Raw genomic sequence first — 216323 nt, 5'->3', positions numbered from 1 at the left:
GCCCGCGCGTACCTCCAGGTCGGCGACCCGCTCGCGGCCGGGCGCGTGCTGGTCGAGGCCCACCGGACCGCGCCGGCCGAGGTCCGGTTACGGCCGGTGGCCCGTACGGTGATCGCCGACCTGGTGCGCGGCGGGCCCGTCCCGGCCGACGTGGCGCACCTGGCCACGGCCGTCGGAGTCGCGTGAGGACCGCCCGCGCCGGATTCCCGTCCGGTTCCGCGCGACCGGCCGCAGTCAGTCCAGGTGCGGCAGGATGTGCCCGAGGTTCTCCTTCTTCGCCCTCAGGTAGGCGCGGCACGCCTCGTTGGGCGGGTCGACCAGCAGCGGCACCCGCTCGGAGATCCTGATCCCGCCGGCCGTGAGGCCGTCGACCTTCTTCGGGTTGTTGGTCATCAGGCGGATCGCGCGGTCGCCGTTGAGGTCCCGGATCATCTCGCTCGCCGACCGGTACTCGCGGATGTCCAGCGGGAGGCCGAGAATGTCGAACGCCTCCATCATGCCGACGTTCCGGTTGGCCTCGACCTCGATGAGTTTGACCTTCTGGAACAGGCCCAGGCCGCGCCCCTCCTGGTTGGACAGGTAGACCAGGAGGAAGTGGGGCTGCTGCGCGCCGATCCGTAGCGCCTCGGTCAACTGGGCGCCGCAGTCGCAGGAGTTCACGCCGAACGACTCCCCGAACAGGCACGGCGACTGCACGCGCACCAGAAGGTCGTCGGCCGGAAGGTCGCCCCGGGTGATGGCGAAAAGGAAACTGCCGTCCTTGTTGTAGACCGTCACCTCGAACTGCCCGAAAACGGTCGGCCGGGAGAATCGAGCAATCCGTTGGATCGCGACTACTTCCTCATTCATGGACACCCCTGGTGAATCGATCGCCTGGTTCGTCGGGCACGACGGACAGCCCCACCCGGGCCACGCCGGAGAAACGTCATGCCTCCGGCACCTGTCGCAGCGTCGGCCCCGGGGGCGCTGCGCGCGGCCGGGGCACCAGGGCCCCGGTGCTGATGTTGTAGGCGGCCATGCCCGCCGCCTGGGCGCTGGCGACGCCCTCCTCGGCGTCCTCGTACACCAGGCAGTCGCCCGCGTCGACGCCGAGCCGGCGCGCGGCCAGCGCGTAGATCTCCGGCGCGGGCTTTCCACGCGTGACGTCGCTCCTGGTGACGACGACGGGGAACAGCGGGCTGAGCCCGGTCGCCGCGAGACCGACGGTGATGGAGGCGGTCGACGCGTTGGAGCCGATCGCCAGTTTCTGCCCCCGGGCGGCGGCGGCACGGGCGACGTCGGCGACGGGGGTGTTGACCACGAGGCTCGGCGCGGCCTCGATCACGTGCGCCCGGAACCGGTCGGTGATCACGGCGACCGGAGCCGACAGCGGCCCGAACTGCCGCTCCCACAGCACCAGCAGGTCCGGCACCGAGATGGCCTGGCGCAGCCAGTACCACCCGGGGTCGAGCGTCGCGCCGTGCTCGCGCATCGCGGCGGACAGCGCCCGGAAGTTGAGCTCCCGGCTGTGGACGAGTGTGCCGTCCCAATCGAAGATCAGCGCGGCATAGCCGGTGCCGTCGGGCATCGTCGAAGGCACCTGGGGCGGGGCGCTCACGACGGCACAGTACATCGACACCAGTGGACGCCCGAAGCGTCCGAGCATCCATTTCTCGTCGAGTGACGCCGACCCGACAGAACCGGGGACGCCACGAGCGCCGGGACGTGAGCCGACCCGTTCGGACGACCTTTCCCTCTCCTTTCCCGGCGGGCCGACGCCGGCCGTCCACATTCTCCGCAAGAGGCGGCCGGCTGCTTCACCACATTGACGAAACGATCCATCATGTACCGGTGGACAAGGATGGGACGCGGCGCGGGAAGTGGCCCCTGCTGGCCCGGATCGGATTCGGGCTCGCCGTTTTCGGCCTGGCGCTCGTCTGCGTGACACTACCGGTCTGGGCGCTGACCGCCGGCGACCTCGAAATGGTCGCCGGCTGGGCGAACATCCTGGCATTCCCGGTGGCCGTGCTCGGCCTGACGCTCGTCCTGGGCGACCGGAGGAGGAACCGCGCGAAGGCCGCGTCACCCGCCGGGCCGACGGGCGGCGGTCCGCGACGGCCGTGGATGGCGCCCCCGCTGGACAGGATGGTCGAGCGGCCCGAGCTCGGCGGTCGCCTGGTGCGGGTGCTGACCGCCGGGACCCCCGCCGAGGTGGGGCTGACCACCGGCCTGCAGGGGGCGGGCGGGTTCGGCAAGACGTGGCTCGCCACGTGGGCGTGCCACCAGCCCGAGGTCCAGCGGCGGTTTCCCGGCGGGCTGCTCTGGGTCACCGTGGGTCAGGAGGCGCACGGCACCGACCTGACCGTCCGCGTCAACGACCTCATCTTCGCCCTGTCCGGGCAGCGCTCGGCCATCTCCGACCCGGACGCCGCGGGGGCGGAGCTGGGCCGCCTGCTGGACGAGCGCGGGCCCGTGCTGCTCGTCGTGGACGACGTCTGGGTGGAGGCGCAGCTGCGCCCCTTCCGGTACGGCGGCCGGTCCTGCACCCGGTTGGTCACCACCCGCGTCCCGGATGTCCTGGCCCACGGCGAGCGCATCCCGGTCGACGCGATGACCGCCACCCAGGCCCGGGAGCTGGTGGCGAGCGGGGTCACCGAGCTGCCGCCGCACCTCGTGAACCAGCTCGCGCAGCTCGCCGGGCGCTGGCCGATCCTGCTCAACCTCGTCAACGGCGCGGTGCGCCGCCGGATCGCCCACGGCCAGCCCGCCGCCGAGGCCGCCCGGGACGTCGCGCAGCAGCTCCGGGCCGAGGGCCCCGGGGCGTTCGACCCCGGGCGGTCACCGGAACGCAACCAGGCCGTCGAGGTCACCGTGGGTGCCAGCATGGCCCTGCTGAGCCCCGACGACCAGCGGCGGTACGTCGAGCTGGGGATCTTCCCCGAGGACGTGCCGATTCCCCTGGACGTGCTCGAACTCCTGTGGCCCGACCGGCGGGCGGCGGCGCTCTGCGACGAACTGGTCGGGCTCGGCCTCGCCGCCGACTACCGCCTCGACTGGCCCGGCCCCCGGCTGGTGATGCACGACGTCGTACGGGCCTACCTCCAGACCCGCTGCGTGGGCGTCACCTGGAGCGCGGCGCACCAGCGCCTGGTCGACAGCGCCACGGGGCTGCTCCCCCCGGGGCAGGCGACGCCCCGGCCGTGGTGGCGGCTGCCGCACGGGCGGGCTACCTGTGGCGCTACCTCCCCTACCACCTGGCTCAGGCGGGCCGGCGGGACGAGTTGGAGGCCCTGCTCCAGGACCTGCGCTGGGCGGAGGCCAAGACCCTCAGGTTCGGCTCGTCCGCCCCGGTGGAGGTGGACCTGGCGCTCGGCGGCAGCCCCGTCACCGGCCTGCTGCGCCAGGAGATCTCGGCGGCGGCCCCGCTGCTGGGCCCGATCAACCCGCCGCCCGCCCTGGGCGCGACCCTGGCCAGCCGGTTGCACGGCGTACCAGGGCTGGAGGACGTCGTCGACCGGTACCGCGCCACCCTGCCCCGGCCCCGGCTGGACCCGGCGCTGCCGCTGCCGGACCGGCCCGACCGCAGCGCGCCGTCCCGCCCGGGCCACACCGGCGGCGTGACCAGTTGCGCGTTCTCCCCCACCGCCCCGCTGCTCGCGACGAGCAGCGACGACGGCACGGTGCGGCTGTGGAGCCTGAGCGACTGGGCCGAGCAGGCGATCCTCACCGGGCACACCGGCGGCGTCTGGGACTGCGCGTTCTCCCCCGACGGCACCCTGCTGGCCACGGCCAGCACCGACTGGACGGTGCGGATCTGGCGGGTCGCCGACGGCGTCCAGACCGCCGTGCTGCACGGGCACACCGACTGGGTACGGAGCTGCGCGTTCTCGCCCGACGGCACACTCGTCGCCTCGACCGCCGCCGACGGCTCCGTGCGCCTGTGGCGGACCGCCGACGGCAAGGAGGCCGCCGTCCTGACGGGTCACACCAGCGAGGTGCGCGGCTGCGCGTTCTCCCCGGACGGCACCCTGCTGGCCACGGTCAGCACCGACCGTACCGGCCGGCTGTGGCGGGTCGCGGACGGCACCGAGCAGGCCGTCCTCACCGGGCACCCGGGCGGGCTCTGGGGCTGCGCCTTCTCCCACGACGGCACCCTGCTGGCGACCACCAGCCCGGGCATGGTGCGACTGTGGCAGGTCGCCGACCCCCGCCGGCACGTCACGATGACCGGCGCCGCCGACGAGATCAACAGTTGCTCGTTCTCCCCGGACAGCGCCCGCCTGGCGACGACCAGCTACGGCCGGGTCTGGCTCTGGAGTGTGGCCGACGGGGCCAGGCTGAAGACGGTCACCGGCCACACCGGGGCGGTCTGGAAGTGCGCCTACTCCCCCGACGGCTCCGTGGTCGCCAGCGTGAGCAACGACCAGACGATCCGGGTGTGGGCCGCCGACGACCTCGCCGAGGTCCGCGTGCTCGGCACCCGCAGCGACAAGGTGAACAGTTGCGCCTTCTCCCCGGACGGCACCCTGTTGGCGACGACCAGCTACGACGGGACCGTACGGCTGCGCGGGGCCGCCGACGGCGTCGAGCGCGCCACGCTCGTCGGCCACCGCAGCCGGGTCATCAGCTGCGGCTTCTCCCCGGACGGCCGGTTGCTGGCCACGACGAGCTACCAGACCGCCCGGGTGTGGCGCGTCAACGACCACCAGTTGGCCCGCGAGATCGTCGCGCACACGGACTGGGTCCGCAGTTGCGCGTTCTCCCCCGACGGCAGCCTGCTCGCCACCGCCAGCGCCGACCGCACCGTACGGCTGTGGAACGTGGCCGACGGCGCCGAGGTGGCCGTGTTCACCGACCCGTCGCGGGGGTTCCGCAGTTGCGCGTTCTCGCCGGACGGCACCCTGCTGGCCGCCGCGAACGCCAGCGGGCAGGTGCGGATCTGGCGGCTGCGCGACGGCCGTGAACACCTGGTGATCTCGGGGCACACCAGCAGCGTCGCCAGTTGCGTGTTCTCCCCCGACGGCAGCCTGCTCGCCACGGCCAGCGGGGACCGGTCCGTCCGCCTGTGGCGGGTCGCGGACGGCAGCCAGAAAGGCGTCCTCGTCGGCCACCACAGTTGGGCCGACCGGTGCGCCTTCTCCCCGGACGGCACCCTGCTGGCCACCGCCAGCAACGACCAGACCGTACGGCTGTGGGACGTCGCCACCGGCGACTGCCGGTGCGCGCTCCGGGTGGCGGGACCGGTGGTCTGGGTCGCGTGGCACCCGAGCGGGTCGCTGCTCTGCACCGTGGGGGCCGCCGGCGTCTACCTCCTGCACTACCGGGACTGACCTGCCTCACCTGGCCTGTCTCGGTGCTGCCGCGCTCATCCGCCGCGAGCGGCGGGCCGCCCGCACCAGGCCGGTGAGCACCGGGGGAACGTGATCGTCTGTCAGTCCTCCCCGACCACGGTCAGGTCGTCGCCGAGGGCCGCGGCGATGGCTGCGGCGCGCGAGTGGTCGTCCAGCCTGCGGGTGAGGTACGCGCAGGCGTGGTGGTGGGTGAGTGACCACCAGGCGGCGGAGCCTCCGATGCCACCTTTGGCGATCTTGCCGCGGTCGCGGATGAACCCGAGTGTCCAGGTGAGTCTGGTGCCGAATACCTCGTCGTGTCCGGTGACCTGGGATCTCAGCAGCTCCGCGTGCAGGTCGGGACCGAGTAGCTGACGCAGGGGCCCGTCGTCGCTGGTGAGGTGGGCGAAGAAGCCGGCCATGGCGGTTGCGGTGGTGTGCAGGTTGACCGCCGCGAAGACCGACTGACGCCAGATCCTGGAGTTCGCCCGCGTGGTGTCGAGCGGGCCCGCGGGGATCCGCAGCCACGGGGCCGCGTGGAGCTGGGTCGGCCAGTCCGGGCTCGCGTACTCCAGGTCGGCGACGCGGTCCAGGGCGCCGTCCGGTACGCCGAACCACGCGTCCAGCCCGAGTGCGGGGCGTACGACGCCGTCGTACACCTCCTGAAGCGTGGTGCCGGCGGCGGCGCGCAGGATGCCGTCGATGAGGTGGCCGTAGGTGAGCGCGTGCTCTCCCAGCGACGTGCCGGGCACGTACTCCGGTGCCGCCTCGGCCAGGCTCGCCCGCAGGGCGGTGTCGTCGAGCAGGTCGAGGGTGGCGGCCTCGGCCGGGAACCGGGGTTGACCCGCCTGGTGGGTGAGCACCTGACGCAGCGTGGTCCGTTCCTTGCCTCTGACGCCGTATTCCTTCCAGTAGGTGGCGATCGGCTCGTCCAGGGACAGCGCGCCGTCGCGGACGGCGATCAGGGCGGCGAGTGTGGCGAAGACCTTGGACAGTGAGTACGGCTGTACCAGGGTGTCGTCGCGCCAGGGCCGTCGCCGTTCGGGGTCGGCCCAGCCGCCGCTGAGCCGGACGACCTCCCGGCCGTCGCGCCAGACCGACACTCCCGCCCCGGTTTCCCGACCGTCGTCCAGTAGTTGTTGGAAGACCTGGCGCACCGCGTCGTACCCGTGCTCGGCGAACCCTTCGGCCTGAACCATTTCCGCCTCCCCGCTTCGCGGCAACTGGATGCTGCGGGGCCCCGGGACAAGCGGTGGTCGTTCCGGCGGCAGCGCAGACAGCCTCTGACGTCACAGACACACCTCGGACAGATCGAGGCACGCCATGTGCACGATACCCTCCGGGGGTATATGAGGCAAAGGGCTGCACATCATCGCGGACCGCTCCGGACGCCCGATCCGGGCTTCACCTGCCCCACCCGGCGCCGTGCACGACCCGACCGCCGCCCGCACCAACGATCTGATCGAAGATGCTCAATTTCGGACAGTGTCGGGAATCCAGCGGAGCACCCTCCCAAAGCTTGGGACCACGGTCGAATGTCCCTGTCAACGGAAGAGAACCACACGTACGGGACTGACCGACCGACCACAGAGGATGGCAGATGCACGACATCGGAAAGATGGCGACGGACGCCGGTCGCGACACCAGGCTGCGTTGGCTGGCGGAGACGCTCGCGGCGGTGGTGCTGCTGGCCGGCCTGCTGACCGTGGCCTCACCGGCGCAAGCAGCGGACCTGCCCTGGGGGCCGTACACCTGCGCGACCGGCTACGTCTGGCGGGAAGCGGTGCCGGGTGACCAGGTCTGCGTGACCCCGCAGACGCGGTCCGACACCCAGACCGAGAACGCCCTGGGGCCGTCGCGCCGAGAGCCCAACGGCTTCTGCAAGGTGGGGTTCGTGTGGCGTGAGACGCGCTCCTCGGACCTCGTTTGCGTGTTCCCGTCCAGCCGCGACCGGGCGTACAGCGACAACGCCAACGCGCCCTGGCGGCTGGTCGACCCGGGTGCGACGCCACGTGGCGGAGTCAGCGTCACCACCACGAACCACCAACTCGGCGGCTACCTGTACGCCACCGGCAGCGGGCTCTCCCCCAACCGGCCGGTGCGCTTCTATGCGGTGCGGATCAACACGGTCGGCCCGTACTCGCTTGGGTCGCTCACCGCAAACAGCAGCGGCGCAATCTCCGGCTGGCAGTACGTCGCGGACATCCGCTGCCGCTCCGGACTGACTGAGCCGGCCATCATCGTCGTCCTCGACCAGGGCTCCGGCGTGGTTACCACCGCCGGCACCACGGACGCCTTCCGCCGCTGCGGCTGATCCGGCCGGGGGCAGAGCGGGTACGGCTCCGTCGAGGGCAACGGTCCCGCACGCCCACGCACCCGCCCGGCGGTCCATGCGGCGAAACCCGAGGGTGAGCACCCGGCTCGGTGCTCACCCTCGGGGCGTTTCGGAGCCCCCGCCGCAGGGAGTTCGGCCCCCGAGATCGCCGCATGGGCGATTTCGGCGCCGACCCGCAACGGAACCCTGGTCGGCTGCTGCCTCACCCGGAATCCCCCCTTGATGGCATTGCCCGGACCAGGCGGGGTACGCCTCCGAGTCCGGAGAACCAGACCCAAAGGGGGAAAGTTCACTCCACACCCCTCGCACTCATACCCCCTGGGGGTATCGGGTACGCTGGCCACCAGGGAAAAGGAGGCGATGAGATGCGCCATAACGTTGCGGGCGATGATCCGGTTCCGAACGGTGGGAGCGGTCCGACGACTGGGCAGGCGGCACACGGAGGCAGTGAGCAGCACGCAGGACATGATCAGCACGCCGGCCACGGCGGGCATCAGGGGCACGACAAGCACGCGGGGCACGACCCCGAGGTGTTCCGCCGCAAGTTCTGGCTGACTTTCGCGCTGACGGTGCCGATCGTGGTCACCAGCCACATGGTGATGGACTGGTTCGGGTACTCGCTCGACTTCCCCGGCATGTCATGGGTCGGTCCGGTGCTCGGCACGGTCGTGTTCTTCTACGGCGGCTGGCCGTTCCTGGTCGGCGCGGTCCGCGAGCTGCGCGACCGTGCGCCCGGGATGATGCTGCTGGTCTCGATGGCGATCACCGTCGCCTATGGCGCGTCGCTGGCCACCACCGCCGGAGCGTTCGACCTCGACTTCTGGTGGGAGCTGGCCGCGCTGGTGACGATCATGCTGCTCGGGCACTGGCAGGAGATGAAGGCCATCGGCCAGGCCCGGGGTGCGCTCGCCGCGCTGGCCGCGTTGCTACCCGACGACGCCGAACGTGTCACCGAAGACGGCGTCCAGCGGGTTCCCGTGGATCAGCTACGCGTCGGCGACGTGGTGCTCGTCCGCCCCGGCGCCCGGGTACCGGCCGACGGGCAGATCGTGGACGGCAGGGCCGAACTCGACGAATCGATGATCACCGGCGAGTCGCGGCCGGTGCCGCGAGGCCCCGGCGACCGGGCGGTCGCGGGCACGGTCGCCACCGACTCCGCGATCCGGGTACGCGTCGACGCGATCGGTGAGAACACCGCGCTGGCCGGCATCCAACGCCTCGTCGCCGAGGCGCAACAGTCACAGGGGCGGGCGCAGTTGCTCGCCGACCGGTTCGCCGCCTGGCTGGTCTACATCGCCACCGGCGCCGCCATCCTCACGTTCGTCGTGTGGTCCGCGCTCGGCGACGTCAACGAGGCGGTGATCCGTACCGTGACGGTTCTGGTCATCGCCTGCCCCCACGCCCTCGGCCTGGCCATCCCCCTCGTCATCGCCCTGTCCACCGCGCTGGCCGCGAAGTCCGGCATCCTGGTCAAGGACCGGCTCGCGCTGGAACGGATGCGCACCGTCGACGCGGTGCTGTTCGACAAGACCGGCACCCTGACCAAGGGCGAACATGCCGTCACCGCAGTAGCCGTGACCGCCGGCGGCAGCGAGGACGAGGTGCTCCGGCTGGCCGGGGCGGTCGAGGCGGACAGCGAGCACCCGCTCGCCCGCGCGATCGTGGCCGCCGCCGCCCGACACGGGCAACCGCTACGGGCGACCGGCTTCGAGTCGCTGACGGGCCGAGGGGTACGCGCCACCGTCAACGGCGCCCAGTACGCCGTGGGCGGCCCCGCGCTCCTGCGTGAAATCGGCGCTGACGTCCCCGACGACATCGCCCACACGTCCGGGCAGTGGTCGGACCGAGGAGCGGCGGTGCTCTACCTCGCCCGACTCGACGCGACCGCGAAGATCCTGGGCGCACTCGCGCTCGAGGACGAGGTACGCCCGGAGGCCCGGCAGGCGATCGACCAGCTCCGGCGGCTGGGCGTCAAGAAACTGATGATGATCACAGGCGACGCCCGCCCGGTCGCCGATGCTGTCGCCGCCGACCTGGGGTTCCGGCCCGGCATCGACGAGGTCTTCGCCGAGGTCCTGCCGGCGGACAAGGACGACACCGTCGCCGACCTGCAACGCCGCGGGCTGACCGTGGCGATGGTCGGCGACGGGGTGAACGACGCTCCCGCCCTGGCCCGTGCCGACGTCGGCATCGCCATCGGCGCCGGCACCGACGTCGCCATCGAGTCGGCCGGTGTCGTGCTCGCCTCCTCCGACCCCCGCGGCGTCACCGGGATCATCCGCCTGTCCCGCGCCTCGTACCGCAAGATGATCCAGAATCTGGCCTGGGCCGCCGGCTACAACGTCATCGCACTCCCGCTCGCCGCCGGAGTGCTGGCCTGGGCCGGCTTCGCCCTGAACCCCGCCATCGCCGCCGTCCTGATGTCGGCGTCGACGATCGTCGTGGCCCTCAACGCGCAACTGCTCCGGCGGGTACAGCTCGCGCCGACCGAACAGTGAGATGGTCCTCATCGGGCTACCAGTCGATGGTCTTCCCCGCCTGAGCTGCCCGGGTCCGGACACCAGCCCAGTCGGCAGCCAGCTGCGTCAGCTCGTTGGCATGGTCGGCCTCGAACGCAGCCAGCCGCGGCTCCAGCAGCGTGAGAGTCAGCTCGTACGCGGGGCGTCGGCAGTCTGCGTCTGCTTGAGCGGCCGCCTGCTCGCCGGCCTTCGCCGTAACGAACTGCGGGCTGGTCGTGGCGACGGCCAGCCGGCCGGAATCGGTGTCGAGGAGCGCGGCGTAGCTGTTGCGGACCACGCCGGCCAGCTCCTGTCTGCTCGCCGCGTTGATGCCGCGATTGCCCATACACGTGGCGTAGCCTGCGGACTGCGCCCTGACCTCCGAGGTGCCCACGACGGATCCGACCAGGGTGTCGAGGTCTGCGAACAGCTTGGCGGACAGCGCCGGAGTGCCCACGTTCTCGTACTGCTTCGCTGACGGCTGGCACTTGGTGACATGTGCGCCGTACGCGGCCTTGCCCGCCTTGTTCGAACGGTCGTGGCCGGGGTTCTCGCTGTCGGGTGTCGCCGTTCGGGTCAGGTCGGCGGCGACGTACAGGCCGTTGGCGGTGACGTGGGCGGTGTCCACCGGCACGATCTCGTCATACATGCTCAGCGGACGCACCGCCGGCCAGTGCTCGTACGGGTCGACGAACCGTGGTGGCGTGTAGTCCAATCCCGCGTCAGCCATACAAGCACGGATGGGCCGCTGATACGCCACGTACGTCAGGAACTGGCTGGCGCGGCGGTCGTCGAGGTCACCGCCGATCTGCACGGCGAGCCGGTCGAGGGTCTGCTGTACGCCACCCAACTGAGGGCCGGCCGTGCCGGCGTCGGCGGTCTTGGCCGCGCACCCACCCGCCAGCGCGGCCACGGCCGCGAGCAGGCCCACGCCCACCGGAGTCCATGCTGGCAGGTCAGCGATACGTCGCATCGAGGTTCTCCTCTGTTTCACCTTGTCCTCAGCCGCCTACTTCATGGTTGCTGCTTCCCGAGCGTCCGCCGGTGCTGCCGGCCGCCCGGGCGTGCGCGTGGGCGAGCAGCCGGTCGACCTCGGGGAGCCGCCGGATGCCGGGGTTGAGCACGCACGCCCAGCCGTACGTGCCGTAGGCGGGGTGGGGCAGGATCTCGTCGCACCGGGTGAAGTCGATTCCCGACCGGTGGCCGGGGAGCTCTGCGGGCGGGTAACCGAACCGGCGTCGGAACTCCTCACGGCCGACGTGCACGTTGAGGCGGAAGATTCCCGGCCGGTCGAGGTGCGAGTCCTCGTCGAAGCCGGGGACGTCGTGCTCCACGATGGTGGCGAACGGCCGGCGGCGGTCGGACCCGACGAAGAAGAACCGGTCGCCCCAGCTCACCTCCGGCGCACCGGACCGCTCGTCGGCCTGCACCTGCGTGACGTGCGGCAGCGCGACGATCCGCTCGACGAGTTCGGCCACGGCCGGCGCCGCTCGATCGCCGGAGGACTCAGGCAGAGAAGTCATGGCCTCTACCGTATCGTTGACCTACCCTGTGAAGGTTTGGCGTCATCTGCCGCTTGGAGGTCGGGCTGAAGTCTCAAACGGGAGAACATGGGCGTTCGTACCGCCCCGCAGACCTTGCCCGGGAGCACGGCATCTCCACCCAGGCGGTCCGCAACTACGAACGCGACGGGGTGCTGCCGCCGGCCCCGCGCACGCCGAGCGGCTACCGCGCCTACTCGACCCTGCACGCGCACGCGCTGCGCGCCTACCTCGCGCTCGTGCCGGCACACGGCTACGCGACCGCCGGCGAGATCATGCGCGCCGTCAACGCCGGCGACGTGGACAGCGCACTACGGGCGATCGACCGCAGCCACGCCCAACTGCTCCGCGACCGCGAGACGCTCGACGTCGTCGAGGCGACCGTCGGGGTCCTGGCGGCCACCGGCGTACCCCCCGGGGCCGCACCGGCGGGGTCGCCGGCCACGAGCCGGCCCGACCGTCCGCTGACGATCGGCCACCTCGCCCACCGGATCGGCGTGACGCCGGCAACCCTGCGCAAGTGGGAGCGGGCCGGCGTCCTCGTGCCGCAGCGCGGTCCCGACACCGGCCACCGGCTGTACCGGGTCGACGACGTCCGCGACGCCGACCTGGCGCACCTGCTCCGGCGCGGCGGCTACCGGCTCGACCACATCGCCACGGTCCTGCGCCAGGTCCGCGCCGCCGCCGGCCCCGAGGCGCTGGCCGGTTCCCTGGAGGGCTGGCGGCGGCGGCTCACCGACCGGGGGCGGGCCATGCTCACCGCCGCCGCGCGGCTCGCGGACCATCTGTCCCCGCCGGACGGGCCCCGGGACTAGCTAAAAGGCCTGCGTCGAAACGCGTGCGCCACCACCCGCTGCCCTGACGACGAGCGGACATCCACCAGTTGCGGAGCGCCCCGGGGCCGGGCGGCTTCCCGGGAGCAGCCGGCGATCGGCCGGCCGTGCAAGATCGCGCTCGATCCCGGAAAGTGTGGCCTCCTACCCGGAACGATGCCACTGCTTCCCTGATCGAGCGCGATCTTGTTCCGCGCTCCAGCGCGATCCAGCGGTCGTCGACCGTGCGCCCGGCCCACGACGGGGCGGCCCGGACGCACGGTCGGTCACTTCGGCAGGTTCGCGCTCGACTTGGCCAACTGGTACGCCGGGAGCATCGCCTCGAACTCCTCGTCGTCCGTACCTCCGAGGGTGAGCATGAGCCGGCCGTGCGGGTTGGAGACCACGATCGCCCGCTTGCGGCTGCCCTCCTCGGTCCAGGTCGCCTCGAACGAGTCCAGCGGCCCGGCCTTGGTCCGGCGATACCGCGGGTCCTCGGCCTTGCTGCTGTACTCGGCGAGGAACTTGTCCACAGTGACCTGCGGGTTCAGCGGGGCGGCTTCCTCGATCCCCCAGACCCGCAGGAAGCCGATGTTCCCGGCCGGCTTCGCGTCGATCTCGCAGAGCAGCAGGGCGGGGCCGGCCCGGTAGTCCGTCCCGGATTTGACCGCCTTCACCTTCCACTCCGGTGGCACCGAGAAGGTCATCGGGAGCGGGCAGGCGGTGCCCTCGGGGCCGACCGTGGTGCCGGCAGTCGCCGGGGCGACCTCGTCGTACCAGGGCGGGCCGGCCGCGACCGGCGACGCGGTCGAGGCGGGCGCGGCCGTGGGCGTCGCCCTGTCGGCGCAGCCGGCCGTCGCGGTGAGGGTGAGTGCGGCCACTAGTACGGCCACCCGTCGGAACATCTGTCGTCGCCCCCGTCGTGGTTCGCGCCGCCGGTGTCGCGGCGACGGATGCTAACCCGCCCGCGCCCCGCCGTGCTCGCCCCCGCCGCGGTCACGTTCGGGTCCCCGGGGCCGTCAGGCGGCCTCCTGATCGGCGCGGGGCCGCCGCTGGGGCGGGGCCGTCGCGGCGGACTGGGCGCGGGATGCGGGCCACCGGGATTCGACGGCGCCGGCCCCCCGGGCCAGTTCCATGGCGCGCTCCGCGTTGTGCAGCGTCTCGCACGGGCCCTGCTGGCCCGCGCAGAGCAGGCTGCGGCAACGGCCGGTCTCGTCGGGTTGGTGGGCCTCGGCGACGTCGTACGCCAGGCGCCACAGCAGCGGGTCCGTCACGTCGCTAGGTGCGGTTGCGTCGTGACTGGACCGGTGGTGCGTTGTGCCGGACACGCGGGACCCCTCTCGTCATCGCTGTCCCTGAACGTTCACCTTCCCGGGGCACGCTAAACCTCTGCCGGGCAGGGGCGTCGGTCACATCCTCGCGGCGGCGTCAGATGATGAAGTGGGTCCAGTAGGTCAGCCAGACCACGAACAAGGTGCCCTGGAGCAGGGCCAGGGCGGCGGTGAGCCAGTTGTCGACGGTGGCGCGGCGGGCCCACCGGGCGAGAACCAGGGCGACCGGGAACGCGGCCAGCAGGTAGCGCAGCAGGCTCTTGTACACCGGCGGCCCCATCGACAGCGGCACCAGCACCACGACCAGGGTGTAGACCAGGTAGGGCAGCTCGGCGCGGCGGAACCCGGCGACCGCAACCGCCACGACGGCCAGGGCCAACCAGACCCGTGCGGCGTCGGCGGCCGAGCCGCCGGTCAGGCCGTGGTACGCCACCCAGAGCGGGTTCTGCACCCTGATTCCCCAGCCCCGCTCCTGGGCGTGCTGGTAGGCGAACCAGTCTCCCGTCTGCCACCCGGCGAACGCCATGAAGGCGAGCCACCCGGCCGGCAGGAGCAGCAGCGGCCAGCCGAGCCGCAGGTACCGGCCGAGCGTGCGCGGGTCCAGCCGGTACGCGTGCTCGCGCAGCAGAACCAGGGCGAGCGGGACGACGACGAGGAAGCCGACCGACCGGCTCAGCGCGAGGAAGAAGCCGACGACACCGACGAGCAGCCACCGCCGCCGCTCGGCGTACCAGAAGGCGGCGAGGGCGAGGCAGAGGAAGAGCGACTCGGTCAACGCCGCCTGGAACAGGAACGCGGCGGGCAGCAGCAGCAGGTACCGGACGAAGCGCCGGGCCGCCGCGTCGTCGCCGCAGAGCCGTTCGCCGAGCCGGTGAGCGTAGTAGAGCTGGAACAGGAACGCGACGTTGGCGACCAGCAGCAGCGCCCACGCGGTGTTCCCGCCCAGCAGCGCGGCGACCGGCCGGGCCAGGAACGGGTAGAGCAGCGGGAAGCCGAACTCGCTCCACCCGCCGGTGAGCGGCAGCCGGGCCAGGTGGTCGTAGAGCAGGGAGTCCCAGGCGTACCAGAGGGAGAGCCACCGGTGCGGCGACATGGCGTCCTGCTGGGCGCGCATCGTCGCCTCGTCCACCGGGGGTGCCCCGGGAACCCCGTCCCAGGCGGTCAGCGCGGTCACGGCGACCAGCGACAGCACGAGCTTGGAGCCGACGAAGACGGCCAGCACGAACCCCCACGGCGCGGGGACTCCGGCGGCCAGGCGGGCCGCCCCCCGGCGCAGTTGCCCGGCCCGGGTCGGCCAGCCCCGTACGCCGGTCGGCCGGTCCTCGGCGTCTCCGCGCCCCTCGCTCATCTGGTGGTCCCCCGGCTCGTCCGCGACCGACCGGGGATCCCCGCTCCCGGCCGGCTCACACCCGGCCGGCAGGTGAGTTCGGCTGCGGACCGGGTAAGGGCGCTGCCTCATTCGGCAACTGCGGGGGGCGGCACAGGCATGGGCGCGGAACCCGGCACGGTGGTCATCGGCGCGGGCCCGGCCGGCCTGACCGCGGCGTACGAGCTGCTCCGGCACGGCGAGCCGGTGCGGGTGTACGAGGCCGACGACGTGGTCGGCGGCATCAGCCGCACGGTGGAACGCGACGGGTGGCGCTTCGACATCGGCGGGCACCGGTTCTTCACCAAGGTGTCCCGGGTCGAGGCGTTCTGGCACGAGATCCTGCCCGACGAGGACTTCCTGCTGCGCCCCCGGATGAGCCGGATCTTCTACCGGGGCGCGCTCTACGACTATCCGCTCAACGTGCGCAACGCGCTGCGCAACCTCGGCCTGCGGGAGGCGGTGCGCTGCGTCGGGTCGTACGGCCGGGCCCGGCTGCGCCCGCCGAAGGACCAGTCGCACTTCGAGGGCTGGGTGTCGGCGCGCTTCGGCTGGCGGCTGTACTCGATCTTCTTCAAGACGTACACGGAGAAGGTCTGGGGGATGCCGGCGGACCAGTTGCAGGCAGACTGGGCGGCGCAGCGGATTAAGAACCTCTCGCTGTCCCGCGCGGTGTGGGGCGCGCTGCTGCCCCGGCGCAACCGCAAGGACGTGACCAGCCTGATCGAGGAGTTCCAGTATCCGAAGTTCGGGCCGGGGATGATGTGGGAACGCTGCACCGAGCAGGTCCGGGCCCGCGGCGCGACGGTCAGCACCGGCACCTGGGTACGGGCGGTGCACCGCGATCCGGACGCCCGACGGGTGATCGGCGTGACCGTCGCAGGGCAGGACGGCGAACGACGGGAGGAGGCCACGCACGTCGTCTCCTCGATGCCGATCTCCGAGCTGGTGGCGGCGCTGGACCCGCCGGCACCGGCGGAGGTGCTCGCCTGCGCCGCCGACCTGCGCTACCGGGACTTCCTGACGGTGGCGCTGGTGGTGCCGGAGGAGTTCTCGTTCCCGGACAACTGGATCTACGTGCACGACCCGACCGTGCGGGTGGGGCGGATCCAGAACTTCGGTTCCTGGTCGCCGTACCTGGTCAAGGACGGCCGGACCTGCCTGGGCCTGGAGTACTTCGTCTTCGAGGACGACGAGATGTGGCGGCGGTCCGACGAGGACCTGGTCCGGCTGGCCACCGCCGAGCTGAAGCAGCTCGGCCTGGTCGCGCCGGGCGTCGTCGAGGCGGGCCACGTCGTCCGGATGCCCAAGGCGTACCCGGTGTACGACGAGCGCTACCAGCACAACGTCGACGTGATCCGGGGCTGGCTGGCCCGCGAGACGCCGAACCTGCACCCCGTCGGGCGCAACGGGATGCACCGATACAACAACCAGGATCACTCCATGCTGACCGCGATGCTCACCGCGGAGAACATCGCCCACGGCATGACCCATGACGTCTGGTCAGTCAACGTCGAGCAGGACTACCACGAGCAGCGCACCGACGGGGGCGACGGCCGGCGGGGAACCGGTCGCGATGCCCCGACAGTCCCGGCCCCGCCCGGTGGCCCACGCCGACGACCGGCTGCCAGGCGCACATCTGGCCCAGTCACCACGGCGCCGCCGAACTGACCGCCCCGGCCGACCACCTGACCGCCGTTCGCCGTGCAGAGCGGGCTGCGCTCGCATGATCGTCTGCTGATCTCGGAGACTACGGCCGGCGTTTCGTCTCACTTCTCGTCGAACGATCATGAAGCTGTCCGGCCTGTGCGGGTGACTACTTCGAGCGTTACCCGCCCTCCTGCGGGGTATTGGCTGTCCGGAACCGGTTGGCCGGGGTGACGGCGAGCCGTGGCCCGGTCCACCGTGGCGGCGGGCGGCGGGAGGCGCGGGATGCGGAGCGGGGAACAGAACGTGGTCGGCCGGTCACGGGCGCGGGTACGGGCCGCGGCGAACCGGGCGCGGGACTGGGTGCGGGCGGCGGCGGGCCGGTTGCGGCGGAACTGGGTGGACGTCATCGAGGCGGCCCTCGCGGCGACGGTGGCGTGGTTCGTGGCCGCCCGGCTCATCGGCCATCCGGACCCGTTCTTCGCGCCGACCGCAGCCCTGGTCGTCCTCGGCGAAGCGCGCGGGCAGCGGCTTCGCCAGACGATCGAGATCGTCCTCGGCGTCGCGGCGGGGGTGCTGATCGCCGAACTGGTGGTGCAGGCCCTCGGCCCGGGCAGCGGAACGCTGCTGGCGGTCCTGGTGCTGACCATCGGTCTCATGGTGACGATCGGGGCGAGCAGGACCCTCGTCGTCCAGGCGGCGATCTCCGCGCTGTACCTGGTCGCGGTGGCCGCGCCGAAGGGCGACCTGGTGCCGTTCCGCTTCGTCGACGCGCTCGTCGGCGGCGCGGTGGCGCTCGCCGCCAGCCAACTCACCGTGGGCCGCAACCCGCTCGCGCTTCTGGTCACCGAGGCGCGCCAGACGTTCGCCGACCTCGCCGAGGTGCTCACCCACATCGACGAGGCGCTGGCGCGGTGCGACGAGTCGGCGGCCCGGGCGGCGCTGGAGCGGGCCCGCGAGGTCGACGGTTGCGTGGAGCGGCTGCGGACGGCGGTGCAGGCCTGCGGCGAGACGCTGCGGCTCGGCGTGCGCCGCCGCCGGCACCTGGGCCGGGTCGGGGACGTCGAGGCCACCGCCCGGCAGCTCGACTACGCGGCCCGCAACATCCGGGTGCTGGCCCGCGCCGGGGTCACGTTGACCCGGCTGCACGAGGCCACCCCGCCTGAGGTGGGTGCCGCGATCCGCGCGCTGGCCGAGGCGGTACGGGCCGCCGGGGCGGCGCTGGCCACCGACCTCGCCGGCCGGCAGGAGGCGGCCCGGCACGCCGAGCAGGCGGAGGCGACGGCCCTCGAAGCGGTCCGGACCGCCGCCCAACTGCTCAGGTCGAACCCCCCGCTACCGGTGGTGATGATCATCGGACAGATCCGCGCCACCGCCATCGACCTGCTACGCGGCGTGGACGGCGAAAACGACTCGGTACTGACCCGAGTGGACCAGGCCCTCTCCCCACCACCCCGACCCCGACCCACTGACGTCGATCAAGAGGTGTGCCTCGGGACCGGAGCCTGACGCAAACCTCTTGATCGACGCCGAGAGGGCGCGGATGGTGGTCCAACCAGTTGACGGGTTGATGTGGTGGGGGCCACACTGCTCGGCATGATGTTTGTGCCTGTACCTCGGGGGTCCGTGTCCGATCACGTCTTCGGGCAGCTCCGCGACGCGGTGGTCAGCGGCGCGTACCGGCCCGGCGACACGCTGCCCGGCGAGCGGGAGCTGGCCACCGCCTTCGCGGTGAACCGGCACGCCGTCCGGGAGGCGCTGCGCCGGCTGCAACAGCTCGGCCTGGTCCGGGTCAGCCAGGGCGGCGCGACCCTGGTGCTGGACTGGCGGGTGCACGCGGGGCTCGACCTCGCGCTGTCCCTGGTCCGCTCCGGCGACGTCCTGCCCGTCGACACGCTGGTGCGGGACATGCTGGAGATGCGGGCCTGCATCGGCGTCGACGCGGCCCGGCTCTGCGCCGAACGGGCCGGCGCGGCGACGCGCGAGACCGTCACCCGCGCCGCGCAGGAGTACGCCGGGCTCGCCCCCGACCTGCCCCGGATGGCCGAGGCCAACATCACGCTGTGGCGGCACGTGGTGCGCGGCTCGGGCAACACGGCGTACCTGCTGAGCTTCAACAGCCTCGTGGCCGGCGCGCTCGCCGTCGGCGAGGTGCCGCCCGAGCGGCACGCCGCCGAACTGCTCGACGTGGCGGGGCACCACCGGCTCGCCGAGGCCATCGCCGCCGGCCGGGGCGACGCCGCCGCCGAGCAGGCCCGGGCCCTGCTCACCGCCGCCCTCGCCACCCCACCCGGAAGGGAATGCCGAGCATGATCCCCGCCGTGCTCTACGCCGTACCCGCGTTCCTGCTGCTCATCGTCGTGGAGGCGCTGTCCTACCGGTTCGCCCCCGACGACGACGAACGCGGCTACGAGCTGCGCGACACCACCACGAGCCTCACCATGGGCGCCGGCAGCCAGGTGATCGGCTTCCCCTGGAAGCTGCTCACCGTCGGCCTGTACGCCGCGGTGTGGACGGTCGCGCCGGTCCACCTCTCCCCCACCAGCGTCTGGACCTGGGTGCTGCTGTTCTTCGCCGACGACCTGGCCTACTACTGGTTCCACCGCACCCACCACGAGGTGCGGCTGTTCTGGGCCGGTCACGTCGTGCACCACTCCAGCACGTTCTACAACCTGTCCACCGCGCTGCGGCAGAGCTGGACGCCGATGACCTCGCTGCCGTTCTGGCTGGCCCTGGCCCTGCTCGGCGTCCCGCCGTGGATGATCTTCCTCCAGCAGTCGGTCAGCCTGTTGTACCAGTTCTTCCTGCACACCGAGCGGGTCCGGGTGCTGCCCGCGCCGATCGAGTGGCTCTTCAACACGCCGTCGCACCACCGGGTCCACCACGGCGTCAACGCCGAGTACCTGGACCGCAACTACGGCGGCATCCTCATCGTCTGGGACCGGCTGTTCGGCACCTTCGAGCCGGAGCGCGCCCCCGCCCGGTACGGGCTGACCAAGAACATCGGCACCCACAACCCGCTGCGGGTGGCCACCCACGAGTACGGGGCGATCTGGGCCGACGTGCGGGCCTCCGGGTCCTGGCGGCACCGGCTGGGCCACGTGTTCGGCCGTCCCGGCTGGCAGCCCGCCCGATGAGGCGGCTCATTCCCTTCGGCGTGGCCGCCGCCGTCGAACTCGTCGGCGTCGCCACGGACAGCACCGTGCTCCAGTGGCTGGCCAAGCCGCTGCTCGCCCCGCTGCTGCTGCTCTGGCTGCTGCGCTCCGGCCGACGCTTCGACGGGTTCGCGCTGGGGCTGATCTTCGCCACCGGCGGGGACGTGGCGCTGCTGCTGCCCGGCGAGCCCGCGTTCCTGGTCGGGATGGGATTCTTCCTCGGCGCCCAGGTCAGCTTCATCGTGACGTTCGCCCGGCACCGACGGCCGCCGGTGGCGGTTGTGCTCGGCTACCTCGTGCTGTGGGCGCTGGCCAACGTCGTGCTGTGGGGCCCGCTCGGGGAGCTGCGGCTGCCCGTGCTCGGCTACAGCCTCGCCCTGTGCCTGATGGCCGCCGCCGCAGCCGGCGTGTCGGCCCGCGCGGCAGTCGGCGGGGCGTTCTTCCTCGTCTCCGACCTGCTGATCGGCCTGGACGCGGCCGGCACCACCCTGCCCGGCCACGGCCTGCTCGTGATGAGCACCTACATCACGGCGCTGCTCCTGCTCACCACGGCGTGGGCGGCTGCCGGTGGGCCCGACGCCGCGCGCCGGCCGGCCCGACGTACCGGCGGGGGCCCGGCCGCCCGGGCGGACGCCCCGGCCACCCCCTGACGCCGGCCGCCGGCCCACCCTGGTTCGGGCGGGCCGGCGGCCGGCGGGGCGAGCGCCGACGGCGGCGGAGCGGCCGTCGGGCGCGGCGGGGTCAGTGCCGGCGGCGGCCGTAGGCGCCAGCGGCGATCGCCACGCCGACCGCGGCGAAGATGACCTGGATCAGCAGCTCGATCCAGTCGATGCCGCGGGTGTCGTCCACGCCGAGCGCGCCGGCCACGAGGGTGCCGAGGATCGCGGCGACCACGCCGATCAGCAGGGTGAGCCAGATCGGGATGGTCTGCTTGCCCGGTACGACCAGCCGGCCCAACGCGCCGATGATCAGGCCGATGATGATGGCGGTGAAGAACCCGGTTACTTCCACGGTGGGCCGTTCCTTTCAGAGGATTGTCGCCTGCGTCCTCCACGGTGCCCCCGGAGACCGCCCGGCCAAACCGCCGACGGCCTGACCGGCGGATTCTTCACAGGACTGTCATGGTCCCGCGTGGCAACCGTCACAGCCCGCGGCCGACCCCGGGTCAGTCCGCGCAGTGGGCGTACCTGGCGGCCCGCTCGGCCAGCCACAGCCAGCGGCGCTGCGTCTCCCCGGCGGTGGCGGCGACCATGGCGAGGGCGTCGCCGCGCACGGCGGTGAGGGCCGCGCCGGTGGCCGACGGGTCGTCGAGCAGGGCCGCGCCGTCGCGGAACGCCTCGGCCTCGGCCGAGCCGCCGAACCGGGGGGCCACCTCGTCGCGCCAGAAGTCCGCCCAGGCCAGCTCCGGGTCCCAGGAGAACCGGGCGTACGCCAGGTAGCTGATCTCGTTGGTCGGGTGGTACGCGGACGGCTCGGCGAAGATGGTCAGCCCCCGCATCCCGGCAGCCCCGGAGCGGGTGGCCATGTCGGCGTACATCTCGGGAACCCAGGAGTGACGTTGCCGGTTCCACTGCGACCCGGCGTGGGTGCGCAGCACGCTGGTCGTGTGCGGCAGGCGGCCGACATGCTCGGCGGTCAGCCGGTCCCGCTGGTCGTACCAGAACCCGCGGTTGACGCAGTACTGGTACGCCACGTCGTCGGGCAGGTCGGCCAGTGGCTTCTGGGCGTCCAGGTCGAAGATGTTGTCCCAGTACACCTCGACGAGGTGACGCAGCGGCACCCCGGCCGGGCCGGTGCGGCGGGCGGTCTCCAGCAGGGTCGGGTAGACCGACCGCATCGCCTCGTACGACCAGGAGGTGCGCTCGCCGCCGGCGCGGGCGGCACACCGCGCGCAGGCGCAGCTTCCGTAGTCGCCGGTCTCGAAGTTGATCCCGCCGACGGGCAGGGTGTCCAGCAACCAGTCGATGGCGTCGCGGTGCCAGGCCAGGTTGTCCGGCTGGGACGGGCAGGCGGCCATCATGTACTCGCTGGCCGGGAAGTGCAGGTCGCCGAAGTCGTCGATGTCGAAGCCGACCTTCTTCGGCAGCTCGGCGGCGAGGTCGGGACGCTGGCGCAGCCAGGTGGCCAGGTTGTACCGGTGCCGGCCGTCGAAGTAGATGCCGCCGTAGGCGTTGATCCCGACCCCGGCGATGATCCGCACGCCCCGGGCGTTGGCGTACTCGCACAGCTCGCGGGCCGCCTCGACGCCGCCGTGGGCGTCGCGCAGCAGCCCGTACACGACGATCCCGCCGATCCGTTCGCGGCTGCAGAAGTCGACCAGCCGGCGGTAGTCGGCGCCGAACGCGTCGGCGGACTTCGCGTACGGGTTGAGCGCCCCGATCTCCTGCTGGCCGAGTTGCCGGGTGTCCCAGTTGGTGGAGTGGTCCCAGGTCCACAGGGTGCGTAGCGGCAACCCGGGGGCGGCGGCGGACGCGCCGACGGGCAGGCCGGCCGGGGTGGCCGACGCCACCAGGGCGCGGGCGGCGTGCACCAGGCCGGCGAACGGGTCGCCGGTGAGCCGGATCTCGCCCCGCTCGGGCACGTCGGTCCGGTGGCCGCCCTCGGCCAGCGCCGGGTCGACGGCGAGGCGGACCGGCACGGCGTCCGGGCCGCCCTCGCCGAAAGCCTCGCGCAACAGCCCGGCGGCGAAGGGCGCGTGCTCGGCCCCGAGCACCCGCACGCCGGAGACCTGGCGGTACGACGACATCATGTCCTCCCGATGGTGTGGGCGGTGGCGGCGAGGTAATCGACCACGTCGATCGCGGTCCACACGCCGTGCCGCCAGTAGGGATCCTGTTCGACGAGGGTGCGGGCGGCGGGCGCGTCGGCGGCCCGCAGCACCAGCACGGAGGCGCTCAGGTCGGCGCGCGCCCCGGCGATCAGGGCGGTGCCGTCGGCGAGCAGGGCGCGCACGTGCGCCAGGTGCGCGGCCCGGTGGGGTTCGCGCCGGACGACGACGTCGGCGGCGAAGGTGGCGGTGACCAGGTAGGTCGGTTCGAACTTCACGGGTGGACTCCCCCTGCGGTGACGGCCCGCGCGGTCCCGGCCGGCCCGGCTCGGCCGCAACGGGGGCCGGCCGTCACGCCTCGGCCCCGATCGCGCCGGCTCACGCCTCGGCCCCGATCGCGCCGAGCAGTCGCCGCATGGCGACCCGGTAGACGGTCTGCGGGCGGCCCGCCCCGGTGCTGACGTGCACCCCGACCTCCTCGGCGAAGCCGGCCGCGCGCAGCGCCTTGAGCAGCCGGCGGGCCGAGCGCGCCTCCACCCCGTACGCGTCGGCCAGCCCCCGGGCGGTGACCTCGTCGGGGTCCATCTGGTGCAGGGCCTCCAGCAGCCGCCGGGTGGACAGCGGCCCGATCCGGAGCTGCTCGGAGACCCGCAGCACGCCCGGGGCGGTCTCCCGCAGCCGGGGCCGCACGGCGGTCTCCCGGCTGGAGTAGACCTCCCCGTCGGGGAACACCACATGGGTGTCGCCGCTGTGCCGGCCCAGCGCGAGGGCCTTGCGGGCGTTGTCCTCGGCGGCGGCGATGGTGGTGCCGGCGCCGAAGCCGACGGCGTGCTCGACGTCGACCCCGCGCAGGGCGAGCAGCGAGGCATGGCCGTCCCGGTGCCGGGCGATGGCGCTCTCCACGGTGCCCCGGGTGGTGGTGATCAGCAACGTCCGGTCGTCGACGGTGGCCAGCCGGCCACGCATCCGCTCGGCGTGCTCCAGCAGCGCCTCGCGCACCCGCAGCCGCTGCCGTTCCGCCTGGTACGGGTCCTGCGCCCGGGTCGTCGGCACACCCAGGTCGACCATCATCACGGCGATCTGGGTGGCCCGGGACTGGCGGATCTCGGCGGCGAGCCAGGCCCGGCGCAGCGCGTCGCGCACCGACGCGCGGGTGTGCTCGACGCGCCACACCGGGACCCCGCTGTCGACGAGGTCCCGGTGCACCGCGCCGAGGCAGGTCAGGCACGCCTCGACCGCGCCGGAGGCGTACCGCTCCCGGTGGTACGCGGTGATCTCGTCCAGGCCGGTGAAGAGCAGCCCGGAGGAGTCGGCGATCGGCAGGATCTCCGTGGGCGGGGCGACCTCGATGTCGTGGTACGTCTCGCGGACGGTCTCCGGCTCTATGGTGTCCACGCTGACCCGGGGCAGCTTCCCGCCGGTGGCCAGCAGCATCCGCGACAGCGTCCGGTACAGGTCGATGCCGGCGTGCGGGACGTAGTCGATCTCCGCCCGCAGTTCGCCGGCCGCGTTGGCGAACGCGTACGGGATGCGCCCGGTGAACAGCAGCACCTGGCACACCTCGTCCAGCTCGCGGGCCAGACCGGGGGCCTGCTCGGGGCGGGTGTACACGCGTGTTGTCACCGCCTCCGCGCGGCCTTCCCCGACCGCCACCTCCTGCACGAGCCGGATCGAGTCCTCCGGGCCGATGATCCCGATCACGATGCTGCCTCCACGTGGTGTCCCGCTGGCCTAGAGGGTGGGGTGCTCAGCCCGTGCAGACCGTGCCGACCAGGCCGGCGCTGACCGGCGACGCCAGCAGCACCAGCACCGAGGCGACGTCCTCGGGGCGACCCAGCGCGGCCTCGATCGCGGCGACCCGCCCGCCGTCGGTGCCGTTGACCCGCGCCTCGTCCAGCGACCGCCGCATCAGCGGGGTGTCGATGTCTCCCGGGCAGAGCGCGTGCACCCGGATCCCCTGTGGACCGAGCTGTCGGGCCAGCGTGATCGCCAGGCCGTGCAACCCTCCCTTACTCGCGCCGTAGGGTACCGAGCCGGAGCCGGTCTGGACGCCCGCCTTCGATCCGACCAGCACGAGCACCCCGTCGCCGGGGCTCAGGTGCCGGGCGGCGTGCTTGGCGACCAGGAACGGGCCGGTGAGGTTGACGGCGATGACCCGCGCCCACAGCTCGACCGGCACGTCCCGCACGTCCAGGCCCTGGCCGCCCATGACCCCGGCGACGTGCAGCACGGCGTCGACGCCGCCCAGTTCGGCGGCGACGGCGTCGAGCGCCCCGGCGACCTCGGCCTCGACGGTGACGTCGACGCCCCGGGCGCAGGCGCTCGCCCCGGCGGACCGGGCCTCGGCGGCGGCCTCGGCCGCGCCGGTGGCGTCGGCGTCCAGCACGGCGACGGCCGCGCCGGCCGCGCCGGCGGCCAGCACGGTGGCCCGGCCGATGCCGGACGCCCCGCCGACGACGACCACCCGCCGCCCGGCCAGCAGGCCGACCGGGGAGGTTCCGCCGCGTGGACCCGGGCCGACCGGTGCCGTTCCGCCGCCCACGACCGGGCCGGACGGCGGGGTGCCGCCGCTCACGCCCGGACCGTCCGGCGCACCGCGTCGGCCACGGTCGCCGCCTCGGGCACCACGACCGCCTGGAGGGCGGGCGCGGCGGGCATCGGCACGTCCGGGGCGGCCACCCGGGCGATCGGGGCGCGCAGGTCGGCGAAGCACTCGGCGGCGGCCCGGGCGGCGATCTCCGCGCCGAAGCCGCCGGTCAGGTTGGCCTCGTGGGCGACGACCAGCCGGCCCGTGCGGGCCACCGACGCGGCGACCGTGTCGAAGTCGAGCGGGTTGAGCCAGCGCAGGTCGATCACCTCGACGTCGACGCCCTCCGCGGCTAGGGTCGCGGCGGCGTCCAGGGCCGCCGACACCATCCGGGACCACGCCACGACGGTGACGTCGGCACCGGGCCGGACCACCCGGGCCCCGCCGATCTCCTCGACGGGGGCGTCGGTGCGTACCGGGCCCCGCGTCGGGTAGAGCATCCGGGCCTCGGCGACCACCACCGGGTCGTCGTTGACGACCGCGGTGCGCAGCATCTGGTACGCGTCGTCCGGCGTGGCCGGCAGCGCAACCCGCAGGCCGGGGGTGTGCGCGAAGTACGCCTCCGTCGAGTGCGAGTGCTGGGCGCACGCCCCGGGCGAGTAGCCCTGCTGCATCCGGATCACCAGCGGGGCCTTCCACCGGCCCGCGCTGGAGTAGTGGATGTTGGCGATCTGGTTGACGATCTGGTCCATCGCCACGAACGAGAAGTCGGCGTACATGATCTCGGCGATCGGCCGCAGGCCGGTCATGGCCGCGCCGAGGGCCATGCCGAGGAAGCCGGTCTCGGAGATCGGGGTGTCGAAGATCCGGTCGGAGCCGAACCGCTTGTGCAGCCCCTTGGTGGCGCCGAACGGCCCGCCGGGCAGCGCGACGTCCTCGCCGAAGTAGACGGTGTCGGTCCGGCTGTCCAGGGCCCAGGTGAGCGCCGCGTTGACGGCCTGGATGTAGCGCATCGACTCAGACATAGACGTGCTCCTTGGCGGTCGCCGGGTCCGGGGTGGGCACGGCGCGGGCGGCGGTGACGGCGGCCTCGATCTCGTCGGCGACCTCGGCGTCGATGGCGTCGAGCCGGGCGGCCAGGTCGGCGTCGGCGGCCCGGCGGATTCGGGCCAGCGGCTCGCGTTCCCGGGCGGCGGCGATCTCGCCGGCCGGGCGGTAGTGCTGCACGTCGCCGCTGTAGTGGCCGACCAGTCGCTCGGTCATCGCCTCCACGATGGACGGCCCGGAGCCCTCCCGGGCCCGGTCCACGGCCTCGGCCATCGCCTCGGCCACGGCGTCGGGGTCGTTGCCGTCGACCACCCGGCCGGGCAGGCCGTAGCCGGCGGCCCGCTCGGCGAGTTGCCGGACCCGCACCATGTCCTCGATCCGGGACATCTCGGAGTAGACGTTGTTCTCCACCACCAGCACCAGCGGCAGGTCGAGCACGGCGGCGAGGTTGAGCGCCTCGTGCACGTTGCCCTGGTTCATCGCGCCGTCGCCGATGCTGACCACCGACACGGCCCCGCTGCCGGTGCGCTGGGCGCTGAGCGCCGCGCCGGCCGCGATCGGCACCCCGGCGCCCACGATGGAGTTCTCGCCGACGAACCAGCGGCCCGGGTCCGACAGGTACGGCGACGCGGCGCGCCCGCCGCAGAGCGCGGAGTCGCGGCCCATCATCTCGGCGAACAGGCCGGTGAGGTCGACGCCCCGGGCGATCGCCCAGCCGTGTCCCCGGTAGGTCGCGGTGACGTGGTCCCCGTCGCGCAGCGCCCGGCAGGCGCCGACCGGGACGGCCTCCTGGCCGTTGCACAGGTGGATCGAGCCCGGGATCTCGCCGGCGTCCTTGAGGGCGGCCAGCCGCTCCTCGAACCGGCGGATCCGGGCCATCAGCCGATAGTCGTCGGGCAGGCCCATCACACCCCCTGAGATAATTGAGCCTTATTCCGGCTCGTTGGTTGAGGAGCCTAGACCAGCAGTCCAAGGCTATGGAAGAGTGCACAAGCAAGTTTGTGGCCGTTATTGGTCTCTAATTTGGGGAGCGGGCATGGAGATCGCCGAGGTGGAGTCCGTGGTACGCGGCGACGCGCACTTCGTCCAGCTGCGTACGTCGGACGGGCTGACCGGGGTCGGCCAGTCCGCCTGCTGGGGATACCCGACGGCGGTGCACGCCGTGGTGGAGACGTTCCGGCCGTACCTGCTCGGGGCGGACCCCGACCGGATCGAGCACCACTGGCACCACCTCTACCGGATGGGGCCGTTCCGCGGCTCGGTGCTCACCGCCGCCGTCTCGGCCGTCGACCTGGCCCTGTGGGACCTGCTGGGCAAGCGGCTCGGCGTGCCGGTGTGGCAGCTGCTCGGCGGCCGGGTGCGCGACCGGATCCGGCTGCACCTGCTGCTGGGCGGCACCGGGGCGCAGACCCTCGCGGCCCAGGCCGCCGCCGCCGTCGCCGACGGCTTCACCGCCGTGAAGTTCGACCCGCTGCCCGCCGACTACGGCGACGTGTCGCTGGCCCGCCTCGTCGCCGAGACCGAGGCCACCACGGCGGCGGTACGCGACACCGTCGGCCCGGACGTCGACCTGCTCGTCGAGCTGCACCGCAAGCTCACCCCGTTGCAGGCCACGGCCGTGGTGCCGGCGCTGGCCCGGCACCACCCGCTGCTGGTGGAGGACCCGATCCAGATCGACAGCGTGAGCAGCCAGGCCGAGGTGGCCCGCCGGGCGCTCGGCGTCCCGATGGCCAACGGGGAACGGCTGCACACCATCTGGGAGTTCAAGGAGCTGCTCGCCCAGGGCGGCGCCCAGTACGTCCGGCCCGACGTCGGGCTCGCCGGCGGGCTCAGCCACGGCCGGAAGATCGCCGCGCTCGCCGAGGCGTACCACGCGGCCGTGGTCACCCACAACTGCCTCGGCCCGCTGCTGACCATGGCCTCGGTGCAGCTCGACACGGTCATCCCGAACTTCGTCACCCAGGAGTACTCGCCGATCGACGACCAGCTCGCCGACGGCCCGGCCCGGGCCTGCGTCCGCCGCGAGGGCGGGTACCTGCCGGTGCCGCAGGACCCGGGGCTGGGCGTCACGCTCGACCTGACCGACGAGCGACCGCTGGACCTCACCGGCCGGCCGCTGACCCGGATCCCGTTGCGCGCCGACGGTTCGGTCGCGTACGCGGTGTAAGGAAGGGCACCTTCCACCCGCCGCCGTCCGCGGCGACCCGCGATACGACCAGGGTCAGGCGCTCCCCGGCGTCATGGTGACCGGCGCGAGGGCGACCAGGAAGCCGAGTACGGGGATCCCCGCATCATCGGACCACCACCCGGTAGTGGGTGGTCAGCAGCCCCGCATCGTCGTAGACGTGGAACGCCACCCCGGGCGGCTGCCGCAGATCGACCAGCGGCCCGTCACCCTCCCAGGGCAGCCGGAGCGTGGAGACGACGCCGGGCGCGATCCGCAGTGGCCGCCCGGCGAAGGTGCTGGCGGCGGCGGTGTGGAAGTGCCCGGTCAACACCGCGACGACCTGCGGATGAGCGGCCAGCAGATCGGCCAGCGGCTCGGCGGGAAACAGCCGGATCGAATCGATGGCGGGGTGGTGCAGTTCGACCGGCGGGTGGTGGAAGGAGACGAAGACCGGTGTCCCGGCCGGCACCGAGCCGAGGTGGTCGGCGAGCCAGTCCATGGTCTCCGCGTCGAGGTGGCCGTCGTCCTCGCCCGGAATCGACGAGTCGGCGAGCAGGAAGACCGCGCCGGCGACGTCGTACCGGGTGTTGATCGGGCCGTTGCCGCCGCCCTCGTCACCGAGCAGACCCTTGCGGTACGCGGCACGGACGTCGTGGTTGCCGGGGCAGAGCATGACAGGCAGCGGGGACGCGAAGAGCTTCGCGGCGGTCCGGTACTCGGCCACCTCGCCGTGGTCGGCGATGTCCCCGCTGATCAGGATCGCGTCGACCGGTCGGGGCAGGGCGTGCAGGTGGTCCATCACCCGGGCGGTCCGTTCGGCTGACCGGGGATGGCTGTCGAGGTGCGTGTCGCTGAGATGCGCGATGACGAGCATGCTTCCCCCAATGGCTGTTCTCGTCCTGGGCCTCAGGGGAGGCTACGCTCGCTGATCATGCCCGCGTCAGGTAGCGGCGCGACAGTTCAGCGGGTCGGCGGGCGGCCGGGGTGGTGGAAGACCGGGTGCGCCCACAGCGGCTCGCCGTCGGCGTCGGCGATCTCGGCGAACAGGTGGGCCAGCGACGCCGTCCAGCGGGCCTGCACGTCCGAGGCGCCGGTGACCGCGCCCGCGCGGGCGAAGCCCCACCGGGTGCGCAGCACGCAGATCAGCAGCAGGTCGCGCCGGTAGATGGCGTAGTCGTGGATGCCCGCCTCGTCCAGCAGCGCGGACAGCTCCGGCCATATCTCGGCGTGGCGGCGCTCGTACTCGGCCTCCGCGCCGGGGCGCAGCCGGTACAGGTGGCAGACCTGCTCCCCCGGCCGGGCGGTCGCGCTCACCGCGCGCCCCGCCGGGCCGACTTCGCCGGGACGGTCACTTGCCGGAGCCGGCGAGCGCGCCGGAGACGAGCTGCCGCTGGAAGACCAGGTAGATGATCAGCACCGGCAGCAGGGCGACGATCAGCCCGGCGCTGACCAGCGGCACCGACACGTCGTACTGGCCGCTGAGCATGGAGACGCCGACCATCAGCGTCTTGCTGTCCGAGCCGCCCATGATGACCAGGGGCAGCAGCAGGTCGTTCCACATCCAGACGAAGTTGAAGATGGCCAGCGCCGCCAGGGCCGGGGTGGCGATCGGGGCGAGCAGCCGGAACAGGATGGTCAGGTGTCCCGCGCCGTCGACCCGGGCCGCCTCGATCAGCTCGTCGGGCACCTGCTGGAAGTACCCGGCGAGCTGGTACGTGCCCAGCGGCAGCCCGAACGCGGCGTACGCCAGGATCAGGCCCTGGTACTGGCCGGACATGCCCAGGTCCAGCACCGTCTGGTAGAGCGGGTAGATGATCGCCTGGCTGGGGATCGTCAGCGTCACGATGATCAGCAGGAAGACGATCTTCCCGCCCCGGAAGCGCATCTTCGTCACCGCGTACGCGACGAACAGCGCGGCGAGCACCGACAGCACCAGCCCGCCGAGCGTGGTGATCAGCGAGTTGAGCAGCAGCCGGGGCATGTTCATCCGGCGGAACGCCTCAAGGTAGTTGTCCAGGGTGATCCCGGCCGGCAGGCCCAGCGGGTCGTGGGCGAAGCCGGACTGCGTCTTCAGGGAACTGACCACGGTGAACAGCAGCGGGTAGATCGCCGCGACGGCGACGACGACCAGCGCGAAGGTCAACAGGTAGCGCCCGATCCGGGCGGAGTGGCGCGGGTTCATCGCGGCTTGCGGGTCCCCTCTGTGAACATGTGCCGCACGCTGAAGATCGACAGCAGGGCGACGAAGACGAACAGGGCGATGCCGATGGCCGAGCCGTAGCCGCGGTCAAGGAACTGGAAGGTGGTGAGGAAGACCAGGTACTCGGGGAGCATGGTGGCGTCGCCCGGCCCGCCCTGGGTCAGCGCGTAGATCAGCGGGAACAGCCAGATCAGCACGCCGGAGGCGCAGACCACGCTCCAGTACGCCACGGTCGGGCGCAGCATCGGCACGACCACCGACCACAGCCGCCGGAAGAACCCGGCGCCGTCGAGGTACGCCGCCTCCAGCATCTCGTCGGGGATGGTGGACAGGCCGGCCAGGTAGGTCATCACGCCGAGCCCGAAGAAGCTCCACAGGGCGACCGCCACCAGCGAGAACAGCGCGCTGTACCGGCCGTTGAGCCACTCGATCGCCAGCGGTTCCAGGCCGACGCCGCGCAGCAGGGCGTTCAGCGGCCCGTCGGGGGAGAGAATCTGCCGGAACATGATGCCGACGACGATGGGCGCGATGGTGTACGGCACGAAGTAGACGGCCCGGAAGAACTTCCAGCCCGGCGAGCGCTGGTGGATCAGCAGCGCCAGCACCAGCGGGAGCACGATCCACACCGGCAGGGTGGCCACCACCAGCAGGGCGTTGCGGAAGCTGGTGAGGACCATCGAGTCGTCGAACATCCGGGTGTAGTTGTCCGCCCCGGCGAACTCGCTGCCGCCGAACCCGCTGGACGACTCGAAGCTGGTGAGCACGCCCCGCACGAGGGGCACCAGCTTGAACAGCACGGCCAGCACGAGGGCGGGCAGCACCAACGCGGCGGCCAGCCACCACTCCCGGGCCCGCCCTGGTCGTGGCGGCCGGCGGGCCGGCGCGGGCGGGGTGTCGGCGGCCACCGGCTCCGACACCGGCGCGGTGGAGATCGTCATCAGGGTTCCTTCCCCCGGGCTGGCCGGGCGGGGCGACACGGCGTCGCCCCGCCCGGGGTGCTGCTACTTGGTCTGCTTCTTCGTGGGGCTACGCTCCAGTGCCTGCTGCATCTGGTCGGCCCACTTGTCGACGGTGAGTTGGCCGAGGGTGACCTGCTGCCAGCCGCGGGCCAGGGCGTCGGCCTCGGGGCCGGAGAGCATCACCCCGGCGTGCAGGGTCGGCTGGGCGACCATTTCCTGGATCTTCTGGAAGGCCGGCGACGAGGGCAGCAGCGCCTTGTCGACGTTCTTGTTCAGCGGCTGGCCCTTGCCGTGCTTGACCCACAGCTCGCCGTTCTCCTTGCCGGCCAGCCAGCTGATGAACTCCAGGCCGGCCTGCTTCTTCTCGCTCCACTGGGTCACGCCGTAGACGGCGCCCTCGATGCCGGAGAACTTCTGCGCCAGCGGCGCGGACGGGTCGACCGCCGGCCACCGGGTGACGCCGAGCTTGTCGTCGCCGAGGGCCTTGCCGAACGCCTCCCAGTTCACCGCGTCGGAGATGATGGTGCCGGCGAACGCGGCGTCTCCGCGCTGGAAGATGTCGGCGCCGTCGGGCAGCATGGTGATCGACGGGGCGTTCTTGTTGGCCCAGCCCTTGGTGGTGATCTCGGCGAGCTTCTCCAGCACCGAGACGAGCTTGGGGTCCTTCCAGGACAGCTTGCCGGCGAGCAGGGCGCGGATGTCGTCCTCGGTGAGGTAGTTGCGGGCGATCTCCGGGAAGTCCCAGTAGGCCGGGAAGGTGCCGGACAGCCCGAGGGCCAGGCAGGTCTTGCCGGCCTTCTTCACCGCGTCGCAGGCGGCGCCGAACTCGTCCCAGGTCACCGGCGGCTTCTCCGGGTCGAGCCCGGCGGCGGTCAGGACGGCCTTGTTGTAGTAGAGGACGTTGCCCTGGTAGGAGAAGGGCACGCCGTAGCAGGCCTTGGCGGTGTCGAAGCCCTCGCAGGCGCCGCTGTAGGTGACCAGGTCCTTGGTGATCTCGGCGGCCTTGTCACCCAGCGGCACGTACGCGCCGCGCCGGTCGAACAGCTCCAGCCCGGCGTTGTTGGCCATCACGTCCGGCCCCGACTGCGAGGTGATGTACGGGCCCTGCACCTCGGGGTACTTGTCGAACGGTACGGACTGCATCTCCAACTTGATGTCGGGGTGGCCCGCCTCGAAGCTGGTCTTGACCTGCTTCCAGTACTCGGTGCCACCCGGCTCCCAGGTCAGCACCTTGAGGGTGACCGGGCCGTCGGCGGCGTCGTCGCCGCCGCATCCGGTCAGCAGCGCGGCGGCTGCCATGCCGGCGGCGAGGACGCCGGCCAATCTCCGTCGAAACATCGGGTAGCTCCTGTCACAAGTGGGGGCTCGGGGGGATCCGGCGGACCGCGCCGCCGGCGGTGGCGCTGTCGACCACGGCCTCGGCGACCCGCACGACGTGCAGGCCGTCGGCGAGCGGGACGACCGCCGTCGGTTCGGTGCCGTCGACCTGGCCGAGGAAGTGCCGCAGCTCGGCGGCGAGCGCTCCGCCGCCGTCGACCGGGGAGAGGAGCCAGTCGGGCGCCTCGGTCGACTCGCCCTGGACGAGCAGGGTGGGGTGGCCGAGGTCGACGTGCGCGACCCCGTCGGTGCCGTACACCTCGACCAGGTCCGAGGTGTGGTTCGGGGTGTGTTCGGGGAGCAGGTAGCTGTTGCGGATCGACGACACGACGTCGTTGGCGTGCCGCAGCTCCGCCCACACCAGGACCGGGGTGGCCGATCCGGGTCGGGTCCGGGCCGCCGCGCGGACCTCGACCACGGGCGCTCCGGCGTACCAGAGGGCCAGGTCGATGTCGTGCACGGCGGTGAGCAGCGCGGGGTGTTCGCGCGGGAAGTGCCGGCTGAGCGTCCGGGGCCGGTCGCGGCGGGACGAGACGGCGAGCACGTCGCCGAGCCGGCCGGCGCGGACCGCGTCGTGCAGGGCCCGGTGCGGGGCGCTGTAGCGCAGGATGTGCCCCGGCTGGCAGAGCACGCCGGTACGCGCGGCGGCGGCCACGATGGCGGCGGCGTCGGTGACGGTCGCGGCCAGCGGCTTCTCCACCAGCACGGGCACCCCGGCGGTGAGCAGGTCCACGGCCACCGGGCGGTGCGCCGGGCCGGGCACGCACACCGACGCCGCGTCGGGCGGGGCGGCGGCGAGCAGGTCCGCCACGGAGGCGTACGTCTGCGGCACCCCGTACTCTGCGGCGACCCGCTGCCGGGTCGCGGCGTCCGGCTCGACCAGCGCCCGCACCGGCACGCCGAGCGACCGGTACGCGGCCAGGTGCCGGACGCCGAACGCCCCCGCGCCGACCACGGCGACCGACGGGCGGCTCATGCGCGGACCGCCTCGACGGCGGCGGCGCGTTCGCCGGGGGCGGCCCCACCGGCTCCGTCGACGCCGGCCTCGGCGAGCCGGCCGGCGAGGACGGCCCGGGTGAGGCGCTCCAGGGCGGTCACCCCCACCCCGATGCACCGCTCGTCCACGTCGAACGCGCCGGAGTGCAGCGGTGCGCCGCCGCGCTCCCCGGTTACCCCGAGCTTGACGTACAGGCTGGGGCCGAGCGCGCCGAGCAGGGCGAAGTCGTCGGTGGTCAGCGGGGGCGCGGTCAGGTCGGCGACCTCGACCAGGCCGGGCAGCTCGGCGTGCGCGAGCGCCACCAGCGAGGCGGCGTTGCGCACCGGGGGCATCTCGTTGGCCCAGGTGAACCGCAGGCCGAGGTCGAGCGCGGCGGCCTGCTGCCGGGCGATCCGCTCGATGACCTCCTTGAGCCGGGCGCGGGTGGCCTCGTCGTGGGTGCGCAGCGTGCCGGTCGCCTCCGCCCGCTCGGCGACCTGGCTCTGGCTGGCCCCGCCGTCGATCGTGCCGATGTTGAAGGCGACCAGCTCGTGGGGGTTGCGGGAGCGGGCGACCCCGGCGTGCAGCAGGGTGATGATGCCGGCCAGGCCGAGGATGGCGTCGCGGCCCAGCGCCGGGGTGGCGGCGTGCGCGGCCCGGCCGAGCACCTCGACCCGGAAGGCGTCCTTGGCCGCCATCGCGGTCACCCGGTCCACGCCGACCGTCCCGACCGGCAGGTCGGGCCAGCAGTGCAGGCCGAGGACGGCGTCGAAGCGCCGGCCGCGCAGGGCGTCGTCGGCGAGCACCGCGGCGGCGCCGGAGTCCTCGCCGAACGGGATCTCCTCGGCCGGCTGGAACAGCACGGTCACCGAGCCCCGGGCGGGCGGGTCGGCCGCGAGCCGGGCCGCGACGCCGTGCACGACGGTCATGTGCACGTCGTGCCCGCAGGCGTGACAGACCCCGGCGTTGCCCGACGCCCAGGGCACCTCCTTGGCGTCCTGGACCGGATAGGCGTCCATATCGGCCCGAAGCAGAACGGAGGGTCCCGACGCACGTCCTTCGATCTCGGCGACGAGGCCGGTGCCGGCGACTCCGGAGCGGACCCGGGCGATCGGGGTGAGCCGGTCGGCGAGAACCACTGCGGTCTGTCGTTCCGTGAACCGCAGCTCCGGGTGCTGGTGAAGCTGCCGACGCAGCCGTACCAGATCGTCAACGTCCTCGTGCGCCTGCACCACGCGGTCCACCCCTCGCCTGCGGCCGATAATCCGGACCTAATTGAGACAAGAACCTAAAGGAGGGGTCCTCCCACGTCAATGGGGGTGCCGGAATCGGTTAGGGTCCGGCCATGCCACGCGCCGACGCACACCTGCACCTGTTCGCCGACGGTTACCCCGGCCGCTACGGACGGTCCCCGGCCGGGGGCGACGAATTCGCCGTCTACCAGACGTTGCGCCGCGAACACGACATCGACCGGGCGCTCGTGGTCGGCTACGAGGGCGCACCGGAGTTCGCCGGCAACAACGGCCACCTCGCGCGGCTCGCGGCCGAGCACGACTGGATCGCGCCGCTGGCGTACCTGCCGGCCACCGGCACGGACCGGCGCGGCCTGGACCGGCTCCGGTCGGCGGGGTTCGCGGGCGTCGCCGCGTACCTGGCGGACCCGGCCTCGGCCGACGCGTTCGCCGGCTGGGCCACGACGGCCGCCGGGCCGCTCAACGACGCGGCGGCGGTGGTCAGCCTCAACGCCACCCCGGAGGCCGCCGGCCGGCTCGGTCGGGCGCTGGCCGCCCTCGACGGGTGCGCGGTGCTCCTCAGCCACCTCGGCCTGCCCGGCCGGCACGCGACGGTCCCGACCCCGGAGGCGGTCGCGGGCCGGCTCGCCCCGCTCACCGAGCTGGCCCGGCTGCCCCACGTCGGGGTCAAGGTCTCCGCCCTGTACGCCGTCAGCGACCCCGCCGACGCGTACCCGCACGCCGCCGCCCGGCCGTTCGTCGACCTGCTGCTGGACCGCTTCGGCCCGGCACGGCTGTACTGGGGCTCAGACTTCTCTCCCAGCCTGGACCACGTGTCGTTCGCGCAGACGCTGCACCCGGCCGGGCTGGACGGGCTCTCCGCCGCCGAGGCGGCCGACGTGTTCGGCGGTAACCTCCGCCGCGCCCTGGGCCGGCGCTGACGCGCCGATCCCCGGCACGGGTGGTCACCTCGTTGGCCCAGGAGGTGTGGATGTCGCCGGTCAGGGTTTGCCGAGCCTGCACCGATAGGGTCGGCACCCATGCGGACGAAGCAGGAGTTGGGCGCGGCCATCCGACGGGAGCGGCGGGCGGCGCTGGTGGTCAACGCCCGCTCGCGCCAGGGCCGCCGGCTCTACGAGCACGCCCGTGCCCGGCTGGCGGAGGCCGGCTTCACCCTGCTCGGCTGCTACCCGGCCGACCGCCCCGGCGAGCTGGAACGGAGCCTGGACGACGCCCTCGCGCTCGGGCCGGACCTGCTCGTGGCGGGCGGCGGCGACGGCACGCAGAGCGCCGCCGCGCGGCTGCTCGCCCACCGCGACGTCGCGCTGGGACTGCTGCCGCTGGGCACCACCAACAACTTCGCCCGCACCCTCGGCCTCCCGCTCGACCTCGACAGCGCCGTGGCCGTCCTGGCCGAGGGCAAGGTGATAGACGTCGACCTGGGGCTGGCCGGGGACGTGCCGTTCGCCAACCACGTCGGCGTCGGGCTGTCGGCCGACATCATGCTCCGGACGCCCCCCGCCCTGAAGCGGGTCACCGGCCGGCTCGCGTACCCGGCCACCGCGCTGGCGCTGCTGGCCCGGCACCGGGCGCTGCGGGCCACCGTCCGGACCGGGGGGACGACGCACGAGTTCCACACCCACCAGATCTACGTGGCCAACGGCGGCTTCCACGCCGGGCGGCCGATCACGGCCGACGCCGACGCCGACGACCGGCTGCTGGTCGCGTACCCGGTCGGCGGGCCGACCCGGCGCGGGTTGCTGCGGGACACGGCCCGCAACGCGGCGACGGGTCACCGCCGCACGCTGGCCGAGACCCCGTTCCTCGCCGTCGGCGAGCTGTGGCTGGAGACCGACCGGCCGGCGCGCGTCGAGGTCGACGGTGAGCTGTGCGGCCACACCCCGATCCGGATCGGCCTGGCCGCCAACGCGCTGCGGGTGATGGCCCCCGCCGACAGCAAGGACCGCTGACCGGCCGCCGCAGCCCCGGCACGTCCTGGAGCGGTGATCAAGAGGTCTGCGTGGGCTCGGCGCGCGAACCTGACGCAATACTCTTGATCACCGCGCAAGGGGTGGGCCGGGGCCGACGCGGTGCGCCGGCCCCGGCCCGGGTGGTGGGCGGTCGAGGGTCAGTGCTGGGCGCCAACCGTTGCCGGGGCCGGCCAGCTGCCGGTGAAGACGCCGGCGCCGGTCGCGCTCAGGGGTGCGAAGGCGAAGAGCTGGTCGACCCTGGCGGCCTCGGCGGAGCTCGGGTACGGGTTGGTGCAGGAGGTGCCGGCGCTGCCGCCGGACATCAGGATGGCGCAGTTGCCGTTGTAGTTGTCCGGCAGGCCGAGGATGTGCCCGATCTCGTGGGTCATGATCCGCAGCGGGCTGTACTGCTGGGCCTGGATGGTGTCGATGACCACGCGGCCGTTGCCGAGGCTCGTGCGCTGGGCGTACGAGCCGCCGCCGGTGGTGTAGGAGATCACCAGGTTGGAGCCGCACTGGGCCATGTTGATGTTGTTGGTGTAGTTGTTCCAGATCGCGGCGGCCTGGACGGCGTAGCTGGCGAAGGGGCCAGCCTGGCTGGTGGTGTAGCAGACGTTGCGGACGGCGGCGGAGGCCGGCGCGGCCTGCACGGCGGTGAGGCCGAGCGTCGCCATCGTGACGGCGGCGAGGGTGGCGAGGATCCGGGACACCTTGGACAGACGCATGGGTCACGCTCCACTGAGTGACGGGACGAGCGGGGACCGGGTCAGCGTATTCATCGATATAGATCGATTGCAACGCCTCTTTTTATTTAACAATCTTTACTGATACGCTCCCGCCCATCGACGAGAGGGGATGTCATGAGACTTCGACGCGGGGCCACCGCCCTACTGGCGGGGGCGACGTTGGTCGTCGCCACCGGGGCCCTCACCGCCACGGGCGGTCTCGCCGCGGCGGCCACCGACCCGGCGACGGTCGCCGCCGTGGCCTGCTCCGCCCCCGGCTGGGCCGAGGGCACCAGCTATCCGGCGGGCACCCGGGTCAGCTACGCCGCCCGGATCTACCAGGCCCTCGTGACGCACACCCCGCCGGTCGGCGCGGGCTGGAACCCCGTCGCCGCGCCCTCGCTGTGGAAGGACTTCGGCCCCTGCGACGGCACCCCCACCCCCACGCCCACCGTGTCCTCGTCGCCCTCCCCCACCGTGTCGCCGACCGCGTCGCCGACGCCGACCGCGTCGCCGACGCCGACCGCGTCGCCCACGCCGACGCCGACTCCGACCACGACGCCGGGCACGGAGACCTGCGCGGTCAAGCCTAGGCCCGCCGGCAAGGTGCTCCAGGGGTACTGGGAGAACTGGGACGGCGCGGCCAACGGCGTGCACCCGCCGCTGGGCTGGATCCCGATCACCGACTCCCGGATCACCGCCCACGGGTACAACGTGGTCACCACCGCGTTCCCGGTGATCCGCGCCGACGGCACCGCGCTGTGGGAGGACGGCATGGACGTCACCGTGAAGGTGCCCACCCCGGCCGAGATGTGCCGGGCCAAGGCCTCCGGCCTGACCGTCCTGATGTCCATCGGCGGCGCGGCGGCCGGCATCGACCTCGGCTCGGCGACCGTCGCCGACCGGTTCGTCGCGACCATCGTGCCGATCCTCAAGCGCTACAACTTCGACGGCATCGACATCGACATCGAGACCGGCCTCACCGGTAGCGGCAACATCAACCAACTCTCGACGTCGCAGGCGAACCTGATCCGCATCATCGACGGCGTGCTCGCCCAGATGCCCGCCGGATTCGGCCTCACCATGGCGCCGGAGACCGCGTACGTCACCGGCGGCAGCGTCACCTACGGCTCGATCTGGGGCGCGTACCTGCCGATCATCAAGAAGTACGCCGACAACGGCCGGCTGTGGTGGCTGAACATGCAGTACTACAACGGCTCGATGTACGGCTGCTCCGGCGACTCCTATTCGGCCGGCACCGTGCAGGGCTTCACGGTGCAGACCCAGTGCCTCAACAACGGGCTGACGATCCAGGGCGTGACGATCAAGGTTCCGTACGACAAGCAGGTGCCCGGCCTTCCCGCGCAGCCCGGAGCGGGCGGTGGCTACATGACCCCGTCCCTGGTGTCGCAGGCGTACAACAGCATCAGCGGGCTCAAGGGCCTGATGACCTGGTCGATCAACTGGGACGGCTCCAAGGGCTGGACCTTCGGCGACAACGTGAAGGCCCTTGAGGGTCGCTGACCGAGCAGCTGCGAATCACCGGCCCGGACCTCTTCCGGGCCGGTGATTCCGTTCACCGCCCCGCGAGCCCTCACCCCGGGTCGCGGCGGGGTCGGGGGGCCGGTCGTCCCGGTCGATGCGCAGCTCCCGCTCCAGCTCGCCGATGACGGCCCGCAGGTCGTCCAGCCGCTGGGTGAGCGCGATCCGGTCCACCTCGTCGGGCACTCCGTCGCCGTCCTCGTCGTAGCCGGGCCCGAGCCGCTCGGTCATCTCCAGCCGGCGGGCCTCCTCCATCGAGTTGACGATGACCGCGATCAGGATGTTGAGCAGCAGGTTCACGGCGATGATGACGTAGCTGACGTAGTAGACCAGGGTCCACGGGGACAGGACCATGCCCTGCTCGACGAGGTCCGGCAGCGTCTCCAGGGACAGCAGCACGAACAGGGTCAGCAGCGACCGTCCGATGTCGCCGTACTGCTCCGGCTGGGCCTCGCCGAAGATGAGCCAGCCGGCCATCCCGTACACGTAGAGGGTCACCCCGGCCAGCGCGAGGAAGCCCGCGACGCCCGGCAGGCTGCGCCACAGCGCCGCGACGATGGTGCGCAGCCCGGGCGAGAACCGCACCAGCCGCACCATCCGGGCGACCCGTACGACGCGCAGCAGCGCGGAGTCGCCGTGCAGGCCCGGCACGAAGATCGCCGCGATCACCAGGAAGTCGAAGACGTTCCAGCCGTGCCGGAGAAAGTCCTGCGGCCGGCGACCGTAGGCCAGCACCCGGACGGCGATCTCGGCGACGAAGGCGGCCCGGAAGACCCACTCCAACCATTGCAGCACCGGCCCCAGGTCGCGGTATGTCTCGACGCCGAGCACCACCCCGTTGGCCAGGATGAGCACGACGATGGCGACCTCGAAGAGCCGCGACCGGACGACCCGTAGGCACCACCCGGCCGGCCCTGGCGGCCCGGCCCGGTGCCCCGGTCGAATCTCGGTCGACGCCGGCCGGGGTACGTCGAGCATGGCCCCACCCTACCGAGGGCACCGACCGGCGACGCCGCGCGCCGGAACGGGCGTACGCGAGCCGCGTCGAACGACGACCGCCACCGACGGGGGTCAGGCCCCGCCACGAGCGCGGAGCCTGACCCACCACAGGGGCACCGTCGGGATCAGCCCCAGGTTCCGGCGTACGCCAGCCGCCAGTGCTGGTTGGTCCCACCCCAACAGTCACCCTGCACGACCCTGGCGGCGTGGGCGGTGCTGGCGTTCGCCACGTCCAGGCACTTGTCACTGTGCCGCGCCCGGATCTCGTAGAAGCCGTTGGAGAGCAGGACGAAACGCCAGTGCTGGTTCGTCCCACCCCAGCAGTTGCCCTGCACGACCGGTGCGCCGTGGGCGGTGCTGGCGTTCGCCACGTCCAGGCACTTGTCACTGTGCTGCGCCCGGATCTCGTAGTAGCCGTTCCCGACCGCGATCCACCGCCAGTGCTGGTTCGTCCCGCCCCAGCAGTTGCCCTGCACGACCGGCGTGCCGTGGGCGATGCTGGCGTTCGCCACGTCCAGGCACTTGTCACTGTGCCGCGCTCGGAACTCGTAGTAGTCGATCGCCTGGGTCCCTGGTGTCGCACTCCCCCGATCCTGCGGCGTGCCGGCACCGGCCTGGGCTGCTCCGGCGCCGAGCAGCAGCAGGCTGCCGGCCAGGAACACACCGAGCAGCGACTCCAGCGCGACACGCAGGGTCCCCCGGCGATCGCGTGACCTGCCGGGCAGGCTTCCCGACTGCGTCTTTCCGCTTGCTTCGATCACTACAGCTCCTCACCTGTTGTGGTAATCGGACGGTGACCAGGTCGATCCAGCATCGCGGAGGCCGGTGCTGTCCGGTGGTTTCCCGGACAGCACCGGGCAGAGTCGACTCGTCGCGGCGCCCCGGCCGGGAGCGTCGGCCGCGCGATCCGAGCGGTGGGCCGCGCCGCCTCGGCGCGCGGCTTCGGCTCATGCCAGCGCCCCGAGGGGACCGCCGCCTACCCGGCCGGGTCGTGGTCGGTTGCCCGCCGGGCGGCGTTGCGGATGGCGCGCAGGCGCAACAGCACGTCGTCGCCGCCCCGGCCGAAGTGGTCGTGCAGCCGCCGGTACTCGGCGTACAGCGCGTCGTAGGCGCGGGCCCGCTCCGGGTCGGGCCGGTACACGTCGCGGTCGACCCGGCCCATCGCCGCCGAGGCGGCCGGCACGTCGGGGTACGCGCCGGCGGCGACCGCCGCGTGGATCGCCGAGCCCAGTGCCGGCCCCTGCACGGAGCCGATGATGCCCAGCGGACGCTTCGTGACGTCGGCGTAGATCTGCATCAACAGGGCGTTGGCGGTGAGCCCTCCGGCCACGATCAGCTCGTCGACCGGCACGCCCGCCTCGGCGTACGCCTCGATGATCATGCGGGTGCCGTACGCGGTGGACTCCAGCAGGGCACGGTAGACGTCCGGCGGCCGGGTGGCCAGGGTGAGCCCGACGATCAGCCCGCTGAGGTCGTGGTTGACCAACGGGGAGCGGTTGCCGTTCCACCAGTCCAGCGCCACCAGGCCGTGCGCGCCGACGGGCTGGGCGGCGGCGGCAGCGGTCAGCACCTCGTGCGAGGCATAGCCGGCGGGGGCGGCGTGCGCGACGTACCAGCCGAAGATGTCTCCGACGGCGCTCTGGCCGGCCTCGTGGCCCCAGGAGCCGGCGCTGATCCCGCCGTCCACGACGCCGCACATGCCGGCCACCTCGGCCGGCTCGGTGGCGTTGACCATGTGGCAGGTGGAGGTGCCCATGATGACGACCAGCCGGCCCGGGTCGAGGGCCTGCGCGGCGGCGGCGGTGACGTGGGCGTCGATGTTGCCGACCGCCACGGTGACACCCTCGGGCAGGCCGGTCCACGCCGCGGCCCGCGCGGTCAGCCCGCCGGCCCGGGCACCCAGCGGGGCGAGCGGACCATCGATCTTGGCGACGAAGTCGGCGAAGCCGGGGTGCAGGGCGGCCAGGTAGTCCCGGGACGGGTACCGGCCGTCCTGGTGGAGGCCCTTGTAGCCGGCGGCGCACACGTTGCGGGTCTCGACGCCGCAGAGCTGCCAGACGATCCAGTCGGCGGCCTCGATCCACCGCTCGGCCCGGTGGTAGACCTCCGGGTCCTCCTCCAGCAGTTGCAGGCCCTTGGCGAACTGCCACTCGGCGGAGACCTTCCCGCCGTAGCGGCCGATCCACGGCTCGCCGCGGGCGTGGGCCAGGGCGTTGATCCGGTCGGCCTGGGGCTGGGCGGCGTGGTGCTTCCACAGCTTGACCCAGGCGTGCGGGCGGGTGCGCAGCTCGGGCAGCTCGCACAGCGGGGTGCCGTCGGCCAGGGTGGGCAGCACCGTGCAGGCCGTGAAGTCGATGCCGACGCCGACGACGCGACGCGGGTCGACGCCGCCGGCGGCCAGGGCGGCCGGGACCGCGTGTCGCAGCACGTCGCGGTAGTCCTGCGGGTCCTGCAGGGCCCAGTCCGCCGGCAGCGCCCGCCCGTCGACGGCGAGCGCCGACTCCATCACGCCGTGCCGGTAGTCGTGCACCGCCGTGCCCAGCTCGGCGCCGTCGCCGACGCGCACCACCAGCGCCCGACCCGACAGCGTGCCGTAGTCGACACCGACGACGTACCGGTCCCCCGGCCCCGGGGAAACGCTCATGACATCCTCCGCTCACCCGCTCGCGACATGTTCGGCAACGCTCGATCAGTCACCGCCGGCCCTCGTTCCTCGACCCTCGACCCTCGACCGAGCGTTCGCGTGGGTCATCGAATCGCCTGGCCGACGCGGGGTGCGATGAATCGCCGCAGCGGCAGGCCGATGAGCAGTGCGACCGCCACGAGGAGGCCGCTGGCCCACACCGGGCCGAGATCGCCAGCATCGGTCCCGAGGGTCGCTGCCGCGACGACGGGGCCGCCGGCGGCACCGATGTTGAGCGCCGCAGTCGCATACGACCCTCCCATGGTGGGGGCGCCTGCTGCCTCATGGAGCACCCTGGCGATCAGGGTGCCGCCCAGCGCGAAGGAAAGCGTGCCCTGCACGAACACGAGGAGCAGAAGCGCCACCGGCTGGGCAGCCAGGGCCGCCAACGCGACCCAGCCCAGCAACAGCAACGGGCCACCGACAGCGATCACGATGCCGGGACGCTGATCGGAGAGCCGTCCCGCGAGGGTGACGCCGACGAAGGACCCCGCACCGAAGAGCACCAGCACGACCGAGACCCACAGCTCGCCCAGGCCGGCGGTGTCGGTCACGATCGGTGTCAGGAAGGTGAACGTGGCGAAGGTGGCAGCGTTGACCAGGGCACCGAGCAGCATGACGAGGACCAGCTTGGGCATCGCGAGTTGGGCGATCTCGTGCCGAAGAGACGAGCCGGCCCGAGTGTCCCGAGGGGTCCTTCCGACCCGGGCCGGGATGCCCTTCGCGACGCCGAAGGCAGCGGGAAGGCAGAGCAGTGCGATCGCCCAGAAGGTCGCCCGCCAGCCGAGCACCGTGCCGAGCACCGCACCGCCGGGAACCCCGGCGATGGTGGCCACCGTCGTACCCGAGAGCAGCACCGCCAGCGCACGCCCTTTCCGATCAGATGCGACGAGCGTGGCCGCCGTGCTCAGTGCCACGGCCAGGAAGCCCGCGTTGGCCAGGGCGGCGATCACCCGGGTGACAGCCAGAACCGCGAAACTCGTGGTGAGGGCGCCCGCGACGTGGGCCACGGCGAAAACCAGCACGAAGCCCAGCAGACTGGCCCGGGCAGGCCACCAGCGCGCCAGCGCCGCCATCAGCGGCGCACCGACGATCATCCCGACCGCGAACGCCGAGGTCAGAAGCCCGGCGGTCCCGACCGACACGTCGAGGCTCGTGGCGATGTCCGGTACCAGGCCGGCGAGCATGAACTCCGAGGTGCCCATGGCGAAGACCGCCACGGCAAGCAGGTAGAGCGGCAGAGGCATCAAGAGCTCCGAGGTGAGAGGAAACGAGGAGACGTCTCGTCACCGCGGCCAGCACCCCGAGGACGCGCGCAGATGTCCCAGGCAGCACGACTGCTGGGAAGCGGGCTGTGAACTCAGCGGTTCAGGGGGCTGACGGCGTGACCGAAAGCCCCCACCTTGGATGCCTCGGGGCTCGACATGGCGCGAACCCTACCCAGAACCACCGGTCAGCACGCAACCGGGTTCCGCCCCGGGGCGCGTGTCGTCAACCTCGTGCCCCACGCCGGCGCTCACCCACGTCGTCGCCAGGGTACTGGCGCTTGAGGTCCGGGGACGGCCCCGGGCGACCGTGGGTTTCGGAAATGTTTCGGCTGCCGGGCGAGTGGTGGAGAGGGCCGCGACGACGGGAGCGGCACCGGTTCCGGGAGGGCCGACCGCCGAAAGTTTCGGGATATGCTGCGGCCGGGCCGACCTCGTGAGGGAGATGTCATGGAGCAGCGGCGGGCGACGCTGGCGGAGATCGCGCGCGCCGCCGGCGTGTCGGTCCCCACCGTCTCGAAGGTGCTCAACGACCGCCCCGACGTCGCGCCGGACACCCGCCGGCGAGTGCAGACGCTGCTCGACGAGCGTGGCTACACCGCGCGCGGGTCCAGCCGGCCGGCTGCCCGGGCCGGGCTGATCGACCTGGTGCTGCGGGACCTGGGCAGCCCGTGGGCGATGCAGATCATCGACGGGGTGGAGGAGTTCGCCTACCGCGCCGGGTTCGGCGTGGTGGTCTCCGCGGTGCACGGCCGGCACCGCAACCGCCCCGACCACCGGTGGACCGAGCAGCTCGCCGCCCGGCGCTGCGACGGCGTGCTCCTCGTGCTGTCCGACATCTCGACCGGCCAGCGCGGGGAGCTCGACGAGCTGAGCATCCCGGTGGTGATCATCGACCCGGCCGGGCAACCCGGGGCGGACATCCCCTCCGTCGGCGCCACGAACTGGGCGGGCGGACGCGCCGCCACCGAGCACCTGCTCGGTCTCGGGCACCAGCGGATCGCCGTGATCGGCGGGCCGGCCGCCGTGCCGTGCAGCCGGGCCCGGGTCGACGGGTACCGCGCCGCCATGGACGCCGCCGAGCGGCGGATCCCCGCCGGCTACGTCCGCACCGGGGACTTCACCTCCCCGTCGGGCTATCGGGAGACGAACGCCCTGCTCGACCTGCCCCGGCCGCCCACCGCGATCTTCGCGTGCTCCGACGAGATGGCCTGGGGGGCGTACGAGGCCCTCTACGAGCGCGGGCTGCGGGTGCCCGACGACATGAGCGTCGTCGGCTTCGACGACCTGGACGCCGCGCGGTGGGCGGTGCCGCCGCTGACCACCGTCCGCCAGCCGTTGACAGAGATGGCGGGGATGGCCGCCCGGATGCTGCTCAACCTGATGGACGGCGAGGAACTGGGCAGCCACCGCATCGAGCTCGCCACCCCGCTGATCGTCCGACACAGCACGCGCGCCCGCTGACCGCGACGCCGCACGGCACCCGCCCGACGCCGGCCGGCGCCCGCGGGTCGCCGAACCGGGCAGCGGGGTACCCGGACTTCGATGTATCGACATGTTGCATGAAGGTTACGGACGCCTCTAAGCTGCCGTGGGAGCGCTCCCGAGGCCTTCGCCGGTCCGCCGGCGGATGCGCGCGTAGGCACGTCCCGCACCACATCCCCCACCGCCGGGGCGACCCCCGTCCCGGGCCCCGCCCCACCACCCCCGACGGAAGAGACGGTCCGATGAAGAGAGTCCCCCGCCCGTCCCGACGACACCTGGCCGTGGCAGGCGCCGTCGGCGCGCTGGCCCTGGGCGCGACGGCGGTCCTGCCGGCCACCAACGCCATGGCGGCCACCGGCTGCGCCGTCACCTACACGACCAACAGCTGGGCCGGCGGGTTCACCGCCTCGGTCACCGTCAAGAACCTCGGGGCCGCGGTCAACGGCTGGACCCTCGGCTTCAGCTTCCCCCACTCCGGACAGCGGGTGGTGCAGGGCTGGTCGGCCACCTTCAACCAGACCGGCAGCGCCGTCACCGCGCAGAGCCTGAGCTACAACGGCTCGCTGGCCACCGGAGCGAGCACCACCATCGGCTTCAACGGCTCCTGGACGAGCAGCAACCCGGCGCCGACGTCGTTCACGCTCAACGGCACGGTGTGCACGGGCGGGACGACGCCCACCACCCCGCCGCCCACCACCCCGCCGCCGACCACTCCCCCGCCGACGACGCCCCCGCCCACCACGCCGCCGCCGGGTGGCACGACGCCCGTGGCGATCAACGGCCAGCTCCGGGTGTGCGGGGTCAACCTGTGCAACCAGTACGGCAAGCCGATCCAGCTGCGGGGCATGAGCACCCACGGCCTGCAGTGGTTCTCCCAGTGCTACAACGACGCGTCCCTCGACGCGCTGTCCAAGGACTGGCTGGCCGACCTGCTGCGCGTCTCGATGTACGTGCAGGAGGACGGCTACGAGACCGACCCCGCCGGCTTCACCAACCGGGTCAACACGCTGGTCGACGAGGCCACCGAGCGCGGCATGTACGCGCTGGTCGACTTCCACACGCTGACCCCCGGTGACCCGATGTTCAACCTGGAGCGGGCCAAGACGTTCTTCGCCGCCGTGTCGGCCCGGCACGCCGGCAAGAACAACGTCATCTACGAGATCACCAACGAGCCCAACGGCGTGAGCTGGTCCACCATCAAGAACTACGCCGAGCAGGTCATCCCGGTCATCCGCGCCAACGACCCGGACGCTGTCGTCGTCGTCGGCACCCGCGCCTGGTCCTCGCTCGGGGTCTCCGAGGGCGGTAACTCCACCGAGGTCGTCAACAACCCGGTGAACGCCGGCAACATCATGTACGCGTTCCACTTCTACGCCGCGTCGCACAGGGACAGCTACCGCGCCGAACTGGAGCGCGCCGCCGCCCGGCTGCCCATGTTCGTCACCGAGTTCGGCACCGTCACGTACACCGGTGGCGGCGCCGTGGACGCGGCCAGCAGCACCGCCTGGCTGGACCTGCTGGACCGGCTGAAGATCAGCTACGCCAACTGGACGTTCTCGGACGCCGACGAGGGCAGCGCCGCGTACCGCCCGGGCACCTGCTACGGCGGGACGTACACCGGCCCCTCCGTACTGACCGAGTCCGGCACCTTCATGCGCAACCGGATCCGCACCCCGGACAACTTCCCCACCAGCTGAGCCCGCCACCCGCACCCGGTGGGACCGCCCGCGTTCGGCGGCCCACCGGGTGCGTCGTGGTCAGAGCGGCTGCACGTAGTACGGGGATACGTCGAACCAGCCGTTGCCGGCCGCGCCGCCCAGCCGGCCGCTGCTGGCGGTGGACAGGGTGTACCAGGAGTCCACGTAGTCCGGATCGTCGGTGTACCAGGAGGTCGGAATGGCGTCGAGGATCGCGCTCACCAGCGGCTGGTACACCCCGCCGTCCACGATCACCAGCAGCGCGCCGACGATCGCCTGGACCAGGGCCTTGTAGTTGGTGTCGCCGTCGTCCTCCATCATCACCACGTCGGCCAGGTTGTACTTGTAGGCCGAGAAGTGCACCAGGAGCTGGTTCGGGTGGTAGGTCGTGCCGTCGTGGTCGAGGTAGGGCATCTGGACCAGGTCGACCGTGGGCTTGCCGTCGAGCCCGAACCCGGCCACGAGGCTGTAGACCTCGGCGTCGCCCTTGAGCCAGGGCTCCTTGTCGTCGTTGAGCCGTACCGCGTCGACCTTGGTGGCCCAGTAGCCGGACGCCGCCGCGGTCCGCGCGGTGGTCGCCGCCCGCGCGGCGGCGGTGTCGGTGACGCCCCGGCGGGCCAGCTCCCCGCGCATCAACTCCAGGCCGGCGGACAGCGCCCGGCCGGTGTCGACCTCCACCAGCAGCACCGGGCGGGCGGGAATCCGGGCGGCGTCCAGCCGCACCGACCGGGCCCCCCGGTCGTAGGCGGTGACGCTGGTCAGGGCGTCGTCGGTGGGGGTCGCCGCCACCAGCGGAACCGCGCCCCGGGTCGCCGCGGCACGCATGTCCGGGGTGGCCCAGCGCAGCCGCAGCAGTGACCCGGCCGTCGCCGGCAGGCCCTTGGCCGCGAGCACCCGCCGGTTCGCGGCCCGCGCCTCGCCGGACAGGCCCGGCACGGCGAGCAGGTCGGCCGGGCCGTCGGCGGTGGCCGCGAGGACCCCCCGGGTCGTCGCCGGGTCGTCGAGCACCCCGGCGAGCCGGCGGGCCAGCCCGTCGGTGACCGAGAGGACGGCACCGGCCGGGGCGGCGGTGGGCGCGGGGCCCCGGTGCTCGGGAAAGGCGTACGCGGGGGTGTCCACCGGGGCGGCCAGGACGGCCGCCGCCAGGCCGGCCGCAAGCGCGGCGCGGCGGAGGGTAGGAGTGTGCACGCGGGCTCCTCTGCATGGTCCGACCGCCGGCTCGTGGCGACGGTGCAGAGAAGATATACATCCAGACTGTTGGATTTATCAATGGTCGGGGTCGGCCCGCATCGCACGGACGGCCTCCCCCGCGTACCGGCAGGCGGCCTCGTGCCCGGCGGCGACCTCGACCAGCGCGGGGTCGCTCTCGGCGCAGTCGGGGCGGGCCTGCGGGCACCGGGTCCGGAACCGGCAGCCGCTCGGCGGGTCGACCGGGCTGGGGATGTCGCCGCTGAGGATGATCCGCCGACGGTGCCGCTCCACCTTCGGGTCGGCCACGGGGACGGCCGACAGCAGCGCGGCGGTGTACGGGTGGGCGGGCTGGCCGTACAGCTGCTCGGGCGTGCCGGTCTCCACGATCCGGCCCAGGTACATCACGGCGACCCGGTCGCTCATGTGCTCGACGGCCGCCAGGTCGTGCGCGATGAACAGGTAGGTCAGCCCGAGGTCGCGCTGGAGCCCGCTCAGCAGGTTCATGATCTGCGCCTGCACGCTCAGGTCGAGCGAGGCGATCGGCTCGTCGAGGACGATCAGGTCGGGTTCCCCGGCCAGCGCCCGGGCGATGCCGACCCGCTGGCGCTGCCCACCGGACAGCTCGTGTGGGTGCCGGCCGGCGAGGTCGGCGCGCAGGCCGACCATCTCCAACAGCTCCGCGACCCGCCGGCGACGGGCCTCCGCGGAGTCGACGAGCCGGTGCACCACCAGCGGCTCGGCGACGCTCGCGCCGATCGTGCGGCGGGGATCCAGCGACGCCTGCGGGTCCTGGAACACCATGGCCACCCGGCGGCGCAGTCCGCGCAACTGGCGGCGGGACCACCACGTCACGTCCCGGCCACCCACCCGGACCGACCCGCAGGTCGCGTCGACCAGGCGCAGCAGCGCCAGGCCGGCGGTCGACTTGCCGCTGCCCGACTCGCCGACCAGCCCGAGCGTCTCGCCCCGCCGGATGTGCAGCGAAACCCCGTCGACGGCGCGGACGGCGGCGCCGCCGGGCACGGGGAACCACACCCGGAGCTGGTCGAGCTCGGCGACGATCTCCCCCGGGTCGGCGACCGGGGCTGCGGCGTCGGCGGTCATGCGTCCTCCGAGAGCGGGTAGAAGGTGCGCACCTGGTGACCGGGGGCGACCGGGACCAGGGGCGGCAGCTCGTGCTCGCAGCGGGCGTCGCCCCGCACCGGGCAGCGGGGCCAGAACGCGCACCCGGCAGGCAGTTCGAGGGGGCTCGGCGGCGACCCCTGGATCGCCGGCAGGTCCCCGTCCCGAAGGCCAGGGCCGGGCCGGGCCGCCAGCAGCGCCCGGGTGTACGGGTGAGACGGCGCGTCGAACACGGCGTCGACCGGACCCTGCTCGACGATCCGCCCCCCGTACATCACGGCGACGGTGTCGGCGACCCCGGCGACCACGCCGAGATCGTGGGTGATCCAGACGACGGCGGTGCCGAGCCTGCGGCGCAGGTCGGCGACCAACTCGACGATCTGCGCCTGGGTGGTGACGTCGAGCGCGGTGGTCGGCTCGTCGGCGATCAGCAGGGCCGGCTCGCAGGAAAGCGCCATGGCGATGACGACCCGCTGGCGCATCCCGCCGGAGAACTGGTGCGGGTACGCGTCCACCCGCTGCCGCGGCGACGGGATGCCGACCAGGTCGAGCAGCTCCACGGCCCGTTCCCGGGCCTGGCGGCGGGTCATGCCCAGGTGCTCCTCGCATGCCTCGGTCACCTGCCGGCCCACGGTCAGCACCGGGTTGAGCGAGGTCATCGGGTCCTGGAAGACGAAGCCGACGTGTCGGCCGCGCAGCCGGCGGCGGCGCTGCTCGGGCAGCGCGGTCAGCTCCTCGCCGAGCAGCCGGACCCGGCCGGTGACCCGGGCCGTACGGGGGGCCAGTCCGGTGGCGGCGAGCACGGTCATGCTCTTGCCGCTGCCGGACTCGCCGACCAGGGCGAGGGTCTGCCCGGCCCGCACCGACCAGTCGACGCCGGCGACCGCCCGGGCCGGGCCCCGGCGGGTGCCGATCGTCACCGTCAGGTCCTCGATGGCCAGCACCGGCCCGGCGTCGGTCACGGCGCCGGCGTCGCGGGGGGCCGCGCCGGGGTCGCGGCCGGACTGTGCCGGGGTTCCCGTCCGCTCGCTCATGCCCTGCTCCTCCTCGCCTCGCCGACGGTGAGCTGACGCGGGTCCAGCACGTCCCGCAGCGCGTCGCCGACCAGGTTGAAGGCGAGCACGGTGAGGAAGATGGCGGCGCCGGGGAACACGCCGAGCCACCACGCCTCGGTGACGAACCCGCGTCCGTCGTAGAGCATCCGGCCCCACGCCGGGTCGGGCGGCTGGATGCCGAGGCCGAGGAAGGACAGGGCCGCCTCCGACAGGATGGCGAACGCGAGGGACAGCGACGTCTGCACGATCAGCGGCGCGGCGATGTTGGGCAGCACGTGGCGGCGGATGATCCGGGCGTCGGACGCCCCGATCGACACCGCCGCCCGGACGAAGACCTGCTCCCGCACCGAGAGCACCCCCGCGCGGGTGACCCGGGCGAAGATCGGGGTGTAGACCACCCCGATCGCGACCATCGCGGTGAGCAGGCCCGGCCCCAGCACGGCGACGATCGCGACGGCGAGCAGCAGCACCGGGAACGCGAACAGCACGTCCATGCCGCGCATCAGGACGTTGTCCACCCAACCCCGGTACCAGCCGGCGAGCAGCCCGACGGTGACCCCGACCAGCAGCGCGATGCCGACGCTGACCAGGCCCACCTGCAACGACACGCGGGCGGCGACGAGTACCCGGCTGAGCACGTCGCGGCCCAGCTCGTCGGTGCCGAAGGGATGGTCGGCGCTGGGCGGGCGGAGCATCCCGTCGACGTCGACGTCGTTGACCCCGTCCGGCGCCAGCCAACGGCCGGCCACCCCGACCACGAGCAGCAGGAACAGGACGACGGTGCCGACGACGGCCGGCGGGTCGTGCCGCAGCGCGGACAGCGCCCGGCGCAGCGTGCCGTCCCCCGCGCCGCTCACCGGGCCGTTCTCCCGGCCGCTCACCGGACGCCGATCCGCGGGTCGAGGCGGGCGTAGAGGATGTCCACCAGCAGGTTCATCAGCAGGAACAGGGCGGCGACGAACAGCACCGCGCCCTGGAGCACCGGGTAGTCGCGGGCCTGGACGGCGTCGTAGGTGAGCCGCCCGACGCCCGGCCAGGCGAACAGCACCTCGATCACGATCACCCCGCCGATCAGGCTGGCGAGCTGCACCGCCACCACGGTGACCACGGGGATCAGCGCGTTGCGCAGCACGTGCCGGACGACCACGACCCGGGAACGCAGCCCCTTCGCCTCGGCGGTGCGCACGTAGTCCTCGGAGAGCACCTCCAGCACCGAGGAGCGGATGAACCGGGTGAGGATCGAGGCGGTGACCAGCCCGACCGCCGCGGCCGGGAGGAGCACGTGGGACGCCCACCCCGCCGGGTCCTCGGTCAGCGCCACGTACCCCGAGGGCGGCAGCCAGCCGAGCACCCCGGCGAAGAGCAGGATGCCCATGATGCCCATCCAGAAGTCGGGCACCGACACCCCGAACTGGCTGAACACCCGGGCGGCGTGGTCGAGGGCCGAGCCGCTGCGCACGGCGGAGAGCACCCCCAGCGGGAAGGCGACCAGCAGGGCGAGCAGCACGGCGGTCACCGCCAGGGACAGCGTGGCCGGCAGCCGCTCCAGCACGATGGTGGTGACGGGCTGGCCGCTGCGGAAGCTGACCCCGAGATCGCCGGTCAGCGCGTGGCCGACGTAGCTGACGTACTGCGCGACGAGCGGCCGGTCGAGGCCCGACCGCTCCCGCAGCGCGTCGTAGGTCTGCTGGTCGAAGCGGGTGCCGAGGGCAACCCGGACCGGGTCGCCCGGCACCAGTTGGAGCAGGAGGAAGACGACGAGCGTCACCCCCAGCAGGACGACGACCGACTGGAGCAGCCGACGGAGGACGAAGCGTGCCACGCGAGGCTCCCGTCAGCTCACCGGTCGAGGCCGACGTCGCGGAACCGGACAGCCCGGTCGGAGCGGACCTGGTACCCGGTCACCCGCTTCGACCAGCCCTGCACCACCTCGGGGTTGTACAGGTAGAGGTAGCTGGCGTCGTCGACGATCTGCTTCGCGGCCTGGTCGTACGTCCGCTTGCGGGCCGCCGGGTCGGTCTGGGTCCGGCCGGCGTCGAGGAGCTTGTCGACGGCCGGGTTGCTGTACTTGTGGAAGTTGAACGTCGCGCCGGTGCGGTGCTGGGCGTAGTAGAACTCGTCCGGGTCGATGTTGCCGAGCCAGCCCAGCATGAACGCGTCGAAGTTGCTCCTGCCCTGCTCGTCGAGCCACTGGGCGAAGTCGAGGGTGCGGATCCTGACGGTGATCCCGACGTCCTTGAGCTGGGCGGCGATCACCTGGGCGGCGGCAACCGTCTCCGGGTACTCGTTGGTCACCATCAGGTCCATGGTCAGCCCGCGCACGCCGGCCCGCCCGAGCAGCTGCCGGGCCTGGGCCGGGTCGTGCCGGTACGGCGCGTACCCGTGGTACCAGGAGCTGCCCTCGGGGATGGCGGTCTGGTTCGGCTTCGCCAGACCGAACTTGGCCGCCTTGGTGATCGCCTCGCGGTCCAGGGCGAAGGCGATCGCCCGGCGCACGTTCACGTCGTCGTACGGCTTGCGGCCCTGGTTGAGTGCCAGGTACCAGTAGTCGGTGGAGGGCCTCGACTCGACGGTGACGTCGCCGCCTTTCTCCTTCAGCGCCGCGACCTGCTGGGGCGGGAGGTTGTCGGTCCACTGGACCTCGCCGCCGCGCAGGTTCTGCAGCGCCACGGTGGGGTCCTTGACGAAGGTGAAGGTGACCCCGTCGAGCTTCGGCCGGCCGCCCCAGTAGGCGTCGTTGCGGACCAGCTTGACGCTGTCGCCGGAGGTGTAACCGGCCACCGCGAACGGCCCGCTGCCGACCGGCCTGGTCTTGACCGCCCCGGACTCGACGTTGGACTTCTCGACGATCGCGACGCCCTTGAACCCGCCGAGGTTGGCCAGCAGGTTCGGGGTGGGCTTGGTGAGCGTGACGACCACGGTGGTCGGGGCCGGCGCGGCCACCGACTTCACGGTCTCGAACTTGTACGCCTGGTTCAGCTTCTCGGAGATGATCCGGTTGTACGAGTAGGCGACGTCCTCCGAGGTCAGCGGCGATCCGTCGGAGAACCTGACCCCCTCGCGGAGGGTGAAGGTCCAGGTGAGCTGGTCGTCGCTGGTGGTCCATCTCGTCGCCAGCGACGGGCCCATGCGCAGGTCCGCGCCCGGCTCGATCAGGGTGTCGTAGACGTTCTCCAGCACCTGGAAGCTGTAGTAGGCCGAGGTCCTGTGCGGGTCGAGCTGGTCCGGTTCCCCGCCGATGGCCGCGGCGAGCGTCCCCCCGGCGCCCCCGCCGCCCGGGTCAACGGCACCGCCGACGTCGACGCTCTCGCCGGAGCTGCACCCGGCTGTCGCAGTGAGCACAAGCGCGAGCGCCGCGCCGGCCAGCCTGGATCTGGTCATGGACCGGTCCCCTCCCCTGGTGAGCGGGGCGGGCCCCGCGGCCGTCGAGCGCCGCGATCCGTCCCGTCCACTTTCGACGGCTTCCCACCACCATGCCCGCCCCGGCCCGAATGCGAAACCTGAGGCGACGGGACCAGGGGGGCGACGGGAGCCCTCGGCGGCGGCGTCACCGCCGCGAACCCCGCCGATCCGGCGGCCTTCGGTTTTGTCACACAACTGTCATACGACTGGGAGATCCCCTCCAAAACCACGTAGCAGGGTTGCGGTTGCCCGGACGCCGCGGCGGCCCCGTGCCTCCGCCAGGCGGTGACCGACGGGTCCGGGCCGGCTCGGTCGGTGTCACCCCGATACCCGGCCGACGTCCTCCGGGGCCGACCGGGGCAGCGGACAACGAGAGGAACCCGGGATGACCGTCGTACCGGACGATCGCCTGATGACGCTGATCTGCGACGACTGCGGCGACACCACCACCGGTCATGCCTGCGTGCTGCCCGACGCCGAGGTCGTCTGGACGCTGGTGTCCGAGCACGGCTGGAGCGGCTCGCCCTTCGCCGTCGGCCCGCACCGCTGCCCGCCGTGCAGCATCGCCGGTCCGGAGGGTGGCCCCCGCTGGGCCGGCCCCCCGACCCTCGGTCTGGACCACGTCGACGACTGCGACGAGATCACGGGCCGGGACGAGGCCGCCCTGCGCGCCGCGCTCGACGACACGGTCGAGTTCGACGGGCGGGCCGTCGTGGACCTGCACGGCGTGGCGCAGATCGACCCGGCCGGACTGGGCCTGCTGGTGCGCGCGCGCCAGCAGGCCAGGGACCGGGGCGTCGTGCTGTGCCTCGCCGCCCCGTCCCGGTTCGTCCGCACCGTGCTGCACACGATGCGACTGGACGGCGTCTTCCCGGTCTTCGACACCCGGCGCGAGGCCCTGCTGGACCGCCCCCGACCCGTTCGTACCCCCGGGCGGTGAACCCTGGCCCGCCCGGCGCCGGGGTGACCACCGGACCGGGCGGGTGTGGGTCCGGCGGTTCAGCGGCCGTCGGGCCGCCCGGGCTCCGGCTGGTAGACGTCGGGCACCCCGTCGCGGTCGAGGTCGACGTTCTCGGCCTCGTACACCTGCCGGTACAGCCGGCTGCGCCCGCGCAGGATCACCGTGGCCAGGACGGCGGAGACCAGGGAGCCGGTGAGCACCGCCACCTTGACGTGGCCGTCGCGCTCGCTGCCGAGCCCGAAGGCCAACTCCCCGATCAGCAGCGAGACGGTGAACCCGATCCCGCCCAGCAGCGCCAGGCCGAGAACATCGAGCCAGTTCAGCCCCTCGTCGAGGTCGGCCCGGGTGAAGCGGGACACCAGCCAGGTGGCCAGCAGGATGCCGATCGGCTTGCCGAGCACCAGGCCGACCACGACGCCGACCGCCGCCCGGTCGGTCAGGGCGGTGGCCAGCCCGGCGAGTCCGCCGATGGTGACACCGGCGGACAGGAACGCGAAGACCGGCACCGCGACGCCGGCGGAGAGCGGGCGGAACCGGTGCTCGAAGTGCTCGGCCAGGCCCGGACCGGCGTCCGGGCCGCCGGCGGCCCGGCTGCGGAGCACCGGCACGGTGAAGGCCAGCAGCACACCGGCGACGGTGGCGTGCACCCCGGAGGCGTGCACCAGGGCCCAGGTCGCCGCCGCCAACGGCAGCAGCAGCCACCAGGAGCGCACCCGGCGCCGCACCAGCAGGGCGAAGACCGCCAGCGGGACCAGCGCGCCCAGCAGTGGCCCGACGGCCAGGTCGGAGGTGTAGAACACGGCGATGATGACGATGGCCAGCAGGTCGTCGACCACGGCGAGGGTGAGCAGGAACGTGCGCAGCGCCGCGGGCAGGAACCGCCCGACCACGGCGAGCACGGCCAGCGCGAAGGCGATGTCGGTCGCGGTCGGGATCGCCCAGCCCTTCGCCGCGTCGGCGTCGGCGATCAGGGAGTAGAGGACTGCCGGCACGAGCACCCCGCCCGCGGCGGCGGCCACCGGCACCGCGGCCCGGCGCGGGTCGCGCAGGTCACCGGCGACGAACTCGCGCTTGAGCTCCAGCCCGGCGACGAAGAAGAAGATCGCCAGCAGGCCGTCCGCGGCCCAGGTGGCGAGGCTGAGGTCCAGGTGCAGCGCCGCCGGGCCGAACCGGAGGTCCCGCAACGCCTGGTATCCGTCGGACCAGGGCGAATTCGACCAGGTCAGGGCCAGCAGTGCCCCGGCGAGCAGGAGCGCCCCGCCGACGGTCTCCTTGCGCAGGATGGCCGAGATGCGACTGGTCTCGCCCCACGAGCGTCGGGCGAACAGGCTGGTACGGCGCCGGGGGGCGTCGGTCACGGGGTCTCCTCGTCGGCAGGGGTCGCGTCATCCATCGCCGACCAGACTTCCCGGCACACCAGGACACCAACGTTAGCCTGCACCCGGGCCGGACCGCAGCGGGGGAAGGCTCACCGCCGGCGCCGGCCGCCCGGCCCGCCCCGCCGCAGCAGGGGCGCGGACACCGGGCACGGGTGCGGATGACACCGCCCACCCCGGCCCGCGAGGTTGCCAGACGGGCACCATCTATCCATACTGATGGATGTTTCTGAGCCGGACATGATCGGGCGCCGGGCAGCCTCGATCGGCAACCCTGTCGCATTCGCATTCTCCGGAGGAACCCGTCCATGAGAGGCAAGATCAGACTGCTGTGCGCCGCCCTGGCGGCCGCCGCGGTGACCGCGCTGACGGCGCTGGCCGTCCCCACCCCCGCGTCGGCCGCGGCGCTGACCGAGGTCACCGGCTTCGGCGCCAACCCGAGCAACCTGCGCATGTACCTGTACGTTCCGGACAACGTCGCGCCCCGACCGGCGCTGGTGGTCGCGGTGCACTACTGCACCGGCACCGGCCCGGCCATGTACTCCGGCACCCAGTTCGCCGCCCTGGCCGACCGGTACGGCTACATCGTGGTCTACCCGTCGGTGACCCGGAGCAGCCAGTGCTTCGACGTCGCCTCGCCCCAGGCGCTGCGCCGCGACGGTGGCAGCGACCCGGTGGGTATCAAGTCGATGATCGACTACGTCCGGCAGCGCTACCCCGTCGACCCGAACCGGATCTTCGCCACCGGCATCTCCTCCGGGGCGATGATGACCAACGTCCTGCTCGGCCTCTACCCCGATGTGTTCGCCGCCGGCGCGGCGTTCGCCGGTGTTCCGTTCGCCTGCTTCGCCACCACGAACGGCTCGGAATGGAACAGCGAGTGCGCCAACGGGCAGCTCATCAGGACCCCGCAGGCGTGGGGCGACCTGGTCCGCAACGCCTACCCCGGGTACACCGGCAAGCGGCCCCGGATGCAGCTCTGGCACGGCACGAACGACGAGGTCCTGCGCTACCCCAACTTCGGGGAGGAGGTCAAGCAGTGGACCGACGTGCACGGGCTGAGCCAGGTCCCGACGTACACCGACACCCCGCAGTCCGGCCAGACCCGCACCCGGTACGGCGGCAGCGGCCCCACCGCGCCGGTCGAGGCCATCAGCATGAGCGGCGTGTCGCACAACCTGCCCGTGGACGCCGCCCAGGCCGTCCGCTTCTTCGGCCTCGACGGCACCACCCCACCGACCACGCCGCCCCCGACCACGCCGCCGCCCACCACCCCGCCGCCGACCACGCCGCCGCCCGGCGGGGCCTGCCGGATCGGGTACGCGGTCAACGCCTGGAACAGCGGCCTGACCGCCTCCGTCACCATCACCAACACCGGCAGCGCCGCGGTCAACGGCTGGACCCTGGCGTTCACCCTGCCCGGCGGACAGACCATCACCAACGGCTGGAACGCGTCCTACTCCCCCGGCAGCGGGGCGGTGACCGCCCGTAACGTCTCCTACAACGGCTCCATCGCGCCGAACGCCTCGGTCGACATCGGCTTCCAGGCGACCCACACCGGCAACACCGCAAAGCCGACCTCGTTCACCCTCAACGGGGCGGCCTGCGCCGTCGCCTGACCGTCCGCGCGGGCAGCGGTGGGCGTCGAGGACGCCGACGCCCACCGCCACCCCGCCCGCGTCGGCGAGGTCGGGTCGCGCGCCCGGCTCAGCTCCGGGACATGATTGCCGTCGCGCTTCATCCAGGCAAAGATCCATGGATGCCTACGAGCGTATCCACTGACCGGCTCCACGACCTACGGACCCGCACGGCCGAGATGGTGGGGCAACTCGGCCGTCTGGTCTCGGTCGAGACGCCGTCCAACGACCGGTCGGCCTGCCGGGCCGGGGCGGAGACGGTGTCCGGTATCGCCGAGGAGATCATCGGCGTGCCCGCGGATTCCGTCGAGGTCGACGGACGGACCCACCTGCAGTGGCGCTGGCCCGCCGCGTCGGGCCAGCCGACCGTCGCCCTGATCGGCCACTACGACACCGTCTGGCCGTTGGGCACTCTGGAACGCTGGCCGTTCACCCTCGACGACGCGGCCGGGACCGCCACCGGCCCCGGCTGCTTCGACATGAAGGCCGGGATCGTGCAGCTCTTCCACGCCGTGGCCACGCTGCCGGATCGCGCCGGGCTGGAGATCCTGCTGACCTGCGACGAGGAGATCGGCTCTCCCACCAGCCGGAAGCTCGTGCAGGAGACGGCCCACCGCTGCGACGCCGCGCTCATCCTCGAACCGTCCGTCGACGGAGCGGTGAAGACGAGTCGCAAGGGGATCGGCCGGTACCGCTTCGACGTGCACGGACGCGCCGCCCACGCCGGGCTGGACGCGGAGCTCGGCCGCAACGCGCTGACCGTGCTGGGACGCCTGCTGCTCGACGTCGGGGAACTCGCCCGGCCCGACCTCGGCACGATCGTCACGCCGACCATGGCCGGTGGCGGCACCGCCGGCAACGTGGTGCCCGCGCACGCCTGGCTGGGGGTCGACGTCCGGGTCGCCGTCGAGAGCGAGGCGGAGCGCGTGGACGGGGAACTGCGCTCCCTCAAGCCCATCCTGCCCGACGTGTTCGTCGAACTCGCCGGTGGGGCGAGCCGGCCACCGCTGCCGGCGTCCTCCACCGCGGCCCTGTTCGCGCGGGCTGTGGCCCTCGCGCCGGCGCTGGGCCTCGGTCCGCTGCGGGGCGCCGACGTGGGTGGCGGGTCCGACGGCAACTTCACCGCGGCCGTGGGCTGTCCCACGCTCGACGGTCTCGGCGCCGTGGGGGACGGCGCGCACTCCGAGGGCGAGCACGTCGTCGTCGCGGCCATGCCGGAGCGGGCGGCGCTGGTGGCGGAACTGATCGAGGACATCCGCCGGAACCAGAACGGGGGTCCGCAGGATCGCTGAAGGGTCTCTGGACGCGGCGGCGGGCAGCTTGCCCCCGCCGGTGTCCTCCTGTCGGTGGCCGTCGCCGTGGCGGCCCGCGCCGGTGGGTTGCTCGGTGCGCTGACCGGCACGGTCTCGGTGCCTGTTCGTCAGTGGCGGTCGGCGTACGCCCGGACCTTGGCCCGGTTTCCGCAGACGGCCATGGTGCACCAGCGCCGCCGGCCCCGGGGGTCGAGGAACAGCCACCCACAGTCGGCCCCGGGGCAGGCGCGGACGTGGGCCCGCGCCGGCGTGCAGAGGAGGTCCGCGGCGGACCGCGCGCACGCGAGCAGCGGCAGGTCGAGGGTGTTGACCGGAGAGAGGGTCCAGGACGCGACGCCGTCGGCGCCCGCCGTCAGACGTGCGGCGGCGGCGGCGCGCCGGGCCTGGGCCGCGACGGCGCGGAACGCCCCGGCGTCGCCCGGGTCGAGAAGGAGGGTACGCAGCGAGGCGCGGAAGGTGCGCGTCGCGGCGAGGGCCCGCTCGGCCGTGACGGGCTCCCGGCGCGCGGCGGCGCGCAGCCGCCGTACGGTGGGCACGTCGAGCAGCGAGGCGTGCCCGGCCCAGGTGGCGAGGTGGTCGTAGCCGCGCAGCCATTCCCGGTGCGGGCCGGGAGCCTGGCCCCAGCCCGCCCAGGTGTTGCAGAGCTCCAGCCCTGGGTGGCCGGCGAGCAGCACTGGCATCCGGAGGCCGTCGACATCGGTCCAATGCACGACACCAGTATGCCTTGACCGGCCCTCCACTAACCAGACATTGTCAACACACCGGTTAACCCGATGAGAATGGTTAGGTGAGGCATGTTGCTCTCCAGGGTCGTTTCCCCGGGCCTACGGGTCGCGCTGGTGCTGGCCGCGGTCGCGACGGCCGTCCCCGCGCCCGCCGTGGCAGCCGGCACCGACCGTTCCGCCCAACGGTCACGCCTGCCCGAGCCCTGGCGGCCCTGGACGCAGGAGGAGTGGACCGCTCCGGCCGGCCGGTACTGCGCGTTTCCGCTGCGGGTCCAGGTGGTCTCACAGGACGTCCGGGTCCGGGTGGTCGACCGGTATCCCGACGGGGCCGTCAGGCGAGAGGAGTTCGCCGGTCCGCTCGTGGTCGACTTCGTCGACGTCACCACGGGACGGATGACGCGCCGGGACGCGGGCGGGTCCGGCGCGGCCGACTACCGCCCGGACGGCGGGTGGCTGCGGTACACCATCGTCGGCCCCGCGGGCTTCGGGTTCCGGGCCGGGGACCACTATCCGCAGGGTTACTACCTGCTCGACGGGCTGCACGTCATCGCGTTCGACGCCGCGGGAACCCGCCGGATGGCGGTCGCCGTCGGCACGCAGGACAACGTCTGCCAGACGCTCGCCGGCCCGGCCTGACCGGCCCGGTCAGGTGGACGGCAAGGTGGTCCCGGCGATCGTGTCGGGCCCGGCAGGGGCTGGTCCGGCCGCCGGAACCGGGCCCCGGTGGCGGATCGTGGCGTGGGCGGTGCTGACCGGCACCAGCGGGTTGACCGCCGCCTCCGTGGTGGCCTGGTGCGTGGCGGCACCACCCTGGCACCCGTGGATGCTCTACACGCTGGTGGACCTGGTGGTCGGCGCGGTCTACGGAGTGGTCGCCTGGCTGACCCTGCTGCGCCGTACCCACCTGGCCGCCTGGATCATGGCCGCGGCGGGCGTCGGCGGGTCACTGTCGGCGGCGGCGGCCTGCTGGAGCATGGTGGTGCACCGCTGGCCCGACCTGTGGACGACCGGACAGCTCGCCGGCGTCGCGTACTGGGCCTGGGTGCCCGGCTTCTACGCCCTCGTCGTGCTGCTGCCCTGGCTCCTGCCGGTACGGCCGCTCGACCGGAGCGCCCGGGTCGCCGTCGGCGCCGGCGGCGTCCTCATCGTGGTCGCGCAGGCCTGCGCCCTCACCCTGCCCAATGGCCTGCACGCGATCCCGCTCACCGACGACACCCTCCTCGCGGCCCGCGCGGCGGTCGATCCCTGGCTGGAGCCCGCGCTCGTCGCGCTCGGCGTCGCCGCCGCCGTCGGCGTGCTGGCCCGTCGCCGTACCCTGCCGCGGCAGCAGCGGCACGGCCTCGGTTGGCTCGCCATCGGCACCCTGCTGCTGGCGGCGGCCTTCCTGCCGCTCGCGCTGAACCCGGCCTTCCACGTCGCCGTCCCGGTGCCGTTCGCCCCGCTGCTCATGCTCGGCGCCCAGGCGTTCTTCCCCGCCTCCGTGCTGGTCGTGGTGCTGCGTCAGCGGCTGTGGGGCCTGGAGTTGACCATCCGCCGGACACTGGTCTGGGCGTTGATGACCGGGCTGGTGATCGGCACGTACGTCGTGGGTGTGCTGCTGCTCGGCACGGTCCTGCCGGCGACCTCGGCGGTGCCCGAGGCCGTGGTGACCGCGCTGCTCGCCGCCGGGTTCCAACCCGCGCGCGCGTGGGTGCAACGCAGGGTGGACCGGCTGGTGCACGGCGACGACGGGCCACGCCTGATCCGGCAGGTCGCCGACCGGCTACGCGCGGCGGAGCACAGCACCCGGATGCTCGACGCGGTGGCGGACGGCATCGCCGATTCGTTGCGCTTGGCCTCGGCCACGATAACCCTGACGGGAGTCCCGCCGGTACCGCCGCGCCGCGCCCCGGCCCGGGAAGGGCCGTCGGCGCGCGGCCCGGCCCTGGTGGTGTGCCTGGACGGTGGGAACGGGTCGGTGGGAGAGCTGTGGGCCTGGCCGCGCCCCGGTGAGCGGCTCGACGGGCGGACCGCCGCGCTGCTGCACGACCTGGCGCCGGTCGTCACCGCGCTCGCCCTGCTCGCCCTCGCCCAGCGCGACCTGGACCGCTCCCGGGTGCGGCTGGCGCAGAGCAGGGACGAGGAGCGCCGCAAGCTGCGCCGTGACCTGCACGACGACCTGGGGCCGGCGATCAGCGGAGTCGGGCTCGCACTCACCGCGGGCCGCAACATGCTGCGCCCGCACCGCCACCTGTCCGAGATCGCGGCGGCCGACGACCTGCTCGGCCGGCTCGTCGCCGAGATGGACCGCCAGGCGGCGGGAGTTCGCGAGATCGCCCGGGACCTCGTGCCGCCACCGTTGGAGGGCGGCGGGCTGCGACCGGCGCTGTACCGGCTGCGGGAGCGCTACGCGGCTGCCGGGTTGACGGTGCTGGTGCGGGCGCCCGACGTGCAGCTTCCCGACACCGTGGCGACCGCGGTGTACGGCATCGTCGGCGAGGCCGTGCGCAACGTACGCCGGCACGCCGGTGTGGACCGGTGCGCCATCGACGTCTCCGTGGAACCGGGCAGCCTGGTCGTGTGCGTCACGGACGAGGGGGTGGGCATCCCCGCCCCGCTGGTCGCCGGCATCGGCACCGCGTCGATGCGGGAACGCGCGGAGGGCATCGGGGCCGCGCTCACCATCACGCGGGCGCATCCCGCCCACGCCCGCCCCGGCACCACCGTCGAACTGGTGCTGCCCGTCCCGGCGCTCGTGGCCCGCTGATCATCCCGGCGGTGCCAGACTGGCCGCCATGACGGCGATCGACAACCTGGCGCTGACCAACTACGGGCACTTCACCACGATGCGGGTGCAGGACGGTGCGGTCCGCGGCCTCGGCCTGCACCTCGACCGGTTGGTCACCGACTGCGCCACGGTGTTCGGGGCCGAGCTGTCCCCCGGGTACGTCCGGGAGCGGATCCGCGGGGCGATCGCCGAAGCCGACGGCCCGCTGACCGTCCGGGTCACCGTCGCCGATCCCGGCCTGCGGCTCACCCACCCCGCCGCCCCGGCCGATCCGCAGGTGCTGGTCACCACGCGCGCCGCCACGCCACAGGCGCAGCCGCCGATGCGGGTGCGCTCCACCACCTACGTACGCGACGTGCCCGCGGTGAAGCACGCCGGGCTGTTCGGCCCGCTGTTCGAACGCCGCCGCGCCCAGCTCGACGGCTACGACGACGCGCTGTTCACCGACGGCGTTGGGCGGGTCTCCGAGGGCCCGACCTGGAACGTCGGCTTCGTCGACGGCGACACCGTGGTCTGGCCGCTGGCCGACGCGCTGCCCGGCGTGACCATGCGGCTGCTCGCCGCGGCTCACGACGGCCCGCAGCGCACCGAGCCGGTGGAGCTGTCCCGGCTGGCCGGCACGGCGAGCGCCTTCGCCACCAACGCGGCCGGCGGGATCCGGCCGATCGCCGCCGTCGACGGGATCACGTTCGCGACCGGTCACCCGATCATCGGCCTGCTGCGCCGGCGGTACGCCGAGGTCGCCCCCGAAGCCGTCTGACCGCAACGGGCGGGCCGTTCATCGGTCTGTCCCCTGTGGCCGAGGTGGTCGTCGGGCTCTGAAATGCATGGCGGCCCCTTCGTCCCGACGCGGTCGCGTCGTACGGTCGGTTGCCTCCCGCTCTGTCATGGACCTGAGAGCTGCACCGCCGGGTTCGAACGGTGTCTGTGCAGTTGTGGGCGATGCTGTCGCGACCCTAGGCGACCGGCCGAACACGTGTCAACGATGCGGCAGTGACTGTCCGACCCGGACCGCAGCGGGCTCCTGGCCCGCTGCGCGGCCGAAGGCCCAGGCCGGCGCGGCCCGACAGCAGTCCCGATGATCGATCATTAACATTGCTTTACACGATGTGTGATGTGTGCCATTGTACTGGCCACGCCCGATGCGACGCCGATCTATATCGACGGATGTCAGTTGTGATCGACGCCCGTCGGAGCGCAGGAACCGCCCCACCGAGACCCGCTGGCCTGCGCAGAGGTTCACCGAACTCCCCCGCGCCCGACCATGTCCGTCCCCCGCCGACTCCCAACCCCACCCCCCGCCGGCCGACCCCGGCCTGGTCAACATCCCGCCAAGGAGGCGACCCCGTGACGATCAGACTGTTACGAGAGCGACGTACCCGACTGGCTGCCGTGCCCTTGGCGCTGGCGCTGGCGCTGGGAATGAGCCCGCTGACCACCCCCGCCGCCGCGGTCGCGGCACCGGCGGCGAAGCCCGCCCAGGGCGCCGCCCCGGCCGACGCCGGCGCCGGCGACCGGCACGTCCGGCGGGACCCGCTGCCGCTGGACGAACGCGCCCCGCTGCCCGCCGTCCGCGACGAACTGCGCCGCGACTACGACGAGCCCGACGGCGGGCAACGACGCACCGCCCCGTCCATGCGCGGCCGGGCCGCCCCGGCCGCCGCCCCCTGCGCGACCGGCGACTTCACCAGCCGCACCGGCAGCGCCCTGGTGCAGCAGATCAAGGCGTCCACCACCGACTGCGTCAACACGCTGTTCAGCCTGACCGGCAACGACGCCTACCTGGCGTTCCGCGAGGCGCAGATGACCAGCGTCGCGTACGCGCTGCGCGACGACGCCGCCGCCTACGACGGCACCAACCGCATCGGCACCGCCTCCCTCGTGCTGTACCTGCGGGCCGGCTACTACGTGCACTGGTACTACCCGGCCACGGTCGGCACCTACGGAAGCGGCCTGCGCACCGCGATCCGCGCCGGCCTGGACGCCTTCTTCGCCAACGGCCACTCCGGCGACGTCAGCGACGCCAACGGCGAGGTGCTGGCCGAGGCCGTCACCCTCATCGACAGCGCCGAGGAGAACGCCCGCTACCTGTACGTGGTGAAGCGCCTGCTCACCGGCTACAACAGCTCGTACAACACGTCCTGGTGGATGCTGAACGCGGTCAACAACGTCTACCTCGTGCTGTTCCGGGGCCACCAGGTGCCCGAGTTCGTCACCGCCGTCACCGCGGACCCGAGCGTGGTGGACACGCTGTACGCCTTCGCCTCCGGCCACCGCTCCCTGCTCGGCACCGACCAGGGCTACCTGGTCTCCAACGCCGGACGGGAGCTGGGCCGCTTCCTCCAGCACACCGCGTTGCGGGCCAAGACGCGGCCACTGGCCCGGGGGCTGCTCAACCTGAGCGCGATCACCGGCCCCACCGCCGCCCTCTGGGTCGGCGTCGCCGAGATGACCGACTACTACGACCGGGCCAACTGCGCCTACTACGACACCTGCGACCTCCAGGCGCGGCTGGCCGCCGCCGTCCTGCCGATCACCTACACCTGCGGCACCAGCATCCGGCTGCGCGCCCAGCAGATGACCTCCGCCGAGCTGGACCGGGCCTGCGCCAGCATGCGTGACCAGGACGCGTACTTCCACTCCGTGGTGGCCGACCCCGGACCGGTGGCCGACGACCGCAACACCACCCTCGAAGTGGTGGTCTTCGACTCCAGCACCGACTACCAGACGTACGGCGGGCCGATGTTCGGCATCGACACCAACAACGGCGGCATGTACCTCGAGGGCAACCCGGCCGCCACCGGCAACCAGCCGCGCTTCATCGCCTACGAGGCGGAGTGGCTGCGCCCCACCTTCGAGATCTGGAACCTCAACCACGAGTACACCCACTACCTCGACGGCCGGTTCGACATGTACGGCGACTTCACCGCGAACATCTCCACCCCGACGATCTGGTGGATCGAGGGCTTCGCCGAGTACGTGTCGTACTCGTACCGGAAGCAGACCTACCAGGCCGCGATCACCGAGGCCGGGAAGAAGACGTACGCCCTGCGCACCCTCTTCGACACCACCTACGACCACGACACCACCCGGGTCTACCGCTGGGGCTACCTGGCCGTGCGGTACATGCTCCAGTCGCACCGCGCCGACCTGACCACGCTGCTCGGCCACTACCGCGCCGGCAACTGGAACGCCGCCCGGACGCTGCTGACCAGCACCATCGGCAGCCGCTACGACACCGACTGGCACGCGTGGCTGGGCACCTGCGCGGCCGGCGACTGCGGCGGCGGCACCAACCCGCCCGCCAACCAGGCCCCGGTCGCCGCGTTCACGGCGGTCACCAGCGGCCTGACCGCCACCTTCACCGACCAGTCGACGGACGGCGACGGCAGCATCGCCTCCCGGGCCTGGACCTTCGGCGACGGCACCACGTCGACGGCGGCCAACCCCACCAGGACGTACGCCGCCGCCGGCACCTACCCGGTCACGCTGACGGTCACCGACAACAAGGGCGCGACCGGCACCACCTCACGCACCGTCACCGTCAGCGGTGGCACCACGCCGTTGCCGGAGTGCACCGGGAGCGACATCCGGACGCTGGGCAAGAACTGCCAGCGCGGCGGCCTCCAGGCCACCGCCGGGAACCTCTACCACCTCTACGTCTACGTCCCGGCCGGCACCACCAGCCTGAAGCTCACGTCGTCCGGGGGCACCGGCGACGCGGACCTGTACTACAGCTCCACCGGCTGGGCCACCACGACCAGCTACACCCGCCGCTCGGTCAACACCGGCAACGGCGAGTCGATCACGGTCAGCAACCCGGCGGCCGGTTACCACTACGTGAGCCTGCACGCCCGGCAGGCGTTCACCGGGGTCACGGTGACCTCGCAGTACTGAGCACGCCGCAGCGCCGCCGCGCCGTCCTCCTCGGAGCCGGTGGACTCCCGCCCCGGCGGGACCACCGCCTCCGCGAGGGCGGCGCGGTCCGTGCGGGTGTCCCCGGGCGGGCCGCAGCGGTCAGTTCCCGGGCAGGAGCGGTCAGTCGCCGGCGGCCAGGTGGCCGAGCGTGACCGGCTGCGCGACCGGGCGGGTGGCGAACCCGGCCAGATCCGCCCCGGTGACGGCGCGGCCGGCCGCCCGCGCGGTCAGGCAGGCGGTGGCGTAACCACACGTGCGCCCCTGGCACCAGCCCATGCCGGCCCGGGTCATCAGCTTCGCGCCCCGCGCGTCGGCGGCGGACAACTCCCGCACCGCCTGCCGTACCGCCCCGACCGGCACGTCCTCGCAGCGGCAGACCAGCGTGTCGTCGGCGCACCGGTCCGGCCAGCCGGCCGGCACCGGGTGCACCGCGTGCAGCGCCGAGGCGAACCGGCGCAGCCGGCGCCGGGTCCGCAGCAGCCGGCCGTGCCGCCGGCCCGACCAGGGCAGCGGGCGGCCGAGGGACAGCGCCGCGCCGGCACCGGCCAGCTCCCCCTCCACCAGCGCGAGCCCGGCCCCGCCCACCCCGGTCACCTCACCGGCGGCGTACACCCCGGGCACCGAGGTCGCCTGCGCCGCGTCGACGGTGAGCACCAGGCTCCCGTCCCCGTCGAGCCGGGTCGCGCACCCCAGGGCCAGGCCCAGCTCCACCTGCGGGGTGAAGCCGAAGCCCACCGCGAGCCCGTCGCACTCCAGCTCGGACTCGGTGCCGGCCAGCACCGCGCCGCCGGCGTCGACGGAGGCGAGGGTGACCCCGGTCAGCCGGTCGGTGCCGTGCGCGGCCACCACCACGGTCCGACGCCGGTACGGCACCCGGTGCCGCAGCATCCGCCAGCCGTACCGCCCCGCCTCGGCGAGCTTGCCCGCCGCACCGGCGACCGGGCGGAGTTGGCGGGCGTACCCGAGCGGGTCGTTCGCCTCGCAGACGCCGACCACGACGCTGCCGGCGGCGGCCAGGCCGGTCGCGACGGGCAGCAGGAACGGGCCGGTGCCGGCCACCACGACCCGGCGCGCGAAGCTCACCCCCTGCCCCTTGAGCAGGGCCTGGGCGCCGCCGGCCGTGACCACCCCGGGCAGGTCCCAGCCCGGGAAGGGCACCACCCGGTCGTGCGCGCCGGTGGCCACGACCAGCCGCCGCCCGTACACCGTCCCGGCGCGGGTGTGCACCGCGAAACCCGGCTCACCGGCGGTGGTGTCGGCCTCCACGAACCAGACGGCGGCGTCGGCCCGGTAGGTGACCCGGCCGAGCTGGTCGCGCAGCCGGGTGAACGTCTGCCAGTCGGGGTGGCCGGACCCGTCGGCCCCGGGGCGGTGCCGCCAGAACTGCCCGCCCGGCCGCGCCGCGGCGTCCAGCACCACCACCAGGCAGCCGGCCCGCGCCGCGCCGGCCGCCGCGGCCAGCCCGGCCGGGCCGGCGCCGACCACCACCACGTCGTACCCGGTCATTCCCGCTCCTCGCCGTCGTCCTGGCTGTCGACCACGTCGCCCGGGCGGGCCACCACCAGGCAGGCCCGCTGCGCCGGCACCCCGTTGACCCTGACCAGGCAGTCGAAGCAGACCCCGATGCCGCAGAAGACGCCCCGGGGGCGGCCCTCGACCCGGCTGCGCCGCCAGGAGTTGATCCCGGCGGCGAGCAACGCGGCGGCGATGCTCCGCTCCCCGTCGCTGGGCACCGGCCGGCCGTCAAACGTGAACATCGTGGCGCTCCGGGGCGAACGGTCGGAGGTCCACCTGTGGGTGACGCCCGGTCAGCAGGGCCGCGACGGCGTGCCCCGTCGCCGGGGCGAGCCCGATCCCGGCGCCCTCGTGGCCGCAGGCGTGGAACAGGCCCGGCACCCGGGGGTCGGCCCCGATCATCGGCAGGTGGTCGGGGCTGTACGGCCGGAACCCCCGGTACGCGCGGATCACCGACACCGAGGCGAGGACCGGGAAGAGACGCACCGCCCCGGCCGCGAGCCGGCGCAGGGCCGACAGCGGGACGGTCCGGTCGAAGCCCACCCGCTCCCGGGTGGAGCCGATCAGGACGGTGCCCGCCCGGGTTCCCTCGACCACCGGGGAGACCTCCAGCCCTTCGGAGCCGCGCCCGACGCCTGCGACGTAGCCGGCCGCGTACACCTTGTGCCGGATCAGCGGCGGCAGCGCCTCGGTGACCAGGACGAACCCGCGTCGGGGCAGGACCGGCAGCCCCACCCCGGCCAGGCCGGCGATCCCGGCGGCCCACACCCCGGCGGCGTTGACCACCGCCGGGGTGGGCAGCGATCCCCGGTCGGTGACCACGCCCCGGATCGCGCCGGACGCGTCGCGCCGCAGGCCGGTCACGGTAGTCCCGGTCAGCACCGGCACCCCGGCCGCGCGTAGCAGGTGCGCGGCGGCCAGCATCGGCTGGACCTGCATGTCCTGCGGGTAGTGCAGACCACCGGCGAGGTCCCGGGCCAGGTGCGGTTCGTGCTCGGGCAGCGCGTCGGCGGGCACCTCCGCCACCTCGACCCCGGCGGCGCGCTGGCCGGCGGCGAACGCCCGCAGCGCGGTGTGCTCCGCCGCCGAGGCGGCCACCACCAGCCCGCCCTTGCGTTCCAGCTCGATCCGCTCGCCACCCAGGGCGTCGCCCAGCTCGTGCCAGAGCCGCACGGAGTGCCGGGCCAGCGTCAGCTCCGGCCCGGGCGGCTTGTCCGAGAGCAGGATGTTGCCCTCCCCGGCCCCGGTGGTGCCGCCGGACACCCCGGCCCGGTCGACCACCGTCACCGCCAGCCCGGCCCGCGCCGCGTAGTAGGCGCAGGCCGCGCCGACCATTCCCGCCCCGATGACGACGACGTCCGCGCCGGTGACGCTCATGACCCGATCCGGTGCATCCACGCCTCGACGTCGTCGGCCCGGCGGGGCAGGCCGTCGGAGAGCACCCGGTAGCCGTCGTCGGTGATCAGGATGTCCTCCTCGATGCGGAAGCCCAGGCCGCGCAGTTCGACCGGGATCAGCTCGTCGTCCGGCTGGAAGTACAACCCCGGTTCCACGGTGAGCACCTGCCCGGCCGCGAGCCGACCGTCCAGGTAGGCGTCGGCCCGGGCGGCGGCGCAGTCGTGCACGTCCAGACCGAGCATGTGGCCCGACCCGCACAGGGTCCACCGCCGGTACAGGCCGGACTCCTCCGCCAGCGCCTGCTCCGGCGGGCAGGGCAGCACCCCGAGGTCCGCCAGCCCGTGCGCCAGCACCGTCATCGCCGCCCGGTGGAACGCCCGGAACTCCACGCCCGGCCGCAGGCAGTCCAGCGCGGCGTCGTTCGCCCGCCGACACAGCTCGTACAGGTCCCGTTGCAGGGGGCTGAACCGGCCGGAGACCGGCAGCACCCGGGTGATGTCGGCGGTGTAGAGCGTCCGCGTCTCCACCCCGGCGTCGAGCAGCAGCAGGTCCCCGTCGCGGACCGGCCCGTCGTTGTCGGTCCAGTGCAGGGTCGCCGCGTGCGCGCCCGCCGCCACGATCGAGTGGTAGCCGACGTCGTTGCCCTCCAGTCGGGCCCGCTGCCAGAACACCCCCTCCAGGTGGCGCTCGGAGGTGCGCATCGCCGTCGGCAGCGCCCGGACCACGTCCTCGAAGCCCCGGGTCGTGATCGCCACCGCCTCCTCCAACTGGGCGATCTCCCACTCGTCCTTGACCAGGCGGAGCTCGGCCAGCACGGAGGCGAACTCCGCATCAGCGCCCCCGGCTCGGCCGGGCACCAGGGTCTCGACGTGCCCGTCGACGCCGCGCAGCACCCGGGTCGGCGCGGCCACGGCCACCGCCTCGGCCAGCTCGGCGACGTGCCGGGTCGGCAGCCCCAGCCGCCGGCTGCTCTCCCCCAGCGTCGGGCGCCGACCGGCCCACAGCTCGCCGTAGACCCGGTCCCGGAAGAACTCGCCGTCGGCGCGGCCGGAGCGGGGACGCAGGAAGAGCGTCGCCTCCCCGTCCGGCTCGACCACCAGCACCCCGTCGGAGGACTGGTCACCGGTCAGCCAGGCGTAGGCCGAGTGCGGCCGGAACCGGTGGTTCTGGTCGTTGGCGCGCCGCTGGTAGCTGCCGGCCGGCACCACCAGCCGCTCACCGGGGAACATCCGGTGCAGCCGGGCGCGGCGCGCGGCAGCCCAGTCGGCCACCTCGTCGACCGGCAGGTCACGGTGCTCGGTGTCCGCCCAGCCGGTCAGCATGAACTCCTCGAGCGCGGAGCTGACCGGCAGGTCGTGGCTGCCGGTACGCAGGTCGGTACGGGTCACAGCGACTCCTTCACAGGACGGGGTGGGGGCTGTCGGGTGGGGGCGGTGGCCCGGTCACGGCTCCGACGGGGCCGCGAAGGTGACGGTGCGGGTGGCGGTGTAGAAGTCCAGGGCGGCGGTGCCCTGCTCGCGCGGGCCGTAGCTGGACGCCTTCTCGCCGCCGAAGGGCGCGTGGAAGTCCACCCCGGTGGTCGGCGCGTTGACCCGGACCAGGCCGGTGTCGAGGCCACGTACGGCGTGCAGCAGCGCCCCGACGTCCCGGCCGTGCACCGAGGTGACCAGGCCGTGGCGCACGCCGTTGGCCAACTCGACGGCGCGGGCCAGGTCCGGCGCGGACAGCACGGTCGCCAGCGGGCCGAAGGTCTCCTCCTGGGCCACCGGGTGGGTCGGGTCGACGCGGTCCAGCAGCACCGGTGCGACGAAGAAGCCGTCCCCGGTCCCGGGCCCGCCCCCGGTGAGCACCCGCGCCCCGGCCTCCCGCGCCGCCGTGACGGCGTCGCGCATCCGGGTCCGGGCGGCGGCGCTGATCACCGGGCCGGCGGCGACCGCCGGGTCGGCGGGATCACCGACCCGGACCGCCTCGACCGCCGCCACCAGCGCCTCGGTGAACTCCACGGGGTCACCCACGACCACGATCCGCCGGGTCGCGGTGCACTTCTGCCCGGCGTACCCCATGGCGGCGCCGGCCAGCAGCGCGGCGGTCGGGCCGGGGTCGGCGTCGGGCAGCACCACGGCGGCGTTCTGGCCGCCCATCTCCGCCTGCACCGGCAGGCCGGCGCGGGCGGCGGCGACCGCGACCTCCGCGCCGACCGAGGCGGAGCCGGTGAACGAGACGACGTCGCTCGCCGCGACGACCGCGCGCCCGGTCTCCGGCCCACCCTGCACGACCTGAAGCAGCCCGTCCGGCAGCAGCCCGTCGAACAGCCGCTGCACGGCCTCGCCGCAGGCCACTGCGTCGGGGGAGGGCTTGAGCAGCACCGCGTTGCCGGTGGCAAGGGCCGGGGCGGCCTTCCACAGCGGGATGGCCAGGGGGAAGTTCCACGGGGTGAGCAGCCCGGCGACGCCACGTGGCCGGCGTTCGGTGTAGAGCAGGCCGGGCTGGTCCGGCGGCAGGGACGGTGGCAGCAGCTCGCCGGTGGCGGCGAGGCACGCCTGCGCGTAGTAGTCCAGGATCGCCGCGCCCCGGGCCACCTCGGCGCGGGCCTCGCCGACCGGCTTGCCCACCTCGCGGACGATCAGGTCGGCGAGCACGTCGGCCCGCTCCCGCAGCCGGTCGGCGGCGGCCCGCAGGGCGGCGACGCGGCCGGCCGCCGGCTCCCGGCACCAGCCGGCCTGCGCGGTACGGGCCCGCGCGGCCAGCGCCCGGACCTGGTCCGGGGCGACCGCCGCCCGCTCGGCGACCAGTTCGGTGGGGCGCTGCGGGGAGCAGCTACGGATCAGTTCGCTCACAGCTGGAATCCTGCCGGGAAGGGGTCATCGGGGTCGAGGAAGAACTGTGCCGTGCCGGTCAGCCAGGCCCGCCCGGTCACCGTAGGCACCACCGCCGCAGTGCCCGCGACCGTGGCGGTGTCGACCAGGCGGCCGACGAACCGGGTGCCGAGCAGCGACTCGTTGGTGAAGTCCCGCTCCAGCGGGAGCAGCCCCCTGGCGTGCAACTGCGCCATCCGGGCCGAGGTGCCGGTGCCGCAGGGCGACCGGTCGAACCAGCCCGGATGGATCACCATGGCGTGCCGGGAGTGCTGCGCGTCGGAGCCCTCCCCGGCCAGGTACACGTGGCGGCAGCCGGAGATCTCCGGCTGCTCGGGGTGCACCGGCCGGTCGGCGTCGTTGATCGCCGTCATGATGGCCAGGCCCGCGTCGAGCAGCCGCTGCCGGTCGCCCCGGTCCAGCCGCAGTCCCACCTCGGCGAGGTCCACGATGGCGTAGAAGTTGCCACCGTAGGCCAGGTCGTAGCGGACCCGGCCCAGGCCGGGCACCTGCACCGAGGCGTCCAGCGCCACCACGAAGGAGGGCACGTTGCGGATGGTCACCGCGGTGGCGCGACCGCCGGTCACGGCCACCGACGCCACCACCAGCCCGGACGGGGTGTCCAGCCGTACGGTGGTGACCGGCTCGGTGACCTCGACCATCCCGGTCTCGACCAGCACGGTCGCCACCCCGATCGTGCCGTGGCCACACATCGGCAGGCAGCCGGACACCTCGATGTAGACCACGCCGACGTCGGCGTCCGGCCGGGTCGGGGGTTGCAGGATCGCCCCCGACATCGCCGAGTGGCCCCGGGGTTCGTACATCAGGAAGGTCCGCAGGTGGTCGAGGTGCGCGATCAGGTGTTCCCGGCGCTGGGCCATGGTGGCCCCCGGAATCACCGGGACGCCGCCGGTCACGACCCGGGTGGGCATCCCCTCGGTGTGTGAGTCGACCACGTGGATCACCCGGCTGCTGCGCATCAGCGGTGACCCGCCGCGAGCAGCCGTTCGGTGGTCTCCCGGATGGCCGTGGCGACCGTCGGCGACAGCGGCCGGCGCGGCTGGCGGGTGGGCCCGCCCGGACGGCCGGCGACGTCCATGGAGAGCTTGATCGCCTGGACGAAGTCGGGGCGGGAGTCCCAGCGCAGCAACGGGTGCAGCGTGCGGTAGAGCGGCAGTGCGGTTGCCAGGTCCCCGGCGACGGCAGCCTGGTAGAGGCGGACGCAGCTGGCCGGGACGGCGTTCTGGTAGCCGCCGATCCAACCGACCGCCCCGCCGAGCAGGAGTTCGAGGGACACGTCGTCGGCACCGGCCAGCAGGTCGAGGCCGGGGGCGAGCTCGGCCAACTCGTACGCCCGGCGCACGTCGCCGCTGAACTCCTTGACCGCGACGATCAGGCCCTCGTCGTACAGCCGGCGCAACAGGGCCGGGGTGAGGTCGACCCGGGTGTCCAGCGGGTTGTTGTAGGCCACCACCGGCAGGCCCGCCTTGGCCACCTCGCGGTAGTGCGCCACCACGGCGTCGTCGTCCGCCCGGTAGGCGGTGGGCGGCAGCAGCATGACGGCCGGACAGCCCGCCTCGGCGGCCTGGTCGGCCCAGCGCCGCGCCTCGTCCGCGCCGTACGCCGACACGCCGGGAACCACCGAGAAGCCGGGCGGGGCCGCCGCGACCGCGGTGCGCACGACCTCCGTGCGTTCGGCCGCGGTGAGCGCCTGATACTCGCCGAGCGAGCCGTTCGGCACGACGCCCTGGCAGCCGTTCTCGGCGAGCCACCGCACGTGCGTGGCGTAGGCCTCGTGGTCGACGACCAGGTCGGGAAGCCGGAACGGCAGTGCGGTGGCCACCAGGACGCCCCGCCACGGAATCTGTTCCACCGAACCTCCAGTAGTATGTTACATGGCACCGTAGCACGGTCGACGAGGCCGACCAATAGCCATGAATGGCTCCTCCGCCAGGCGCAGGCACGCCGCCCCGGCTCGCGGGTGGTGCTGGGCGAGGGCGGCGCGGAGCCGCCACGCCGCTACTGCTCGGGCCGGGCGGCCCAGATTCCCCGTACGTGTTGCAGGTGCCGGCGCATCAACGCGACGACCGCCGGCCGGTCCGCCGCCTCCAGCAGGTCCACGAGCTGGACGTGCTCGTCCGCCGAGCCGACCAGCTGGCCGTTCTTGACCAGCCCGTCCAGCCCGTACAGCCGGGTGCGGTTACGCAGGTCGGCCACGGTCTCCACCAGCCGCAGGTTGCCACCGGCGCGCAGCAGGGTCAGATGGAACGCGCTGTCCGCCTCGATGTACGCGACGACGTCGCTCCGGCTCGCGGCGGTCACCACGGCCTCCGCCAGGGCCCGCAGTTCCCGGAGTTGCTCCTCGCCGAGCCGGCCCACCTGGTCGGCCACCACCGGGATCTCCAGCAGCTCGCGGATCTCGGTGATCTCGTCGAGCTCCCGATCGGAGAGGGACTTGATCCGGAAGCCCTTGTTCTTGACGATCGTGATCAGACCCTCCTTGGCCAGATCGAGAATCGCCTCCCGCACCGGCGTCGGGGAGACGCCGAACTGGACCGCCAGGGTCGGCGCCGAGTAGATGGTGCCGGGCCGGATCTGGCCCGCCACGATCGCGGCGCGGAGCGCCTGGGCCACCTCCTCGCGCAGGCTCAGCCGGCCCTGCAGGGCCACCAGCGCCAGCCCCGACCCGGCGGCGCCGGCACCCCCTCCTGCCTGCCAGTCCACTGTCACGACCACTCCCACCCCGGCTCGTCCGCCCGCGTCACGACCCACCACGCCCGGCGTCACCGCCGGGTCTCCCGGGGCCGACCGGGCCGGCCGGACGACGATCGGCGACCGGTCCGCCGGCGCGTGCTCACCCGCCGACAGTACGCGCGCTGGAGGATGCAGCTTACCGACCGGCCCGCACCGGGCCAGGTGGCCGCCGACGGCCCACCGGCCCGGGACCGGCAGGGAGCACGGTCGGGGCTCGGGCCCCACCGGCTCAGCGACGGATGAGGCCGAGATCCGTCGCCGCCGCGACGGCGGCGGTACGGGAGTCGACGCCGAGCTTGGCGTAGACGTGGGCCAGGTGGGACTTGACGGTGCCCTCGGTGAGGTGCAGCCGCTGGCCGACGGCCTGGTTGGACAGCCCCTCGGCGACCAGGGCGAGAACCTCGATCTCGCGTCTGGTCAGGGCGGCCCTGGGGGCGCGCAGCCGGTTCATGAGCCGGTCGGCGACGGTGGGAGCCAGGGTGCTGCGGCCGGCGGCGGCGGTGCGCACGGCGGCGGCCAGGTCCTCGGGCGGGGCGTCCTTGAGGAGATAGCCGGTGGCGCCGGCCTCGATGGCGGGCACGACGTCGGCGTCCGTGCCGTAGGTGGTGACGATCAGGACCCGGGGGGCTCCGGGCCGGGCGGTGATCGCGGCGGTGGCCTCGGCCCCGTTCATCCCCCTGCCGAACTGCAGATCCATCAGGACGACGTCGATGTCACCCTCGGCGGCGCGGGTGACGGCGGCCTCGGCGGTGGCCGCCTCGGCCACGATGGTGAAGCCGGGCTCGGTCTCCAGCACCGCGCGCAGCCCGGCCCGCACCACCGGGTGGTCGTCGGCCAGGAGCAGCCGGATGAGCGACTCAGTCCCGGTCACGGGCGGTCCCGGCGGCGGTGAGCGGGAGTTGGGCGGCCAGGGCGGTGCCGCGGCCGGTCGCGGACTCGATGGTGAGGGAGCCACCCAGGGCGTCCACGCGGGCGCGCATGGCGGCCAGACCGAAGCCGCCGTGGGGCGGGCCTGCGGTGGACGGCAGGTCGTGGGCGAAGCCGGCTCCGTCGTCGACGACGTCGACGGCGACGCGGTCGCCGAGATAGCTGAGGGTGACCTCGGCGTGGACGGCGTGGGCGTGCCGGACGGTGTTGGACAGGGCGGACTGGGCGATGCGCAGCAGGGCGACCTCGTGCGCGGTGGGCAGTGGCACGGGATCACCGGTGAGGTGGAAGCGGGCGGTGAGCGGGTGGCGGGTGGAGGTGGTGGCGCACAGGCGTTCCAGGGCGCCGGCCAGGGTGGTGCCCTGCAGGGTGGGCGGGGTGAGCGCCGCGACGAAACGGCGGGCCTCGGCGAGGTTGTCCACGGCTGCCTGACGGGCCTGGTCCACGTGGCGGGCGGCGGCGTCGGGCCGGCCGGGCAGGGCGCGTTCGGCGGCCCGCAGCAGCAGTTGGATGCTGGACAGCCCCTGGGCGAGGGTGTCGTGGATCTCGCGGGCCAGGCGTTCGCGTTCGGCGAGCACACCGGCGGCGTGCTGGGCCTCGGCCAGGTCGGCGCGGGTGGTGGTGAGTTCCTCGATCAGCTTCCGGCGCTGCTCGCTCTCCCGGTACAGCGCCTGGTACCCCCAGACCACCGCCACTGCCACGGCCGCCCCGAGGGTCGGGCCGACCGCGATGGCCAGGGTGAAGGCGCCGGCGTGGGCGGCGAAGGCCACGACGGCCGCAGCGGCGGTGGCGACGACCGCGACCAGGCCGACGCGGCGCGGCAGGAGGTGGAGCTGGAGGAAGTACAGCGGAAAGGCGACCCAGATCCCGTCGGGCGACAGGGCCAGCAGCACCAGCCACAACGCGCCGACGGCGGCCAGCCACACTGCGGCGGCGCCGCGGTCGGCGCGGACGCGCGGCAGCAGTCGGCCGGCCGCGTACACCACCGCCGTCGCGGCGGCCGTCACGACGACGGCCGTGGACCGCGGCGCCCCGTCGGCCACGGACCGGGCCGCGGCCAGGGCGAGCAGGCCGACGATCAGCAGGTGCAGGCACCACGCCAGGGTGCGGGTGGTGGGGATCGGCGCGGGGGCGGTCGTGTTCACGGTCCTTCCAGCCTAGGAGACGGCGACCCGCCGGCGCGTCGATCGAAAGTTAGAGACCGCCTGCCACCTTCCGACCCGAGAACTGGCCCCCTGCGCCAGATGTCCTGACCGGGGACCGGCTGCGACGGTGGACGGGTACCGCTTCCATCAAATGAAAGTGCAGGTCAGAGCATGTTTGTCGCCTGGAGGGACCTCAGGTTCGCCAAGGGGCGGTTCGCCCTGGTCGGGGCCGTCATCGTGCTGATCACCCTGCTGGTCGGGCTGCTGTCCGGGCTGACCGCCGGACTGGGCCAGCAGAACGTCTCCGCGATCACCGGCCTGCCCGCGAACAGGATCGCCTTCGAGCCTCCGAGCGGCGGGCAGGACCTGTCCTACGCCAACTCGACGGTCACCGAGGAGCAGTGGCGGCAGTGGGCCGGAGCCCCCGGCGTCACGAGCGCCGAACCGCTCGGGATCACCACGACCAAGGCCACCGCCGGGAACAGGAGCGCCGGCGTGTCCGCCTTCGGCGTCCGGCCCGGCGCCTCGTTGGCCCCGGACAGCGACAAAATCGATGATGACTCGGCGGTGCTGTCCCGCAACGCCGCCGACGAACTCGGGCTCGGGCCCGGCGACGCCCTCAGCGTCGCCGGCCACCCGCTGACCGTCGCGGCCGTCAGCGGTGACGCCTCCTTCAGCCACACCCCGGTGATCTGGATCAGCCTCGACGCCTGGCGGAAGATCACGCCCGCCGTCGGCGACGACCACAGCCCCAGCGCCACCGTCATCGCCCTGGACACCACCTCCGGCGTCGACGTGAAGGCCACCGACGAGGCCGCGGGCACCAGGACGGTCTCCACGAGCAGTTCGCTGTCCGCCATCGGCTCCTACTCCTCCGAGAACGGCTCGCTGCAGCTGATGCGCGGCTTCCTGTTCGCCATCTCCGCCCTGGTCATCGGTGCCTTCTTCACCGTGTGGACGATCCAGCGCAGCGCCGATGTCGCGGTCCTCAAGGCCCTGGGCGCCTCCACCGCCAACCTGCTGCGCGACGCGCTCGGCCAGGCCGTCGTCCTGCTCACCGGCGGCACCCTCGTCGGCACGCTCGTCGCCGTCGCGCTGGGGGCCCTCCTCGGCGGCACCGCCGTGCCGTTCCTGCTCACCCCCGCCACCGTCCTCACCCCCGCCGCGGTGATGATCGTCCTCGGCGCGCTCGGGGCCGCCCTGTCCATCCGACGGATCACCTCCGTCGACCCGCTGACCGCCCTGGGGAGCGCCCGATGAGCCTCAACCTGACCGACATCACCCTCACCTACCCGGACGGGGACAGCCGCCTCACGGCCCTGGACCACGTCACGCTGGACGTCCCCAAGGGCACCCTGACCGCCGTCATCGGCCCCTCCGGCTCCGGGAAGTCCAGCCTGCTCGCCGTCGCCGCCACCCTGATCACCCCCGACTCCGGCACCGTCACCGTCGACGGCACCACCACGACCGGCATGACCCGCGGCGAACTCACCGACCTGCGCCGCCACAAGATCGGCATCGTCTTCCAGCAGCCCAACCTGCTGCCCTCCCTCACCGCCGCCGAACAGCTCCAGGTGATCGCCCACCTCGACGGCCGCTCCCCCACCCGGGCGCGCGGTCGCGCCATGGAACTGCTCGACGCCGTCGGCCTGGCCGCCCAGGCCGACCGCCGCCCCCACCAGCTCTCCGGCGGCCAGCGCCAGCGGGTCAACATCGCCCGCGCCCTGATGAACGACCCCACCGTCCTGCTGGTCGACGAACCCACCAGCGCCCTCGACCACGAACGCGGAGCGGCCGTCATCGACCTGATCACCCGTCTCACCCACCGGCAGGCCACCGCCACCGTCCTGGTCACCCACGACCGCACCCTGCTCACCGCCGTGGAACAGGTCGCCGAGGTGGACGACGGGTGCCTGCGGCTGCCCGCCCAGGCCCGCTGAGCACCACCCGGCCGGCAGCATCGAGAGCGTTCGAACTCCAGCCACCCGCGCCGGTCAACGCGGACGGACCGCGAGGCGCGTCTTCCCGCCTGTCCGGACACGGACGGAGCGCGGTCGGACATCTGCCGGTGAGCGGTGCCGCACGGAGGGCCTGACCGACGGGCCGGTGGTGTCGGGAAACCGTTGCGGCGTCACGTGTGCCGATCGACCAATATAGAGGCATGGTGTGGCTGGAGCACGACGATCGTGCGGGGGATGTCAGGGTTCGGGACGTGGTTCGCGATGTCGTCACGGAGGTCGCCCCGTCCGAGTTGCCGGTCGTGACGGGGCTGGCGGCCTTCGACGACGCCGTGGTGGTGCGCCGGTTGGGCCGGCGGTCCCGGCGGCGTGAGCCGCTGGGGTTCGGTCTGGGCGAGATCGTGCCGCTGGTGACCGCGGTGGTGTGGCTGGTGCTGGACCAGGCGGCACAGCAGGCGGCGGGCTCGGTGGCGGACCGCGCGGGCAGGGGCGTGGGTGCCCTCTGGCGCAGGTTGTTCCGCCGCGGCTCCCCGGCCGTGGTCGTCCCCGCGCTGACCCCGGCACAGCTCGCCGAGGTGCATCAACAGGTGATCGAGGTGGGCGTCCGGCAGGGTCTGGAGAGGGAACGGGCGGCGGCGGTCGCCGACGCGGTGCTCGCCAGGCTGGTGCTGGCGTCGCCCGAGCACGGGGGACAGGGACGGCTCGGTCCGGGCGACGCGGTCGGCGGCGACCAGGGTTGACGACGACGCCCGGCGCCGCCCGGCCGCGGGTCGCCGGGCTGGTGCCGGCCGCCGGCACGACCGCGCGGTTCGGCCTGCTGATCGTGGTCAGCAGCAGCGGGATGCCGCGGGTCGTCATCGCCGGGCTGTTCGACTCCGACCAGTCGTTGCCGTGGTGGGGCTGAGGCCGCAGCGCCCGGCCGGGCGTCGACCGCCCCGTCCGGCGTAGGCCAGGCATCGACGTACCGCTTCTTTAAGATCTTGAAATTAGCCATGTTTCGTTACCTGGGCGTTATTGACGTGGCCCGCGTCACTCCGGTTGACTGCGACCGGAACCGCTTCCGCAACCGGTTCCGAAACACTCCCTCAACACCTCCGACCCGGGAGCGTCACGTGCCGATCACCATCGCCGACGTCGCCATCCGGGCGGGGGTGAGCAAGACGACCGTCTCTCGGGTCCTCAACGGCAAGGGCGAGCTCGGCCAGGCCACGGCGGCCCGGGTCCGCGCCGTGATCAAGGAACTGGGCTACGTGCCCAGCGACCGCGCCGTCGGGCTGGCCCGGGGCCGGGCCCGGGTGGTCGGCATGCTGGTCCCCTCCCTCACCTGGCCATGGATGGGCGAGGTGCTCCAGGGAGCGGTCGACGTGGTGGAGAGCGAGGGCTACGGCCTGCTGCTGTTCACCTGCAACCGGGGGGACGAGTCGATGCGGCGGTTCGCCTCCCAGGTCTCCGCGAAGTCCTTCGACGGCCTGCTGGTGGTCGAGCCGGAGGGCACCCTGGACTACATCACCGCGCTGCACGACCGGGGACTGCCGGTGATCCTCATCGACGACCGGGGACACCAGCCGCAGTTCCCCTCCGTCCGGACCACCAACCGGGCCGGCGCCCTGGCCGCGGCCGAGCACCTGCTCGCCCTCGGCCGGCACCGCCCCCTGGTCGTCACCGGCCTGCACCGGTTCGGCTGCACCGGCGAGCGACTGGACGGCTTCGCCGAGGGCTACGCCCGGGCCGGCCTGCCGCTGGACCCGAGCCTGGTGGTCGAGGGCGACTTCACCCTCGACTGCGGGCGGGCTGCGGCGCAGCGGCTGCTGGCGGCCGGTACGCCCTTCGACGCCGTCTTCGCCCACAACGACCTGTCCGCCGCCGGGGCACTCCAGGCGCTGCGCGCCGCCGGCCGCCGCGTCCCCGAGGACGTGGCGGTCGTCGGCTTCGACGACCTGCCCCTGGCGGCGCACACCCACCCCCCGCTGACCTCCGTGCACCAGCCGTTGCGCCAGATGGGCGAGGCCGCCGCCCGCGCCCTCATCGCCCACTTCGACGGCACCCCGCTGCCCGACGCACCGACCGTCATACCCACCACGTTCACCGTCCGTGGCTCGACCACCGGGTCCTGAGCCGGCCGCACCACCCGCAACCCGAGAGACACACCATCCACGCCACCGGTCGGGGCTTCGAGCCGACCGGGCGCGACACCGCACACCCTTGCCCCCACCACCGACCCCGCGCCCGCAGCGGGGAGCATCGAGGGAGACCACCATGAGAAGACGCCAGTTCGTCGCCGTCGCGCTGGCCGGCGCGATCGCCGCCACCGGGACCGCGTGCAGCGAGACCGCGAACACCCGGAACCGGGACAAGGCCGGCAGCGGCGCGACCGTGCTCAACGTCGGCATGCCCAACGGCCCGCAGACGGAGAACCACAACCCGTTCCTGACCACCTCGTCGGCGGCGTCGCTGGGCTACCGGTGGCAGATCTACGAGCCGCTGATGATGTGGAACCCGGTCAAGCCCGCCGATCCGTTCAAGCCGTGGCTGGCCACGAAGGCCGAGTGGACCGCGGACTACCGCTCGGTCACCGTCACCCTCCGGGACAACGCCACCTGGTCCGACGGCAAGCCGGTCACCGCCGCCGACGTCGCGTTCACCTACAACCTGCTCAAGGCCAACGAGGCGCTCAACATCGCGGCCACCCCGTACACCTCGATCACCACCGCCGGCAACCAGGTGACCCTCGGCTTCGCCTCGCCGCAGTTCGTCAACCAGCAGAAGATCATCGCCCAGGTGCCGATCGTTCCGCAGCACATCTGGTCGGCGATCAAGGACCCGGGCACCAACGTCAACAAGAACCCGGTGGGCAGCGGCGCGTACACGCTCACGTCGTTCACCCCGCAGACCACCACCCTGACCGTGCGCACCAGCGGCTACTGGCAGGAACTGCCGAAGGTCAAGGAGCTGCGCTACACCTCGTTCACCGACAACAACGCGCAGACCACGGCACTGGCCAACGGCGAGTCCGAGTGGAGCTTCGTCTTCATCCCCAACGTCAAGACGGTGTTCGTCGGCAAGGACCCGGCCAACCACAAGGTCTGGGCGCCGCCGGTGCTCGGCATCCACGGCCTGTACATCAACACCACCCGTAAGCCGTTCGACAACCCCGCCCTGCGCCGGGCGATGAACATGGTGGTCAACCGGGAGGACATCTTCCAGCAGGCCTCGGCCGGGTACTTCCACCCGGTGGTGACCAGCGTGACCGGGCTGCCGAGCCCGGCCGGCGACGCCTACGTCGCCGCCGAGTTCAAGGGCCAGCAGCAGCGGATCGACGTCGACGGCGCGAAGAAGGTGCTCACCGAGGCGGGCTTCCGGTACGCCGGCGAGAAGCTGGTCGACCCGAGCGGCAAGCCGGTCACCCTCACCCTGACCGACCCGTCCGGCTGGTCGGACTACCAGACGAGCCTGGAGATCGTGAAGGACAACCTGTCCACCATCGGCATCACCGCCACCGTGGAGAAGGCCAACCAGGACGCCTGGTTCCGCAACGTCGAGGAGGGCCGGTTCGACGCGACCTTCCGGTGGACCAACGGCGGCGCGACCCCGTACGACATCTACCAGACGGTGATGGACGGCCGGCTGCTCAAGCCGATCGGCAAGGCCTCCCCCGCCGGCAACTTCGGCCGCTTCGACAACCCGCAGGCCACCGCCGCGCTCGCCGCGTACGCCAACGCCACCGACGACGCCGCCCGCACCGCGGCCCTGGCCACGCTCCAGAAGGTCTTCGTCGAGCAGACGCCGATCATCCCGGTCGGCGCGGACAACGTCGGGGCCGCGTACAGCACGAAGAACTGGACCGGCTGGCCGGACGACGCGAACGCCTACGGCGCGGGGCAGCCGACCCAGCCCAACGCGGCGGACGTCGTGCAGCACCTGCGGCCCGCCGGATCCTGAGCCGGGCGCCGGTGGCCCGGGCGGTCCACCCTCCGCCCGGGCCACCGGCGGCCACGCCGCGACCATCCCTGAACAGACAGGAACCCGGCATGACGACGCCCACCCCGTCGGCCCCGGCCGCCGGCGAGGAGGTGCTGGAGGCGATCGGCCTGACCAAGCACTTCCCCGTCCGCAGGCGGCTGCGCGGCCTGTTCTCCCGTACCCGAACGGCCGTGCACGCGGTCGACGACGTGCAGCTGACCCTGCGCCGCGGCCGGGTCACCGCCCTGGTCGGCGAGTCCGGCTCCGGCAAGTCGACCGTCGCCCGGCTGCTCGCGCAGCTCTATCCGCGCACGGCGGGCACCATCGCGCTGCACGGCGAGCCGGTCACCGTCCGAGGTGGGCGGCCGTTCCGGGCGTATGCCCGGCGGGTCCAGCTGATCTTCCAGGACCCGTTCGCGTCGCTGAACCCGGTGCACACCGTGCGCTACCACCTGACCCGGGCGCTGCGTGTGCACGGCAACGCCGGCCGCACCGAAGCCGACCTCGACGCCGCGCTGCGGCGGCTGCTCGAACGGGTCCGGCTCACCCCGGCCGAGCGCTACCTGGACTCGTTCCCGCACGAGCTGTCCGGCGGGCAGCGGCAGCGGGTCGCCATCGCCCGTGCGCTCGGGGCCGACCCGGAGGTGCTGCTCGCCGACGAGCCGGTGTCCATGCTCGACGTGTCGATCCGGCTCGGCGTGCTCAACCTGCTGCGCGAGCTCAAGGAGCGGTTCGACCTGGCGATCCTCTACATCACCCACGACATCGCCTCGGCCCGCTACTTCGCCGACGAGACGCTGGTGATGTACGCCGGCCGCCTGGTCGAGGGCGGGGACAGCGAGACGGTCACCCAGCGCCCGGCGCACCCGTACACCCGGCTGCTGATCGGCTCGGCGCCTGACCCGGACCGGATCACCGGCGACGGCGGGGCGGACGTGGCCGAGCGCGGCGACGGCGAGCCGCCCAGCCTGATCCGGCCGCCCGCCGGCTGCCGGTTCCACCCGCGCTGCCCGGTGGCCCTGCCGCGCTGCGCCGAGGAGCTGCCCCCGAGGCTGACCGTCGGCGACCACGACGGGCACTGGACGGCCTGCTGGCTCTACCACCCCGACGTCACCGGGGCCGGCGCGGCGGCGGCGACGGTGGGCAGGGAGGCCAGCCGATGATCTTCCTGCTGCGGCGCGTCGCCTTCTACCTGTTCACCGCCTGGGCGGCGCTGACCATCAACTTCTTCATCCCCCGGATGATCCCCGGCGACCCGGTGAAGTCGCTGGTCTCCCGCTTCCAGGGGCAGCTCAGCACCGACGCCATCCACTCGCTGTACGTGCTGTTCGGCCTCGACTCCGACGACAGCCTGTGGGACCAGTACGTCGACTACTGGCGACAGCTCGCCCACGGCGACCTGGGGCTGTCGTTCACGGCGTTCCCGTCGCCGGTGTCGGAGGTCATCGGCGACGCGCTGCCCTGGACCCTCATCCTGGTCGGCGTCACCACCGCGGTCAGCTTCGTGCTCGGCACCGGGCTCGGGGTGCTGGCCGGCTGGCGGCGCGGCTCCTGGGTGGACGGGCTGCTGCCGGTCACCACGTTCCTGTCCTCGGTGCCGTACTTCTGGCTGGGCCTGGTGGCGATCGCGGTGCTGGCCGGGCCGGGCAGTTTCTTCCCGTCCTCCGGCGGCTACGAGCCGGGCCTGGTCCCCGCCCTGGACAGCATCTTCCTGGGCAGCGCGGTGCAGCACAGCCTGCTGCCCGCCGCCACCATCCTGATCTCCTCGATGAGCGGCTGGATCCTCAGCATGCGCAACATGATGGTCACCGTCGCCGCCGAGGACTACATCACGGTGGCGCACGCCAAGGGCCTGCCCGAGCGGCGGGTCGCGATGAGCTACGCGGCGCGCAACGCGCTGCTGCCCAACGTCGCCGGGTTCGCCCTGTCGCTCGGGCTGATCGTCGGCGGCACCCTGCTCGTGGAGATCGTCTTCTCGTACCCCGGGCTCGGATTCCTGCTCTTCCGGGCCGTCAGCGCCAAGGACTACCCGCTGATGCAGGGCATCTTCCTGGTCATCACGCTGTCGGTGCTGGTGGCCAACCTGCTCGCCGACGTGGTGTACCTGTTCCTCGACCCGCGTACCCGCAAGGAGGGCTGAGCCGTGAGCATTCCCACCTCCAGCGTGGAGCAGGTCATCCCGGAGCAGGGCGCGATGGCGCAGCCCAGCGTCCGGCCGGGCCGCCGTCGTCGGCTGCGGTTCGTCAGCGGCGGCAAGGCCGCCACCGGGCTGGCCGTGGTCGCCGGGTACCTGCTGCTCGCGGTGATCGGCCCGTGGATCGCACCGTACGACCCGGACGCCCGCAGCGCCGACCTGCTCCAGCCGCCGTCGGCGGCGCACTGGTTCGGCACCACCCACCTCGGACAGGACGTGTTCAGCCAGATCCTGGTCGGCACCCGCGGGGTGATGCTGGTCGGCCTGACCGCGGGCGTGGTGGCCACCGTGCTGTCCGTCCTGGTCGGGGTGACCGCCGGTTACCTCGGCGGGCTCGCCGACGACGGCCTGTCCGCGTTGTCCAACGTGTTCCTGGTGATCCCGGCGCTGCCGCTGATCATCATCGTCACGTCCACGGTCGAGGGGGCCGGCGACCTGGTCGTCGCCCTGGTCATCGGGCTCACCTCGTGGGCCTGGGGCGCCCGGGTGCTGCGCGCCCAGACGCTGTCGCTACGCCGGCGCGACTACGTGGAGGCCGCGCGGGCCACCGGCGAGCACACCTGGCGGATCATCGGCTTCGAGATCCTGCCGAACCTCACCGCGATCATCGCCTCGGGCTTCGTCGGCACGGTGATCTTCGCGGTCATGTCGGAGATCACCCTGGCCTTCATCGGCATCTCGTCGGTCTCGTCGTGGAACTGGGGCACCATCCTGTTCTGGGCGCAGAGCCAGCAGGCCCTGGCGCAGGGCGCCTGGTGGTGGTTCGTGCCGGCCGGGCTGGCCATCGCGCTGCTCGGCACCGCCCTGGCGCTGATCAACTTCGGCATCGACGAGTTCGTCAGCCCCCGCCTGCGCAGCGCCGGGCGGTCCCGGATCCGCACGGCCGACGGGCGCACCGTGCGGATGCGGGTGGGCTTCACCCCGGTGCTGGCGCCCCGGCCGGCGTCGCCGCCCGGACAGCGAAAGGAGGCCGGTCGATGAGCGAACCGGTGCTGGAGATCCGTCGGCTCAGCGTCGACTACGGCCTCGGCGACTCGGCCGTGCGCGCCGTCCGCGAGGTCGACCTCACCCTGCACCGGGGCGAGGTGCTCGGCCTGGCCGGGGAGAGCGGCAGCGGCAAGTCCACCCTGGCGTACGGGCTGACCCGGCTCCTCCCGCCACCCGGGGTGATCAGCGGCGGCGAGGTGGTCTACCACCCCGTCGACGGGCCCCCGGTCGACGTGCTCACCCTGTCCCCCGCGCAGCTGCGGGCGTTCCGCTGGGCGGAGACGTCGATCGTGTTCCAGGGGGCGATGAACTCCCTCAACCCGGTGCACAAGGTCTCCACCCAGCTCGTCGACGTGATCAGGGCGCACCAGCCGGCGCTGAGCCGCCCGGCCCGGCTGGCCCGGGCCCGGGAGCTGCTGCGGCTGGTCGGCATCTCCGCCGACCGGCTGGACAGCTACCCGCACCAGCTCTCCGGCGGCATGCGGCAGCGGGTGATGATCGGCATGGCGCTGGCCCTGGAGCCGCAGGTCGTCATCATGGACGAGCCGACCACCGCCCTGGACGTGGTGATGCAGCGGCAGATCCTCAGCCAGCTCGCCGAGCTGCGCGAACGGCTCGGCTTCGCGGTGCTGTTCATCACCCACGACCTGTCGCTGCTGGTGGAGTTCTCCGACCGCATCGCCATCATGTACGGCGGCCGGATCGTCGAGCAGGCCCCGGCCGCGCAGCTGTACGGCGCGGCGCTGCACCCGTACACCGACGGGCTGCTGCACTCCTTCCCCGCCCTGCGCGGGCCGCGCCGGGAGCTGACGGGCATCCCCGGCTCCCCGCCGGACCTGCGCGCGATGCCCGAGGGGTGCGCGTTCCACCCGCGCTGCCCCCGGGCGGTCGAGCCGTGCGACAGCCGGCTGCCGACGCTCGGCCCGCCGGCCGGCGACCCGGGCCGGGCGGTCGCCTGCTGGCTGCACCCGGCCGACGAGGCGGTCGCCCGGTGACCGGGCACCTCCCCGGGCCCGTTCCCGCGTACCGACCCACCGTCGCACCGAGGAGCAGCGGGGAGTCCACCGCCGCCGTGCCGGCGTTCGACCCGATCGACACCCTCCCAACTTCCTTCCGCTGGGGGGTGGCCACGTCGGCGTACCAGATCGAGGGCGCGGTCGCCGAGGACGGGCGGTCGCCGTCGATCTGGGACACCTTCTGCCGGGCCCCCGGGGCGGTGGCCGGCGGCGACACCGGCGACGTGGCCTGCGACCACTACCACCGGATGCCGCAGGACGTGGCCCTGATCGCGGACCTGGGCGTGGACACGTACCGGTTCTCGGCGGCCTGGCCCCGGGTGCAGCCGGGCGGGCGCGGCCCGGCCAACCCGGCGGGCCTGGCCTTCTACGACCGGCTGGTCGACGAGCTGCTCGGCCGGGGCGTCGACCCGTGGGTCACGCTCTACCACTGGGACCTGCCGCAGGAGCTGGAGGACGCCGGCGGCTGGCCGGCGCGGGACACCGCCTACCGGTTCGCCGACTACGCGATGCTGGTCTTCGACGCCCTCGGCGACCGGGTACGGACCTGGACGACGCTGAACGAGCCGTGGTGCTCGGCGATGCTCGGCTACGCGTACGGCGAGCACGCCCCGGGCCGCCGCGACCTCGGCGACGCCATCGCGGCGGCGCACCACCTGCTGCTCGGCCACGGGCTGGCGACCCGGCGGATCAGGGCGGCGGCCACCGGGCCGGTCGAGGTGGGCATCACGCTGAACCTGGGCACCGCCGAACCGGCCACCGACAGCGCCGCCGACCGCGACGCCGCACGGGCCGCCGACGGGCTGGGCGCGCGGCTCTACCTGGACCCGCTCGTGCACGGCCGGTACCCCGACGACGTGCTGGCCGACCTGGCGGCCGACGGGGTGACGGTCCCGGTGTGCGACGACGACCTGGCGGTCATCGCCGCACCGCTCGACGTGCTCGGGGTCAACTACTACTTCGGGCAGGTCTTCTCCGGGGTGGACGCCGACGGCCGGGACCGGGACGTCGACGGCCGGCCGGTGCGCCGGGTGGTGCCCCGGGGCCGGCCCCGCACGGCGATGGGCTGGGAGATCGTCCCGGAGTGCTTCACCGACCTGCTGCTGCGGATCAGCCGCGACTACCCCGGCCTGCCGATGGTCATCACCGAGAACGGGGCGGCGTTCGACGACCGTCCGGACGCGCGCGGCTTCGTCGCCGACGACGACCGGGTGGACTACCTCGCCGAGCACCTGCGCGCGGTGGCCCGGGCCCGGCGGGCCGGCGCGGACGTGCGCGGCTACTTCGCCTGGTCGCTGCTGGACAACTTCGAGTGGGCGTACGGCTACGACAAGCGGTTCGGCATCGTCCGGGTCGACTACCACACCCAGGAACGCGTCCCGAAGCGCAGCGCGCTGTGGTTCCGCGACACCGTCCGGCGGGTGCGCGGGCGGGGCTGAGCGGCCGGGGGCCGGGGCGCGGGCGGCGCCCCGGTCGACGTTCATTGACATGCATGAGTCCGGGGGTTACGGTGCGCCCAGGAAAGCGCTTTCACATGCGATTTCCTGGGCTCCCCGCCCGCCCCGGAGGTTCCCCCACCATGCGTAGACGACGCCGCCGCCCCGCCCCTGTCCATGCCGGCCCGCTGCTTTTTTCAATGCTTGACATAAGAGTTACGACAGTGTTTCCTCAGTCATGGCCGTCGATGAATTGCCGGGCAGGGCCGGGCGACGGCAACTCTGGCGACGGTCGCGGCACGCCGGCCGCACCGCCCACCCCGTCCCGGTGCCGGCAGACAGGTCCACGCCCCGCACGGGCGTACCGCCGGACACCGCCGCCCGTCGAAGGGAGCACTCCGTGTCCCTCACCCCACCCACCACCCACCGCTCGCCGGCCCGCGCCGCGCTGGCGGGAGCCCTCACACTCTGCCTGACAACCGGCATCCTGACCCTCACGGCCTCGACCGCGCAGGCCGCCGGTGAGAGCGTGAACGTCTGGCTCACCACCACCTCCGACGCCGGCGGACGTGCCGTCACCCGCGGGCTGCAACAGCAGGCCCCGGTGAGCTTCGCGGCGTCCAGCGGCGGGGCCACGCACACCGTCACCGTCGACGAGAACACCCGCTACCAGCCGTTCGAGGGCGCCGGAGCGTCGATCACGGACACCACCGCGTACCTGCTGCGCGGCGGCCCGGTCAGCGCGGCCACCCGCGACGAGGTGATGCGCAAGCTGTTCAGCCCCACCGACGGCATCGGGCTGTCCTTCGTCCGCAACCCGATCGGGGCCTCCGACCTGTCCCGCCCGGGGCACGTCTCCCTCGACGACACCTGCTGCGACCTCACCGACTTCGGCGCCAACGGCTACGACACCAACGTCGAGCTGCTCACCGCCCAGGCCAAGCAGCTCAACCCCGCCCTGCGGGTCAAGGTCGTGCCGTGGAGCGCGCCCGGCTGGATGAAGGACAACGGCCGGATGGACCAGATGGGCTGGCTGAAGTCCCAGTACTACGCCACCTACGCCCAGTACTTCGTCAAGACCGTCCAGGCGTACGCGGCGCGCGGCGTGAAGGTCGACTATCTCTCGGTACAGAACGAGCCGAACTGCTGCCAGTCGGGCAACCCGACGGCGATGGACTACCCCGGGATGAGCTGGAACTCCTCCGGTCTGGCCGAGCTGACCAAGAACTTCGTCTACCCGGCGTTCCGGGCCGCCGGCATCACCACGAAGGTGCTGGTGCACGACTGGAACTACGGCGACTACGCCACCATGGGCGCCGGGGTGCTCGGCGACGCCGCCGTCCGCAACGACCCGCTCTTCGGCGGGATCGCCTGGCACGGCTACTTCGGTGACCCGGCGGTCGGCAGCCAGGTGCAGGGCCAGTACCCGTCGGTGCCGCAGTTCAGCACCGAGCACTCCGGCGGCACCTGGATCGGCAACCAGCACAACGAGGACATGGTCGACATCGTCAACTACGCCCGGAACTGGAGCCGGAGCATCGTCAAGTGGAGCCTGGCGCTCAACCAGAACATGGGCCCGCACAACGGCGGCTGCGGCACCTGCACCGGCCTGATCACCGTGCAGGAGGGCGGCTCCCGCGCCGGCCAGGTCGACTACACGATCGAGTACTACACCACCGGGCACCTGACCAAGTTCGTCCGGCCCGGGGCGCAGCGGATCGCCTCCACCGCCAACGGCACCGTGCAGAACGTCGCCTACCGCAACCCCGACGGCACCAAGGCGTTGCTGGCCCACAACGGCGGCACGTCCGCCCAGTCGGTGAAGGTGGTCTGGGGCGGGCAGTCGTTCACCTACACCCTGCCGGCCCGCACCACCGCCACGTTCACCTGGTCGGGCACCCCGTCCGGGCCCGGGACGCCCACCGGGCCGATCACCGGCCTCGGCGGCAAGTGCCTGGACGTCACCGACAACAGCAGCGCCGACGGTGCCGCGGCGCAGATCTGGAGCTGCGCCGGCAGCGCCAACCAGACCTGGACCCGCGCCTCCGACGGGACGCTACGGTCGCTGGGCAAGTGCCTCGACGTCTCCGGCGGCGGCACCGCCGACGGCACGAAGGTGCAGCTGTGGGCCTGCAACGGCAGCCCGGCGCAGCAGTGGACGTGGACCTCCGGACGGGACCTGGTGAACCCGCAGGCGAACAAGTGCCTCGACATCACCGGCAACACCTCCGCCGACGGCACGAAGACGCAGATCTGGTCGTGCACCGGCGGGGCCAACCAGAAGTGGAACCTGCCGGCCTGACGGCCCCTACGGTCGGCGGCGCCCGGGACAGGGCGCCGCCGACCGGGGCGGGCGGTCCGGCGAGCACGTTCACCGAGTCGATCACCGTTCATCGCCGTCCGCCCTCCGCGTCGACCGCCGGCAGATCGCTCATCGTGCCGGGCGCGGACGGGCTCGACGTCGACCGCAGCCAGCCATCGGCCCGACCCGTCATCGAAGGAAAATTTCGCGGCCGCGGTTCCAGGACGTAGACAATATTCTTGCCGCCGCTTATCGTCACCGCATCGCACATAGAGGCAGATCGATTGAGGAGTGTGTCGATGGGACAGTTGCGGCGGTGGGCCGGCGTTCCGATGGCTCTGTTGGCGGCGGGGATCCTGATCGGCGGTGACCCGGTGAGCGCCGGGGCGGCGCCGAAGCCGGTGCCCCCGACCGTCACCGAGGCCGTGACCAACAAGCTGCTCGGTCAGGCCGAGCGTTCCAGCACGGGAGATGTCGCGGCACCGGAAACCCGCGTCACGATCAGCCGGCAGAACGGGCGGTGGGCGTTCGGCACCGCCGTCGCGGTCGCCCCCCGCAAGGAGGACGCCCACCCGACCGGCTCGGTGTTCATCGCGCGCGCCGACGGCGGACGCTGGCGGGTCGCGTTCGACGGCGAGGCCGACTTCAGCGAGCTGGCCGGCGAGTCACCCCTCGTGTCGGAGCGGGAGCGGCAGGTCTTCAAGACCACGCCGGCCCCCGCGTACGCCGGCGGCGACTACCGGACCGGGATGACCCTGCCGTTCGCGGTCGGCCAGACCTGGACGCTCACCAGCGGCCCGCACGGCTGGGGCGGCAGCGAGTCGCCGTACAGTTCCGTGGACCTCGCCGGCGGCGACCAGGTCGTCCGCGCCGCCCGGGGCGGCACGGCGTACACGATGTGCCAGGGCTGGATCCGGGTGATCCACGACCGGGGCTACTCGACCGACTACTACCACCTGTGGAGCAGCATCTCGGTCAACGGGGCGGCGGTCGGCGCGGGCGCCTACCTGGGCTACACCGGCACCGACGTCACCTGCGGTGGGGCCGCCTACGGCCGGCATGTCCACTTCGGGCTGCGGCAGAACAGCGCGTACGTCCCCATCGCCGGTCACGGCATCGGCAAGTGGGCGTTCGAGAACGGCGCCGCGGCCTACCAGGGTGGCGCGCGGCACGGATCGGCCTGGGCCGGGGCCGGCAGCGCCGTCTACAACTACGGCGCGCTCGGCTTCAACCAGGGAGTGGTCGACGCCAACGGCGGCGGGAGCCTCACCCGGCGTGCCGGGCCCGGCACCGGCTACGCCGCGCTCGGATCGGTCGGCGACGGGGCCACCGTCACCATCTCCTGCTCCGCGAACGGAACCTCACACGCCGGGCGGTACGGCACCACGGCGCTCTGGAACCGGCTCAGCGACGGTAGCTGGGTCTCCGACGCGTACCTCTGGACCGGGGTGAACGGCACGATCAACGGCTGGTGCTGATCGCCTGCCCGGCGCGGGGGTTCGCCGCCGCGCCGGGCACGGCAGGGCGCGTTTCACTACGACGGTGCGCAGCGCCAGTGACCGAGGTCGCCGGTGCGCGACCAGACATCCCGCGCGGCCTTGATGTTCCAGTCCGGGTCCAACGCGGTCCGCCGGTCGACGCCGAGCCGGGACAACTCCATGTCGCTGAACTGGAACAGCCCCCAGCGCCGCGACCCGTCCGCAAGAACCTCGATACGGTACGGGTCCAGCCCGGACAGGCACCGCGCCAACCGCACCGCCCCAGCCGGGTCCTCCGGAAAGGTTCCCCGCAGTCGCTTGCTGATCCGGTCCTCCGGCCAACTTGCCGGCACCACCGGATCGCCCGACATCTCGTCGAGCACCCGCCCGTCCGCCGTGCCGCTGACCGGCAGGCCAGCCAGCGCCTGGAAGGCCATCACCCGGCCGGCGGTATCCGGGCCGAACCAGCCGTCCACCGGTACGCGCAGCCCGCGGGCCACCAGCCGCTCCTGGAGATCCAGCACGCAGGGGCCGTACATGCCCTGCCGCAGGACAAGCGGGCAGCCATCGGTCGATGCGGCGTTCTTGCCGTCCCCGCCGGCTCGCGACAGCAGCGCCCCGGACGCGCCGACGGCCAGCACACCCGCCAGCACGAGCACCCCGAGCCGCAGCCGTCGACGGGCCGGCCGGCCGGCCCGGTCCGCCTCGGCTGGTGCCCGCTGCGGCTCGACCGGGTCGACGGCTGCGAGCCCCGGGTCGGGAGAGGTCGGGTCGGGGGGTGGCGGCTGGCTGTCCCCTCGCGCCGGCTCGCCCAGTCGCGCCTCGATGTCGCGCCGCAACCCGACCCACCGCTCGATGTCCCTTGCCGACATGCCGCACCCGGCCAGCAGCGCCACGACGGCCCGCTCCCGGGGCAGGGTGGTCCGCCCCAGCATCGTGGCGAGGGTGCTCGGCGGCAGCCAGTGCCCGGCGGCCGAGGATCGCCGGGAGATCTCCCGGTAGGTCAGGCCGGAACACCGTCGCACCTTTGCGAGCAGCACGACGTACTCCCCCGCCGTGGCGGCCTGTGGCACCGGGTCCCGGGCAGCGTGATCCATCAGATCTCCCCGCGTCGTTGATGTGGTCGGGCTCGGCCCGGTGCCGGGCCGAGCCCGTCGGCCGTGCACCGGTCAGCGGTGCTGTCACCGGTAATCGACGCTAGACAAGCGGGTCGGCGAGGACAATCCCGTGGTCGGGACGACGCGGTGTCCGGGCAGCTCAGAGCGGCTCGTCCGAGTCTTCGTCCGACCATCCCGGACAGCCGATTCGGCCGACGTACTCGTTGAGATCGCCGCCCTGGGTGCCTACGGTTGACGAATGATCCTCTCCGACTTCGCCGGGTCCTGGGTCGGCACCAACGGGTTCCGGCTCATGCCCGGTCACCCTCTCGCCGTGTTGCCCGCCGCCGGGACCGTGACGATGGCCGCCGGCGGCCACCTGACCTCGGTCACCTACTCCTGGGAGCACCCGGACGACGGACCCCAGGACGGCCTGCTCGTCATCGGCCCTGCCGGCGAGGACGGCTCGCTCGTAGCCGTATGGGGCGATTCCTGGCATCAGAAGCCGGCGCCGATGTCGTTGTCCGGAGCACCAGGAGCAGGCGAGACGTTCGCGTTCAAGGGCGACTACGGCGGCGGCTGGGGCTGGGGGATCGTGTTCGACGCCACCGACACCGAGGTCCTGCGAATGCGGATGGACAACCTGATCCCCGCCGACCAAGCCACGGCGGAGATGCCCGCCGGGCCGTACCCGGTGATGGTCATGGACGTACGCCGCGCCTGACTGTCCCGCCGCGGGAGCGCCGACGACAGGCCAGGACGGACGCGCTGCGTCCAGGCCGAACAGCGGCGACAACGGTCGGACTGGGACAATGACGGCATGCAGAAGATCTCGCTCGCAGCCCTCGCCCGCCAACAGGTCGATCGCGCAGCCGACGCCGGTGGCCGGCACACCGCCGATACCGTCTACGGCGGCCATGAGAAGGTGCTACGCCAGACGGTCATCGGCATGAGCGGGGGCGCACGCCTCGCCGAGCACGAGAACCCGGGCGAGGCCACGGTGCAGGTGCTCCACGGCCGGGTCCGCATGATCGCTGGTGAGCAGTCGTGGGAGGGGCGCACCGGAGACCTGCTCATCGTGCCCGACGCACGGCACAGTCTTGAGGCGTTGGAGGATTCGGCGGTCCTGCTGACCGTTGCCAAGTTGCCCTGATCCGATGGGGCCGGACAGACCACCGGCAGGCGGGCCGACGCCCCGCCGCCGGTGGCTGCCGGCCATCCAACCGGGGCTTCGCTGGCGGGAATGGATACCCCAGGGGGTATGTTGTGACGGTCGGGCCGGCGGAAACCCCCGGGCCTCTCGCCTTCGGCAAGGGTCGAGACCGAGGCCGACCGGATACCCCCCGGGGTAGGTGTACGGTAGGAGCGGAGGTGATTGAGATGAAGTTGCGTCCCGAGATGACCGGCGAGGCGCTGACCCGCCTGAAGCGAGCGCGCGGGCAGCTCAACGCGGTCATCGAGATGATGGAGAGCGGTCAGGACTGCCGCGAGGCGCTGACCCAGCTCGCCGCGGTGTCGAAGGCGATCGACCGGGCGGGTTACAAGATCATCGCCTCCGGCATGCGGCACTGCTCCGGCGCCCGCGATCGCGGCGAGCAGCCGGAGATGACCGAGGAGGAGCTGGAGAAGCTGTTCCTGGCGCTGGCGTGATCCGCCGGGGCTGACGCCCCCCGGCGGCATGTTCGCCGCCGGGGCGGGTAAGCGCGTGTTCGAGTTCGGCCAAGGGTGACGACTGTCCCCTGCATACCCCCGGGGGTATGCAGGGTGGTGAAAGGAGTAGACGGATGACGGTGCAGGTGTCGGTCCTCGCGACCTCGTCCCTGGGGGACCGCAGCTACCTGGCGACGGACGGCCGGGTGGCGGTGGTGGTGGACCCGCAGCGGGACATCGACCGGGTCATGTATCTCGCGGGTGAGAAGGGTGTGCGGATCACTCACGTGGTGGAGACGCACGTCCACAACGACTACGTCTCCGGTGGCCTGCAACTGGCCCGGCTGACCGGCGCGCAGTACCTCGTCTCCGCCGCCGACGAGATGGGCTTCGACCGGACGCCGGTCACCGACGGCGACGAGGTGGCCGTGTCCGACCTGCTGCGGCTGCGGGTGGTCGGCACACCCGGGCACACCTTCCACCACCTGTCGTACGTGCTGGACGAGGCCGTCGACGGCGGCTGGTCCCCGGTGGGGGTGTTCACCGGCGGGTCGCTGCTGTTCGGCACGACCGGGCGTACCGACCTGCTCGGCCAGCAGCACGCCCACACCCTGGCCCACCACCAGCACGACTCGGCGCGGAAGCTGGCCGACCTGCTTCCCGACGGCGCCCAGGTGTGGCCCACCCACGGCTTCGGCAGCTTCTGCTCGGCCAGCCAGGCCGATGCCCCGGAGTCGACCATCGGCCGGGAGAAGCAGGCCAACCCCGCGCTGCGGCTGGCCGCCGACCAGTTCGTCACCGAGACCCTCGCCGGGCTGGACGCCTACCCCGCGTACTACGCCCACATGGGAGTGGCCAACGCCGCCGGGCCCGCCCCGGTCGACCTCAGCCCGGTGACCCGGGCCGACGCCACGCAGTTGCGGGAGCGGATCGCCGCCGGGGAGTGGGTGGTCGACCTGCGCCACCGCAAGGCGTACGCGGGCTCGCACCTCGCCGGCACGGTCAGCCTCGGCCTCGACGGGCCGATGTCGACCTGGCTCGGCTGGCTGATCGACTGGGGAGTGCCGATCACCCTCCTGGCGGAGACGCCGGAGCAGGTCGCCGCTGCCCAACGGGAACTGGCCCGCATCGGCATCGACCGCCCGGCCGGCCAGTCCACCGGAGCCCCGGAGCAGTGGGCGACCGGCCCGGCCGACCTGCGGGAGCTGACCGTCGCCGACTTCCCGGCCCTCGCGGACGCGCAGGCCGGGAACACCCCCGAGGGCCTGCCCGCCCCGCAGGTCGTGCTCGACGTGCGGATGACCAACGAGTGGAGGGCGGGCCACGTCGACGGCGCGGTGCACGTGCCGCTGCCCGACCTGCCCAGGCGGCTCGGCGACGTACCGGCCGGCACCGTGTGGGTGCACTGCGGCTCCGGCTACCGCGCCACCGCCGCCGCGTCGCTGCTGGCCAACGCCGGCCGCGAGGTCGTCCTGATCGACGACATGTTCGGCCACGCCGAGCAGGCCGGCGTCCGGATGACCGCCACCGCCTGATGAACGCCGCCTCGTGGCGGGTCGGCCGATGCCGGCCCGACACGGGAGCGCCCCATCACCACACAGCCCCTACCAGCGGCCCCGCGGCTCGTACCGAAGCGACTTTCGACGGAGGAAGAAACATGACCACGACCCCGACCACCCCCTCGACGCTCGACGCGGCCACCCTGCGCGAGCTGATCGCCGCCGGGCGGACGCCCCGGCTGCTCGACGTGCGCACGCCCGGCGAGTTCGAGACCTCGCACATCCCCGGTTCCTACAACGTGCCGCTTGACCTGCTCAAGGAGCACCGCGAGGAGCTGCGCCGCCACCTCGACGAGGACGTCGTGCTGATCTGCCGCTCCGGGGCCCGTGCCGCCCAGGCCGAGCAGACCCTCGCCGGGGCCGGCCTGCCCAACCTGAAGGTGCTCAACGGCGGCATCATGGCCTGGCAGGCCGCCCACGCGCCGATCGCCCAGGGCAAGCCCCGGTGGGACCTGGAGCGCCAGGTCCGCCTGGTCGCCGGGTCCATCGTCCTGGCCAGCGTCCTCGGCTCGGTGTTCGTGCCGCAGCTGAAGTGGGTCGCCGGGTTCATCGGCGCCGGCCTCACCTTCGCCGCGGTGACCAACACCTGTGCGATGGGCATGCTGCTCGGCAAGCTCCCCTACAACCGGGGCGCCAGCTGCGACCTGGACACCGTCGTCGGCCAGCTCCGTGGGGGGTCGGCGGCCGGGCGGCGGGCATGACCGGCGGCCTCGCGCTGACCGTCGGGCTGGCCGTGCTGGTCGGGGTCAGCCTCGGCCTGCTCGGCGGCGGCGGCTCGATCCTCGCCGTGCCGCTGCTGGTCTACGTCGCCGATCTGCCGGCAAAGGAGGCCATCGCCACCTCGCTGCTCGTCGTCGGGGTAACCAGCGCGGTCGGCGTGCTGCCGCACGCGCGGGCCGGGCACATCCGGTGGCGCACCGGGCTGATCTTCGGCGTGGCCGGCATGACCGGCGCGTACGCCGGCGGTCGCCTGGCCGAGTTCATCCCGGCCGGGGTGCTGCTCACCGGTTTCGCCCTGATGATGCTCGCCACCGCCGTCGCGATGATCCGCGGCCGGCGCGGCGCCGAGCGCCGGCCCGTGCCGCACGAACTTCCCGTCGGGCGGGTCGTCCTCGACGGTGTCGTGGTCGGCCTGGTCACCGGTCTGGTCGGCGCCGGCGGCGGCTTCCTGGTGGTCCCCGCCCTCGCCCTGCTCGGCGGCCTGCCGATGCCCGTCGCCGTGGGCACCTCGCTGGTCGTCATCGCGATGAAGTCCTTCGCCGGCCTGGCCGGCTACCTGTCCAGCGTCAGCATCGACTGGGGCCTGGCCGCCGCGGTGACCGCCGCGGCCGTCGTCGGCAGCCTGCTCGGCGGCCGGGTCGCCGGCCGGATACCCGAGGACATGCTCCGCAAGGCGTTCGGCTGGTTCGTCGTGGTGATGGGCGTCTTCGTCCTCGCCCAGCAGCTTCCCGACGCGGTGCGGACCAGCCCGCTGCTGTGGATCGCGCTCGGCCTGGCCGCCGTGGTGACGGTCGGCGTCACCGTCCGGCAGAACCGACGGCGGGGCCGGCACGACGCCCGTGAGGTCGTGGCTGCCGGGCGGTGGTGACGCACAGGAAGCGTGCCCGGGGGGCGGTCGCGCGGGGTCAGCGGGCGCGTGGGCGGCGGGCCGGGCGCGTGGACGCCGCGGGGCGGGCGGCGGCCGAGCGGGGCACGCCGCCGTCGCGCAGCAGCCGGGCCATCGGCAGGGTGGCCGCGCCCATCGCGACCGCGTCGGGCCCGAGCTGGCACAGCTCGATCGAGGCCTGGGCGTACGGCTGGCGCAGCGCGTGCCGTGCGGTGGCCTCCCGGATCTGGGGCAGGAACCGCTCGCCGAGGGCCAGCCCGGCCCACCCGCCGAGCACCACCCGCTCGGGGTTGAACAGGTTGATCAGGGTCGCCACCCCGGCGCCGAGGTAGCCCACGGTCTCGTCGAGCACCGCCTCGGCGGTCTTCGTCGAGGAGCGCAGCAACTCGCCCAGCGCGCTCTCCTCGTCGCCGCCGGCCGCCGGCCGGCCCCGGTTGGCCTGCCGGTAGCGGTCGAGGATGCCCTCCGCCCCGACGTACGCCTCCAGGCAGCCCAGGTTGCCGCAGCGGCACCGGCGACCGCCGTACGCGATGGTGGTGTGCCCCCACTCGCCGGCGCTGCTGTGCGCACCCCGGTAGCTCACCCCGTCGGTGATCACGGCGGCGCCCACCCCGGAGCCGACCAGCGCGACGACGGCGTGCCGGGTGCCCCGGCCGGCGCCGAACCACATCTCGGCCTGGCCGAGCGTCTTCGCCCCGTTGTCGACGTGCACGGGGATGTCGGTGCCGGCGCGGAGCATGGCGCCCAGCGGCACTCCCTCCCAGCCGAGCGACTGGGCGTGCACGACGGCGTCGGCGGTGCGCTCCACCGTCCCGGAGACCGCCACCCCGAGCCCGAGCACCGCGGCGGGGTCGACGCCGGCCTGCTCGGTCACGGCGGTCAGCCCGTGCAGCAGGTGGGCCACCACCGCGCCGGGGTCGGGCTCGGCGGCGGCGATCGGGTACTCCGCCTTGGCCAGGGCGGTCATCGTCAGGTCGAACAGCTCGACCTGGATCCGGGTCTCCCCCACGTCGGCGCCGACCAGGTAGCCGTAGCTGGGGGTCACCCGTAGCAGCACCCGGGGTCGGCCGCCGTCGGACTCGACCGAGCCGGCCTCCTCGACCAGCCCTTCGTCGATCACCTCGCCGACCAGGTTGCTCACGCTGGCCAGGCTCAGCGCGGTGGCCTGCCCCAGCTCGTGCCGACTCAGCGGGCCGTCCAACCAGATCCGGGTGAGCAGCACCGCGCGGTTGGCGCGACGCATGTCGCGCACGGTGGTGCGTCTGGCGTCCATCGGTCCGGTCCTCCCCCTGGGGCGCCAACGACCGGCACCCCCACCAGAATGCCTCAGCACCACGATTAATGCCATGAACTAAGGTTTGAAGTATGCTGCGGACCGGCCGGCGCGCCGGCTCCGCCCGGCCGGCACCCGCCCGACGCGCGCCGCCGCGACCACCCCGACCCACCCACCTCCTGCCGTCCCGCGCCACCCCAACCGGAACCCAAGGAGCACGCCCGTGGCCGACCTGACCGCCCTGCCCGCCCACTTCCGCTGGGGCGTGGCGACCTCCGCGTACCAGATCGAGGGCGCCGTCGACGCCGACGGCCGCGCACCCTCCATCTGGGACACCTTCTGCCGAGTGCCCGGCGCGATCGACAACGGCGACACCGGCGACGTCGCCTGCGACCACTACCGACGCTGGCCCGAGGACGTCGCCCTCATGCGCGGGCTCGGCGTCGACGCGTACCGGTTCTCGGTGGCCTGGCCCCGGGTCCTGCCCGAGGGCACCGGCCGGGTCAACCAGGCCGGGCTGGCCTTCTACGACCGGCTGGTCGACGCCCTGCTGGAGGCCGGCATCCGGCCGTTCGTCACGCTCTACCACTGGGACCTGCCGCAGGCCCTGCAGGACCGGGGCGGCTGGCCGGCCCGGGACACCGCGTACGCCCTGGCCGACTACGCGGCCGTGGTGGCCGGCGCGCTCGGCGACCGGGTCCGCGACTGGACGACGATCAACGAGCCGCTCTGCTCGGCCTGGATCGGCCATCTGGAGGGCCGGATGGCCCCCGGCGACGCCGACCTGGCGCTGGCCGTCCCCGCCGCCCACCATCTGCTGCTCGGACACGGCCTGGCCACCGCGGCGATCCGCGCGAACGCCGTCGAGCCCGCCTCGGTCGGCGTGGTGTGCAACCTCAGCCCGATCGAACCGGCCAGCGACCGCCCCGAGGACGTCGCCGCCGCCGCCCGCGCCGACGGGCACGTCAACCGGTGGTGGCTGGACCCGATCTTCGGCCGCGGGTACCCCGCCGACATGCTGGAGGTGTACCGCACCGCGCCGCCGGTCCGCCCCGGCGACCTGGAGACGATCGCCACCCCGCTGGAGTTCTTCGGGCTCAACTACTACTTCCGGCAGCGGGTCGTCGCAGACCCGGACGGTCCCCCGCCGTACGCCCGCCAGGTGCCGGTGCCCGGGGCGGTCGAGACGGCGATGGGCTGGGAGACCCACGCGGCGGGCCTGGAGCAGCTGCTGGTACGCCTCGCCGAGGAGTACGGCGCCGGGCCGGTGCACGTCACGGAGAGCGGCTCCGCCTGGCCGGACCGGGTCAATCCGGACGGCACGGTCGACGACCCGGAGCGCACCCGCTACCTGGAGGAGCACCTCGCGGCGTGCGCCGCGGCGGCCCGGCGGGGCGTGGACGTGGCCGGCTACTTCGCCTGGTCGCTGCTGGACAACTTCGAGTGGGCGTACGGCTACGACAAGCGGTTCGGCCTGGTCCACGTCGACTACGCCAGCCAGCGACGCACCGTCAAGGCCAGCGGTCGCCGGTACGCCGACCTGATCCGCGCCCACCGCAGCGTGCTGGCCTGACCGCCGAACCGGCCGGGACAAAGGTGGCCCGCGGAGCACATCGCTCCGCGGGCCACCGTCACGATCGGTACGCCGTCAGGGTCAGAGCAGGCCGAGCCCCTGCACGGCCGCGCGCTCCTCCTGGAGCTCGGCCACGGAAGCGTCGATGCGCTGCCGGGAGAACTCGTCGACGTCCAGGCCCTGCACGATCTCGAACCGGCCGTCGCGGGCGACCACCGGGAACGACGAGATCAGGCCCGCCGGCACTCCGTAGGAGCCGTCGGAGACGATCGCGGCCGAGGTCCAGTCGCCCTCCGGCGTGCCGTTGATCCAGTCGTGCACGTGGTCGATCGCGGCGGACGCGGCCGACGCGGCCGACGACGCCCCCCGTACCTCGATGATCTCGGCACCGCGCTTGGCGACGCGGGGGATGAACTCGTCGGCCAGCCAGGACCGGTCGTCGATCAGCTCGGCCACCGGGCGGCCGTCGACCTCGGCGTGGAAGACGTCCGGGTACTGGGTGGCCGAGTGGTTGCCCCAGATCGTCAGCTTCTTCACCTGCGCGACGGTGACCTGGAGCTTGCGGGCGAGCTGCGCGATCGCCCGGTTGTGGTCCAGCCGGGTCATCGCGGTGAAGCGGTCCGCGGGCACGTCGGGGGCGTGCGCCTGGGCGATGAGGGCGTTGGTGTTGGCCGGGTTGCCCACCACGAGCACCTTGATGTCCGGTGCGGCGCCGGCGTTGATCGCCTCACCCTGGGGCTTGAAGATGCCGCCGTTGGCCGCCAGCAGGTCCCCGCGCTCCATCCCCTTGGTACGGGGCCGCGCGCCGACCAGCAGCGCCACGTTGGCGCCCTCGAACGCCTGCTTCGGGTCGTCGAAGACGTCCACGCCGGCCAGCAGCGGGAACGCGCAGTCGTCCAGCTCCAGTGCGGTGCCCTCGGCCGCGCGCACCGCGGCCGGGATCTCCAGCAGCCGGAGCTTCACCCGCCTCCCGCCACCGAGCAGTTGCCCGGACGCGATCCGGAACAGCAGCGCGTAGCCGATCTGTCCGGCTGCGCCGGTGACGGTAACGGTTAGGGGCGTCTCTGCCATCAGGGCTTCTCCTGCCGAAGGGACGATCGGTGCCGATCAGGGGCGCAGTCACCATATCGCGAGTCCCGAAACGCGGGCCTAGCAGCGCCTGGTGGCCCCGGTCACCTCCCCCGCCGACCGGTTCCGGACAGGACGCGCCGGGTGGGCGTCCGCGCCGCGGCCCGGCGCGGACGCCCACGACGGTCAGCGGTCGGCCGCCACCGGCAGGCCGCCCTCGCGCGGCAGCAGCGCCACGGCGGTGAGCAGCACGGCCGAGCCGACGACCAGGTTCACCGTGAGCCGCTCACCGAGCAGCGCGACCGCCAGCACGGCGGCGGCCAGCGGCTCCAGCAGCACGACCACCGCTGCGGTCCCGGCCGGGACGGTGGCCAGGCCGGCGAAGTACCACCGGTACGCCAGCAGGGTGGGCACCACGCCGAGGAACACCAGCCAGCCGAGCACCGGCAGCGCCGCGCCGGTACGCGGCCAGACGCCCTCGGCCAGGGCGAACGGCAACAGGACCAGCAGGCCGGCGGCGAACGAGACGGCGTCGGCCTGCCCACCGCCGACGGCCCTGGTGTACAGGGTGACCCCGCTGTAGCCGAGCGCGGACAGCAGCGCCGCGCCGACGCCCCACGCCTGCCCCGGCCCGGTGTTCACCGGCCCACCGACGAGCAGGGCCAGCCCGGCGAGGGCGATGACGATCACGAGCACGCCGCGCCGGCCGGGCCGCTCACCGAGCAGCACCCGGGCGCCGACGGCGACGAACACCGGCCCGGTCCCGAGCGTGACCAGGGTGCCGAGCGCCAGCCCGGCGTGGTCCACGGCGGCGAAGTACGCGCCCTGGTAGCCGGCCATGCCGACCCCGAGCACCACCGCCGTCCGGCGGGGCGTGGTGGACCGGGCTGGGCCCGGGCGGCAGGCGCAGGCCAGGGCGAGCACGAGCGCGGCGACGGTGACCCGCCAGAAGGACACGGCCAGCGGGCCCAGCCCGCTGGTCCGGAACAGCACCGCCGCCGCGGCGCCGCCCGCGCCCCAGGCGACGGCGGCGGACGAGATGAGGACGAGGTCGCGCCGGTACGGCGCGACGGTACGTGTGGTCATGGGGACAACTCCGTGATGGAAGCCGGAAAGAGACGGTCCGCGGGTACGCGGGCGGCGTCCATCGACCGGGCGGGTGGGCCGTCCGGTGTGGAGTGCGTCAGATGGTGCCGCCCGCTAGCGGACGGGCGGCGGCAGGATCGTCATCGGCCTCATGGCTTCGCACCCTAACCGACTCCCATCGACGCGACGACGGGCCGCTCCCGGGGGGAGCGACCCGTCGTCGTGGGTCCGGGCGGGTGTACGCCGGTCAGGTCATCTCGTCGTAGCGGCGGTCGATCGGCGTCGGGGCGGCGACCGGTTCCGGCGTGCCGATCGGGTCGGCGGCCTCGACCCGCTGGCCGGGGGCGACCGGGTCGTCGTCGAGCTCCAACGGCGACACCTCGTCGTCGTCGATCCCGGCGTAGGCCTCCTTGCCCCGCCCACGCCGCCGGTCGTTGAGGAACGCCACGCCGACCGCGCCGAAGTACAGCGCGGTCAGGCAGAGGGCCAGGGCCGTCATGCCGAACGGGTCCGGCGTCGGGGTGACCACGGCGGAGAAGGCGAAGAACACGAAGACCGCGATCCGCCACCAGCTGAGCAGCCGCTTCGCGCTGGCCAGCCCGACGAAGTTGAGCATCAGCACGATGAGCGGGAACTCGAACGCCACCCCGAAGAGCAGGATCAGGTTGGTGACGAACGAGATGTACCGGGTCACCTCAAGGGTCGTCGCGATGTCGTCGCCGGAGATGTTGAGCAGGAACTCCAGCCCCTTCGTGGTGACGAAGAAGGCCAGCACCGCGCCTGCGGCGAACAGCGGCGCCGCGAGCGACGTGAAGATGTACGCGTACCGGCGCTCGTGCCGGTGCAGGCCCGGGGCGATGAACGCCCACAGCTGGTAGAGCCAGACCGGGGCGGCGATGATCAACCCGACCCACAGGCCGATCTTCAGGTTGAGCAGGAAGACGTCGGCGACGCCGAGCTGCACGAAGTTGCACTTGCCCGTGACCGGGTCGATCGACGCAGGAAGGTCGCAGTACGGCTTCGACAGCAGCTTCCGCACCGGCTCCGCCAGCCAGATGCCGAAGCCGAAGCCGACGAGCAGGGCCAGGGACGCCCGGAACAGCCGGTTGCGCAGCTCACGGACGTGCTCGATGAGGGTCATCGAGCCGTCGGAGGCCCGTTCGAAGGTGCTCGGACCACGTTTACGCAGGGCGAAGGCCACGGTGGTGGGCCCTTCGGTCAGTTGTCGCGGACGCGCTGCACCGGGTCGATGACCGGCTGCTGCGGTGCCTGCGGCGGGGCGTAGGGCTGCTGCTGCGGCTGGACGTGGGGCTGCTGCGCGTACGGCTGCTGGGGCTGCTGCCCGGCGGCCTGCGGCGGCAGCGGCTGGTAGGCGGCCTGGGCGTCGGCCTTCTCCGCCAGGTCACGGTCGTCGTCGTGCAGGCTCTTCGTCTCGGCCTTGATGATCCGCAGCGAGCGGCCCAGCGAACGGGCCGCGTCCGGGAGCCGCTTCGCGCCGAACAGCAGGATCAGCACGACCACGAGTACGGCGATGTGCCACGGCTTGAGGGCACCCATGGGAAGCTCCAGTCGCTCTGTGTCGTCTCTGAGGGGTGTACCGGAGCCCATCGTACGTGCGTGAGGGCCCGTTGCCACCCGCCGGGCCGCTGGTGGTCACGGCCGGTCGGTGAAGTCTTGACCAACCCCGCTCGTCCCGTCAACCACCGGCGGCCGACCGTTTCTGCGCGCTGCCGCCCCAAACGCGCGGCAATCGCGCACCGGACCGACAGCCGCCGATCAGTGGCCGCGCTTGGCCTTGATCACCGCGACCCGCTGCTGGGTGACGGTGACCTGACCCTGGAGGGCCTCCGCGCGCTCCTGGAGCGCCTCCGCGCTGACCTGCAAAGCCTCCGCCTCGGCCTGGCGCCTCTGCAACGCCACCGCGGCCCGCCGCAGCCGGGGCAGCCGCGCCACCACCGGCCGCACGGCCAACGCCAGCACCACGAGCGCGAACAGCACCACCGCCACCACGATCCACGTCACCACGGCGGCCAGCCTACCGGGAGCCCACCGACCCCGCCGGGGTGGCCGACGGCACGGCGTCGGGAGTGGCGTACGCCTCCAGGGCGGCGACCGCCTGGGCACGGACCTGCTCGGCCAGCTCCCCCGGGGCCGCCACGGTGACGTCCGGGCCCAGCCCCAGCACGAACCGCCGGGCCCAGCCGAGGTCGGTCACTCGCAGCGACACCAGCCACTGGTCGCCGTCGCCGGCCTCGACCCGCTCGCACGGGTAGTACTCGGTGATCCACCGCTCGCCCCGGCCGATCCGCAGGGTGATCAGCGGCAGGTCCGGCGAGGGTCGGAACACTCCCTCGGAGAGGTCGTACGGGCGGGCCTGCGGCGGTGCCGCCGCGGGCTCGTCCAGCTCGGTCACCGCGTCGATCCGGTCGACCCGGAACAGCCGCACCGCCTCCGCGCGGCGGCACCACGCCTCCGCGTACGCCCGGCCGCCCACCATCAGCATGCGCAGTGGGTCGATCACCCGCTCGGTGGTCTCGTCCCGGGCGGCGGTGTAGTAGGTGATCCGCAGCGCCCGGCCCCGCGCCACGGCGGCGCGCAGTTCCTCGACCCGCCGGCTGTCGACGGGGAGACGCACCTCGACCGGGGCGGCGACCAGGTCACCGGCCGCGTCCTCGATCTTGGCGAGGGCCCGCTCCACGGCCTCCCGGTTGGTCACCCCCGGGGTCTCCGCCAGCATCCGCAGCGCCACCACCAGGGCGAGGGCCTCGTCCGGGGTCAGCCGCAGCGGCCGGTCGATCCCGGCGTCGTAGGTGATGGTCACCCGGTCGCCGTCGAAGGCCATGTCGATCAGGTCACCCGGGCCGTACCCGGGCAGGCCGCACACCCACAGCAGCTCCAGGTCCTCCCGCAGCTGCCGCTCGGTGACCCCCAGGTCCCCGGCCGCCTCGGCGATCTCGATCCCCGGGCGGGCCAGCAGGTAGGGCACCAGGTTCAGCAGCCGGGCCAGCCGGTCGGCCGAGGCCCGGTTGCCGCCGGGGCGCGCAGCCGCCGAGCGGGCGGCGGGACGGGTCATCGGGCACCTCCGGTCACGGTCAGCTCCTCGTGCCGGGCGGCGATCTCCTTGAGCCGCTGGATGACCGCCTCGCGCACCTCCGGCGGATCCACCACCCGCACGTCCGGGCCGTACCCCACGAGCTGCCGGGCCAGGGACTCCGGGTCGGCGTACGGCAGGACCAGCCGGTCGCCGTCCGGCCCGGACGCGGCCTCCACCGCCCAGCGGCGCAGCCCCGCCGCGCGCCCCGACGCGACCAGCACGGTCGCCCGCCCGGTGCGCTCCACCGGCCCCGACCAGCGGGCCACGTGGCTGATCAGGTCCACCCCCGCCGGCGGCTGGTAGCCGCCCGGCGCGCCGGCCACCCGGACCGTGCCGACGACCCGGGAGAGCCGGAAGCAGCGGGTCGCCGCCCGGTCCAGGTCGTGGCCCACCACATACCACCGGCCGCGCCAGCAGACCACCCCCCACGGCTGCAACCGGCGGCGGGTCGGGGCGTCCCGGTCGGGCACCCGGTAGTCGAAGCTCACCTCACGGCGGTCCCGGGCGGCGGCGGTCAGCGGCGCGAACGCCGGGTCGACCGTGACCATCGGCTCCAGGCCCAGAGTGGCCTGCGGGTCCACGTCCACCCCGGCGGCACGCAGCTTCGCCAGCCCGGACGACGCCGCGGCGGCCAGCCCGGCGTGCTGCCACAGCCGCGCGGCGATGCCCACCGCGGCGGCCTCGTCGGGCTCCAGCGGGATGTCCGGCAGCGCGTATTCCCGGTGGGCGATCCGGTAGCCGGGCTCGGCGTCGAAGACGCTCGCCGTGCCGGTCTCCAGCGGCACCCCGAGCTCCCGCAGCTCGGCCTTGTCCCGCTCGAACTTGCGCTGGAACGCTTCGTGGTCCTTCGCGTCGTCCGGATCGTGCTCGTAGCCGGGCACGGTCGCGGCGATCTGCGCGGCGGTCAGGAACCGTCGCGTCGACAACAGGCAGATCACCAAGTTGACCAGGCGTTCGGTGCGGGTCCGCGACACAGGGTGAACGCTAGCAGCCCGCGCGGCACGCCCGTGCACCCGCGCGGGCGCGTCGCGCCTACGCCTCCGACGGTGACCCTCCGTATCCGGGCGAGGACCTCGACGCGGTCATATGGTGACCCCATGTCGGAAGCGGACGTCAGGGCCGAGAGCGTCGGCACCGTGGTGGTGGCGGGCGCGGCGAACCTCGCCATCGCCGTGGCGAAGCTGGCGGCCGGCCTGATCTCCGGCTCCGCGGCCATGCTCTCCGAGGCCGCCCACTCGGTCGCCGACACCACCACCGAGGCGCTGCTCTACCTGGCGCTGCGCCGGGGAGCGCGCCCCGCCGACGTCCGGCACCCCTTCGGGTACGGCAAGGAGAGCTACGTCTGGGCCTTCCTCGCCGCGCTGTTCACCTTCGTCGCCGGCGCGGGCTTCGCCATCACCCACGGCGTCACCACCATCCTGGTGCACGAGCACAGCGGCAACTACCTCGTCTCGTACGTCGTGCTGGCGGTCTCGTTCGCCATCGAGTCGGTCTCCCTGGCCCGGGCGGTACGACAGATCCGCCGCGAGTCCCGGCGCTGGCGCACCACCCCCCGGCGGTTCCTGCGGCTCACCGCCGACACCACCGTCAAGGCCGTCTTCCTGGAGGACAGCGCCGCCCTCGTCGGCCTGCTGCTGGCCGCGGCCGGCCTGACCCTGTCGCACTGGACCGGCGAAGAGCTCTACGACGGCCTCGCCTCCATCGCCATCGGCGTGCTCCTGCTGATCGTGGCCGGCACCCTCGCCAAGGCCAACATCTCCCTGCTGGTCGGCCGGGCCATCCCCGAACGGCTGCGCCTGGAGATCGAGCAGGAGCTCAACGGGCTGCCCGCCGTCGAGCGCATCGACACCCTGCTCACCATGCAGCTCGGCCCGGACGACATCCTGGTCGCCGCGAAGGTCGACTTCCGGGACGAGGCCACCGGCGCCGTCATCGAGGCCGCCGCCGAGGAGGCCGAGCGGCGCCTCACCGAGCGCTACCCCGAGATCGGCTACGTCTTCCTCGACCCCACCCCCTCCCGCCCCGGGGCCCGAACCCGCCGCGCCCGGCACACCCAGGAGGACCCCTCCCCCTGACCCCGCCGTGGCGGCACGCACCCGGGGGTCGCTAGCGTGCCGGGCATGGTGCGATGGCGGGCGGGAACCGTGACGGCGCTGCGGCGGGAGTGGACCGGCGCGGTGGAACTGGACGTCGAGCTGACCGACGGCGGCACCATGCGGGCCCTGGCCTACCCGGAGCTGGTCGGCCGGCCCGTACCCGGCGACCGGGTGCTGCTCAACGCGGGCGCGCTGCTGATGGGCCTCGGCACCGGCGGCTACGCACTGGTCGTGGCGCTGCCCGACCGGCTGCCGGCGGATCCGGCCGAGGCGGGCGACACCCGCGACGCCGGGCACCTGGTCAAGGCCCGCTACACCCCGCTGCAACCGATCCTGCTCGGCGTCGACGAGGAGGCCAGCCCGCACCGGGCGGCGCTGGAGACCGCCGAGGACGTCGCCGGGCTGCCGGTGGTCACCGCCGACCTGCACTCCGCCCTGCCGGCGATCCTCGCCGGGGTCCGCGCCGACGCCCCCGCCGCCCGGGTGGCATACGTGCTCACCGACGGCGGGGCGCTGCCGGCGTGGTTCTCCCGCACCCTCGACGGGCTGCGCGACCAACTCGTCGGCACGGTCAGCGTCGGGCAGGCGTTCGGCGGCGACCTGGAGGCCACCACCGTGCACAGCGGCCTGCTCGCCGCCCGGCACGTCCTCGCCGCCGACGTGGTCATCCTCGCCCAGGGCCCCGGCAACCTCGGCACCGGCACCCGATGGGGGTACTCGGGGGTGGCCGTCGGCGAGGCGGTCAACGCGATCGTCGCCCTCGGCGGGCGGCCGGTCGGCTCGCTGCGGATCTCCGACGCCGATCCCCGCCCCCGGCACCGCGGGGTGTCCCACCACAGCCTCACCGCGTACGGCAGGGTGGCGCTCGCCCCGGCGGACCTGGTGGTGCCCGACGGCCTGGCCCCGAACCTGGCGCGGGACGTGGACGCCGCGCTGGCCCCGCTCGCCGGGCGGCACCGGATCGTCCGGGTGCCCACCGACGGGCTCGACGCCGCGCTGCGCGCCAGCGCCGTGCCACTGTCCACGATGGGCCGTGGCCTGGACGCCGACCACGCCTACTTCCTGGCCGCCGCCGCCGCCGGACGGCACGCCGCCGCGCTCGCCCGCTGAGTCGGTCAGGGCGGCAGGGCTGGCAGGGCGGCGGGAGGGCAGGGCGGCGGGCCGTGGCAGGGCGGACGGCCGTCAGGCCAGGAAGATCTTCAGACCAGGAAGATCAGCGCCAGCCAGCCGCCGACGATCACCGCCAGCGCGACCGCCAGCACCCAGGTCGGCACCTTGTGATCGCCGCGCCGGTTGCGCTCGACCTCGGCCCGGATCTTCTCGCGCCGGCGCTCGACCCAGTTCAGCTTCTCGGCGCCGCGCTCGCGCTCGGGAGGTTCAGACATCGTCATGGCCGGGCCAGCCTACCCGGCGGGCCCCCGCCCGCCGCGGCCAGCGCCGCGGACGGGGGCCCGGCCGGTCACATGCTGGCGATCAGGCGTTCCACCCGCTCGTCGTACGCCCGGAACGGGTCCTTGCACAGCACGGTGCGTTGCGCCTGGTCGTTGAGCTTCAGGTGCACCCAGTCGACGGTGAAGTCCCGCCGCTTCTCCTGCGCGTGCCGGATGAACTCGCCCCGCAGCCGGGCGCGGGTGGTCTGCGGAGGCGTCTCCTTGGCCTCGAAGATCTCCGGGTCCGTGGCCACCCGGTCCACCTCCCCGCGCCGCTCCAGCAGCCCGTACAGGCCTCGCCCGCGTCGCACGTCGTGGTACGCGAGGTCCATCTGCGCCACCCGGGGATGCGACAGCGGCAGGTCGTGCTTGCGCTGGTACCGCTCGATCAGCCGCAGCTTCGACACCCAGTCGATCTCCCGGGACACCGGCTCCAGGTCACCGGTCTCCACCGCGCTCAGCACCCGGCCCCACAGTTCCACCACCCGCTTGGCCGTCTGGTCCCCGCCGCGTCGCTCCACGAACTCGGTCGCCTTCGCCAGGTACTCCTGCTGGATATCCAGGGCACTGACCTCCTTGCCGGAGGACAGCCGCACCTTACGCCGGCCGGTGATGTCGTGCGACACCTCGCGGATCGCCCGGATCGGGTTCTCCAGCGTCAGGTCCCGCATCACCACCCCCGCCTCGATCATCCGCAGCACGATGTCCGCGGAGCCGACCTTCAGCAGCGTGGTGACCTCGTTCATGTTCGAGTCGCCGACGATGACGTGCAGCCGCCGGTACCGCTCCGCGTCCGCGTGCGGCTCGTCGCGGGTGTTGATGATCGGCCGGCTCCGGGTGGTCGCCGACGACACGCCCTCCCAGATGTGCTCGGCGCGCTGGGACAGGCAGTACACCGCGCCGCGGGGCGTCTGCAGCACCTTGCCCGCGCCGCAGATCAACTGCCGGGTGACCAGGAACGGGATCAGCACGTCCGCCAGCCGGCCGAACTCGCCGTGCCGGGAGACCAGGTAGTTCTCGTGGCAGCCGTAGGAGTTCCCGGCCGAGTCGGTGTTGTTCTTGAACAGGTAGATCTCGCCGGCGATGCCCTCGTCGTGCAGCCGCTTCTCCGCGTCGATGAGCAACCCCTCCAGGATCCGCTCCCCCGCCCGGTCGTGGGCCACCAGGTCCACCACCGAGTCGCACTCCGGGGTCGCGTACTCCGGGTGGGAGCCGACGTCCAGGTAGAGGCGGGCGCCGTTGCGCAGGAACACGTTGCTCGACCTGCCCCACGACACCACCCGACGGAACAGGTATCGCGCGACCTCGTCAGGGGACAGCCGCCGCTGCCCGCGGTAGGTACAGGTGACGCCGTACTCGGTCTCGAGGCCGAAGATTCGCCGCTCCATGATGTGACATTAGCCCTCTCAGGCCCCCGATGGGCAGGGCTGACCGCTCCGGCGTCCGACCGCCCGGCGTGTACGGCGTCGGCCCGACCGGCCACCCACCGGGGCGTCGGCGGGCGGCCGGGCCGCTGGGGTGGTGTCCGGACACACGCGACCGGCCGTCCCCTCAGGGGACGGCCGGTCGCGTGACGGTGCCGTCGGCCGGGCCGGGCGGGCTACGCCTCGGGCGTGTCGTCCGCCCGCTGACCCTCCAGGTCCGCCGAGCCGGCCGAGGTGGTCGGCTTCTTCGCCTCCTCGGTCGGCGTGGCCGGGTGCTCCGGGCGCTCCTCGGTCGACGCCGAGTCGTTCGCCGCGTCGGCGCCGGCGTCCAGCAGGGTGGTCAGGGCCGCCCCGGTGATCCGCCGGAACGTCCGGCCCACCCGGTGCCGGTCCAGGACCGCCACCTCAAGCTGATTGGCCGCGATCGTGCGGGCCGCGCCGCCCTCGCCGCCGACGCTGCTCAGCGCCGCCAGGGCCAGCCGGACCGCCTCGCCGAGCGACATGTCCGGACGGTGCTGCGACTTGAGCGAACCGGAGATCGCGTCGGCCTGCCCGCCCATCGCCATCCGGCCCGGCTCGTCGTTGACCGAACCGTCGTAGGTCAGCCGGTAGAGCGCGTCGTCCTGCGGCGTCGCGCCCACCTCGGCCACGCAGATCTCCACCTCGAACGGCTTCGACTGCTCGGTGAAGATGGCGCCGAGGGTCTGCGCGTACGCGTTGGCCAGCGCCAGGCCGGTGACGTCACGCCGGTCGTAGCTCAGGCCGTTGAGGTCGGCCATCCGGACCCCGGCACGGCGCAGGTTCTCGAACTCGTTGTACCGGCCGACGGCGGCGAAGCCGATCCGGTCGTAGATCTCGCTGACCTTGTGCAGGGTGCTGGAGAGGTTCTCCGCGACGAAGAGCACCCCGCCGGAGTAGCTCAGCACGACCGCGCTGCGGCCCCGGGCGATGCCCTTGCGGGCCAGCTCGGAGCGGTCGCGCATGATCTGCTCGGGCGAGGCGTAGAACTGCATGGCCACGGCGGCGGTTCTCCTTCTGGGCGCTGTGCTGACGACTGCTGACTGGGAGGGGGCGGGGGCGGGCTCAGCCGCCCGGGTTCTCCATCCGGCCGGCGACCACTGCCTCGGCGACGGCGGCCGTCTCGGCGTCGGTGAGCCGGTGGGTGCCCTCCGCCGTCGCGGTCATCACCACCGGGTAGATCCGACGGGTCAGGTCCGGCCCGCCGGTCGCCGTGTCGTCGTCGGCCGCGTCGTAGAGCGCCTCGACCGCGAGCCGCGCCGCGTCGTCGATCGACAGGCCGGCTCGGAAGCGCTTCTTCAGGGCGGACCGGGCGAAGATCGAGCCGGAGCCGATCGCGTCGTAGCCGGTCTCCTCGTAGGGGCCACCGGTGACGTCGAAGCTGAAGATCCGGCCGGCCCGCGCCGGGTCGTTCGCGGCCAGGTCGAAGCCGGCGAACAACGGGATGACCGCGAGGCCCTGCATGGCCGCGCCCAGGTTGCCGCGGATCATGGAGGCCAGCCGGTTGGCCTTGCCGTCGAGCGAGAGCATCGCGCCCTCGATCTTCTCGTAGTGCTCGAGCTCCACTTGGAACAGTCGCATCAGCTCGATGCCGATGCCTGCGGTGCCCGCGATGCCGACCAGCGAGTAGGCGTCGGCCGGGTGCACCTTCTCGATGTCGCGCTGGGCGATCAGGTTGCCCATGGTGGCCCGGCGGTCGCCGGCCATCACCACGCCGCCGGCGGCCGAGATGGCCACGATGGTGGTCGCGTGCGGCGCCAGGTCGGCGGCCATGCCCGGGGGCAGCGGCCGGCGGCCGGGCAGCATCTCGGGAGCGGCCCTGCTCAGGAATGTGGTGAAGGAGGACGTCCCCGCGTTGGTGAACACATCTGGTAGACGCCCGGATGGATCAAAGCCCGCTGCCACGTGGTTCCTCTCAGGTACGTGATCGCCCTGGCCAGCCTCGTGGGACTGTCACGGAACTGGCCAAGACCACCGTTGCAGTTGAAGCAGAGTATCCCGCGCACCCATCCGGTGCGATGGTCGTGGTCCAGATGTTGCGGGTCCGCGCCGCCACAGATCGCGCAGGCCCCGCCCTGCTCGTCGAGCAGCTCGTCGGACTCCTTCTGCCCGATCCCGTACCGCCTGCGCAGGTGGTACTCCCTCGTGCCGCCGTAGAGCCGCTGCTTCGTCTCTTGGCCTTTGGCGTTGTGGCAAGGCTTGCAGTATCGGCCGTAGCCGGAGCGCGCGGCGCGGTTGCGCGGGAAGTTCTCAAGAACCTTCGTCTCCCCGCATGCCGGGCAGCAGCGGTAGCCCTCTGGCGTCGAGAGCACCGGGCGAACCTCCCGCCCCTGCTGCTCCCTCACTCGTCTGGCGTAGCTCGCCTTCGACCGCAGGTTGAAGCAGGGCTTACAGTAACTGCCACGGCCGTCAGGACGCCGGCTGTTGGCGCAGAACTGGTCGAGCGGTTTCCACTCTCCGCAGTCGCGGCAACGCCGCCGCCCGTCCCGGTCATCCAAGGGAAGCGGCATATCCGAATTTACCCTCTACGCCCTATTCGCCCCCTTTCTGCACATAGCCCCTGACAAATTCCTCGGCGTTCTCCTCCAGGACGGAGTCGATCTCGTCGAGCAGGTCGTCGACGTCCTCGGTGATCTCGGCGTGCCGCTCGGCGACCTCCGGGTTCGCCTCGGTGGTGACGTCCTCGATCTCCTCGCCCTGCCGGGCCTTGCCCGACTGCGACTGCCCGCCGCTGTCATGAGTGGCCATTGCCGCCTCCTCCACGATCGTCTCCGATGAACTTACCTCGCGGGAATGACGAAAAGCCCGTCGCGCGCCGGCTTCTCCGACGCGCGACGAGCTTTTGTCCCGGCGGGTCAGCCGCCGGTCAGCGTCTCCAGCAGGTCCTTGGCGCTGACGCACCGGTCGAACAGCGCGCCCACGTGCGCGCGGGTGCCCCGCTCCGGCTCCATCATCGGCACCCGCACCAGCGACTCCCGGCCCACGTCGAAGATGACCGAGTCCCAGCTCGCGGCCACCACCTCCGAGGCGTACTGCGCCAGGCAACGGCCCCGGAAATAGGCCCGGGTGTCCTCCGGCGGCTCGGTCATCGCGGTACGGGTCTGCTCGTCGGTCAGCAGCGTCTTCATCGAGCCGCGCTGCACCAGCCGGTGGTAGAGCCCCTTCTCCGGCCGCACGTCGGAGTACTGCAGGTCGACCAGCTGGAGCTTGTGCGCACCCCAGCCGAGCTTCTCCCGCTCCCGGTAGCCCTCCAGCAGTCGCAGCTTCGCCACCCAGTCCAGCTCGTCGGCGCACAGGAACGCGTCGCGGCCGAGCCGGTCCAACACGCTCTCCCAACGGTCCAGCACGTCGTTGGTCTGCGCGTCGGCGTCCGCGCCGTAACGGTCGTCCACGAAGGACCGCACCCGCTCGAAGTACGCCCACTGCACGTCCAGGGCGGTCAGCCGGCGCCCGTCGCGCAGCCGCATCCGGTGATTCAGCGACGGGTCATGGCTGACCGCACGCAGCTCCGAGACCGGGTCGGCGATGCCCAGGTCCGGCCCGAGCGCCTTCTCCTCGATCATGGTGAGGATCAGGGCCGTGGTGCCGACCTTCAGGTACGTGGAGATCTCCGACAGGTTCGCGTCGCCGATGATGACGTGCAGCCGGCGGTACTTGTCGGCGTCGGCGTGCGGCTCGTCCCGGGTGTTGATGATCGGCCGTTTGAGGGTGGTCTCCAGCCCGACCTCGACCTCGAAGAAGTCGGCGCGCTGGGAGATCTGGAAGCCGCTGGCGCCGCCGTCCTGGCCGATGCCGACCCGGCCCGCACCGCAGACGATCTGCCGGGTGACGAAGAACGGCGTCAGGTACGCCACGATGTCGGAGAACGGCGTCTGCCGGCGCATCAGGTAGTTCTCGTGGGTGCCGTAGCTGGCGCCCTTGTTGTCGGTGTTGTTCTTGTACAGGTGGATGGGCTGGGTGCCCGGGATGGTGGCCGCCCGGCGGGACGCCTCGGCCATCACCCGCTCCCCGGCCTTGTCCCACCGCACCACGTCCAGGGGGTTGGTCACCTCCGGTGTGGAGTACTCCGGGTGGGCGTGGTCGACGTAGAGCCGCGCACCGTTGGTGAGTATCACGTTGGCGAGTCCCAGATCCTCGTCGGCGAGGGCCTCGGCGGGGTCGTACACGGCACCGGAGTAGGTGAAGCCTCGGGCGTCGCGCAGCGGCGACTCCTCCTCGTAGTCCCAGCGCGCCCGGCCGCCCCGGTTGAGTTCGGGGCGTGCCCCGTAGGCGTTGACCACCTGGGACGAGGTGACCATCGGGTTGGCGCCTGCCTGGCCGGGCACGGAGATGCCGTACTCGACCTCGGTGCCCATGATCCGTCTTACGCTCATCGACCTACCCGCTCCACTCGCCGACCCGGTCCCCCATCACGTCGAGCGTAGTCCGCGCCGAGCGGTGCGGGGGTGTGGCGGGCGGGCCGGGTCGGGTGTCGCCCGAGGACGGTCCCGGGCGGCGGGACGCGACGGGGCCCGCGACAGTGGTGTCGCGGGCCCCGCAGCGTGCTGGTCGGCCTACAGGTACTGACCGGTGTTGCTGGCGGTCTCGATCGCCCGGCCGGCCTCCGTGCCCTTGCCGCCGGAGACGAGCGTGCGGATGTAGACGATCCGCTCGCCCTTCTTGCCGGAGATCCGGGCCCAGTCGTCCGGGTTGGTGGTGTTGGGCAGGTCCTCGTTCTCCCGGAACTCGTCGACGCAGGCGTCGAGGAGGTGCTGCAGGCGCAGGCCCTTGCGACCGGAGCTGAGGAACTCCTTGATGGCCATCTTCTTGCCCCGGTCGACGATGTTCTGGATCATCGCGCCGGAGTTGAAGTCCTTGAAGTAGAGGACTTCCTTGTCACCGTTGGCGTAGGTCACCTCGAGGAAGCGGTTGTCCTCGGTCTCGGAGTACATCCGTAGCACGACCGCGTCGATCATCGCCGCGACGGTGGCCTGGGAATCGCCGCCGTGCTCGGCCAGGTCGTCGCCGTGCAGCGGCAGCCCGGCGAGGATGTACTTCGAGAAGATGTCCTTGGCCGCCTCGGCGTCCGGCCGCTCGATCTTGATCTTCACGTCGAGCCGGCCGGGGCGAAGGATGGCCGGGTCGATCATGTCCTCCCGGTTGGAGGCGCCGATGACGATGACGTTCTCCAGGCCCTCCACGCCGTCGATCTCGCTGAGCAGCTGGGGGACGATGGTGTTCTCCACGTCCGAGGAGACGCCGGAGCCACGGGTCCGGAAGATCGAGTCCATCTCGTCGAAGAACACGATCACCGGGGTGCCCTCGCCGGCCTTCTCCCGGGCACGCTGGAAGATCAGCCGGATGTGCCGCTCGGTCTCGCCGACGTACTTGTTGAGCAGCTCCGGGCCCTTGATGTTGAGGAAGAAGCTGGTGTGCCTCTCCTTACCCAGTCGCTCGGCGATCTTCTTGGCCAGGGAGTTCGCCACCGCCTTGGCGATGAGCGTCTTGCCGCAGCCTGGCGGCCCGTAGAGCAGGATGCCCTTGGGCGGGCGGAGCTGGTGCTCGCGGAACAGGTCGGCGTGCAGGAACGGCAGCTCCACCGCGTCGCGGATCTGCTCGATCTGTGACTGGAGGCCGCCGATGTCGGTGTAGTCGACGTCGGGCACCTCCTCCAGGACCAGCTCCTCGACCTCGCTCTTCGGGATCCGCTCGTACGCGTACGCCGAGCGGGGCTCGATCATGAGCGAGTCACCGGCCCGGATCGGCGAACCGATCAGGGTGTCGGCGAGGTGCACGATCCGCTCCTCGTCGGAGTGGGACACCACCAGCGCCCGGTCGCCCGGTGCGCCGTCGGGACCCACGAGGATCTCCTTGAGCATCACCACCTCGCCGACCCGCTCGAAGCCGAACGCGTCGACGATGTTGAGCGCGTCGTTGAGCAGGACCTCCTGGCCACGCCGCAATTCCGCGACGTCCAGCGAGGGTGAGACGGCGACCCGGAGCTTGCGCCCCCCGGTGAACACGTCCACCGTGCCGTCCTCGTGCGCCGCCAGGAAGACACCGTAGCCACTCGGCGGTTGCGCGAGGCGGTCGATCTCCTCCTTGAGCGTCACGATCTGCGCCCGGGCCTCCTTGAGAGTGCCGACGAGCCGTTCGTTGTTCTCGGTCAGCCGCGCCAACTGTGCCTGGGTGGCCGCCAGCCGCTCTTCGAGCTGCCGGACGTGTCGGGGGCTTTCGGTCAACTTGCGCCGCACCAGGGCGAGTTCCTCTTGAAGGAACGCGACCTGCGTGGAGAGATCGTGGGCCTCCTTCTCCCACCGTGCGGCGCGCGAGTCCGCGTCGTCGCTGCGTGCCACGTCCCACCTCCCCGGGGGGCTTGAACGTTCTGCCCTAACACTAGCCGCTATGAGGCCGATTCGGTCCCACGCAACGCCCTCGTCACCGAACCTTGATCGCCAGGGTGGCCGCAGGGGCAGGTCCGGGCGTTCGGGTACCGTCGTGACGTGGGACGGGAGAACATGGGGGGGTGCACCGATGGCCGAGGTCGCGACCGACACGTTGCAGGTCTGGGTAGATCAGGACCTCTGCACGGGTGACGGCCTGTGCGTGCAGTACGCGCCGGAGGTCTTCGAGTTCGACGTCGACGGCCTGGCGTACGTCAAGGGCCCCGACGGCGAGCTCCGACTGGCCCCGGCGAGCCGGGTGGACGTGCCCGCACACCTGCGCCTGGAAGTGATCGACTCGGCGAAGGAGTGCCCGGGCGAGTGCATCCATGTGGTGCGCGGCAGCGACGGCGTCGAGGTCGCCGGCCCGGAGGCCGAGGACGACTGACCGCGCCGGGCCGCCCCGGCCGGGGCGGCCCGCGTCTCAGAGCACCGGGCGGCCGACCACCGAGGCGACCAGCCGGGAGAACTCCTCCAACCGGGCGATCTGCCCCGCCCCGCCGTCGTCGAGAGTCTTGCCGAACCGCAGCGCGTCGTGCCTGGGTGCCCCGCCTGCCTCGTCGCCCGGCGGCGCCTCGTCCAGCGAGGTGAGCAGCAGGTAGACGTCGATGCTGTCGACCCGTATCCCGCCGTCGTCGGCCCGGGTGAGCCGCCGCCGGCAGCCCACCTCGGTGACGGTGGACACCGGCACCACCCGCAGCGACGAGGTCATCGCCCCGGGCGGCCCCTCGCCCGGCGGCACGTCCTCGCCGTGCCACAGCACGAGGCGGCTGCCGTCGCAGACCACCACCTCCTGCCACACCCCGTTGACCTCGTTGACGAAGCGTTCCAGGGTGAAGCCGAGCACCGAGGCGCCGCGCAGCACCCCGCCGAGGGCCTCCAGGGCGACGTCCGGGTCCCGCAGATAGGCCCGGGCCGCCGATTCCAGGTCGGTGTAGGGCGACCAGTCGGGGAAGACCGCCGGCACGTCCTGACCGCCGAAGCCGGGCTGACTCACGACGCCTCCCCCCGTTCACCGCCGTCGCCGTACCCGCCCGTGCCGGGCCGGCCCGTCCGCTCGCCCATGCCGCCTCCCGCCGGCCGGGCCGGGCCGGCGGGTCGCGTCCCGCCCGGCCCGGTCGCCCGACCGCTCACGCCCGACCGTTTCGCTGGCTGGTCACGGCGTGTCCCGCTCCTCCGTCGCCTCGGGAGGCGCCACGGCGGCCGAGGCCGCGGCGGCCTGCCGGGCCGCTTCGGCCTCCCGCAGCACCTGCCGCCGCTCGGCGTACGCCTCGGCGCCCTTGCTGGGTTTGCGCCGCCGAGGCGGGGCGGTCACCCCCGGGGCGAGCTTGCGGGCGGAGACCAGGAACGCGGTGTGCGCGATCATCCGGTGGTCGGGGCGCACGGCCAGGCCCTCGGCGTGCCAGTCACGCACCAGCGACTCCCAGGCCCGAGGCTCGGTCCAGCCGCCGCGCTCGCGCAGCGCCTCCACCAGCTCGGACAACTGCGGGGTGGTGGCCACGTACCCGATGAACACGCCGCCGGGCAGCAGCGCCCGCTCGACCATGTCGAGGGTCTCCCACGGCGTCAGCATGTCCAGGATGATCCGGTCGAAGCCGGTCTCGGCGCACCCGGCCACGTCGCCGACGTGCAGGCGCCACGCCGGGTGCGGGCCGTCGAAGAACGCCTCGACGTTGCGCCGGGCGATCTGGGCGAAGTCGTCGCGTACCTCATAGGAGTGCAGCTCGCCGGTGGTGCCGACGGCCCGCAGCAGCGAGCAGCTCAGCGCCCCGGAGCCGGCGCCGGCCTCCAGCACCTTCGCGCCGGGGAAGATGTCGCCCATGGCGACGATCTGCGCCGAGTCCTTCGGGTAGATCACCTGGGCGCCGCGCGGCATGGACAGCACGTAGTCCGACAGCAGCGGGCGCAGGGCGAGGAACGCGGTCCCGCCGCCGGAGGTGGTCACGACGCTGCCGTCGGGCAGCCCGATCAGGGTGTCGTGGTCCAGGATGCCCCGGTGGGTGTGGAACGCCTTGCCGGGCTCCAGGGTGACCGTGTGCATCCGCCCCTTCGGGTCGGTCAGCTGCACCCGGTCGCCGGGGCGGAACGGCCCCCTGCGATGGTTCCGGCTCGGTGCCTCTGACGCCGCGTCGCGACCTGGAGTCATCGGCACGGACGGCGGCGCCGGGGGGTCGGCGGGCACCGGTGTGCCGGGGTCGGCCGGCAGGGCGGAGGGATGTGCGGTCACGTGTTCATCTTCCGTTTGGGTTCCAGGAGCTGCGCCAGATCCGCGATGTGCAGAACGCCGACGACATCTTCGCCTGCCGTCACGACGTACTGCGCGCCCGGGTGGGTCTGCACGGCCTCCATCACCGCTTCGCCGTCCAGGCCGACCGGCAGGGCGGGCAGGGTGGCCAGGGAGCGGGACACCGCGTCGACGGCGATCCACGGCTGCCGCTCCGGCGGCACCGCGGCGGTGGCGACCGGGTCGAGCAGGGCCACCGGCCGGCCGGTGCCGTCGGTGACGACGAGGGCCGCGTCGGGCCGGGGGCCCTCGGCCCGACGGCGCTGCGCCTCGGCCAGCGGGGTGCCGGTGGGCACCGGGAAGATCGGGTGGGCCAGCCGGCGCAGGTCGATCAGGGGGAACCGGCGGCTGATCCGGGCCAACCGCACGGACTGCCCCGCGCCACGCCACAGGGTGAACGCGACCAGCAGCATCAGCGGCAGCGCCAGCGGCACCAGCAGCCGGTTCACCGCGAGGACGACGACCAGCGCGGCGGTGCCGACGGCGACGGCCCGGCCGACCCAGCCGGCGACCTCGGTGCCGGTGTGCCGGTCCCGGGTCAGCGCCCACACGGCGGCGCGCAGCGCCCGCCCGCCGTCCAGGGGCAGCCCGGGCAGCAGGTTGAACACGGCGACGATGACGTTGCTCACCGCGAGCTGGAAGGCGAGCTGGTCGGCCAGGGTGCCGTCGGGCAGGGCCAGGGTGGCGGCCACGGCGGCGGCGCCGAGCGCCGCGGAGACCGCCGGACCGGCCAGCGACACCAGCAGGTCCACCCGGGGGGTGGGGGCGTCGCGGTCCATCTCGGTGTACCCGCCGAGCAGCTCCAGGGTGATCCCCCGCACACCGATCCCGTACCGGCGGGCGGTCAGGGCGTGGCCCAGCTCGTGCAGCAGCACCGAGCCGAGCAGTGACACGACGAACCCGAAGCCGATCAGGTAGCCGCCGAGCTGGGACAGGTCGAGCCGGCTGCGGGCGAACTCGGCGTACATGACGGTGACCAGCAGGGTCAGCAGCAGCATCGACCCGTTGAGGTGCAGCGGCACCCCGAACACCCGGCCGACGGTGAATCCGGCGGACCGCTGTGGCCGCCGCCGCGGCCGGGTCGTCTGCTGCTCCATCGCCCCGATGCTACGTACCCACCGCCGACGCCCACCGTTCGGAGCGGCGGAACGGGCTTGTCGGACCGGTGGCCTAACCTTCCGGGCATGACGGCGGAACCGGTGATCGACCAGCAGCAGGCGCGGGCCACGGCGGGGATGCCGACCACGGCGGAGGTGCCGGCCACGGTCCGGGCGTCGCTGTCGCCGTCACGGGCGGCCGACTTCAAGACCTGCCCGCTGCTCTACCGGTTCCGCAGCATCGACCGGCTGCCCGAACGGCCCAGCGTGGAGCAGGCCCGGGGCACGCTGGTGCACGCGGTGCTGGAGCGGCTGTTCGACCTGCCGGCGGCCGCGCGCACCCCGGAGGCGGCCGGCGACCTGGTGGGCCCGCAGTGGGACCGGCTGGTCACCGAGCAGCCGGAGCTGGCCGGCCTGTTCGACGCCGGCGATCCGGCCGGCACGGCCGAGTTCCTGCGCGCGGCGTCGGGGCTGCTGGAGGGCTACTTCGCGGTGGAGGACCCGCGCCGGCTGGAGCCGGCCGAGCGGGAGGCGCTGATCTCCGCGGTGGTCGACGACCAGCTGCTGATCCGGGGCTACCTCGACCGGCTGGACGTGGCCCCGGACGGGGCGCTGCGGGTGGTCGACTACAAGACCGGCGGTGCCCCCCGGGAGGCGTTCGAGGCCCGGGCGCTGTTCCAGCTCAAGTTCTACGCGCTGGTGCTGTGGCGCACCCGCGGCGTGGTGCCCCGGGTGCTGCGGCTGCTCTACCTCAAGGACGCCGAGGTCTGCGACTACGCCCCCGACGCCGACGAGCTGCTGCGCTTCGAGCGGACCGTGGTGGCGCTGTGGCAGGCGATCGAGGCGGCCACCGCCCGGCAGGACTTCCGGCCCCGCCCGAGCCGGCTCTGCGACTGGTGCAACCACCAGGCGCTGTGCCCGAGCTTCGGCGGCACCCCGCCGCCGTTCCCGGCCGCCGCCGGCAGCGCGGACCCGCTGGTCGACGCCCGGTCCCGGCCCGCCCCGCCCGGGGCGGACGAGTGAGCCTCCTCCCTGAGGAGGAGACGGGGTTCGTCGCCGGCGACGATCGATCGCGCGGGGCGGCGGCTAGCGTTCCGGTATGACCGGAGGGCCGAGGGCGTTGCTGCGCCGCCACCCGCTCGCCGCCGACGCGCTGTCCGCCGTCGCCGTGGTGCTGGTGGACGTCGTGTTCGTCCTGCTCTCCCCGCAGGAGTTCCAGCTCGGCCCGTTGCCCGTCGCGGTCGCCTGGAGTGTGCTGTGCGCCGCTCCGGTGGCGCTGCGCCGGGTCGCCCCGTGGCCGGCGGTCGTCTTCGCCGTGGCCACCCTCGCCCTGCCGGCGCTGCTCGGGCCCGCCCCCACCGCGCAGAGCCTCACCTTCGTGGTGCTCACCTACACGATGGCGGCGCACCGGCCGGTGCGGACCGCCGCGGCGGCCACGGTCGTGCTGTGGCTGCCGGTGGCGGCGGTCAACGTCCTCACCCCCGCCGACGACGCGATGCTCGGGGTCGGCCCGGCGTACCTGGTGCTCAACAACCTGCTCACCGCCGTGGTGGCGTACGCGGTGGGGCGGGCGGTGCATGCCCGGCGCACCTCGACGGAGGCCCTGCGGGAGCGGGCCCTCTCCGCCGAGCAGAACCAGCGGTCCCTGGCCGAGCAGGCCGTCGCCGACGAGCGGCGTCGCATCGCCCGGGAGTTGCACGACGTGGTGGCGCACCACGTGAGCGTGATGGGCGTGTTGGCCACCGGCGCCCGGCGGGTGCTGCACCGGGACCCGGACGCCGCCGACGAGGCGATCGCCACGATCGAGGACACCAGCCGGGCGACCCTGCGGGAGATGCGCCGGCTGCTCGACGTGCTGCGCACCGACGCCGAACCGGCCGCCGACCTGGCCCCGCAGCCCGGCCTGGCCGGCATCGAGGCCCTGGTGGAGCAGGTGCGCGAGGCCGGCCTGCCGGTGACGCTGCGCACCGAGGGCACTCCCGGGCCCCTGGAGGAGGGGGTGGCGCTGACCGTCTACCGGATCGTGCAGGAGGCGCTGACCAACGCACTCAAGCATGCCGGGGACGCCACCGCAGTGGTCCGGCTGACCTTCGGCGCGGCGTTCCTGGCCGTCGAGGTGACCGACACCGGCCGAGGTCCGGGGCCGGCCCCGGACCGGATCGGACACGGCATGGTGGGCATGCGGGAGCGGGTCGGCCTCTACGGCGGGACGCTGCGCACCGGGGCCCGCCCGGGCGGCGGCTACCGGGTGTACGCGAGGATTCCCGTGGAACGGTTCGGGGCGGTGCCGGCGTGACCGCGGCCCGTGCCACGATCAGCGGGCCCGCGACGGGCCCGGCGCGACGGGAGGACAGGCGATGAGCGACGGCGTGACGGCGGCGCGTCCGGTGCGGATCCTGCTCGCCGACGACCAGCCGCTGCTGCGCACCGGCTTCCGGATGGTGCTGGGCATCGAGGACGACCTGGACATCGTTGCCGAGGCCGGCGACGGCCTGGAAGCGGTGGAGCTGTCCCGCCGGCTGCTGCCCGACGTGGTGCTGATGGACATCCGGATGCCCCGGATGGACGGGGTCGCCGCGACCCGGGCCATCGTCGACGCCCGGTTGCCGGTGCGGGTGCTGATCCTGACCACGTTCGACCTCGACGAGTACGTGGTGGGGGCGCTGCGCGCCGGGGCCAGCGGGTTCCTCGCCAAGGACGTGCCGGCGGAGGACCTGGTGACGGCTATCCGCACGGTCGCCGCCGGGGAGGCGGTGGTGGCGCCGCGGATCCTCAAGCGGCTGCTGGACCGCTTCGCGGACGTGCTGCCCGATCCGGCCGCCGCCCCGCCGAAGGCGCTCAACGCCCTCACCGAGCGCGAGCGGGAGGTCCTCGTGCAGGTGGCCCGGGGGCTGTCCAACGCGGAGATCGCCCGGGCGTTGTCGGTCAGCGAGACCACCATCAAGACGCACGTCGGGCACGTGCTGACCAAGCTGGGGCTGCGCGACCGGGTGCAGGCCGTGGTGCTGGCGTACGAGTCGGGTCTGGTGCGCCCCCGGGCGTAGCCGTTGGCCGCGCCGGGCACGCCGGCACGCGTACCGAGGTGTTGTGATCGTCACCTACCGCGACCGACGGTGAGCTGGTGGGGTTTGACCCTGAGTGTTGCCAGGTTCTGGCGTCCGGGTCCGGGGAACGCCGCCCAACGTGGTCGGAAACGGTCAGGGTGAACCCTGAGTCGCCCTCCGGGCCGACCCGCAGCGGGAAATCCGCCATCGCTCCCTCCGGAGTCGGACGGATCGGCGGCACCGGTCGCCGAGGATGGGGACATGCCGCACCGACCAGCGGGGGCGGTGCGGAAGCAGCCAGACGGAAGAGGTAGATGACGTGACCGCCACGGTAGGCCGCCAGGCGCGGGCCGCAGCCCGGGCAAGCGACGTGTGGAAGGTGTACGGCAGCGGCGAGGCGCGGGTCGCCGCGCTGCGGGGGGTGAGCGCCGAGTTCGAGCGAGGCCGGTTCACCGCGATCATGGGCCCGTCCGGGTCGGGGAAGTCGACGCTGATGCACTGCCTGGCCGGCCTGGACTCGGTCACCCGGGGCACGGTGTCGATCGGCGAGACCACGGTGACCGGCCTCGGCGACGCCGGGCTGACGAAGCTGCGCCGGGACAAGGTGGGCTTCATCTTCCAGCAGTTCAACCTGCTGCCCACGCTGACGGCGAAGGAGAACATCCTGCTGCCGATGTCGATCGCCGGCCGCCGGCCGGACCCGGCCTGGTACGACACCGTGATCGACACGGTCGGGCTGCGCGACCGGCTCGACCACCGCCCGGCGCAGCTCTCCGGTGGTCAGCAGCAGCGGGTGGCGTGCGCCCGGGCGCTGGTGGCCCGCCCCGAGGTGATCTTCGCCGACGAGCCGACCGGCAACCTCGACTCCCGCTCCGGCGCGGAGGTGCTGAACTTCCTGCGCAACTCGGTGCGCGAGCACGGCCAGACCATCGTCATGGTGACCCACGACCCGACCGCCGCCGCGTACGCCGACCGGGTGGTGTTCCTCGCCGACGGGGAGATCGTCTCGGAGCTGATCGAGCCGACCGCCGACACGGTGCTGGACACCATGAAGAAGCTGGACGTCCCCACCGCCACCGAGGTGGGAAACTGATGTTCCGGGCCACCCTCAAGAGCCTGCTGGCGCGCAAGGTGCGGCTGATCCTCTCCGGCCTGGCCGTGGTGCTCGGCGTCATGTTCGTCTCCGGCGCGTTCGTGCTCACCGACACCCTCGGCCGGTCCTTCGACGCGGTCTTCGCCGACGCGTACGCCGGCATCGACGTCAACGTCGCCGCCAAGCCGAAGATCGCGGTGGGCGAGGCGGAGGGCGAACAGGTCTCCCCCGCGTTCCCGGCCGACGTGGTGGGCCGGGTCCGGGCGGTGCCCGGCGTGGCCGAGGCCACCGGCGTGGTCAGCGCCGACGGCGCGCGGCTGATCGGCAGCAACGGCAAGGTGGTCACCTCGTTCGGGCCGCCCCAGCTCGGGCAGAACTGGATCGGCGAGAGCGACCTGGTGAAGCTGCGGGAGGGGCGCGCGCCGCAGGCCGACGACGAGATCGTGGTCAACGCGGCCCTCGCGACGGCCGCCAAGGTCAAGGTGGGCGACCGGGTCGGCGCGCTGACCGCGTTCGAGTCCAAGCGCCGCGACTTCACCCTGGTCGGCGTGTTCGGCTACAGCGGCGGGCGGGACTCCGTCGGCGGGGCGAACGAGATCGCGTTCACCACCCCGGCCGCGCAGCGGCTGATGCTCGGCAAGCCCGACACGTTCAACAGCGTGACGGTGCAAGCCGCCGGCGGGGTGACCCCGGAGGCGCTGCGCGACGACCTGACCCGGGCGCTCGGCACCGGCTACGAGGTCAAGACCGGCGAGCAGCTCTCCGCCGACGCCGCGGCCAGCCTCAAGGAGGGGCTGTCCTTCTTCAACAAGGTGCTGCTCGGCTTCGCCGCGGTGGCGCTGCTGGTCGGCACGTTCCTGATCCTCAACACGTTCTCGATCATCGTGGCGCAGCGGACCCGGGAGCTTGCCCTGATGCGGGCCATCGGGGCCAGCGGGCGGCAGATCATCGGCTCGGTGGTGCTGGAGGCCCTCGCGGTCGGGCTGATCGCCTCGGTCCTCGGCCTCGGCGCGGGCATCGGGGTGGGAGCGCTGCTGGCCTGGGCGTTCAGCACGTTCGCCGGCGGGCTGACCCTGGCCGGGCTGGGCGTGCCGCCGGCCGCCGTGATCAGCGCCTTCGCGGTCGGCATGCTGATCACCGTGGTGGCGGCGCTGCTGCCGGCGCTGCGGGCCGCCCGCATTCCGCCGATCGCGGCGATGCAGGACGTGGCCACCCCGGACCGGCCGCTGACCAAGATCACGGTCTCCGGAGCGGTGGTCACCGCCGTCGGCGGCACGCTGCTGGCGGTGGGGCTGACCGGCAACGCCGGCGGCACCACGCTGCCGGTGATCCTGGCCGGGGTGCTGTTCACGTTCATCGGGGTGGCGCTGCTGACCCCGCTGCTCAGCCGGCCGGTGGTGTACCTGCTCGGCGGGCTGTTCGCCTGGTCGGTGCCGGGCCGGCTGGGCCGGCTCAACTCGGGGCGCAACCCGCGCCGAACGGCCATCACCGCCGCCGCCCTGATGGTCGGCATCGCCCTGGTCACCGGGGTGACGGTGATCCTCGACTCGGCCAAGTCCAGCATCGCCGGCGCGGCGGAGAGCACCGTCGACGCGCAGCTGGTGATCGCCGGGGCGCAGACCGGGCCCCGGCCGCCGACGTTCGACCCGGCGGTGGTCGACCGGGCGGCGGCGGTGCCGGGGGTGCACGCGGTGGTGGGCGTCTACAACGACAACGCGGTCGTCGACGGCGACCGGACGTACGTGGTGGCGCTGACCGACCTGGCCGCGATGGGGCAGATCTACCACACCACCGCGCAGGCGGGCACGATCGCCACGCTACGGCCGGACCAGGTGGCGCTGAGCGTCTCCGGCGCGAAGGAGTTGGGCAAGTCGGTGGGTGACCGGCTGACCGCCCAGTTCGTCCGGGGCGAGGGCCCGCACGCGTACACGGTGACGGCGGTCCTGCCCGACGACCGGGCCATCGGGTCGATCATGCTGCCGAAGGAGGCGGGGGCGGAGTTCACCAGCCCGCAGCCGTTCACGGCGCTGGTGCAGCTCACCCCGGGCACGGCCGTGTCCCAGGTGCAGCCGCAGTTGGAGGCGCTGGTCGCGGACAGCCCCGAGGTGTCGGTGGCCGACCGGGCCAGCTTCATCGAGCAGCAGACCAGCGGCTTCGACACGCTGCTCACGATGATCCAGATCCTGCTGGCGCTGGCCATCGTGATCGCCGTGCTGGGTATCATCAACACCCTGGCCCTGTCGGTGCTGGAACGGACCCGGGAGCTGGGCCTGCTGCGGGCGATCGGGCTGCGCCGGGCGCAGACCATGCGGATGATCACCGTGGAGGCGGTGGTGATCTCCGTCTTCGGCGCGCTGCTCGGCGTCGTCGTCGGCACCGGCCTCGGCGCGGCGGTGGTCCGGGCGCTCCAGGACGAGGGGATCACCGACCTGGTGCTGCCCTGGTCCCAGATCGGGATCTTCCTCGGCCTGGCCGCGCTGATCGGGGTGGTCGCGGCGGCGCTGCCGGCGATCCGCGCCGCCCGGATCAACATCCTGGGAGCGATCGCCCACGACTGAGCCGCGGGTGCCCCTGCCACCTCGAAAGGTGGTAGGGGCACCTCGCCGTCGGCGGGGCCGGCCCACCGGTCCTCGCCGCCCCCTTGACCCCCGGCCCCGGTCCTGACCCCGGCCGGCAGGTCAGGCCGGCGGTTCGCCGAGCAGGGCGGCCAGCAGCTCCAGGTCCGCCCCGGTCAGGCTTTCCAACTGGTGTACGCCGTCGGCCGGCGCGATCGGCACCTCCGCCGGCACGGCCAGCACCGCCGCGCCGGCGGCCAGGGCGCTGGCCACCCCGGTCGGGGAGTCCTCGATCGCCACACACCGGGCGATCGGCACGCCGAGCAGCCGGGCGGCGGTCAGGTACGGCTCCGGGTGCGGCTTGGTCGCATCCACCTCGTCGCCGCAGACCACCACGTCGAAGCTGTCCCGCCCCAGGGTGTCCAGCGCCACCTCCACCAAGGGCCGGGTGCTGGAGGTGACCAGGGCGGTCGGAACGCCCGCCGCGCGGACCGCGCCCAGCAGCGCCAGCGCGCCGGGCCGCCAGCGCAGCCCGGTGCGGAACAGCTCCAGGATCCGCACGTCGATCCACGCCCCGCTGACCAGCGGGTCGCGGTGCGGCTGACCGAGGTCCTCGTGCAGGATGCGCATCGAGTCGGCCATGTTGGTGCCGACCATCGATCTGCGGGCGGCGGCGGACAGGACGCCCCCGTACTCGGCCGCCAGCTCACGCAGCGCGACGTCCCACAGCTTCTCACTGTCGACCAGGGTGCCGTCCATGTCGAAGAGCACGGCGGCGGGATGGTGGCTGCTCAGCGGGTCCTCCAGTGGTCGCACGTTTCACGCGATCCTCTCAGCCGGCCCGGCCCTGCGACGCCGGACCCGCTCGGGGGTGACCTCGGCGACCCTTCCGGGGGGCAGTCAGCCCAGTTTGCAGGCCGACAGGCCGGACTCGTACCCGCGGAAGAAGGAGTCGGTGCGCTGCTCGGCGGTGCCGTGCGCGCCCTCGGCGAACCATGGCTGGTCGGGGTCGTCGCCGACGGCGAGCAGCCCCTCCCGGAACTCCTCCAGGTCGCCCTCCTCCAGCGTCAGCTGCTCAGCCCGGATCGAGCCGCCGACGTACGCCCCGGCCATGCAGTCGGCCTGCAACTCCTGCTGGATGGTGAATTCGTAGCGGATGCCCAGGCGTACCTGCACGCCGTGGGCGTACTCGTGGCCGAGCAGGTAGTACAGGAACGCGTCGCCGACCTGCCGGAACGCCGAGACCGACCAGTTGACGTCGTAGGCGATGAAGTCGCCCGCCGAGCAGTACACGGCGTTGTTGCGCGGCAGCGCCTGCCCGCCGCAGGACACCTCGCCCTCCCGCTGGTACGCCACCACCCGCCGGATCGGCTCGAACCGCCGGCCGGACTCCCGGAACTGTGCGGTCCAGTACACCTCGGCCTTGTCCACCGCGGCGGCGAGGTCCTCCTTGAACTCGGCGACGCTGGTGGTGCCGTCGGCGCGGGTGCGCTCCGCACCCGGTGCCGCGGACTGTCGGGGCCGCTCCGGGCCGGGCTGCTGCGGCGCACCCTCGTCCACCCCGCCGACCACGCAGCCGCCGGCCAGCACCAGCGCGACCAACAGACCTGCCAGCGGCCCTCGCGGCCGACGTCCCGCGCGTGCTGTCACAGCGCCTCCCCGGTTCGCCCTCGCCGGTGCAGTACCCCGGTCCCACTTCGATCATGCCGCCGGTGAGGGCCCCCGGTGACCCTCCGATCGGCTCGCGTCGTCGCCACCCCGCCCGGGCTCGCCGTCGTCGCGCGGGCGGGGCGACACGCGGTCCGGGGCGCGGCCGGCGGGATCGGGCAGCCGCGCCCGGCCGCGTCAGGGGCTGGCGGCGAGGAAGACGAACGCGGCCAGCAGGACCAGGTGCACGCCACCCTGGAGCAAGGTGGCCCGGCCCGGCACCACGGTCAGCACACCGGTGACGACGGTCAACGCCAGCAGAGCCAACTGGGTGCCGCCCAGCCCGAGCATCAGCGGCCCGTCGAGCCAGATCGAGGCGATGGCGATCGCCGGGATGGTCAGGCCGATGCTGGCCATGGCCGAGCCGAGGGCCAGATTGAGGCTGATCTGCACCCGATCGCGGCGGGCGGCGCGGGCCGCGGCCAGGGTCTCCGGCGCCAGCACCAGCAGTGCGATGACCACGCCGACGAACGCCTGCGGCAGGTTGGCGGCGGACACCCCGGCCTCGATGGCCGGCGACACCATCTTCGCCAGACCCACCACGGCGATCAGCGCCACCAGCAACAGGGCGAGGCTGACCAGGGCGGCCCGGGGCGGCGGCGGATCGGCGTGCCCGTCCCCGTCGGCGTCGACCACGGACCCGTCGGCGGACACCGGCAGGAAGTAGTCGCGGTGCCGGCCGGTCTGCACCAGCACGAACAGCCCGTACAGGGCCAGCGAGGCCACGGCGGCGAAGGTGAGCTGGGCCGGGGAGAACTCCGGGCCGGGCCGGCTCGTGGTGAAGGTCGGCACCACCAGGCTCAGGGTCGCCAGGGTGGCCACGGTGGCCAGCGCCCCACCGGTGCCCTCGGGGTTGAACACCGCCACCCGGCGGCGCAGCGCACCGAGCAGCAGGGACAGGCCGAGTATGCCGTTGCAGGTGATCATGACAGCGGCGAAGACGGTGTCCCGGGCCAGCGCCTGCGTCTTGTCGCCACCGCTGATCATCAGGGTGACGATGAGGGCCACCTCGATGACCGTGACCGCGACGGCGAGCACCAGCGAACCGAAGGGTTCACCCACCCGGTGGGCGACCACCTCCGCGTGGTGCACGGCCGCCAGCACCGCCCCGGCCAGGAACACCGCCACGATCACCACGACCACCGGGGGTAACTCCCTGCCCCAGGTCAGGGCCAGGACCACGACGGCGAGCAGCGGAACGACGACGGTCCAGTCGGTGACACGGGAACGCAGGAGGGCGGGCATGGCGCCAACCCTGCCAGAAATCGTGATCATCGCCCACCTGAACTACGGCACGCCCCCGCAGGTGGGAAGGGGTCCGACCGCGACGAAACCGGGGGCCACCTCAGTCACGCCCGACGATGCCGACATCGGGAATTCGCCAGAGCACCAGCTCCGTGTCCGGCACCCGCTCGGCGAACCACCCGTCCCGGGCCGCCGCCGAGAGCAGGCCCCGCAGGTCGTCGTCGAACTCCGCAAGCCGCGGCCCGAACAGATGCGGCACCGCGTCCGACCGCGAGTGCACCCACGCCACCACGTCGTCGACCGACCGCCGCACCACCGCCCCGGACGGCACCCGCAACCGCCGCGGGCCGACAAAACCCGCCGCGGCCAGCACCGCATCCTCGCCGCCCGGCGTCCCGTGCGGCAGGAACCCCCGGCCGGCCCGCCGCACCGGGCCCAGATAGCCGCGCACCAGCTCGGCCACTGCCGCGTACGGGGGCGCCGGACAGGGCAGCCCGGTCGTCGACAATGACTCCTTGGCGTCGCTGATGTGCACGAACGCCCCGCCCGGCAGCAGCATCCGGCGCACCGTCGCCGCGACCCGGTCCTGCTCCGTCCAGTGGAAGGACTGCCCGAACACCGCCACCCGGAAGACCCCCAGCCCGGCCGGCAGGTCCTCCGCCCGCGCCCGCACCCACCGGACGTCGTTCACGCCCGCGGCGGCGGTCCGCTGCCGCGCCCGCGCCAGCATCCCGGGGTCCGGGTCGATCCCCACCGTCTCCGCGAACCACCCGGCCAGCGGCAGCGTCACCGTCCCGGGGCCGCAACCCACGTCCAGCAACCGACCCGACCCGTCCAGGCCGAGGGCCTCCGCCAGCGCCGCCACGAAACCCTCCGCGTACGGCAGCCGCCCCCGCTCGTAGTGCACGGCGGCACCCTCGAACAGCGACTCGTCCCAGACCCAGCCCGCCGGCACGCCCCGCCTTCCCCTCGCCCCGACGCGGTCAGCACCGACACTCCGCGAGGCGAACCTGCCCGGCACCGCCGCCGCGTCATCAGCAAATCCTTCCACAGCCCGGTGACCGCCTGAGCCCCCCTGTTCCCAGGGTCGTTGCGTTGTCGCGGGTGCGGTCCCTGGTTGGTCCGGGGACCGGGAGGCATACCTGCCGTGGAGCGGCGCCACGCCGCAGATCCGGCCGGTTCGGCTGTACTCGCGGACGGCAGGGCCCCGAAACAGTCGTGAGGGTCTCCGGCTTGGCAGGCCCCTGGGGATGCGCGCCGCCGACACCATCGGCCCTGCCGGGTCGGCCTGCCCTGCGTTGGCCCCTATGGAGCTGCCCCGTTTGTGCGGTCGTTGAAGTGGGAGCGTGGACGGGGCAGCTCCATAGGAGCGAAGGGCAGGTCCCCGACTGGGTAGGGGGCATTCGTCAGGTCGACGCCCGACTGCCCGGTGTACGGGCAGGGTCATTGCGTTCACGGTGACTCAACCGGCATTGATTACTGAGTAGACCAACGCGAGCGCCCAGCCGACGATGACGCGTGAATACACCATGAGGGTGGCGAGTACCAGCAGTCCCGCAACCGTCACCGCCACCATCACCGAATGGGCAACTGAGATCATGCTTGGGTTTACCTTCGACGCGACGGCACCGGGTGGACCGCATGGGCCAACGCTGCCGGCGGTGCCTCAATAAGTCAACTCATCTGGAGTTGTCCCCAAGAGGGTGCGCTTGAGCTCCGATACACGTGGGCAGTGTCGGGCAGTGGCACCCCTGGTACGCCTCCCACCCTCGTCGAGATCGATGACGAGGGCCCGGATGACACGTTGGTCCGCACACGCTTCACGGTCCGCATCGACACACCACCCTTGGGCGAGTCTCCGGTCACGAGGCTGCACCTCGACAAGAGCGACGGCGTCACTTGGCGTTGAAGTAGTTCGCCTCCGGGTGGTGCACCACGATCGCGTCGGTCGCCTGCTCCGGCATCAGCTGGAACTCCTCCGAGAGCTGCACCCCGATCCGCTCCGCGCCCAGCAGGTCCACGATCTTCGCGCGGTCCTCCAGGTCCGGGCAGGCCGGGTAGCCGAACGCGTACCGGCAGCCCCGGTAGTCGTTGCCCAGCAGGCCCGCCAGGTCCGCCGGGTCGGCGTCGGCCACCGTACGACCGCCCGGCAGCGTCAGCTCGGCCCGGATCCGCCGGTGCCAGTACTCCGCCAGGGCCTCCGTGAGCTGCACCGACAGTCCGTGCACCTCCAGGTAGTCGCGGTACTCGTTGCCGGCGAACATCTTCGCCGTGTACTCGCTGACCGGCTGTCCCACGGTCACCAGTTGCAACGCCACCACGTCGAGCTGGTCGCCCTTGGGCCGGAAGAAGTCAGCCAGGCACAACCGCCGCTCCTGACGCTGCCTCGGGAACGAGAACCGGGCCCGCTCGGTGTGCCCGTTCTCGTCCAGCACCACCAGGTCGTTGCCCTCCGAGTACGCCGGGAAGTACCCGTACACCACCGCCGCCTCAAGGACCTTGTCGGCGGTCAGCCGGTCCAGCCAGTACCGCAGCCGGGGCCGGCCCTCGGTCTCCACCAGTTCCTCGTACGACGGGCCCTTGCCGCCCCGGGCGCCCCGCAGCCCCCACTGCCCCAGGAACGTCGCCCGCTCGTCCAGCAGCGCCGAGTACTCCGCCAGCGGCAGGCCCTTCACCACCCGGGTACCCAGGAACGGCGGGGTCGGCACCTCCGCGTCGCGCGCCACGTCGGAACGCACCGACGCGTCGTCGAGCTCCGGCAGCGCCTCGGTCACCATCGCCCGCTGCCGCTCCCGACGCGCCCGACGCGCCGCCAGGGTCGCCTCCCGCTCCGGGTCCACCACCGGCGCCCCGCCCCGTTTCGCCGTCATCACCCGGTCCATCAGGGACAATCCCTCGAACGCGTCCCGGGCGTAGTGCACCTGGCCCGGGAACAACGCCTGCAGGTCGTCCTCCACGTACGCCCGGGTCAGCGCCGCACCGCCGAGCAGCACCGGCCACCGCTCGGCGACCCCGCGCGTGGCCATCTCGGCCAGGTTCTCCTTCATGATCACCGTGCTCTTCACCAGCAGCCCGGACATCCCGATCGCGTCGGCCCGGTGTTGCTCCGCCGCGTCGAGGATCGCGGTGATCGGCTGCTTGATCCCGATGTTGACGACCTCGTAGCCGTTGTTGGACAGGATGATGTCGACCAGGTTCTTGCCGATGTCGTGCACGTCGCCCTTGACCGTGGCCAGCACGATCCGGCCCTTGCCGCCGTCGTCGGCCTTCTCCATGTGCGGCTCCAGGTACGCCACCGCGGTCTTCATCACCTCGGCCGACTGGAGCACGAACGGCAGCTGCATCTGGCCCGAGCCGAACAGCTCGCCGACCACCTTCATCCCGTCCAGCAACAGGTCGTTGATGATCGACAACGGGGACCGGCCCTCGGCCATCGCCGTGTCGAGGTCGGCCTCCAGACCGTTGCGCTCGCCGTCGATGATCCGCCGCTTGAGCCGCTCCTCCAGCGGCAGCGCCGCCAGTTCCTCCGCCCGGGTGGCCCGTGCCGAGGAGGCGTCCACCCCCTCGAAGATCTCGATGAAGCGATGAACCGGGTCGTGCCCCTCCCGGCGCCGGTCGTAGATCAGGTCCAGCGCGATCTCGCGCTGCTCGTCCGCGATCTTCGACATCGGCAGGATCTTGCTGGCATGCACGATCGCCGAGGTCAACCCGGCCTGCACGCACTCGTTCAGGAACACGGAGTTGAGCACCTGCCGGGCCGCCGGGTTCAGCCCGAACGACACGTTGGAGATGCCCAGGGTGAAGTTCACCCCCGGCCAGCGGCGGGCGATCTCCCGGATCGCCTCGATGGTCTCAATGCCGTCGCGCCGGGTCTCCTCCTGGCCGGTGGCGATCGGGAAGGTCAGCGCGTCGATCAGGATGTCGGCCCGGCGCAGCCCCCACCGCCCGGTCAGGTCCTCGATCAGCCGCCCCGCGACCCGCACCTTCCACTCGGCGGTGCGGGCCTGCCCCTCCTCGTCGATGAGCAGCGCCACCACCGCCGCGCCGTGCTCGGCGATGATCGGCATCACCCGGGCGTATCGGGAGCCCGGCCCGTCGCCGTCCTCGAAGTTGACCGAGTTGACCACGCACCGGCCGCCGAGCATCTCCAGCCCGGCCTCGATCACCTGCGGCTCCGTCGAGTCGAGCATGATCGGCAGCGTGGACGCGGTCGCGAACCGGCCGGCCAGCTCCCGCATGTCCACCGTGCCGTCGCGGCCCACGTAGTCCACGCACAGGTCGAGCAGGTGCGAACCGTCCCGGGCCTGGCTGCGGGCGATCTCCACGCACGCCTGCCAGTCGGCGGCGAGCATCGCCTCCCGGAACGCCTTCGACCCGTTGGCGTTGGTCCGCTCCCCCACCATCAGCACGCTGGCGTCCTGGGCGAACGGCACGTGGTGGTAGATCGAGGAGACGCCGGCGTCGGCCTGCGGTCGACGCGGACCCGGCCGCATGCCGTGCAGCCGCTCGGCGACCACCCGGATGTGCTCCGGGGTCGTTCCGCAGCAGCCGCCGATCAGCGAGACACCGTACTCGGCGACGAACCGCTCCAGCGCGTCGGCCAGCTCCACCGGGGTCAGCGGGTAGACCGCCCCGTCGGCGGTGAGCTGCGGCAGCCCGGCGTTCGGCATCACCGACAGCGGAACCCGGGCGTGCTGGGACAGGTAGCGCAGGTGCTCACTCATCTCCGCCGGCCCGGTCGCGCAGTTCAACCCGATCAGGTCGATGCCCAGCGGCTCCAGCGCGGTCAGCGCCGCGCCGATCTCACTGCCCAGCAGCATCGTGCCGGTGGTCTCCACCGTGACGTGGCAGATCAGCGGCACCGTCCGCCCGGCCGCGGCCATCGCCCGACGCGACCCGACCACCACCGCCTTAACCTGGAGCAGGTCCTGGCAGGTCTCCACGATCAGTGCGTCCGCGCCGCCCGCGATCAGCCCGGCCGCGTTCTCCTGGTACGCGTCGCGCAGCGTCGCGTACGCGGTGTGCCCGAGGGTGGGCAGCTTGGTGCCCGGGCCGATCGAGCCGAGCACGAACCGGGGCCGGTCCGGGGTGCTCCACGCGTCGGCGGCCTCCCGGGCGATCCGCGCGCCGGCCTCGGCCAGCTCCCAGATCCGGTGCGAGATGTCGTACTCGCCCAGGTTGCTCAGGTTGGCGCCGAAGGTGTTCGTCTCGACGCAGTCCGCCCCGGCAGCCAGGTAGGCCTCGTGCACCCCCCGGACCACGTCCGGGCGGGTCACGTTGAGGATCTCGTTGCAGCCCTCGTGGCCCTCGAAGTCGTCCAGGGTCAGGTCGGCCGCTTGGAGCATCGTCCCCATCGCGCCGTCGGCGACGAGGATCCGGTCTGACAGCACATCCAGCAACGAAGTCCGCACGGACTCAGGGTAATGCGAGGACTCGTATATGGGTTGCCGCCCGCTCGCGCTCCCACATTGTGTCGGCCGGATCACTTTGGGCGGCGGTACGGGAAGCACCCGCCTCGTACCGACCCGGCTCGGCTCGGGCGGGACGCGGGCCGGCCGCTCGGCGGCCGGAACGGCGCGGCCGACGGGCCGCATCCCGCGCCGACACGTAGGCTGACAGACGTGAAGGACAACAGGGACGCCACCGTGCACGGCGGGCGGGCGACAGGGCCGTCGCCCGTGGCCGCCCCCGACGAGCAGGGTGAGGTGACGGCGTGACCGAGTTCGACGGACTGCCGGTACTGCGGTCCCCCGTGGCCATCGCCGCCTTCGAGGGCTGGAACGACGCCGCCGACGCGTCGACCGCCGCGGTCGAGCACCTGGAGCAGGTCTGGGAGTCGCGGCAGATCACCGAACTGGACCCGGAGGACTTCTACGACTTCCAGGTCAGCCGGCCGACGGTCACGATGGCCGACGGCGAGACCCGTCGCGTCGAGTGGCCCACCACCCGGTTCATGGTGGCCAGCCCCGAGGGCACCGAACGGGACGTGGTGCTGATCCGGGGCATCGAGCCGAGCATGCGCTGGCGCACGTTCTGCGAGCAGGTGCTGGAGATCTGCCACAGCCTTGAGGTCGAACGGGTGGTGCTGCTCGGCGCGCTGCTGGCCGACGTGCCGTACACCCGGCCGCTGCCGATCAGCGGCAGCGCCTCGGACGCGGAGGCCGCCCGGCGCTACCAGCTCACCCCCACCCGCTACGACGGCCCGACCGGGATCGTCGGCGTGTTGCAGGACGCCTGCACCCGGGCCGAGGTGGACGCGGTCTCGTTCTGGGTGCACGTGCCGCACTACGCCAACAACCCGCCCTGCCCGAAGGCCACCCTGGCCCTGCTGCACCGGGTCGAGGAGGTGCTCGACCTGCCGGTGCCGATGGCCGACCTGGCCGAGGAGGCCGCCGAGTGGGAGCAGCGGGTGCGCGGCGCCGCCGAGCAGGACGCCGAGCTCGGCGAGTACGTCCGCGAGCTGGAGGAACGCGTCGGCGACGCGGGCATAACCCCGCTGACCGGTGACGAGATCGCCCAGGAGTTCGAGAAGTACCTGCGCCGGCGAGGCGGCTCGGCCGGCCCCACCGCCGGCTCCTGGTAGCCGCCCCACCCGCACGTCGAGGGCCTCGGATCGCCACGATCCGGGGCCCTCGCGCGTGTCCGGGGTGGCGAGGTCACGTCCCGTACGGCATCCTAGGAACCTAGCTGTCATTTCGAGGAGGCGGGCATGCAGATCAACCCCGGCGCGGCCGAGTTCCCGCACCGGCAGATCGCCGCGCAGCTCAAGGCCCAGGTGCGCCGCGGCGACTGGGCCCCGGGCGAGCGGCTGCCGTCCATCCCGGCCATCGCCGAGATGTTCGGCGTCGCCAAGCAGACCGTGCAGCGCGCCGTCGACCAGCTGCGGGTCGAGGGCATCCTGATCACCAAGCCCGGCTCCGGTACGTACGTCCGGGGCACCCGGCGCCGGCTCAACCGCCTCGCCCGGGGCCGCTACGGCGGCTTCCGCGGCTACCACACCGACCTGGCCGCCCGGTACCGCCAGCAGCTCGTCTCGGTCGGCCGGACGCCCGCCCCGCCCGAGGTGGCCGACGCGTTCGGCGTCGCCGACGGCACCGAACTGCTGTGCCGCCGGCACCTGGTCCGCACCGAGGACTCCCCCGTCGAGGTGGGCGCCTCCTGGTTCCTGCCGGCGGACACCGCCGGCACCTCCCTTGAGCGGGGCGAGGCGTTCGGCCGCCCCCTCTACCAGGAGGCGGAGGAGGCCACCGGCCGGCGGTACGTCACCGCCACCGACACCATCACCGCCCGCCAGCCCAGCCGGGAGGAGTCGGAGACGCTCCAGATCCGCCCCGACACCCCGGTGCTGCACCTGCTGCACGTCGCCTACGACGACCGGCGCAAGCCCATCGAGGTCGCCCAGGCCACCTGGCCGGGACCGATGACCACGCTCACCGAGGAGTACCGGATCCCCGCCCCCACGCCGGATCCCGACCCGGACCCCGGTCTCGTCCTGGGCTGATCCCTCGAGGGGCGGGTCAGTCAGAGGCGGAGGCCCAGGAGGGCGTCGAGGGTGTCGGCGAACAGGGGCGGGGCGGCCCGATCCGCGCCCTCACCGGCGAGGGTCCGCTCGGCCCAGGCGTCGGCGACCGCGATCGCGCCGGGGGTGTCGAGGTCGTCGGCGAGCCGGTCACGTACCGCGGCCAGCAGCTCGACCCCGGACGGGCCGGCGGTGGCGGCGGCGGCCCGGCGCCACCGGGCCAGGCGCTCGTGGGCGGCGGTGAGCACGTCGTCGGTCCAGGTACGGTCGGCGCGGTAGTGCTCGACCATCAGCCCGAGCCGGACCGCCACCGGGTCCACCCGGTCGGAACGCAGCCGGGAGACGAAGACCAGGTTCCCCTTGGACTTCGACATCTTCTCGCCGTTCAGGCCGATCATGCCGGCGTGCACGTAGTGGGTGGCGAACGGCGACCGCCCGGTCAGCCGCTCCGCGTGCGCGGCGGAACACTCGTGGTGCGGGAAGATCAGGTCGTTCCCGCCGCCCTGCACGTCGATGGTCTCGCCCAACAGGTTCAGGGCGATCACCGCGCACTCGATGTGCCAACCCGGCCGGCCCGGGCCGAGTTCGCCGCCGGGCCAGGACGGCTCGCCCTCGCGAGCCCCCCGCCACAACAGCGGGTCCAGCGGGTCCCGCTTGCCCGCCCGGCCCGGATCGCCACCGCGCTCGGGGAAGATCTCCAGCATCTCGGCGCGGGACAGGTTCGACTCGTAGCCGAACGCCGGGACGGCGGTGATGTCGAAGTAGACGTCGCCGGTGCCGTCGTCGAGCCGGTACGCGGCACCGTCCTTGAGCAGCACGAGGACCTTGTCGGCGATGTCCGGGATCGACTCCACCGCGCCGACGTAGTGCGCCGGCGGAATGATCCGCAGCGCCTCCATGTCCTCCCGGAACAGCGCGGTCTCCCGCATCGCCAGGACCTTCCAGTCCTCGCCGTCGCGCTCGGCCCGCTCCAGCAGCGGGTCGTCGATGTCGGTGACGTTCTGCACGTACCGCACCGTCAGGCCGGAGTCCCGCCACACGCGCTGTACCAGATCGAAGGTGATCATGGTGGCGGCGTGGCCGAGATGGGTGGCGTCGTACGGGGTGATGCCGCAGACGTACATGGTGGCGGTGCCGTCGGGCCGACTGGGCTCGACCCCACGCCGCGCCGAGTCGAACAACTTCAGCGGGCCACCTCTGCCGGGCAGCCGTGGCACCTCATGCCCCACCCAAGACTCCATGCCCGTCAGCCTAACGAGCCACCCGGCGCACCGAAGCCGCCCCACGGGTGATCAACACGACAACCTCTCGCGTCGGAACGGCTTGCCGGCCCACCGTCACATGGGTGGCCAGGGCATCGCCGGCCAGTCCTCCGGCGGCTGCGGAAAGCGGCCGGTGTCACGCAGCCGACCCACCCGCGCGGCGACCTCCTCGACCTCGCGGATCGTCAGGTGCTCGCCGAGTTCCTCGCCGAGCGCGCCGGAGAGCTGGCCGGAGAGGTCGGCGAGCATCTCCAGCGCGTCCGGCGGCAACTCCCGACCGGCCCAGCCCCACAGCACGGTGCGCAGCTTCTCCTCGACGTGGAAGCTCACCCCGTGGTCGACGCCGTAGATCCGGTCGTCCGGGCCGATCAGCACGTGACCGCCCTTGCGGTCGGCATTGTTGATCAGCGCGTCGAGCACGGCCAGCCGGGCCAGGCGCGGGTCGTCGGCGTGCGCCAGGGCGTACGGGGTGCCGTCGTCGTCCCGGGCCGCCGCGATCGGGAGCCAGCGCGGCGGCACCGTGTCGGCGGGCACGAACCCGACCAGCGGCTCGGCGTCGGACGGCTCGTCGATCCACAGCTGACAGGAACCCGGGCCGAACGGGCCGTCCCGCAGCACCGTCGGCGGCACCAGGTCCCAGCCGCTGGCCCGGGAGACCAGGTATGCCGAGACCTCCCGCCCGGCGAGGGTGCCGTCGGGGAAGTCCCACAGCGGTCGCTCGCCCCGCACCGGCTTGTAGACGCAGCGGGCGTTCAGCCCGTCGAGGGTGAGCGCGCCGAGCAGCGTGGCGTTCGACGCGTCGACCAGCCGACCTTCGATGGTCAGCTCACCGTCGCGCAGCAACCGCAGCGTCGCCGCGCCGTCCTGGCAAGGTTGGAGTTCGGACGACGTCACCGGCGATAACCGTTGTGCCGCGGGCACAGGTGCCCGGCGGGGTCCAGCGGCTGCCCGCAGAGCGGACAGGGCGGGCGACCGGCGTTGACCACCCGGCGGGCCCGCTCGATGAACTGACGGGTCGCCTCGGGGGTCAACCGGACCCGCAGCCGGTCGAGGGTCTCGTCCGGCTCCTCGTCGTCGGCGTCCTCGTCGTCGTCCTCGGCGCCGCCGGTTTCGACCTCGGCCTCACCCTCACCGGTGGCGATCGCCTCGATCACCACCGTGGCGGTGTCGACGTCGAAGGCCAGCCCGAGGGTGCCGACCCGGAACTCCTCGTCGACCGGCGTGTCCAGCGGGTCGTTGTCGCCCACGGAGACCGTCGGCTCGGGCAACTGCACACCGAAGCGCCGCTGCGCCTCGGTCAGCAGCTCCTCCAGCTTCTCGGCGAGCAGCGACATCTGGACCTTCTCCAGCGCGACGCTGACCAGCCGACCACCGCCCCGCGCCTGCAGGAAGAACGTGCGCTCCCCGGGCGCCCCGACCGTCCCGGCGACGAACCGCTCCGGCGGCTCGAAGGCGTGCACCTGGTGGCTCATACCCACGACCCTATCCGGCCCGCCACGGCGTCGCGCACCCCACCGACCGCGAATCGCGCACGCGCGTACCCGTGGGGCCCGACCCGGCCCGACCCGGCCCGGCGGGGCCCGGCGGGGCCCGGCGCGCGCCGCACCGCACGGCCCGGACGCGCCCACCCGGCACGGGCCCGACGCGCGCCTCAGCGCACGGCCCCGGCGCCTCCGCCCACGGCGGCGTCGGAGTCCGTCGGCCTCGTCGCCCGCCGCCGGCGCTTGTGCGGCGGCGGCGGCACCAGCGCGGCCAGATCACCGCCGGTGTCGTTGAGCCGCACCAGGAACGGCCGCAGCGGCGTGTAGCGGATCGCCGTCACCGACGCCGGGTCGGCGACGATGCGCTGGAAGAGATCCAGGTGTACGCCCAGCGCGTCCGCCACGATGGCCTTGATCACATCGCCGTGGCTGCAGGCCAGCCAGACCGCCTCGGGGCCGTGTTCGGCGGTGATCCGCGCGTCCCGGGTACGCACCGCCGCGACCGCCCGCGCCGCCATCGCGGCCATCGACTCCCCCTCGGGGAAGACTGCGGCGCTCGGGTGCTGCTGGACCACCGGCCAGAGCGGCTCCTTGGCCAGCTTCTTCAACGGCTGCCCCTCCCAGCTGCCGTACCCGCACTCGATCAGCCCTTCGTCCACGGTCGGGCTGGCCTGCGGGAGGGCGAGTTCCAGGGTCTGCCGGCAGCGGATCAACGGACTGGTCACCACTGCGGCGAGGGGCAACCCGCGCAGCCGCTCGCCCACCGCCGTGGCCTGGTCCCGCCCGGTGTCGTCCAGCTCGACGGGCTGCCGGCCGGCGAGGCCGCCGTCGGCGTTGGCGGTGGTACGGCCGTGCCGCAGAAGGAGAAGAGTCGCCACGCCACCCACCCTAGGGGGTCCCGCCTGACGCCAACCGCCCACGCCTCCGCCCCACCCCACCCCCCCCCGGGCCCCGGTCGGGCAGGGCGGGGCCGGCGGGGGATGGGGTGGGTCTTGGTCAGGTGGCGGAGATGGTGTTGGTCATGAGCAGGGCGAGGACCAGGGTGCCCAGGGCGACCCGGTACAGCACGAAGACGTACAGGGTGTGGTGGGCGACGTAGCGCAGCAGCCAGGCGATGGCGGCGTAGCCGATGGCGAAGGCGATGAGCGTGGCGACCACCAACTGCGCCCCGCTCGGCGCGGCGGTGCCGGGCGCGGACGGTTCGAACACGTCACCGAGGCTGAACACCCCGGACATCACCACGGCGGGGATGGCCAGCAGGAACGAGTATCGCGCCGCCGTCTCCCGGGTGAGGTTGAGCAACAGGCCGGCGGTGAGCGTGCCGCCCGAGCGGGACACCCCGGGAATCAGCGCCATGGCCTGGGCGAAGCCCATCACGATGCCGTCGCGCATCCGGAAGTTCGCCAGGGTGCGGGTCTGCCGGCCCCAGTACTCGGCGAAGGCCAGCACGAAGGCGAAGACGATCAGGGTGGTGGCGACCAGCCAGAGGTTCCGGCCGGCGGTCTTGATCTGGTCCTTGAACAGGAGGCCGAAGACCCCGATCGGGATGGAGCCGACGATCACGTACCAGCCCATCCGGTAGTCGAGGCTGGTGCGCACCGAGCGGTCGAACAGGCCGACCAGCCAGGTCCGGGTGATCCGCCAGATGTCCTTGGCGAAGTAGATCAGCACGGCCGCCTCGGTGCCGAGCTGGGTGACGGCGGTGAACGAGGCTCCGGCGTCGCGGTCGAAGAAGATCGCCGAGGTGATCCGCAGGTGCCCCGACGAGCTGACCGGCAGGAACTCGGTAAGGCCCTGGACGATGCCCAGGACGATGGCTTCGATCCAGGTCACTCGCCGACTCCGGCCAGGTCCAGCGCCTCGGCGACGGTACGCAGGGTCTGCACGCCGCTGTCCCGGTCGGCCACGAAGAGGGTCAGCGACAGGGTGGTCACGCCGGAGGCCGCGTACTCGCGCAGCCGCTCGGCGATGCGCTCCTTCGGCCCGAGCAGCGAGGTCCGGTCGATGAACTCCATCGGCACCGCCGCGGCGGCGTCGCGCTGCCGCTTGGCCAGGTAGAGGTCCTGCACCTCGCGGGCGGCGTCGCCGTAGCCCATCCGGGTGGCGAGCTGGTTGTAGAAGTTCTGCTGCCGACTGCCCATGCCGCCGACGTAGAGGGCGGCGTAGAAGCGGACCAGCTCGGCGCAGGACGCCACGTCGTCGCCGATGACCACCGGGACCGACGGCACGACGTCGAAGCCGGCCAGCTCCTTGCCGGCCTTCGCCCGGCCGGCCCGCACGGAGGCGAGCTGCTCCTCGGCGAACTCCGGGGCGTAGAAGACGGCCAGCCAGCCGTCGGCGATCTCGCCGGCCAGCTCCAGGTTCTTCGGGCCGACGGCGGCGAGGTAGATCGGGACCTGCTCGCGGGGCGGGTGGAAGCCGAGCCGCAGCGCCTTGCCCGGGCCGTCGGGCAGCGGCAGCGTGTGGAACTCGCCGTCGTACTCGACCGGCTTGCGGGCGATGGCGAGCTTGACGATGTCGACGTACTCCCGGGTGCGGGCGAGGGGCTTGGCGAAGCGCACCCCGTGCCAGCCCTCGGAGACCTGCGGCCCGGAGACGCCCAGGCCGAGCCGGAACCGGCCGCCGGAGAGCGCGTCGATGGTCGCCGCCGTCATGGCGGTCATCGCCGGGGTGCGGGCGGGGATCTGCATCACCGCGCTGCCCACGTCGATCCGTTCGGTCTGCCCGGCGATCCAGGCCAGCATGCTCGGCGAGTCGGAGCCGTAGGCCTCCGCGGCCCACACCACCGAGTAGCCGAGCCGGTCCGCCTCCTGGGCGAGCGCCAGGTGGTCGGCGGGTGTGCTCCACGCCGTCTGGTATCCGAGGCTGAGCCCGAGTCGCACTGGTCCTCCCCCATCCGCAGCACAGGTCGCATCAGGTTACGCAATACCGGCGGCGGAGCCGATCACCGGCTCTCCCCGAACGCGTCCCACCGGGGCGGACCGGACGGACGGATGGGAATCCCGCCGACCGGAGGGGCGAGCAGGAACTTGACGGGAGCGAGGATGTCGGTGACGGCGGGTTGGAAATAAGGTTCACCCATGCAACAGCGACCGCTCGGCCGAAGCGGGCTGGCGGTTTCCCGGCTCGCGCTCGGCACCATGACCTGGGGCCGGGACACCGACGCCGACGACGGGGCCGCCCAGCTGAAGAGCTTCCTCGATGCGGGCGGCAATCTGGTGGACACCGCCGACGTGTACGGCGACGGGGACGCGGAGGCGGTGATCGGGTCCCTGCTGGGCAGCCTGGTCCCCCGCGACGATCTGCTGATCGCGACGAAGGCGGGGCTGCGGCCGGGCAACGACCGGCGCCGGGACACCTCCCGGGGCCACCTGCTGCGCACGCTGGACGCCTCGCTGCGCCGGCTCGGCACGGACCACGTGGACCTGTGGCAGGTGCACGGGTACGACCCGGACACGCCGCTGGAGGAGACCCTGGCCGCACTGGACCACGCGGTGGCCAGCGGCCGGGTCCGCTACGTCGGGGTGTCGAACTTCTCCGGCTGGCAGACCGCGCGGGCGGCGGCGTGGCAGGCGGCGTGGCCGGGGCGGGCCCCGGTGGTGGCCGCCCAGGTCGAGTACTCGCTGCTGGAGCGGGGGGTGGAGCGGGAGGTGCTGCCGGCCTGCGCGGCGCTGGGCCTGGGGACGCTGCCCTGGTCGCCGCTGGGCAGGGGGGTGCTCACCGGCAAGTACCGGCACGGCCGGCCGGCGGACTCGCGGGCCGCCTCGGCGCACTTCGAGCCGTTCGTGGCGACGTACCTGGAGCCGCGCTGCTCCAGCATCGTGGAGGCGGTGGCCACGGCGGCCGGCGGGCTGGGGGTGTCGCCGCTGGAGGTGGCGCTGGCCTGGATCCGGGACCGGCCCGGGGTGACGGCCCCGATCCTCGGCGCCCGGACGGTAGGGCAGCTCCTCGGGGCGCTCAAGGTGGAGCGGATGACCCTGCCCGACGAGATCGTCGTCGCGCTCGACGACGTGTCGGCGGTGCCGGTGGGCTACCCCGAGCGGGACGGCTGACGGGGCCGCCGCACGGGTGGGTACGGAGGCGCCGGTCACCTCGGGAGGGGGTGGCGGACGACCGGCGGGCTGGGCAGCATGGAAGCCATGGACTACGAATACGCGCCGCTGCGGTTGCCCTCGAACGTCGACCGGTTGACCGCCGCGGCGCAGCTGGCGATCCAGGCGGAGTTCTCGGGCTGGGAGCTGGCCCGGGTGCGGCTCTACCGGGACGGCACGCGGCAGGTCGTGCTGCGCCGCCGCCGGGTCGACCAACTCCAGCCGGGCCTGTCGTACTGAGCGCCGGGTCGCCTCCGGGCGACCTCGGTGCGACGCCGCCCTGCTCGGCGCGAGCCGATGCCCGGGCCCGAGACAACCACGGTGCGGCGACGCCGCCCCGGGGCCCGAGCGATGCTCGGGCCCCGAGACAACCACGGTGCGGCCACGGCCTAGTGGCGGTGCCCCGCGTGGTCGTGGTCCTCGTCGTCGAGCTCGAGGAACGGATGCTCGTCGAGGCGGCCCACGAGGCGGTCGTCGGCGGCGGGCTGGAACGGGCCGATCGGGTCGTCGTCGTCGAACGACTCCAGGTCGACCGAGGTGTCGACCTCGCTGACCATGACCACGCCGTCGAGCGGTTCCAGCTCCGGGACGTCCAGCGCGCTGAGTGAGCCGTCGCCGCTCTGCAGCAGCTCCAGCACCGCCTCGCCGACGCCCTCGACGGGTGCCGGCTCGTCGTCCTCGGGGGTGCCCTCGCGGCGGGCCGCCTCGGCGGCCCGGATCAGCGCGGCGACGCTGGGCACCCGGTAGTCACGGCGCTGACGCACCGAGATGACCCGGGGGTGCGGGTCGGCGGCCTCGACGCCCTCGGCGGCGCCGAGGCGCTCATCGGCCTCGTCGGGGTCGATGGACTCCACGTCCCAGGGCGTGACCTCGCCGAACGCGTCGAGCAGTTGCTCGTCGTACGCGAAGGAGGCGTTGTTCAGCGCGACGTACGCCTGCCAGACGTCGTCGTCGTCGACGCGGCCCTGGGCGATCCGGACGGCGGCCAGGTGCACGCGGGCGGCGTCGATCACCCGCTCCAGGGCGGCGTCCAGCTCACCGTGCTGGTCGGTCATGTACGTTCCCTTCGCAATGTGGGATGTTCCGCGCCGAACGGTAGGGCGACGGACACGGTCAGCAACTCCGGAGGAACCGGTCGAGAACCCGCACGCCGAACTGTAGTCCGTCCACCGGAACCCGCTCGTCGATGCCGTGGAACAGCCCGGAGAAGTTGAGGTCGGCGGGCAGCCGCAGCGGCGCGAAGCCGAAGCAGCGGATGCCGAGCTGAGAGAAGGCCTTGGCGTCGGTGCCGCCGGAGAGCATGTACGGCACCGGCCGGGCGCCCGGGTCCTCCGCGCGCAGGGCCGCGGACATGGCGTCGACCAGATCGCCGTCGAAGGTGGTCTCCAGGGCGGGCTGGCGCTGGATGTACTCGATCACGATGTCCGGGCCGACCAGCTCGCGCAGCTGCTGCTCCAGCAGCTCGGACTGGCCCGGCAGGCTGCGGCAGTCGATGGTGGCGGTGGCCCGGCCGGGGATGACGTTGTCCTTGTAGCCGGCGGCGAGCCGGGTCGGGTTGGCGGTGTTGCGGATCGTCGCGCCGATGATGTTGGCGATCGGGCCGAGCCTGGCGATGGCGGTCTCCGGGTCCGCCGGGTCCAGCTCGACGCCGAGCAGGTCGGAGACCTCCTCGAGGAACGCCCGCACGGTGTCGGTGACCACCACCGGGAAGCGGTGCCGGCCGATGCGGGCCACCGCCTCGGCGAGGACGGTGACCGCGTTGTCGTCGTGCACCATCGAACCGTGGCCGGGTCGGCCCTTGGCGTGCAGCCGCAGCCAGTCGATGCCCTTCTCGGCCGTCTCGATCAGGTAGAGCCGCTGGGACTCGTTGATCGTGTACGAGAAGCCGCCGACCTCGCCGATCGCCTCGCTGCAGCCGTCGAAGAGGCCCCGGTGGTGCTCGGTGAGGAAGTGCGCGCCGTAGTCGCTGCCGGCCTCCTCGTCCGCGGTGAACGCCAGCACGATGTCGCGGGCCGGCCGGACGCCGGTGCGCTGCCATTGCCGCACCACGGTCAGCACCATGGCGTCGAAGTCCTTCATGTCGATCGCGCCGCGGCCCCACAGGTAGCCGTCGCGGATCTCCCCGGAGAACGGGTGCACCGACCACTCGTCGGGGTCGGCGGGCACCACGTCGAGGTGGCCGTGGACGAGCAGAGCGTCCCGGCCGGGGTCGGTGCCGGGGATGCGGGCGACGAGGTTGGCCCGGCCCGGTGCGGACTCGTGGATCACGGCGTCGACGCCGACCTCGGCCAGCTTCTCCGCGACGTACTCGGCCGCGGCGCGTTCCCCGACGCTGGTGGCGTTGTCCCCGGTGTTCGTGGTGTCGATGCGCAGCAGGTCACGGCAGAGGTCCACGACCTCGTCGGCGGGGTCGGGTCGGGCGGAAGCGGCGTCGCTCGTCATCGGCTCTTCATACCAGCAGCGGCCATCGGGCAGGTCGGCCGGCCGGCCCTCCGTTTCGCGCGGGCCCGCGCCGGGTACCGCCGGTCGCGTCCCGCACCGCCCGATACGGGCCGCCCCGCCGCACCCGCCACCGAGGAGGGCACCATGACCGTCCCCCTGCCCCCGTTGCCGCCCGTACCCGAGGAGGGCTATCGGCCCGGTGGACGCAGCCTGGTCGACATCGTCGACCAGGAGCACCGGCAGCTGCTGGCCCTGGCCGACCGGATCGGGGGCCCCGAGCCGGACCCGGAGCCCGGCGACCTGGTCCAGGTGCTCACCGCCACGGTCTCCCGGCACCTGTCGGCGGAGGAGCAGTACCTGTTCCCCGCTGTGCGGGCCGCCCTGCCGCGGGCCGGGGAGCTGGTCGACCGGGAACTTGAGGCCGCCGGCGCGCTGCTGACCGCCCTGAAGGGGCTGGCCGGTCCGGCGGATCCCGCGCTGGCCGACGTGGTCGAGCGGATCCGTCGGCACGTCGCCCGGGTCGCCGCGCTGGTCGGCCCGCTGCGCGAGGTGGCCACCGACGTGGAACTGATCCGCCTGGGCAACCGGTGGGAGATCGCCGAGGAGTCCGCGCCGACCCGGCCGCACCCGGGCACCCCGGCGACGCCGCCCTGGAACCGGATCGTCGAGCCGGCGGTGGGCGTGGTGGACAAGGTCCGCGACGCGGTGACCGGCAGGCCGACGTACCTGACGGATCTGGAGCCGGAGGCGGGCCGGACGGCGACCGCGTCGGAGGCGCGGCGACCGCCGGGTTGACCGATTATCGGACGGGCCAGCCCGGGCATCGGTCAACTCCGATCCCCCCAGGGCCTTCCGCATATCCCCCGAGTGGCCATACCGTCACCCTATGAATCTGGAGCTGCGACACCTGCGGGTGGTCTGCGCCATCGCGGAGACGGGGAGCGTGACCAAGGCGGCGTCCACGCTCGGCCTGGCCCAGCCGGCGCTCACCGCCCAGCTCCAACGCATCGAGCGGACCCTCGGCGGACCCCTGTTCGAACGGGACCGGCGGGGCGCCCGGCCCACCGCCCTCGGCGAGCTGGTGCTGTCCCGGGCGCGGGTGCTGCTGCCGGCCATGCAGGGCCTGCAGGACGAGGCGGCCCGGCTGGCCGGCGCCGATCCGACGCCCGCGCGGTACCGGTTCGGCGGGGTGAACAGCCCCATCCTCGGCCGCCTGGTGCACCGGCTCGCCGCCGCGCACCCCCAGGCGCAGATCACCACGTACGCCTCCTGGTCCGCCGACGAGCTGGCCCAGCTCGTCGGCGGTGGCCGGATGGACTACGCCCTGGTCGGGGTCTGCGGCGACTCGCTGCCACCGACCGGACACGGGCTGACCTGGCGGGAGGTGGCGATGGAGCCGGTGCAGGTGCTGCTGCCCGAGGGGCACCCGATGGTCGGGCGGGACGAGGTGCGGCTGGTGGACCTGCGCGGCGAGCAGTGGGTCGCCGCCCCCGGCGACGGCTGCTTCGGCGACTGCTTCGCCGCCGCCTGCGCCCGCGACGGCTTCACCCCCGGCAAGATGTACGAGGCCGACGTGCGTGGCTGCATCGATCTGGTGGAGGCCGGCGCGGCGGTGGCGCTGTGCCAGGCCACCTTCCGTCCCGTGCCCGGGCTGGTGACCCGCCGGCTGGTCGGGACGCCGCTGCGCTGGCGGCTGATGCTGGGCTGGCACCCGGATTCGGCCGGCGCGGACTTCGCCGGTGAGGTGCTGGACGCGGCGGTGTCGGCGTACACCGACACGCTCGCCGCGCACCCGGACTACGTGGCCTGGCTGCTGCGGCACCCGGAGTTCGGGGTGCGCCGGCCCGCCCCGGCCGGTCCGGTGCCCGGTGGGGCGGGTTCCGGGGTGCGAACCGCCTGATGGTGGGTAACTGGGGCGGCATGACCGATCCCTACCCCACCGCCGACGACCGGGAGACGCTGCGGGAGGCCGCCGCCGCGCACACCGCCGCCTCCCGGGGCCTGGAGGCGTTCCTGCGCCGTCTGCCCGTGGTCCCCGACCCCGCCGACATCACCGAGTACGCCACCCTGCTCAGCCGGGAGGAACGGGCGCGCGGCGAGCGCCAGGCCGCCGCGGACGCCGCCGGGCTGCAGATCGGCAGCCTGGAGCCGGAGTGACCGCAGCCCACTGCGGTCCCCGCGTGCGGCCGGCACGCGGGGACCGTTGAACGGCGCGGGCGAAAGGTCAGCGGGCCCGCGCGTGCCTCGGGAGCCGGTGGGCAGCCGAGGCGAAGCGGCGGGTGACGTCAGCGTTCCACGAGGATGTCGTGGCCGAGGTCGAGCAGGGAGTGCCGCCACTCGTCGTTGCTGTTGCCGCCCTTCGGGCGGGCCGCGGTCAGCGCCCGGATCCGGTCGATGGCGTCCCGCATCACCTCGACGTCCTCCGGGGTCAGGTCGACCTTGCGCTTGCGCAGCACCGCGAGGATCTGCCGGCCCGGCTCGGGCAGGTCGAGGGTGGGATTCGGCCCGAACGACTCCTCGCCGGAGCCTCGGGTCAGCAGCCAGCTGCGCAGTTGCTCGGAGGTGACGTTCACCTCGGCGTGGAAGTCCTCCCAGAGCACCTCGACCTCGGGATCGAGTCGCGCCTCGCGTACCATCACGCCTCCTCTGCGGGCGGCGGCCCGGACGGTTCCGGCTCGCCGGTGTGGGGTTGCAGGCCCTCCGGCGGCACCCGCACCCGGGTGGGGTTGGCCGTCGGCGGGGCCAGGATCGGTTCGGCCCGTTCGTCGCGTGGGTTCTCCTCGCCGCTCTCCTCGGGTTCGGTCATCTCCGTTTCCGCCCGCTCACCGGGGGTGGGACGTGGTGGCCGCGGAGTAGTCCCGGTCGCCGGCGGCCACCTCGAAGGCGAGCGCGTCGTCGCGGGCGTCCACGGTCACCCGCTGCCCCGGCGAGAGCGCGTTCTCCAGCAGCATCCGCGACATCCGGTTGTCCACCTCGCGCTGGATCACCCGCCGCAGCGGGCGGGCGCCGAACTCCGGCTGGTAGCCGCGCTCGGCGATCCAGTCGATCCCGGCGACGGTGAAGTCCACCCCGATGTCCTGGGCGTGCAGCCGGCGCCGGGTCTCCTCCAGCATCAGCTCGGTGATCTGGCGCAGTTGCTGCTGCTCCAGCCGCTGGAAGATGATCACCTCGTCGATCCGGTTGAGGAACTCGGGGCGGAAGTTCTCCTTGAGCCGGCGCATCAGCCGCTCGCGCAGCTCGGCGTTCTCCCCGGCCTCGCCGGCCGCGCCCGCGCCGAAGCCGACCGCGCGCTGACTGCCGGTGATCAGCTCGGAGCCCAGGTTGCTCGTCATGATCAGTACGGTGTTCTTGAAGTTCACCGTCCGGCCCTGGCTGTCGGTGAGCCGGCCGTCGTCGAGCACCTGGAGCAGGATGTTGAACACGTCGGGGTGGGCCTTCTCGATCTCGTCGAGCAGCACCACCGCGTACGGGCGGCGGCGCACCGCCTCGGTGAGCTGGCCGGCCTCCTCGTACCCGACGTAGCCGGGGGGCGCGCCGACCAGCCGGGCGACGGTGTGCCGTTCCTGGAACTCGCTCATGTCCAGCCGGACCATCCGGTCGGCCTCACCGAACAGCGACTCGGCCAGGGCCCGGGCCAGCTCGGTCTTGCCGACGCCGGTGGGGCCGAGGAACAGGAAGCTGCCCATCGGCCGGTTCGGGTCGGCCAACCCGGTCCGCGACCGGCGCACCGCCTCGGCGACCGCGCCCACCGCGTCGTCCTGGCCCACGATCTTCTCGTGCAGGTGCCCCTCCAGCCGCAGCAGCCGGTCCCGTTCCTCCTCGGTGAGCTGGGCGACGGGGATGCCGGTGGCCCGGGAGACCACCTCGGCGATCTCCTCCGGACCGACGGCCGGCACCTGGGAGCCGCCGTCCTCGTCGCCCTTGGCCCGGCGGATCTGCGCCTCCATCTCGACGATCTGGTCGCGCAGGGCGGAGGCCCGCTCGTACTGCTCGTCGGCGACCGCCTGCTCCTTGTCCCGGCGCACCTCGTCGAGCTGCTGCTCCAGCTCCCGAACGTCCGAGGCGGGGGTGCGGGTGCGCAGCCGGACCCGGGCGCCGGCCTGGTCGATCAGGTCGATCGCCTTGTCCGGCAGGTACCGGTCGGTGACGTACCGGTCGGACATCTCGGCGGCGGCGACCAGCGCCTCGTCGGTGAACCGGACCTGGTGGTGGGCCTCGTAGCGGTCACGCAGGCCGCGCAGGATGGCCACGGTGTCGTCCACGGTGGGCTCGGGCACCAGCACGGGCTGGAACCGGCGGGCCAGCGCGGCGTCCTTCTCGATGGTGCGCCGGTGCTCGTCCAGGGTGGTCGCGCCGATCACCCGCAGCTCGCCGCGGGCCAGCGCCGGCTTGAGCATGTTGGACGCGTCCATGCCGCCCTCGCTGCCCGCCCCGCCGGCGCCGACCAGGGTGTGGATCTCGTCCAAAAAGATGATCAGCTCGTCGCGGTGGGCGCGGATCTCGTCGATGACCTTCTTCAGCCGCTCCTCGAAGTCGCCCCGGTAGCGGGTTCCGGCGACCAGGCCGGCGAGGTCGAGCTGCACCACCCGCTTGCCGAGCAGGGTCTGCGGCACGTCGCCGTCGCAGATCCGCTCGGCCAGCCCCTCCACGATCGCGGTCTTGCCGACGCCGGCCTCGCCGATCAGCACCGGGTTGTTCTTGGTACGCCGGGAGAGGATCTCCACGGCCTGCTCGATCTCGGCGGACCGCCCGATCACCGGGTCGATCTGGTCGTTGCGGGCCAGTTCGGTGAGGTCCTGGCCGTACTGGTCGAGGGTCGGCGTGCCCCGGTCGGGCTTCGGGCCCGCCATCGGGCCGCGCTCGGCGCCGGCCGCCTGGAGCGACTCGGGCTGGATCCGGCCGGCTGCGAGCATCCGGCCGGCCGGGGACTCCGGGTTCAGCGGGAGGGCCATCAGGATGTGCTCGGGGCCGATGTAGTTGGCGCCCATCGCGCGGGAGAGCTGGTGGGCGTCGAGCAGGGCCCGCTTGGCGGCCGGGGTGAGCGACAGGTTCGGCGGCACCTCGCCCCGGGGCGCGCCGTCGCCGCGCCCGCCCAGGGCGTTGACCAGGGTGTCGGGGTCCGCGCCGGCCCGTCGGACCAGGTCGCGCAGCGGCTCCCGCTGCAACGCCGCCCAGAGCAGGTGATCGGTGTCCAGGTCGTTGCTGTGCCGCTGCGCGGCCCGGCGGGCCGCGTCGGCGAGCATCTCCCGCGCGTCGGCGGTCATCAGCCGGGTGATGTCGACCCGGTGCGCCGGCCGGCGTCCCGCCTCGCCCCGGCCGAAGTAGCGGGCCAGGAACTCGTCCCACGGGTCGGAGCCGAAGTCGCCGGTTCCCGTCATGTCTTTCCTCCCGCGGTCGGGCGCGCTCGCCGGTGCAGTCCTCCGCCGGCACGGACGGCGGTGGCTACCCGGCGACCGGCGCGACAAACGCCGCCGGCTGGCAGGCTGGGGCCATGGATGCGAGGCCGCTGCTGATCGTTGACGCCGCCAACGTCGTGGGGTCCCGCCCCGACGGCTGGTGGCGGGACCGGGCCGGGGCCGCCGCCCGGCTGCGCGACGCCCTGACCCCGGTGGCCGAGGGCGGGCTGCCGCCGCTGCTGCCCGGGCCCGCGGAGGTGGTGCTGGTGGTGGAGGGCGCGGCGCGGGGGGTGCCGACGGTGCCCGGCGTGCGGGTGGTGGCCGCACCGGGTTCGGGCGACGACGCCATCGTCGAGCTGGTCGGCGCCGCCGCTGACCGCCGCCGGCTGGTGGTCACCGCCGACCGGGAGCTGCGCGGCCGGGTGGGCGCCCTCGGCGCGGAGGTGCAGGGCCCGCGCTGGCTGCGCGGCGGGGCCCAGCGGGGCCGCGTCCGCGGCGACGACCCTGCCATCGGTCCGCTTGATGGGACTGGGCGACCCGCGGACGGGACTGTCGTCGACCCGCCGAGCGGACTTCCCGCACGTCAGGGCGGTAAGCGGGCGGAGGGGCAGCAACACTGACAGGGCGGTTGTTCTCTCCCCGACGGGGATGCGTTGTAATGGAGATCTCCCCGCCCCCAGGAGGTCCACGTGGCGAGCGTCGCCGAGCTGAAGGCAGCGATCGATATCGCCCTACAACAGATCGGTGACGGGCAGAGCGCCGTGCAGGCCGCCGGCGAGAAGCTCGCCGAGGCGCAGCAGACCCTGGCCGGGGCCCTGGAGGGCAGCGGGCACGAGACCGTCGAGGCGGCACAGGCCTCGCTGACGCAGGCCAGTCAGGAGCTGGAGGAGTGCCTCGCGGCGACCCTCGTCGCGGTGGAGCAGGCACAGCTCTACGTCTCGACCCTGTAGGGGCGGGCGTGTCCATCATCGAGGACGTCGGGGCGCAGGTGCGGGCAGCCGCCGAGGAACTGCCGCTCGCCCAGCTCGCCCTGGCACTGGAGAAGTTCGGCCAGGCCACCGAGCGGCTGCGCTGGGTGCGGCAGGAGTCGGCCAACCCGATGGGGGTGCCCGAGCTGTCCGCCGCCACCGAGCACGCCGAGTCCGCCGGGCACGCGCTGCGGGTGGCGCAGGAGCAGCTGTCGGCGTACCTGGCGGCGATCGGGCTGGCCCCCGACGGCGCCCCCGCGGCCCGCCCGGCCGGCGACCGGCAGGTACACGACGCGCCGCGCGGGGGGCCGCCCGCCGCCGGGGAGCAGCCACCGCCCGCCCAGGACGACAACCCGGTGCTGCGCCGCTGGTGGGCGGTGCGGGTGGCGGAGCTGACCGGAGGCAGGGAGGGCGCGCCGGACGCGCCGGACGAGAAGGTCGCCGACTCCCGCGAGCTGCTGCGCCGGGTGGTCGACGGGGTCCGTTCCGGCGACCGGGACCGGCTGCACCGGGAGCTGCGCGCCGCGCACGCCGACGTCGGCCTCGGCCTGGCCGCCGTCGCCCCGCCGATGCTGCGCGAGCTGGCCGGCGAGCTGCTCGGTCATCCGCCCCGCGCCGACGACCTGACCCGGCTGCGCCGGGAGCTGGAGGGCCGGGTCCGCGACCTGCTCCCCGGGCTGCCCCCGCCGGCGCTGGAGACGCTGCTGACCAGGATCTGCCGGATGCCCCCGCCGCAGCGCGGCAGCGGCGAGGAGCAGCCGCACGCGGCCGACCCGGCGGTCACCGCCGGCGTGGCGACCGCCGTGCTGCTGGCCCGCCTCGGCAAGGATCTGCCCCGCGACCCCGGGCAGCCCGACCCGGCCGCCGAGCCCGCCCGGGAGAAGCGCCGCGAGGCCGAGCGGGACGCCTGGGACCGGGCGACGCGGGAGCGCGCCACCCGGGAGCGCGCGGCCCGGGACCGGGCCGCGCAGGGCCGTCCGCCCGCGCCGCCCCCGCCGCCCGCCGGGAACGCCGCCCGCCGGGACTCCGATGGCTGACCGGCGGACCCAACTGGTGACCCGGGTGCGCGGCATGCTCTCCGAGGCGCTGGGCGCCACCCGGGGCCGGCTCGCCGCCGCCGACGCCGAACTCGCCGCCGCCCGGGACCGGCTGACCCGGGTCGAGCGCGCCGCCGCGGCCGTGCCCGCGAGGGTGGGGGCCCAACGGGACCGGCGGCTGGCCGAGATCGACGCCCAGCACGCCGCCCGGATCGCCGAGCTGGCCCGCCGGGCCGTGGACGCCGCCCGCCGGGAGGCCCCAGGCGCGGCCTCCGCCGACTGGACGCGGTGGACCGTCACGCCGGCCGGGCGCGGCGAGCCGCCCGGCGCGGTCCGGATCGGCACCGTCCGCATCCCCGGCGCGGAGCCGGTGCCGGCGCTGGTGCCGCTGCTCGACGCCGGGCACGTGCACCTGACCGGGGCCGACGCCGACGGCGGGGCCGCCGTCGTGCCGGCGCTGCTGCTGCGCAGCCTGGGCCGGGCCGACCCGGGCGCGGTCCGGCTGTTCGGGTACGACCCGGAGCACCTCGGTGGAGGCCTGGCCGGGTTCGCCCCCCTGGGCACCGCCGGGCAGCTCACCTTCGTCGGGCCGGGCGGACTGGGCCGGCTGCTGGACGACCTGGTGGAGCAGATCCGCCGGATCAACGAGACGGTGCTGGCCGGCGAGTACCGCTCGCTGCGCGAGCTGGCCGGCGCGACCAACCGTCGCCCCGAGCCGTGGCGGGTGGCGGTGCTGCTCGGCGGCGACGAGCTGTCCCGGCACGAACGCGGCCAGCTCGACCGGGTGGTCCGCACCGGCGCGGCGTGCGGGGTGCACCTGGTGGTACGGGGTGTCCCGGTGCCCGACGACCCCACGGTGACCCGGGTCGTGGTGGGCCGGGACGGCGCCCTGGTGGGCGGGCCGCCCGGCCTGCCGGTGACCCTGGACCCGCCGCCACCGGCCGCGCTGGTCACCGAGACCTGCCGGCAGGTCGCCGCCCGGATCAACGCCGGCCCCCCGCCGGCCCCGTTCACCGACCTGCTGCCGCCGCCGGAGCAGATGTGGCGGGAGGACTCCTCCACCGGGCTGACCGCGCCGATCGGCGAGGGCCCGCACGGCCGGCCGGTGCTGCTCAACCTCGGCGACTACCCGCCGCACGCGCTGATCGGCGGCCCGTCGGGCACCGGCAAGACCAACCTCATCTTCGCCTGGATCGGCGCGCTGGCCTCCCGGTACTCCCCCGCCGAACTGGAGTTCTACCTGCTCGACTTCAAGGAGGGGGTGTCCTTCGCCCGGTTCGCCCAGGGCCGGCGGGACCCGAGCTGGCTGCCGCACATGCGGCTGGTCGGGATCAACGTCAACACCGACCGGGAGTTCGGGCTGGCCCTGCTGCGCTTCCTCGCCGAGGAACTGCGCCGGCGGGCCGACGCGGCGAAGAAGCACGAGGTCACCAAGCTCGCCGAGCTGCGGGCGGTGGACCCGACCGGGCACTGGCCCCGGATCGTCGCCGTGGTCGACGAGTTCCAGGCGCTGCTGGCCGGCCGGGACGTGGTGGCCCGGGAGGCCGCCGACCTGCTGGAGGACCTAGCCCGCCGGGGCCGCTCCCAGGGCATCCACCTGGTGCTGGCCTCGCAGGACGTGCGGGGCATCGAGGCGCTGTGGGGGCGGCCGGCGCTGGTCGCCCAGTTCACCCTGCGCATCGCGCTGCCCAAGGCGCTGCGCATCCTCGCCGAGCGCAACGACGCCGCCCAGTCGCTGCCCCGGCACCACGCCGTGGTCAACGCCGAGTCGGGGCTGGCGGAGGGCAACGAGGTGGCCCGCATCCCGTCGGCCAGCGACTGGGACGCCTGGAGCGAGTTGCAGCACCGGCTGTGGCGGATGCGCCCGCAGGACGCGAAGCCGGCCCGGCTGTTCGACGGCGACGCGATCCCCCGGCTGCGCGACGCCCCGGACTTCCGGGCGCTGAACCCGCCCGAGGGCGACGACGGGCCGCCGCGCAGCCCGGTCGCGCTGCTCGGGGAGATCATCGACGTGCAGGCCCGCTCGGCGGTGCTGCGACTGCCCCGGGCCCCCGGGCGGAACCTGGCGGTGCTGGGCACCCGGATCGACGAGGCGTGCGCGGTGCTGGACGCCGCAGCCCGGTCCCTGGCCCGCCAGCACCGCCCCGGCACGGCCCGGTTCTCCATCGCCTGCCTCGACCCGGACGCCGACCCCGCCGCCCGGGAGCTGTACGCCGACCTCGCCGACGACGCCGCCTGGTACGACGACGAGACCGTGCCCGAGCTGATGGCCGAGACGGCAACGGCGCTGGACCGGCCGGGCACCCCGGCCACCCCGCACTACCTGCTGCTGTACGCCGTCGACGCGGCGGCCGGCCAGTTAGCCGCGCGGGTCGGCGGGCGGACCGGGCTGGAGCACCTGCGCCGGATCCTGCACGACGGGCCGGAGCGGCGGACCCACGTGCTGGCCTGGTGGCGCGGCGTGGCCCGGATGCGGGTGGACCTCGGCGGGCCGGCCGCCCGCACCGACCAGATCGGCGCGTGGGTGGCCCTCGACGTGCAGGGCGCCGAGCTGGGCTCGGCGCTGTACCCGGGCAGCGGGGGGCCGGACTGGTACCCCCGGCCGTGGCGGGGGCTCTTCTTCGACCGGGCGGCGCACCGCACCGGCCAGGTCATCATCCCCTATGGACCGTCGGCATGAACGAACCGGTGACCAGCGAGACGTACGCGGCGCAGGTGCGCCGGCTGGCCGAGCTGACCGACCGGGTGCGCACCCAGCGCGCCGAGGCGCGAACCTGGCACGAGCAGCAGTGCGCCGCCGCCGAGCGGGCCGTCGCGGAGGCCACCGAGCAGCTCCGGTACGCCGAGCGGGAGGCGGTCGACGCGCGCGAACTGGTGGAGCGGGTGGACGCCGAGGCGGCCCACCTGTGGCAGCAGCTACGGGCCAGGCTGGGCGTCGGCGCCCGCCGCGTCGGGGACCCGCCCGGCCCGGCCCGGGACGCCTCGGGCGACCCGCTGCTGCTGCTGCACGGGGTGCGCGGGCTGCTGGACCGGACCCGGCAGCCCGGCGAGCTGCCCACGTCGGCGAACCCGCTGCTGGCGCTGTGCGGCGTGCTCGGGGCGGCGCTGATGTCCGCCCTCGGCGCGGGCGTCCGCGCGCTCGGCGCCCGCAACGGCGGCGACCTGGCGGTGGGGCTGCCGGTGCTGGCGCTGGTGGTGACGCTGCTCGGCCCGCTGGTCGGGCTGGCCCTGGCCAAGCGGCTCGCCGACCGCCGGCACGCGATCCTGTCGCCCCGACCGATCACCGTCGTCCTGGTGGCGGGCCTGGTCACCACCGGCGTGCTGCTGGTCCTCACCCGCTAGCGCGGCCAGACGTGCAAGATCGTGCTCGATCCCGGAAAGTGTGCCCTCATACCCGCAACGAGGCCACCCGTTCCCTGATCGAGCACGATCTTGTGCCCCGACCGGCCCGTCCCCTACCGGTCGGCGGGGATCGCGACCGCCTCCCGCAGGAGGCGGCGGGCGAGGACCACCCGGTCGGCGTCGTCGTCGAGGCCGGGCAGGTCACCGACCCGGGTCACCGTGCCGGTGAGCAGCGCCCGCAGCGCCGGTGCGCAGGTGTCGGGCAGGGTGAGCGTACGGTCGAACAGCCGCAGCGCGACCGTGTCGTCCCCGGCCGGTTCGAGCTGCCAGCGCAGCCCCGGGCGGACGGCGAGCCGGGTGTCGGCGTCGAGGGCGGCCAGCGCGGCGGCCTGGGCCAGGGGCCGGATCGGCGCGGGCCGGGCAGCCGGCCAGGCCCGCGCGCGCAGCCGGGCGGCGACGGTGGCCGGGTCGGCGCGCAGCAGCCAGTCCCGCAGCGCCTCGACGGTCTCGGTCAGCTCCGGCTCGATCGCGGACGGGTCGGTCACGTCGGTGCCGAACGGCAGCCCGGCGCGCAGCCGGGCGTCGGAGGCCGCGAGGGCGAGCAACTCCTCGACGATGGCGTACCGGGTCAGCGCGCGGATTCCGACGGTCAGGTGCAGGGAGCTGGACTCCTGGGCCTGGGCGCTGTGCAGCCAGCCGCGCGGCAGGTAGAGCGCGTCGCCCGGTTCGAGCACCACGTCGAGCGCGGCGGGGCCCTGGGCGGTGGCGGAGACCTCGTCGGCCCGGCCGCCCCAGGGCTGGCGCTCCAGCGGGTCGGGCAGCACCGGGGGGTGGATCCGCCAGTGCTTGCGCCCGTCGACCTGGAGGACGAAGACGTCGTGGGTGTCGTAGTGGGTGGCGAATCCCTGGCTGCCGGCCGGGGTCAGGTAGGCGTTGACCTGCAACGGCTGGGCGAGGGCGTCGCCGAGGTCGCGGGCGAAGTCGACCAGGGCGGGCCAGGTGCGGTGCAGCCCCTGGAGCACCAGGGTGGCGCCGGAGGCGTACAGCTCCAGCACCCGCTCGTCGAGGACCTGGTCGCCGATCTCGGCGCCCGCGCCGCCGCCGCCGGTGTACCGCGCCGCCGGCACGAGCTGGCCGTCCTTGGCGATCCGCAGGAACGGGGTACGCAGGCCGCGGCGGCTGAGCAGCTCGTCCGCGTCGGCGGGGCTGAGCAGGTCGGTGAAGCCGTCGGGGTTGGGCAGCTCGGCGGCGCGGGAGAGCAGCGGCGCCCGGCCCCAGTGGGCGGCGGCGAACTTGCCCGGCTCGACGGCGATGCAGCGGGCGAGCGCCGGTACGGCGGCGAACCTGCCCGGTTCGACGGCGGTGCAGCGGCCGAGCTCCCGGGTGGCGGCGGACGGAACCGCCGGGCGGTGGCGGCCGCCCGGCGGGTCGATGATCGTCACGACGTTCCGTCAGGCCGTGCCGTCGGCGCCGCCGTCGTGCTGACCCGGGGTCGCGCCGCCGTCGGCCGGACCCTCGGCGCTGCCGTCCGCGCCGCCGTCGTGCTGACCCGGAGTCGCGCCGCCGTCGGCCGGACCCTCGGCGCTGCCGTCCGCGCCACCGTCGTGCTGACCCGGAGTCGCGCCGCCGTCGGCCGGACCCTCAGCGCCGCCGTCCGCGCCACCGTCGTGCTGACCCGGAGTCGCACCGCCGTCGGCCGGACCCTCCAGGCCGCCGCCGCTGGTCGTCTGGATGTCGTCGTCGTTGAGTGCCATTCGGTGCTCCCTCGGAAGTGCCGCCCCGCCGTGTGGCGGGGTCCGTCGTACAGCGGGTGGTACCCCACGCACGATCTTCTCTAACCACACCGTAGACGGCAGAACCCGTCGGCACGGCCGGTTCGGCCGGCGGGGGCGTGAGCACGACGGGGCCGGTCGACCTGTCGGGTCGACCGGCCGGCGCGGGGAGGGTCAGGGGATCATGCGGCCCAGGTCCCGGGGCATGGCGGACCTGACGTCCTCCCACTCCCCCTGGGTCACGTGCCGGCGCAGGGTGTCCAGCACCACCTGGACCACCCGCTCCGGGCCGCCCTCCACGTCGTACGGGAAGCCCTGGCGGACCTCGTAGAGGAAGTCGTCGCGGTTCAGCTTGATCGGCACGTCCTCCGGCTGCCAGCCCTCGAAGTAGATCCCCCGTACCAGCACGGGCAGCTGCGCGGAGAACTCCACGCTCTCCGCCACCGGCAGCCGGTCGCGCAGCAGGTGCAGCACCGTGCGCAGCGCCGCGTACGACTGGTTGCGCTGTGCCTTCGGCCAGCCGTACGCCGCCTCGATGTCCTTGAGGATCAGGTTCGTCTTGTCCAGGGAACTCTCGAACGCGGAGATCAACTGCTCAGCCATCTGTCCACCCCCGTAGGTCGTCGTGCCACCGTCGGTCGTCGTCACGTCGCGGCGGCCCGGCCGGGCCCCGCCACTGCGAGGTAAGGCCCACCCGGCCCGGCCGTGCCCCGACTGGGCGGGGGCCACCGGGTGACCCGACCACGTGCAGCACACCGCCACGCCGCCGACCCGCCGTGTCCCGAACCGTCATGCTCCGCACCTCCGTACCTGTTGCGCCGTCGCGGCCGTCTCCCGCCGACCGGCCACCGACACGCCCATGCTGCGCCCGGCGAGGATGACCCCGCCTCACCCTCTTCGGGTGACTTCCCCGCAGACGTTCTCGGCACCGAGCCCCCGCCTGCGAGCTGCGCGCCGATTCGGGTGTGGACACGGCCGGCGCGGCCCCGGGACCTTAGGGGAGCCCGGCCAGAAAGATCAGGGGACCGCCGGGGGCTGGCCGCCACCCATGCGGGAGCCCGCTCCCTACGCTGTACGGCGTGACACTCATCGCGACCGAGTCGCTGACCAAGACGTACGGGGGTGGGGTCACGGCCTTGGCCGACCTGACCGTCGCGGTCGAGCCGGGGATCATCGGGCTGGTCGGTGCGAACGGCGCCGGCAAGTCGACCCTGATCAAGATCCTGCTCGGCCTCCTCGCCCCGACCAGCGGCCGGGCCCTGGTGCTCGGCCTCGACCCGAGCACCGACTCCGCCCAGGTCCGCGCCCGGGTCGGCTACATGCCCGAGCACGACGCCCTGCCACCGGACCTCTCCGCCGCGGAGCTGGTCACCCACCTCGGCCGGGTCAGCGGCCTGCCGCGTACGGTCGCCCGGGAGCGGGCCTCCGAGGCGCTGCGGCACGTCGGGCTCTACGAGGAGCGCTACCGCCCGGTCGGCGGCTACTCCACGGGCATGAAGCAGCGGGTCAAGCTCGCCCAGGCCCTCGTGCACGACCCCGACCTGCTGCTGCTCGACGAGCCGACCAACGGCCTCGACCCGGCCGGCCGGGACGCCATGCTGGCGCTGGTGCACCGCATCGGCACCGAGTTCGGCATCTCCGTGCTGGTCTGTTCGCACCTGCTGGGCGAGGTGGAACGGATCTGCGACACCCTCGTCGCCATCGACGGCGGGCGGCTGCTGCGCGCCGACCGCATCTCCGCCATGACCTCCGCCACCGACGTGCTCGCCGTCGAGGTCAGCGAGGGCACGGAGGAGTTGGCCGCGCGGCTGGCCGCGCTCGACCTGCCGGTCCGCCGGGACGGCCGGCTGCTGCTCGTCGAGCTCGTCGACGACGCCACCTACGACCTGATCCTCGGCGCGGTCGCCGAGCTGGACCTGCCGCTGCACCGGCTGGACCAGCGCCGGCACCGGGTGGCCGAGCTCTTCGCCACGAGGGAGCCCAGCCATGCCTGAGCCGACCGGCGTCATCCACGACATCGGCTACCAGCGCTACACCGGCCCCCGGCTGGGCCGCCGGCACGTCTTCGGCGCGCTCTACCTGCACGGCCTGCGGACGGCGTTCGGGCTGGGCCGCAGCGCGAAGGCCAAGATCTTCCCCTGGCTGGTGGTCGGCATCGTCACCGTGGTGGCCGCCGGGCTCGCCGCGGTGCGCAGCCAGGTCGGCGAGGTGGTGATGACGTACGCCCAGTTCGCCGACAAAATGAGCTGGCTGGTCATCTTCTTCGTCGCGGTGGTCGCGCCCGAGCTGGTCTCCCGCGACCTGCGCAGCGGGGTGCTGCCGCTCTACTTCTCCCGGCCGCTGCCCCGGTCGGACTACCCGCTGGCCAAGCTGCTGGCGCTGGCGACCGCGCTCTGGTTGCTGCTCGGCGGGCCGCAGCTGGTGATGTTCCTGGGCGCCGCCTTCACCGGCGGTGAAGGCATGCGCGGGGTCTGGAACGAGCTGCTCGACCTGCTGCCGGGCCTGCTCTACGCCGGGCTGTGGGCCGTGGTCTTCGCCTCCGTCGGGCTGCTGGTCGCCTCCTGCACCGGCAAGCGGGCGTTCGCCGCCGGCGGGATCGTGGCCGTGTTCCTGATGACCACGCCGATCGTCGGCACCCTGTCGATCATGCCGTCCCAGGCTGTCAACGAGCTGGCCTTCCTCGCCTCGCCGTCGACGCTGGTGGGCGGCGTGGGCGCCTGGGCGCTCGGTGACCTGCTGGTGCCCGAGGGCCAGGACGGAGTGCCGATCGGCGACTTCGGTCCCGTCTACGCGGTCGCCGCCGTGCTGCTCGTGGCCGGCTGCGTCACCCTGCTGCTGCTGCGATACCGGAAGGTGGCCGCCCGATGACCACGATCAGCGCCGACCAGGCGGCGGCGACACCGACCGCCACCACCACCAGCACCCTCGACCTCGCCGGCGTGTCCCGCTGGTACGGCAACGTGGTGGCGGTCAACGACGTCAGCATGAGCCTCGGTCCGGGGGTCACCGGGCTGCTCGGCCCGAACGGCGCGGGCAAGACCACCCTGCTGCACATGATGGCGGGCTTTCTGGCCCCGTCGCGCGGCGCGGTGAGCCTGGACGGCCGGCCCACCTGGCGCAACCCCGACGTCTACCGCCAGCTCGGCCTGGTCAGCGAGCGGGAGGCGGTGCACACCTTCCTCACCGCGTACGAGTTCGTGCTGGCCAGCGCGAAGCTGCACCGGCTGCCGGACCCGGCGGAGGCGACCCGCCGGGCGATCGCCCTGGTGGAGATGGAGGGCGCGCAGGACCGCCGGATCGGCACGTACTCCAAGGGCATGCGGCAGCGCGCCCGGGTGGCCGCCGCGCTGGTGCACGAGCCGCAGGTGCTGCTGCTCGACGAGCCGTTCAACGGGATGGATCCGCGCCAGCGGCTGCACATGATGCAGCTGCTGCACCGCCTCGGCGATGCCGGCCGCACCATCCTGTTCAGCTCGCACATCCTGGAGGAGGTCGAGCAGGTCTCCGGCACCGTCCAGGTGATGGTCGCCGGCCGACTGGCCGCCTCCGGCGACTTCCGCACCATCCGCCGGCTGATGACCAACCGGCCGCACGTCTTCACCGTGCACAGCACCGACGACCGGGCGCTCGCCGTGGCGCTGATCGCCGAGCCGTCGGTGACGGGTGTCGAGCTGGACCGCGCCGGGTTGTCCGTGCGCGCCGGCGACTACGGCGCGTTCACCCGCGTCCTGCCGAAGATCGCTCTGGCGGAGGGCATCCGGGTGCGACAACTGGTGCCTCAGGACGAGTCCCTGGAGAGCGTCTTCTCCTACCTGGTGGAGGCCTGAACCCATGTCTACCGTTTCCTGGATCACCGTACGGGGGCTGTTCGGCCGTCGCCGGTTCCTCCTGCTGCTGCCGCTGCCCGTGGTGCTCGTAGTGCTGGCGGTGCTGTCCCGGTCGCTCGGGGTGGACCCGGGCGAGTGGGGCCCGCCGGTGCTGGTCGGCCTCGGCCTGGCCGTGGTGCTGCCGGTGGTCGCCCTGATCGTCGGCACCGGCGTGCTGGGGGCCGAGATCGACGACGGCACCATCGTGCACATCCTGACCAAACCGCTCCCGCGCTGGCAGATCGTGCTGCCCAAGCTGGCGGTGGCCGCCGGCGTCACCGCCGTCACCGTCGCCGTGCCGCTCTTCGTGGCGGGCGTGCTGGCCGACTCCGTACGCCTCGGCCTGGCGCTCGCCGCCGCGTCGGCCGTCGGGACACTGGCGTACTCGGCGCTGTTCCTGGCGCTCAGCCTGCTCACCCGCCGGCCGGTGCTGCTCGGCCTGGTCTACGTGCTGATCTGGGAGGGGCTGCTCGGCGGCGTCGTCGGCGGCACCAAGGTGCTCTCCATCCAGCAGTACGTGATCGCCCTCGCCGACCGGATCGCCCCCACCGGGCTGTTGCAGGGTGACGTCTCGGTGCCGGTCGCGGCGGTGATGAGCGCGCTGATCAGCATCGGCTTCACCGTGCTCGCGATCGACCGGCTTCGCTCGTTCAGCGTGGCCGGCGAGACGAGCTGACCTCGCACCCGACGATCGTCCGGGCGGCCCGGCCCGAGAGGGTGGGGCCGCCCGGATCGCTGTCAGCTCTTCGTGGACGCCCGACGATCAGGGGCAGCCGCGACGGTTGCGCGGGCGAGAACCGGGGTGGGGGCGGCGGGCGAAGGTTGCGGTGGTGAGGTCGAGCAGGCGACGGAGCCGGTACGACAGCACCAGCCCTTGGTTGAGGGAGAGCATCAGCTCACCGGGCTCGGCCCCGCGCACAGCAAGCACGAGCATCGGCTCCGCCCCGGACACGAGCGCCTGCGCCAACGCCACGTCGGCGCGGGCCTCCCCGACGAAGGGACCGACGGGCGACTCGGGCGACCGCGGGGTCAGCGGGAGACGCGCCGAGCGGTGCCGTCGCCGGGCGGTGCAGCCGTCCCGGTCGCACCAGCGGGGATGGGCCCCGCCGGGCGGATCGGCCAACCCGCCGGTCGGGTACCGGTAGACGTACCCGCAGGGTCGGCCCAGTTCGGGGACGCGCGGCACCGGATGGGCGGACCACCCGGCGGCCCCGATCGTCGCGACGAACGCGGCCACGTGCTCGGCGCACGCGTACGCGGCGGCGTCGAGGCTGTCTCCCCCGTACACCTCGATCCGGACGGTAGCCGGTTCCCCGCACCCGGGCAGCGGCGGCAGAACACTCACAGGACGACCTCCCGAGGACGACAGGCGGCCAGACTCGAAGGCCGCAGGCCAAGTCATACTCCCCGATTAGGCGAATCTAATCAAGGTTAGTTGGCCTAGATATCGCCAGGCCAGTTGGCCCAAGATCCACCGTGGGACGATTGCGATGTGGCGGACGACCTCGCGACGGCGGCTCAGGCCTACCAGCAGGCCCAGGCGACTATGTCCAGTGCGCAGGCCGAGGCGGAGCGGATGGTGACCGAGGCGCGCGGCGAGATCGTCGCAGCGCGGTCCCGGCTGGCGGAGGCCATCGTCGAGGCGGCCCGCAGCGGCATGCGCCAAGTCGACATCGTCCGGGCCACCGGCTACACCCGTGAACGGGTCAGGCAGATCCTCCGCGCCGGCGGCGTCGAGGCGGGCTGAGCGCACCCGCCGTCAGGTGCCGGCGTCCAAGAGGGACTGGAGGCGCTGGCCGTTGCGCTGGGCGTAATCCTGGTAGCAGTTGTTCATGAGCGCGTGCGTCTCGCCCGCCTGGTCGGCCAGCTTCCGCAGCCTGGGCGCCCACTCCTTCAGCTCCCGGTCGGAGTAGTCGTAGCCGAACTTCTCGTGGATGTCCTTGCTGGTCCACTTGTCGCTGTGGCCGTGGAAGCGGACCACCGCCAGGTCGGCGGTGGCCTCCAGCACGGGCGGCACCGACGAGCGGTGCCCCTGCGGCATGTCCACGCAGACGTACGCCAGGGCGTGCTCGCGCAGGAAGCCCAGCGTCTCGTCGCGGTTGGCCCCGTCGAACCAGGACTCGTGCCGGAACTCGAACACGGGTCGCAGCGGCGCGCACCGGCGGGCCACCTCCAGCAGGTACTGCTTGTTGTCCCGCTTGATGGTGAACCAGGGCGGGAACTGGAACAGCAGCGCGCCCAGCCGGCCCGCCTCGACCAGCGGGTCGAGGGCGGACAAGAACCGGGTCCACACCTCCTCGTACGACTGCGCGGGAAGGTCGCCGGGGTAGACGTTGCGCTTGTCGGTGTCCGGCCGCAGGTCCTTGTAGAGCGCGGACACCCGGGTCGGGTGGCCGGTGAGCAGGCTGAACGCCTTGACGTTGAAGGTGAACCCGTCCGGTGTGCGCTCTGCCCACAATCGGGCGGTGCGCTCGGCCGGCGGCGAGTAGTAGGTGGCGTCGACCTCGACCAGCGGGAACTTCTTCGCGTAGTACGCGAGCCGCTTCTCCGGGGTGTCCGCCGTCTGCGGGTACCACCCGGAGTCGAGCAGGGTCCGGTCGGTCCAGGACGCGGTGCCCACCTTGATCTCACCCACGGTCGGGGTTCACCGCGTCCAACCACACCCGACCGGCGTCCGGCGGCCGCACGCTCAGGCGGCCCGCCGCTCCCGGGTCTGCTTGCACCCCACGCAGGAGGTGGCCGACGGGTAGATCTCCAGCCGCTCCACGGGGATCGGCACCGTGCAGCCCTCGCAGAACCCGTACGTGCCCTCGTCGAGCCGGGTCAGGGCGTGCTCGAACTGGGCCCGGCGGTCGAGGATGGTGCGCAGCAGCGACTGCGCGGTGTCCCGCTCGGCCGTCTTGGTGCCGCTGTCGGCCTGGTCGTCGCCGGCGGTGTCACCGACCTCCACCAGCCGCAGCACCTGGCTCTGGAGCATCGCCTGCTCGTACTCCGCGGAGAGCTCGTCGTAGCGTGCCCGCAGGGACGCCCGGATCTGATCGGCGTCCGCCTGCGAACGAGCGGTGGCTACCGTGTCGTGGACGAGCATCACTGCCTGCCTTTCGTGTGGCCTGGTGCTCCGGGAGGATGTCCCGAACCCCGATTGCATCCGCGCGAGCGAGATCACCCGCGCCCTGTGAGCCGGGCGATTACCCCGTCCACAGGGCCCTGAAACCGGCGGATTTCCCCGGCCCTGGGCGGGCGTCCCGGCCCCCCGCACCGGCGTGGCTCCGACCACCGTGTCCGGTTCCCGCCGTCAGCCGGGGACCACCGGCTCCACCAGGGCGGGACGGCGGGGGTCGTCGACGCGGACCACGACGTCGGCGAGGCCGGCCGGGGCGACCTCCTCGGCGTACCGGGCGAAGGCCGGCAGGGTCCAGCGCAGCGCGGGGTCGGTGCGCCGGGCCAGCGCGGCCGGGGAGATCTCCAGGTGCACGGCGAGGTCGACGGGCAGCCCGCCGCCGAGCAGCAGCGCGCCGCTGAGCAGCACGATCCCGTCGGGCGGCAGCGTGACGTACCCGGCCCGGCTGGCCCGGTCGGCGTGGGCGTCCCAGAGCGAGGGCAGCATCCGCCCGGAGCCGCCCGGCCCGGCCGGGTCGAGGACCTCCCGGCGCAGCCCCGGCTCGTCGACCCAGCTCTCGTAGTACGCGTCGGGGTTGGTTCGGCCGAACTCCAGCCGGACCGACGCCGGCCGCAGGAAGTCCTCGGCCCGGACGTGCAGCACCGGCCGGCCGAGCGCGCGCAGCGGGGCGATCAGCGCGGCGGCCAACGCGTCGGGGGCCGCCGCCTGGGCGCCGTCCACGGCGACCCGGAGCCGTCCGGGCGCTACGGCGGCGACGAGCCGTTCGGTCAGCTCGGTGACGAGCCGCTCGGGGGAGATGGGTCGTACCCGCATCCGACCATGGTGCCCGGTCACGTGACGCGCGGCCGGGCGGGCGGGTCAGGCGCTGCGGTCGATGGTGACCCGGGCGTCGTCGGCGAGCCGGTAGCCGACGCCGTAGACCGTGGTGACCAGCGGCACGTCGACCCCGACCTTGCCGCGCAGCCGGCGCACGTGCACGTCGACGGTGCGTACCCCGGCGTGCTCGTAGCCCCAGACCGCGTTGAGCAGTTGCAGCCGGGTGAACACGCGGCGCGGGTGGGCGACCAGGTGCAGCAGGAGGTCGAACTCCAGCCGGGTCAGGGGCAGCGGCTCGCCGTCGCGCAGCACCGACCGGGACGACGCCAGGATGTGCAGCGCCGGCACGATCGAGGCCAGCGGGCGGGACGGCGACCGCCCGCCGGGTGCCTGGTCCGGCCGGCGCTCCGGCGCGGGGCCGGTGGAGACGACGGCCTCGCCCAGTTCGAGCATCTCCCGGGCCGCGTCGAGCAGCTGGCGGGCCGCCGGGGTCAGCGTCTCCTCGGCCGCCAGCGGGATGTGCAGGGTCACGGTGAGCATGGGCGTCGTGGTGTTCGCGGGGCGGCGCTGACCGCCGGGGGGACGACCGGGGACCGCAGGCTGGGACGTATGCCATCCGGCGCGCGACGAGGCGGGGCTGACCGACATGGTCCTCCTTGGCTGGTCCGGGTGTATCCCACGGCCCGGGACGCCGCTGCATCGATGCTTCCCGGCGCCCGGGTGCGGGTCAAGGGGCGGCTGCGTTGCATGGATGTGACAATTGACGAACACATCGGAGCCGAATGCTCGCTCTGCGTACGAGGTTTGATGATTACAGCAGAGTCATCACGATGACGGGATACGGGGGTACCCGCCGGGTCCGCATTGCCGTTCCGGCGGCGGGGACGCCCGGCAGCACGTCGTCGACGTCCGGCACGCGGACGCGGCGCACCCCCGTGGCGGGGCACGCCGCGTACGCCGTGGCGGGACAGCGGGGGGCGGCGGGGCGGCTCAGCGGTGGGGGTCGACGCTGACCCGGGCCTCGTCGGCGAGCCGGTATCCGACGCCGTAGACCGTGGTGAGCAGGGGCGTGGCGTCGCCGAGCTTGGCGCGCAGCCGGCGCACGTGCACGTCCACGGTGCGCGCCACGGCGTGCTCGTAGCCCCAGACGCTGCTGAGCAGCTGGAGGCGGGTGAAGACCCGGCGGGGGTGCGCGGCCAGGAAGTGCAGCAGGTCGAACTCGATGCGGGTCAGCGGGATCACCCGCGAGCCCTGCCGCACCACCCGGGACGCGGCCAGGATCCGGACCTCGTCCGGGTGCTCCGGCAGCGAGGGGACGGCGTAGGGTCGCGCCCCGGTCGACACGCCGTCCGGTGCCGGCCAGGCCTCCGCGGGACGACCGCGCTCCGCCGGGGCCCCCGGCTCCACCACCATCCGACGGTGTTCCGACGGGCCGGGCAGCAGGGTGCCCTCCCCCGACTCGGCCAGCTCCCGCAGCAGCTCGACGAGCCGGGCGAGGCGGGGCGTCAACTGCCCGGGGGTGAGCTCGACGGTGACGGTCAGCGTCGGCGCGGACCGGGGGTGGGTCGGCGGGACCCGGTCGGCGCGCCCCGTCGGGCGATCGGATCGGCCCTGCGGGGCCCGGTCGGGGCGCCCCGACGAATGGGGGCGCGGGGAGATGGCGACGACGGACATGATGCCTCCTGGGATGGCGATGCCGTCCGCCGCGCCCGGTGGGGCGCGGCGGTCAGAAGTGCGCTCGGCCGGCGGTAACCGGCGACGCGACGGACGGGGAACGGAGCGGGGGCGTGGGGCCGAGGGTGGGCAGACCGGCGATCCGCCAGGCGGCGAAGCCGCCGATCACGTCGGTGGCGCGGTGCAGCCCGATGTCCTGGAGCGCGGCGGCGGCGAGCGAGGAGGTGTAGCCCTCCTGGCAGAGGACCACCACCGGCAGGTCGTAGCCGACGGCCTGGGGCAGTCGCGCCGGACAGCGCGGGTCGAAGCGCCACTCCAGCACGTTGCGCTCGATCGTGAGGGAGCCGGGAACCGTGCCGTGCGCGGCGCGCTGCCCGGCCGGCCGGATGTCGACCAGCAGCGCGCCGCCGCGGTAGGCCACGTGGGCCTGCTCCGGGTCGAGCCGGCGCAGGCGGGACCGGGCCTCGGCGAGGATCTCGTCGATGCCCCGGGAGCCGGGGGGCGGCACGGGGGCGGGACAGTCCTGAGCGTGGTCGTGCGACATTTCTCGGTCCTTCCAGGGACGGCGGGCGGTGGTCCGCCCGATCGGGGTCAATCGGGATCTCACCAGGCGACGCCGGCCTCGGCGACCTCCGCCACCCGCAGCCGCCCGTCGACGAGGTGGTAGCGGGTCATCCGGGTCAGCGCGGGGCGGTAGACGTGCACGCTGACCGCCGGCTGGTCGCCGCGGTTGGTCACCACGTGCACGTGCCGGGCGCCGAACCGTCGGCCGGATCCGGCCGCGAGGCGGTGGGGGCGCAGCCGGCCGCCGCTGACCGTCTCCTCGGTGAGGACACCGTCGACGACCAGGAACGCCCCGGAGGACCCGCCGTGGTCGTGCAGGTCGGTGCCCTGGCCGGGCAGCCAGCTCAGCGCCCACACCTCGTGGTCCGCGGCCACGGCGAGCCGGGCGTACCACCGCTCGTCGGGGTCGAAGTGCAGCGGGACCGGCCAGCCGGCCGGGTCGGCGGCGTACCGGGCGGCGACGGCGAGCAGGTCGGGCTCGGGGCGGCGACTGGTGACCATGGCGGAACCTCACGGGGAATCGGTGACGCGTGCCCCGACAGCATAGGATGCAAACCCTATAGGTTTAGTAGGTAATACCGCATGCTGGGACGGCGGTGTCGCGCTGCGTCCGGCGGGGACCGCACTGCGCCGCTCAGTGGCGGACCGGCGGCTCCACCCGGTAACCCGGTAGCGAGGGCCAGCGCACCGTCAGCAGCACCGACTCGCGCTCGGCGTACCAGGAGTGATCCACGCCCCGGCCCCACACCACGTAGTCGCCCGGCTCGGCCAGCAGCACCGTGCGGTCCGGCAGTTCGACCCGGAACCGGCCGCCGCTGACCAGCACCAGCAGCGCGGTACGCCGCTCGTCGGTGGCCCATCGGGACCGCGCCTCCCCCGGCTGGTGCACGCCCCACTTCACCTCGACGTCGGCGCTGTGCCGGGGGTCGCCCGGCGGCATGAAGTGGCCGAGCAGCCAGCCGCCCTCGGCCGGGCCGTCCACGCCCGCGTTTCCCACGTACACCCTGTTGTCCATCGCCCCTCCCCACGCCGGCTCGGCAAGCTATCAGGCCGCCCGCCGCCCCCGCCCACTAACCTGGACGGATGAGCGACGACCTGGACGCGGAGACCCTCGCCTTCGCCCACCGCATGTTCGACCTCGCCCGGGACGGGGCCACCGAGGAGCTGAGCGGGAACGTCGACGCCGGACTGCCGGTCAACCTGACCAACGACAAGGGCGACACGCTGCTGATCCTGGCCGCGTACCACAACCACCCCGACACCGTGGCGGCCCTGCTGGCCCGCGGCGCCGACCATGCCCGGGTCAACGACCGGGGCCAGACCGCGCTGGCCGCCGCGGTGTTCCGGAAGAACCCCGACACGGTCCGCGCGCTGCTGGCCGCCGGCGCCGATCCTGAGCACGGCGGCCCGTCCGCGCTGGACACCGCACGCTTCTTCGACCTGCCGGAGATGCTCGACCTGCTCACCGCCCGCTGACCCCGGGACGGTCCCGGGCGGGGTATACAGGGTCGGTGGAAGATCCCGTACCCGAACAGATGCGCACGGCCGGCGTCGCGCTGCTCGGCGCGCTCGACGAGGCGGGGCGGGCCCGCGCCGCGCACCCCTTCGACGACGCCGCCCGGCGACAGCTGGAGTACCGGCCCCGGCCGCGCCCGGGGGTCTGCCTGGCCGACCTGGACCGCGCCGGCCGCAAGGCCGCACACCGGTTGCTGGCCACCGGGCTCAGCCCGGCGGCGTACGCGCAGGCGATGGCCGTCGTCGCGCTGGAGGAGGTGCTGGACCGGGCCGAGGGCTGGCGGCGCGGGCGGCACAGCGGCGACTACTGGGTGGCGGTCTTCGGCGATCCGGCCCGCGACGACCGGTGGGCGTGGCGGTTCGAGGGGCACCACCTGTCGGTGAGCATGACCGTGGTCGACGACCAGGTCTCCTCCGCCCCGGTGTTCCTGGGCGCGAACCCGGCCACCGTCCGGCACGCCGGGCATCCGGTCTCCCGGCCCCTCGGCGTCGAGGAGGACCTGGCCCGCGCCCTGCTCGACGCGATCGGTCCGGCCGGGCGGGCGGCCGCGATCGTCGCCGACGAGGCGCCCGCCGACATCATCAGCGCCACCCGGCCGGACGCACCGGGGTCGATCACGCCGGTCGGGGTGCCGGCCGACCGGCTCGGCCCCACCGGCCGGGCCATGCTCGACCAACTCGTCGCCGTGTACCTCGACCGGCTGCCGCCGGAACTCGCCGTCCGGGAGGCCGGCCGGCTCGCCGGCGGCCCGCTGCACTTCGCCTGGGCCGGCCCGACCCGGCCGGGCCAGCGCCACTACTACCGGCTGCAGGGCGACGACCTGCTGATCGAGTACGACAACACGAGCGACGACGGCAACCACGCGCACACCGTGCTGCGCCGCCCGGCGAGCGATTTCGGCGCGGACGTGCTCGCCGCGCACCACGCGGAGGCACACCGCTGACCGGATGACCGGGCCCGGCCCGCCCGGACGGGCGGGGGCGTCAGGCGGGCCGGACCGCCTCGATCAGGAACCGCCGGGCGTGGGCGACGAACGGGCCCTCGCGCTCGATCCGGTCGTGCAGGCGGGCGAGCTGCGGGCGGTACCGCGCGACGGTGAACCCTGGCACCGTCCAGACCACCTTGCGCAGGAAGTAGGTCACTGCGGCGATGTCGTAGAACACCGTTCGCAGGGTCGCCTCGCGCAGGTCCACGACCGTCAGCCCGGCCGCCTCCGCGGCGGCCACGGCCTGCTCGGGCAACTGACGCACGGTCGGGGGCAGGGGGCCGAGCAGGGCCTCGCTCAACTCCCGTACCGTGCCGCCACGGATCTGCTGGGACAGGAACGTCCCGCCCCGCCGCAGCACCCGGGCGACCTCGTCCCAGCGGGTGCACACCGGGTGCCGGCTGACCACCAGGTCCAGCGTGGCGTCCCGCACCGGCAGGTCGCCGCCCTCGGCGACCCACAGGACCGTCGCACCGAGCGGGCGCAGCGTGCGTCGGGCCACCTCGACGTTGGGCGGCCACGCCTCGGTGGCCAGCAGCACCCGGGGTGGGTGGGGCACCTCGGCGAGCACCTCGCCGCCGCCGGTGTCGACGTCCAGCGCCGCACCGACCCGCGCCATCCGGTCGGCGACCAGCCGGGCGTAGCCCCAGGGCGGTCGTTCCTCGCAGGCGCGGTCGTTCAGCCAGGAGAAGTCCCAGCCCCGCACGGGCACGGCCGCGCCCTCGGCCAGCAGTTGCTCGAAGGTCCCTCGCCCGCTCATCCGGCCAGCCTGGCCGCCCGCCGGCCGGTGGAGCAACCCAATTCGCCCCGGCCGGCGGCGCCCCGGCCGCGCCACCCCAAATGCGGCACCCGACGGCGGCGACGGCCACAGGCGGCATCCGACGGCGGCGACAGCTGCGGCGGCGGCCACAGGCGGCACCCGACGGGGATCAGGCGCGGGGGCGGACGATCTCCACGGTCGGGCCGGCCACTCCGCCCAGCGCGTCGAGGGTGTCCGCCTCGGCGCGGGATGACTCGAACTGGCGCATCAGGCGGGCTCCGAGCCACACGCCGACCCCGCCCACGCCGAGCGCGACCAGTTCGGCGGCGAGCATCGCGCCGGTCGCGCCGCGCTGCGGCGAGTGCGACCGGATCAGGCAGGTCAGCAGGAACAACGCGGCCATCGTGACGTTGACCAGGTTGAACGTGATCTTGGTGCGGTGCGTCCGGCCGCCGGTGGCGTCCCACAGGTCGACCATGCCGGCCACGGTGGACAGCCCGGCGGCGACCAGCGCGGCGACCGACGTCCAGTAGCCGACCTCCCCGAGGAACGCCGGGCCCCCGGCCACGTCGGCCAGGTCGAAGACCGTGGCGCTGACGAACAGTCCGAACGGGAACGTCACCAGCATCGGTTGGATCGGGTGCCCGTGCACTCGCAGCCGGCTCTCCATCGTGGTCTCCCCTGGTCGTCTCAGCTCACCGTCGTCTCAGCTCATCGGTCTCAGGTTGCTACCCCCGGACGGCGGGAGGGAAACGACGGGCCGACCGGGGCGGGACGCACATCGGACACCGCGGGGCCTGCTGACCGCCGTCGAGGGGACCGGTGGTGGGTCAGTTCTCCCGGGGGCGGGAGACCGTGGTCACAAGGCGCTCGGCGACCTCCCGCACCGGAATGCCCAGCGACAGCGCCGCGCTGCGCAGCACCTGGAGCGCCTCCGGGGCGGGGCAGCCCCGCTGGGTCATGATCACTCCGGTCGCCTGCCCGACCACCCCGTCGGCGAGTTGCGCGGCGTCCAGTGCGTCGGCCTGGGCGGCCCGCCGCTCCCGGTCCCGCACCGCCGCGAGGAGCAGCCCGGCGTGCTCGGCAAGCAGCATCGCGGTGAGCTGGTGCCGGGTGGTCAGCACCGCCGACGCCGAGGCGTACAGGTTGATCGCGCCGATGACCTGCTCGTCGACGTCGACGGGAGCGGAGATCACCCCGCGCACGCCGAGGTCGCGGGCCTGGGCCGTCCAGGCCGGCCAGCGGGACTCCCGGGCCAGGTCGTCGGAGAGGATCATCTCGCGGCGGTGGATGGCGCTCATCGCCGGCGAGTCGGGGCCGGGGCGCAGGTCGTCCAGGCCGGCCAGGGCCGGGTCGGAGGCGGCCACCCCCGCCGGCTCCCCGGCCCGCAGGGCGGTGAAGCCACACCAGGTGACCCCGGCGACAGCGCCGCGGGCGATCCGGACCAGACGGGTCAGCGCCTCGTCGAAATCGGTCACGACGATGAGACCGGCGGTCAGCTCCCGCAGCAGCGCCGCGGTCTCCAGGACGCTCAGGGTCTCGGTGTCGGGTGCCTGCGTCTCCAGGTTCACCGGGCCCTCGCCCCCGTAGCGGGGCCGGCCGGTGACCGGCGCCGCGCGCCGATCTTCGGCTGTGTCATCGTCTGCTCTCTCCCGATTAGTCCGGCCCGGGCTACTACCCTCGCCGACCCGGGTCGAAACGGCCGAAAAGCGGCCCACTTTCCTGGCTGAAGCCGGAGTGGAGGCCGGATCACCGCAGCCGGGACGGCTCCCCCGAGCGGGGGGAGCCGTCCCGCGGCGGTCAGCGCGGGGCGGAGCTGAGCCGCCGGCCCACCGAGGCGATGAGCCGGTCCAGCTCCGAGCCGAACGGGTTGTCGTGGACGAGGTACGTCCAGGTGGCGCTGGGGCGGACCAGGGTCGACTCGTCCGGCTCCCAGTCGTCGTCGAAATCGGTCTCGGTGAAGGTGTCGATGGTGCGGGTCTCGATCTCCGGGACCAGCGTGTTGAACGCCGGCACCGCCGCCCGGTGGAACTCGTCGAGCGGGTCGAGCCGGCCCAGGGCGCGCAGGTGTACGCCCTCGCGCACCTCCGACAGCTCGGCCAGGTGCTCGGCCCACAGCCGGTCGAGGTGGTAGAGGGCGATCGACCGGGCCACCCGGGCGAGCAGGTCCTCGTCCATCTCCTCGGCCTTCTCCGGCACCCGCTCCAGCAGCATCAGCGCGGCGATGTCACTGGTCAGCAGGCGCTCCCGCCGCTCGGCGAGGGCCTTACGCTGCTGCTCGATGACCACGCTGTAGCGCCAGGTGTTGCGGTGGATCTCGTGGTTGACGCCCTCGGCGACCCGCTGGGCGTGCTCCACCGCGTAGTCGACCTGCGGGTCGGTGACCAGGCCGTCGGCGTTCATCCGGGGCGAGGCCGGCACGGCGTCGCCGGCGTGCCGGACCACCAGGTCGTCCTCAAGGCTGACGCAGAAGACCGAGCCGCCCGGGTCGCCCTGCCGGCCGGCCCGGCCGCGCAGCTGGTCGTCGACGCGGCGGCTGTCGTGCCGGCCGCCGCCGATCACGTAGAGGCCGCCCAGCTCGGCCACCCGGTCCCGGTCGGCCTGGTCGCTGCCGCCGAGCCGGATGTCGACGCCCCGGCCGGCCATCTGGGTGGAGACGGTGACCGCGCCGTACGCGCCGGCCTCGGCGATGATCGCCGCCTCCTCGTCGTCGTTCTTGGCGTTGAGCACCACGCAGGGCACCCCGGCGGCGTTCAGCCCGGCGGCGAGCTGCTCGGACTCCTTGACGTCGAGGGTGCCGACCAGCACCGGCCGGCCCTTGTCGTGGCAGCGCTTGATCTCGTCGACCAGCGCCTCCTCCTTCTCGGCCCGGGTGGCGTAGATGCGGTCCGGCTCGTCCTCGCGGATGCAGGGGGTGTTCGGCGGGATCACCGCCACCTCCAGGCCGAAGAACTCACGCAGCTGGTCGCCGACCAGCACCGCCGTGGCGGTCATGCCGCACAGCTTCGGGTAGAGCGCGATGTACGCCTGCACGGCGATGGTGCCCAGCACCTCGCCCTCGGCGGTGGCGTCCAGGCCTTCCTTCGCCTCGACCGCCGCCTGGAGGCCGTCGGGCCAGCGGCGGCGCTGCGCCACCCGGCCGCGCATCTCGTCGATCAGCTCCACCGAGCCGTCCCGGACGATGTAGTCGACGTCGCGGTGCAGCAGGGCGTGTGCGTGCAGCGCCACGTTGACCGCGGAGAGCTGCCCGACGTGCTCGGAGTCGTACAGGTCGATGCCGCCCAGCTTGGCCTCGACGGCGGCCAGGCCGTCGGAGGTGAAGGCGACGCTGCGGCCGTCCTCGGCCACCGTGTAGTGCCTGCCCTTGCGCAGTCCGCGGATCAACGCCGCGGCGGTGTGCACCGGGTCCTGTTCTCCGCCGACCGCGCCCGCGAGGACCATCGGCACCCGGGCCTCGTCGATCAGGATCGAGTCGGCCTCGTCGACGATGGCCGTGGCCAGCGGCGGCTGGACCCGGTCGTCGAGGTCGGTGACGAGCTGGTCGCGCAGGTAGTCGAAGCCGGCCTCGCTGACCGAGACGTAGGTGACGTCGCAGCCGTACGCGTCGCGCCGCTCCTGCGGGGTGGACGCCTCGTTGACCCAGCCGACGGTCAGCCCGAGCAGGGCGTAGACCGGCTCCATCCACTGCGCATCGCGGCGGGCCAGGTAGTCGTTGACGGTGAGCACGTGCACCGGGCCGTTGCCGAGCCGGACGTGCCCGTACGCTGCGATCGTGGCGGTGAGGGTCTTGCCCTCACCGGTGGCCATCTCGGCGACCTTGCCGGAGAGCAGGGCCATCGCGCCGAGCAGCTGCACGTCGTACGGCCGCTGGTCGAGCCCCCGCCGGGCGGCCTCCCGGCCGATGGCGCAGATCTCCTCGTACCCGGTGGCGACGCCGGCGGACTCGGTGAGATCGGCGTCGGCCAGCGCCGACAGCTCCTCCTCGCGGGCCTCGATGGCCGGCAGCAGCTTCTCCAGCGGGCCCAGATCGACCGTGGTGCCGGGCCGCTGGAGGAACCGCCGGAACCTGCTCTTGAACCGTTGCGACACACCCATGAGCCGCAACGGTACGCGACCCGGGCCGGCTTTCGTGGCCCGGCCGGGCCACGGCGGGGTCAGGCGCCCGCCGCGGCCCGCCACGATCAGCCGGCCAGCACCACCTGAAGCTCCTGGCGGCGGCGCTCGGCCAGGTCGGTGAGCAGCGAAGGGGCCTGCTCGAACGGCACCACCGCCGACACCAGGTGCTTGCGGATCGCGTCGCCGTACGACCGCAGCAGCTCGATCGTCTCGGCCGAGAGCCGCTCCCGGTCCCAGGTCGGGGTCAGCCCACGCGGCACCCGCCCGATCTGGGCGCACCGCAGCGACAGCCCGTTGTGGTGGAACTCCTCGCCGAACCGGACGGCGTCGGCGCCGGCCTGGTAGAAGGCCAGGTCGATCACGGTGCCCTGGGGGCGCAGCAGGCGCAACGCGAGCTGCAACGCCCACGCCTGGCCCCGGCACTGGAAGACCACGTCGGCGCCCCGGTCCCCGGCGGCGTGGTTCCACCGGGTCTTGAGCACCACCGCCGGGTCGTCGGCGTCCGGGTCGAGGGTCTCCAGGCCGAGCGCCTCGGCGACCGCCCGGCGCTGCGGGGTCGGGTCGAGCACGACCACCGACGCCGCGCCGTGCCGCTTGGCGAACAGGGCGGTGAGCAGGGCCACCACGCCGCTGCCGACCACCGCGACCCGGCGTCCGCGCACCCCGTCGCCGAGCGACCGGACGTCGGTGCCGCAGAGGTCGGCGGCGGCGTGCAGCACCCCGTTGGCGCAGATCGGGCCCATGTGCGCGACGTACACGCCGAGCAGCGGGTCGAGGTCGTCGGGCAACGGGACGAACCGCTCGGCGACCGGGTCGGCGACGTACCCGGTGCGGTGGCCGTAGGTCATCGCACCGACGGTGCCCACGGCGACCGCCGGGGTGCGGCTCTCCACCACCCGCCCCACCTGCATGTAGCCCAGCCGGTCGACCGGGTACGGGGTGCTGGCCTCCCCGGGCTGGAACAGCCCGAGGCCGGCGTTCCAGGTGACGTTGAGGTACGGGTTGGTGCCCTTGACGAAGCTCAGCTCGGTGCCGGCGGACACCCCGCTGTACAGCGTCTCCACCCGGAACGTGCCGTCGCGCAGCTCGCCGGCGTCCTGCTCGACCAGCTCGACCCTTCCGGGGCCACTGACCACCACCACGCGGTCACGCATCGCTGCCCACCCCCGCCGGGGCCGCCACGGTGGCCGTCCGGGGCGTCGCGGCCGGGCCGGTGGGCAGCGCCACCGGTCGGCCGGTGGCCGCCGACTCGGCGACCGCGAGGGCCAGTCGCTGGGTGCCGAGCGCCTCGGCGTACGGGACCCGGACGTCGTCGCCGACGCCGCGCACCGCGTCGACGAAGGCCCGGTCGACGGCGGTCCGCGCGCCGTCGGGGTCGGCGGGCAGGTGCCGCTCGCCGTCGGCGTCGCGGATCGTCAGGCCGTCCTCGGCCAGCGACAGGGCCAGCCCGTCGGCGAGGATCTCCAGCCCGGCGCGGTGCTTCCAGCCGAGCACGCAGGCGGCGGCGAGGGTGCCCACCGCCCCGTCGGCGAAGCGCAGGGCGGCCGTGGTCACCGAGTCGATGTCGGCCCCGTCGACCGGCGGCGGGGTACCGTCGCCGTACGCGGTGACCTCGGTGACCTCGCCGACCAGCGCGCGCATCAGGTCCAGCACGTGTGCGGCCTGCTCGACCACCGGGCCGCCGGAGCGGTCCCGACGGGCCCACCAGTCCACCGGCGGCACCTTGTCCAGCCAGGCCCCGCTGACCATCCGCACCGGCCGGCCGGCGAGCAGCTCGCGGGCCTCGTCCACCACGTGCAGGTACCGCCAGTGGTGGCCGACCCCGGTGAGCAGCCCCCGCCGGGCCACCAGGTCGGCGATCCGCTCGGCGGTGTCCAGGTCCACCGAGACGGGTTTCTCCACGAACATCGGCACCCCGGCGGCGACGATCGCCTCCTCCACCGGGCCGTGCGCGAACGGCGGCACGCAGACGTACACCGCGTCCGGGCCGGCCGCGAGCAGCTCGTCCACGTCGGCGAACGTCGCGGCGCCGTGCGCGTCGGCCAACTCGGCCGCCGCGCTGCGCGTCACATCGGTCACGCCGAGAATCTCCACGTCCTCGAAGCCGCCCAACACCCGGGCGTGGCGCTGCGCCACCCCCCCGGCCCCGACCAGTCCCACCCGGCACACCCGCATCGACAAACCCTCTCACCACGGTTTCACGTATTCGTGTAGTGCACTCCCCCCGTGGCGGCGCAACCAAACGTTCACCGCTGTGAACGGCCCGGTGCGCGGCCCGTGATCAAGCCGTTAGGGATGATTCGGTTAGCGCGTGGATGGTTCTGGGAAAACACCACATTGCGTTTTCCGCAGCGATCTTGGGGGGTGTGTCTGTGCGGGATACTGAATCGAGCGTCTCACCGGTGGTGGAGGCGTGGGCGACATACCGGACCACCTCGGCGACCGAGTGGACGGCGCGGCGTCTGATGCGCGCCAAGGGCGACAGCCGGGTCAGCGTGGTGCTGCCGGCACACAACGAGGAGACGACGGTCGGCGCGATCGTGTCGACCATCCGGGAGCACCTGATGGACCGGGTGGCCCTGGTCGATGAGGTGATCGTGGTCGACTCCCGGTCGACCGACCGGACCGCGCAGGTGGCCCGGGCGGCCGGCGCGGAGGTGGTCGGCCAGGACGAGATGACCCGGGGCCTGCCCCGGCTGACCGGCAAGGGCGACGCGCTTTGGGCGGGCCTGGCCGCCGCCGAGGGGGACGTGGTCGCGTTCATCGACGCCGACCTGCGCGAGTTCCGCCCGCACTTCGTCACGGGCCTGCTCGGCCCGCTGCTGACCGACCCGTCGGTGGAGTTCGTCAAGGGCTTCTACCATCGGCCGCTGGTCGGCGCGACCAGCGTGGAGGCCGACGGCGGGGGGCGGGTCACCGAGCTGATGGCCCGACCGCTGCTCAACCTGTTCTGGCCGGAGCTGGCCGGCTTCGTCCAGCCCCTCGCCGGCGAGTACGCCGGCCGGCGCGACGTGCTGGAACGGGTGCCGTTCGTCTCCGGGTACGGGGTCGAGACGGCGATGCTGATCGACCTGCTGGGCCTCGTCGGGTTGGACGCGCTGGCCCAGGTGGACCTGGGCGAGCGCAAGCACCGCCACCAGGACACGGCGGCACTGGGCCGGATGTCGGCACAGATCATGCTGACCGCGTGGTCCCGGTTGCAGCAACGTGGCTGGGCCAGCCCGGACACCGCGCCGGTGGCCCTGCTCACCCAGTTCCGCCGGGGCGGTTCCGACGCGCTGCCCAACCTGGAGCGGGAGATCGTGGTCAGCGACGTCTCGGTCGAGGAGCGGCCACCGTTGGCGGAGCTGCGCCACCGGCTGCCGCGCCGACGGGTGGCGGCGTGAGGGTGCGTGCTCGGGATGGCCGTGCCCCTCGGGGTGGCTGGGCGTGACCACGCCCGCCGCGGGGCACGTAGGTGACACACAGCGGTCGGCCGACGGGGGCCCCGCCGAGGGAAGGAACCCAGCATGAGCCTGACCGTCCTGATGAACGCCGGGCCGTGGCTGTCCGTGCCGCCGCCCGGCTACGGGGGCATCGAGAACGTCATCGCCACCCTGGTGCCGGAGCTGCGCAGGCTCGGCGTGCGGGTGGTCCTCGCCTCCGTCGACAGCAGCACCCTGCCGGTGGACGAGAAGATCTCCGTCTTCCCCGACGGCCAGTTCGACGCCCTCCAGCGGCCGTACAACCAGGTGTGCGGCATCGCCCAGGCACACCTGGGCGGAGTGGCGCGGGCGCTGCACACCCGCGACGACATCGACCTGGTCCACGATCACGTGGAGGCGGTCGGCCTGGCCACCCTCGCCGCGATGGGCCCGGACGCCCCGCCGGCGCTGCACACCCTGCACTGGGACCTGGCCAAGCACCCGGCCCTCTACGGCAACCTCGACGGCGGCGACCGGGTCCGGGTCAACGGGGTGTCCGCCTCGCAGCTCGCCCGCGCCCCCCGGGCGCTGCGCGACCACTCCGTCGGCCATGTGCACCTGTCCACCCCGCTCGCGGTCGACGCGGACCGGCGCCCCCGGCCGGACAAGGGCGACTACCTGATCATCCTGGGCCGGATCAACCCCGGCAAGGGCCAGGACGTGGGTGCCCGGCTCGCCCAGCGCGTCGGCGTGCCGCTGGTGCTCGCCGGCCCGGTCGGGCCGTACCACCGGCCGGAGGACCTGGCCGCGGCCGGCGACGAGGCCCGGCAGAACCCGGACGTGCGGTTCTTCTACGACGAGGTGGCCCCGCACGTCGACGGCGACCTGGTCCGCTGGGTCGGCACCGTCGCCGGACAGGAGCGCGACGACCTGCTGGCCGGCGCCCGCGCCTCGCTGTTCCCGCTGCGCTGGGAGGAGCCCGGCGGCACGGCGGTGGTCGAGTCGCTGGCCCTGGGCACCCCGGTGGTGGCGACCAGCCGCGGCTGCCTGCCGGAGCTGATCGAGCACGGCCGCACCGGCCTGCTCACCACCGACGAGGAGGAGCTGGCCGACCTGGTGCTGGCCGCGGGCGCGCTGGACGCCGACGAGTGCCGGCGGGAGGCCGCGACGCGGTTCACCCCGGCGGTCATGGCGCAGCGCTACATCGGGCTGTACGAGCAGGTCCGCCGGGGTGCCGCCGCACGCCGCCTGCAACCCGCCTGACCTCGCTGGCAGGGCCCCTGCCGGGTACCCGGCAGGGGCCCTGCGCATCCCCGGGTGTTCGGCGGCCGGTTTGCGGACGACAGCAGCGGGAACGCGCGCCGCGAGACTTCCCTACCCGGTGAGGAGATCGCGGTGACCGGTCCGATGGCCCACTCGCGGGCCCGACGCAACCCTGCTGACGGCCGCGCCCTCGTGCGTCGTGTCGCAGCCACCGTCGGCGTGGTTTTCCTGGTGATCGGGGTGCTCGGATTCATCCCCGGGGTCACCACGTACTACAGCGACCTGCGTTTCGCCGGGCACGACTCGGAGGCGAAGCTGTTCGGGCTGTTCCAGGTGTCGGTCCTGCACAACATCGTGCACCTGCTGTTCGGGGTCGCGGGCCTGGCGCTGGCACGCACGGTCTCCGGAGCGCGCACGTTCCTCGTCGGCGGCGGGGCCATCTACCTCGTGCTGTGGCTGTACGGCCTGGTGGTCGACCACTCCAGCGGGGCCAACTTCATCCCCGTCAACGGTGCCGACAACTGGCTGCACCTGTTCCTCGGCGTCGGGATGATCGCGCTGGGCGTGCTCACCACCCGCCGCCCGAGTCGCCACTGACGGGCCGGCCCCGTTTCGCCCCGTCCCGTGCCGGGTATCTGCGGATCACCCCCAGACACGGAAGCGAGGACCGCGCATGTCGAGCCGGATCACCTGCGAGGTCCGCGACGAGTCGCCGGTGACCGTCGTACGGCTCAGCGGCGCGCTCGACCTGGGCACCATGCGCCCGGTGCACCACGTCATGGAACGGTGCCTCGCCGACCAGCCCGACGCGCTGGTCGTCGACCTCGGCTCCGTCGACGTGCGCGACCGGTTGGCGCTGTCGGTGTTCGCCGCCGCCGCCCGGCGGGCCGCCGACTGGCCGGCCGTGCCGTTCGTGCTCTGTGCCGCGCCGCCCGACGCGGCGAGCTGGCTGGCTGAGTCGACCGCGGGCCGGGTGGTGCCGGTGCGGCGGGACTGCGCCGAGGCCACCCGGACGGCGGGGGCCGCCGCCGCGCCCCGGCTGCGCGCCCGGCTGGAGCCGGTCGCGGGGGCCTGCCGGCGGGCCCGGGAACTGGTCACCGACGCCTGCGGGCGGTGGAACCTGCCGGAGCTGGTCGGCCCCGCCTCGGTGGTGCTCAGCGAGCTGGTCGGCAACGTCGTGCGGCACGCCGGCACCCCGATGCAGGTGACGCTCACGCTGCGCCGGTCGTACCTGCAGGTCGCCGTGGCCGACGGCAGCAGCGGGGCGATCCGCCCAGGCCCGGGCAACGACCTGCGCGCCGAGGGCGGCCGGGGGCTGCTGCTGGTCCGCGAGCTGGCCCAGCGGTGGGGCAGCTCGCCGGTCGGGGACGGCAAGGTCGTCTGGGCGTTGCTGCCCGCCACCTGAGCCGCTCACCCCGAATTGACCGAATTTACCGCTCTCACCTGGTTACATGATGAGTGGGCCGGGTAGGCACGCCCGTCCTTTTCTGTCGTGACGACGGGGTGAGGAACCATGCCCAAGCGGGTAACCACGGAACCCGGACGAGACCGAGGCCCCGCGATCCTCGCGCCGGCCCGCTTCGGCGGCTATCCCGGCCCGCTGCGACCGGCGCTGCCCGGGGCCAAGCTGATCAAGCTGCTCGGCACGACGGATGCCAAACAGATCGGCCTGCTGTACCTGGTCACCTCGTTCGTCTTCTTCCTCATCGGCGGGGTGCTGGCGCTGCTGGTCCGGGCCGAGCTGGCCCGGCCCAAGATGCAGTTCCTCTCCCCCGAGCAGTACAACCAGGCGTTCACCATGCACGGCACGATCATGCTGCTGTTGTTCGCGACGCCCCTGGTGTTCGCGTTCGGCAACTACATCGTCCCGTTGCAGATCGGCGCCCCGGACGTGGCCTTCCCCCGGCTCAACGCCTTCGCCTACTGGCTGTACCTGTTCGGCGGGACCATGGTGGTCGCCGGGTTCTTCACCCCGAACGGGGCCGCCGACTTCGGCTGGACCGCCTACACCCCGCTGAGCCAGCAGCAGCACTCCCCCGGCATCGGCGGGAACCTGTGGGTCGTCGGCCTGGTCGTCTCCGGCCTCGGCACCATCCTCGGCGCGGTCAACCTGATCACCACCACGCTGACGCTGCGCGCCCCCGGCATGACCATGTTCCGGATGCCGATCTTCACCTGGAACCTGCTGCTCACCAGCGTGCTGGTGATCCTGGTCTTCCCGCTGCTGGCCGCCACGCTGTTGGCGCTCGCCGCCGACCGGCTGCTCGACGCGCACGTGTTCGACCCGGCCACCGCCGGGCCGATGCTGTGGCAGCACCTCTTCTGGTTCTTCGGCCATCCCGAGGTGTACATCATCGCGTTGCCGTTCTTCGGCATCATCACCGAGATCATCCCGGTGTTCGCCCGCAAGCCGATCTTCGGCTACACGGGACTGGTGCTGGCCACCATCGCGATCACGGTGCTGTCGATGACGGTCTGGGCGCACCACATGTTCGCCACCGGTCAGGTGCTGCTGCCGTTCTTCAGCATCCTGAGTTATCTGATCGCGGTGCCCACCGGGGTGAAGTTCTTCAACTGGATCGGCACCCTGTGGAAGGGCCAGCTCACCTTCGAGACGCCGATGCTGTTCGCCATCGGCTTCCTGGTCACCTTCCTGCTCGGCGGGCTCACCGGGGTGCTGCTGGCCAGTCCGCCCGCCGACTTCCAGGTCACCGACACGTACTTCGTGGTGGCGCACTTCCACTACGTGATGTTCGGGACCATCGTCTTCGCCGCGTTCGGCGGGGTGTACTTCTGGTTCCCGAAGATGACCGGCCGGCTGCTCGACGAGCGACTCGGCAAGATCCACTTCTGGACCATGTTCATCGGCTTCCACGCCACCTTCCTGGTGCAGCACTGGCTGGGCGGCGAGGGCATGCCCCGCCGGTACGCCGACTACCTGCCCGGCGACGGCTTCACCACGTTGAACATGATCTCCACGGTGGGGGCGTTCATCCTCGGCGTGTCCACGCTGTTCTTCATGTACAACGTGTGGAAGTCCTGGCGGTTCGGGGCGATGGTGACGGTGGACGACCCCTGGGGCTACGGCAACTCCCTCGAATGGGCGACCACCTGCCCGCCCCCGCTGCGCAACTTCGACCGGATGCCGCGGATTCGCTCCGAGCGTCCCGCGTTCGACCTCAAGTACGGCCACCTCGTCGCCGACCTCGGCCGGGACCTGCCGCAGCGCGCCACGAAGCCGCCGCAGAGCTTCGCCGAGGAGCTGCACCCCGCGCGGCACGTGCCGGAGTCCCCGGCGGGTGAGGGCGCGCACGGCGCCCGGAAGGCCGCCGAGTACAGGCCGGCGCCGCAGTCGGGGGCGCGGCCGGTGGACGTGCCGGAGCCGGAGGAGATCCGCCGGCCCAGCTTCGAGCAGACCGACGCGCCGGAGACCGAGCCGCCGGGCGCGGAGCGGGCCCCGCAGGAGAACGAGCGGTGGCGCCACCCGCACAGCCGGGACGACACCCCGGAGCGCTGAGCCCCGAGCGACGCGCGGCGGGGGCGAACCGGTCACCCGGTTCGCCCCCGCCGCGCCCTGCGGTTCAGTCTCGGGGCGGCTGCGGGGCGGCCACCCGGTCGCCGTTGTGCCGCACCGGGATCCGCGCCTTGCCCGCCTCGGACTCGGCCACGCCGTTCTGCCACGGCGACGCGGCGTCGGCGAGCATCGCCTGCCGCAGCCAGGTCAGCGCCCGCGACAGCAGGCGCGACACGTGCATCTGGGAGATGCCGAACCGGGCGGCGATCTCGGCCTGGGTCTGGTTGCCGTAGAAGCGCATCGCCAGGATGCGCCGCTCCCGCCAGGGCAGCCGGTGCAGCAGCCCGCTCACGGTGACCCGGTCGTCGACCGACTCCAGCGCGTTGTCGCTCTCGCCGACCAGGTCGCCGAACTCGGCCGAGCTCTCCCCGCCGACGGGCGCGTTGAGCGAGGCCGGGCTGTACCCGGCGGCGGACTCCAGGGCCGCGAGGATCTCCTCCTGCGGGGTCTCCAGCCGCTCGGCCAGCTCCGCCACCGACGGGGCCCGGGACAACTCGCTGGTCAACGCCGCGGTGGCCTGGCCGACCTCCAGGATCAGGTCGCGCAGCCGGCGGGGCACGTGCACGCCCCAGGTCCGGTCCCGGAAGTGCCGCTTGATCTCACCGACGATGGTGATCGCCGCGTACGCGGTGAACGAGCCGCGCTCCGGGTCGTACCGATCGACGGCGTTGACCAGTCCGAGGCGGGCCACCTGCTCCAGATCCTCCAACGGCTCCCCCCGCCCCCGGTACCGGCGGGCGAGCCGGCCGGCGAACGGCAGCGCGAAGCGGACCAGATCGTCGCGCGCCTCCTGCCGCCGCTCGGGGGGCAGGCCCTCGATCCGCGCCGCGTACGCCAGTGCCGCCGCGTCGAGGTCCTCCAGACCCCGTTCGGTGGGTGGTGGTGTGGTCGTGGTGGTCTGTCCGAACATCCGCGCCTCCCTCAGGAAGGTCCCCGCCTGATCGGGAAAGCCGGTCGCGTACGTGGTCTGGCCACGCACCGGGCCGGAAGTGGGTCACCTGACGTGAATCGTCGAGGAGCGTCCACCCCAGGCTGCGCGGCGTGTCCGGGCCGTCGCAGCCAGCGGTGTTCCCGCTCCGTAGGTACTCAATCACGGCGGCCCGGGGTCGCGAGGATGTTTCGGCCGGCTGGTGCCGCCGGCCTCGGCGTGGCTGCGCGGCGGGCGGTTCGGCACCGGCCGGGGCGACACCCCACGCGCGGCGGATCGGGTCAGCAGACCACCAGTCCCTGGTGGCCGGTCCCGTCGCTCAGCGCCTCGACGGCGGTCGCGACGGGCAGCGGCGGCGGCACCGGCAGGTCGTACGGCTGGGCCCGCAGCACTTCGGTGGCCCGGCGGGTGGGTACCGCCGTGACCGGGTAGCCCCGGGCCGCGGTGCGGTCCAGGGCCCGACGGCGGCGGCCGAAGGCGGCCACGGCCAGCCACTGCGGCAGCCCGGCCAGGGCCGGCGAGCGCATCCCCGGCGACTCCGGCAGCACGTCCACCGAGCTGAACGCCTCGCTGCCGGCCAGCCACCACTCCACCGCGTCGACGGCGCGCCGGGTGGCGTTCTCGCACCAGTACGGCACCAGCCCGGCCCGCAGCACCTGCCACGGGTCGAGCAGCCGCCCGCACTCGACGACCAACCGGTCGCCGGTCTTGCCGGCCCGCCGCAGCCACGCCCGGTACAGGTCGGCGACCGCGGCGCTGAGCGACTCCGCCCGGTGGAACAGCACCCGGTGCAGCCGGTGCCCACGCCGCCCGGCCCACGCCCGCACGGCGAGCTCGAACCCGGGCTCCACGCCGTGCTCGGCGTAGCCCTGCGGGGCATGGAACTCCGGCGGCTCCCAGTGGGCACCCTCGCCACCGGCGGAGCGGAGCACCTGGCGCAGCGCGTGCGAGTCCGGGTGGAAGTCCACCGGCTCCAGCCCGCTGGCCGGGGAACCGGCCTGGAAACTGTGCCCCAGCCCGAGGTCGTGCACCGGCCAGGTCCGGGCGTCGCGCAGCAGCAGCAGCGGGGCCCCGGGCTCGACCCGGTCGGCCAGGAACCGGGCGTACGCCGCCGGCAGGCGCTGCCAGCGCACGGCGAGCGAGACGGTCGCCCCGGCGAGGGCGCCCCGGCTGGCCGGGCAGTGCACCTGCCGCACGTGCACGTCGGGGTTGCCGGCGACCAGCCGGGCGGCGAGCGCCGCGCCGTGATCGAGGGCGGCTGCGGGGCGGTCCACCGCCCCCCGGGTCCAGTGCACCGTCGTCTCGAACGCGGCCGGCAGCCAGGGCACGCCCAGGGCCACCGCCAGGTGAGCCGCCGCGCCGTGCGGGGAGCCCAGCACCACGCCCGGGTAGCGGCGGCGCGGGTACTGGTCGACGATCCACCGCGCGACCCGTGCGGCGTCGACCTCGGCGGTCTGGTCGGGGGTGAGCGCGACCCGTCCGGCGGCCCGGGCGGCGGCGGCCCGGCGTACGGGCTCGGGCGCGCCGGTGAACCGGGACAGCGCGCCCGGCTGGCCCATGTCGGCGCAGTCCTGCCCACGCAGGGCCCGGGCCGCGGCGGCGACCAGGACCCGTCCGGTGCTGCCGACCGCCACCACCCGGTCCCCGGCCAGTCCGGCCCCGTCCGCCGTGAGTCCCCCACGCACCGGATGCGCCGGTCCCAGCCCGCTTCGCTCGTTCGCCACGCGGCCCGGCTTCCCGTCCCGATGGGGTCTAAACGGGGCCTCCGCCACCCGCCGGGGGCATTCTTCGATGGACGGACGCTTGCGCCCTGCGGTCCCCGGCGTGCCGGCTGGGCGTGGCGTCCGGCGCCGCGCCGGATGGGCCGCGCGGGCCGGGCCGGGTGGGTTTCGACGGGCCCCCGACGGGCACGTGTGGCCATGGCTACCGACGACGACGCCCCGGCGGCGACCATCACCCCGTACCAGGACGGTCCGTTGCTGGTCCGCGGCGACTTCGCCCTGGTCACCCCAGAGGGCCGGACCATCGACGCGCGCCGGGGCACGGTGGCGCTGTGCCGGTGCGGCAGGTCGGCGCTCAAGCCGTTCTGCGACGGGACGCACAAGGCGGTGCGGTTCCGCGCCGGCACCGACCGGGAGGGCTGACCGCCCGACACGAGGCTGCGCCGGGGCGCACGCGAGCGGTCAGGCGACGGCGGTGACGGGCGCCGGGCGGGTCACCGGCCGCAGCGAGCTCTCCCCCCGGGCCCAGGAGTCCAGCACGTGCCCCGCGAAGAGGCCGTCGACCGCCAGCGCCGCCGCCGCGCCGAAGATCAGATCGGGTACGAGCGCCGGTTCGGCCCGAGCCAGCCCGCCGCACAGGTCGTGCGCGGCCACCTGCTCGTGCACGGCGTCGGCCTCGACGTGCTCGTCGTAGAACCGGGTGGCAGCCTCGTCCAGGCCGAGCCGGCGCAGGCCGTTGCCGTAGCGGCGGTTCGGCAGCGAGGAGGTCATCTCGAACGCCGCCAGGTGGCCCAGCAGCGCGCCGCGCAGCCGGCGGTGCAACCCGAACAGGGACATCAGGTTGTTCGCGGCCAGGGTGACCGCCGGAACCCGGTCCAGGTAGGCGGCGTAGCCGGTGTCCAGGCCGAGCCGGTCCATGGTGCGCCGGAACAGCTCGGCGTGCATCCGGTCCAGCCGGCCGTTGCCGTACTCGTCCATCTGGATCTCGACGAGCGCGGCCTTGGCCGGCCCGCCGAGGCGGGGCAGTCCCCAGCTGTGCGGGTCCGCCTCCCGCAGGTGGTAGACGGAACGGTGCACGACGAACTCGCGGAACTGCTCCAGGGTCGCCCGGTTCTGCACCGTCACGGCCAGCGCCGGGCCGTCGTCGGCGGCCACCAACTCGGCCAGCGCCCGCGGCACGTCGGCGGGCGGCACCGCCCGCGGCGGGCCGGCCAGCCGGCGCAGCGCCGCCTCGAAGACCCGCTCGGCCCGGGCCCGCAGGGCCAGCAGGCCCGGCTGCCACTCCCAGTGCTCGGCCACCCCCGACCAGCCCCGGTAGTGCAGCTCGTAGCAGAGGAAGAGGGTCAGCTGGAGGTCCTCGTCGATGAGCGGGCCGGGCCCGCCGTCGTCCGGGGCGAACCGGGCGCCGAGGCCCACCGGCGGGTCGTGCGGCGGCCGGCGCAGCGCCGCCACCAGTGCGGCGGAGACCGGGCCCCGGGCCCGGGGCAGGGGCGCGGGACCGTAGCGACGGTCGGCGGGCTCGGGCATGGCTCTCCTCGCGGGTAAGGGCGTACCCGCGGGTGCCCCGGCCCGGCGGGACTAAACGAGGTCGTCGGCCTCGACGAGCCGGACTAGACGAGGTCGTCGGCCTCGACGACGACGCGGGCGTCGAGCATCCGCTCCCGGACCAGCCGGGCCGCGTCGCCGTCGGCGAACAGGCCCCGCAGGTCGGCCAGGGCCGGCTCCGGCGGGCGCAGCGACACGGTGGGGTCGACCACGGCCTCCAGCACGCTGGGCCGGTCCGCGGCGAGGGCCTCGTCCCACGCCGCGCCGACCAGTTCCGGGCGGTCCACCCGGACGCCGTGCAGGCCGAGCAGCCGGGCCCACCCGGCGTACGGCACGTCGGGCCGGCGGGCGGACGCGCCGGCCGGTGACCGGCCGCCGCCCGTGCCCGAGTGGTCGCGATTGTTGAGCACCAGCACCACCAGCCGGGGATCGGGCCACTCCCGCCAGTGCCGGGCGACGGTGATCAGCTCGGCCAGACCGTTGAGCTGCATCGCGCCGTCCCCGGCCAACGCGATCACCGGCCGGTCCGGGCGGGCCAGCTTCGCCGCCACCGCGTACGGCAGGGCGCAGCCCGCCGAGCCGAGGGTGCCGCAGAGCTGCGCGGTCACCCCGGGCCGCAGCTCCAGGTGCCGGGCGTACCAGTAGATGACCGAACCGACGTCGACGGCGATCGCGGCCGAGCGGGGCATCCGGACGGAGAGCTGATGCAGCACCAACTGCGGGTTGACCGGCTCGCCGGGCTCACCGGCCCGGGCCACCGCCTCCTCCCGCCACCGGTCCACCGAGCTCTCCACCGTGCGGCGCCAGTCCCGCCGGGCCCGCTCGGGCACCCGGTCGAGCAGCGCGCGCAGCGTCTCACCGGCGTCGCCGACCAGCGGCACGTCCACCGGGTAGCGGGTGCCGATCCGGCGACCGTCGATGTCGATCTGGATCGTGCGGGCCTGCCCGGGCATCGGGTAGTAGTCGGTCCACGGGTCGGTGGTGCCCACCATCAGCAGGGTGTCGCAGCCGCCCATGAGCTGGGCGGCGGCGGTGCTGCCGACCTCGCCGAGCACCCCGGTGTGAAAGGGCAGCCGCTCGTCCAGCACGGGTTTGCCGAGCAGGCTGGTGGCCACCCCGGCGCCGAGCCGGTCGGCCAGCGTCACGATCTCGTCGGCCGCGCCGTGCGCGCCCTGACCGACCAGGATCGCCAGTCGGCCGCCGGCGCCGAGCAGGGACGCGGCGGCGGCGAGGTCGGCGTCGTGCGGGAGCACCCGGGCCAGCGGCTCCCCCGGGGTCGCCGACGTCACCCCGGCGGCCTGCGGCAGCAGGTCGGGCACCACGGCCGCCTGCACCTCCCGGGGCAGCACCACGCAGGTGGGGCTACGGGTCGCCGCGGCGGTGCGGAACGCCTGGTCCAGCACGGCGGGGACCTGCTCGGGCGCGCGCCCGTACCGGACGAACTGGTTGCAGACGTCGCCGAAGAGCCGGCTCAGCCCGATCTCCTCGTGGGCGCCGCCGAGCGGGCCGGTGATGTCCTCCCCGACGATCGCCACCATCGGCTTGCTGTCCAGCTTGGCGTCGTACAGGCCGTTGAGCAGGTGGACGGCGCTGGGCCCCTGGGTGGCCAGGCAGACGCCGATCTCGCCGGTGAACTTGGCGTGCCCGCTGGCCATGAAGGCGGCGGTCTCCTCGTGCCGGGCGGGGACGAACTCCGGGTCCCCGCCCGAGCGGTCCAGGGCCGCCACGACCGGGGCGATGGCCTCGCCCGGGCAGCCGAAGACGCGCGGCACCCGCCAGGCCCGCAGCCGCTCCACCACCAGATCGGCCCCCGTACGCTCAACCATTTCCCCGCCCGGGGGTGGCGGCGTCGACGTAGCGCAGCACCGCGCCCACCCCGTCGGTCAGCTCGGGCGCCTCCTCGGGGCCCAGCACGGTCAGCTCCGCGTCGGTGCCGACCAGCGCCCGGACCAGGGCCGCGTCGGCGCGCACCCGGTGCGGGTCGGGCACCGACATGGCGGTGAGCTGCCCCGGGTCGGTGGAGATGTCGGTCGGCCCCGGGCCGATCCACAGCTCCTCCGTGGAGGACGGGTCGTCCACGATCAGCATGGTGTCGACCTGATTGCGTTGCAGCGCCGACACGACCGCGTCGAGGCCCGCCCCGACGTCCTCCTGCATGCCGAAGCGGTCCAGTGCGGCGGTGATCCGCTGGTCGGCCACCTCGGCGATGGTCTGCACGGTGAGGTCGTCCATCAGCGTCGGGTCCGCCCCGACGTTCCGCGACCCGGCGTCGGTGCGCACCACCACGTCCTGCCAGCGCTCGGGAAGTTGGGCGGTGATCATGCCGGTCGCCCGCACGTCACCGGCGACCACCAGCACGTCCGCGCCGACCTTCTCCGCCAGCTCCACGGTGGCCGCCGCCGCGTCGCCGGCGTTGTGGTGCCACGCCTCCATGGCGGCCCGTTGGTATCGGGACTGCGACCAGCCGCCCGGGTTGACCCGGCGCAGCTGGAATTCCTCCCGGCCGGTGACATGGGCGCGACGGGGCACCCCGCCCGCGCTGACCGCCACGGCATCGGCGCCGGTCCGGTCGGCCAACACCCGCACCCAGGCGATCTGTTCGCCGCGCTGGGCGAGCAGCGGCATGGTGTGCGGCAGCTCCGAGACCGCCGCCAGGTCCCGCAGCGGCGGCGCGGACAGATACTCGCTGAGCACCGCCCGTCCCCGGGTCGCGAACACGGCGATGCCGTAGTCGCCGGGCATCGGGGTGTGGCCGCGGACCACCCGCTCGACGGCGTCCACGGTCGGCGCGTCGGCGCCCTGCTCAAGCAGTTCGCCCTTGAGTGCCCGCCAGCGCAGGTCGAGCGCCGGACGGGCGTCCTCAGTGTCCCGGGAGGCGTCCAGATACACCGAACACCACGGCCCGGGACGGTCGTAGAGCGGGCGCAGGAAGGACAGCTGCATGCTCGACCCCTTTCCAGCTCGGCCCCCCGCTTACCCGCGCCGGTGGCCTTGTCACCTGACCGCGCCACGAACGTGACTCGCGTTCATTCACGTCGTTCACCCGAGCGTGCGGATACGATCGGTGCAGGGAACCGGACTCTCGGTGGTGAACGACTCTCGGTGGTGCACATGGACAGCGACCTGGAATACCGGCGGATCGCTCGCCCCACGCAGCGGATCGTCACCGGCCGGGTCGTCCGGCTGCTCGACGGCTATCCCCGCGAGCTGAGGATCGGCCAGCCGGTGCTGGTCGCCGTGGTGACCGCGGCCAGCGTGATGGGCCTGCTGCTGCTGGCGTTGCGTTCCTTGCTGTCCAACGGCGGCGGCGGGGCCCGGCGCAGCTGGAAGGAACTGCGCAAGGGCCCGGAGTTCCTGGTCACCCCGCTGCGGCTGCGCGACTCCGCCGACCAGCTCTGCGAGGTGGAGCTGCACGGGCACCTGCCGCAGAGCGCCCTGCACCCGGCCGACTGGGTGCAGATCACCCTCCGGCCGCAGGACCCGGACCTGCCGCCCCGGGTGGAGCGGATCGTCAACCTCACCACCGGGCAGCTGCTGCGCCCGCGCACCGCCACCCTGTGGAGCCATCTCGGCCCGCCGCTGCTGATCCAGGCCGTGCTGGGGGCGGTGCTGATCGCCGCGATCGCCGTCGCCGTCGTGCTCACCTGACGGACCCCTGCTCGCCTCAGGGACCCCTGCTCACCACGCCCGCGCCTGCTGATTCACGGAATCAGCGTGACCATGGGTCCAGCGTGACGTGGGGCCAGGGGTGGGAGGAGCTGCGGTTTCCGGCGGGCCGGGGGCGGGCACCGGGGTGCCATGTTTGAGGGATTCGCGCTGGAGGAGATCGACGTCGGAGAAGTGCGGCTACGGGTGCGTCACGGCGGGTCGGGACCGCCGGTGGTGCTGCTGCACGGCCACCCGCGCACCCACGCCACGTGGCACCGGGTCGCGCCGTTGCTGGCCCGGGAGCACACCGTGATCTGCCCGGACCTGCGGGGCTACGGAGGCTCGTCGAAGCCGCCGGGCGACCCCGGGCACACCACGTACGCCAAGCGGGCGATGGCCCGCGACGTGGTCGGCCTGCTCGACGCGCTCGGCCACGACCGCGCGGCGGTGGTCGGGCACGACCGGGGCTGCTACGCGGCGATGCGCACGGCGCTGGACCACCCCGGCCGGGTGAGCCGGCTGGGGGTGCTCGACGGGGTGCCGATCGGCGAGGCCCTGGCCCGCGCCGACGCCCGGTTCGCGGCCCGCTGGTGGCACTGGTTCTTCCTCGGCCAGTCGGACAAGCCGGCGGAGCGGGTGATCAACGCCGACCCGGACGCCTGGTACGGCGGCTCGCCGGCCGTCATGGGCGCGGAGGCGTACGCCGACTACCGCCGGGCGATCCACGACCCGGCGACGGTGCACGCGATGTGCGAGGACTACCGGGCCGGGCTCGGCCCGGACCGGGCGGCCGACGACGCCGACCGGGCCGCCGGGCGGCGGATCGCCTGCCCGGTGCTGTTCTGCTGGTCGGAGCGGGACGACATGGTCGACCTGTACGGCGACCCGGTGGCGATCTGGCGGGACTGGGCCGACGACGTACGGGGGGCCTCGATCGACTCGGGCCACCACATGGCCGAGGAGGCCCCGGAGCAGCTCGCCGCCACGTTGGCCGCCTTCCTCGCCGGCTGACGGCACCCCGGGCGGCCGTGAGCCGGGGGGGCGGGAGGCACCCCGATGGGCAGGTGGGCGGGGGCGGCGCGCCGCCGGGGCCGCCCGAGCGTCCCCGGCCGGTGGTCCCGGTGGGTGTCGGCGGCGGTCAGCCGACCGGGGCCAGCGGGCGGTCCGGCTCGGGTGCGGTGCGCAGCATGCCCCGCCGGGCTGCCCAGCGCTCGAAGAACAGGGTCGCGAACGGCGGGACGGCGCAGGCCAGCGCAACGACGGTGGGCCACAGCCGCCACCGCTGCAGCCGGGCCACGGCCAGCACCAGCAGGCCGTACACGACGAACAGCCCGCCGTGGATCGGCCCGAAGATCTTCACCCCGATCTCGTTGTCCGGCGGCCCGTACTTGACGGCCATGCCGATCAGCAGGGCCAGCCAGGAGCAGGCCTCGGCGATCGCCGCCGCCACGAACAACTTGGTGATCTTCTCGCGCATCGTCACTCCCCCACCGGTTGCCGGCCATGCTAACCAGACCGGCCGGCCGATCCGGGCAGCGACGGGCGGACGCGACGGGAATCACGCGGCCCCCGGCGGGGTACGTGTAGGGACCTTCGGGTCTTCCCCGGCCCGCGCCGCCGTGCGAGGTTAGGGGGACCAACGGTGACAAGGTGGTGACGATGGGCGAGGACGTCGGCGTACGGACATTCACCCGTGAGGACCGGGCCCGCTATCGCGACAAGGTACGGCGGTGCCTGGACGTCTTCGCCGAGATGCTTCGGGAGTCCCGGTTCGACGTCGAACGGCCGATGACCGGGGTGGAGATCGAGCTGAACCTGGTCGACGACGACTCGATGCCGGCGATGCGCAATTCGGAGGTGCTGGCCGCCATCGAGGACCCGAGCTTCCAGACCGAGCTGGGGCAGTTCAACATCGAGATCAACGTCGCGCCGCGCCGGCTGGCCGGCACCGGCACCGCCGCGTTCGAGGAACACGTCCGAGCCAGCCTGAACGCCGCCGAGACGAAGGCCCGTGGCGTCGGCGCGCACATGGTGATGATCGGCATCCTGCCGACGCTGCGCCCGGAACACCTGACCGCCGAGACGCTGTCGGCCAACCCGCGCTACAAGCTGCTCAACGAGCAGATCTTCGCCGCCCGCGGCGAGGACCTGCGGATCTCGATCAGCGGGGTCGAGCGGCTCGCGGTCACCGCCGACACCATCACCCCCGAGGCGGCCTGCACCAGCACCCAGTTCCATCTCCAGGTCAGCCCGGCCCAGTTCGCCGACTACTGGAACGCCGCCCAGGCGATCGCCGGCATCCAGGTCGCCCTCGGCGCGAACTCGCCGCTGTTCTTCGGCCGGGAGCTGTGGCGCGAGACCCGCATCCCGCTGTTCCAGCAGGCCACCGACACGCGGGCGGAGGAGATCAAGGCCCAGGGGGTACGCCCCCGGGTGTGGTTCGGCGAGCGGTGGATCACCACGGTGTTCGACCTGTTCGAGGAGAACGTCCGCTACTTCCCCGCGCTGCTGCCGGTGTGCGACCCGGAGGACCCGGCCGAGGCGCTCGCCCGCGGTGACGTACCGAAGCTCGCCGAGCTCCGGCTGCACAACGGCACCGTCTACCGCTGGAACCGCCCGGTGTACGACGTGTTCAAGGGCCGCCCGCACCTGCGGGTGGAGAACCGGGTGCTGCCCGCCGGCCCGACGGTGCTGGACACCGTGGCCAACGGCGCGTTCTACTTCGGGCTGGTACGGGCCCTCGCCGAGTCGGACCGGCCAGTGTGGTCCCAGATGTCGTTCAGCGCCGCCGAGGAGAACTTCAACAGCGGTGCCCGGCACGGCATCGACGCCCAGGTGTTCTGGCCCGGCCTGGGGTACCTGCCCGTCACCGAGCTGGTGCTGCGCCGACTGCTGCCGCTGGCCCACCACGGCCTGGACCGGTGGGGCCTGGACCCGGCCGAGCGGGACCGGCTGCTCGGCATCATCGAGCAGCGCTGCCTGACCGGCCGTAACGGGGCCACCTGGCAGGTGGAGACGCTGCACCGGCTGGAGACCGCCGACCACCTGGACCGGCCGGCGGCGCTGCGCGAGGTGGTCCGGCACTACGTGGACCTGATGCACAGCAACCGCCCTGTCCACGAGTGGCCGATCCCCTGACCGCCCAGGCCCCGCCCCCGGTTGACTGGCAGTCGGCCGAACCTATTGACAGTCGATAGGTTCAGAGCGATAGTCGATGCATGTTGACGGAGCATCGAGCGGTGGGCCCGCTCAGAGTCTTTTTGGTGCTGCTGTTCGGGATCCTGGTCATGTTCCAGACCCTCTCGCTGCCCGGGCAGTTCGCGCACATGGCCGAGGAGTCCCCGAACGATGCCTACCTCAGGTGGCCGATGACCGCCGTCTCGGTGTTCTGGGTGTTGTGCATCCAGGTCGTGATCGTGTGCACCTGGAAGCTGCTCACCCTGGTCAAGCGCGACCGCATCTTCAGCGATGCCGCCCTGGCCTGGGTGGACGCGATCGTGTGGGCGATCGTCGCCGCCTGGGTGGTGCTGCTGGGGGTGTTCCTCTACTTCGGCTTCAACGCGTCGGACCCCGGGCTGCCGGTCCTGCTGTTCCTGATGCTGGTGGGTGTCGCCGTGCTGGGGCTCCTGATGGTGGTGATGCGGGCACTGCTGCGGCAGGCCACCACACTGCGTACCGACATGGAAGCGGTGATCTGATGCCCATCGTCGTCCGCATCGATGTCGAGCTGGCGAAACGCAAGATGAGCGTCGGTGAGTTCGCCGAACGCGTCGGGCTCACCCCGGCGAACGTGGCGGTACTCAAGAACGGTCGCGCCAAGGCCGTTCGCTTCAGCACCCTGGAAGCCATGTGCCGGGTGCTCGAATGCCAGCCCGGTGACCTGCTCGAATGGGTCGAGGAATGAGGACACCGATGAGGTACCTCCTCGCCGTCCTCGCCGCCGCGATCGGCGTCGCCGGCATGGTGCTCGGGGAGGCCGACGACTCGCCGGGCCTCCAACTCCTGGGGGTCGTGCTCATCGTCGGCGCGGCCGCGTTCGGCGTGCGGACGGCCCGGCGCGGCAGGTAGCGGCACTACGCCGACGCTGTCGTCCCGCACGCCCTGCCTCCCGGTCGTGCGGGACGACAGTCCCCGGGGAGGCCGCGCTCAGCCCTCCCCCGCCGACTGGGCCGCAGGGTCGTCGATCACGGCGGCGGCGTGGAACACGACGCCATCGAGGACGTCCCGGGCGTCGCGACGGCGGCCGAACCGCGCCCCGGCGAAGGTGACCTCACCGTGGAACGAGGCGCGCCCCTCGGCACCGCCGAGCCGGAAGGCGGCCCCGGCGAACGCGCTCGCGTCGAAGCGGGTGGCACCGTGGAACTGGGCGCCCGTGAAGTCCGCGTGACCGACCTGGCACCCGCTGAGGTCGAGGTCGACCAGCGTCGCGCCGCACAGCGGCAGGTCCGTCCCCGGCCAGTGCCGTTCCTCCGCCCCGACGGGTGCCGGGCGCAGGCGCCCGGCGAGCAGCCGCTGGGCGTCGCGCCGCAGCTGGACCTCCCCGGCCTGGGCGGGGGTCAGCTCACCGGTCACGTCGAACGGCAGTGGCACCCGCAGGTACTCGCACACGGCGTCGACCACGCGCTGGCGCAGCTCCGGCCTCCCGTCACCGAGCTCGCCGAGGGCCCGCAGCCCCACGCGGCGGACGTCGGGATCGCGGTCGGCGAGCTGACGGGAGTAGGGCGCGACGGAACCGTCGGCGACGAGCACGCTCGTGCCGTCCGGCGCCGACGCCGACGCCCAGCCAAGGGGCCAGCGCGCCGGCTCGTCGCCGGCCGTGCCGGCCCACCGGGCGCCGTCGAGGTCGACGGCCGGCTGGTCGAGGCGCACCGGCCCGCCGAACCAGGCGTCCCGGAACGTCGCGTCCGCGCCGAACCGAGCCTTGCAGAACCAGGCGGGGCCGTCGAAGCGGACGCTCCGGAACGACACGGCCCCGACGAATCGGGCCCCGTCGCCGCCCTCCTCCCAACCCTGGTAGTCGCCCATCAGGACGGCGACGGGCCAGCCCGGGTCGTCCTCGTTCGGCTCGTCCCAGGGCGCGGGTCGGACGTCCTCGGCGGCGTCCCAGGCCGGATCGTCCTCCCACAGTTCCTCCTCGCCCCGCCCGAACCAGGCCATCGCGGCGAAGCCGACCCGTTCGAAGCTGGCCGGTCCCCGGAACCGGGCACGCCCGAACACGGCGTCGGCGGCGAACCGGGCACCGTCGAACCGGGCCGCGCCGTGGAAGACGGCACGGGCGAAGACCGCGTCACCGGTGAACCGGGCGTCGGCGAACGAGGTCGTCCCGAGGAACCGGGTGTCGGCGAATCGGGCTTCGGCCAGCTCACACCCGCCGAGATCGGCCTCCACGAGGGTCGCACCGGACAGGTCCACGACGACACCCGGCGACGTTCCGCCCGCCCCCGCGTCCCCGCCCACTCCGACGTCCTCGCCCGCCCCGGAGGCGGGGCGCAGCAACCCGACGAGCACCCGCAGGGCGTCGCGCCGCAGCTCACCGTCCGCGGCGCCCGTTCCAGCCACCGCAGTCGCGACAGAGGGTGTACGCAGGTAGGCGCAGATCGCGTCCACCGCGTCCTGGCGCAGCGCCGGGGCGGAAACGCCGGCGTCCGCCAGCCGCCGCAGGGCGTCCGCCCGCTCCGCGCCCGTCGCCTGCGTCACCTGCCGGACGGCGGTCCGGAACGCCTCGACGTCTACCCTGCCGACCGGCACGTGCCCCTCCAGACCCGGTGCGGCAGCCCGTACACCGGCATCAGCCGCCAGGACCGTCCCCGACGTGCCGGCGAAGGATAGCGGCGCACGGTGACAACGCCCCGGAGTCGTGGCGGTCCCAGGAACGCGCTGCTCAGCTGGCCCCGCTGCCGATCAGCGGGTTTGAGACTTACGAGGCCAATCGCTCGCGTGCGTAATGACCGGAGTTGGCCGGTTCAACAGCGCGTTCGGGCTGGTTGATCTCGGCCCACACCGCATCGAGGGAGAGGCCGAGGACATCGGCGATCGCCGCGATGGTCGGGAAGGCAGGGGTCGCTACGCGGCCCGACTCGATCTTCCGGAGGGTCTCCGGTGAGACACGTGCATCGAGCGCAGTCACGAGCATCGAGCGCTCTCCCCTGGCGCGACGCAACAGGGCGCCGAGGCGCTGCCCGCGCTCGACCTCTGCGGGTGTGAGCGGCAACCTGACCATGGCTCCGATTCTAGTACCGGGATAGTATGGCCGGGATAGTTATTGGTTGCATGAGGAAGGCGCCGCATGATCGAGATCCTGACCCCCACCGAACTGCCCCGGGCGAGGGAGGCAGGCGCCCTGGTCGCTGAGATTCTGCAGACGCTGAAGAGCCGCAGCGCAGTAGGCATCAACCTCCTGGACATCGACCGGTGGGCCAAGGCCATGATCATCGAGGCTGGAGCGCTGTCCTGCTATGTCGACTACGCGCCGCCCTTCGGGCGCGGGCCGTTCGGCCACTACATCTGCACGTCCGTCAATGACGCCGTGCTCCACGGGCTGCCGTACGACTACACGCTTGCCGACGGCGATCTGCTGTCACTCGACCTCGCCGTCTGCAAGGGCGGAGTCGTTGCAGACTCTGCCGTCAGCTTCATCGTGGGCGACTCAAAGCCCCCGGAGAGCGTCGCGCTGATCGGCGCGACCGAACGCGCGCTGCACGCAGGGATAGCCGCTGCCGGGCCCGGGGCTCGCATCGGCGACATCTCCCATGCCATCGGCTCGACCCTCCGCGAAGCGGGATATTCGATCAACACCGAGTTCGGCGGTCATGGCGTCGGGTCAACGATGCACCAGGACCCGCACATTTCGAACACCGGACGGCCCGGCCGTGGATACAGACTGCGCCCTGGGCTGCTGCTGGCACTGGAGCCGTGGGTCATGGCGGACACCGCTGAGCTCATCACCGATGCCGACGGGTGGACGCTCCGAAGCGCGACAGGATGCCGGACAGCGCACAGTGAGCACACGATCGCCATCACCAGCGACGGCGCCGAAATCCTCACCCTGCCGAAGCAGGCGCACCCGTGAGGTCGGAGCCACGCGTGCGCCTGCGTTCCTGAGGCTCGACAGGCGAGCGGCACTTCCCTGCCGCGACGCAGGCGGTCCTGGGGCCCCGTCACGGATGACCGGACGGCGGATTTTTGTATGTCGATTGATCGATGCCTTGTAGGGTGGGCCCGTCGTCACATACCCCCGGAAGGGAAGTGGACATGCCCAGAATCACCGTTCGCGTCCTCGGCGCCCTCGGCGCGAGCCTGCTCAGCGCCGCCCTCGGCGTCCTGGCGGTCGCCGTGCCTGCTCAGGCGGCGGCCCGCGATGGAGTCTGCGACGCGGGCGAGTTCTGCTACTACTACAACAGCGACCACGCGGGGTCGATCTCCGATCACACCGGATCACTGGCCGACTACGGCTCGACCCAGCCGGGCTGTTACGAGTTCAAGGGTGCCGGCAGCGGCCAGGGCCTGTGCGTCAAGAACAACGCCGCTTCCGTCTGGAACCGCACCAGCAACACCGTGCGGGTCTACTACAACAGCGACTACGACGGCTCCTACGCCTACCAGAACTTCGCGTCCGGCGCGAAGGCGAACCTGAACGCCACGCTGAAGAACAACAACGCCTCCCACCAGCTGATCTCCGCCGGGACGACCTATCCGGCCAAGGACGACTACCCGTACAAGGGCGCGACCTCGGGCATCGACCCCTGGAACTTCTACAAGGGGCAGTGCACCAGTTTCGCGGCCTGGGCCGTGCGGAGCCGCGTCGGCGTGCCCTTCCACAACCAGTACGGGGGCCAGGCGCGGTGGGGCAACGCCAAGGAGTGGGTGGCCGCTGCCGGACGCGCCGGGGTGCCGGTGTACAACAGCCCGAAGGCCGGTGACGTCGCGGTCCGCCTGGGCGGCACCTACGGTCACGTCGCCTTCGTCACCAGCGTGAACGCCAACGGCACCTTCGAGGTCGACGAGTACAACTACGTCAACGCCGACAAGTACAGCCACCGGACGGTGTCGGTCGGAACCGCCAACAACCAGTTCTCGAAGTTCATCCGCTTCAAGTGACCCTCTGCCTCAGCTGAGGGATGCGGGCACGCCGGCCCGAACGGGGTGGGCGTGCCCGCATCGCAGGTGATCGGCACCGCGAAATACGGATTCTCAGGACCGTGATTGCGGCCGCCCGCACTGGCGAAAAGAGGTTGCACGAATGCCCGGCATCCATTTGGGTCAGCCCTCGTGACTGCCTTGGATCAGCTCGTGCGCCCGGATCGCTATCCCCGTTCGTCACGCTACGACCCGGCGTGGTTGCTCCGGCTCGACATGGGGCCGAACCCCCTGTGGCTGCTGGAGGACCTCGCCCGGGACCTTGATCTGCGCCCGGGGATGCGGGTGCTCGACCTTGGTTCCGGCAAGGGTGCGACGTCGGTGTTCCTCGCCCGCGAGTACGGCGTCCACGTCGTGGCGGCCGACTGGTGGGTCGGCGCGGACGAGGCGGCGGCCGTCTTCGCCGAGGCCGGCGTCAGCGACCGGGTGGATGCGGTGCGGACGGAGGCGCACGTCCTGCCCTTCGAGGAGGAGAGCTTCGATGCCATCGTGAGCGTCGACGCGTTCGAGTACTTCGGCACGGCGGACAGCTACCTGCCGTACCTGGTGCGGTTCCTGCGCCCGGGTGGACAGCTGGGCATGGCAACGCCCGCGATGACCCGGGAGGTCCGCGAGCTCGGGGCCATCCCCGCGCACATCAAGAAGGTGGTCGGCTGGGAGGCGATCGCCTGGCACACGGCGCAGTGGTGGCGCTTCCACTGGGAGATCACCGAACTGGTGACGGTCACGTCAGCGCGACCGCAACCGGAGGGCTGGCGGGATTGGCTGCTGTGGACCCGGGCAGCCACCGAGGCGCAACCGGATGGCCGGGCGTCCCACCAGCCCGTGATCGACATGCTCACTGCGGACAACGGCGAGCTTCTCACGTTCGCATTGGTGACCGCGCGTAAGAACTGAAGCCCGTTCGGAGCCGGGCGGGCCGGGCAGGGCCCTGGTGGCTACGCCGTAGGGGACGGGTCACACCCCTCCCGGGGCAGCCCGGTCACCGGGTGAGGCCGACGAGGGTCGCCAGGCGCGCCACGCCGGCCGGCACCGGGTGCGCCCGCGCGACCTCGGCGATCACCGTACGCGCCGCCGGCCGGCACCGGACCTCCGCCGGCGCGACGCCGTCCGCGTCGACCAGCACCCGCCCGGCCGCACGCAGGTCACCGAACTGCAGGTACGCCCGCGCGGCGTCCACCAGGTAGGCGGCCCGGTACTCGGCCGGCAGCCGCCGCCACGCCTCCCCCCGTACCACCTGTTCGTGCCGACCCACCGCCTCCCCGGCCTCCCCCAGCTCGACCGCCGCCACCACCCGGGCCAACTCGACGGCGACCGGCCCGAAGCTGGTCCGGTGCGGGTCGTCCCCGGCCCCGAGCGAGGCGGCCACCCCGGCGGCCCGGTCGGCCAACTCCCCCGCCCGGCCGGCGTCGCCGCAACCGGCGGCGGCCAGGACCCCCTGGATCAGCAGGGCCCCGTGCACCGTCGACGGCGCGAGGCGACGCGCGGCGTCGCCCGTCACCGCCAGCGCCAACCGGTCGCGGCCCAGCGCCCGCAGCGCCTGCCCGACCGACACCGCCGCCGATGCCGTCAGCACCGGATCACCGCCGGCCACGGCCACCGCGCGGTCGGCGGCCAGCCACCCCAGGTCGGCCTCGCCGAGCTTCACCAGCACCGACGAGGTGATCCGGTACGCCTGCACCAGCAGCCCCGGCGCGTCCGCGCGCAGGCCCCGGGCGGCGTCGAGCAACCCCGGCAGCAGCCGCACCACCTGGGCGTAACGCGCGTGCTGGTAGGTCAGCCAGGCGTGCTCCACGTGCCGGCCCGTCTCCGCCACCGACGCCGTCACCCGGCGGATGTCGTAGCGGGCGAGGGCGGCGCGGACCTCGTCCACCCCGTCCAGCGGGCCGGCGCTCATCGGCGGCGGGCGGTCCTCGCCGAGCAGCACCAACGGATCGACCCGCAGCACCTCGGCGACCTCCTGGATCACCGCGTACCGGTCCAGCGAGCGGACTCCCCGCTCGACCTTGTCCATCCAGCTCTTCGACCGGCCGAGCCGATCCGCGAGCACCTGCTGGGTCATCCGCCGCCGCACCCGCCAGCGCGCCACCCGACGCCCGATCGGCTCGTCAACGCTGGTCACGTAACCACCGCCGGTCCGGCACCGCCCGGGTGGTCTCCTCCACCGGTACGCGCTCCGCCTCCGCCAGATCGAGCAACCGCTTCCGGGCAGCCTCCCGCTCGGCCGCTTCTGCCTGCTCACCCCGGCTCTGTGCCGTCTCATCGCGCTGGCCCCGCATGCCGCCTCCATCGAGCCGTTACTGTCATCAGATATTCCGAAGCGTGGATGCCCGGCGGCCGAAGCGCGACGGGCATCCACGCCGGCGAGGACGGCCCAACAGCGCCAACCGAGGGGGGCGACCTCCTCCAACAACCTCCCATAGGTACCGTTGGGTAGTCAAGGGCTGGCAGAGGTGGTCTACTCGTGTTGCCAACCGAGGGGAACACAGTGCCACCGCGTTACCGCTACGAGCAGATCGCCGACGACCTGGCCAAGCGCATCGCGTCGGGAGAGTTCCCGCCAGGCGCGAAGCTGCCCAGCAGGCGGGAACTCATCGAGCATTACGGGGTCACCGAGCCGGTGATCGACCGCGCGATGCAGGTGCTACGGATCAAGGGCATGACCGAGACGCTTCCCGGCGTGGGCGTGTTCGTCGCGGAGTAGCGCCCAGCTCGCCGTGCCGGCTCCATCATCCTCGGCCAGAAGACAGACGTCCTGGACATGGCCGCCTGCGAGGCTGACCCAATAGGGTGACGAGCGGCTATGTTCCGACTTTCAGAGTCGTTATCAACGACATCAGAAGATCGATATCATCAGGGCAACTTGAAGAGGGAGACAAGGTCCCCCTCTGCCTGACTCGCTCAAATCCACTGACCGGCACCGATCGTGTCGGTGCCCTTGACTGGATGCGAGTCAACGGTTCCCGCTGCGGGCTGACTGCTGGGGCCCCTCGGCGAAGCAAGAGAGGCTGGGCCGCCGAGCCGCTGCTTACCCTCCTCCCTGCGGGTCCGGAGCGGACCGTCGAACTTGCCAGGGTACGAGCTGAGATGGAGCGTTACCCACCACTCCGCGCCGCACTGCGCGCTACCCCGGTGAGCAGCGAACTGCCCACCGGCGGCATTCAGATCAGATAGAGAACGAGCTGTCAACAAACGAGGGTTAGGCCACAAGCGGCCCGGAACTGCAAGGGCATTGAGATTGTCATCTCTGCCGACAGAGTCCCTGGTTGACGAGGAGAGCCGGTTCTATACTTGCCGCCGGAATACGCTCCGGCCCACCCGGGTCGAGGGGAAACAACCAGTACGAGGATTTGCGTATGCGCCGGAATTCTGCTCAGAACAACGGCGCTGCCGGCGCCCGCCGATCCGCGATCGCCGAGGAACAGGAGTTTCTCGACGTGGCCACTGCCCGGCGCGACAGGCTGGCCGACCACTTGCAGGCCGAGCTCTCGTCAGACGCCCTGGACCCATTGGAACGGGCCCGGCAGCGCATGCTCCGCCAGCAGTACGAAGAGCTACGGCGAGCACGGGACGGGCTGGTCTTCGGCCGCCTCGACGGCCTTGACGGCACCGTGCGACACGTGGGCCGGGTCGGTCTCCGCACCGACGGCGAGGACGGTGAGCCACTGCTGGTGGACTGGCGTGCTCCCGCAGCGCGGCCGTTCTACACCGCGACGGCTGTCGACCCACAAGGTCAGGCACGGCGCCGTCACGTACGCACGGCGGGATCGGTCGTCGTCGGCGTGGACGACGAGCCGCTGGACGGCACCCTGACGGCGGAACTCGTCGGTGAAGGCGCTCTACTGGCCGCCCTCGACCAGCGGCGCACCGGCCACATGTCGACGGCGATCTCCACGCTGCAACGCGAGCAGGACGACATCATCCGGGCCGAGGCGACCGGCCCGCTGATCGTTCAGGGCGGTCCCGGCACCGGCAAGACCGTCGTTGCTCTGCACCGCGTCGCCTACCTGCTGTTCGCCCACCGAAAGATGGCCGAGCAAGCGGTCCTGGTCCTCGGCCCCTCGCCGCGGTTCCTCCAGTACATCGCCCAGGTGCTGCCCGCGCTCGGTGAGACCGCCGTCGTGTCGGCGACCTGCGACACTCTGCTGACCGAGATCCGCGTGGGCCGCGACGAGAGCAGGCTTCTCGCCGAGATCAAGGGCCGCGCCCTCTGGCAATCCGCGCTCGAAAACTACGTCACGTCGCTGCTCCCCCGGCCCCGTGAGCTGAGGCTGCGTTGGGAGGGCGAGTTCTACGTCATCGCAGCCGCAGCAGTGGCACAGGCGCTCGCCTCGGCGGTGCAGGGACGTCCGTACCACCGCGCCCGCGCGGCGTTCGCCGAGCAGCTGCACCACCTCCTTGCCGAGGCCGTCGTCGAGCAGCGCGAGGCGCTGATGAACGAGATGGAGGAGGGCTTCGAGGACATCCTCGCCCGCTTCGACAGGGGCATGAAGCACGACCAACACTTCGGCAGGACGTCCACCGGCAGCGACGTCGACGGATTACTCTCCGAGGAGGAGATCGAGCAACTGCGTTCTCGTATCGCCGAGAACGCCACCATCGCCCGATTCATCGAGGCGTGGTGGCCCACCCTCGACACCGCGCACCTGCTGCGCGATCTCCTGACCGACCGCACCCTGCTGGCCCGGTTCGCCCCGCGGTTGTCCCCGGAGGAGATCACCGCCGTCTCGGCGGAGCCCGCCCCGTGGGCATCGAGCGACATCCCCCTGCTCGATGCCCTCGCCGACCTGCTGGGCGAGGTCGAAGCCCCGCAACCACAGGGCGAGTTCGTCGCCGACCGCGCTCGCCGGCAACGCGGCTGGGTGTACGGCCACGTCGTCATCGACGAGGCGCAAGAGCTGTCCGAGATGCAGTGGCAGATGGTCCTACGGCGCTGTCCCAGTCGCTCCATCACCGCGGTCGGCGACATCGACCAGGCGGAGGCAGCGCACCGGCACACCAGTTGGGCACAGGCGGTGCAGGCCGTTTTCGGGGACCGCTGGACCGCCGCGGAGCTGACCATCTGCTACCGGACCCCGCGCGAGGTCATGGACCTCACCGACTCGGTGCTGAAGAAGGCCGGCAGCCACAACGCGCCGCCCCGGGCGGTACGATCCTCCGGCATCGCCCCCTGGGAGCTCAGGATCACGCCCGCCGAGCTTGCCGACGCCGCCGTCCGAGCTGTGCAGGAGCTACAGCAGCGGTGGTACGGCGGCATGGTCGGGGTGATCGCCCCCGCCGACCGCATCGCCGAACTCCTGGCCATGCTGAGCGACGTGCCGGTGCTCACCGCGACCCAGTCCAAGGGACTGGAATGGGACGCGACGCTACTCATCGACCCCCAGGGCATCGCCGCTGAACCGCGCGGCTGGAACGGTCTCTACGTCGCGCTCACCCGATGCACCCAGGAACTCGGTCAGTTGATGCTCACGTAGCAATCGCCACGCGTATGGAAAACACACTGACGGTCCGCAGCCACCCGCCGGTCAGGACGGTCGGCCGCCGAACGCCAGTTGTGCACCTCGATGTCGGCGTACCGGTCCGAGGTCAGCAATGCGCGCGCGTCGCATCGCCCCGCAGATGACCGTGGTCGCCCTCCGCAGCTGGGCCAGGCGGCCGGGATGCCAGACCCGCAGCGGACGGGTCATGCCCACTCGCCCCTTTGCTCTGCTGCCGTCAGTGCAACACCAGCACGACGCCGCTTCAGGGCAAGGGCCAGCACGCACGGACGGCAGGAAGCGCGGCGCACCGCGCACGTTGCGCAGGGGGCAGCAGAGCAAAGGAGCCGGTACAGGTACCACCAGCAGACCGGCGACGACGCCGGCGCCCCGGTACCTGATCTCCCGCCGGGTCGACCTCGCCCGCCGGCTCATCCTGCGGGGTCGACCGCTGCGGTCGGTCGCGACCGACAGCGGGTTCCACGACCAGCCGCACCTGGCCCGCCACTTCAAGCGGATCCTCGGCGTCGGCCCGGCCGCCTTCGCCCGCGAAACCGGCGCGACTCTCGCAGCGCCACGGCCCATGCCGTCGTACGTCGGCCGTACGCTCCCGGCATGACGAATAGTGAGACGCGCACCCTTGCCGCGCCCGGCGCCGACCTGGTCTACGACGTCCGCGACCCGCTCGTTGCGCCCGCCGGGCACCGCACGTTGCTCATGATCGGCCAGCCGATGACCGCCGAGGGCTTCGGCTCACTCGCCGAGCACTTCACCGACCGCACGGTCGTCACCTACGATCCCCGGGGTCTTGGCCGCAGCGTCCGAAAGGACGGCCGGTCCGACCACACGCCGCAGCAGCAGGCGGCCGACCTGCACCTGCTGATCGAGGCGCTCGGCACCGGCCCGGTCGACGTGTTCGCCAGCAGCGGCGGCGCGGTGACCGCGCTCGAACTGGTCGCGTCCCACCCCGGCGATGTCGGCACGCTGGTGGCGCACGAGCCGCCGATCAACGCCGTGCTCCCCGACGCCGCCGCCGCCGACCGCGCCCGGGCCGGCTTCCACGAGGCGTACCAGACGAAGGGCAACGGCGCCGGAATGGCCGCGTTCATCGCGATGACGTCCTGGCAGGGCGAGTTCACCGACGCCTACTTCGCCCAGCCCGCGCCCGACCCGGCGATGTTCGGCCTGCCGACCGAGGACGACGGCACCCGCGACGATCCGCTGCTGTCGAAGGCCTCCTGGGCGATCATCGACTACCGCCCCGACGCGCAGGCGCTCACCGCCGCACCGACCCGGGTCGTGATCGCGGTCGGCGAGGAGTCGGCGGGGACGTACACCGCGCGTACGGCTGTCGCCACCGCCGCGCTGCTCGGCCAGGAGGCCACGGTGTTCCCCAGCCACCATGGGGGCTTCATGGGCGGCGACTTCGGCTACGCGGGCAAGCCCGCCGAGTTCGCGGGGCGGCTGCGCGAGGTGCTGGACGCCGACTGAGCGCACCCAGCCAGCCCTCCGGCGACGCCGACGGCGCCCGACGGTCAGCCACAAAGATCGTCTGTCACGTACCGGCGTCCCGCCCGGCGTGTCGCGCCGGTGACCAGCAGACGATCAAGGGCGGCCCATGAGGAGGCGGGCGGGGCGACGAAGGACGGCAGGGAACGCCGTGCACCGCGCACGTTTCAGCCGCTGCCAGCCGAGCAGGTCGTCACGGAGCAGCACAGCGATCTTTGTGTCGGTGACGCTGGCAGGCCCTAGAGTGCCACGATTGCCGCCGTCTCCGCCGGCAGGTCGATGCGGTCCCGGGTCACCGTGACCCCCTCCCCCGTGGCCAGGAGCACCCGACGCGCCATCCCCGGCAACGTGACCCGCTGCGGCTTGGCTGCCAGGTTCGCGACCACCAGCGTCTCCCCCCGCCGCAGCACCAGGAACTGGTCCCCGTGCCGGACGTCGACCCGGTCCAGCCGGGGATCGGACAGGTCGGCCCGGCTCTTGCGCAGCGCGATGAGCCGCCGGTGGAACTCGTACATCTCGCGGTGTTCGGGCTGGTCCAGCTCGCCCCAGTCGAGCCGGGAGCGGGCGAAGGTCTGCGGGTCCTGCGGGTCGGGAACATCATCCGAGGTCCACCCGTGCGCGGCGAACTCCCGGCGGCGGCCGGTGGCCACGGCGGTCGCCAGCTCCGGCTCGGGGTGGCTGGTGAAGAACTGCCACGGGGTGCTGGCCGCCCATTCCTCGCCCATGAAGAGCATCGGGGTGAACGGCCCCGTGAACAGCAGCGTCGCGCCGACCCGCAGCAGTGCCGGGGAGAGGGTGGCGGAGATCCGGTCGCCGGTGGCCCGGTTGCCGATCTGGTCGTGGTTCTGCAGGTACGCCACGAACCGGTGGCCGGGGGTGCGCTGCCGGTCCACGGGCCGGCCGTGGCTGCGGTTGCGGAAGCTGGACCAGGTGCCGGCGTGGAAGAACGCCCCGGTCAGCACCTCCGACAGGCATTCCAGGGAGCCGAAGTCGCCGTAGTAGCCCTGCCGCTCGCCGGTGAGCAGCGTGTGCAGGGCGTGGTGGGCGTCGTCGTTCCACTGGGCGTGCAGGCCGTACCCGCCGGCCTCCCGGGGCGTGATCAGCCGGGGGTCGTTGAGGTCGGACTCGGCGATCAGCGACAGCGGCCGGCGCAGGTGCGCGGCCAGCGAGTCGACCTCGGCCGCCACCTCCTCCAGGAGCGGGGTGGCGCGCGAGTCGGGCATGGCGTGCACGGCGTCGAGCCGCAACCCGTCGACGTGGTAGTCGCGCAGCCACGTCAGCACGCTGTCGAGGATGTAGCGGCGCACGCCGTCGGAGTGCGGCCCGTCGAGGTTGACGGTCCGGCCCCAGGTGTTGTCCTGCTCGGTGAGGTACGGCGCGAACATCGGCGCGTAGGCCCCGGAGGGCCCGAAATGGTTGTAGACGACGTCGAGGATCACCCCCAGACCCTTGGCGTGGGCGGCGTCGACGAACCGTTTCAGCCCGTCCGGGCCGCCGTAGGGCTCGTGCGGTGCGTACCAGCAGACCCCGTCGTAGCCCCAGTTGTGCTCGCCGTTGAAGGCGTTGACCGGCAGCAGCTCGATCAGGTCGACGCCGAGGTCGACCAGGTGGTCGAGGCGGCCGACGGCGGCGTCGAAGGTGCCCTGCGGGGTGAACGTGCCGACGTGCAGCTCGTACAGGACGCTGCCGGACAGTTGCCGGCCCGTCCAGCCGGTGTCGGTCCACTCGAAGGCCCCGTGGTCGTAGCGCCGGCTCGGGCCGTGCACCCCCGCCGGCTGCCAGGCCGAGCGGGGGTCGGGCAGGGCCCGGTCGTCGTCGTCGATCAGGTAGGCGTAGTCGGTGCCGGGGCCGGCGGCGGGCACCTCGACCCGCCACCAGCCGTCGGGGCCGGCGCGCATCTCGTGGTCGGCGTCGCCCGGCAGGCGCAGCCGGACCCGGGCGGCCTCCGGCGCCCACACCGTGAACTCGGTCATGACACACCCTCCACGGACTCGTTGGTGGGAGCCAGCAGCGCGACGGGACAGGTGGCCAGCAGGTCGGCCAGCGGGGTCTCCCCGCCACCGTAGACCCGGCCCGTGAACAGGTCGGTCACCTCGTGAACGGGAAGTGACAGCGTGGTGTCGCCCCAGCCGCCGGCGCGGGCCAGCCCGAGCGGCAGCCGGGTGGCGACCGCGACCGCGCCGCCCCGGTCGAAGGCGAGCGCGTGCGCGGCGGCGGGGCCGTGGGCCGGCACCGGGCGGTAGCCGGCGAACAGCTCCGGGCGGTCGCGGCGCAGCCGCAGGGTCCGCGACACCACGAGCAGCTTCGCCGCCCCGTCGGCGTCCACCGCCGGCTGCCAGCCGGCGTCGAGGCGGGCCAGCAGCTCCCGGCGTACGGCGAAGTCGACCGGGCGGCGGTTGTCGGGATCGACCAGCGAGTTCTCCCACAGCTCGGTGCCCTGGTAGGTGTCGGGCACACCGGGCATGGCGAGCTGGACGAGCTTCTGCCCGAGGGAGTTGGACCAGCCGGCCGGGGTGATCTCGGCGGCGAACGCGGTCAGCTCGGCGTGCAGCTCCGGGTCGTCGTACATCCGGTCGACCACGGCGTGCATGGCGTGCTCGAAGCCGGGGTCGGGGTCGGCCCAACTCGTGGCGACCGACGCCTCCCGGGCGGCCTTCTCGGCGTACGCGTGCAGCCGTTCCCGCTCGATCGGCCACGCCCCGACGGCGGTCTGCCAGAGCAGGTGGGCGAACGCCGGGTCGGGCAGCGGCGCGAGCGCCGTCCACCGGGTGACCCGCTCGGCCCAGCGCTCGGGCAGCTCGGACAGCACCGCGAGCCGGGCCCGGACGTCCTCGCCGCGCTTGGTGTCGTGGGTGGACAGGGTGGTCATCGCCGCCGGCCAGCGGGCCTGTCGGGCGGCGGCGAACCGGTGGAACTCGGCCGGCGGGGTGCCGAAGTGGGCGGGGCTGCCGCCGACCTCGTTGAGGGCGACGAACCGGCTCCAGCGGTAGTAGGCGGTGTCCTCGACGCCCTTGGCCATCACCGCGCCGGACAGCTGCGGGAAGCGCTGCCCCAGCTCGTCGTCGGGGTCGCGCAGCCGGCGGGTGACCGCGTCGAGGGCGGCGGTCAGGTCGGGGCGGCGTCGGCCGGCCTCGGAGCGGGCGTCGGCCAGGTGCCGGGCGCCGTGCGGCGGGTAGCCCCGGTAGACCGGGAAGCACGCGGCCAGCTCGGCGAGGGCCGCCCGGGCCTCGGCCGGTTCCAGCTCGGGGGCGAGGGCGGCGAGCCGGGTCAGCTCGGCGGCGAGCAGCCGGGTGGCCGCCTCCAGCTTGGTGTCGTGGATCAGGTCCGACCAGGAGGTGCGATGTCCGGTCAGCCGGGCGTCCAGGGCGGTGAGGTCGCCCTCGGCGGACCCGTCGACGAAGAGGCCGCCCACGGGCGCCAGGGCGTCGTAGCCGGTGGTGCCGTCCACCGGCCAGTCGGGCAGTTCCTCGCCGTACTCGAGGATCTTCTCCACCAGCAGCCACGCGTCCGGCGCGGCGGCGCGCAGCCGGGCCAGGTAGCCGGCCGGGTCGCGCAGCCCGTCGGGGTGGTCGACCCGGATGCCGTCGACCTCGCCGGCCGCCGCCCAGCGCAGCACCTCCGCGTGGGTGGCGGCGAACACCTCCGGGTCCTCCACCCGCAGGCCGGCCAGGTCGGCCACGGCGAAGAACCGGCGGTACGTCAGCTCGTGGTCCCCGCGCCGCCAGGAGACCAGCTCGTAGTGCTGCCGGTCGTGCACCTCGCGGGGTGTCCCGTCGCCGGCCCCTTCGCCGGTTCCCTCGGCGATCGGGAAGCGGTGTTCGTGGTAGCGCAGCTCCCCGTCGACGATCTTGAGGTCGTCCAGGGCGTCCGGGGCGTCGGCGAGCACGGGCAGCAGCAGCCGGCCCCGGTCCCAGTCGATGTCGAACCAGCGCGCGTACGCCGAGGCGCGGCCCCGGCGCAGCACGTCCCACCAGGCGGGGTTGGCCGCCGGCTGGGCCACCCCGGCGTGGTTGGGCACGATGTCGACGACCAGGCCGAGCCCGGCCGCGCGCAGCGCCCGGACCAGCCGCACCCGGCCGGCCTCGCCGCCCAGCTCGGGGTTGACCGCCCGGTGGTCGACCACGTCGTAGCCGTGCGCCGAGCCGGGGGTGGCGGTGAGCAGGGGCGCGCTGTAGAGGTGGGTGACGCCGAGGTCGGCCAGGTAGCCGACGAGGCCGGCGGTGGCGTCGAGGTCGAAGCCGGGGCGGACCTGCACCCGATACGTCGCGCCGAGGCGGGGATCGGGCATGGTCAGACCGTCCTCTCCAGGACCACCAGGGAGCGGTCCGGGACGCAGACGGTGCCGCCCGCCTCGACGAGGGTCGGCTTCTCCGGTTCCGGTTCCGCGGTGCTGATCACCAGCTCCCACCGCCGGCCGAACTCCTCCCCGGGCAGGGTGAAGTCCAACGCGGCGTCGTGGGCGTTGAAGCAGAGCAGGAACGAGGTGTCCCGGTGGCGCTGGCCGTACTGGCCGCGCTCGGGGATGCCGTCGCCGTTGACGAACAGGGCCACCGAGCGGCCGAAGTCGTTGCCCCAGTCCTCGCCGGTCATCTCCCGCCCGTCGGGGGTGTACCAGGCCAGGTCGGGCAGGCCCGAGCCGGCGGCCCGGCCGCCCACCGGCAGGCCGGTGAAGAACCGGCGGCGGCGGAACACCTGGTGGCTGCGGCGGAACTCGACCAGCCGCCGGACGAAGCCCAGCAGCGCCTCGTCGGCGTCGTCCCAGTCGACCCAGGCCAGCTCGCTGTCCTGGCAGTACGCGTTGTTGTTGCCGCGCTGGGTGCGGCCCAGCTCGTCGCCGTGGCCGATCATCGGCACGCCCTGGGAGAGGATCAGGGTGGCCAGGAAGTTGCGCCGCTGCCGCTGCCGCAGGGCCAGCACGCCCGGGTCGTCGGTCTCCCCCTCGACGCCGCAGTTCCAGGACCGGTTGTGGCCCTCGCCGTCCCGGTTGTCCTCGCCGTTGGCCTCGTTGTGCTTGTCGTTGTACGACACCAGGTCGTTGAGGGTGAACCCGTCGTGGCAGGTGACGAAGTTGATGCTGTGGAACGGGCGGCGGCCGTCGTCCTGGTACAGGTCGGCGGAGCCGGAGATCCGGGAGGCGAACTCGGCGAGGGTGGCCGGCTCGCCGCGCCAGAAGTCCCGCACCGTGTCGCGGTACTTGCCGTTCCACTCGGTCCACACCGGCGGGAAGTTGCCCACCTGGTAGCCGCCGGGGCCGACGTCCCACGGCTCGGCGATCAGCTTGACCTGGCTGACCACCGGGTCCTGCTGGACCACCTCGAAGAAGGTGGACAGGCGGTCGACCTCGTAGAACTCGCGGGCCAGGGTGGCGGCCAGGTCGAACCGGAAGCCGTCGACGTGCATCTCGGTCACCCAGTAGCGCAGCGAGTCCATGATCAGTTGCAGGGAGTGGGGGCTACGCACGTTGAGGCTGTTGCCGGTGCCCGTGTAGTCGACGAAGTACCGTCGATCCTCCTCGGAGAGCCGGTAGTAGCTGGGGTTGTCGACGCCCTTGAAGCTCAGCGTCGGGCCCAGGTGGTTGCCCTCGGCGGTGTGGTTGTAGACCACGTCGAGGATGACCTCGATGCCGGCGGCGTGCAGCGCCCTGACCATGCCCCGGAACTCCTGCACCTGCTGGCCGAGGTGGCCCAGCGCGGAGTAGCCGTGGTGCGGGGCGAAGAAGCCGATGGTGTTGTAGCCCCAGTAGTTGCGCATTCCCAGGTCGGCCAGCCGATGGTCGTGGACGAACTGGTGCACCGGCATCAGCTCGACGGCGGTGATCCCGAGTTGCTGGAAATACTCGATCATGACCGGGGAGGCGATCGCCGCGTACGTGCCGCGCAGCTCCTCCGGGATGCCGGGGTGGCGCATGGTCAGCCCGCGCACGTGGGCCTCGTAGATGACCGAGTGGTGGTACGGGGTGCGCGGCGGCCGGTCGTTGCCCCAGTCGAAGTACGGGTTCACCACCACCGACTTGGGCATGAACGGCGCCGAGTCGGTCTCGGACATCCGGTCCGGGTCGCCCAGCTCGTAGTCGTAGACGGCCGCGTTCCACTGCACGTCGCCGTCCACCGCCTTGGCGTACGGGTCGAGCAGGAGCTTGTGCGGGTTGCAGCGCGGCCCGTCGGCCGGGTTCCACGGGCCGTGGACCCGGTAGCCGTACCGCTGCCCCGGTTCGATGCCGGGGATGTACGCGTGCCAGACGTACGCGTCGACCTCGCGCAGCTCGACGCGGCGCTCCGCCCCGGTGTCCCACTCGTCGAACAGGCAGAGCTCGACCCGCTCGGCCACCTCCGAGAAGATCGCGAAGTTGGTGCCCATCCCGTCGTAGGTCGCCCCCAGGGGGTACCGCTCGCCCGGCCAGACCTGCATGTCGCTCCTCAGCCCATGATGATGAACGCCCCTGCCGGGCGGCCCGGCGAGTGCGCAAGCCGCTAATGCCCCGGCGCCCCTCCGCCCAATCCACCGTTTCGTGCCGTAGCCAAAATCCACCCTCCTGATACCGGCCGTCCGTTTGGGTGGCGTCCGTCACCTTGGGCCCTCTCAGGATGCGGTTCGGCCCCGGATGGCCTTTCCTTGACGCGGAGGCGTGCGTCCGCGCGCGCCGCCACTGGGCCTTCGGCCACCCCCACCACTTCCCGTTTCGCCGCCACCGATGCCGGCGCGTTCCACCATGCATGGACGGAGTTTGATGTGATGACCCTGCGGGCCGGCGAGCAGACCGCCACCGCCACGGACCGGACCTGCCGGGCCGTGCCCACCTCCCGGCCTCTGGTCCCGCAGTCCGCCGGGGCCGGGGTGCCCCCGCAGACCCGCCGCATCCTGATGCTGTCGTGGGAGTACCCGCCGGTGCTCGTCGGCGGCCTCGGCCGCCACGTCCACGCCCTCTCCGTCGCCCTCGCCGCCGCCGGCCACGACGTCACAGTCAT

Annotated in this window: 199 protein-coding genes and 6 pseudogenes; 91 read left to right on the top strand and 114 right to left on the bottom strand. The window is 73.3% G+C overall.

Annotation, left to right across the window (positions count from 1 at the left end; all coding sequences use genetic code 11):
• Positions 1–186 (top strand): annotated as a pseudogene (locus ABT023_RS09085) (helix-turn-helix domain-containing protein); the annotation flags it as partial.
• Positions 187–234: 48 nt separating this feature from the next.
• On the opposite strand, the gene ABT023_RS09080 reads toward ABT023_RS09085, so the two are convergent.
• Both ABT023_RS09080 and ABT023_RS09075 read right to left on the bottom strand, forming a co-directional pair.
• The gene (locus ABT023_RS09080) at positions 235–849 is read right to left on the bottom strand and encodes a GTP cyclohydrolase II (protein WP_350883334.1); all 615 of its coding nucleotides are present in this window, start codon (positions 847–849) and stop codon (positions 235–237) included.
• 76 nt (positions 850–925) lie between these two features.
• Positions 926–1567 (bottom strand): HAD family hydrolase, encoded by a 642-nt coding sequence (locus tag ABT023_RS09075; RefSeq protein WP_350883348.1) that lies wholly within the window; start codon positions 1565–1567, stop codon positions 926–928.
• Positions 1568–1962: 395 nt separating this feature from the next.
• Here ABT023_RS09075 and ABT023_RS09070 point away from each other — a divergent pair.
• Together ABT023_RS09070 and ABT023_RS09065 are read left to right on the top strand one after the other, a co-directional pair.
• Positions 1963–2547: pseudogene (locus ABT023_RS09070) on the top strand (NB-ARC domain-containing protein); the annotation flags it as partial.
• A 632-nt stretch (positions 2548–3179) separates the two neighbouring features.
• Positions 3180–5309 (top strand): WD40 domain-containing protein, encoded by a 2130-nt coding sequence (locus tag ABT023_RS09065; RefSeq protein ID WP_350883332.1) that lies wholly within the window; start codon positions 3180–3182, stop codon positions 5307–5309.
• Between the two features lie 101 nt (positions 5310–5410).
• On the opposite strand, the gene ABT023_RS09060 is transcribed toward ABT023_RS09065, so the two are convergent.
• Complete coding sequence (locus tag ABT023_RS09060) at positions 5411–6508, bottom strand: serine hydrolase domain-containing protein (protein WP_350883330.1); 1098 nt, start codon at positions 6506–6508, stop codon at positions 5411–5413.
• A 401-nt stretch (positions 6509–6909) separates the two neighbouring features.
• Here ABT023_RS09060 and ABT023_RS09050 point away from each other — a divergent pair, with 401 nt between their 5' ends.
• Together ABT023_RS09050 and ABT023_RS09045 are read left to right on the top strand one after the other, a co-directional pair.
• A complete protein-coding gene (locus tag ABT023_RS09050; protein WP_350883328.1) occupies positions 6910–7623 on the top strand; it encodes a hypothetical protein in 714 nt (237 codons plus the stop codon).
• 551 nt (positions 7624–8174) lie between these two features.
• Complete coding sequence (locus ABT023_RS09045) at positions 8175–10142, top strand: heavy metal translocating P-type ATPase (RefSeq protein ID WP_350883326.1); 1968 nt, start codon at positions 8175–8177, stop codon at positions 10140–10142.
• A 16-nt stretch (positions 10143–10158) separates the two neighbouring features.
• Here ABT023_RS09045 and ABT023_RS09040 read toward each other — a convergent pair whose 3' ends face one another.
• Together ABT023_RS09040 and ABT023_RS09035 are read right to left on the bottom strand one after the other, a co-directional pair.
• Positions 10159–11079 carry a hypothetical protein gene (locus ABT023_RS09040; protein ID WP_350883324.1) on the bottom strand — a complete coding sequence of 307 codons (921 nt, stop codon included), beginning with the start codon at positions 11077–11079 and terminating at the stop codon, positions 10159–10161.
• 64 nt (positions 11080–11143) lie between these two features.
• Positions 11144–11665, bottom strand: a complete 522-nt coding sequence (locus ABT023_RS09035; protein WP_502890621.1) for a DUF6194 family protein — start codon at positions 11663–11665, stop codon at positions 11144–11146.
• Between the two features lie 53 nt (positions 11666–11718).
• Between ABT023_RS09035 and ABT023_RS09030 the strand changes: the two genes are divergently transcribed.
• Positions 11719–12498, top strand: a complete 780-nt coding sequence (locus ABT023_RS09030; RefSeq protein ID WP_350883322.1) for a MerR family transcriptional regulator — start codon at positions 11719–11721, stop codon at positions 12496–12498.
• A 284-nt stretch (positions 12499–12782) separates the two neighbouring features.
• Here ABT023_RS09030 and ABT023_RS09025 read toward each other — a convergent pair whose 3' ends face one another.
• The 3 genes from ABT023_RS09025 to ABT023_RS09015 all read right to left on the bottom strand — a co-directional run bounded on the left by ABT023_RS09025 (position 12783) and on the right by ABT023_RS09015 (position 15174).
• Entirely contained in the window at positions 12783–13388 is a 606-nt protein-coding gene (locus ABT023_RS09025; protein ID WP_350883320.1) for a lipoprotein, read from the bottom strand.
• A gap of 126 nt (positions 13389–13514) precedes the next feature.
• Positions 13515–13769, bottom strand: a complete 255-nt coding sequence (locus tag ABT023_RS09020; protein WP_350883318.1) for a hypothetical protein — start codon at positions 13767–13769, stop codon at positions 13515–13517.
• A gap of 154 nt (positions 13770–13923) precedes the next feature.
• Entirely contained in the window at positions 13924–15174 is a 1251-nt protein-coding gene (locus ABT023_RS09015; RefSeq protein ID WP_350883316.1) for a hypothetical protein, read from the bottom strand.
• A gap of 138 nt (positions 15175–15312) precedes the next feature.
• On the opposite strand from ABT023_RS09015, the gene ABT023_RS09010 reads away from it, so the two are divergent.
• The 5 genes from ABT023_RS09010 (at position 15313) to ABT023_RS08990 (ending at position 20644) form a co-directional block, all read left to right on the top strand.
• The gene (locus tag ABT023_RS09010; protein ID WP_350883314.1) at positions 15313–16863 is read left to right on the top strand and encodes an NAD(P)/FAD-dependent oxidoreductase; all 1551 of its coding nucleotides are present in this window, start codon (positions 15313–15315) and stop codon (positions 16861–16863) included.
• 261 nt (positions 16864–17124) lie between these two features.
• Positions 17125–18348, top strand: coding sequence for an FUSC family protein (locus tag ABT023_RS09005; RefSeq protein WP_350883312.1), 1224 nt, complete (start codon positions 17125–17127; stop codon positions 18346–18348).
• A gap of 117 nt (positions 18349–18465) precedes the next feature.
• Positions 18466–19152, top strand: a complete 687-nt coding sequence (locus tag ABT023_RS09000) for a FadR/GntR family transcriptional regulator (protein WP_350883311.1) — start codon at positions 18466–18468, stop codon at positions 19150–19152.
• The gene (locus ABT023_RS08995) at positions 19149–19976 is read left to right on the top strand and encodes a sterol desaturase family protein (RefSeq protein ID WP_350883309.1); all 828 of its coding nucleotides are present in this window, start codon (positions 19149–19151) and stop codon (positions 19974–19976) included. The genes ABT023_RS09000 and ABT023_RS08995 overlap by 4 nt, the downstream gene beginning before the upstream one ends.
• On the top strand, positions 19973–20644 hold the full coding sequence (locus ABT023_RS08990; RefSeq protein ID WP_350883307.1) for a lysoplasmalogenase family protein: 672 nt from the start codon (positions 19973–19975) through the stop codon (positions 20642–20644). The genes ABT023_RS08995 and ABT023_RS08990 overlap by 4 nt, the downstream gene beginning before the upstream one ends.
• A 91-nt stretch (positions 20645–20735) precedes the next feature.
• Here the strand turns inward: ABT023_RS08990 and ABT023_RS08985 are convergent, their stop codons facing one another.
• The 7 genes from ABT023_RS08985 to ABT023_RS08955 form a co-directional block, all read right to left on the bottom strand.
• On the bottom strand, positions 20736–21005 hold the full coding sequence (locus tag ABT023_RS08985; protein WP_350883305.1) for a GlsB/YeaQ/YmgE family stress response membrane protein: 270 nt from the start codon (positions 21003–21005) through the stop codon (positions 20736–20738).
• A gap of 154 nt (positions 21006–21159) precedes the next feature.
• Entirely contained in the window at positions 21160–22740 is a 1581-nt protein-coding gene (locus ABT023_RS08980; protein ID WP_350883303.1) for a hypothetical protein, read from the bottom strand.
• Positions 22740–23039 carry a YciI family protein gene (locus ABT023_RS08975; RefSeq protein WP_350883301.1) on the bottom strand — a complete coding sequence of 100 codons (300 nt, stop codon included), beginning with the start codon at positions 23037–23039 and terminating at the stop codon, positions 22740–22742. The genes ABT023_RS08980 and ABT023_RS08975 overlap by 1 nt, the downstream gene beginning before the upstream one ends.
• Positions 23040–23139: 100 nt before the next feature.
• Positions 23140–24462 (bottom strand): helix-turn-helix domain-containing protein, encoded by a 1323-nt coding sequence (locus ABT023_RS08970; RefSeq protein WP_350883299.1) that lies wholly within the window; start codon positions 24460–24462, stop codon positions 23140–23142.
• Between the two features lie 46 nt (positions 24463–24508).
• Entirely contained in the window at positions 24509–25336 is an 828-nt protein-coding gene (locus ABT023_RS08965; protein WP_350883297.1) for an SDR family NAD(P)-dependent oxidoreductase, read from the bottom strand.
• Entirely contained in the window at positions 25333–26313 is a 981-nt protein-coding gene (locus ABT023_RS08960) for an alpha-ketoacid dehydrogenase subunit beta (RefSeq protein WP_350883295.1), read from the bottom strand. The genes ABT023_RS08965 and ABT023_RS08960 overlap by 4 nt, the downstream gene beginning before the upstream one ends.
• Positions 26306–27241, bottom strand: coding sequence for a thiamine pyrophosphate-dependent dehydrogenase E1 component subunit alpha (locus tag ABT023_RS08955; RefSeq protein ID WP_350883293.1), 936 nt, complete (start codon positions 27239–27241; stop codon positions 26306–26308). Before ABT023_RS08955 ends, ABT023_RS08960 begins: the two co-directional genes overlap by 8 nt.
• Before the next feature lie 130 nt (positions 27242–27371).
• On the opposite strand from ABT023_RS08955, the gene ABT023_RS08950 reads away from it, so the two are divergent.
• Positions 27372–28502, top strand: a complete 1131-nt coding sequence (locus tag ABT023_RS08950; RefSeq protein ID WP_350883291.1) for a mandelate racemase/muconate lactonizing enzyme family protein — start codon at positions 27372–27374, stop codon at positions 28500–28502.
• 124 nt (positions 28503–28626) lie between these two features.
• Here the strand turns inward: ABT023_RS08950 and ABT023_RS08945 are convergent, their stop codons facing one another.
• The 7 genes from ABT023_RS08945 to ABT023_RS08915 form a co-directional block, all read right to left on the bottom strand.
• Positions 28627–29376, bottom strand: a complete 750-nt coding sequence (locus tag ABT023_RS08945; protein ID WP_350883289.1) for a metallophosphoesterase — start codon at positions 29374–29376, stop codon at positions 28627–28629.
• An 86-nt stretch (positions 29377–29462) separates the two neighbouring features.
• Positions 29463–29816 (bottom strand): L-rhamnose mutarotase, encoded by a 354-nt coding sequence (locus ABT023_RS08940; protein ID WP_350883287.1) that lies wholly within the window; start codon positions 29814–29816, stop codon positions 29463–29465.
• 34 nt (positions 29817–29850) lie between these two features.
• Entirely contained in the window at positions 29851–30684 is an 834-nt protein-coding gene (locus tag ABT023_RS08935) for a carbohydrate ABC transporter permease (protein WP_350883285.1), read from the bottom strand.
• Positions 30681–31640, bottom strand: coding sequence for a carbohydrate ABC transporter permease (locus ABT023_RS08930; RefSeq protein ID WP_350883283.1), 960 nt, complete (start codon positions 31638–31640; stop codon positions 30681–30683). The genes ABT023_RS08935 and ABT023_RS08930 overlap by 4 nt, the downstream gene beginning before the upstream one ends.
• Before the next feature lie 63 nt (positions 31641–31703).
• Positions 31704–32999, bottom strand: a complete 1296-nt coding sequence (locus ABT023_RS08925; protein ID WP_350883281.1) for an ABC transporter substrate-binding protein — start codon at positions 32997–32999, stop codon at positions 31704–31706.
• A gap of 13 nt (positions 33000–33012) precedes the next feature.
• Positions 33013–34014 carry a Gfo/Idh/MocA family protein gene (locus tag ABT023_RS08920; RefSeq protein ID WP_350883279.1) on the bottom strand — a complete coding sequence of 334 codons (1002 nt, stop codon included), beginning with the start codon at positions 34012–34014 and terminating at the stop codon, positions 33013–33015.
• Positions 34011–35249, bottom strand: coding sequence for a M20 metallopeptidase family protein (locus ABT023_RS08915; RefSeq protein WP_350883277.1), 1239 nt, complete (start codon positions 35247–35249; stop codon positions 34011–34013). The genes ABT023_RS08920 and ABT023_RS08915 overlap by 4 nt, the downstream gene beginning before the upstream one ends.
• A 110-nt stretch (positions 35250–35359) precedes the next feature.
• Here ABT023_RS08915 and ABT023_RS08910 point away from each other — a divergent pair, with 110 nt between their 5' ends.
• A complete protein-coding gene (locus tag ABT023_RS08910) occupies positions 35360–36187 on the top strand; it encodes an amidohydrolase family protein (protein WP_350883275.1) in 828 nt (275 codons plus the stop codon).
• A 99-nt stretch (positions 36188–36286) separates the two neighbouring features.
• Complete coding sequence (locus tag ABT023_RS08905; RefSeq protein WP_350883273.1) at positions 36287–37216, top strand: diacylglycerol/lipid kinase family protein; 930 nt, start codon at positions 36287–36289, stop codon at positions 37214–37216.
• A gap of 158 nt (positions 37217–37374) precedes the next feature.
• Here the strand turns inward: ABT023_RS08905 and ABT023_RS08900 are convergent, their stop codons facing one another.
• Complete coding sequence (locus ABT023_RS08900; protein ID WP_350883270.1) at positions 37375–37941, bottom strand: snapalysin family zinc-dependent metalloprotease; 567 nt, start codon at positions 37939–37941, stop codon at positions 37375–37377.
• Positions 37942–38076: 135 nt separating this feature from the next.
• On the opposite strand from ABT023_RS08900, the gene ABT023_RS08895 reads away from it, so the two are divergent.
• Positions 38077–39465: a glycosyl hydrolase family 18 protein gene (locus ABT023_RS08895; protein ID WP_350883268.1), complete on the top strand. Its 1389-nt coding sequence runs from the start codon at positions 38077–38079 to the stop codon at positions 39463–39465.
• A gap of 15 nt (positions 39466–39480) precedes the next feature.
• Here the strand turns inward: ABT023_RS08895 and ABT023_RS08890 are convergent, their stop codons facing one another.
• The 4 genes from ABT023_RS08890 to ABT023_RS08875 form a co-directional block, all read right to left on the bottom strand.
• Positions 39481–40461 (bottom strand): ion transporter, encoded by a 981-nt coding sequence (locus tag ABT023_RS08890; RefSeq protein WP_350883266.1) that lies wholly within the window; start codon positions 40459–40461, stop codon positions 39481–39483.
• Between the two features lie 146 nt (positions 40462–40607).
• The gene (locus ABT023_RS08885; RefSeq protein WP_350883264.1) at positions 40608–41243 is read right to left on the bottom strand and encodes an RICIN domain-containing protein; all 636 of its coding nucleotides are present in this window, start codon (positions 41241–41243) and stop codon (positions 40608–40610) included.
• Positions 41244–41458: 215 nt separating this feature from the next.
• Positions 41459–43126: a ribulokinase gene (gene araB / locus ABT023_RS08880; RefSeq protein ID WP_350883262.1), complete on the bottom strand. Its 1668-nt coding sequence runs from the start codon at positions 43124–43126 to the stop codon at positions 41459–41461.
• A gap of 104 nt (positions 43127–43230) precedes the next feature.
• Complete coding sequence (locus tag ABT023_RS08875; RefSeq protein ID WP_350883260.1) at positions 43231–44412, bottom strand: Cmx/CmrA family chloramphenicol efflux MFS transporter; 1182 nt, start codon at positions 44410–44412, stop codon at positions 43231–43233.
• 468 nt (positions 44413–44880) lie between these two features.
• Here ABT023_RS08875 and ABT023_RS08870 point away from each other — a divergent pair, with 468 nt between their 5' ends.
• Both ABT023_RS08870 and ABT023_RS08865 read left to right on the top strand, forming a co-directional pair.
• Positions 44881–45894, top strand: coding sequence for a LacI family DNA-binding transcriptional regulator (locus tag ABT023_RS08870; protein ID WP_350883258.1), 1014 nt, complete (start codon positions 44881–44883; stop codon positions 45892–45894).
• A 263-nt stretch (positions 45895–46157) separates the two neighbouring features.
• Complete coding sequence (locus tag ABT023_RS08865; RefSeq protein ID WP_350883256.1) at positions 46158–47612, top strand: cellulase family glycosylhydrolase; 1455 nt, start codon at positions 46158–46160, stop codon at positions 47610–47612.
• 60 nt (positions 47613–47672) lie between these two features.
• Here ABT023_RS08865 and ABT023_RS08860 read toward each other — a convergent pair whose 3' ends face one another.
• The 6 genes from ABT023_RS08860 to ABT023_RS08835 form a co-directional block, all read right to left on the bottom strand.
• Complete coding sequence (locus ABT023_RS08860) at positions 47673–48800, bottom strand: DUF3103 family protein (RefSeq protein WP_350883254.1); 1128 nt, start codon at positions 48798–48800, stop codon at positions 47673–47675.
• A 78-nt stretch (positions 48801–48878) separates the two neighbouring features.
• Positions 48879–49907 carry an ABC transporter ATP-binding protein gene (locus ABT023_RS08855; RefSeq protein WP_350883252.1) on the bottom strand — a complete coding sequence of 343 codons (1029 nt, stop codon included), beginning with the start codon at positions 49905–49907 and terminating at the stop codon, positions 48879–48881.
• On the bottom strand, positions 49904–50959 hold the full coding sequence (locus ABT023_RS08850) for an ABC transporter ATP-binding protein (protein WP_502890619.1): 1056 nt from the start codon (positions 50957–50959) through the stop codon (positions 49904–49906). The genes ABT023_RS08855 and ABT023_RS08850 overlap by 4 nt, the downstream gene beginning before the upstream one ends.
• Positions 50956–51837, bottom strand: a complete 882-nt coding sequence (locus ABT023_RS08845; RefSeq protein WP_350883344.1) for an ABC transporter permease — start codon at positions 51835–51837, stop codon at positions 50956–50958. Before ABT023_RS08845 ends, ABT023_RS08850 begins: the two co-directional genes overlap by 4 nt.
• 20 nt (positions 51838–51857) lie before the next feature.
• Positions 51858–52802 carry an ABC transporter permease gene (locus tag ABT023_RS08840; RefSeq protein WP_350883250.1) on the bottom strand — a complete coding sequence of 315 codons (945 nt, stop codon included), beginning with the start codon at positions 52800–52802 and terminating at the stop codon, positions 51858–51860.
• Positions 52803–52819: 17 nt separating this feature from the next.
• Positions 52820–54361: an ABC transporter substrate-binding protein gene (locus tag ABT023_RS08835; protein ID WP_350883248.1), complete on the bottom strand. Its 1542-nt coding sequence runs from the start codon at positions 54359–54361 to the stop codon at positions 52820–52822.
• Positions 54362–54767: 406 nt separating this feature from the next.
• Between ABT023_RS08835 and ABT023_RS08830 the strand changes: the two genes are divergently transcribed.
• A complete protein-coding gene (locus ABT023_RS08830) occupies positions 54768–55322 on the top strand; it encodes an STAS domain-containing protein (RefSeq protein WP_350883246.1) in 555 nt (184 codons plus the stop codon).
• A 59-nt stretch (positions 55323–55381) separates the two neighbouring features.
• On the opposite strand, the gene nhaA is transcribed toward ABT023_RS08830, so the two are convergent.
• Complete coding sequence (gene nhaA, locus ABT023_RS08825; protein WP_350883244.1) at positions 55382–56701, bottom strand: Na+/H+ antiporter NhaA; 1320 nt, start codon at positions 56699–56701, stop codon at positions 55382–55384.
• Positions 56702–57027: 326 nt separating this feature from the next.
• Here nhaA and ABT023_RS08820 point away from each other — a divergent pair, with 326 nt between their 5' ends.
• Positions 57028–58338 (top strand): extracellular catalytic domain type 1 short-chain-length polyhydroxyalkanoate depolymerase, encoded by a 1311-nt coding sequence (locus tag ABT023_RS08820; RefSeq protein WP_350883242.1) that lies wholly within the window; start codon positions 57028–57030, stop codon positions 58336–58338.
• Between the two features lie 140 nt (positions 58339–58478).
• Complete coding sequence (locus tag ABT023_RS08815) at positions 58479–59648, top strand: M20 family metallopeptidase (protein WP_350883240.1); 1170 nt, start codon at positions 58479–58481, stop codon at positions 59646–59648.
• Between the two features lie 128 nt (positions 59649–59776).
• Here the strand turns inward: ABT023_RS08815 and ABT023_RS08810 are convergent, their stop codons facing one another.
• The gene (locus tag ABT023_RS08810) at positions 59777–60379 is read right to left on the bottom strand and encodes a CGNR zinc finger domain-containing protein (RefSeq protein WP_350883238.1); all 603 of its coding nucleotides are present in this window, start codon (positions 60377–60379) and stop codon (positions 59777–59779) included.
• 84 nt (positions 60380–60463) lie between these two features.
• Here ABT023_RS08810 and ABT023_RS08805 point away from each other — a divergent pair, with 84 nt between their 5' ends.
• The 4 genes from ABT023_RS08805 to ABT023_RS08790 all read left to right on the top strand — a co-directional run bounded on the left by ABT023_RS08805 (position 60464) and on the right by ABT023_RS08790 (position 67058).
• Positions 60464–61030 carry a hypothetical protein gene (locus ABT023_RS08805; protein WP_350883236.1) on the top strand — a complete coding sequence of 189 codons (567 nt, stop codon included), beginning with the start codon at positions 60464–60466 and terminating at the stop codon, positions 61028–61030.
• 97 nt (positions 61031–61127) lie between these two features.
• The gene (locus ABT023_RS08800) at positions 61128–63140 is read left to right on the top strand and encodes a sensor histidine kinase (protein WP_350883234.1); all 2013 of its coding nucleotides are present in this window, start codon (positions 61128–61130) and stop codon (positions 63138–63140) included.
• A 28-nt stretch (positions 63141–63168) separates the two neighbouring features.
• On the top strand, positions 63169–63921 hold the full coding sequence (locus ABT023_RS08795; RefSeq protein WP_350883232.1) for an aminotransferase class IV: 753 nt from the start codon (positions 63169–63171) through the stop codon (positions 63919–63921).
• A 587-nt stretch (positions 63922–64508) separates the two neighbouring features.
• Positions 64509–67058 carry a collagenase gene (locus ABT023_RS08790; protein WP_350883230.1) on the top strand — a complete coding sequence of 850 codons (2550 nt, stop codon included), beginning with the start codon at positions 64509–64511 and terminating at the stop codon, positions 67056–67058.
• Positions 67059–67199: 141 nt separating this feature from the next.
• Here the strand turns inward: ABT023_RS08790 and ABT023_RS08785 are convergent, their stop codons facing one another.
• The 10 genes from ABT023_RS08785 to ABT023_RS08740 all read right to left on the bottom strand — a co-directional run bounded on the left by ABT023_RS08785 (position 67200) and on the right by ABT023_RS08740 (position 77673).
• Entirely contained in the window at positions 67200–68585 is a 1386-nt protein-coding gene (locus tag ABT023_RS08785) for an FAD-dependent oxidoreductase (protein ID WP_350883228.1), read from the bottom strand.
• Entirely contained in the window at positions 68582–68836 is a 255-nt protein-coding gene (locus ABT023_RS08780) for a (2Fe-2S)-binding protein (protein ID WP_350883226.1), read from the bottom strand. The genes ABT023_RS08785 and ABT023_RS08780 overlap by 4 nt, the downstream gene beginning before the upstream one ends.
• On the bottom strand, positions 68823–69971 hold the full coding sequence (locus tag ABT023_RS08775; RefSeq protein ID WP_350883224.1) for an NAD(P)/FAD-dependent oxidoreductase: 1149 nt from the start codon (positions 69969–69971) through the stop codon (positions 68823–68825). Before ABT023_RS08775 ends, ABT023_RS08780 begins: the two co-directional genes overlap by 14 nt.
• Positions 69968–71380 carry an aminopeptidase P family protein gene (locus tag ABT023_RS08770; protein WP_350883221.1) on the bottom strand — a complete coding sequence of 471 codons (1413 nt, stop codon included), beginning with the start codon at positions 71378–71380 and terminating at the stop codon, positions 69968–69970. The genes ABT023_RS08775 and ABT023_RS08770 overlap by 4 nt, the downstream gene beginning before the upstream one ends.
• Positions 71381–71434: 54 nt before the next feature.
• Positions 71435–72829: an aldehyde dehydrogenase family protein gene (locus tag ABT023_RS08765; protein WP_350883219.1), complete on the bottom strand. Its 1395-nt coding sequence runs from the start codon at positions 72827–72829 to the stop codon at positions 71435–71437.
• Positions 72826–73827: a proline racemase family protein gene (locus ABT023_RS08760; RefSeq protein WP_350883217.1), complete on the bottom strand. Its 1002-nt coding sequence runs from the start codon at positions 73825–73827 to the stop codon at positions 72826–72828. Before ABT023_RS08760 ends, ABT023_RS08765 begins: the two co-directional genes overlap by 4 nt.
• Positions 73827–74720 (bottom strand): dihydrodipicolinate synthase family protein, encoded by an 894-nt coding sequence (locus tag ABT023_RS08755; RefSeq protein ID WP_350883215.1) that lies wholly within the window; start codon positions 74718–74720, stop codon positions 73827–73829. The genes ABT023_RS08760 and ABT023_RS08755 overlap by 1 nt, the downstream gene beginning before the upstream one ends.
• Before the next feature lie 146 nt (positions 74721–74866).
• On the bottom strand, positions 74867–75577 hold the full coding sequence (locus tag ABT023_RS08750) for a GntR family transcriptional regulator (protein ID WP_350883213.1): 711 nt from the start codon (positions 75575–75577) through the stop codon (positions 74867–74869).
• 253 nt (positions 75578–75830) lie between these two features.
• Complete coding sequence (locus tag ABT023_RS08745) at positions 75831–76472, bottom strand: response regulator (protein ID WP_350883211.1); 642 nt, start codon at positions 76470–76472, stop codon at positions 75831–75833.
• The gene (locus ABT023_RS08740) at positions 76459–77673 is read right to left on the bottom strand and encodes a sensor histidine kinase (protein ID WP_350883209.1); all 1215 of its coding nucleotides are present in this window, start codon (positions 77671–77673) and stop codon (positions 76459–76461) included. The genes ABT023_RS08745 and ABT023_RS08740 overlap by 14 nt, the downstream gene beginning before the upstream one ends.
• Before the next feature lie 171 nt (positions 77674–77844).
• On the opposite strand from ABT023_RS08740, the gene ABT023_RS08735 reads away from it, so the two are divergent.
• From ABT023_RS08735 to ABT023_RS08675, 13 genes are all read left to right on the top strand, one after another.
• Entirely contained in the window at positions 77845–78933 is a 1089-nt protein-coding gene (locus ABT023_RS08735; protein WP_350883207.1) for an ABC transporter permease, read from the top strand.
• A complete protein-coding gene (locus ABT023_RS08730; RefSeq protein ID WP_350883205.1) occupies positions 78930–79613 on the top strand; it encodes an ABC transporter ATP-binding protein in 684 nt (227 codons plus the stop codon). The genes ABT023_RS08735 and ABT023_RS08730 overlap by 4 nt, the downstream gene beginning before the upstream one ends.
• Before the next feature lie 272 nt (positions 79614–79885).
• Complete coding sequence (locus ABT023_RS08725; RefSeq protein WP_350883203.1) at positions 79886–80371, top strand: hypothetical protein; 486 nt, start codon at positions 79886–79888, stop codon at positions 80369–80371.
• The gene (locus tag ABT023_RS08720; protein WP_350883201.1) at positions 80368–80535 is read left to right on the top strand and encodes a hypothetical protein; all 168 of its coding nucleotides are present in this window, start codon (positions 80368–80370) and stop codon (positions 80533–80535) included. Before ABT023_RS08725 ends, ABT023_RS08720 begins: the two co-directional genes overlap by 4 nt.
• A gap of 208 nt (positions 80536–80743) precedes the next feature.
• A complete protein-coding gene (locus tag ABT023_RS08715; protein WP_350883199.1) occupies positions 80744–81745 on the top strand; it encodes a LacI family DNA-binding transcriptional regulator in 1002 nt (333 codons plus the stop codon).
• A 142-nt stretch (positions 81746–81887) separates the two neighbouring features.
• On the top strand, positions 81888–83570 hold the full coding sequence (locus tag ABT023_RS08710; RefSeq protein ID WP_350883197.1) for an ABC transporter substrate-binding protein: 1683 nt from the start codon (positions 81888–81890) through the stop codon (positions 83568–83570).
• A gap of 89 nt (positions 83571–83659) precedes the next feature.
• A complete protein-coding gene (locus ABT023_RS08705) occupies positions 83660–84754 on the top strand; it encodes an ABC transporter ATP-binding protein (RefSeq protein WP_350883195.1) in 1095 nt (364 codons plus the stop codon).
• Complete coding sequence (locus ABT023_RS08700; protein ID WP_350883193.1) at positions 84751–85731, top strand: ABC transporter permease; 981 nt, start codon at positions 84751–84753, stop codon at positions 85729–85731. Before ABT023_RS08705 ends, ABT023_RS08700 begins: the two co-directional genes overlap by 4 nt.
• A 3-nt stretch (positions 85732–85734) precedes the next feature.
• Positions 85735–86766, top strand: a complete 1032-nt coding sequence (locus tag ABT023_RS08695; RefSeq protein ID WP_350883191.1) for an ABC transporter permease — start codon at positions 85735–85737, stop codon at positions 86764–86766.
• On the top strand, positions 86763–87767 hold the full coding sequence (locus ABT023_RS08690; RefSeq protein WP_350883189.1) for an ABC transporter ATP-binding protein: 1005 nt from the start codon (positions 86763–86765) through the stop codon (positions 87765–87767). Before ABT023_RS08695 ends, ABT023_RS08690 begins: the two co-directional genes overlap by 4 nt.
• 77 nt (positions 87768–87844) lie before the next feature.
• The gene (locus ABT023_RS08685; RefSeq protein WP_350883342.1) at positions 87845–89227 is read left to right on the top strand and encodes a GH1 family beta-glucosidase; all 1383 of its coding nucleotides are present in this window, start codon (positions 87845–87847) and stop codon (positions 89225–89227) included.
• Between the two features lie 397 nt (positions 89228–89624).
• The gene (locus ABT023_RS08680) at positions 89625–91526 is read left to right on the top strand and encodes a ricin-type beta-trefoil lectin domain protein (RefSeq protein WP_350883187.1); all 1902 of its coding nucleotides are present in this window, start codon (positions 89625–89627) and stop codon (positions 91524–91526) included.
• 299 nt (positions 91527–91825) lie between these two features.
• Complete coding sequence (locus tag ABT023_RS08675) at positions 91826–93004, top strand: peptidoglycan DD-metalloendopeptidase family protein (RefSeq protein WP_350883185.1); 1179 nt, start codon at positions 91826–91828, stop codon at positions 93002–93004.
• 56 nt (positions 93005–93060) lie between these two features.
• Here ABT023_RS08675 and ABT023_RS08670 read toward each other — a convergent pair whose 3' ends face one another.
• Positions 93061–94101 (bottom strand): peptidoglycan-binding domain-containing protein, encoded by a 1041-nt coding sequence (locus ABT023_RS08670; RefSeq protein WP_350883183.1) that lies wholly within the window; start codon positions 94099–94101, stop codon positions 93061–93063.
• 259 nt (positions 94102–94360) lie between these two features.
• On the opposite strand from ABT023_RS08670, the gene ABT023_RS08665 reads away from it, so the two are divergent.
• The 6 genes from ABT023_RS08665 (at position 94361) to ABT023_RS08640 (ending at position 98898) form a co-directional block, all read left to right on the top strand.
• Positions 94361–94825, top strand: coding sequence for a hypothetical protein (locus ABT023_RS08665; RefSeq protein ID WP_350883181.1), 465 nt, complete (start codon positions 94361–94363; stop codon positions 94823–94825).
• 96 nt (positions 94826–94921) lie between these two features.
• On the top strand, positions 94922–95254 hold the full coding sequence (locus ABT023_RS08660; RefSeq protein ID WP_350883179.1) for a cupin domain-containing protein: 333 nt from the start codon (positions 94922–94924) through the stop codon (positions 95252–95254).
• Between the two features lie 227 nt (positions 95255–95481).
• A complete protein-coding gene (locus ABT023_RS08655; protein ID WP_091089764.1) occupies positions 95482–95751 on the top strand; it encodes a metal-sensitive transcriptional regulator in 270 nt (89 codons plus the stop codon).
• Positions 95752–95885: 134 nt separating this feature from the next.
• A complete protein-coding gene (locus ABT023_RS08650; RefSeq protein WP_350883177.1) occupies positions 95886–97286 on the top strand; it encodes an MBL fold metallo-hydrolase in 1401 nt (466 codons plus the stop codon).
• Between the two features lie 122 nt (positions 97287–97408).
• Positions 97409–98011 (top strand): rhodanese-like domain-containing protein, encoded by a 603-nt coding sequence (locus tag ABT023_RS08645; protein WP_350883175.1) that lies wholly within the window; start codon positions 97409–97411, stop codon positions 98009–98011.
• Positions 98008–98898 carry a sulfite exporter TauE/SafE family protein gene (locus ABT023_RS08640; protein WP_350883173.1) on the top strand — a complete coding sequence of 297 codons (891 nt, stop codon included), beginning with the start codon at positions 98008–98010 and terminating at the stop codon, positions 98896–98898. The genes ABT023_RS08645 and ABT023_RS08640 overlap by 4 nt, the downstream gene beginning before the upstream one ends.
• Positions 98899–98935: 37 nt before the next feature.
• Here the strand turns inward: ABT023_RS08640 and ABT023_RS08635 are convergent, their stop codons facing one another.
• A complete protein-coding gene (locus tag ABT023_RS08635) occupies positions 98936–100189 on the bottom strand; it encodes an ROK family transcriptional regulator (protein WP_350883171.1) in 1254 nt (417 codons plus the stop codon).
• Between the two features lie 223 nt (positions 100190–100412).
• Between ABT023_RS08635 and ABT023_RS08630 the strand changes: the two genes are divergently transcribed.
• Positions 100413–101762, top strand: a complete 1350-nt coding sequence (locus ABT023_RS08630; protein ID WP_350883169.1) for a GH1 family beta-glucosidase — start codon at positions 100413–100415, stop codon at positions 101760–101762.
• A gap of 81 nt (positions 101763–101843) precedes the next feature.
• Here ABT023_RS08630 and ABT023_RS08625 read toward each other — a convergent pair whose 3' ends face one another.
• The 7 genes from ABT023_RS08625 to ABT023_RS08595 all read right to left on the bottom strand — a co-directional run bounded on the left by ABT023_RS08625 (position 101844) and on the right by ABT023_RS08595 (position 107984).
• Complete coding sequence (locus tag ABT023_RS08625; protein ID WP_350883167.1) at positions 101844–102833, bottom strand: malate dehydrogenase; 990 nt, start codon at positions 102831–102833, stop codon at positions 101844–101846.
• A gap of 183 nt (positions 102834–103016) precedes the next feature.
• Complete coding sequence (locus ABT023_RS08620) at positions 103017–103916, bottom strand: DMT family transporter (RefSeq protein WP_350883165.1); 900 nt, start codon at positions 103914–103916, stop codon at positions 103017–103019.
• A gap of 247 nt (positions 103917–104163) precedes the next feature.
• On the bottom strand, positions 104164–105117 hold the full coding sequence (gene tatC, locus ABT023_RS08615) for a twin-arginine translocase subunit TatC (protein ID WP_350883162.1): 954 nt from the start codon (positions 105115–105117) through the stop codon (positions 104164–104166).
• A gap of 17 nt (positions 105118–105134) precedes the next feature.
• Positions 105135–105473: a Sec-independent protein translocase subunit TatA gene (tatA, locus tag ABT023_RS08610; RefSeq protein WP_350883160.1), complete on the bottom strand. Its 339-nt coding sequence runs from the start codon at positions 105471–105473 to the stop codon at positions 105135–105137.
• Between the two features lie 219 nt (positions 105474–105692).
• Positions 105693–105941 (bottom strand): hypothetical protein, encoded by a 249-nt coding sequence (locus ABT023_RS08605; protein ID WP_350883158.1) that lies wholly within the window; start codon positions 105939–105941, stop codon positions 105693–105695.
• Positions 105942–105951: 10 nt separating this feature from the next.
• Complete coding sequence (locus ABT023_RS08600; RefSeq protein WP_350883156.1) at positions 105952–106989, bottom strand: helix-turn-helix transcriptional regulator; 1038 nt, start codon at positions 106987–106989, stop codon at positions 105952–105954.
• On the bottom strand, positions 106986–107984 hold the full coding sequence (locus tag ABT023_RS08595; protein ID WP_350883154.1) for a helix-turn-helix transcriptional regulator: 999 nt from the start codon (positions 107982–107984) through the stop codon (positions 106986–106988). Before ABT023_RS08595 ends, ABT023_RS08600 begins: the two co-directional genes overlap by 4 nt.
• 123 nt (positions 107985–108107) lie before the next feature.
• Between ABT023_RS08595 and ABT023_RS08590 the strand changes: the two genes are divergently transcribed.
• Both ABT023_RS08590 and ABT023_RS08585 read left to right on the top strand, forming a co-directional pair.
• The gene (locus ABT023_RS08590; RefSeq protein WP_350883151.1) at positions 108108–109085 is read left to right on the top strand and encodes a cation diffusion facilitator family transporter; all 978 of its coding nucleotides are present in this window, start codon (positions 108108–108110) and stop codon (positions 109083–109085) included.
• Between the two features lie 45 nt (positions 109086–109130).
• The gene (locus ABT023_RS08585) at positions 109131–110216 is read left to right on the top strand and encodes a DUF3866 family protein (protein ID WP_350883148.1); all 1086 of its coding nucleotides are present in this window, start codon (positions 109131–109133) and stop codon (positions 110214–110216) included.
• An 89-nt stretch (positions 110217–110305) separates the two neighbouring features.
• Here the strand turns inward: ABT023_RS08585 and ABT023_RS08580 are convergent, their stop codons facing one another.
• The 8 genes from ABT023_RS08580 to arc form a co-directional block, all read right to left on the bottom strand.
• The gene (locus ABT023_RS08580) at positions 110306–110497 is read right to left on the bottom strand and encodes a hypothetical protein (protein WP_350883146.1); all 192 of its coding nucleotides are present in this window, start codon (positions 110495–110497) and stop codon (positions 110306–110308) included.
• Positions 110498–110565: 68 nt separating this feature from the next.
• Complete coding sequence (gene pafA, locus ABT023_RS08575; RefSeq protein ID WP_350883144.1) at positions 110566–111924, bottom strand: Pup--protein ligase; 1359 nt, start codon at positions 111922–111924, stop codon at positions 110566–110568.
• A gap of 212 nt (positions 111925–112136) precedes the next feature.
• A complete protein-coding gene (prcA, locus tag ABT023_RS08570; protein ID WP_350883142.1) occupies positions 112137–112979 on the bottom strand; it encodes a proteasome subunit alpha in 843 nt (280 codons plus the stop codon).
• Between the two features lie 64 nt (positions 112980–113043).
• Positions 113044–113883, bottom strand: coding sequence for a proteasome subunit beta (gene prcB / locus ABT023_RS08565; RefSeq protein WP_350883141.1), 840 nt, complete (start codon positions 113881–113883; stop codon positions 113044–113046).
• Entirely contained in the window at positions 113802–114323 is a 522-nt protein-coding gene (locus ABT023_RS08560; protein WP_350883139.1) for an endonuclease VII domain-containing protein, read from the bottom strand. Before ABT023_RS08560 ends, prcB begins: the two co-directional genes overlap by 82 nt.
• 187 nt (positions 114324–114510) lie before the next feature.
• Complete coding sequence (locus tag ABT023_RS08555) at positions 114511–114726, bottom strand: ubiquitin-like protein Pup (protein WP_117667512.1); 216 nt, start codon at positions 114724–114726, stop codon at positions 114511–114513.
• A gap of 107 nt (positions 114727–114833) precedes the next feature.
• Positions 114834–116351, bottom strand: a complete 1518-nt coding sequence (gene dop, locus ABT023_RS08550) for a depupylase/deamidase Dop (protein WP_350883137.1) — start codon at positions 116349–116351, stop codon at positions 114834–114836.
• A gap of 180 nt (positions 116352–116531) precedes the next feature.
• Positions 116532–118313: a proteasome ATPase gene (gene arc, locus ABT023_RS08545; RefSeq protein ID WP_350883135.1), complete on the bottom strand. Its 1782-nt coding sequence runs from the start codon at positions 118311–118313 to the stop codon at positions 116532–116534.
• Between the two features lie 178 nt (positions 118314–118491).
• Between arc and ABT023_RS08540 the strand changes: the two genes are divergently transcribed.
• Positions 118492–118788 carry a ferredoxin gene (locus tag ABT023_RS08540; protein WP_350883133.1) on the top strand — a complete coding sequence of 99 codons (297 nt, stop codon included), beginning with the start codon at positions 118492–118494 and terminating at the stop codon, positions 118786–118788.
• A gap of 36 nt (positions 118789–118824) precedes the next feature.
• On the opposite strand, the gene ABT023_RS08535 is transcribed toward ABT023_RS08540, so the two are convergent.
• The 3 genes from ABT023_RS08535 to ABT023_RS08525 form a co-directional block, all read right to left on the bottom strand.
• A complete protein-coding gene (locus ABT023_RS08535; protein ID WP_350883131.1) occupies positions 118825–119397 on the bottom strand; it encodes a hypothetical protein in 573 nt (190 codons plus the stop codon).
• A 159-nt stretch (positions 119398–119556) separates the two neighbouring features.
• On the bottom strand, positions 119557–120627 hold the full coding sequence (locus tag ABT023_RS08530) for a tRNA (adenine-N1)-methyltransferase (RefSeq protein ID WP_502890617.1): 1071 nt from the start codon (positions 120625–120627) through the stop codon (positions 119557–119559).
• Entirely contained in the window at positions 120624–121715 is a 1092-nt protein-coding gene (locus tag ABT023_RS08525; RefSeq protein ID WP_502890623.1) for a site-2 protease family protein, read from the bottom strand. Before ABT023_RS08525 ends, ABT023_RS08530 begins: the two co-directional genes overlap by 4 nt.
• 153 nt (positions 121716–121868) lie before the next feature.
• Here ABT023_RS08525 and ABT023_RS08520 point away from each other — a divergent pair, with 153 nt between their 5' ends.
• From ABT023_RS08520 to ABT023_RS08500, 5 genes are all read left to right on the top strand, one after another.
• Positions 121869–122804, top strand: coding sequence for a RecB family exonuclease (locus ABT023_RS08520; protein WP_350883127.1), 936 nt, complete (start codon positions 121869–121871; stop codon positions 122802–122804).
• A gap of 76 nt (positions 122805–122880) precedes the next feature.
• Positions 122881–124077 (top strand): sensor histidine kinase, encoded by a 1197-nt coding sequence (locus tag ABT023_RS08515; protein WP_350883125.1) that lies wholly within the window; start codon positions 122881–122883, stop codon positions 124075–124077.
• Between the two features lie 61 nt (positions 124078–124138).
• Positions 124139–124825, top strand: coding sequence for a response regulator (locus tag ABT023_RS08510; RefSeq protein ID WP_350883123.1), 687 nt, complete (start codon positions 124139–124141; stop codon positions 124823–124825).
• 319 nt (positions 124826–125144) lie between these two features.
• Positions 125145–125918 (top strand): ABC transporter ATP-binding protein, encoded by a 774-nt coding sequence (locus tag ABT023_RS08505; RefSeq protein WP_350883121.1) that lies wholly within the window; start codon positions 125145–125147, stop codon positions 125916–125918.
• Positions 125918–128476, top strand: a complete 2559-nt coding sequence (locus tag ABT023_RS08500) for an ABC transporter permease (RefSeq protein ID WP_350883119.1) — start codon at positions 125918–125920, stop codon at positions 128474–128476. The genes ABT023_RS08505 and ABT023_RS08500 overlap by 1 nt, the downstream gene beginning before the upstream one ends.
• Positions 128477–128596: 120 nt before the next feature.
• Here ABT023_RS08500 and ABT023_RS08495 read toward each other — a convergent pair whose 3' ends face one another.
• From ABT023_RS08495 to metH, 6 genes and pseudogenes are all read right to left on the bottom strand, one after another.
• Positions 128597–129244, bottom strand: a complete 648-nt coding sequence (locus ABT023_RS08495) for an HAD family hydrolase (RefSeq protein WP_350883338.1) — start codon at positions 129242–129244, stop codon at positions 128597–128599.
• Between the two features lie 129 nt (positions 129245–129373).
• Positions 129374–130129 (bottom strand): annotated as a pseudogene (locus tag ABT023_RS08490) (neutral zinc metallopeptidase); the annotation flags it as partial.
• Positions 130130–130318: 189 nt separating this feature from the next.
• Positions 130319–131425 (bottom strand): calcium:cation antiporter, encoded by a 1107-nt coding sequence (locus ABT023_RS08485; RefSeq protein ID WP_350883117.1) that lies wholly within the window; start codon positions 131423–131425, stop codon positions 130319–130321.
• Positions 131426–131525: 100 nt separating this feature from the next.
• The gene (locus ABT023_RS08480) at positions 131526–132380 is read right to left on the bottom strand and encodes a class I SAM-dependent methyltransferase (RefSeq protein WP_350883115.1); all 855 of its coding nucleotides are present in this window, start codon (positions 132378–132380) and stop codon (positions 131526–131528) included.
• 507 nt (positions 132381–132887) lie between these two features.
• The gene (locus tag ABT023_RS08475) at positions 132888–133025 is read right to left on the bottom strand and encodes a hypothetical protein (protein ID WP_350883113.1); all 138 of its coding nucleotides are present in this window, start codon (positions 133023–133025) and stop codon (positions 132888–132890) included.
• A 295-nt stretch (positions 133026–133320) separates the two neighbouring features.
• Entirely contained in the window at positions 133321–136836 is a 3516-nt protein-coding gene (gene metH / locus ABT023_RS08470) for a methionine synthase (RefSeq protein WP_350883111.1), read from the bottom strand.
• A gap of 302 nt (positions 136837–137138) precedes the next feature.
• On the opposite strand from metH, the gene ABT023_RS08465 reads away from it, so the two are divergent.
• Both ABT023_RS08465 and ABT023_RS08460 read left to right on the top strand, forming a co-directional pair.
• Positions 137139–138008, top strand: coding sequence for a PAC2 family protein (locus tag ABT023_RS08465; RefSeq protein WP_350883109.1), 870 nt, complete (start codon positions 137139–137141; stop codon positions 138006–138008).
• A 126-nt stretch (positions 138009–138134) separates the two neighbouring features.
• Complete coding sequence (locus ABT023_RS08460; RefSeq protein ID WP_350883107.1) at positions 138135–138926, top strand: GntR family transcriptional regulator; 792 nt, start codon at positions 138135–138137, stop codon at positions 138924–138926.
• Between the two features lie 20 nt (positions 138927–138946).
• Here the strand turns inward: ABT023_RS08460 and mshC are convergent, their stop codons facing one another.
• The 7 genes from mshC to ABT023_RS08425 form a co-directional block, all read right to left on the bottom strand.
• Entirely contained in the window at positions 138947–140185 is a 1239-nt protein-coding gene (gene mshC / locus ABT023_RS08455) for a cysteine--1-D-myo-inosityl 2-amino-2-deoxy-alpha-D-glucopyranoside ligase (RefSeq protein WP_350883105.1), read from the bottom strand.
• A gap of 96 nt (positions 140186–140281) precedes the next feature.
• Positions 140282–141100, bottom strand: coding sequence for an SCO1664 family protein (locus ABT023_RS08450; RefSeq protein WP_350883103.1), 819 nt, complete (start codon positions 141098–141100; stop codon positions 140282–140284).
• Entirely contained in the window at positions 141097–141678 is a 582-nt protein-coding gene (locus ABT023_RS08445) for a DUF3090 domain-containing protein (protein ID WP_350883101.1), read from the bottom strand. Before ABT023_RS08445 ends, ABT023_RS08450 begins: the two co-directional genes overlap by 4 nt.
• Positions 141679–141857: 179 nt before the next feature.
• Positions 141858–142574: a histidine phosphatase family protein gene (locus tag ABT023_RS08440; protein ID WP_350883099.1), complete on the bottom strand. Its 717-nt coding sequence runs from the start codon at positions 142572–142574 to the stop codon at positions 141858–141860.
• A gap of 109 nt (positions 142575–142683) precedes the next feature.
• Positions 142684–143520 carry an undecaprenyl-diphosphate phosphatase gene (locus ABT023_RS08435; RefSeq protein ID WP_350883098.1) on the bottom strand — a complete coding sequence of 279 codons (837 nt, stop codon included), beginning with the start codon at positions 143518–143520 and terminating at the stop codon, positions 142684–142686.
• The gene (locus ABT023_RS08430) at positions 143517–144569 is read right to left on the bottom strand and encodes an LLM class F420-dependent oxidoreductase (protein WP_350883096.1); all 1053 of its coding nucleotides are present in this window, start codon (positions 144567–144569) and stop codon (positions 143517–143519) included. Before ABT023_RS08430 ends, ABT023_RS08435 begins: the two co-directional genes overlap by 4 nt.
• 62 nt (positions 144570–144631) lie before the next feature.
• Positions 144632–144769 carry a hypothetical protein gene (locus ABT023_RS08425; RefSeq protein WP_350883094.1) on the bottom strand — a complete coding sequence of 46 codons (138 nt, stop codon included), beginning with the start codon at positions 144767–144769 and terminating at the stop codon, positions 144632–144634.
• On the opposite strand from ABT023_RS08425, the gene ABT023_RS08420 reads away from it, so the two are divergent.
• Both ABT023_RS08420 and ABT023_RS08415 read left to right on the top strand, forming a co-directional pair.
• Positions 144768–145739, top strand: a complete 972-nt coding sequence (locus tag ABT023_RS08420) for an aldo/keto reductase (protein WP_350883092.1) — start codon at positions 144768–144770, stop codon at positions 145737–145739. The genes ABT023_RS08425 and ABT023_RS08420 overlap by 2 nt on opposite strands.
• 87 nt (positions 145740–145826) lie before the next feature.
• Positions 145827–146018 (top strand): DUF5703 family protein, encoded by a 192-nt coding sequence (locus ABT023_RS08415; protein WP_350883090.1) that lies wholly within the window; start codon positions 145827–145829, stop codon positions 146016–146018.
• A gap of 149 nt (positions 146019–146167) precedes the next feature.
• Here ABT023_RS08415 and ABT023_RS08410 read toward each other — a convergent pair whose 3' ends face one another.
• Positions 146168–146833, bottom strand: coding sequence for a hypothetical protein (locus ABT023_RS08410; RefSeq protein ID WP_350883088.1), 666 nt, complete (start codon positions 146831–146833; stop codon positions 146168–146170).
• 58 nt (positions 146834–146891) lie between these two features.
• Positions 146892–148220 (bottom strand): M20/M25/M40 family metallo-hydrolase, encoded by a 1329-nt coding sequence (locus tag ABT023_RS08405; RefSeq protein WP_350883086.1) that lies wholly within the window; start codon positions 148218–148220, stop codon positions 146892–146894.
• A gap of 144 nt (positions 148221–148364) precedes the next feature.
• On the opposite strand from ABT023_RS08405, the gene ABT023_RS08400 reads away from it, so the two are divergent.
• From ABT023_RS08400 to ABT023_RS08390, 3 genes are all read left to right on the top strand, one after another.
• Entirely contained in the window at positions 148365–149015 is a 651-nt protein-coding gene (locus ABT023_RS08400; protein WP_350883084.1) for a hemerythrin domain-containing protein, read from the top strand.
• A gap of 91 nt (positions 149016–149106) precedes the next feature.
• Complete coding sequence (locus tag ABT023_RS08395; RefSeq protein ID WP_350883082.1) at positions 149107–150120, top strand: LysR family transcriptional regulator; 1014 nt, start codon at positions 149107–149109, stop codon at positions 150118–150120.
• Positions 150121–150140: 20 nt separating this feature from the next.
• Positions 150141–150377: a hypothetical protein gene (locus tag ABT023_RS08390; protein WP_350883080.1), complete on the top strand. Its 237-nt coding sequence runs from the start codon at positions 150141–150143 to the stop codon at positions 150375–150377.
• Between the two features lie 128 nt (positions 150378–150505).
• Here ABT023_RS08390 and ABT023_RS08385 read toward each other — a convergent pair whose 3' ends face one another.
• From ABT023_RS08385 to ABT023_RS08375, 3 genes are read right to left on the bottom strand one after another with little or no spacing between them, the layout of a single operon-like run.
• Positions 150506–150856 (bottom strand): DUF3140 domain-containing protein, encoded by a 351-nt coding sequence (locus ABT023_RS08385; protein ID WP_350883078.1) that lies wholly within the window; start codon positions 150854–150856, stop codon positions 150506–150508.
• Positions 150856–151026, bottom strand: coding sequence for a hypothetical protein (locus tag ABT023_RS08380; protein ID WP_350883076.1), 171 nt, complete (start codon positions 151024–151026; stop codon positions 150856–150858). The genes ABT023_RS08385 and ABT023_RS08380 overlap by 1 nt, the downstream gene beginning before the upstream one ends.
• Before the next feature lie 16 nt (positions 151027–151042).
• Positions 151043–153598, bottom strand: coding sequence for an ATP-dependent Clp protease ATP-binding subunit (locus tag ABT023_RS08375; RefSeq protein WP_350883074.1), 2556 nt, complete (start codon positions 153596–153598; stop codon positions 151043–151045).
• A 113-nt stretch (positions 153599–153711) separates the two neighbouring features.
• Between ABT023_RS08375 and ABT023_RS08370 the strand changes: the two are divergent.
• The 5 genes and pseudogenes from ABT023_RS08370 to ABT023_RS08350 form a co-directional block, all read left to right on the top strand.
• Positions 153712–154086 (top strand): annotated as a pseudogene (locus tag ABT023_RS08370) (hypothetical protein); the annotation flags it as partial.
• Positions 154087–154305: 219 nt separating this feature from the next.
• The gene (locus tag ABT023_RS08365) at positions 154306–154566 is read left to right on the top strand and encodes a hypothetical protein (RefSeq protein WP_350883072.1); all 261 of its coding nucleotides are present in this window, start codon (positions 154306–154308) and stop codon (positions 154564–154566) included.
• Between the two features lie 8 nt (positions 154567–154574).
• Positions 154575–155621, top strand: a complete 1047-nt coding sequence (locus ABT023_RS08360; RefSeq protein ID WP_350883070.1) for a hypothetical protein — start codon at positions 154575–154577, stop codon at positions 155619–155621.
• Positions 155614–158301 (top strand): FtsK/SpoIIIE domain-containing protein, encoded by a 2688-nt coding sequence (locus ABT023_RS08355; protein WP_350883068.1) that lies wholly within the window; start codon positions 155614–155616, stop codon positions 158299–158301. Before ABT023_RS08360 ends, ABT023_RS08355 begins: the two co-directional genes overlap by 8 nt.
• A complete protein-coding gene (locus tag ABT023_RS08350) occupies positions 158298–158963 on the top strand; it encodes a hypothetical protein (RefSeq protein WP_350883066.1) in 666 nt (221 codons plus the stop codon). Before ABT023_RS08355 ends, ABT023_RS08350 begins: the two co-directional genes overlap by 4 nt.
• Positions 158964–159076: 113 nt before the next feature.
• On the opposite strand, the gene ABT023_RS08345 is transcribed toward ABT023_RS08350, so the two are convergent.
• The 3 genes from ABT023_RS08345 to ABT023_RS08335 all read right to left on the bottom strand — a co-directional run bounded on the left by ABT023_RS08345 (position 159077) and on the right by ABT023_RS08335 (position 161338).
• The gene (locus ABT023_RS08345) at positions 159077–160405 is read right to left on the bottom strand and encodes a cupin domain-containing protein (RefSeq protein ID WP_350883064.1); all 1329 of its coding nucleotides are present in this window, start codon (positions 160403–160405) and stop codon (positions 159077–159079) included.
• Positions 160406–160414: 9 nt separating this feature from the next.
• The gene (locus ABT023_RS08340) at positions 160415–160717 is read right to left on the bottom strand and encodes a hypothetical protein (protein ID WP_350883062.1); all 303 of its coding nucleotides are present in this window, start codon (positions 160715–160717) and stop codon (positions 160415–160417) included.
• A 192-nt stretch (positions 160718–160909) separates the two neighbouring features.
• Positions 160910–161338: a DUF2267 domain-containing protein gene (locus ABT023_RS08335; protein ID WP_350883060.1), complete on the bottom strand. Its 429-nt coding sequence runs from the start codon at positions 161336–161338 to the stop codon at positions 160910–160912.
• Between the two features lie 476 nt (positions 161339–161814).
• Between ABT023_RS08335 and ABT023_RS08330 the strand changes: the two genes are divergently transcribed.
• Genes ABT023_RS08330 through ABT023_RS08315 form a run of 4 tightly spaced genes read left to right on the top strand, consistent with a single transcriptional unit; the run spans position 161815 to position 165277 of the window.
• The gene (locus ABT023_RS08330; RefSeq protein ID WP_350883058.1) at positions 161815–162729 is read left to right on the top strand and encodes an ABC transporter ATP-binding protein; all 915 of its coding nucleotides are present in this window, start codon (positions 161815–161817) and stop codon (positions 162727–162729) included.
• Complete coding sequence (locus ABT023_RS08325) at positions 162722–163603, top strand: ABC transporter permease (RefSeq protein ID WP_350883056.1); 882 nt, start codon at positions 162722–162724, stop codon at positions 163601–163603. The genes ABT023_RS08330 and ABT023_RS08325 overlap by 8 nt, the downstream gene beginning before the upstream one ends.
• Positions 163600–164562, top strand: coding sequence for an ABC transporter ATP-binding protein (locus ABT023_RS08320; protein ID WP_350883054.1), 963 nt, complete (start codon positions 163600–163602; stop codon positions 164560–164562). The genes ABT023_RS08325 and ABT023_RS08320 overlap by 4 nt, the downstream gene beginning before the upstream one ends.
• 4 nt (positions 164563–164566) lie before the next feature.
• Entirely contained in the window at positions 164567–165277 is a 711-nt protein-coding gene (locus ABT023_RS08315; protein ID WP_350883052.1) for an ABC transporter permease, read from the top strand.
• 87 nt (positions 165278–165364) lie between these two features.
• Here ABT023_RS08315 and ABT023_RS08310 read toward each other — a convergent pair whose 3' ends face one another.
• The gene (locus ABT023_RS08310) at positions 165365–165946 is read right to left on the bottom strand and encodes a hypothetical protein (RefSeq protein ID WP_350883050.1); all 582 of its coding nucleotides are present in this window, start codon (positions 165944–165946) and stop codon (positions 165365–165367) included.
• A gap of 147 nt (positions 165947–166093) precedes the next feature.
• Here ABT023_RS08310 and ABT023_RS08305 point away from each other — a divergent pair, with 147 nt between their 5' ends.
• A complete protein-coding gene (locus ABT023_RS08305; RefSeq protein ID WP_350883048.1) occupies positions 166094–166348 on the top strand; it encodes a hypothetical protein in 255 nt (84 codons plus the stop codon).
• Positions 166349–166360: 12 nt separating this feature from the next.
• Here the strand turns inward: ABT023_RS08305 and ABT023_RS08300 are convergent, their stop codons facing one another.
• The 8 genes from ABT023_RS08300 to ABT023_RS08265 all read right to left on the bottom strand — a co-directional run bounded on the left by ABT023_RS08300 (position 166361) and on the right by ABT023_RS08265 (position 171791).
• Positions 166361–167236 carry a DUF72 domain-containing protein gene (locus ABT023_RS08300; protein ID WP_350883046.1) on the bottom strand — a complete coding sequence of 292 codons (876 nt, stop codon included), beginning with the start codon at positions 167234–167236 and terminating at the stop codon, positions 166361–166363.
• Positions 167237–167290: 54 nt separating this feature from the next.
• Positions 167291–167689, bottom strand: coding sequence for a TraR/DksA family transcriptional regulator (locus ABT023_RS08295; protein ID WP_350883044.1), 399 nt, complete (start codon positions 167687–167689; stop codon positions 167291–167293).
• A gap of 207 nt (positions 167690–167896) precedes the next feature.
• Positions 167897–168535, bottom strand: a complete 639-nt coding sequence (locus tag ABT023_RS08290; protein ID WP_350883042.1) for a nucleoside/nucleotide kinase family protein — start codon at positions 168533–168535, stop codon at positions 167897–167899.
• 45 nt (positions 168536–168580) lie between these two features.
• Entirely contained in the window at positions 168581–169186 is a 606-nt protein-coding gene (locus ABT023_RS08285; protein WP_350883040.1) for a winged helix-turn-helix domain-containing protein, read from the bottom strand.
• 342 nt (positions 169187–169528) lie between these two features.
• The gene (locus ABT023_RS08280; protein ID WP_350883038.1) at positions 169529–170212 is read right to left on the bottom strand and encodes a winged helix-turn-helix domain-containing protein; all 684 of its coding nucleotides are present in this window, start codon (positions 170210–170212) and stop codon (positions 169529–169531) included.
• 52 nt (positions 170213–170264) lie between these two features.
• On the bottom strand, positions 170265–170756 hold the full coding sequence (locus tag ABT023_RS08275; protein ID WP_350883036.1) for a rhodanese-like domain-containing protein: 492 nt from the start codon (positions 170754–170756) through the stop codon (positions 170265–170267).
• 59 nt (positions 170757–170815) lie between these two features.
• A complete protein-coding gene (locus tag ABT023_RS08270; protein WP_350883034.1) occupies positions 170816–171277 on the bottom strand; it encodes a cysteine dioxygenase in 462 nt (153 codons plus the stop codon).
• A gap of 133 nt (positions 171278–171410) precedes the next feature.
• Positions 171411–171791, bottom strand: a complete 381-nt coding sequence (locus ABT023_RS08265; RefSeq protein WP_350883032.1) for a cupin domain-containing protein — start codon at positions 171789–171791, stop codon at positions 171411–171413.
• 68 nt (positions 171792–171859) lie between these two features.
• On the opposite strand from ABT023_RS08265, the gene ABT023_RS08260 reads away from it, so the two are divergent.
• Positions 171860–172252 carry an ankyrin repeat domain-containing protein gene (locus ABT023_RS08260; RefSeq protein ID WP_350883030.1) on the top strand — a complete coding sequence of 131 codons (393 nt, stop codon included), beginning with the start codon at positions 171860–171862 and terminating at the stop codon, positions 172250–172252.
• A gap of 59 nt (positions 172253–172311) precedes the next feature.
• Positions 172312–173235 (top strand): DUF3500 domain-containing protein, encoded by a 924-nt coding sequence (locus ABT023_RS08255; protein WP_502890622.1) that lies wholly within the window; start codon positions 172312–172314, stop codon positions 173233–173235.
• A 40-nt stretch (positions 173236–173275) separates the two neighbouring features.
• Here ABT023_RS08255 and ABT023_RS08250 read toward each other — a convergent pair whose 3' ends face one another.
• The 6 genes from ABT023_RS08250 to ABT023_RS08225 form a co-directional block, all read right to left on the bottom strand.
• The gene (locus ABT023_RS08250) at positions 173276–174037 is read right to left on the bottom strand and encodes a methyltransferase domain-containing protein (protein ID WP_350883025.1); all 762 of its coding nucleotides are present in this window, start codon (positions 174035–174037) and stop codon (positions 173276–173278) included.
• Between the two features lie 169 nt (positions 174038–174206).
• Complete coding sequence (locus tag ABT023_RS08245; protein WP_350883023.1) at positions 174207–174707, bottom strand: DUF2231 domain-containing protein; 501 nt, start codon at positions 174705–174707, stop codon at positions 174207–174209.
• 160 nt (positions 174708–174867) lie between these two features.
• A complete protein-coding gene (locus tag ABT023_RS08240) occupies positions 174868–175608 on the bottom strand; it encodes a GAF and ANTAR domain-containing protein (protein ID WP_350883021.1) in 741 nt (246 codons plus the stop codon).
• A 229-nt stretch (positions 175609–175837) separates the two neighbouring features.
• A complete protein-coding gene (gene secA2 / locus ABT023_RS08235) occupies positions 175838–178132 on the bottom strand; it encodes an accessory Sec system translocase SecA2 (RefSeq protein ID WP_350883019.1) in 2295 nt (764 codons plus the stop codon).
• An 86-nt stretch (positions 178133–178218) separates the two neighbouring features.
• On the bottom strand, positions 178219–179307 hold the full coding sequence (locus tag ABT023_RS08230; RefSeq protein ID WP_350883017.1) for a zinc-binding dehydrogenase: 1089 nt from the start codon (positions 179305–179307) through the stop codon (positions 178219–178221).
• On the bottom strand, positions 179300–180328 hold the full coding sequence (locus ABT023_RS08225; protein ID WP_350883015.1) for a Gfo/Idh/MocA family protein: 1029 nt from the start codon (positions 180326–180328) through the stop codon (positions 179300–179302). Before ABT023_RS08225 ends, ABT023_RS08230 begins: the two co-directional genes overlap by 8 nt.
• A gap of 197 nt (positions 180329–180525) precedes the next feature.
• On the opposite strand from ABT023_RS08225, the gene ABT023_RS08220 reads away from it, so the two are divergent.
• From ABT023_RS08220 to ctaD, 5 genes are all read left to right on the top strand, one after another.
• Entirely contained in the window at positions 180526–181539 is a 1014-nt protein-coding gene (locus ABT023_RS08220) for a glucosyl-3-phosphoglycerate synthase (RefSeq protein ID WP_350883013.1), read from the top strand.
• A 123-nt stretch (positions 181540–181662) separates the two neighbouring features.
• Positions 181663–182820 carry a glycosyltransferase gene (locus ABT023_RS08215; protein ID WP_350883011.1) on the top strand — a complete coding sequence of 386 codons (1158 nt, stop codon included), beginning with the start codon at positions 181663–181665 and terminating at the stop codon, positions 182818–182820.
• A gap of 144 nt (positions 182821–182964) precedes the next feature.
• A complete protein-coding gene (locus tag ABT023_RS08210; RefSeq protein WP_396673067.1) occupies positions 182965–183417 on the top strand; it encodes a DUF4383 domain-containing protein in 453 nt (150 codons plus the stop codon).
• A 76-nt stretch (positions 183418–183493) separates the two neighbouring features.
• A complete protein-coding gene (locus ABT023_RS08205) occupies positions 183494–184225 on the top strand; it encodes an ATP-binding protein (RefSeq protein ID WP_350883007.1) in 732 nt (243 codons plus the stop codon).
• 108 nt (positions 184226–184333) lie between these two features.
• Positions 184334–186337 (top strand): aa3-type cytochrome oxidase subunit I, encoded by a 2004-nt coding sequence (gene ctaD / locus ABT023_RS08200; protein ID WP_350883005.1) that lies wholly within the window; start codon positions 184334–184336, stop codon positions 186335–186337.
• Positions 186338–186428: 91 nt separating this feature from the next.
• On the opposite strand, the pseudogene ABT023_RS08195 reads toward ctaD, so the two are convergent.
• Both ABT023_RS08195 and ABT023_RS08190 read right to left on the bottom strand, forming a co-directional pair.
• Positions 186429–187304: pseudogene (locus ABT023_RS08195) on the bottom strand (SigB/SigF/SigG family RNA polymerase sigma factor); the annotation flags it as partial.
• A 299-nt stretch (positions 187305–187603) separates the two neighbouring features.
• The gene (locus ABT023_RS08190) at positions 187604–189007 is read right to left on the bottom strand and encodes a hypothetical protein (protein WP_350883336.1); all 1404 of its coding nucleotides are present in this window, start codon (positions 189005–189007) and stop codon (positions 187604–187606) included.
• A 234-nt stretch (positions 189008–189241) separates the two neighbouring features.
• Between ABT023_RS08190 and ABT023_RS08185 the strand changes: the two genes are divergently transcribed.
• Entirely contained in the window at positions 189242–189466 is a 225-nt protein-coding gene (locus tag ABT023_RS08185) for a CDGSH iron-sulfur domain-containing protein (RefSeq protein WP_350883003.1), read from the top strand.
• Positions 189467–189505: 39 nt separating this feature from the next.
• On the opposite strand, the gene ABT023_RS08180 is transcribed toward ABT023_RS08185, so the two are convergent.
• The 3 genes from ABT023_RS08180 to ABT023_RS08170 form a co-directional block, all read right to left on the bottom strand.
• Positions 189506–190570 carry an iron-containing redox enzyme family protein gene (locus ABT023_RS08180; RefSeq protein ID WP_350883001.1) on the bottom strand — a complete coding sequence of 355 codons (1065 nt, stop codon included), beginning with the start codon at positions 190568–190570 and terminating at the stop codon, positions 189506–189508.
• Between the two features lie 83 nt (positions 190571–190653).
• A complete protein-coding gene (locus ABT023_RS08175) occupies positions 190654–192414 on the bottom strand; it encodes a thiamine pyrophosphate-binding protein (protein WP_350882999.1) in 1761 nt (586 codons plus the stop codon).
• Positions 192407–193531, bottom strand: coding sequence for a baeRF2 domain-containing protein (locus tag ABT023_RS08170; protein WP_350882997.1), 1125 nt, complete (start codon positions 193529–193531; stop codon positions 192407–192409). Before ABT023_RS08170 ends, ABT023_RS08175 begins: the two co-directional genes overlap by 8 nt.
• Before the next feature lie 159 nt (positions 193532–193690).
• Between ABT023_RS08170 and ABT023_RS08165 the strand changes: the two genes are divergently transcribed.
• Positions 193691–194236, top strand: a complete 546-nt coding sequence (locus tag ABT023_RS08165; protein ID WP_350882995.1) for a hypothetical protein — start codon at positions 193691–193693, stop codon at positions 194234–194236.
• 150 nt (positions 194237–194386) lie between these two features.
• Complete coding sequence (locus ABT023_RS08160; RefSeq protein WP_350882993.1) at positions 194387–195247, top strand: alpha/beta fold hydrolase; 861 nt, start codon at positions 194387–194389, stop codon at positions 195245–195247.
• A 127-nt stretch (positions 195248–195374) separates the two neighbouring features.
• On the opposite strand, the gene ABT023_RS08155 is transcribed toward ABT023_RS08160, so the two are convergent.
• Complete coding sequence (locus tag ABT023_RS08155) at positions 195375–195713, bottom strand: DUF3817 domain-containing protein (RefSeq protein ID WP_350882991.1); 339 nt, start codon at positions 195711–195713, stop codon at positions 195375–195377.
• 182 nt (positions 195714–195895) lie between these two features.
• On the opposite strand from ABT023_RS08155, the gene ABT023_RS08150 reads away from it, so the two are divergent.
• The 4 genes from ABT023_RS08150 to ABT023_RS08135 all read left to right on the top strand — a co-directional run bounded on the left by ABT023_RS08150 (position 195896) and on the right by ABT023_RS08135 (position 198304).
• Positions 195896–197374, top strand: a complete 1479-nt coding sequence (locus ABT023_RS08150) for a glutamate-cysteine ligase family protein (RefSeq protein WP_350882989.1) — start codon at positions 195896–195898, stop codon at positions 197372–197374.
• Between the two features lie 125 nt (positions 197375–197499).
• Complete coding sequence (locus ABT023_RS08145; protein ID WP_350882987.1) at positions 197500–197934, top strand: DUF2975 domain-containing protein; 435 nt, start codon at positions 197500–197502, stop codon at positions 197932–197934.
• Positions 197934–198140 carry a helix-turn-helix domain-containing protein gene (locus ABT023_RS08140; RefSeq protein WP_184690149.1) on the top strand — a complete coding sequence of 69 codons (207 nt, stop codon included), beginning with the start codon at positions 197934–197936 and terminating at the stop codon, positions 198138–198140. The genes ABT023_RS08145 and ABT023_RS08140 overlap by 1 nt, the downstream gene beginning before the upstream one ends.
• Positions 198141–198148: 8 nt before the next feature.
• On the top strand, positions 198149–198304 hold the full coding sequence (locus ABT023_RS08135; RefSeq protein WP_350882985.1) for a hypothetical protein: 156 nt from the start codon (positions 198149–198151) through the stop codon (positions 198302–198304).
• Between the two features lie 78 nt (positions 198305–198382).
• Here ABT023_RS08135 and ABT023_RS08130 read toward each other — a convergent pair whose 3' ends face one another.
• Both ABT023_RS08130 and ABT023_RS08125 read right to left on the bottom strand, forming a co-directional pair.
• Complete coding sequence (locus ABT023_RS08130; RefSeq protein ID WP_350882984.1) at positions 198383–199984, bottom strand: pentapeptide repeat-containing protein; 1602 nt, start codon at positions 199982–199984, stop codon at positions 198383–198385.
• A 169-nt stretch (positions 199985–200153) separates the two neighbouring features.
• On the bottom strand, positions 200154–200456 hold the full coding sequence (locus ABT023_RS08125; RefSeq protein WP_350882983.1) for a helix-turn-helix domain-containing protein: 303 nt from the start codon (positions 200454–200456) through the stop codon (positions 200154–200156).
• A gap of 66 nt (positions 200457–200522) precedes the next feature.
• Here ABT023_RS08125 and map point away from each other — a divergent pair, with 66 nt between their 5' ends.
• From map to ABT023_RS08110, 3 genes are all read left to right on the top strand, one after another.
• Positions 200523–201305, top strand: coding sequence for a type I methionyl aminopeptidase (map, locus tag ABT023_RS08120; protein WP_350882981.1), 783 nt, complete (start codon positions 200523–200525; stop codon positions 201303–201305).
• Between the two features lie 182 nt (positions 201306–201487).
• Positions 201488–202333, top strand: a complete 846-nt coding sequence (locus ABT023_RS08115) for a CHAP domain-containing protein (protein ID WP_350882979.1) — start codon at positions 201488–201490, stop codon at positions 202331–202333.
• Positions 202334–202504: 171 nt separating this feature from the next.
• The gene (locus ABT023_RS08110) at positions 202505–203269 is read left to right on the top strand and encodes an SAM-dependent methyltransferase (RefSeq protein ID WP_350882977.1); all 765 of its coding nucleotides are present in this window, start codon (positions 202505–202507) and stop codon (positions 203267–203269) included.
• A gap of 85 nt (positions 203270–203354) precedes the next feature.
• Here ABT023_RS08110 and ABT023_RS08105 read toward each other — a convergent pair whose 3' ends face one another.
• Positions 203355–204494, bottom strand: a complete 1140-nt coding sequence (locus ABT023_RS08105; protein ID WP_350882975.1) for a helix-turn-helix domain-containing protein — start codon at positions 204492–204494, stop codon at positions 203355–203357.
• Positions 204481–204651, bottom strand: a complete 171-nt coding sequence (locus ABT023_RS08100; RefSeq protein ID WP_350882973.1) for a hypothetical protein — start codon at positions 204649–204651, stop codon at positions 204481–204483. The genes ABT023_RS08105 and ABT023_RS08100 overlap by 14 nt, the downstream gene beginning before the upstream one ends.
• Before the next feature lie 209 nt (positions 204652–204860).
• On the opposite strand from ABT023_RS08100, the gene ABT023_RS08095 reads away from it, so the two are divergent.
• From ABT023_RS08095 to ABT023_RS08080, 4 genes and pseudogenes are all read left to right on the top strand, one after another.
• Entirely contained in the window at positions 204861–205076 is a 216-nt protein-coding gene (locus ABT023_RS08095) for a winged helix-turn-helix domain-containing protein (protein WP_350882971.1), read from the top strand.
• Positions 205077–205728: 652 nt separating this feature from the next.
• Positions 205729–207846, top strand: coding sequence for a HelD family protein (locus ABT023_RS08090; protein WP_350882969.1), 2118 nt, complete (start codon positions 205729–205731; stop codon positions 207844–207846).
• A gap of 394 nt (positions 207847–208240) precedes the next feature.
• Positions 208241–208468 (top strand): annotated as a pseudogene (locus ABT023_RS08085) (helix-turn-helix domain-containing protein); the annotation flags it as partial.
• Complete coding sequence (locus ABT023_RS08080; RefSeq protein WP_350882967.1) at positions 208465–209340, top strand: alpha/beta fold hydrolase; 876 nt, start codon at positions 208465–208467, stop codon at positions 209338–209340. The pseudogene ABT023_RS08085 and the gene ABT023_RS08080, both read left to right, overlap by 4 nt.
• A 257-nt stretch (positions 209341–209597) precedes the next feature.
• Here the strand turns inward: ABT023_RS08080 and treZ are convergent, their stop codons facing one another.
• The 3 genes from treZ to glgX are packed head-to-tail and all read right to left on the bottom strand — an operon-like array spanning position 209598 to position 215766.
• Positions 209598–211331: a malto-oligosyltrehalose trehalohydrolase gene (gene treZ, locus ABT023_RS08075; protein WP_350882965.1), complete on the bottom strand. Its 1734-nt coding sequence runs from the start codon at positions 211329–211331 to the stop codon at positions 209598–209600.
• Positions 211328–213646, bottom strand: coding sequence for a malto-oligosyltrehalose synthase (gene treY, locus ABT023_RS08070; protein WP_350882963.1), 2319 nt, complete (start codon positions 213644–213646; stop codon positions 211328–211330). Before treY ends, treZ begins: the two co-directional genes overlap by 4 nt.
• Before the next feature lie 2 nt (positions 213647–213648).
• Positions 213649–215766 (bottom strand): glycogen debranching protein GlgX, encoded by a 2118-nt coding sequence (gene glgX, locus ABT023_RS08065; protein WP_350882961.1) that lies wholly within the window; start codon positions 215764–215766, stop codon positions 213649–213651.
• A 321-nt stretch (positions 215767–216087) separates the two neighbouring features.
• On the opposite strand from glgX, the gene ABT023_RS08060 reads away from it, so the two are divergent.
• Positions 216088–216323: glycogen/starch synthase (locus tag ABT023_RS08060; protein ID WP_350882959.1), on the top strand; the 236-nt coding region annotated here is incomplete at its 3' end.

Origin of the sequence: Micromonospora sp. NPDC002296 (genome assembly GCF_040296145.1) — a bacterium.
In the GTDB taxonomy this organism is placed as follows: domain Bacteria; phylum Actinomycetota; class Actinomycetes; order Mycobacteriales; family Micromonosporaceae; genus Micromonospora.
This window is presented reverse-complemented; position numbering and strand designations above follow the sequence as displayed.

Coding starts and splice junctions, on each gene's coding strand:
- ABT023_RS08515 (WP_350883125.1), top strand. CDS start 122,881: ATGACCGGAGGGCCGAGGGCGTTGCTGCGCCGCCACCCGCTCGCCGCC.
- ABT023_RS08870 (WP_350883258.1), top strand. CDS start 44,881: ATGGAGCAGCGGCGGGCGACGCTGGCGGAGATCGCGCGCGCCGCCGGC.
- ABT023_RS08795 (WP_350883232.1), top strand. CDS start 63,169: ATGACGGCGATCGACAACCTGGCGCTGACCAACTACGGGCACTTCACC.
- ABT023_RS08125 (WP_350882983.1), bottom strand. CDS start 200,456: ATGGTCAGGTTGCCGCTCACACCCGCAGAGGTCGAGCGCGGGCAGCGC.
- ABT023_RS09010 (WP_350883314.1), top strand. CDS start 15,313: ATGGGCGCGGAACCCGGCACGGTGGTCATCGGCGCGGGCCCGGCCGGC.
- ABT023_RS08995 (WP_350883309.1), top strand. CDS start 19,149: ATGATCCCCGCCGTGCTCTACGCCGTACCCGCGTTCCTGCTGCTCATC.
- ABT023_RS08620 (WP_350883165.1), bottom strand. CDS start 103,916: ATGACCACACGTACCGTCGCGCCGTACCGGCGCGACCTCGTCCTCATC.
- ABT023_RS08555 (WP_117667512.1), bottom strand. CDS start 114,726: ATGGCCACTCATGACAGCGGCGGGCAGTCGCAGTCGGGCAAGGCCCGG.
- ABT023_RS08945 (WP_350883289.1), bottom strand. CDS start 29,376: ATGCTCGTCATCGCGCATCTCAGCGACACGCACCTCGACAGCCATCCC.
- ABT023_RS08155 (WP_350882991.1), bottom strand. CDS start 195,713: ATGCGCGAGAAGATCACCAAGTTGTTCGTGGCGGCGGCGATCGCCGAG.
- araB (WP_350883262.1), bottom strand. CDS start 43,126: ATGAGCGTTTCCCCGGGGCCGGGGGACCGGTACGTCGTCGGTGTCGAC.
- ABT023_RS08375 (WP_350883074.1), bottom strand. CDS start 153,598: ATGACGGGAACCGGCGACTTCGGCTCCGACCCGTGGGACGAGTTCCTG.
- ABT023_RS08930 (WP_350883283.1), bottom strand. CDS start 31,640: ATGACGATCTCCACCGCGCCGGTGTCGGAGCCGGTGGCCGCCGACACC.
- tatA (WP_350883160.1), bottom strand. CDS start 105,473: ATGGGTGCCCTCAAGCCGTGGCACATCGCCGTACTCGTGGTCGTGCTG.
- dop (WP_350883137.1), bottom strand. CDS start 116,351: ATGAGCGTAAGACGGATCATGGGCACCGAGGTCGAGTACGGCATCTCC.
- ABT023_RS08420 (WP_350883092.1), top strand. CDS start 144,768: ATGCAACAGCGACCGCTCGGCCGAAGCGGGCTGGCGGTTTCCCGGCTC.
- ABT023_RS08905 (WP_350883273.1), top strand. CDS start 36,287: ATGCGGACGAAGCAGGAGTTGGGCGCGGCCATCCGACGGGAGCGGCGG.
- ABT023_RS08405 (WP_350883086.1), bottom strand. CDS start 148,220: ATGACGAGCGACGCCGCTTCCGCCCGACCCGACCCCGCCGACGAGGTC.
- ABT023_RS08820 (WP_350883242.1), top strand. CDS start 57,028: ATGAGAGGCAAGATCAGACTGCTGTGCGCCGCCCTGGCGGCCGCCGCG.
- ABT023_RS08295 (WP_350883044.1), bottom strand. CDS start 167,689: ATGCTCGTCCACGACACGGTAGCCACCGCTCGTTCGCAGGCGGACGCC.
- ABT023_RS08950 (WP_350883291.1), top strand. CDS start 27,372: ATGGAGATCGCCGAGGTGGAGTCCGTGGTACGCGGCGACGCGCACTTC.
- ABT023_RS08180 (WP_350883001.1), bottom strand. CDS start 190,570: ATGCCCGAGCCCGCCGACCGTCGCTACGGTCCCGCGCCCCTGCCCCGG.
- ABT023_RS08395 (WP_350883082.1), top strand. CDS start 149,107: ATGAATCTGGAGCTGCGACACCTGCGGGTGGTCTGCGCCATCGCGGAG.
- ABT023_RS08135 (WP_350882985.1), top strand. CDS start 198,149: ATGAGGTACCTCCTCGCCGTCCTCGCCGCCGCGATCGGCGTCGCCGGC.
- ABT023_RS08925 (WP_350883281.1), bottom strand. CDS start 32,999: ATGTTTCGACGGAGATTGGCCGGCGTCCTCGCCGCCGGCATGGCAGCC.
- ABT023_RS08775 (WP_350883224.1), bottom strand. CDS start 69,971: ATGAGCGTCACCGGCGCGGACGTCGTCGTCATCGGGGCGGGAATGGTC.
- ABT023_RS08445 (WP_350883101.1), bottom strand. CDS start 141,678: ATGAGCCACCAGGTGCACGCCTTCGAGCCGCCGGAGCGGTTCGTCGCC.
- pafA (WP_350883144.1), bottom strand. CDS start 111,924: ATGGAGCGGCGAATCTTCGGCCTCGAGACCGAGTACGGCGTCACCTGT.
- ABT023_RS08890 (WP_350883266.1), bottom strand. CDS start 40,461: ATGCTCGACGTACCCCGGCCGGCGTCGACCGAGATTCGACCGGGGCAC.
- ABT023_RS08865 (WP_350883256.1), top strand. CDS start 46,158: ATGAAGAGAGTCCCCCGCCCGTCCCGACGACACCTGGCCGTGGCAGGC.
- ABT023_RS08760 (WP_350883217.1), bottom strand. CDS start 73,827: ATGCGCAGCAGCCGGGTGATCCACGTGGTCGACTCACACACCGAGGGG.
- ABT023_RS08665 (WP_350883181.1), top strand. CDS start 94,361: ATGATCCTCTCCGACTTCGCCGGGTCCTGGGTCGGCACCAACGGGTTC.
- secA2 (WP_350883019.1), bottom strand. CDS start 178,132: ATGGGTGTGTCGCAACGGTTCAAGAGCAGGTTCCGGCGGTTCCTCCAG.
- ABT023_RS08415 (WP_350883090.1), top strand. CDS start 145,827: ATGGACTACGAATACGCGCCGCTGCGGTTGCCCTCGAACGTCGACCGG.
- ABT023_RS08350 (WP_350883066.1), top strand. CDS start 158,298: ATGAACGAACCGGTGACCAGCGAGACGTACGCGGCGCAGGTGCGCCGG.
- ABT023_RS08325 (WP_350883056.1), top strand. CDS start 162,722: ATGCCTGAGCCGACCGGCGTCATCCACGACATCGGCTACCAGCGCTAC.
- ABT023_RS08340 (WP_350883062.1), bottom strand. CDS start 160,717: ATGGCACTCAACGACGACGACATCCAGACGACCAGCGGCGGCGGCCTG.
- ABT023_RS08980 (WP_350883303.1), bottom strand. CDS start 22,740: ATGTCGTCGTACCGCCAGGTCTCCGGCGTGCGGGTGCTCGGGGCCGAG.
- ABT023_RS08290 (WP_350883042.1), bottom strand. CDS start 168,535: ATGCGGGTACGACCCATCTCCCCCGAGCGGCTCGTCACCGAGCTGACC.
- ABT023_RS08635 (WP_350883171.1), bottom strand. CDS start 100,189: ATGGACGCCAGACGCACCACCGTGCGCGACATGCGTCGCGCCAACCGC.
- ABT023_RS08150 (WP_350882989.1), top strand. CDS start 195,896: ATGGGCGAGGACGTCGGCGTACGGACATTCACCCGTGAGGACCGGGCC.
- ABT023_RS08655 (WP_091089764.1), top strand. CDS start 95,482: ATGAAGTTGCGTCCCGAGATGACCGGCGAGGCGCTGACCCGCCTGAAG.
- ABT023_RS08815 (WP_350883240.1), top strand. CDS start 58,479: ATGCCTACGAGCGTATCCACTGACCGGCTCCACGACCTACGGACCCGC.
- ABT023_RS08700 (WP_350883193.1), top strand. CDS start 84,751: ATGATCTTCCTGCTGCGGCGCGTCGCCTTCTACCTGTTCACCGCCTGG.
- ABT023_RS08895 (WP_350883268.1), top strand. CDS start 38,077: ATGAGACTTCGACGCGGGGCCACCGCCCTACTGGCGGGGGCGACGTTG.
- ABT023_RS08690 (WP_350883189.1), top strand. CDS start 86,763: ATGAGCGAACCGGTGCTGGAGATCCGTCGGCTCAGCGTCGACTACGGC.
- ABT023_RS08380 (WP_350883076.1), bottom strand. CDS start 151,026: ATGACCGAACCCGAGGAGAGCGGCGAGGAGAACCCACGCGACGAACGG.
- ABT023_RS09005 (WP_350883312.1), top strand. CDS start 17,125: ATGCGGAGCGGGGAACAGAACGTGGTCGGCCGGTCACGGGCGCGGGTA.
- map (WP_350882981.1), top strand. CDS start 200,523: ATGATCGAGATCCTGACCCCCACCGAACTGCCCCGGGCGAGGGAGGCA.
- ABT023_RS08540 (WP_350883133.1), top strand. CDS start 118,492: ATGGCCGAGGTCGCGACCGACACGTTGCAGGTCTGGGTAGATCAGGAC.
- ABT023_RS08900 (WP_350883270.1), bottom strand. CDS start 37,941: ATGCGTCTGTCCAAGGTGTCCCGGATCCTCGCCACCCTCGCCGCCGTC.
- ABT023_RS08320 (WP_350883054.1), top strand. CDS start 163,600: ATGACCACGATCAGCGCCGACCAGGCGGCGGCGACACCGACCGCCACC.
- ABT023_RS09060 (WP_350883330.1), bottom strand. CDS start 6,508: ATGGTTCAGGCCGAAGGGTTCGCCGAGCACGGGTACGACGCGGTGCGC.
- ABT023_RS09075 (WP_350883348.1), bottom strand. CDS start 1,567: ATGCCCGACGGCACCGGCTATGCCGCGCTGATCTTCGATTGGGACGGC.
- ABT023_RS08170 (WP_350882997.1), bottom strand. CDS start 193,531: ATGCAGCTGTCCTTCCTGCGCCCGCTCTACGACCGTCCCGGGCCGTGG.
- ABT023_RS08670 (WP_350883183.1), bottom strand. CDS start 94,101: ATGGATCACGCTGCCCGGGACCCGGTGCCACAGGCCGCCACGGCGGGG.
- ABT023_RS08250 (WP_350883025.1), bottom strand. CDS start 174,037: ATGAGCGGGCGAGGGACCTTCGAGCAACTGCTGGCCGAGGGCGCGGCC.
- ABT023_RS08385 (WP_350883078.1), bottom strand. CDS start 150,856: ATGGTACGCGAGGCGCGACTCGATCCCGAGGTCGAGGTGCTCTGGGAG.
- ABT023_RS08100 (WP_350882973.1), bottom strand. CDS start 204,651: ATGCGGGGCCAGCGCGATGAGACGGCACAGAGCCGGGGTGAGCAGGCA.
- mshC (WP_350883105.1), bottom strand. CDS start 140,185: ATGGAGTCTTGGGTGGGGCATGAGGTGCCACGGCTGCCCGGCAGAGGT.
- ABT023_RS08475 (WP_350883113.1), bottom strand. CDS start 133,025: ATGATCTCAGTTGCCCATTCGGTGATGGTGGCGGTGACGGTTGCGGGA.
- ABT023_RS08280 (WP_350883038.1), bottom strand. CDS start 170,212: ATGTCCGTCGTCGCCATCTCCCCGCGCCCCCATTCGTCGGGGCGCCCC.
- ABT023_RS08590 (WP_350883151.1), top strand. CDS start 108,108: ATGTCGGAAGCGGACGTCAGGGCCGAGAGCGTCGGCACCGTGGTGGTG.
- glgX (WP_350882961.1), bottom strand. CDS start 215,766: ATGCAGGTCTGGCCGGGCGAGCGGTACCCCCTGGGGGCGACCTACGAC.
- ABT023_RS08160 (WP_350882993.1), top strand. CDS start 194,387: ATGTTTGAGGGATTCGCGCTGGAGGAGATCGACGTCGGAGAAGTGCGG.
- ABT023_RS08225 (WP_350883015.1), bottom strand. CDS start 180,328: ATGCGGGTGTGCCGGGTGGGACTGGTCGGGGCCGGGGGGGTGGCGCAG.
- ABT023_RS08265 (WP_350883032.1), bottom strand. CDS start 171,791: ATGGACAACAGGGTGTACGTGGGAAACGCGGGCGTGGACGGCCCGGCC.
- ABT023_RS08175 (WP_350882999.1), bottom strand. CDS start 192,414: ATGGTTGAGCGTACGGGGGCCGATCTGGTGGTGGAGCGGCTGCGGGCC.
- ABT023_RS08730 (WP_350883205.1), top strand. CDS start 78,930: ATGAGCCTCAACCTGACCGACATCACCCTCACCTACCCGGACGGGGAC.
- ABT023_RS08640 (WP_350883173.1), top strand. CDS start 98,008: ATGACCGGCGGCCTCGCGCTGACCGTCGGGCTGGCCGTGCTGGTCGGG.
- ABT023_RS08285 (WP_350883040.1), bottom strand. CDS start 169,186: ATGTCGGTCAGCCCCGCCTCGTCGCGCGCCGGATGGCATACGTCCCAG.
- ABT023_RS08140 (WP_184690149.1), top strand. CDS start 197,934: ATGCCCATCGTCGTCCGCATCGATGTCGAGCTGGCGAAACGCAAGATG.
- ABT023_RS08955 (WP_350883293.1), bottom strand. CDS start 27,241: ATGGGCCTGCCCGACGACTATCGGCTGATGGCCCGGATCCGCCGGTTC.
- ABT023_RS08080 (WP_350882967.1), top strand. CDS start 208,465: ATGACGAATAGTGAGACGCGCACCCTTGCCGCGCCCGGCGCCGACCTG.
- ABT023_RS08875 (WP_350883260.1), bottom strand. CDS start 44,412: ATGCCTCTGCCGCTCTACCTGCTTGCCGTGGCGGTCTTCGCCATGGGC.
- ABT023_RS08780 (WP_350883226.1), bottom strand. CDS start 68,836: ATGTTCACGTTTGACGGCCGGCCGGTGCCCAGCGACGGGGAGCGGAGC.
- ABT023_RS08580 (WP_350883146.1), bottom strand. CDS start 110,497: ATGACGATGTCTGAACCTCCCGAGCGCGAGCGCGGCGCCGAGAAGCTG.
- ABT023_RS08600 (WP_350883156.1), bottom strand. CDS start 106,989: ATGACCCGTCCCGCCGCCCGCTCGGCGGCTGCGCGCCCCGGCGGCAAC.
- ABT023_RS08275 (WP_350883036.1), bottom strand. CDS start 170,756: ATGTCGCACGACCACGCTCAGGACTGTCCCGCCCCCGTGCCGCCCCCC.
- ABT023_RS08735 (WP_350883207.1), top strand. CDS start 77,845: ATGTTTGTCGCCTGGAGGGACCTCAGGTTCGCCAAGGGGCGGTTCGCC.
- ABT023_RS08835 (WP_350883248.1), bottom strand. CDS start 54,361: ATGACCAGATCCAGGCTGGCCGGCGCGGCGCTCGCGCTTGTGCTCACT.
- ABT023_RS08090 (WP_350882969.1), top strand. CDS start 205,729: ATGCGCCGGAATTCTGCTCAGAACAACGGCGCTGCCGGCGCCCGCCGA.
- ctaD (WP_350883005.1), top strand. CDS start 184,334: ATGCCCAAGCGGGTAACCACGGAACCCGGACGAGACCGAGGCCCCGCG.
- ABT023_RS08355 (WP_350883068.1), top strand. CDS start 155,614: ATGGCTGACCGGCGGACCCAACTGGTGACCCGGGTGCGCGGCATGCTC.
- ABT023_RS08185 (WP_350883003.1), top strand. CDS start 189,242: ATGGCTACCGACGACGACGCCCCGGCGGCGACCATCACCCCGTACCAG.
- ABT023_RS09015 (WP_350883316.1), bottom strand. CDS start 15,174: ATGAGCGAGGGGCGCGGAGACGCCGAGGACCGGCCGACCGGCGTACGG.
- ABT023_RS08410 (WP_350883088.1), bottom strand. CDS start 146,833: ATGACCGACCAGCACGGTGAGCTGGACGCCGCCCTGGAGCGGGTGATC.
- ABT023_RS08115 (WP_350882979.1), top strand. CDS start 201,488: ATGCCCAGAATCACCGTTCGCGTCCTCGGCGCCCTCGGCGCGAGCCTG.
- ABT023_RS08400 (WP_350883084.1), top strand. CDS start 148,365: ATGACCGTCCCCCTGCCCCCGTTGCCGCCCGTACCCGAGGAGGGCTAT.
- ABT023_RS08315 (WP_350883052.1), top strand. CDS start 164,567: ATGTCTACCGTTTCCTGGATCACCGTACGGGGGCTGTTCGGCCGTCGC.
- ABT023_RS08660 (WP_350883179.1), top strand. CDS start 94,922: ATGCAGAAGATCTCGCTCGCAGCCCTCGCCCGCCAACAGGTCGATCGC.
- ABT023_RS08675 (WP_350883185.1), top strand. CDS start 91,826: ATGGGACAGTTGCGGCGGTGGGCCGGCGTTCCGATGGCTCTGTTGGCG.
- ABT023_RS08710 (WP_350883197.1), top strand. CDS start 81,888: ATGAGAAGACGCCAGTTCGTCGCCGTCGCGCTGGCCGGCGCGATCGCC.
- ABT023_RS08510 (WP_350883123.1), top strand. CDS start 124,139: ATGAGCGACGGCGTGACGGCGGCGCGTCCGGTGCGGATCCTGCTCGCC.
- ABT023_RS08270 (WP_350883034.1), bottom strand. CDS start 171,277: ATGGTCACCAGTCGCCGCCCCGAGCCCGACCTGCTCGCCGTCGCCGCC.
- ABT023_RS08230 (WP_350883017.1), bottom strand. CDS start 179,307: ATGCGTGACCGCGTGGTGGTGGTCAGTGGCCCCGGAAGGGTCGAGCTG.
- ABT023_RS08935 (WP_350883285.1), bottom strand. CDS start 30,684: ATGAACCCGCGCCACTCCGCCCGGATCGGGCGCTACCTGTTGACCTTC.
- ABT023_RS08830 (WP_350883246.1), top strand. CDS start 54,768: ATGACCGTCGTACCGGACGATCGCCTGATGACGCTGATCTGCGACGAC.
- ABT023_RS08990 (WP_350883307.1), top strand. CDS start 19,973: ATGAGGCGGCTCATTCCCTTCGGCGTGGCCGCCGCCGTCGAACTCGTC.
- ABT023_RS08425 (WP_350883094.1), bottom strand. CDS start 144,769: ATGGGTGAACCTTATTTCCAACCCGCCGTCACCGACATCCTCGCTCCC.
- ABT023_RS08960 (WP_350883295.1), bottom strand. CDS start 26,313: ATGTCTGAGTCGATGCGCTACATCCAGGCCGTCAACGCGGCGCTCACC.
- ABT023_RS08255 (WP_502890622.1), top strand. CDS start 172,312: ATGCGCACGGCCGGCGTCGCGCTGCTCGGCGCGCTCGACGAGGCGGGG.
- ABT023_RS08335 (WP_350883060.1), bottom strand. CDS start 161,338: ATGGCTGAGCAGTTGATCTCCGCGTTCGAGAGTTCCCTGGACAAGACG.
- ABT023_RS08650 (WP_350883177.1), top strand. CDS start 95,886: ATGACGGTGCAGGTGTCGGTCCTCGCGACCTCGTCCCTGGGGGACCGC.
- treZ (WP_350882965.1), bottom strand. CDS start 211,331: ATGACCGAGTTCACGGTGTGGGCGCCGGAGGCCGCCCGGGTCCGGCTG.
- ABT023_RS08855 (WP_350883252.1), bottom strand. CDS start 49,907: ATGACCGCCGACGCCGCAGCCCCGGTCGCCGACCCGGGGGAGATCGTC.
- ABT023_RS08205 (WP_350883007.1), top strand. CDS start 183,494: ATGTCGAGCCGGATCACCTGCGAGGTCCGCGACGAGTCGCCGGTGACC.
- ABT023_RS08920 (WP_350883279.1), bottom strand. CDS start 34,014: ATGAGCCGCCCGTCGGTCGCCGTGGTCGGCGCGGGGGCGTTCGGCGTC.
- treY (WP_350882963.1), bottom strand. CDS start 213,646: ATGCCCGATCCCCGCCTCGGCGCGACGTATCGGGTGCAGGTCCGCCCC.
- ABT023_RS08585 (WP_350883148.1), top strand. CDS start 109,131: ATGGTGCGATGGCGGGCGGGAACCGTGACGGCGCTGCGGCGGGAGTGG.
- ABT023_RS08645 (WP_350883175.1), top strand. CDS start 97,409: ATGACCACGACCCCGACCACCCCCTCGACGCTCGACGCGGCCACCCTG.
- ABT023_RS08245 (WP_350883023.1), bottom strand. CDS start 174,707: ATGGAGAGCCGGCTGCGAGTGCACGGGCACCCGATCCAACCGATGCTG.
- ABT023_RS08210 (WP_396673067.1), top strand. CDS start 182,965: ATGGCCCACTCGCGGGCCCGACGCAACCCTGCTGACGGCCGCGCCCTC.
- ABT023_RS09080 (WP_350883334.1), bottom strand. CDS start 849: ATGAATGAGGAAGTAGTCGCGATCCAACGGATTGCTCGATTCTCCCGG.
- ABT023_RS08260 (WP_350883030.1), top strand. CDS start 171,860: ATGAGCGACGACCTGGACGCGGAGACCCTCGCCTTCGCCCACCGCATG.
- ABT023_RS08850 (WP_502890619.1), bottom strand. CDS start 50,959: ATGAGCGAGCGGACGGGAACCCCGGCACAGTCCGGCCGCGACCCCGGC.
- ABT023_RS08500 (WP_350883119.1), top strand. CDS start 125,918: ATGTTCCGGGCCACCCTCAAGAGCCTGCTGGCGCGCAAGGTGCGGCTG.
- ABT023_RS08805 (WP_350883236.1), top strand. CDS start 60,464: ATGTTGCTCTCCAGGGTCGTTTCCCCGGGCCTACGGGTCGCGCTGGTG.
- ABT023_RS08215 (WP_350883011.1), top strand. CDS start 181,663: ATGAGCCTGACCGTCCTGATGAACGCCGGGCCGTGGCTGTCCGTGCCG.
- ABT023_RS08910 (WP_350883275.1), top strand. CDS start 35,360: ATGCCACGCGCCGACGCACACCTGCACCTGTTCGCCGACGGTTACCCC.
- ABT023_RS08520 (WP_350883127.1), top strand. CDS start 121,869: ATGACGGCGGAACCGGTGATCGACCAGCAGCAGGCGCGGGCCACGGCG.
- ABT023_RS08390 (WP_350883080.1), top strand. CDS start 150,141: ATGACCGATCCCTACCCCACCGCCGACGACCGGGAGACGCTGCGGGAG.
- ABT023_RS08460 (WP_350883107.1), top strand. CDS start 138,135: ATGCAGATCAACCCCGGCGCGGCCGAGTTCCCGCACCGGCAGATCGCC.
- ABT023_RS08705 (WP_350883195.1), top strand. CDS start 83,660: ATGACGACGCCCACCCCGTCGGCCCCGGCCGCCGGCGAGGAGGTGCTG.
- ABT023_RS08785 (WP_350883228.1), bottom strand. CDS start 68,585: ATGACCGGGTACGACGTGGTGGTGGTCGGCGCCGGCCCGGCCGGGCTG.
- ABT023_RS09050 (WP_350883328.1), top strand. CDS start 6,910: ATGCACGACATCGGAAAGATGGCGACGGACGCCGGTCGCGACACCAGG.
- ABT023_RS08625 (WP_350883167.1), bottom strand. CDS start 102,833: ATGGCAGAGACGCCCCTAACCGTTACCGTCACCGGCGCAGCCGGACAG.
- ABT023_RS08485 (WP_350883117.1), bottom strand. CDS start 131,425: ATGCCCGCCCTCCTGCGTTCCCGTGTCACCGACTGGACCGTCGTCGTT.
- ABT023_RS09035 (WP_502890621.1), bottom strand. CDS start 11,665: ATGACTTCTCTGCCTGAGTCCTCCGGCGATCGAGCGGCGCCGGCCGTG.